General features: G+C 67.7%; 212 protein-coding genes, 4 tRNA genes and 1 riboswitch (1 of these 217 only partly in view). Of the genes, 150 read left to right on the forward strand and 66 right to left on the reverse strand.

All coding sequences use genetic code 11. From position 1 onward, the window contains the following. The 15 genes from ACFQ91_RS07825 to ACFQ91_RS07895 all read left to right on the forward strand — a co-directional run. Positions 1-95: the 3' portion of a CynX/NimT family MFS transporter gene (locus tag ACFQ91_RS07825; RefSeq protein WP_198500715.1), read on the forward strand. Its footprint begins 1147 nt before the window's first position; only the last 95 of its 1242 coding nucleotides appear in the window; its start codon lies off the left edge, out of view; its stop codon occupies positions 93-95. A 77-nt stretch (positions 96-172) separates the two neighbouring features. Next, positions 173-724, forward strand: a complete 552-nt coding sequence (hpt, locus tag ACFQ91_RS07830; RefSeq protein WP_009380922.1) for a hypoxanthine phosphoribosyltransferase — start codon at positions 173-175, stop codon at positions 722-724. A 171-nt stretch (positions 725-895) separates the two neighbouring features. Further along, entirely contained in the window at positions 896-3061 is a 2166-nt protein-coding gene (gene ftsH / locus ACFQ91_RS07835; RefSeq protein WP_198500716.1) for an ATP-dependent zinc metalloprotease FtsH, read from the forward strand. After that, positions 3061-3675 carry a GTP cyclohydrolase I FolE gene (folE, locus tag ACFQ91_RS07840; RefSeq protein WP_198500717.1) on the forward strand — a complete coding sequence of 205 codons (615 nt, stop codon included), beginning with the start codon at positions 3061-3063 and terminating at the stop codon, positions 3673-3675. Before ftsH ends, folE begins: the two co-directional genes overlap by 1 nt. A gap of 3 nt (positions 3676-3678) precedes the next feature. Beyond that, positions 3679-4593 carry a dihydropteroate synthase gene (gene folP / locus ACFQ91_RS07845; RefSeq protein WP_198500718.1) on the forward strand — a complete coding sequence of 305 codons (915 nt, stop codon included), beginning with the start codon at positions 3679-3681 and terminating at the stop codon, positions 4591-4593. Further along, positions 4590-5498, forward strand: a complete 909-nt coding sequence (gene folK, locus ACFQ91_RS07850; protein ID WP_198500719.1) for a 2-amino-4-hydroxy-6-hydroxymethyldihydropteridine diphosphokinase — start codon at positions 4590-4592, stop codon at positions 5496-5498. The genes folP and folK overlap by 4 nt, the downstream gene beginning before the upstream one ends. Positions 5499-5511: 13 nt before the next feature. Beyond that, positions 5512-5973 (forward strand): DUF3180 domain-containing protein, encoded by a 462-nt coding sequence (locus ACFQ91_RS07855; protein WP_198500720.1) that lies wholly within the window; start codon positions 5512-5514, stop codon positions 5971-5973. Next, entirely contained in the window at positions 5970-6440 is a 471-nt protein-coding gene (locus ACFQ91_RS07860) for a PH domain-containing protein (RefSeq protein ID WP_198500721.1), read from the forward strand. Before ACFQ91_RS07855 ends, ACFQ91_RS07860 begins: the two co-directional genes overlap by 4 nt. Before the next feature lie 2 nt (positions 6441-6442). Next, entirely contained in the window at positions 6443-8308 is a 1866-nt protein-coding gene (locus ACFQ91_RS07865) for a PH domain-containing protein (RefSeq protein ID WP_198500722.1), read from the forward strand. Then, complete coding sequence (locus ACFQ91_RS07870) at positions 8305-9201, forward strand: Rossmann-like and DUF2520 domain-containing protein (protein WP_198500723.1); 897 nt, start codon at positions 8305-8307, stop codon at positions 9199-9201. Before ACFQ91_RS07865 ends, ACFQ91_RS07870 begins: the two co-directional genes overlap by 4 nt. Before the next feature lie 115 nt (positions 9202-9316). Continuing rightward, the gene (gene lysS / locus ACFQ91_RS07875; RefSeq protein WP_198500724.1) at positions 9317-10876 is read left to right on the forward strand and encodes a lysine--tRNA ligase; all 1560 of its coding nucleotides are present in this window, start codon (positions 9317-9319) and stop codon (positions 10874-10876) included. A 4-nt stretch (positions 10877-10880) separates the two neighbouring features. Continuing rightward, positions 10881-11126, forward strand: coding sequence for a hypothetical protein (locus tag ACFQ91_RS07880; RefSeq protein WP_171006995.1), 246 nt, complete (start codon positions 10881-10883; stop codon positions 11124-11126). Then, on the forward strand, positions 11092-11427 hold the full coding sequence (locus ACFQ91_RS07885; protein ID WP_137824891.1) for an Lsr2 family protein: 336 nt from the start codon (positions 11092-11094) through the stop codon (positions 11425-11427). Before ACFQ91_RS07880 ends, ACFQ91_RS07885 begins: the two co-directional genes overlap by 35 nt. Before the next feature lie 694 nt (positions 11428-12121). Then, positions 12122-14656, forward strand: a complete 2535-nt coding sequence (locus ACFQ91_RS07890; protein ID WP_137824892.1) for an ATP-dependent Clp protease ATP-binding subunit — start codon at positions 12122-12124, stop codon at positions 14654-14656. A gap of 252 nt (positions 14657-14908) precedes the next feature. Then, positions 14909-15487, forward strand: coding sequence for an amino-acid N-acetyltransferase (locus ACFQ91_RS07895; protein WP_198500725.1), 579 nt, complete (start codon positions 14909-14911; stop codon positions 15485-15487). Positions 15488-15522: 35 nt separating this feature from the next. Here ACFQ91_RS07895 and ACFQ91_RS07900 read toward each other — a convergent pair whose 3' ends face one another. Continuing rightward, positions 15523-16614, reverse strand: a complete 1092-nt coding sequence (locus ACFQ91_RS07900; RefSeq protein WP_332839544.1) for an A/G-specific adenine glycosylase — start codon at positions 16612-16614, stop codon at positions 15523-15525. 96 nt (positions 16615-16710) lie between these two features. On the opposite strand from ACFQ91_RS07900, the gene ACFQ91_RS07905 reads away from it, so the two are divergent. Next, on the forward strand, positions 16711-17484 hold the full coding sequence (locus ACFQ91_RS07905; protein WP_232623856.1) for a hypothetical protein: 774 nt from the start codon (positions 16711-16713) through the stop codon (positions 17482-17484). Positions 17485-17489: 5 nt separating this feature from the next. Here the strand turns inward: ACFQ91_RS07905 and ACFQ91_RS07910 are convergent, their stop codons facing one another. The 4 genes from ACFQ91_RS07910 to ACFQ91_RS07925 form a co-directional block, all read right to left on the reverse strand. Continuing rightward, a complete protein-coding gene (locus ACFQ91_RS07910; RefSeq protein WP_232623857.1) occupies positions 17490-17882 on the reverse strand; it encodes a glyoxalase/bleomycin resistance/extradiol dioxygenase family protein in 393 nt (130 codons plus the stop codon). A 152-nt stretch (positions 17883-18034) separates the two neighbouring features. Next, positions 18035-19393 carry a DNA repair protein RadA gene (gene radA, locus ACFQ91_RS07915; protein WP_198500727.1) on the reverse strand — a complete coding sequence of 453 codons (1359 nt, stop codon included), beginning with the start codon at positions 19391-19393 and terminating at the stop codon, positions 18035-18037. 86 nt (positions 19394-19479) lie between these two features. Continuing rightward, positions 19480-20247 (reverse strand): type I methionyl aminopeptidase, encoded by a 768-nt coding sequence (map, locus tag ACFQ91_RS07920; RefSeq protein ID WP_198500728.1) that lies wholly within the window; start codon positions 20245-20247, stop codon positions 19480-19482. Positions 20248-20318: 71 nt separating this feature from the next. Further along, the gene (locus ACFQ91_RS07925; protein ID WP_198500729.1) at positions 20319-20579 is read right to left on the reverse strand and encodes a hypothetical protein; all 261 of its coding nucleotides are present in this window, start codon (positions 20577-20579) and stop codon (positions 20319-20321) included. Here ACFQ91_RS07925 and ACFQ91_RS07930 point away from each other — a divergent pair. Then, complete coding sequence (locus ACFQ91_RS07930; RefSeq protein WP_376904145.1) at positions 20570-20842, forward strand: MerR family DNA-binding protein; 273 nt, start codon at positions 20570-20572, stop codon at positions 20840-20842. The genes ACFQ91_RS07925 and ACFQ91_RS07930 overlap by 10 nt on opposite strands. Before the next feature lie 26 nt (positions 20843-20868). Here the strand turns inward: ACFQ91_RS07930 and ACFQ91_RS07935 are convergent, their stop codons facing one another. After that, positions 20869-22425 carry an aldehyde dehydrogenase family protein gene (locus ACFQ91_RS07935; protein WP_198500901.1) on the reverse strand — a complete coding sequence of 519 codons (1557 nt, stop codon included), beginning with the start codon at positions 22423-22425 and terminating at the stop codon, positions 20869-20871. Positions 22426-22533: 108 nt separating this feature from the next. Further along, the gene (locus ACFQ91_RS07940; protein ID WP_232623858.1) at positions 22534-23685 is read right to left on the reverse strand and encodes an FAD-binding oxidoreductase; all 1152 of its coding nucleotides are present in this window, start codon (positions 23683-23685) and stop codon (positions 22534-22536) included. Between the two features lie 134 nt (positions 23686-23819). Here ACFQ91_RS07940 and ACFQ91_RS07945 point away from each other — a divergent pair, with 134 nt between their 5' ends. The 5 genes from ACFQ91_RS07945 to ACFQ91_RS07965 all read left to right on the forward strand — a co-directional run bounded on the left by ACFQ91_RS07945 (position 23820) and on the right by ACFQ91_RS07965 (position 26976). Continuing rightward, the gene (locus tag ACFQ91_RS07945; RefSeq protein WP_198500731.1) at positions 23820-24695 is read left to right on the forward strand and encodes a LysR family transcriptional regulator; all 876 of its coding nucleotides are present in this window, start codon (positions 23820-23822) and stop codon (positions 24693-24695) included. Between the two features lie 68 nt (positions 24696-24763). Next, the gene (locus tag ACFQ91_RS07950; protein WP_198500732.1) at positions 24764-25408 is read left to right on the forward strand and encodes a helix-turn-helix domain-containing protein; all 645 of its coding nucleotides are present in this window, start codon (positions 24764-24766) and stop codon (positions 25406-25408) included. Between the two features lie 4 nt (positions 25409-25412). Continuing rightward, the gene (locus ACFQ91_RS07955) at positions 25413-26015 is read left to right on the forward strand and encodes a bifunctional 2-polyprenyl-6-hydroxyphenol methylase/3-demethylubiquinol 3-O-methyltransferase UbiG (RefSeq protein ID WP_198500733.1); all 603 of its coding nucleotides are present in this window, start codon (positions 25413-25415) and stop codon (positions 26013-26015) included. A 298-nt stretch (positions 26016-26313) separates the two neighbouring features. Beyond that, positions 26314-26490, forward strand: coding sequence for a hypothetical protein (locus tag ACFQ91_RS07960; RefSeq protein WP_198500734.1), 177 nt, complete (start codon positions 26314-26316; stop codon positions 26488-26490). Between the two features lie 165 nt (positions 26491-26655). Further along, the gene (locus ACFQ91_RS07965) at positions 26656-26976 is read left to right on the forward strand and encodes a putative quinol monooxygenase (RefSeq protein ID WP_198500735.1); all 321 of its coding nucleotides are present in this window, start codon (positions 26656-26658) and stop codon (positions 26974-26976) included. A gap of 10 nt (positions 26977-26986) precedes the next feature. Here the strand turns inward: ACFQ91_RS07965 and ACFQ91_RS07970 are convergent, their stop codons facing one another. After that, the gene (locus ACFQ91_RS07970; RefSeq protein WP_376871616.1) at positions 26987-27292 is read right to left on the reverse strand and encodes a biopolymer transporter Tol; all 306 of its coding nucleotides are present in this window, start codon (positions 27290-27292) and stop codon (positions 26987-26989) included. Between the two features lie 72 nt (positions 27293-27364). Here ACFQ91_RS07970 and ACFQ91_RS07975 point away from each other — a divergent pair, with 72 nt between their 5' ends. Next, entirely contained in the window at positions 27365-27907 is a 543-nt protein-coding gene (locus tag ACFQ91_RS07975) for a hypothetical protein (protein WP_198500736.1), read from the forward strand. Positions 27908-27911: 4 nt separating this feature from the next. Here ACFQ91_RS07975 and ACFQ91_RS07980 read toward each other — a convergent pair whose 3' ends face one another. The 5 genes from ACFQ91_RS07980 to ACFQ91_RS08000 form a co-directional block, all read right to left on the reverse strand. Continuing rightward, a complete protein-coding gene (locus ACFQ91_RS07980; protein ID WP_232623859.1) occupies positions 27912-28760 on the reverse strand; it encodes an energy-coupling factor transporter transmembrane protein EcfT in 849 nt (282 codons plus the stop codon). Next, positions 28744-30246: an ABC transporter ATP-binding protein gene (locus ACFQ91_RS07985; RefSeq protein WP_198500737.1), complete on the reverse strand. Its 1503-nt coding sequence runs from the start codon at positions 30244-30246 to the stop codon at positions 28744-28746. Before ACFQ91_RS07985 ends, ACFQ91_RS07980 begins: the two co-directional genes overlap by 17 nt. Continuing rightward, positions 30246-30875 (reverse strand): ECF transporter S component, encoded by a 630-nt coding sequence (locus tag ACFQ91_RS07990; protein ID WP_198500738.1) that lies wholly within the window; start codon positions 30873-30875, stop codon positions 30246-30248. Before ACFQ91_RS07990 ends, ACFQ91_RS07985 begins: the two co-directional genes overlap by 1 nt. A 25-nt stretch (positions 30876-30900) precedes the next feature. After that, positions 30901-31009: riboswitch (TPP riboswitch) on the reverse strand. A 72-nt stretch (positions 31010-31081) separates the two neighbouring features. Continuing rightward, positions 31082-32044, reverse strand: a complete 963-nt coding sequence (locus ACFQ91_RS07995; protein WP_198500739.1) for a universal stress protein — start codon at positions 32042-32044, stop codon at positions 31082-31084. Between the two features lie 201 nt (positions 32045-32245). Further along, on the reverse strand, positions 32246-32785 hold the full coding sequence (locus ACFQ91_RS08000; protein WP_376871610.1) for a DUF4916 domain-containing protein: 540 nt from the start codon (positions 32783-32785) through the stop codon (positions 32246-32248). 216 nt (positions 32786-33001) lie between these two features. Between ACFQ91_RS08000 and ACFQ91_RS08005 the strand changes: the two genes are divergently transcribed. From ACFQ91_RS08005 to glpK, 8 genes are all read left to right on the forward strand, one after another. Then, positions 33002-34498 carry an MmgE/PrpD family protein gene (locus tag ACFQ91_RS08005; RefSeq protein ID WP_063249255.1) on the forward strand — a complete coding sequence of 499 codons (1497 nt, stop codon included), beginning with the start codon at positions 33002-33004 and terminating at the stop codon, positions 34496-34498. After that, on the forward strand, positions 34498-35403 hold the full coding sequence (gene prpB, locus ACFQ91_RS08010; RefSeq protein WP_063249254.1) for a methylisocitrate lyase: 906 nt from the start codon (positions 34498-34500) through the stop codon (positions 35401-35403). Before ACFQ91_RS08005 ends, prpB begins: the two co-directional genes overlap by 1 nt. Further along, the gene (locus ACFQ91_RS08015; protein WP_063249253.1) at positions 35400-36521 is read left to right on the forward strand and encodes a bifunctional 2-methylcitrate synthase/citrate synthase; all 1122 of its coding nucleotides are present in this window, start codon (positions 35400-35402) and stop codon (positions 36519-36521) included. The genes prpB and ACFQ91_RS08015 overlap by 4 nt, the downstream gene beginning before the upstream one ends. Positions 36522-36523: 2 nt before the next feature. Further along, complete coding sequence (locus ACFQ91_RS08020) at positions 36524-37327, forward strand: enoyl-CoA hydratase/isomerase family protein (protein WP_063249252.1); 804 nt, start codon at positions 36524-36526, stop codon at positions 37325-37327. Between the two features lie 30 nt (positions 37328-37357). Continuing rightward, positions 37358-38323 (forward strand): Ppx/GppA phosphatase family protein, encoded by a 966-nt coding sequence (locus tag ACFQ91_RS08025; protein ID WP_009380609.1) that lies wholly within the window; start codon positions 37358-37360, stop codon positions 38321-38323. 182 nt (positions 38324-38505) lie between these two features. Beyond that, positions 38506-40179 (forward strand): glycerol-3-phosphate dehydrogenase/oxidase, encoded by a 1674-nt coding sequence (locus tag ACFQ91_RS08030; protein ID WP_101623984.1) that lies wholly within the window; start codon positions 38506-38508, stop codon positions 40177-40179. 130 nt (positions 40180-40309) lie between these two features. Beyond that, positions 40310-41032: an MIP/aquaporin family protein gene (locus ACFQ91_RS08035; RefSeq protein WP_162909043.1), complete on the forward strand. Its 723-nt coding sequence runs from the start codon at positions 40310-40312 to the stop codon at positions 41030-41032. Positions 41033-41101: 69 nt separating this feature from the next. After that, on the forward strand, positions 41102-42634 hold the full coding sequence (gene glpK / locus ACFQ91_RS08040) for a glycerol kinase GlpK (protein WP_119296375.1): 1533 nt from the start codon (positions 41102-41104) through the stop codon (positions 42632-42634). A 130-nt stretch (positions 42635-42764) separates the two neighbouring features. On the opposite strand, the gene ACFQ91_RS08045 is transcribed toward glpK, so the two are convergent. Then, complete coding sequence (locus tag ACFQ91_RS08045; RefSeq protein ID WP_095376691.1) at positions 42765-43304, reverse strand: GNAT family N-acetyltransferase; 540 nt, start codon at positions 43302-43304, stop codon at positions 42765-42767. A gap of 162 nt (positions 43305-43466) precedes the next feature. Here ACFQ91_RS08045 and ACFQ91_RS08050 point away from each other — a divergent pair, with 162 nt between their 5' ends. Both ACFQ91_RS08050 and proC read left to right on the forward strand, forming a co-directional pair. Then, on the forward strand, positions 43467-44576 hold the full coding sequence (locus tag ACFQ91_RS08050; protein ID WP_119296399.1) for a sugar phosphate isomerase/epimerase: 1110 nt from the start codon (positions 43467-43469) through the stop codon (positions 44574-44576). Between the two features lie 166 nt (positions 44577-44742). Continuing rightward, positions 44743-45579, forward strand: coding sequence for a pyrroline-5-carboxylate reductase (gene proC / locus ACFQ91_RS08055; protein ID WP_119296374.1), 837 nt, complete (start codon positions 44743-44745; stop codon positions 45577-45579). A 107-nt stretch (positions 45580-45686) separates the two neighbouring features. Here the strand turns inward: proC and ACFQ91_RS08060 are convergent, their stop codons facing one another. Then, on the reverse strand, positions 45687-46565 hold the full coding sequence (locus tag ACFQ91_RS08060; protein ID WP_259863986.1) for a LuxR C-terminal-related transcriptional regulator: 879 nt from the start codon (positions 46563-46565) through the stop codon (positions 45687-45689). Positions 46566-46675: 110 nt separating this feature from the next. Between ACFQ91_RS08060 and ACFQ91_RS08065 the strand changes: the two genes are divergently transcribed. The 3 genes from ACFQ91_RS08065 to ACFQ91_RS08075 all read left to right on the forward strand — a co-directional run bounded on the left by ACFQ91_RS08065 (position 46676) and on the right by ACFQ91_RS08075 (position 50172). After that, positions 46676-47017 (forward strand): DUF485 domain-containing protein, encoded by a 342-nt coding sequence (locus ACFQ91_RS08065; RefSeq protein WP_009380586.1) that lies wholly within the window; start codon positions 46676-46678, stop codon positions 47015-47017. After that, entirely contained in the window at positions 47014-48630 is a 1617-nt protein-coding gene (locus tag ACFQ91_RS08070; protein WP_095376695.1) for a cation acetate symporter, read from the forward strand. Before ACFQ91_RS08065 ends, ACFQ91_RS08070 begins: the two co-directional genes overlap by 4 nt. Before the next feature lie 450 nt (positions 48631-49080). Then, the gene (locus tag ACFQ91_RS08075; RefSeq protein ID WP_131248332.1) at positions 49081-50172 is read left to right on the forward strand and encodes a hypothetical protein; all 1092 of its coding nucleotides are present in this window, start codon (positions 49081-49083) and stop codon (positions 50170-50172) included. A gap of 74 nt (positions 50173-50246) precedes the next feature. On the opposite strand, the gene ACFQ91_RS08080 is transcribed toward ACFQ91_RS08075, so the two are convergent. Further along, positions 50247-50909, reverse strand: coding sequence for a TrkA family potassium uptake protein (locus ACFQ91_RS08080; protein WP_009380573.1), 663 nt, complete (start codon positions 50907-50909; stop codon positions 50247-50249). Continuing rightward, positions 50902-52320, reverse strand: a complete 1419-nt coding sequence (locus ACFQ91_RS08085) for a TrkH family potassium uptake protein (protein ID WP_051995634.1) — start codon at positions 52318-52320, stop codon at positions 50902-50904. The genes ACFQ91_RS08080 and ACFQ91_RS08085 overlap by 8 nt, the downstream gene beginning before the upstream one ends. Before the next feature lie 58 nt (positions 52321-52378). Here ACFQ91_RS08085 and ACFQ91_RS08090 point away from each other — a divergent pair, with 58 nt between their 5' ends. From ACFQ91_RS08090 to ccsB, 14 genes are all read left to right on the forward strand, one after another. Next, positions 52379-53575: an acetoin utilization protein AcuC gene (locus ACFQ91_RS08090; RefSeq protein WP_376871874.1), complete on the forward strand. Its 1197-nt coding sequence runs from the start codon at positions 52379-52381 to the stop codon at positions 53573-53575. A 138-nt stretch (positions 53576-53713) separates the two neighbouring features. Beyond that, complete coding sequence (locus ACFQ91_RS08095) at positions 53714-53812, forward strand: 30S ribosomal protein bS22 (protein ID WP_005504750.1); 99 nt, start codon at positions 53714-53716, stop codon at positions 53810-53812. 78 nt (positions 53813-53890) lie between these two features. Further along, positions 53891-54136 (forward strand): glutaredoxin family protein, encoded by a 246-nt coding sequence (locus tag ACFQ91_RS08100; protein ID WP_063249241.1) that lies wholly within the window; start codon positions 53891-53893, stop codon positions 54134-54136. Positions 54137-54194: 58 nt separating this feature from the next. After that, positions 54195-54887 (forward strand): redox-sensing transcriptional repressor Rex, encoded by a 693-nt coding sequence (locus ACFQ91_RS08105; protein WP_063249240.1) that lies wholly within the window; start codon positions 54195-54197, stop codon positions 54885-54887. After that, positions 54884-57376 (forward strand): glutamyl-tRNA reductase, encoded by a 2493-nt coding sequence (hemA, locus tag ACFQ91_RS08110; protein ID WP_376871878.1) that lies wholly within the window; start codon positions 54884-54886, stop codon positions 57374-57376. Before ACFQ91_RS08105 ends, hemA begins: the two co-directional genes overlap by 4 nt. Then, positions 57373-58992 (forward strand): uroporphyrinogen-III synthase, encoded by a 1620-nt coding sequence (locus ACFQ91_RS08115; RefSeq protein ID WP_227007278.1) that lies wholly within the window; start codon positions 57373-57375, stop codon positions 58990-58992. The genes hemA and ACFQ91_RS08115 overlap by 4 nt, the downstream gene beginning before the upstream one ends. A gap of 1 nt (position 58993) precedes the next feature. Further along, on the forward strand, positions 58994-59977 hold the full coding sequence (gene hemB / locus ACFQ91_RS08120) for a porphobilinogen synthase (protein WP_095376758.1): 984 nt from the start codon (positions 58994-58996) through the stop codon (positions 59975-59977). Then, positions 59974-60441: a MarR family winged helix-turn-helix transcriptional regulator gene (locus ACFQ91_RS08125; protein ID WP_009380562.1), complete on the forward strand. Its 468-nt coding sequence runs from the start codon at positions 59974-59976 to the stop codon at positions 60439-60441. Before hemB ends, ACFQ91_RS08125 begins: the two co-directional genes overlap by 4 nt. Continuing rightward, entirely contained in the window at positions 60438-61805 is a 1368-nt protein-coding gene (gene hemL, locus ACFQ91_RS08130; RefSeq protein WP_063249236.1) for a glutamate-1-semialdehyde 2,1-aminomutase, read from the forward strand. Before ACFQ91_RS08125 ends, hemL begins: the two co-directional genes overlap by 4 nt. Beyond that, a complete protein-coding gene (locus tag ACFQ91_RS08135; protein WP_063249235.1) occupies positions 61805-62446 on the forward strand; it encodes a histidine phosphatase family protein in 642 nt (213 codons plus the stop codon). Before hemL ends, ACFQ91_RS08135 begins: the two co-directional genes overlap by 1 nt. Next, the gene (locus ACFQ91_RS08140; protein ID WP_063249234.1) at positions 62443-63039 is read left to right on the forward strand and encodes a TlpA disulfide reductase family protein; all 597 of its coding nucleotides are present in this window, start codon (positions 62443-62445) and stop codon (positions 63037-63039) included. Before ACFQ91_RS08135 ends, ACFQ91_RS08140 begins: the two co-directional genes overlap by 4 nt. A gap of 5 nt (positions 63040-63044) precedes the next feature. Further along, the gene (locus ACFQ91_RS08145) at positions 63045-63800 is read left to right on the forward strand and encodes a cytochrome c biogenesis CcdA family protein (protein WP_040342424.1); all 756 of its coding nucleotides are present in this window, start codon (positions 63045-63047) and stop codon (positions 63798-63800) included. Next, a complete protein-coding gene (locus tag ACFQ91_RS08150) occupies positions 63800-65452 on the forward strand; it encodes a cytochrome c biogenesis protein ResB (protein ID WP_009380549.1) in 1653 nt (550 codons plus the stop codon). The genes ACFQ91_RS08145 and ACFQ91_RS08150 overlap by 1 nt, the downstream gene beginning before the upstream one ends. Before the next feature lie 105 nt (positions 65453-65557). Then, entirely contained in the window at positions 65558-66577 is a 1020-nt protein-coding gene (ccsB, locus tag ACFQ91_RS08155; RefSeq protein ID WP_063249233.1) for a c-type cytochrome biogenesis protein CcsB, read from the forward strand. Positions 66578-66927: 350 nt separating this feature from the next. Here the strand turns inward: ccsB and ACFQ91_RS08160 are convergent, their stop codons facing one another. After that, complete coding sequence (locus tag ACFQ91_RS08160; protein WP_009380546.1) at positions 66928-67650, reverse strand: SDR family NAD(P)-dependent oxidoreductase; 723 nt, start codon at positions 67648-67650, stop codon at positions 66928-66930. Positions 67651-67707: 57 nt separating this feature from the next. Here ACFQ91_RS08160 and ACFQ91_RS08165 point away from each other — a divergent pair, with 57 nt between their 5' ends. Next, on the forward strand, positions 67708-68259 hold the full coding sequence (locus tag ACFQ91_RS08165; RefSeq protein WP_040342412.1) for a MarR family winged helix-turn-helix transcriptional regulator: 552 nt from the start codon (positions 67708-67710) through the stop codon (positions 68257-68259). A gap of 8 nt (positions 68260-68267) precedes the next feature. Here ACFQ91_RS08165 and ACFQ91_RS08170 read toward each other — a convergent pair whose 3' ends face one another. Continuing rightward, entirely contained in the window at positions 68268-68699 is a 432-nt protein-coding gene (locus ACFQ91_RS08170; protein WP_009380543.1) for a PLDc N-terminal domain-containing protein, read from the reverse strand. Positions 68700-68856: 157 nt separating this feature from the next. Here ACFQ91_RS08170 and ACFQ91_RS08175 point away from each other — a divergent pair, with 157 nt between their 5' ends. After that, positions 68857-69183, forward strand: a complete 327-nt coding sequence (locus ACFQ91_RS08175; RefSeq protein ID WP_009380541.1) for a DUF4229 domain-containing protein — start codon at positions 68857-68859, stop codon at positions 69181-69183. An 82-nt stretch (positions 69184-69265) separates the two neighbouring features. Here ACFQ91_RS08175 and ACFQ91_RS08180 read toward each other — a convergent pair whose 3' ends face one another. The 3 genes from ACFQ91_RS08180 to ACFQ91_RS08190 all read right to left on the reverse strand — a co-directional run bounded on the left by ACFQ91_RS08180 (position 69266) and on the right by ACFQ91_RS08190 (position 72435). Next, positions 69266-70198, reverse strand: coding sequence for a 1,4-dihydroxy-2-naphthoate polyprenyltransferase (locus ACFQ91_RS08180; protein ID WP_119296364.1), 933 nt, complete (start codon positions 70196-70198; stop codon positions 69266-69268). Positions 70199-70289: 91 nt separating this feature from the next. Then, entirely contained in the window at positions 70290-71495 is a 1206-nt protein-coding gene (locus ACFQ91_RS08185) for an AMP-binding protein (RefSeq protein WP_227007290.1), read from the reverse strand. Between the two features lie 13 nt (positions 71496-71508). Beyond that, positions 71509-72435, reverse strand: coding sequence for a 1,4-dihydroxy-2-naphthoyl-CoA synthase (locus tag ACFQ91_RS08190; RefSeq protein ID WP_373270479.1), 927 nt, complete (start codon positions 72433-72435; stop codon positions 71509-71511). A 94-nt stretch (positions 72436-72529) separates the two neighbouring features. On the opposite strand from ACFQ91_RS08190, the gene ACFQ91_RS08195 reads away from it, so the two are divergent. From ACFQ91_RS08195 to ACFQ91_RS08205, 3 genes are all read left to right on the forward strand, one after another. Then, positions 72530-73663, forward strand: a complete 1134-nt coding sequence (locus tag ACFQ91_RS08195) for an o-succinylbenzoate synthase (protein WP_197932358.1) — start codon at positions 72530-72532, stop codon at positions 73661-73663. Between the two features lie 285 nt (positions 73664-73948). Next, positions 73949-74797, forward strand: coding sequence for a hypothetical protein (locus tag ACFQ91_RS08200; RefSeq protein ID WP_376871892.1), 849 nt, complete (start codon positions 73949-73951; stop codon positions 74795-74797). Between the two features lie 120 nt (positions 74798-74917). Next, positions 74918-75814 (forward strand): hypothetical protein, encoded by an 897-nt coding sequence (locus ACFQ91_RS08205; protein WP_197932360.1) that lies wholly within the window; start codon positions 74918-74920, stop codon positions 75812-75814. Between the two features lie 182 nt (positions 75815-75996). Here the strand turns inward: ACFQ91_RS08205 and ACFQ91_RS08210 are convergent, their stop codons facing one another. Then, positions 75997-76710 (reverse strand): hypothetical protein, encoded by a 714-nt coding sequence (locus ACFQ91_RS08210; RefSeq protein WP_009379041.1) that lies wholly within the window; start codon positions 76708-76710, stop codon positions 75997-75999. 117 nt (positions 76711-76827) lie between these two features. Continuing rightward, a complete protein-coding gene (locus tag ACFQ91_RS08215) occupies positions 76828-78363 on the reverse strand; it encodes an alpha/beta hydrolase (protein ID WP_376871897.1) in 1536 nt (511 codons plus the stop codon). A 59-nt stretch (positions 78364-78422) separates the two neighbouring features. Between ACFQ91_RS08215 and menD the strand changes: the two genes are divergently transcribed. Further along, a complete protein-coding gene (gene menD / locus ACFQ91_RS08220) occupies positions 78423-80078 on the forward strand; it encodes a 2-succinyl-5-enolpyruvyl-6-hydroxy-3-cyclohexene-1-carboxylic-acid synthase (RefSeq protein WP_238614637.1) in 1656 nt (551 codons plus the stop codon). Positions 80079-80090: 12 nt separating this feature from the next. Here menD and ACFQ91_RS08225 read toward each other — a convergent pair whose 3' ends face one another. Further along, positions 80091-80453 carry a MerR family transcriptional regulator gene (locus ACFQ91_RS08225; protein WP_162909039.1) on the reverse strand — a complete coding sequence of 121 codons (363 nt, stop codon included), beginning with the start codon at positions 80451-80453 and terminating at the stop codon, positions 80091-80093. 63 nt (positions 80454-80516) lie between these two features. Between ACFQ91_RS08225 and ACFQ91_RS08230 the strand changes: the two genes are divergently transcribed. Continuing rightward, positions 80517-81356 (forward strand): SDR family oxidoreductase, encoded by an 840-nt coding sequence (locus ACFQ91_RS08230; protein ID WP_119296360.1) that lies wholly within the window; start codon positions 80517-80519, stop codon positions 81354-81356. A gap of 26 nt (positions 81357-81382) precedes the next feature. Here ACFQ91_RS08230 and ACFQ91_RS08235 read toward each other — a convergent pair whose 3' ends face one another. After that, a complete protein-coding gene (locus tag ACFQ91_RS08235; RefSeq protein WP_376871902.1) occupies positions 81383-82747 on the reverse strand; it encodes an isochorismate synthase MenF in 1365 nt (454 codons plus the stop codon). A 149-nt stretch (positions 82748-82896) separates the two neighbouring features. Between ACFQ91_RS08235 and ACFQ91_RS08240 the strand changes: the two genes are divergently transcribed. From ACFQ91_RS08240 to ACFQ91_RS08250, 3 genes are read left to right on the forward strand one after another with little or no spacing between them, the layout of a single operon-like run. Continuing rightward, complete coding sequence (locus ACFQ91_RS08240) at positions 82897-83589, forward strand: demethylmenaquinone methyltransferase (protein ID WP_376904136.1); 693 nt, start codon at positions 82897-82899, stop codon at positions 83587-83589. Continuing rightward, positions 83586-84887, forward strand: coding sequence for a geranylgeranyl reductase family protein (locus ACFQ91_RS08245; protein WP_259823244.1), 1302 nt, complete (start codon positions 83586-83588; stop codon positions 84885-84887). The genes ACFQ91_RS08240 and ACFQ91_RS08245 overlap by 4 nt, the downstream gene beginning before the upstream one ends. A gap of 25 nt (positions 84888-84912) precedes the next feature. Beyond that, a complete protein-coding gene (locus ACFQ91_RS08250) occupies positions 84913-85923 on the forward strand; it encodes a polyprenyl synthetase family protein (protein WP_376871909.1) in 1011 nt (336 codons plus the stop codon). On the opposite strand, the gene rarD is transcribed toward ACFQ91_RS08250, so the two are convergent. Further along, entirely contained in the window at positions 85924-86847 is a 924-nt protein-coding gene (gene rarD / locus ACFQ91_RS08255; protein ID WP_376871912.1) for an EamA family transporter RarD, read from the reverse strand. It lies immediately after the preceding gene. A gap of 164 nt (positions 86848-87011) precedes the next feature. Between rarD and ACFQ91_RS08260 the strand changes: the two genes are divergently transcribed. Together ACFQ91_RS08260 and ACFQ91_RS08265 are read left to right on the forward strand one after the other, a co-directional pair. Continuing rightward, positions 87012-88424: an FAD-dependent oxidoreductase gene (locus tag ACFQ91_RS08260; protein WP_376904138.1), complete on the forward strand. Its 1413-nt coding sequence runs from the start codon at positions 87012-87014 to the stop codon at positions 88422-88424. An 11-nt stretch (positions 88425-88435) separates the two neighbouring features. Beyond that, a complete protein-coding gene (locus ACFQ91_RS08265; RefSeq protein ID WP_193338737.1) occupies positions 88436-89383 on the forward strand; it encodes a GTP pyrophosphokinase family protein in 948 nt (315 codons plus the stop codon). 3 nt (positions 89384-89386) lie between these two features. On the opposite strand, the gene ACFQ91_RS08270 is transcribed toward ACFQ91_RS08265, so the two are convergent. Continuing rightward, the gene (locus tag ACFQ91_RS08270; RefSeq protein WP_376870826.1) at positions 89387-90181 is read right to left on the reverse strand and encodes an alpha/beta fold hydrolase; all 795 of its coding nucleotides are present in this window, start codon (positions 90179-90181) and stop codon (positions 89387-89389) included. A 45-nt stretch (positions 90182-90226) separates the two neighbouring features. Between ACFQ91_RS08270 and ACFQ91_RS08275 the strand changes: the two genes are divergently transcribed. Further along, on the forward strand, positions 90227-90835 hold the full coding sequence (locus tag ACFQ91_RS08275; RefSeq protein WP_376870829.1) for a TetR/AcrR family transcriptional regulator: 609 nt from the start codon (positions 90227-90229) through the stop codon (positions 90833-90835). Here ACFQ91_RS08275 and metE read toward each other — a convergent pair. From metE to ACFQ91_RS08290, 3 genes are all read right to left on the reverse strand, one after another. After that, the gene (gene metE, locus ACFQ91_RS08280) at positions 90817-93141 is read right to left on the reverse strand and encodes a 5-methyltetrahydropteroyltriglutamate--homocysteine S-methyltransferase (RefSeq protein ID WP_376870832.1); all 2325 of its coding nucleotides are present in this window, start codon (positions 93139-93141) and stop codon (positions 90817-90819) included. The two genes, ACFQ91_RS08275 and metE, sit on opposite strands and share 19 nt — an antisense overlap. A gap of 38 nt (positions 93142-93179) precedes the next feature. Continuing rightward, positions 93180-94262 carry a methylenetetrahydrofolate reductase gene (locus ACFQ91_RS08285; RefSeq protein ID WP_179952582.1) on the reverse strand — a complete coding sequence of 361 codons (1083 nt, stop codon included), beginning with the start codon at positions 94260-94262 and terminating at the stop codon, positions 93180-93182. Positions 94263-94474: 212 nt separating this feature from the next. Further along, a complete protein-coding gene (locus tag ACFQ91_RS08290) occupies positions 94475-94966 on the reverse strand; it encodes a YajQ family cyclic di-GMP-binding protein (protein ID WP_376870836.1) in 492 nt (163 codons plus the stop codon). A gap of 146 nt (positions 94967-95112) precedes the next feature. On the opposite strand from ACFQ91_RS08290, the gene ACFQ91_RS08295 reads away from it, so the two are divergent. Continuing rightward, positions 95113-95194 (forward strand) — tRNA-Tyr (locus ACFQ91_RS08295). A gap of 116 nt (positions 95195-95310) precedes the next feature. Then, the gene (locus ACFQ91_RS08300) at positions 95311-95835 is read left to right on the forward strand and encodes a DUF1992 domain-containing protein (RefSeq protein WP_119296355.1); all 525 of its coding nucleotides are present in this window, start codon (positions 95311-95313) and stop codon (positions 95833-95835) included. A 27-nt stretch (positions 95836-95862) separates the two neighbouring features. On the opposite strand, the gene ACFQ91_RS08305 is transcribed toward ACFQ91_RS08300, so the two are convergent. Beyond that, positions 95863-97074, reverse strand: a complete 1212-nt coding sequence (locus ACFQ91_RS08305; protein WP_095376749.1) for a M20 family metallopeptidase — start codon at positions 97072-97074, stop codon at positions 95863-95865. Next, positions 97071-98243 (reverse strand): hypothetical protein, encoded by a 1173-nt coding sequence (locus ACFQ91_RS08310; RefSeq protein WP_009379078.1) that lies wholly within the window; start codon positions 98241-98243, stop codon positions 97071-97073. Before ACFQ91_RS08310 ends, ACFQ91_RS08305 begins: the two co-directional genes overlap by 4 nt. Before the next feature lie 190 nt (positions 98244-98433). Here ACFQ91_RS08310 and ACFQ91_RS08315 point away from each other — a divergent pair, with 190 nt between their 5' ends. The 3 genes from ACFQ91_RS08315 to ACFQ91_RS08325 all read left to right on the forward strand — a co-directional run bounded on the left by ACFQ91_RS08315 (position 98434) and on the right by ACFQ91_RS08325 (position 99508). Beyond that, complete coding sequence (locus ACFQ91_RS08315; RefSeq protein WP_376870842.1) at positions 98434-99234, forward strand: glycerophosphodiester phosphodiesterase; 801 nt, start codon at positions 98434-98436, stop codon at positions 99232-99234. A 92-nt stretch (positions 99235-99326) separates the two neighbouring features. Then, positions 99327-99399, forward strand: a tRNA-Thr gene (locus ACFQ91_RS08320). A gap of 35 nt (positions 99400-99434) precedes the next feature. Beyond that, positions 99435-99508, forward strand: a tRNA-Met gene (locus ACFQ91_RS08325). Between the two features lie 56 nt (positions 99509-99564). Here the strand turns inward: ACFQ91_RS08325 and ACFQ91_RS08330 are convergent. The 3 genes from ACFQ91_RS08330 to ACFQ91_RS08340 form a co-directional block, all read right to left on the reverse strand. Continuing rightward, a complete protein-coding gene (locus tag ACFQ91_RS08330) occupies positions 99565-99993 on the reverse strand; it encodes a YkvA family protein (RefSeq protein ID WP_095376747.1) in 429 nt (142 codons plus the stop codon). 251 nt (positions 99994-100244) lie between these two features. Beyond that, entirely contained in the window at positions 100245-101366 is a 1122-nt protein-coding gene (locus tag ACFQ91_RS08335) for a DUF998 domain-containing protein (protein ID WP_119296353.1), read from the reverse strand. Continuing rightward, positions 101359-103098, reverse strand: a complete 1740-nt coding sequence (locus tag ACFQ91_RS08340; protein WP_063249200.1) for a condensation domain-containing protein — start codon at positions 103096-103098, stop codon at positions 101359-101361. The genes ACFQ91_RS08335 and ACFQ91_RS08340 overlap by 8 nt, the downstream gene beginning before the upstream one ends. Before the next feature lie 53 nt (positions 103099-103151). On the opposite strand from ACFQ91_RS08340, the gene ACFQ91_RS08345 reads away from it, so the two are divergent. Both ACFQ91_RS08345 and ACFQ91_RS08350 read left to right on the forward strand, forming a co-directional pair. Further along, positions 103152-103955 carry an alpha/beta fold hydrolase gene (locus tag ACFQ91_RS08345; RefSeq protein ID WP_009379088.1) on the forward strand — a complete coding sequence of 268 codons (804 nt, stop codon included), beginning with the start codon at positions 103152-103154 and terminating at the stop codon, positions 103953-103955. Positions 103956-104017: 62 nt separating this feature from the next. After that, positions 104018-104983 carry a hypothetical protein gene (locus ACFQ91_RS08350; protein ID WP_063249199.1) on the forward strand — a complete coding sequence of 322 codons (966 nt, stop codon included), beginning with the start codon at positions 104018-104020 and terminating at the stop codon, positions 104981-104983. A gap of 27 nt (positions 104984-105010) precedes the next feature. On the opposite strand, the gene ACFQ91_RS08355 is transcribed toward ACFQ91_RS08350, so the two are convergent. Next, positions 105011-105565 (reverse strand): hypothetical protein, encoded by a 555-nt coding sequence (locus ACFQ91_RS08355; RefSeq protein WP_227007273.1) that lies wholly within the window; start codon positions 105563-105565, stop codon positions 105011-105013. A 124-nt stretch (positions 105566-105689) separates the two neighbouring features. Between ACFQ91_RS08355 and ACFQ91_RS08360 the strand changes: the two genes are divergently transcribed. The 10 genes from ACFQ91_RS08360 (at position 105690) to ACFQ91_RS08405 (ending at position 115457) form a co-directional block, all read left to right on the forward strand. Next, positions 105690-105824 carry a hypothetical protein gene (locus tag ACFQ91_RS08360; RefSeq protein WP_259801861.1) on the forward strand — a complete coding sequence of 45 codons (135 nt, stop codon included), beginning with the start codon at positions 105690-105692 and terminating at the stop codon, positions 105822-105824. Further along, on the forward strand, positions 105821-107077 hold the full coding sequence (locus ACFQ91_RS08365; protein WP_144588021.1) for an MFS transporter: 1257 nt from the start codon (positions 105821-105823) through the stop codon (positions 107075-107077). Before ACFQ91_RS08360 ends, ACFQ91_RS08365 begins: the two co-directional genes overlap by 4 nt. 151 nt (positions 107078-107228) lie before the next feature. After that, positions 107229-107978 carry a sirohydrochlorin chelatase gene (locus ACFQ91_RS08370; RefSeq protein ID WP_063249298.1) on the forward strand — a complete coding sequence of 250 codons (750 nt, stop codon included), beginning with the start codon at positions 107229-107231 and terminating at the stop codon, positions 107976-107978. A gap of 155 nt (positions 107979-108133) precedes the next feature. Further along, entirely contained in the window at positions 108134-109849 is a 1716-nt protein-coding gene (locus ACFQ91_RS08375; RefSeq protein WP_009379096.1) for a nitrite/sulfite reductase, read from the forward strand. Beyond that, positions 109846-110649 (forward strand): phosphoadenylyl-sulfate reductase, encoded by an 804-nt coding sequence (locus ACFQ91_RS08380; RefSeq protein ID WP_231882175.1) that lies wholly within the window; start codon positions 109846-109848, stop codon positions 110647-110649. Before ACFQ91_RS08375 ends, ACFQ91_RS08380 begins: the two co-directional genes overlap by 4 nt. Further along, positions 110646-111554: a sulfate adenylyltransferase subunit CysD gene (cysD, locus tag ACFQ91_RS08385; protein ID WP_376870853.1), complete on the forward strand. Its 909-nt coding sequence runs from the start codon at positions 110646-110648 to the stop codon at positions 111552-111554. The genes ACFQ91_RS08380 and cysD overlap by 4 nt, the downstream gene beginning before the upstream one ends. Next, the gene (locus ACFQ91_RS08390) at positions 111554-112873 is read left to right on the forward strand and encodes a sulfate adenylyltransferase subunit 1 (RefSeq protein WP_144588019.1); all 1320 of its coding nucleotides are present in this window, start codon (positions 111554-111556) and stop codon (positions 112871-112873) included. Before cysD ends, ACFQ91_RS08390 begins: the two co-directional genes overlap by 1 nt. Further along, on the forward strand, positions 112870-113661 hold the full coding sequence (gene cobA, locus ACFQ91_RS08395) for a uroporphyrinogen-III C-methyltransferase (protein WP_278373416.1): 792 nt from the start codon (positions 112870-112872) through the stop codon (positions 113659-113661). Before ACFQ91_RS08390 ends, cobA begins: the two co-directional genes overlap by 4 nt. Beyond that, positions 113658-113984, forward strand: coding sequence for a ferredoxin (fdxA, locus tag ACFQ91_RS08400; RefSeq protein WP_063249194.1), 327 nt, complete (start codon positions 113658-113660; stop codon positions 113982-113984). The genes cobA and fdxA overlap by 4 nt, the downstream gene beginning before the upstream one ends. 72 nt (positions 113985-114056) lie before the next feature. Then, positions 114057-115457 (forward strand): FAD-dependent oxidoreductase, encoded by a 1401-nt coding sequence (locus ACFQ91_RS08405; RefSeq protein WP_376870858.1) that lies wholly within the window; start codon positions 114057-114059, stop codon positions 115455-115457. Between the two features lie 4 nt (positions 115458-115461). Here ACFQ91_RS08405 and ACFQ91_RS08410 read toward each other — a convergent pair whose 3' ends face one another. From ACFQ91_RS08410 to ACFQ91_RS08420, 3 genes are all read right to left on the reverse strand, one after another. Continuing rightward, positions 115462-117723, reverse strand: coding sequence for a response regulator transcription factor (locus ACFQ91_RS08410; RefSeq protein WP_376870861.1), 2262 nt, complete (start codon positions 117721-117723; stop codon positions 115462-115464). Positions 117724-118013: 290 nt separating this feature from the next. Then, entirely contained in the window at positions 118014-119357 is a 1344-nt protein-coding gene (locus tag ACFQ91_RS08415) for a serine hydrolase (protein WP_222064871.1), read from the reverse strand. A 41-nt stretch (positions 119358-119398) separates the two neighbouring features. Beyond that, complete coding sequence (locus tag ACFQ91_RS08420; RefSeq protein ID WP_095376720.1) at positions 119399-121228, reverse strand: biotin carboxylase; 1830 nt, start codon at positions 121226-121228, stop codon at positions 119399-119401. A gap of 28 nt (positions 121229-121256) precedes the next feature. Between ACFQ91_RS08420 and ACFQ91_RS08425 the strand changes: the two genes are divergently transcribed. The 4 genes from ACFQ91_RS08425 (at position 121257) to ACFQ91_RS08440 (ending at position 124112) form a co-directional block, all read left to right on the forward strand. Then, positions 121257-122051: a hypothetical protein gene (locus tag ACFQ91_RS08425; protein WP_376904140.1), complete on the forward strand. Its 795-nt coding sequence runs from the start codon at positions 121257-121259 to the stop codon at positions 122049-122051. A 101-nt stretch (positions 122052-122152) separates the two neighbouring features. Further along, positions 122153-122602 (forward strand): MaoC family dehydratase N-terminal domain-containing protein, encoded by a 450-nt coding sequence (locus tag ACFQ91_RS08430; protein ID WP_063249189.1) that lies wholly within the window; start codon positions 122153-122155, stop codon positions 122600-122602. Beyond that, positions 122599-123042, forward strand: a complete 444-nt coding sequence (locus tag ACFQ91_RS08435; RefSeq protein WP_095376718.1) for a MaoC/PaaZ C-terminal domain-containing protein — start codon at positions 122599-122601, stop codon at positions 123040-123042. Before ACFQ91_RS08430 ends, ACFQ91_RS08435 begins: the two co-directional genes overlap by 4 nt. Continuing rightward, positions 123039-124112 carry a UDP-N-acetylmuramate dehydrogenase gene (locus tag ACFQ91_RS08440; RefSeq protein ID WP_095376717.1) on the forward strand — a complete coding sequence of 358 codons (1074 nt, stop codon included), beginning with the start codon at positions 123039-123041 and terminating at the stop codon, positions 124110-124112. Before ACFQ91_RS08435 ends, ACFQ91_RS08440 begins: the two co-directional genes overlap by 4 nt. Before the next feature lie 29 nt (positions 124113-124141). Here ACFQ91_RS08440 and ACFQ91_RS08445 read toward each other — a convergent pair whose 3' ends face one another. Beyond that, the gene (locus ACFQ91_RS08445; protein WP_162909035.1) at positions 124142-125167 is read right to left on the reverse strand and encodes an adenosine deaminase; all 1026 of its coding nucleotides are present in this window, start codon (positions 125165-125167) and stop codon (positions 124142-124144) included. Positions 125168-125215: 48 nt separating this feature from the next. Here ACFQ91_RS08445 and ACFQ91_RS08450 point away from each other — a divergent pair, with 48 nt between their 5' ends. From ACFQ91_RS08450 to adhP, 10 genes are all read left to right on the forward strand, one after another. Then, entirely contained in the window at positions 125216-126799 is a 1584-nt protein-coding gene (locus tag ACFQ91_RS08450; protein WP_095376716.1) for a metallophosphoesterase, read from the forward strand. A gap of 107 nt (positions 126800-126906) precedes the next feature. After that, positions 126907-126979 (forward strand) — tRNA-Trp (locus ACFQ91_RS08455). A 101-nt stretch (positions 126980-127080) separates the two neighbouring features. Next, positions 127081-127359, forward strand: a complete 279-nt coding sequence (gene secE / locus ACFQ91_RS08460) for a preprotein translocase subunit SecE (protein WP_009379120.1) — start codon at positions 127081-127083, stop codon at positions 127357-127359. Between the two features lie 90 nt (positions 127360-127449). Continuing rightward, on the forward strand, positions 127450-128247 hold the full coding sequence (gene nusG / locus ACFQ91_RS08465) for a transcription termination/antitermination protein NusG (RefSeq protein ID WP_009379122.1): 798 nt from the start codon (positions 127450-127452) through the stop codon (positions 128245-128247). Between the two features lie 214 nt (positions 128248-128461). Then, a complete protein-coding gene (gene rplK, locus ACFQ91_RS08470) occupies positions 128462-128899 on the forward strand; it encodes a 50S ribosomal protein L11 (protein ID WP_009379129.1) in 438 nt (145 codons plus the stop codon). Between the two features lie 64 nt (positions 128900-128963). Further along, the gene (gene rplA / locus ACFQ91_RS08475) at positions 128964-129659 is read left to right on the forward strand and encodes a 50S ribosomal protein L1 (protein WP_009379130.1); all 696 of its coding nucleotides are present in this window, start codon (positions 128964-128966) and stop codon (positions 129657-129659) included. Between the two features lie 199 nt (positions 129660-129858). Continuing rightward, positions 129859-131130 carry a GAF domain-containing protein gene (locus ACFQ91_RS08480; RefSeq protein ID WP_376870875.1) on the forward strand — a complete coding sequence of 424 codons (1272 nt, stop codon included), beginning with the start codon at positions 129859-129861 and terminating at the stop codon, positions 131128-131130. A gap of 100 nt (positions 131131-131230) precedes the next feature. Continuing rightward, positions 131231-132754, forward strand: coding sequence for an aldehyde dehydrogenase family protein (locus tag ACFQ91_RS08485; RefSeq protein ID WP_259786995.1), 1524 nt, complete (start codon positions 131231-131233; stop codon positions 132752-132754). After that, positions 132754-133167, forward strand: coding sequence for a DUF779 domain-containing protein (locus ACFQ91_RS08490; protein WP_172706987.1), 414 nt, complete (start codon positions 132754-132756; stop codon positions 133165-133167). Before ACFQ91_RS08485 ends, ACFQ91_RS08490 begins: the two co-directional genes overlap by 1 nt. A gap of 96 nt (positions 133168-133263) precedes the next feature. After that, positions 133264-134286, forward strand: a complete 1023-nt coding sequence (gene adhP, locus ACFQ91_RS08495; RefSeq protein WP_259786990.1) for an alcohol dehydrogenase AdhP — start codon at positions 133264-133266, stop codon at positions 134284-134286. A 129-nt stretch (positions 134287-134415) separates the two neighbouring features. On the opposite strand, the gene ACFQ91_RS08500 is transcribed toward adhP, so the two are convergent. Next, entirely contained in the window at positions 134416-135702 is a 1287-nt protein-coding gene (locus ACFQ91_RS08500) for a DDE-type integrase/transposase/recombinase (protein ID WP_259786989.1), read from the reverse strand. A 178-nt stretch (positions 135703-135880) separates the two neighbouring features. After that, positions 135881-137038 carry an ISAs1 family transposase gene (locus ACFQ91_RS08505; RefSeq protein ID WP_259786987.1) on the reverse strand — a complete coding sequence of 386 codons (1158 nt, stop codon included), beginning with the start codon at positions 137036-137038 and terminating at the stop codon, positions 135881-135883. A 396-nt stretch (positions 137039-137434) separates the two neighbouring features. Between ACFQ91_RS08505 and rplJ the strand changes: the two genes are divergently transcribed. The 5 genes from rplJ to ACFQ91_RS08530 all read left to right on the forward strand — a co-directional run bounded on the left by rplJ (position 137435) and on the right by ACFQ91_RS08530 (position 141778). Further along, positions 137435-137968: a 50S ribosomal protein L10 gene (gene rplJ, locus ACFQ91_RS08510; RefSeq protein WP_259786986.1), complete on the forward strand. Its 534-nt coding sequence runs from the start codon at positions 137435-137437 to the stop codon at positions 137966-137968. A gap of 59 nt (positions 137969-138027) precedes the next feature. Continuing rightward, entirely contained in the window at positions 138028-138414 is a 387-nt protein-coding gene (gene rplL, locus ACFQ91_RS08515; protein WP_259786983.1) for a 50S ribosomal protein L7/L12, read from the forward strand. Between the two features lie 138 nt (positions 138415-138552). Continuing rightward, positions 138553-139794 carry a hypothetical protein gene (locus ACFQ91_RS08520; RefSeq protein ID WP_259786982.1) on the forward strand — a complete coding sequence of 414 codons (1242 nt, stop codon included), beginning with the start codon at positions 138553-138555 and terminating at the stop codon, positions 139792-139794. After that, positions 139791-140612, forward strand: a complete 822-nt coding sequence (locus ACFQ91_RS08525; RefSeq protein WP_259786980.1) for a hypothetical protein — start codon at positions 139791-139793, stop codon at positions 140610-140612. Before ACFQ91_RS08520 ends, ACFQ91_RS08525 begins: the two co-directional genes overlap by 4 nt. After that, positions 140609-141778 (forward strand): hypothetical protein, encoded by a 1170-nt coding sequence (locus ACFQ91_RS08530; RefSeq protein ID WP_259821085.1) that lies wholly within the window; start codon positions 140609-140611, stop codon positions 141776-141778. The genes ACFQ91_RS08525 and ACFQ91_RS08530 overlap by 4 nt, the downstream gene beginning before the upstream one ends. 110 nt (positions 141779-141888) lie before the next feature. Here the strand turns inward: ACFQ91_RS08530 and ACFQ91_RS08535 are convergent, their stop codons facing one another. Continuing rightward, on the reverse strand, positions 141889-142788 hold the full coding sequence (locus ACFQ91_RS08535) for an MBL fold metallo-hydrolase (protein WP_259821084.1): 900 nt from the start codon (positions 142786-142788) through the stop codon (positions 141889-141891). A gap of 130 nt (positions 142789-142918) precedes the next feature. Between ACFQ91_RS08535 and ACFQ91_RS08540 the strand changes: the two genes are divergently transcribed. The 3 genes from ACFQ91_RS08540 (at position 142919) to ACFQ91_RS08550 (ending at position 151615) form a co-directional block, all read left to right on the forward strand. Beyond that, on the forward strand, positions 142919-143986 hold the full coding sequence (locus tag ACFQ91_RS08540; protein WP_259821081.1) for a GNAT family N-acetyltransferase: 1068 nt from the start codon (positions 142919-142921) through the stop codon (positions 143984-143986). A 206-nt stretch (positions 143987-144192) separates the two neighbouring features. Beyond that, entirely contained in the window at positions 144193-147672 is a 3480-nt protein-coding gene (rpoB, locus tag ACFQ91_RS08545; RefSeq protein WP_259821079.1) for a DNA-directed RNA polymerase subunit beta, read from the forward strand. A gap of 70 nt (positions 147673-147742) precedes the next feature. Beyond that, positions 147743-151615 carry a DNA-directed RNA polymerase subunit beta' gene (locus tag ACFQ91_RS08550; RefSeq protein WP_376870889.1) on the forward strand — a complete coding sequence of 1291 codons (3873 nt, stop codon included), beginning with the start codon at positions 147743-147745 and terminating at the stop codon, positions 151613-151615. A 556-nt stretch (positions 151616-152171) separates the two neighbouring features. On the opposite strand, the gene ACFQ91_RS08555 is transcribed toward ACFQ91_RS08550, so the two are convergent. The 4 genes from ACFQ91_RS08555 to ACFQ91_RS08570 all read right to left on the reverse strand — a co-directional run bounded on the left by ACFQ91_RS08555 (position 152172) and on the right by ACFQ91_RS08570 (position 156812). Continuing rightward, positions 152172-153197: a 6-phosphofructokinase gene (locus tag ACFQ91_RS08555; RefSeq protein WP_198498198.1), complete on the reverse strand. Its 1026-nt coding sequence runs from the start codon at positions 153195-153197 to the stop codon at positions 152172-152174. Further along, positions 153194-153877, reverse strand: a complete 684-nt coding sequence (locus ACFQ91_RS08560; RefSeq protein ID WP_211977974.1) for a DUF1707 domain-containing protein — start codon at positions 153875-153877, stop codon at positions 153194-153196. Before ACFQ91_RS08560 ends, ACFQ91_RS08555 begins: the two co-directional genes overlap by 4 nt. Positions 153878-154044: 167 nt before the next feature. Beyond that, entirely contained in the window at positions 154045-156255 is a 2211-nt protein-coding gene (gene katG / locus ACFQ91_RS08565; protein WP_376904143.1) for a catalase/peroxidase HPI, read from the reverse strand. A 77-nt stretch (positions 156256-156332) separates the two neighbouring features. After that, entirely contained in the window at positions 156333-156812 is a 480-nt protein-coding gene (locus ACFQ91_RS08570; RefSeq protein ID WP_211977972.1) for a Fur family transcriptional regulator, read from the reverse strand. A 442-nt stretch (positions 156813-157254) separates the two neighbouring features. Here ACFQ91_RS08570 and rpsL point away from each other — a divergent pair, with 442 nt between their 5' ends. The 32 genes from rpsL (at position 157255) to map (ACFQ91_RS08730) (ending at position 180685) form a co-directional block, all read left to right on the forward strand. Then, positions 157255-157629, forward strand: coding sequence for a 30S ribosomal protein S12 (gene rpsL, locus ACFQ91_RS08575; RefSeq protein ID WP_009379175.1), 375 nt, complete (start codon positions 157255-157257; stop codon positions 157627-157629). Beyond that, positions 157629-158099 carry a 30S ribosomal protein S7 gene (rpsG, locus tag ACFQ91_RS08580; RefSeq protein ID WP_137826106.1) on the forward strand — a complete coding sequence of 157 codons (471 nt, stop codon included), beginning with the start codon at positions 157629-157631 and terminating at the stop codon, positions 158097-158099. Before rpsL ends, rpsG begins: the two co-directional genes overlap by 1 nt. Before the next feature lie 90 nt (positions 158100-158189). Continuing rightward, entirely contained in the window at positions 158190-160295 is a 2106-nt protein-coding gene (gene fusA, locus ACFQ91_RS08585; protein WP_211977970.1) for an elongation factor G, read from the forward strand. A gap of 114 nt (positions 160296-160409) precedes the next feature. Beyond that, positions 160410-161603 (forward strand): elongation factor Tu, encoded by a 1194-nt coding sequence (gene tuf, locus ACFQ91_RS08590; protein WP_198498203.1) that lies wholly within the window; start codon positions 160410-160412, stop codon positions 161601-161603. Positions 161604-161736: 133 nt separating this feature from the next. After that, on the forward strand, positions 161737-163404 hold the full coding sequence (locus ACFQ91_RS08595; protein ID WP_211977969.1) for a glycoside hydrolase family 13 protein: 1668 nt from the start codon (positions 161737-161739) through the stop codon (positions 163402-163404). Positions 163405-163483: 79 nt separating this feature from the next. Next, positions 163484-164794, forward strand: a complete 1311-nt coding sequence (locus ACFQ91_RS08600; RefSeq protein WP_211977968.1) for an extracellular solute-binding protein — start codon at positions 163484-163486, stop codon at positions 164792-164794. 47 nt (positions 164795-164841) lie between these two features. Continuing rightward, on the forward strand, positions 164842-165684 hold the full coding sequence (locus ACFQ91_RS08605; RefSeq protein ID WP_211977967.1) for a carbohydrate ABC transporter permease: 843 nt from the start codon (positions 164842-164844) through the stop codon (positions 165682-165684). A 4-nt stretch (positions 165685-165688) separates the two neighbouring features. Continuing rightward, complete coding sequence (locus ACFQ91_RS08610; RefSeq protein WP_198500914.1) at positions 165689-166525, forward strand: carbohydrate ABC transporter permease; 837 nt, start codon at positions 165689-165691, stop codon at positions 166523-166525. A gap of 40 nt (positions 166526-166565) precedes the next feature. Then, on the forward strand, positions 166566-167825 hold the full coding sequence (locus ACFQ91_RS08615) for an ABC transporter ATP-binding protein (RefSeq protein ID WP_211977966.1): 1260 nt from the start codon (positions 166566-166568) through the stop codon (positions 167823-167825). A gap of 344 nt (positions 167826-168169) precedes the next feature. After that, on the forward strand, positions 168170-168478 hold the full coding sequence (rpsJ, locus tag ACFQ91_RS08620) for a 30S ribosomal protein S10 (RefSeq protein ID WP_009379191.1): 309 nt from the start codon (positions 168170-168172) through the stop codon (positions 168476-168478). Positions 168479-168489: 11 nt separating this feature from the next. Then, complete coding sequence (gene rplC, locus ACFQ91_RS08625) at positions 168490-169164, forward strand: 50S ribosomal protein L3 (protein WP_137826113.1); 675 nt, start codon at positions 168490-168492, stop codon at positions 169162-169164. A gap of 5 nt (positions 169165-169169) precedes the next feature. Next, a complete protein-coding gene (rplD, locus tag ACFQ91_RS08630) occupies positions 169170-169823 on the forward strand; it encodes a 50S ribosomal protein L4 (RefSeq protein WP_211977965.1) in 654 nt (217 codons plus the stop codon). Next, entirely contained in the window at positions 169820-170119 is a 300-nt protein-coding gene (gene rplW, locus ACFQ91_RS08635) for a 50S ribosomal protein L23 (RefSeq protein WP_009379194.1), read from the forward strand. Before rplD ends, rplW begins: the two co-directional genes overlap by 4 nt. A gap of 30 nt (positions 170120-170149) precedes the next feature. Next, complete coding sequence (rplB, locus tag ACFQ91_RS08640) at positions 170150-170986, forward strand: 50S ribosomal protein L2 (protein ID WP_137826115.1); 837 nt, start codon at positions 170150-170152, stop codon at positions 170984-170986. Positions 170987-171001: 15 nt separating this feature from the next. Further along, positions 171002-171283 carry a 30S ribosomal protein S19 gene (rpsS, locus tag ACFQ91_RS08645; protein WP_113905439.1) on the forward strand — a complete coding sequence of 94 codons (282 nt, stop codon included), beginning with the start codon at positions 171002-171004 and terminating at the stop codon, positions 171281-171283. 40 nt (positions 171284-171323) lie between these two features. Beyond that, positions 171324-171710, forward strand: a complete 387-nt coding sequence (gene rplV, locus ACFQ91_RS08650; protein ID WP_137826116.1) for a 50S ribosomal protein L22 — start codon at positions 171324-171326, stop codon at positions 171708-171710. Further along, the gene (gene rpsC, locus ACFQ91_RS08655; RefSeq protein ID WP_137826117.1) at positions 171710-172525 is read left to right on the forward strand and encodes a 30S ribosomal protein S3; all 816 of its coding nucleotides are present in this window, start codon (positions 171710-171712) and stop codon (positions 172523-172525) included. Before rplV ends, rpsC begins: the two co-directional genes overlap by 1 nt. A 3-nt stretch (positions 172526-172528) precedes the next feature. Further along, positions 172529-172945 carry a 50S ribosomal protein L16 gene (gene rplP, locus ACFQ91_RS08660; protein WP_009379199.1) on the forward strand — a complete coding sequence of 139 codons (417 nt, stop codon included), beginning with the start codon at positions 172529-172531 and terminating at the stop codon, positions 172943-172945. Between the two features lie 2 nt (positions 172946-172947). Then, positions 172948-173199 carry a 50S ribosomal protein L29 gene (gene rpmC / locus ACFQ91_RS08665; protein WP_137826121.1) on the forward strand — a complete coding sequence of 84 codons (252 nt, stop codon included), beginning with the start codon at positions 172948-172950 and terminating at the stop codon, positions 173197-173199. Then, a complete protein-coding gene (gene rpsQ / locus ACFQ91_RS08670; RefSeq protein ID WP_140955548.1) occupies positions 173199-173486 on the forward strand; it encodes a 30S ribosomal protein S17 in 288 nt (95 codons plus the stop codon). Before rpmC ends, rpsQ begins: the two co-directional genes overlap by 1 nt. A 149-nt stretch (positions 173487-173635) precedes the next feature. Next, complete coding sequence (rplN, locus tag ACFQ91_RS08675) at positions 173636-174004, forward strand: 50S ribosomal protein L14 (RefSeq protein WP_137826777.1); 369 nt, start codon at positions 173636-173638, stop codon at positions 174002-174004. Positions 174005-174006: 2 nt separating this feature from the next. Next, positions 174007-174375 (forward strand): 50S ribosomal protein L24, encoded by a 369-nt coding sequence (gene rplX, locus ACFQ91_RS08680; protein WP_137826776.1) that lies wholly within the window; start codon positions 174007-174009, stop codon positions 174373-174375. Next, positions 174375-174944: a 50S ribosomal protein L5 gene (gene rplE / locus ACFQ91_RS08685; protein ID WP_137826775.1), complete on the forward strand. Its 570-nt coding sequence runs from the start codon at positions 174375-174377 to the stop codon at positions 174942-174944. Before rplX ends, rplE begins: the two co-directional genes overlap by 1 nt. A 69-nt stretch (positions 174945-175013) precedes the next feature. Next, positions 175014-175412 carry a 30S ribosomal protein S8 gene (gene rpsH, locus ACFQ91_RS08690; protein WP_137826774.1) on the forward strand — a complete coding sequence of 133 codons (399 nt, stop codon included), beginning with the start codon at positions 175014-175016 and terminating at the stop codon, positions 175410-175412. A 17-nt stretch (positions 175413-175429) separates the two neighbouring features. After that, positions 175430-175966: a 50S ribosomal protein L6 gene (gene rplF, locus ACFQ91_RS08695; RefSeq protein WP_137826773.1), complete on the forward strand. Its 537-nt coding sequence runs from the start codon at positions 175430-175432 to the stop codon at positions 175964-175966. Between the two features lie 2 nt (positions 175967-175968). After that, complete coding sequence (gene rplR, locus ACFQ91_RS08700) at positions 175969-176349, forward strand: 50S ribosomal protein L18 (RefSeq protein ID WP_137826772.1); 381 nt, start codon at positions 175969-175971, stop codon at positions 176347-176349. Next, positions 176346-177011, forward strand: coding sequence for a 30S ribosomal protein S5 (gene rpsE / locus ACFQ91_RS08705; RefSeq protein WP_232623529.1), 666 nt, complete (start codon positions 176346-176348; stop codon positions 177009-177011). The genes rplR and rpsE overlap by 4 nt, the downstream gene beginning before the upstream one ends. After that, positions 177011-177193 (forward strand): 50S ribosomal protein L30, encoded by a 183-nt coding sequence (gene rpmD, locus ACFQ91_RS08710; protein ID WP_198498209.1) that lies wholly within the window; start codon positions 177011-177013, stop codon positions 177191-177193. Before rpsE ends, rpmD begins: the two co-directional genes overlap by 1 nt. A 1-nt stretch (position 177194) precedes the next feature. Then, positions 177195-177647 (forward strand): 50S ribosomal protein L15, encoded by a 453-nt coding sequence (rplO, locus tag ACFQ91_RS08715; RefSeq protein WP_137826771.1) that lies wholly within the window; start codon positions 177195-177197, stop codon positions 177645-177647. A gap of 304 nt (positions 177648-177951) precedes the next feature. After that, positions 177952-179253, forward strand: a complete 1302-nt coding sequence (gene secY / locus ACFQ91_RS08720) for a preprotein translocase subunit SecY (RefSeq protein WP_198498210.1) — start codon at positions 177952-177954, stop codon at positions 179251-179253. Positions 179254-179288: 35 nt separating this feature from the next. Further along, a complete protein-coding gene (locus ACFQ91_RS08725) occupies positions 179289-179855 on the forward strand; it encodes an adenylate kinase (RefSeq protein WP_198498211.1) in 567 nt (188 codons plus the stop codon). After that, positions 179852-180685, forward strand: a complete 834-nt coding sequence (gene map / locus ACFQ91_RS08730; RefSeq protein WP_211977964.1) for a type I methionyl aminopeptidase — start codon at positions 179852-179854, stop codon at positions 180683-180685. The genes ACFQ91_RS08725 and map (ACFQ91_RS08730) overlap by 4 nt, the downstream gene beginning before the upstream one ends. A 49-nt stretch (positions 180686-180734) precedes the next feature. Here the strand turns inward: map (ACFQ91_RS08730) and ACFQ91_RS08735 are convergent, their stop codons facing one another. Beyond that, on the reverse strand, positions 180735-180974 hold the full coding sequence (locus ACFQ91_RS08735) for a hypothetical protein (RefSeq protein ID WP_198498213.1): 240 nt from the start codon (positions 180972-180974) through the stop codon (positions 180735-180737). A 58-nt stretch (positions 180975-181032) separates the two neighbouring features. Here ACFQ91_RS08735 and ACFQ91_RS08740 point away from each other — a divergent pair, with 58 nt between their 5' ends. Continuing rightward, entirely contained in the window at positions 181033-181917 is an 885-nt protein-coding gene (locus ACFQ91_RS08740) for a PaaX family transcriptional regulator (protein ID WP_344258388.1), read from the forward strand. 33 nt (positions 181918-181950) lie between these two features. Here the strand turns inward: ACFQ91_RS08740 and ACFQ91_RS08745 are convergent, their stop codons facing one another. Further along, entirely contained in the window at positions 181951-183114 is a 1164-nt protein-coding gene (locus tag ACFQ91_RS08745; protein ID WP_211977963.1) for a MalY/PatB family protein, read from the reverse strand. A 207-nt stretch (positions 183115-183321) separates the two neighbouring features. On the opposite strand from ACFQ91_RS08745, the gene ACFQ91_RS08750 reads away from it, so the two are divergent. The 8 genes from ACFQ91_RS08750 (at position 183322) to rplQ (ending at position 191288) form a co-directional block, all read left to right on the forward strand. Next, a complete protein-coding gene (locus tag ACFQ91_RS08750; RefSeq protein ID WP_211977962.1) occupies positions 183322-186315 on the forward strand; it encodes an alpha/beta fold hydrolase in 2994 nt (997 codons plus the stop codon). A gap of 151 nt (positions 186316-186466) precedes the next feature. Further along, positions 186467-187798 carry an MFS transporter gene (locus ACFQ91_RS08755; RefSeq protein WP_211977961.1) on the forward strand — a complete coding sequence of 444 codons (1332 nt, stop codon included), beginning with the start codon at positions 186467-186469 and terminating at the stop codon, positions 187796-187798. A 308-nt stretch (positions 187799-188106) separates the two neighbouring features. Then, a complete protein-coding gene (gene infA, locus ACFQ91_RS08760; RefSeq protein ID WP_009379245.1) occupies positions 188107-188328 on the forward strand; it encodes a translation initiation factor IF-1 in 222 nt (73 codons plus the stop codon). 64 nt (positions 188329-188392) lie between these two features. Then, positions 188393-188506 (forward strand): 50S ribosomal protein L36, encoded by a 114-nt coding sequence (gene rpmJ, locus ACFQ91_RS08765; protein ID WP_009379247.1) that lies wholly within the window; start codon positions 188393-188395, stop codon positions 188504-188506. A gap of 195 nt (positions 188507-188701) precedes the next feature. Then, the gene (gene rpsM / locus ACFQ91_RS08770) at positions 188702-189070 is read left to right on the forward strand and encodes a 30S ribosomal protein S13 (protein WP_137826764.1); all 369 of its coding nucleotides are present in this window, start codon (positions 188702-188704) and stop codon (positions 189068-189070) included. Between the two features lie 51 nt (positions 189071-189121). Further along, positions 189122-189526, forward strand: coding sequence for a 30S ribosomal protein S11 (gene rpsK, locus ACFQ91_RS08775; RefSeq protein ID WP_009379251.1), 405 nt, complete (start codon positions 189122-189124; stop codon positions 189524-189526). A gap of 161 nt (positions 189527-189687) precedes the next feature. Further along, positions 189688-190686 (forward strand): DNA-directed RNA polymerase subunit alpha, encoded by a 999-nt coding sequence (locus ACFQ91_RS08780; protein WP_009379253.1) that lies wholly within the window; start codon positions 189688-189690, stop codon positions 190684-190686. A gap of 23 nt (positions 190687-190709) precedes the next feature. Beyond that, positions 190710-191288, forward strand: a complete 579-nt coding sequence (gene rplQ / locus ACFQ91_RS08785) for a 50S ribosomal protein L17 (protein WP_211977960.1) — start codon at positions 190710-190712, stop codon at positions 191286-191288. Between the two features lie 410 nt (positions 191289-191698). On the opposite strand, the gene putP is transcribed toward rplQ, so the two are convergent. The 5 genes from putP to purU form a co-directional block, all read right to left on the reverse strand. Continuing rightward, on the reverse strand, positions 191699-193219 hold the full coding sequence (gene putP, locus ACFQ91_RS08790; protein ID WP_211977959.1) for a sodium/proline symporter PutP: 1521 nt from the start codon (positions 193217-193219) through the stop codon (positions 191699-191701). Positions 193220-193358: 139 nt separating this feature from the next. Beyond that, entirely contained in the window at positions 193359-195929 is a 2571-nt protein-coding gene (locus tag ACFQ91_RS08795; protein WP_211977958.1) for a hypothetical protein, read from the reverse strand. A gap of 13 nt (positions 195930-195942) precedes the next feature. Further along, a complete protein-coding gene (locus tag ACFQ91_RS08800) occupies positions 195943-196365 on the reverse strand; it encodes a hypothetical protein (protein WP_211977957.1) in 423 nt (140 codons plus the stop codon). After that, positions 196352-197962, reverse strand: coding sequence for a phenylacetate--CoA ligase family protein (locus ACFQ91_RS08805; protein WP_211977956.1), 1611 nt, complete (start codon positions 197960-197962; stop codon positions 196352-196354). Before ACFQ91_RS08805 ends, ACFQ91_RS08800 begins: the two co-directional genes overlap by 14 nt. Positions 197963-198214: 252 nt before the next feature. Next, on the reverse strand, positions 198215-199066 hold the full coding sequence (purU, locus tag ACFQ91_RS08810) for a formyltetrahydrofolate deformylase (RefSeq protein WP_198498221.1): 852 nt from the start codon (positions 199064-199066) through the stop codon (positions 198215-198217). A 288-nt stretch (positions 199067-199354) separates the two neighbouring features. Between purU and glyA the strand changes: the two genes are divergently transcribed. Both glyA and ACFQ91_RS08820 read left to right on the forward strand, forming a co-directional pair. Beyond that, a complete protein-coding gene (gene glyA / locus ACFQ91_RS08815) occupies positions 199355-200629 on the forward strand; it encodes a serine hydroxymethyltransferase (protein ID WP_211977955.1) in 1275 nt (424 codons plus the stop codon). Next, entirely contained in the window at positions 200629-201510 is an 882-nt protein-coding gene (locus tag ACFQ91_RS08820; protein ID WP_198498222.1) for a bifunctional methylenetetrahydrofolate dehydrogenase/methenyltetrahydrofolate cyclohydrolase, read from the forward strand. Before glyA ends, ACFQ91_RS08820 begins: the two co-directional genes overlap by 1 nt. A 147-nt stretch (positions 201511-201657) precedes the next feature. Here the strand turns inward: ACFQ91_RS08820 and ACFQ91_RS08825 are convergent, their stop codons facing one another. Further along, the gene (locus tag ACFQ91_RS08825; RefSeq protein ID WP_198498223.1) at positions 201658-202620 is read right to left on the reverse strand and encodes a LysR family transcriptional regulator; all 963 of its coding nucleotides are present in this window, start codon (positions 202618-202620) and stop codon (positions 201658-201660) included. 72 nt (positions 202621-202692) lie between these two features. Between ACFQ91_RS08825 and ACFQ91_RS08830 the strand changes: the two genes are divergently transcribed. Further along, positions 202693-203403 carry a LysE family transporter gene (locus tag ACFQ91_RS08830; RefSeq protein ID WP_198498224.1) on the forward strand — a complete coding sequence of 237 codons (711 nt, stop codon included), beginning with the start codon at positions 202693-202695 and terminating at the stop codon, positions 203401-203403. Between the two features lie 131 nt (positions 203404-203534). On the opposite strand, the gene ACFQ91_RS08835 is transcribed toward ACFQ91_RS08830, so the two are convergent. Further along, positions 203535-204023 (reverse strand): GNAT family N-acetyltransferase, encoded by a 489-nt coding sequence (locus ACFQ91_RS08835; RefSeq protein WP_198498225.1) that lies wholly within the window; start codon positions 204021-204023, stop codon positions 203535-203537. An 86-nt stretch (positions 204024-204109) separates the two neighbouring features. Between ACFQ91_RS08835 and ACFQ91_RS08840 the strand changes: the two genes are divergently transcribed. After that, positions 204110-204922, forward strand: a complete 813-nt coding sequence (locus ACFQ91_RS08840) for an exodeoxyribonuclease III (protein WP_198498226.1) — start codon at positions 204110-204112, stop codon at positions 204920-204922. A 110-nt stretch (positions 204923-205032) separates the two neighbouring features. Here ACFQ91_RS08840 and ACFQ91_RS08845 read toward each other — a convergent pair whose 3' ends face one another. The 4 genes from ACFQ91_RS08845 to ACFQ91_RS08860 form a co-directional block, all read right to left on the reverse strand. After that, a complete protein-coding gene (locus ACFQ91_RS08845; protein WP_198498227.1) occupies positions 205033-205362 on the reverse strand; it encodes a multidrug efflux SMR transporter in 330 nt (109 codons plus the stop codon). Beyond that, on the reverse strand, positions 205359-205841 hold the full coding sequence (locus ACFQ91_RS08850; RefSeq protein ID WP_198498228.1) for a multidrug efflux SMR transporter: 483 nt from the start codon (positions 205839-205841) through the stop codon (positions 205359-205361). The genes ACFQ91_RS08845 and ACFQ91_RS08850 overlap by 4 nt, the downstream gene beginning before the upstream one ends. Positions 205842-205955: 114 nt before the next feature. Continuing rightward, entirely contained in the window at positions 205956-206192 is a 237-nt protein-coding gene (locus tag ACFQ91_RS08855) for a YbdD/YjiX family protein (protein WP_332839519.1), read from the reverse strand. Next, the gene (locus ACFQ91_RS08860; RefSeq protein WP_198500918.1) at positions 206189-208408 is read right to left on the reverse strand and encodes a carbon starvation CstA family protein; all 2220 of its coding nucleotides are present in this window, start codon (positions 208406-208408) and stop codon (positions 206189-206191) included. Before ACFQ91_RS08860 ends, ACFQ91_RS08855 begins: the two co-directional genes overlap by 4 nt. A 264-nt stretch (positions 208409-208672) precedes the next feature. On the opposite strand from ACFQ91_RS08860, the gene trpS reads away from it, so the two are divergent. Both trpS and ACFQ91_RS08870 read left to right on the forward strand, forming a co-directional pair. Further along, positions 208673-209671: a tryptophan--tRNA ligase gene (trpS, locus tag ACFQ91_RS08865; RefSeq protein WP_198498229.1), complete on the forward strand. Its 999-nt coding sequence runs from the start codon at positions 208673-208675 to the stop codon at positions 209669-209671. A gap of 64 nt (positions 209672-209735) precedes the next feature. Next, the gene (locus ACFQ91_RS08870) at positions 209736-210785 is read left to right on the forward strand and encodes an App1 family protein (RefSeq protein ID WP_137826622.1); all 1050 of its coding nucleotides are present in this window, start codon (positions 209736-209738) and stop codon (positions 210783-210785) included. A gap of 149 nt (positions 210786-210934) precedes the next feature. Here the strand turns inward: ACFQ91_RS08870 and ACFQ91_RS08875 are convergent, their stop codons facing one another. The 5 genes from ACFQ91_RS08875 to ACFQ91_RS08895 form a co-directional block, all read right to left on the reverse strand. Continuing rightward, positions 210935-211939 carry a nitronate monooxygenase family protein gene (locus tag ACFQ91_RS08875; protein WP_232623531.1) on the reverse strand — a complete coding sequence of 335 codons (1005 nt, stop codon included), beginning with the start codon at positions 211937-211939 and terminating at the stop codon, positions 210935-210937. Positions 211940-212067: 128 nt separating this feature from the next. After that, positions 212068-212844, reverse strand: a complete 777-nt coding sequence (locus ACFQ91_RS08880) for an enoyl-CoA hydratase (RefSeq protein ID WP_198498230.1) — start codon at positions 212842-212844, stop codon at positions 212068-212070. Further along, positions 212841-213881, reverse strand: coding sequence for an enoyl-CoA hydratase/isomerase family protein (locus ACFQ91_RS08885; protein WP_198498231.1), 1041 nt, complete (start codon positions 213879-213881; stop codon positions 212841-212843). Before ACFQ91_RS08885 ends, ACFQ91_RS08880 begins: the two co-directional genes overlap by 4 nt. Position 213882: 1 nt before the next feature. After that, positions 213883-215049 carry an acyl-CoA dehydrogenase family protein gene (locus ACFQ91_RS08890; protein ID WP_198498232.1) on the reverse strand — a complete coding sequence of 389 codons (1167 nt, stop codon included), beginning with the start codon at positions 215047-215049 and terminating at the stop codon, positions 213883-213885. Positions 215050-215355: 306 nt separating this feature from the next. Continuing rightward, positions 215356-215871: a MarR family winged helix-turn-helix transcriptional regulator gene (locus tag ACFQ91_RS08895; protein WP_198498233.1), complete on the reverse strand. Its 516-nt coding sequence runs from the start codon at positions 215869-215871 to the stop codon at positions 215356-215358. A 34-nt stretch (positions 215872-215905) separates the two neighbouring features. Between ACFQ91_RS08895 and ACFQ91_RS08900 the strand changes: the two genes are divergently transcribed. After that, on the forward strand, positions 215906-216598 hold the full coding sequence (locus tag ACFQ91_RS08900) for an SOS response-associated peptidase (RefSeq protein WP_198498234.1): 693 nt from the start codon (positions 215906-215908) through the stop codon (positions 216596-216598). Positions 216599-216998: the final 400 nt, after the last annotated feature.

Raw genomic sequence — 216998 nt, forward strand, 5'->3', positions numbered from 1 at the left:
CGCTCATCCTCATGATCGCCGTCTCCGTGCTCATGGGCATCACCGGTTATCTCTCCGCGGCACCGGGCACCGTCGACGACGAGCTGGCCCAGTGACCGCGCGGGTGGCTCCGCGGCGGTCCCGTCGCCCATAATGGAGTCACAGCCACCCCACACGAGGAGAATCGACACCAGTGGACATCAACGATCTCGGCAATGACATCGAAGAAGTGCTCGTCTCGGAAGAACAGATAGCCGCCCGACTCGTTGAACTGGCCGCCGCCATCGATGAAGACTACAAGGACAAGGACATCCTCCTCGTCGGCGTCCTCAAGGGCGCGGTCATGGTCATGGCCGACCTCGCCCGCGCCCTGCACTCGCCGGTGACGATGGACTGGATGGCCGTCTCCTCCTACGGCTCGGGCACGAAGTCCTCCGGCGTCGTGCGGATCCTCAAGGACCTCGACACCGACCTCACCGGCCGCCACGTGCTCATCGTCGAGGACATCATCGACTCCGGGCTCACCCTGTCCTGGCTCGTGCAGAACCTGCGCTCGCGCGGAGCCGCCGACGTCGAGATCTGCACGATGCTGCGCAAACCCGAAGCCGTCAAGGTCGACATCGACGTCAAGTACGTCGGCTTCGACGTCCCCAACGAGTTCGTCATCGGCTACGGACTCGACTACGCGGAGAAGTACCGCAACGTCCCGTTCGTCGCGACGCTGGCACAGCACGTCTACAGCTGAGCACCGGTGAGCTGAGCGCCCACCGCGCGTTGCCTGGAATTTGCTTCCGCCGGGGAACAAAACCTCTCTGATTCCCGCTATGCCACTGGTACGTACTAGGCTGTGGGGGATGCTCCCAGGCAGCCGCGGCGGCCTGCACGGGTTGCCCAGACTGAAATCCTGAGAGGATCTATGGCCGAGTCCAAAAAGCGACGTCCACTGCTCAACAAGGCGACGAGAGGTCCCTTGATCTGGATCGTCATGGCGCTCCTCGTGGTGTCCATCGGAGCGCTCCTCTTCAGCCGTGTGGGCTTCAGCCAGATCGACACCGAGCAGGGACTCCAACTGCTGGCCGACGACCAGGTCGAACAGGCCAAGATCGTCGACCGCGACCAGCGCGTCGACCTCACCCTCAAAGAGGACCTCACTGTCGACGGCCAGGAATACGGCAAGAAGGTCCAGTTCTACTACGTCGAGCAGCGCGGCGACCAGATCGTCGAGGCCGTCACCGAGGCGAACCCCACTCAGGGCTACACCGACGAGGTGCCGCAGCAGAGCTGGCTGATGTCGCTGCTGGGCACCCTCATCCCGTTCGTCATCATCTTCGTCGTCTTCTGGTTCCTCATCTCGCAGATGAGCGGCGGGAAGATGATGAACTTCGGCAAGTCGAAGGCCAAGCTCGTCAACAAGGAGAACCCGGACGTCACGTTCAAGGACGTCGCCGGGGTCGACGAGGCACTCGAAGAGCTCGAGGAGATCAAGGAGTTCCTCGCCGAACCCGAGAAGTTCAAGGCCGTCGGCGCGAAGATCCCCAAGGGCGTCCTCCTCTACGGTCAGCCGGGCACCGGCAAGACCCTGCTCGCGAAGGCCGTCGCCGGCGAGGCGGGCGTGCCGTTCTACTCGATCTCCGGTTCCGACTTCGTCGAGATGTACGTCGGCGTCGGCGCCTCCCGCGTGCGCGACCTCTTCGAACAGGCGAAGGCGAACGCCCCCTGCATCATCTTCATCGACGAGATCGACGCCGTCGGCCGCCAGCGCGGGGCCGGCATGGGCGGCGGGCACGACGAGCGCGAGCAGACGCTCAACCAGCTCCTCGTCGAGATGGATGGCTTCGACGTCAAGACCAACGTCATCCTCATCGCTGCGACCAACCGGCCCGACGTCCTCGACCCGGCGCTGCTGCGCCCGGGCCGCTTCGACCGGCAGATCCCGGTCGAGGCCCCGGACATGAAGGGCCGGAAGAAGATCCTCGAGGTCCACGCGAAGGACAAGCCGCTGGCCCCCGACGTCGACCTCGGTCAGATCGCCAAGCGCACCCCCGGATTCTCCGGAGCCGACCTCGCCAACGTCCTCAACGAGGCGGCCCTGCTCACCGCGCGTGAGAACGCGAAGGTCATCGACAACCGCATCCTCGACGAGGCGATCGACCGCGTCATCGCCGGACCGCAGAAGCGCACGCGCCTGATGAACGACAAGGAGCGCCTCGTCACCGCCTACCACGAGGGCGGCCACGCCCTCGTCGCCGCGGCGATGAACAACACCGACCCGGTGACGAAGGTGACGATCCTGCCCCGCGGCCGCGCCCTGGGCTACACGATGGTGCTGCCGAGCGAGGACAAGTACTCGACGACCCGCAACGAACTCCTCGACCAGCTCGCCTACGCGATGGGCGGACGCGTCGCCGAGGAGGTCGTGTTCCACGATCCGACGACCGGGGCGAGCAACGACATCGAGAAGGCGACGAACATCGCCCGGAAGATGGTCACGCAGTACGGCATGAGCGAGAAGCTCGGCATGGTCAAGATCGGCGACGACCAGTCCGAGCCCTTCGCCGGGCGCGGCTACGGCGCCGGCGACGAGTACGGCGATTCGACGCTGTCGGCCATCGACAAGGAGGTGCGCGCGCTCATCGACACCGCGCACGCCGATGCGTACTGGGTGCTCACCCACAACCGCGACATCCTCGACGCCCTGGCCTACCAGCTGCTCGAACGCGAGACGCTCGACCAGGCCGCCCTCGAGGAGATCTTCGCCCCCGTCCTCAAGCGGCCCCGCCGCGAGGTGTGGCTGGCCAACGACGAGCGCCCGGTCTCCGACCGCGGCCCGATCGTGCCTCCCGCCCCGCAGGGCGGCCGCAGCGCCGGCGGCGATCAGGACGGCACCGGCCACTCCGGTGGTCCGGGTCCCGACACGACGGACCTGCCCGGTGCCGGACCGACCGGCACCCACGGCCCCGATGTGCCGCACAACCCGCCGGGACCCCGTGACCCCAACGGTCCGGTCGGACCCGCCGGACCCACCGGACCGGCAGGACCGAACTCCGGTCTGTCCGGGGACGAACCGGGAGGCCAGCGCTGATGACCGATTACGTGTTCGACGACCTCGGCGAGACGACCGCAGGCAAGCCCACGGTCGATCATGAGCGCATCGCCGCGGCAGTCCGGGAGATCCTCGTCGCCGTCGGGGAGGACCCCGACCGCGACGGGCTCATCGAGACCCCGGCCAGGGTGGCCCGCGCCTATGAGGAGTTCTTCGCCGGCCTCCACCACGACCCGGCCGAGATCCTCTCCGTGACGTTCGACATCAGCCACGAGGAGATGGTCCTCGTCCGCGACATCGACCTCTACTCGATGTGCGAACACCACCTCGTGCCGTTCCACGGTGTTGCCCACGTCGGCTACATCCCGGCGAAGAACGGCAAGGTCACCGGCCTGTCGAAGCTCGCCCGGCTCGTCGAGGTCTACGCCCGCCGTCCGCAGGTCCAGGAGCGGCTGACCTCGCAGATCGCCGACGCCCTGATGACCTACCTCGAACCCCAGGGCGCGATCGTCGTCGTCGAGGCCGAGCATCTGTGCATGACGATGCGCGGGGTCCGCAAGCCCGGCGCCTCGACGATCACCTCAGCGGTGCGCGGTCAGCTGCGCGAACCGGCGTCCCGGGCGGAGGCGATGAGCCTCATCCTCCGAGGCTGAGCGATGACAGGGACACCTGCTGTCGAACCGACCCCTGCCGCGGGTCAGCCGTCTGCCCTCGGGGATCCGGCGCGCACGCAGATCATGGGCGTCCTCAACGTCACGCCCGATTCGTTCTCCGACGGCGGCCGCTACTTCGACCACGCCAAGGCGATCGCGCACGGTCTCGCACTGACGACCGCAGGGGCGGACATCATCGACGTCGGCGGGGAATCGACTCGCCCCGGAGCCGTCCGCGTCGACGAGGACGAGGAGCTGCGCCGGGTCGTGCCCGTCGTCCGTGAACTCGCCGCTGCCGGCGTGCTCATCAGCGTCGATACGATGCGGGCGGCGGTGGCCTCGGCGGCCATCGACGCCGGGGCGCACATCATCAACGACGTCTCGGCCGGCCTGTCGGATCCCGGCATGCTCACCGTCGCCGCGGACACCGGCGTCCCGATCGTCCTCATGCACTGGCGCGGTCATCTCGACCGTGCGGATGCGACGTTCCACTACGACGATGTCCTCGCCGAGGTGGTCGCGGAGCTGCGCGAGCGCATCGACGCGGCCGTGGCCGCCGGCATCGACCCGGACGCGATCATCGTCGATCCGGGCCTGGGCTTCTCGAAGAACGCCGACCACAACTGGCAGATCCTCGCCGGGCTCGACGCGTTCTCCGCGTTCGACCAGCGCCTCCTCGTCGCCGCGAGCCGCAAGCGCTTCATCTCCTCCCTCGTCTCGCCGGAGGATCCGACGCGTGCCGCGGAAGCGGCGAAGGACCAGGCCACGGCCGTGATCTCGGCGTTCGCCGCGCAGGCAGGGGCCTGGGCGGTGCGCGTCCACGACCCGGCCGCCTCGGCGCTGGCCTGTCGGGTGGCTGCTGCCATCGCCGATCACGCTGCCCCGGGCACCTCACCGTGGAAGCCCGGCCGGGCATGAGCGGACAGCCGGACCGGATCGAGCTGCGCGGCCTGACGGTGCGCGGCAACCACGGCGTCTTCGACTTCGAGAAGCGCGAGGGCCAGGACTTCGTCGTCGACGTCGTCCTCCACACCTCGACGGCGGCCGCGGCCGGGACCGATGACATCGCCGACACCATCCACTACGGCGACCTCGCCGAGGCGGTCGCGCACATCATCGAGGACACGACCTTCGACCTCATCGAGACCCTCGCCGAGGCGATCGCCGACCACTGCCTGACCCTGACCGACCATGTCGAGGTCGTCGTCCACAAGCCGAGCGCCCCGATCGAGCGGACCTTCGCCGACGTCACCGTCACCGTCGACCGGCACCGCGCGGACGCGGGTCCTGCCGAGGCACCGGCCGCGGTCGCCTATCTCAGCCTCGGGGCCAACCTCGGCGATCCCGCGGCCACGCTCGACGACGCCGTCGCCGCCCTCGACCGGCACCCGGCGATCACGGTCGTCGCCCGGTCCTCGCTCTACCGGACCGCGCCGTGGGGCGGGGTCGAGCAGAACGACTTCCGCAACCTCGGCGTCCTCATCGAGACCACCCTGCCGGTCGACCAGCTCCTCGGGGTGGCCCAGGGCATCGAGGTCGCCGCCGGGCGGACCCGGGAGCTGCGGTGGGGACCGCGGACCCTCGACATCGACCTCATCAGCGTCACCACCGAGGCAGGGGAGGTTCGCGCAGCGACCCCGACGCTCACCCTGCCGCACCCGCGCGCTCACGAGCGGGCCTTCGTCCTCGTCCCGTGGGCGGAGCTCGCACCGGAGACGACGGTCGCCACGGCGAGCGGGCGCCTGCCGATCGCCGAGGTCATCGCCGCACTGGCCGATCAGGAAATCACCCGGGTTCCCTCCCCGCAGACGCCGGAGATCTGAAAGACTGAGGAGCATGCAGCGAACCTCCTCAGGCATGCTCGTCATCTGGGCGACCGCCGGCGTCGTCCTCGGCGTGCTCGTCGACGTGCTCCTCGAGAGCCAGGGGTTCGCGCTGCCGGGCCAGCCGTGGTTCCCGATCATCGGCATGCTCATCCTCGCCGCCGTCCTCCTCGTCCTCGGCTACCCGATCAAGAAGTGGAACGACGGGGACCGGACCCGCGAGATCGACCCGCTCCAGGCCGCCCGCGTGGCCGTCATGGCCAAGGCGAGCGCTCTGACCGGAGCCGGGCTGGCCGGCTGGTACCTCGGCAACGCCGCCTACTACTTCCTCTCGGCCCCGGGCATCCGCAACGACCTCGCCGCCGGCATGCTCTTCGCCGCGATCGCCGCCGCTGCCCTGATGATCGTCGGGATCATCGTCGAGATCTTCTGCACCCTCCCGCCCCACGACCCACCAGGAGCCGAAGCCGCATGACCGACCCGATCTACACCCGAGTCAGCCCGAAGTACTGGCGCAAGGAGACGATCTCGTCGCTGACGTTCTTCGTCCCGCTGCTCGCCGTGGCGATCGCACTCGCCGTGATCTTCCCGTCCCAGTGGTGGCTGCACCCGCTGTGGGCGGCGATCCTCGTCTGGGCCGTCGTCTACCTTGTCGTCCTCTACCGGCAGGCGAAGGTCATCGGGTACGCCGAACGCGATGACGACCTCCTCATCCGCCGCGGCATCATGTTCCGCCGCACCACCGTCGTGCCCTACGGCCGCCTCCAGTTCGTCGACGTCGACTCCGGCCCCATCGACCGGATGTTCGGACTGGCCACCGTCAAACTCCACACCGCCTCGGCGGCCACCGATGCGACGATCCCCGGCCTGCCGCGCCCCGACGCGGACCGTCTCCGTGACAGCCTCGCCGGTCGCGGACAGGCGAACCTGGCAGGGCTGTGACGATGAGCTCCGACCACGACATCACCGAGGAGACCGGGCAGTCCCAGCCGGCAGGGGAGCCCCAGCCGGCAGCGGAGCCCTCCGTCGCCGAGGTGGCCGCCCCGGAGGTCTGGCATCGGGTCCATCCGCTCACCCCGGTGCTTGAGAGCCTCGGCGTCATCGTCGTCCTCTTCGTCGTCGCCGGGTACGTCGGGCAGAACTTCATCCAGCAGGCGCTCAGCGACCTCGCCGCCGGTGACGGCGTCGACCTGTCGATGGCCGGCTGGGTCGGCGCGCATCCGCTCGTTATCCTCGCCGGCCTCGGCGGGGTCCTCCTCGTCCTCGCCGTCGCCGGTGTCTACAGCTGGCTCGCCTGGCGGGTCATGGGCTACCGCGTCGACGCCGAGGCGATCTACGCCCGCTCGGGCCTGCTCGCGAAGAAGCTGCGCAAGGCCCGCCTCGACCGGGTCCAGTCGATCGACCTCCAGCAGAAACTGGTGCCCCGCCTCCTCGGACTCGCCGAGCTCGTCTTCGACGTCGCCGGCGGCAAGGGCGCGAACGTGTCGCTGAAGTACCTCAGCCGGAAGAAGGCCGACGCCCTGCGCGATGAGCTCCTCGCCGCGGTGCGCGAAGTCAAGCAGGGCGGTGTCGTCGGCAGTGCCGCTGCTGCCGGTGTCGGTGATGCAGGGGTCCCGGGAGGGCCCGCTGGGCTCGGCAGCCCTGCCGGTTCCCCGGTCGGCCAGGCGGCCTGGGCAGGTGAGGACGGCACGGTCGACAGCCTCGGCGCGGGCCGGGGTCCAGGCGAGCCGATGGTCGATCTCAGCGCCCCCGAACGCGCCGGTGACAGCATCGGTGTGCGGCTGAGCAAGCGCCTGAGCCGGTACGCGGGGGAGGCGATCGGGGAGGCCGAGGACAGCCTCAACGACATGCTCGCCCCCTACGGCGTCTCGACCAGGCTGACGGAGGAGGGCGAGATCATCAGGGTGCCCGTCCACCGGGTCATCCTCTCCTCACTGCTCAAGACCGACTTCCTCATCGGCGTCCTCGTCTTCCTCGCCGTCATCGTCGCGGCCATCGTCCTCTTCCTCACCGGTGTCCGGGAGGCGGCGATGCCGATGCTCTTCGGCGTGCTGCCCGCCGGCATCGCGGCATTCGCCTCGGTGAAGAAGGACCTCGACAACGCGAACTTCGTCGTCCGCCTCACCGACTCGGGCCTCGCCGTAAGCCACGGCCTCGTCTCGACCTCGCGGAAGGTCATCCCCCTCGACCGGGTGCAGGCGGTGTGCCTGCACCAGCCGCTGCTGTGGCGCATCGGCGGCTGGTGGAAGGCCGAATACAACATCGCCAGTGCCGGCGACAAGGGCGAATCCAACCTGCTGCTGCCCGTCGGCGACATCGACCAGGCGCTGACGATGATCGGCCTCGCCCTGCCGGCACCGCAGGTCGACGACGAGGTCAGCGCCCGCAGCCTCACGCTCTCGGCGATGTACGACACCGACTCGCCCGACCCGCAGGCCGCGCGCGCCGAGGAGGCCTTCGACCCGCAGCCGCGCTCCTCCCGGTTCATCGACCCGCTCGTGTGGAAGCGGCGGGCGTACGCGATCACCGAGGCCCTCCTCATCATCCGCCTCGGCCGCCTCGAGCGCCGCGTCGACTTCGTCCCGCACGAACGCGTCCAGTCGATGGAGTACCGGCAGGGTCCGCTGCTGCGGTCACTCGGTCTCGCCTCGGTGGCGGTGCACTCGACGGCAGGGCCGATCACCCCGCAGGTCACCCACCAGGACGCCGAGGAGGCGCGGCGGTTCTTCGCCGAACACGCCGAACGCACCCGGCTGGCCCGTGAGCACTTCGACGAGCAGCGCCGCACCGGGAAGGGGATCGACGCATGACCGCACCGCCCCCGGACGCCCCGCGACTGGGCATCGGCATCATCGGCGCCGGCCGCGTCGGCGCCGTCATCGGAGCCGCCTGGCGAGCGGCCGGACATGCGATCATCGGGGTCAGCGCCACCTCGGCGGCCAGCCTCGAACGCGCCGAGGACATGCTGCCCGGCGTGCCCGTCCTCCCTCCCGACCAGATCGCCGAACGCGCCGAACTCCTCCTGCTCGCCGTGCCCGACGACGAGATCGGCTCGCTCGTCTCCGGTCTCGCCGCGCTCGGTCGGATCCACGCCGGTCAGATCGTCGTCCACGTCTCCGGACGCTACGGCACGGACATCCTCGAACCGGCGACCGGCGTCGGGGCGCTGCCGATCGCCCTGCATCCGTCACTGTCGTTCACCGGCACCGCCGTCGACCTTCCGCGCCTGCGACAGGCCACCGTCGCCGTCACCGCACCCGGACCGATCCGCCCGGTGGGCGAGGCCCTCGTCGTCGAGATGGGGGCCGAACCGCTCGAGATCGCCGAGGCCGACCGGCCGCTCTACCACGCCGCGATCACGCACGCGTCGAACCACTCGATCACGATCATCGCCGAGGCCCTCGAGATGCTCACCGAAGCCGGTGTCGAGGACCCCTCGCGGGTGCTCACCGCACTCGTCGACGCGAGTGTCGCCAACACCCTGCAGAACGGGGCGAAGGCGCTGACCGGACCGGTCGCCCGCGGCGACGTCGGGACGCTCGCCGCGCACCTGGCGGCCCTGAGCGAATACAGCCTTGCCGTCTCCCATCCGGGCACCCGCGACAGCTACATCGCACTGGCCCGGTCGACGACGGCGAAGGCGCTGGCCCTGGGGCGGATCACCGAGGCGCAGGCCCAGGAGATCCTCGCCCTCCTCGGATGAGCTGACAGGGGCGGGTCGGCCTGTCCTGCGACCCGCGACGCACGGGGTGTGGCGGGGGCCTCAGGACGGTTGCGCGAATTCCCCCGCGGGGTGCTGGCGCGGTAGCCTTGAGGGCATGGCAGAAACTGAGTCGATCGCCCCTGACACCGCTGAGTCCGCACCGGAACACCTCGATCCCGAACAGATCAGGATCCGCAAGGACAAGCGGCAGCGGATGCTTGACTCCGACACCGAGGCCTACCCCGTCTCCGTGCCCCGCACGCACACTCTCGCGCAGGTCCATGCTGCCCACCCCGACCTCGAAGCCGGTGACGAGACCGACGATGTCGTCGGCGTCGTCGGCCGCGTCGTCTTCGTCCGGACCACCGGCAAGCTCGCCTTCGTCACCCTGCAGGCCGGTGACGGCACCCGCCTGCAGGGGATGCTCTCCCTGCGCGAGGTCGGCGAGGAGCGCCTGGCCGACTTCAAGGCCGACGTCGACCTCGGCGACTTCCTCTTCCTCCACGGCAGGGTCATCAAGTCCAAGCGCGGGGAGCTCTCCGTGCTCGCCGATGCGTGGCAGATGGCGTCGAAGGCCCTCCGCCCGCTGCCGGGCCTGCACACGGAACTCGCCGAGGACACCCGCGTGCGCCAGCGCTACCTCGACCTCATCACGCGGGAGGCCGCACGGACGACGATGCGCACCCGCGCCGAGGTGATGGCCTCGCTGCGGCGGACGTTCGCCGACCAGGACTTCATCGAGATCGAGACGCCGATGCTCCAGGTCATGCACGGGGGAGCGGCGGCCCGCCCGTTCAAGACGCACATGAACGCCTACGACATCGACATGTACCTGCGCATCGCCCCCGAGCTCTTCCTCAAGCGGGCCATCGTCGGCGGCATCGACAACGTCTTCGAGATCAACCGGAACTTCCGCAACGAAGGCGCCGACTCGACGCACTCGCCGGAGTTCGCGATGCTCGAGGCCTACCAGTCCTACGGGGACTACCATTCGATCGCGGAGCTGACGAAGACGCTCGTCCAGAACGCGGCCCAGGACGCGACGGGTTCGCTGCTCGTCACCCTCGACGACGGCACCGACTACGACTTCGGCGGCGACTGGGCGGTCGTGAGCATGTACGAGACGCTCTCGGCCGAATCCGGTGTCGAGGTCACGCCGCTGACCGGCATCGAGGAGCTCGAGAAGATCGCTGCGGACCACGACGTCGATCTGGGCGGAGTCTTCCGCTCGCACGGCAAGTACGTCGAGGAGCTGTGGGAGCACTTCTACAAGGACAAGCTGTGGGCGCCGACCTTCGTCACCGACTTCCCGGTCGACACCTCACCGCTCGTGCGCGAACACCGGGACAAGCCCGGCGTCGTCGAGAAGTGGGACCTCTACGTGCGCGGCTTCGAGCTGGCGACCGGATACTCCGAGCTCGTCGACCCCGTCATCCAGCGGCAGCGCTTCGAAGCCCAAGCCGCCGACGCCGCCCGCGGTGACGATGAGGCGATGGGCCTCGACGAGGAGTTCCTCACCGCGATGGAACACGGCATGCCCCCGACCGGGGGAATGGGCATGGGCCTCGACCGTCTGCTCATGGCGCTCACCGGTCTGGGAATTCGCGAAACCATTCTCTTCCCCTTCACCAAACCGATCGCCGCGGCGAATTCGGACTCCACAGAGGAAGGCTGAGACCGTGTTGGATCTCATCAAGGCGCTGCTTCCGTCGATCTGCATCGCATTGCTCTTCTGGTACGTGATGCGCGGCATTGTTCGCGCAGATCGGACAGAACGCGAGCAGATCGAGAAATTCTATTCCGAGCATGAAGTTAGCGAATTGGACGATAATGGGGATTCGGGTGTTATGCTTACACCCGTAAAGTCGTCTGAAAATGAAAAGAGTGAACATGGCACGGGAGATGCGACTCGTTCTCACGGATGATTTCGACGGTTCGGAAGCAGCCGAAACCGTTCGGTTCAGCCTCGACCAGGGGACTTATGAACTGGAACTGTCCACGAAGAATGCCGAAGAGCTGCGTGAGACCTTTGCTCCCTATATCGCCAAAGCCCGCCGTGTGGCCAACCCCGGTTCACGCGGACGCCGCGGAGGATCGACCGGCTCGGGCCCCAAGCGGGACACCGCGAAGATCCGCGAATGGGCGCAGGAGAACGGCTACCAGCTCGGTGATCGCGGACGGATCCCCCAGGAGATCGTCCAGGCCTACGAAGCCGCAGGGAACTGAGCACAGGCACAACTGAACGACAGCCCCCTGACAGGGGCGCCGATTCGCCGAGGGACCGATGACACAAGCATCGGTCCCTCGGTCTTTTCGTCGCCTGGGCTTGATCGGTGCGTGCGCTGCGCCGGATCGCGGGGTCCGCGCCTGCATCCGACCATCCGTGCAGGTGACCGCGAATCTGCGGCGGCGGTGGCGCGGTTAGCGATTAGCCGCGCAAAGCGACTTTCTTGAGAATTGTCTGAGCGTCGCGCGAGCCGATTTGTTTCTCCGCAGGCGGCTTTCCACGCGGCAATCCTGGTGGCGGAATATCGGCAACGCCGTGTGCGTTGCGTGTGGTGTTTGAGGGTGCCGTCACCGATTGCCGGGAGGATGACAATCGCCGAGGCGGTCAAAAGGACTTTGGAAGAGACCAGGTCCGCACCCATCCGGAAACCCGGGGACTCCGAATATACAGTGTAAGCACGGAAGCGCTCGGTTGGCGTTCGACGTGGGCGCGGTGCCACGTGCGCCGGTCGCGGCAGCGTCCGAACGGGGCGGCCGACCGGCCGCGGTGGACCGGGTTCCGACCGACCGCCTCGGCGCAGGATCAAGGGATTTCGCCCTGAGCCGAACGGTTTCGGCTGATGGCGAAACGTGCAATAGATCCCGAGGTTGGGTCGTTACGCTCTACAGATACCAGAACTCCAGGAGGGTGAATATGTTCGAGCGGTTCACTGACCGAGCCCGCCGAGTGGTGGTGCTCGCCCAGGAAGAGGCCAAACTCCTCAAGCATAACTACATCGGAACCGAGCACATCCTGCTCGGCCTCATCCACGAGGGTGAAGGCCTGGCGGCCAAGGCTCTCGAGGGGATGGACATCTCCCTCGAACAGGTTCGCGATCAGGTCCAGGAGATCATCGGGCAGGGACAGCAGGCGCCGAGCGGGCACATCCCGTTCACTCCGCGCGCGAAGAAGGTCCTCGAGCTCAGTCTCCGTGAGGCCCTGCAGTTGGGCCACAGCTACATCGGCACCGAGCACATCCTGCTCGGTCTCATCCGCGAGGGTGAGGGCGTGGCCGCTCAGGTCCTCGTCAAGCTCGGCGCCGACCTCGGTCGGGTGCGCCAGGAAGTCATCAAGCTGCTCTCGGGCTACCAGGGCAAGGAGCCGGTCGCTGCCGGCGGTCGCGAAGAGGGCACGCCCTCGGGCTCGCTCGTCCTCGACCAGTTCGGCCGCAACCTCACCGCCGCCGCCCGTGAGGGCAAGCTCGATCCGGTCATCGGTCGGCACGAGCAGATGCAGCGCGTCATGCAGATCCTCTCCCGCCGCACGAAGAACAACCCGGTTCTCATCGGCGAGCCCGGCGTCGGCAAGACCGCCGTGGTCGAGGGTCTGGCGCAGGCGATCGTCAACGGCGAGGTTCCCGAGATCCTCACCGACAAGCAGCTCTACACGCTCGACCTCGGCTCCCTCGTCGCCGGCTCCCGGTACCGCGGTGACTTCGAGGAACGTCTGAAGAAGGTGCTCAAGGAGATCCGCACGCGCGGTGACATCATCCTCTTCATCGACGAGATCCACACGCTCGTGGGTGCCGGTGCCGCCGAAGGCGCCATCGACGCCGCATCGATCCTCAAGCCGATGCTCGCCCGCGGTGAGCTCCAGACGATCGGTGCGACGACCCTCGACGAGTACCGCAAGCACATCGAGAAGGACGCTGCGCTCGAGCGCCGCTTCCAGCCGATCCAGGTGCCCGAGCCCTCGCTCGCGCACTCGATCGAGATCCTCAAGGGCCTGCGCGACAAGTACGAGGCGCACCACAAGGTGACGATCACCGAGGGTGCTCTCGCGGCCGCCGTCAACATGTCCGATCGCTACATCAACGACCGGTACCTGCCGGACAAGGCGATCGACCTCATCGACGAAGCGGGAGCGAAGCTGCGCATCTCGCGGCTGTCGGTGCCGCAGGAGATCCGCGACCTCGAGGAGAAGATCCTTGAGGCCCGTCACCGCAAGGAAGCTGCGATCGACGCTCAGGACTTCGAGCTGGCTGCCTCTGAGCGGGACTCGGAGATGAAGCTCCAGCACGAGAAGGACGAGCAGACCGAGGCCTGGCGCAAGGGCGGCAAGGACACCTCCGCGACCGTTGACGCCGATCTCATCGCCGAGGTGCTCGCCTCTGCCACCGGCATTCCGATCTTCAAGCTCACCGAGGAGGAGTCCTCGCGTCTGCTGCGGATGGAAGACGAGCTGCACAAGCGCATCATCGGCCAGAACGATGCGGTCAAGTCGATCTCGCGGGCGATCCGCCGGACCCGTGCGGGTCTGAAGGATCCGAAGCGTCCGTCGGGTTCGTTCATCTTCGCCGGTCCCACCGGTGTGGGTAAGACCGAGCTCGCGAAGGCTCTCGCGGAGTTCCTCTTCGGCGACGAGGATTCCCTCATCAGCCTCGACATGTCGGAGTACTCGGAGAAGCACACCGTGTCGCGTCTCTTCGGTTCGCCTCCCGGCTACGTCGGCTACGAAGAGGGCGGTCAGCTCACGGAGAAGGTGCGTCGCAAGCCGTTCTCCGTCGTCCTCTTCGACGAGGTGGAGAAGGCCCACTCGGACATCTTCAACTCGCTGCTGCAGATCCTCGAGGACGGCCGACTCACTGACTCGCAGGGTCGTGAGGTCGACTTCAAGAACACGATCATCATCATGACGACCAACCTGGGTACGCGCGACGTCTCCAGCGGTCTGCAGATGGGATTCCAGGTCGAGGGTGACACCAAGACCAACTACGACCGGATGAAGCAGCGGGTCAACGAAGAGCTCAAGCAGCACTTCCGTCCTGAGTTCCTCAACCGCGTCGATGACACGATCGTGTTCCCGCAGCTGAACAAGGAAGAGATCATCGAGATCGTCGACCTGTTCCTCGAGCGCCTCGACACGCGTCTGGCGGATCAGGGCATGAAGGTCGAGCTCACCGATGCGGCCAAGAACCTGCTGGCCGATCGCGGCTACGATCCGGTGCTCGGTGCACGTCCGCTGCGCCGCACGATCCAGCTCGAGATCGAGGACCAGCTCTCGGAGAAGATCCTCTTCAAGGAGATCGGCCGCGGTCAGACGATCAAGGTCGACATCGAGGGCGAAGGCAAGGACGCGCAGTTCACCTTCGAAGGCGTCGAGACCGAAACGTTCCCGACCTCCGGATCCGACGATTCGTCCTCCGGCGGCGAGCTCGCCGGCGCCGGGTCGACCGGTTCGGCGTCCTGACCGGCAGCGGTCCGCTGACTGACAGCGGTCCGCTGAGCGAATAGTCACCCTCCGCAAGCGGCCCCGGGCCCGAGAACTTCGGTTCTCGCCCGGGGCCGCTTCGTGTTGTCCGGGCCGCCCCGCGTTCTGCGCCAGGTTCATGGCGATTTCAGGCTCGAGATCACCCTGGAGGCGGCGCACAATCGCCGTCACTGTGGCGCAGACCTGAGTGGACGCACCGTCGGCCTGCGCGCGATGGTGTTGAATGAGGGGATGAGCTCAGCCACCTTCGACCACGGACTCGTCGCCTCCGACCACCACCAGACCCACGGACTTCCCAGTGGGCTGCGGCTGCGACGGGCCCGGACGTCCGACGTCAAGGGAATCGAAGCGCTCGTGGCCCCGTTGGCCGAAGAGCGCATCCTCCTCGCGAAGGACACGGTGACGTATTTCGAGTCGCTGCAGGAGTTCTGGCTCGTCGTCGACGAGCGACCCGACGGCAGCGAAGTCCTCGCCGGCTGCGCGGCCCTCCACATCATCTGGTCCGACCTCGCCGAGGCGCGCACCGTCGCGACGTCCCCTGACTACCGGGGCAGGGGAGTGGGCAAGGCCCTCATCCGCCAGCTCCTCGCCGACGCCGAGGAGATCGGGGTCGACAGGGTCTTCTGCCTGACGTTCGAAACCGGATTCTTCGGCTCCCTCGGCTTCGAGCCGATCAAGGGCATTCCCGTCTCACCGGAGGTCTACGTCGAACTCCTCCACTCTGCTGACGAAGGTGTGGCCGAGTTCCTCGACCTCGCCAGGGTCAAGCCGAACACTCTCGGCAACACGCGAATGATCAAGTACCTGTAGATCCGGCCGCCGGAATCGGGCCGGGTGCCCGGCCGTCACCGCGGCAGGCTGAGGCGGTCCCCGCTGCGGTGCGCCAACCCGTCGGTGACGAGATCGGCGATGAGTCGTGAGATGCGGTCGGCGTCCGCGCTGAGATCGCGCATCGTCGTCAGCTTCACCGAGGTGGCCGGGCCCAAGGCGGCGAGGCATTCGTCATCGAGGTCGGCAGTCGGTGCCGTGAAGAGATCGACCGCGACAGCATCGGTCGCGGCGGACCTGCGACCTGCGGCTGCGCTCGCCGCCCCTTCGACCACCGAGGACCCGTCGGCAGCCGATGAACTCTCGGCCACCGAGACCCCCTCGACGACCGAGGTCGACCGATCGCCCGCCTCGGCGGCTTCTGCATGCGCGGCCTTGAGCACGTCCATGATCGCGCCGCGCAGCTGTCGGTCCGTGCCGGCCCACTTCTGGGTCTTCGGTTTCGACGCTGAGACCGGGCGTCCGGCGAGGTTCCAGGCGCAGATGTCCGCGAGCGGGCATTCCTCGCACTTCGGACTGCGGGCGGTGCACACGAGGGCACCGAACTCCATGACCCCGGCGTTCCAGGCCACATGATCGGTCGCGGGAACGAACTGTTCGGCCCAGACGGTCTCCCTGCGGCTCGGTGACACCGTGGGCCGGTCGCGGCCGGCGAAGACGCGGATGAGGACCCGGCGCACATTCGTATCGAGGACAGTGGTGCGCTCGCCGTGGGCGAACGAGGCGACGGCTGCCGCCGTGTACGCGCCGATCCCCGGCAGCGCCTCGAGAGCGGCAGCAGTGTCCGGCACCTGGTTGTCGTGGTCGTCGGCGATGACTCTCGCGGCTTCCTGCAGTCGCAGCGCACGACGCGGGTAGCCGAGGCGATCCCACCGCTGGAGCACCTCGGCGGTGGGGGCTGCCGCAAGGTCAGCGGGGGTGGGCCAGCGCTCGAGCCATTCGCTCCAGCGTGGGGCGACGCGGGAGACCGGGGTCTGCTGGGACATGATCTCGCTGACGAGGACCGCCCACGCCGAGGTGCCTTCTGCCCGCCATGGCAGGGGTCGGGCGGTTGCCGCGAACCAGTCGATGATCGTCGTCTGGACGCGTTCGATCGCGGACTCGGACACGTCCGGAAAGCCCGGTGCTGTGGGGGTGATCCCAGTTTCGGCAGAGGTGCGGTGTGTCATTTGGATGCGCATTCGCAATTGCCTAGGCTCATTGCGATGACTCCTTCCGATCGTGGTTCGCAGCCGAAACAGCCCCGCCAGTCTAGCGGCAAGCTGCCTGCGCACGTTTACCGTCGGCGGAGGATCACCCTGGCGGTGCTCAGCCTCGTCGTCATCGGGCTCATCGTGCTCGGCGTCGTCGGCATCACGAAGGCGATCGGCGGTCTGTCCGATCAGGAGCCGACCGCCGCTGACGCTCCCACGAGCGCCTCGCCGACACCTCAGGCTCCGGTCCCCGACGCGCAGGCGGCCAGCGGTGCCTGCCCGCCGGACTCCGTCTCAGTGAGCGCGAAGGCCGACAAGAAGAGCTACGACGAGAACACGAAGCCGAAGTTCGAGATGGTCATCGGCAACACCCACACGGCGACCTGCCTCATCGAGGTCGGCACGAAGCAGCAGGAATTCGTCGTCGAGCAGGAAGGGGACGTCGTGTGGTCCTCGAAGTACTGCGCAGCCGACGACGATGAGAACGCCGAGGCGCCGACGGAGTTCGCACCGCAGTCCCAGAAGACCGCCCAGTTCGAATGGAACCGCGTCCGCGTCGACAAGAACTGCAACAAGGCGAGCAAGGGCTTCGAACCGGGCACGTACGATCTCATCGTCAAACTCGGCGACACAGAGAGCAAACCCGTGCCCTTCGAACTCGAGAAGGACGAGGCGACGAAGGCCAAGGAGAAGGAAGCCGCCGACAAGAAGAAGGCCGAGGAGGAGAAGAAGGCGACCGAGTCGCCGACTCCGAAGCCCACGGAGACCGAGAACTCCGACGGCTAGCCCGCTCAGACGCCGCGGTACGAGCCCACACCCCACGAATTGCCGTCGTGGTCGCGGAACGCGAACTCCCGTCCGCCGTAGGACTGCGTGGCCACCGGCCTCACAATCGCATGCCCGAGCTCGCGGATCTCACGGTAGAGCCGGTCGACCTCCCGTTCGGTGGGGACGACGACGTAGATCGCCGCCCCGCCGACGCTGTCGAGGGCCGAACCGTCATGGCGCACGGACCCGATCATCACTCCGCCGGTCTCACCGAGCGCGTATTCGGCATGGAGGACGAGGCTCGGGTCGTCCTCGTCCCGCACCGTGACGCGCTCGACGAAGCCGAGGGTGACGAGCATGGCGGTCGTCGCCGCGATGTCCGTCGTCCGCAGCGCCGGAAACACTGTCGTGGTCATCTTTCAAGCATGCCCTGTTTAGCTGCGGAAGTCTCGGATTTTCTCCCGTCCGCAGTCCGCGACATCACGCGCCGGCCACGCCGTCCGCGACATCACGCGCCGGGCGCAGCGGCCGCCCCGTCACGACCGGCGACCACCGCCCGGCCACCCGCTCACTTGTCCTTGTCGTTGAGGACGAGCTCGACCGCCTCGGCGACGTGCTCGCATTCCTTGACGACCATGCCGTCGGGGATCGAGACGTTGCGCAGCGCGCCCCGGGCGACGATCGCCCGCGTCATGCCCAACCGTGCCGCTTCGCTGAGCCGCTGGCCGAGGTTGGGCACATTGCGGATCTCACCCGAGAGGCTGATCTCGCCGATCGCGACGAACTTCGCGTAGAGGGCCCGCCCCAGTGCGGCCGAGGCCAGGGACAGGCAGATCGCCAGATCATTGGCCGGTTCGACGAGCTTGGCCCCGCCGACCGTGGCGACGAAGACATCGGACTTCGCGAACCCGGCCGCGGAGACCTTCTGGCTGAGCACGGCGATCATCATCGCCACCCGCGACGAGTCGACCCCCGACACCGAACGCCGCGTCTGACCTGCCGCGGCCTCGGTGACCAGGGACTGCACCTCGACGAGCAGCGGCCGTTTGCCCTCCTGATTGACCGTCAGGCACGTGCCCGCCGGCGTGGACCCCGATGCGCGGGAGAGGAAGAGGCCGGAGGGGTCTTCGAGGCTCTTGATCCCGTTCTCCTCCATGTCGAAGCAGCCGACCTCGTCGGTGGGACCGAACCGGTTCTTGATCGCCCGCAGCATCCGCAGCCGGGAGTGCTTCTCGCCTTCGAACGTGCACACGACGTCGACGAGGTGCTCGAGGAGGCGGGGTCCGGCGATCGTGCCGTCCTTCGTGATGTGGCCGACGAGCACGGTCGACAGGGACCGGGACTTCGCTTCCCGGATGAGGGCGGCAGCGACCTCCCTGACCTGGGTGACCCCGCCGGGCACTCCGTCGACCTCCGAGGAGGCCAGCGTCTGGATCGAGTCGACGATGAGCAGGTCGGGGTTCTCGGCTTCGATGAGGCCGAGCACGGCGCCGAGGTCGGTCTCCGCGGCCAGCAGCAGGTTCTCCTCGAGGGCGTTGATCCGGTCGGCGCGCAGTCGCACCTGGCCGGCCGACTCCTCACCGGTGACGTAGAGGACCGTCGACTCGAACTTCGCGGCGCGCGCAGCGACGTCGAGGAGGAGAGTCGACTTCCCGACTCCGGGCTCCCCGGAGAGCAGGATGACCCCGCCGGGGACGATGCCGCCGCCGAGCACTCGGTCGAACTCGTCGACGAAGGTCCGCTTCGCCACCGCAAGGGTCGTGTCCACCTCGGTGATCGACTTCGCCCCGCTCGACTTCTTCACCTTCGTCTTCACCGACGTCGAACCGGCGCCCTTCTCCTCGAGAGTGCCCCAGGCCTGGCATTCGGGGCATCGCCCCAGCCACTTCACGGTCGAGTATCCGCATTCGGTGCAGGTGAAAGACATACGGCAAGTCTGGCATGCGCCACGGACATGACGTGTGCGCCACGGACATGACGCGCACCCCACGGACATGACGTCCGGGGCAGACCTCAGTCGGCGACGGTGAGCACCCGGGGGCCGTCCTCGGTGATGGCGATCGTGTTCTCCGAATGGGCGCCGTTCGAGCCGTCGGCCACCCGCAGGGTCCACCCGTCCTGGTCGACCTTGAGCTTCTTCGACGTGAACGACCACCACGGTTCGATCGCCAGCGTCAGGCCCGGCTTGAGCACCATGCCGCGCCCGCCCTTGCCGCGGTTGGCGACGTGCGGGTCCTCGTGCATCGTGTGCCCGAGGCCGTGACCGCCGAAATCGAGGTTGACCGGGATGCGCTCGGCATCGGCGACGTCGCCGATCGCCTGGGAGATGTCGCCGAGGCGGTTGCCGGCCTGCGCGGCACCGATCCCCGCCTCGAGGCCGGCCCACGTCGAGTCGATGAGGCGCTGGTCCTCCTCGGTGCCGGTGCCCACGATGACGGAGCGGGCGGCGTCGGCGACCCAGCCGTCGATGGACACGGCGAAGTCGAGGGTGAGGAGGTCACCGTCGGCCATGACGTAGTCGTGGGGTTTGCCGTGGAGGACGCCGTCGTTGACGGAGAGGCAGATGACGTTGCGGAACGGACCCGACCCGAACGAGGGAGCATAGTCCCAGTAGCAGGACTTCGCTCCGGCCTGCTCGATGAGCGTGCGAGCTCGCTTCTCCAGGTGCATGAGGTTCATGCCGGGTTCGGCGGTCTGAGACAGTTCGGCCAGCGTGTTCGCCACGAAGCGACCGGTCACCGCCATCTTGTCGATCTCGGCGGGTGTCTTCAGCTCAATCACGGGTGCTCTCCTCTGGGGTCTGGGCTCACCGGCCAGTCTAGTTCCCCGCGCCGGCCGGCGGACCTTCCGGGTCAGGTCACCGATGCCCTGCTGCTCGACCGTGAAGTCCCCGTGGTGGCGAGGATGAACGGCAGGGTGAGCACCGCGAGTCCCAGGCAGAGCAGCGGCGGAAGGGCGCCGGCGCCGAGGCTGACTCCACCGGCCCAGGTGCCTGCGACGATGCCGGCCTGGAAGGCGATGACATAGACGGCGGAGAGCACCGTGGCCTCGACTCCGCCGAGGCGCACGACGCTCGATCCGGCATTACGAGGACAGAGGTCTGCTGGTCTCATCGCGCACGTCGACAGGGTATCGCGAACACGGCGCCGAGGCGGTCGGCACGGTTGCGCGCATCCGCCGGCTGCTCGGTGCCGGGTTCAACCTCGACGCGATCGCGGTGATGCTGCCGTGCCTCGGTGAGCACCCGGATCTGCCGATCGGCATGTGCCCGCAGGTCGCGGCCCGGATCCGGGAGAACGTCGCCCGGATCGAGACTGAGTCGGCCGATCTCGCCCGGCGCAGAAGGGCCATCGAGAAGCTCATCGCATTGCGGTGAGGGGCCGGTGACCGCCGACTGCCGCCTCAGTGGAACTCGACGCCCTGGGCCAGGGGCAGCTCGCCGGAGTAGTTGATCGTGTTCGTCGCCTGCCGCATGTAGGCCTTCCACGCATCCGAACCGGATTCGCGGCCGCCGCCGGTCTCCTTCTCACCGCCGAACGCCCCGCCGATCTCCGCACCCGAGGTGCCGATATTGACGTTGGCGATGCCGCAGTCGGAACGGGAGAGGAAGGTCTCCGCCTCGGCGAGGTCGGAGGTGAAGATCGCCGAGGACAGCCCCTGCGGCACCCCGTTGTGGAGGGCGATCGCCTCGTCGAGGTCGCTGTAGGTGACGACGTAGAGGATCGGGGCGAAGGTCTCCGACTCCATCACCGAGGTCTGCGCGGGCATCCGCACGAGCGCGGGTTCGACGTAGTGGGCGTCGGGTCGCTCCTCGGCGAAGACGCGACCGCCGCCGGTGAGCACGGTTCCCCCTTCGGCCTCTGCCTGGCCCAGCGCCGACTGCATCGCCTCAAAGGCGCCTGAGTTGATGAGCGGCCCGACGAGCACCCCATCGTCCGTGGGCGAGCCGATGCTCAGGGTCGCGTAGGCGGCGACGATCCGCTCGACGAACTCCTCGGCGATCGACTCATGGACGATGAGGCGGCGCAGGGTCGTGCACCGCTGCCCGGCGGTGCCCGCGGCGGCGAAGACGACCCCGCGCAGCGCGAGGTCGATGTCCGCGCTCGGGGTGACGATCGCGGCATTGTTGCCGCCGAGTTCGAGCAGGACGCGTCCGAAGCGCTCGGCGACGACCGGACCGACCTCACGGCCCATGCGCACCGACCCCGTCGCCGAGACCAACGCCACGCGGTCGTCGCGGACCATGGCGTCGCCGATGTCGCGACCGCCGACGAGGACGGGCACGAGACCCTCCGGTGCCCCCACCTCGGCGGCGGCCCGGGCCAGCAGCGACTGCGCCCCGAGGGCGGCGAGCACGGCGTTCTCCGAGGGCTTCCACACCACGGCGTCTCCGGCGACGAGCGCGAGGGCGGTGTTCCACGAGTACACGGCGACGGGGAAGTTGAACGCGGAGATCACGCCGACGACTCCGAGCGGATGCCACGTCTCCATGAGTCGGTGACCCGGACGTTCGCTCGGCATCGTCTTGCCCCACAGCTGGCGGGACTGGCCGAGCGCGAACTCGCAGATGTCGATCATCTCCTGGACCTCGCCGGCGGCTTCGGAGGGAGTCTTGCCGGCCTCGACGGTGACGATCTTCGCCAGCTCCTCCTTGTGCTCGGCAAGCAGCTGACCCCAGCGGCTGACGAGCCGGCCGCGGACGGGAGCGGGGACGTCCCGCCAGGTCGCGAAGGCTGCGGCTGCCTGCCCGATCTTCGCCGCGGCGGTCTGCGGGGAGTCGGCGGCGATCGTCGCGAGCACCTGCCCGGTGATCGGGGAGCGAGCGGTCAGCGTCTGCCCGCTCGTCGAGTCGGGGGCGAGCACGGCGGCGTCGACGCCGCAGGCGCGCAGCCCCTCGTCGAGGAGGGCGGCGACGGTGTCATCGGTGGGAAGAGCGGTGGCGGTGGAGGTCGTGGTCATCATGGTCCTCACTGTGTCTCAGGCGGATGGGTGTGTCAGTGGCGGATGGGTGTGTCAGTGGCGGCGGCTAGGGTGCGAGCATCGAAGCGGGAGGAAGGGGAGTCATGGTCACACGATGTTGAGCTCCTTGCGCAGGCCCGTCAGGGAGAAGCGGTCCTTGTCGAGCGGGGAGACGTCGACGAACGGGGTGCGGCCGGTGAGGAGGTCGGCGACGACCTCGCCGACGGCCGGGCCCATGAGGAACCCGTGGCCGGAGAACCCGCACGCGTAGGTGAAGCCCTCGAGTTCGCGGGCCTGCCCGATGAGCGCGTTGTGGTCGGGGGTCATCTCGTAGAGGCCCGCCCAGCCGCGTCGGATGTCGACGTCGGCGAGGTCCGGGGTGCGCCGGTCGATGAGCTCGGAGAGCCGGAACAGCCACTCCGGGTCGCGGCGGTCGTCGAACCCCCACCGGTCCTCGGCATCGGGACAGCCGAAGAGGAGTCCGGGGCCTTCGGGGTGGACGTAGTAGCTGGTGGCGAAGTCGATGGTGAACGGCATCGCGGAGGTGTCGAACGCCACGGGTTCGCTCACCATGATCTCGCGCCGCAGAGGGGTGACGGGCAGGTCGACGCCTGCCATCTCGCCGATCAGCCCCGACCAGGCGCCGGCCGCGCAGACGACCTGTGAGCACGCGATCGGGCCCGCCGTCGTCTCCACCGAGGTGATCGTCCGCTTCCCGGCGGCGCCCTTCGTGAGGATGCCGGTGACCTCGCAGGACGTGAGCACGGTGACGCCGCGGTCACGGGCGGCGCCGATGTAGCCGGCGACGACGGACTCGGGGGTGCAGTGCCCGTCACCGGGGTTGAACGCCCCGGCGACGAGACCCGCGGTGTCGACGTAGGGGGCAAGGGCTGCGACCTCGGCGACGGTGAGCATCTGCGAATCGAGGCCGAGCGACCGCTGGAGGTCGACGTTGCCGGCGAACGTGCTCGCCGCCTCGGGGGAGTCGAGGAGGAAGAGGTAGCCGTTGGAGACGAGATCGATGTCGATGCCGAAGCGCGATTCGAAGTCGCGGAGGATCTCGAGGCTGCGCACGGACAGGGCGATGTTCACCTCGTCGGAGAACTGACAGCGCACCCCGCCGGCGGCCTTCGACGTCGACCCGGACCCCGGAACGTCGCGTTCGACGAGGACGACGCTCCCTGCCCCCGCGGCGGCGAGGTTGAAGGCGATCGACGCGCCCATGACGCCGCCGCCGATGATGACCACATCTGCGTTCACACTGCACCTCAGCTGGTTCGGGGCCGACACCGTTGTCGGCTTGTCCACCATTGTGCGACCGAACACATTTAAGGACAAGGCAGAGTCTGTGAAGACTGTTTTCACGATTCCTTAAAAACCGCTAGTCTGTGCCCATGACCTGGACGCTCGGGCAGCTGCAGACGTTCGTCGTCGTCGCCGAACGCGGTTCGATGACGCGTGCCGCCGAAGCGCTGGGCTACAGCATCGGGGCGGTCTCCCAGCACATGAGCGCGCTGCGGCGCACCGTCGGCTCCGACCTCGTCATCCGCCGGGGCCGCTCGCTCGTGCTCACCGAGGCCGGCCGCACCCTGCTCCCGCGCGCCCGGAGCATCCTCGCCGCCCAGGCGCAGGCGGAGCTCGCGATGCTCGGCCGCGACTTCGAGCGCGAGGCGATCGTCACCCTCGGGGTGTTCGGGTCGACGTCGACCATCGGCCTGCCGCTCATCGTCCGTCTGCTCGCCGAGCGCCACCCCGACATCGTCGTCCGCGCCCGGGAGGTCAACGTCGAGACGATGTCGGCCGCCGTCATCGACGGTGCCATCGACCTCGGCATCGGCATCGACTACCCGGCCGTGCCGCTGCCGCCGATGCGCGGCCTGACCTGGACGACGGTGGCCGCCGAGGACTTCGGCGTCGTCACCCCGGCCGGCCGGCCGCTGCCGTCACCGGGCGAGCTCGCCGAGGCGGACTGGATCCTGCCGCCGGCGACCGATCTCTTCGGGCGGGCGATGCGGCTGGCCACCTCGGCGCTGGGGATCCAGGCGAAGGAGAGCCACATCGTCACCGACACCGCCGTCGCCCTCGCGCTCGCCGGCACCGGCCTCGGCCTCACGCTCGCGACCCCGATCATGATGTCCCTCGGCGGACCCGACGTCGCCCTTCATCCCGTCACCGGGGCCGGCGGCCGGGAGATCATCGTGCTCACCGTGCCCGCCCCGAGCGCGCCGGTGGCCGCCGTCGCCGAGGTGGTCGCCGAGGTCTTCGCATGAGCGAGCCGGAGCGGTCGCGCCTCGCAGCGGACCGGGCCGCCGCCATGAGACCGCTACAGTGAGGAGCCATGGACAGTTCACCCCGCGACCCGCACGGCAGAGTCGATGTGCACGGCGCCGGCGGCTCGTCTCACGGCACCGACGGTGATGCGCTCGACCCCGTGCTCGAAGCGATCGGCCCGCGGCTGCGGGAGACCCGGACCGCGCGGGGACTGACCCTCGCCGAGGTGGCCGAGCAGATGGATGCGTCCGTGAGCACGCTCTCCCGCCTCGAATCGGGACGGCGGCGGCCCACCCTCGACCTGCTCATCGCGCTCGCCCGCATCTACCGGGTCGCCCTCGACGACCTCGTCGGAGCGCCGTCGACGGGCGACCCGCGGATCCGCCCGACCCCGATCCGCGCTCACGGCATGGTGTTCCTGCCGCTGACCAACCGGAATGCGCCGGTCGAGGCCGTCAAGATCGTCCTGCCCGGGCACCGGCCGGGGGATCCGATCACGCAGCGAGCGCACGGCGGGTACGAATGGCTCTACGTGCTCAGTGGAACCGTCGACCTCAAACTCGGGGCCACGGTGACCACTCTGGCCACGGGGGAGGCCGCCGAATTCGACACGCGGGAACCGCACGGGATCGCCAGTGCGACCACCTCGGCGGCGGAGGTGCTCACCCTCTTCTCCGCCGAGGGAGAGCGCATCCACGTGGGCCTAGACTGAGGCGATGAGCTTCGATCACCAGTGGAACCGCATCCGCGCGAACAACCCCGACCATTCGGCGAACTACGCCCAGCGCTGGCGCAACCTCGTCGATGCCGGCCATGACATCGGGGGAGAGGCGCGCTTCGTCGATGCGATGGCGCCCCGCGGCGGACGCATCCTCGACGCCGGCTGCGGCACCGGTCGTGTCGGCGGTCTGCTCATCGGCGCCGGGCACACGGTCTACGGCGTCGACCTCGACGAGTTCCTCATCGCCGTCGCCGAGGAGGACTTCCCGCGCGGCGAGTGGCACACCGGCGACCTCGCCGACTTCGACTTCGCCGCCGCCGGGATCACGGACATCGACGTCACGGTGTGCGCCGGCAACGTGCTGGCGTTCCTCGATCCGGCGTCGCGACGCCAGACACTGACCAACATCAAGTCGACGCTCAAGCACGGCGGGCGCTTCGTCGCCGGCTTCGGGGCCGGACGCGGCTACGACTTCGCCGACTTCATCGCCGACATCGAGGCAACAGGCATGATCGTCAGCCTCAAGCTCTCGACGTGGGAGATCCACCCCTTCGAACCCGACAGCGGCTTCCTCGTGCTCATCGCCGAACGCCCGTAGGTTTTGGCGCTGGATTCTGCACCATTGCCGGTCCGCAGTCGGCCTGCTGCTCCGCGATCGTTCGCCGCGCGCTGCGCGACTGAGCGCTCCAGCGAGGTGGATTCCGCTCGATTCTTCGGTGTTTCTCGAGCCGGATCCACCTCGCTGGGAAGCACACCGCTGTGCGCCAGTCGCTTCGCTGGGCCCGGTCGCCGCGCTTCGCGGCGGCCGCACCGTCGACCGTCGCGCTGCCTCCGCGCTCCGGCCTGTTGACCACAGGCGACGTTGCTCGATAGCGTCGAAGGAGAGAGGAGTGTCGATGACCCGACTGCTGATGGTGATCCTGCCGGTGCTGGCCGGTCTGTGCTTCGTCCTCGCGACTCTGCCGGCCGGTTCCGGGTATGCGCTCTGGCTGTGGGCTCTGGGCATCGTCCTGCTCATCGTCGCCCTGCTCATCGCCGTTCGTCGCGTCCGGCGCGGCGCCCCGCGCGACTGAGCGCGACTGACCGCCGGTGCGCCAGACGCAGCCCACCTCGATGAGCGCTCGGACTCGTCAAACCACGGTGATCGTGATTGGGTGGAGACACGGCCGATCGGCCCAGGCGACCGTACCTGCAACCCGGTGCGGTCGGACCACCGTCACCACGCGCAGAGGAGAATCATGATCTTCATCGTCGTCAAGTTCGACGTCAAGCCCGAGAACGCGGAGTCCTTCCCCGAGGTGGTGCGCGACTTCACCGAGGCGACCCGCGCCGAACCCGGCAACCTCTGGTTCGAATGGTCGCGCAGCCTCGAGAAGCCCAACGAGTACGTCCTGCTCGAAGCATTCACCGACGACGGCGCCGAGCCGCATGTCACCAGCGATCACTTCGCCGCCGCGCTCGAATCGATGCGCCCGCTGCTCGCCTCGACGCCGAAGATCGTCTCCCGCAAACTCGACGGCGACGGCTGGGACGAGATGGGCGAACTCGTCATCGACTGACGAGGTCAGCTCAGCGATCGAGTTCGCTCAGCGCCTCCTCGGCGCGGGCGAGCCGATCGGCACGCGGCATCTCCCACCACTTCTCGCCCCGCTCGCCGAGGCCTTGTTTGGCCACGCCGACGCGCTCTCGAGCCGCCCGCAGCGCTGTGTCGTCGGCTGCCGTCTTCGCCGCCCGCACCGCGTTGCGAGCCCGCCCGAGGTGGCTCTTCAGCCGCTCGACGAGAGCGTCGGGAAGTGCGGGATCGGTGCGCCGCCACCGGCGTCCGCGCACGACGAGCCACTTCTCGTCCTCCGTGTACCCATCCGCATCCGTCACGATCGCAGTCTAAGCCGCGCAGTCTAGGCTGCTCGGCCGGATCACCGCGCCCGGGCTGGCTACACTGACACCATGGCGACGCGAGCACAGAACATCGAGTCCATCGAGAAGGCCCTCGGCGAGCCCTGGTCGCAGACCAGGCAGCGGCTTGAGAAAGCCGGGGGCAAGGACGCGAGCCACAAGGAACTCGCCGATGCGCTCTACCCGCAGTTCGACGGCGTCGTCGACAACCACGGCTGGTGGGTCCAGGGTGCCGTCGTCGCCTACGAGCAGGAGATCGGCCGCCGGGTTCCCGGCCAGCGCGCCGACGGCACCTTCGACGTCGCCGTCTCCCGCACCGTGACCGGACAGCGCGGAGACGTCATCGACCGCTTCGCCGCCCTCGTCGACGGCTCACTGGGCGGAGTCGACCTCGCCGGTGAGCCCCGCCCGTCGACGACGGCAAAGCGCTCGTTCTGGCGGGCCGACCTCGCCGACGGGACGAAGATCGAAGCCGCCGCCGAACCGAAGGACGACGAGCGCACGCGTCTCACCCTCACCGCCGCGAAGCTGCCGAGCGCCGAGGCGCTCGAGGAGTGGCGCGCCCACCTCAAGGACCTCATCGCCGAGGTCTGAGACGTCAGCCCGGAATGATCGGGTTCCACGTTCCGAGCACCAGCGCCGAGGCGACCGCGACGACTGCGACGACGACGGCGAGGACGAGGACGACCGCATCAGCGGTGCCGAACCTCGAGCGCCTGCGCCACGTCCTGCCCGGCCGCCCGAACGCCCGCCCCTCCATCGCCATCGCCAGGGTCGTGCCACGGCGGATCGACTGGACGAGGAGGACGAAGATGCCTGCGAAGAGACTGCGGGTGCGCCGCAGCACCGACCCGCCGGCGAGTCCTCTGGCCCGTCTGGCCATCGACAGGGTCTGCCATTCGAGGACGAGGAGTCCGAGCAGGCGACTGGCCGCGAGGATCGAGATGACGACGGTCTCGGGCAGACGCAGATGCTGGACGAGGGCATCCGAGAGGTCCCTGGGATCGATCGTCGAGGCGAGGACGACGAGCGGGATCGCCAGTGCCAGGGCGCGCACGAAGATCGCCGCAGCCGACTCCAGCGACCCGGTCGTCATGAGGATCGGACCGACGTCGACGACGGTGGCGCCCGTCTTCTCGGCGAGGATCGCCGTGCCCCACGCGGCGAGGAGCGCGCCGACCGGCAGGAACCACAGCCGTCTGAGCGCCGCCTTGAGGTCGAGGCCGGTCAGCGGCAGGGCGAGGAGTGAGAAGCCGAGGATGATCCCCGCGGAGACGACGTCGATGCTCAGCAGAGCTCCGACCATGAGGATGAGCGCGACAGCGATCTTCGTCAGCGGGTTGCAGCGCACGAGCGCCGTGCGGCGCACCACCGGGATGAGCTGACCCGGATCCTCGACGGTGACGCGCTCACGAGTCAGGGTCGTCCGCTCACTCAACGCGCTCACCCCGCAGAGGCTGCGCCGACGTGCCGAGGGTGAAGCGGCGGGCTCCAATCGCGTCGAGGAAGTCGAGGTCGTGGCTGACGGCGATGACCGCGCTGCCGTGGTCGAGGACGTCGAGGAACAGTGCGACGAGTCCCGCCCACGTCAGCGCGTCCTGCCCGAACGTCGGCTCATCGACGATGAGGACCTGGGGGCGCGGAGCGATCATCGCCGCCACCGACAGGCGACGCTTCTCCCCGCCGGAGAGACCCTGCGGGTGGGCCTCGGCGATGTCGGACAGTCCCAGCGTCTCCAGCAGGTCGGTCACCCGAGCGTCGACCTCGGCCGCCGACCAGCCGGCCAGTCGCGGACCGAGGGCGAGCTCCTCGGCGACGCTGGGTTTGAGGAACTGATGCTCGGGTTCCTGGAAGACCATGCCGATGCGCGGGGCGAGGAACTTCGAGGGCCAGGTGTACGGCCGCGCCTCCTTCGCCCCGGCGGCAAGCGGCCCCGCTGCGCGCACCTCACCGGAGAACTCGGGGATGAGGCCGGCCAGGGTCAGCGCTGTCGTCGACTTCCCGGCCCCGTTGGCGCCGACGATGCCGAGCGCCTCACCCGCCCGCACCTCGAGGTCGAGATCGGTCGCTGCGGGCACGGCTGCCCGCGGCCGGGCGACGCCCAGGCGCTCGCCGACGAGCACGGGGGACCCGAGTCGGTCCTGCGCTCCAGTTCTGCCCGGCATCGTCCAGCGGTCGGGGGCGGTGCGGGACCCGGATTCGGGCAGCCAGATCCCGGTGGTCCTGAGCACCTCGGCGAGTGCGGGGTCACCGAAGACCTCGTCCGGGGTGCCGTGGGCGACGACGCCTGTGCGGCCGAGGACGATGACGGTGTCGACCTCGTCGCTCCACAGGCTCACCCGGTGCTCGACGACGATCATCGTCGCCGCAGTGGACTCCTGGACCGTGAGGACGGCATCGCGGACCGCCCTCGCCGAGGCGGGGTCGATGTTGGCCGTCGGCTCGTCGAGGACGATCACCTCGGGTGCCATCGCGTGGATCCCGGCGAGCGCGAGGCGCTGCTTCTGGCCCCCGGACAGCGCCGCCGTCGGGTGGGACTGGGGAAGGTCGAGGCCCATGGCGGCCAGGGAGGCGTCGATCCGCGCGTCGACCACCTCGGCGGGCAGACCGAGGTTCTCCATTCCGAACGCGACATCGTCACCGATGCGGGAGAAGATCACCTGCGAATCGGGGTCCTGGAGGACGAGCCCGGTGACGCCTCGGCGGGGGTCGGGTGGGGCGTCGCCGACGAGGAGATCACCGGCTGACTCCCCGGCCTCAGTGGGAAGGACCCCGGCGATCGCATGGAGGAGCGTCGACTTACCCGCCCCCGACGGCCCCAAGAGGAGAACCTTCTCACCTGGGGCGATGTCGAGGTCGACGGGGCCGACGGCGAGGCTGTCCCGATCGGCGTGCCGCCACGAGTATCCGTGGGCGCGGATCGGCAGGCCCATCAGCGCACGCGGCCGGAGGCGAAGGAGCTCAGCGCCCCGGTCTTCGCGATCGCGCGGTAGGCGTACCAGGCGCCGATGCCGGAGATGACGACGCCGGAGATCATCGCGCACACCGCGTAGGCGAGCTGGAAGTCGAACTGCCATTCGGCGTTGTAGAGGATGTTCTCGCTCACGGCCATGAAGGTCGCGGCGACGAGTCCGGACAGCGCGGTCACCCACAGGGTGAACTTCCGGTAGCCGAAGGCGGCGAAGACGAGTTCGGCGCCGAGGCCCTGGAGGAAGCCCGACAGCAGCACGGTCGCCCCGAAGTGGGAGCCGAGGACGCCTTCGACGGCGGCGGCGAGGAGTTCGCACAGCAGCGCGGCTCCGGGTTTGCGGATGATCGCCCCGGCGAGCGGACCGGCGAGCACCCAGAGGCCGGCGATGAGGCCGATCGAGGGCGGGAAGGCCTGGAAGGCGAGCTCGATGCCCTTCCAGCTGGCGGCGAGCACCCAGAAGATCAGGCCCACGGCGATGCCGAGGACCGCGGTGACGACGTAGTCGACGACCCGCCACTTCTTCGTCGGCGGGGCCTGGGTGAATGCCGGTGCCGTCGTCGAGCGGGAACCGGGCGTGGTCGTGTTCGGCATAGCGCCTCCTCGTGTCTCAAGGAGGGGTAGAAGAGTCTCGACTTCCTTCGGCGGTGCTAGCCGCATCAGGTTCGAGGGTCTGCAGCGTCATCTGCACTCTCAGCGCCCTTGGCGGCGCTCCCCTGTCGTGTGCGCTCCACTGTACAACACCTGACGATCCCCGGCACCGCACGTCCGCGGGGCCGGGGATCTGGTGCGAACGGGACTCAGGCCGGAACGACCATGACCGGACCCTCGGCATGGTGGAGGACCCCGCGGGAGACCGATCCGAGCAGCGCGGACTTCACGGCCCCGCGGCCCCGGGTGCCGAGGACGGTGAGCTGCGCGGTCTTCGTCGCCGCGGACAGCAGCGCGGTGGCATCGCCGATGAGCGCCGAGGTGGACACCTGGAGCCCGGGGAACTGACTGCGCAGCTCTTCGGCGTCCTTGTCGAGTTCGGCTTCGATCTGCTGCTGCCGGCGGTCGGCGACGTCACCGCCGAGTTCGAGCTCCGGGTACCAGTAGAGCCATTCCTCCCCGGCCGGCAGCACCGTGACGATCTCGAGGTCGGCGTTGCGCGAAGCGGCCGCCTCGGCGGCGGTGAACATCGCGATCCGCGCGCCCTCGGACCCGTCGACGGCGACGACTACCGGGCCGGTCGTGTCCCCGCGGTGCGCCGAATGGCGGGGGACGACGATCGTCGGGCAGTGGGCGTGCGGCGGCAGCGCGGTCGAGACCGACCCGAGCATGCGGCCCATGAAGCCGCCGCGTCCACGCGCCCCGACGATGATGACATCGGCGTTGGCGCTGAGGTTGACGAGCACACCGGCGGCGTCACCGGATTCGACGGCGTACGTCACCGGTCCGGGATGATCGGCGAGGAGTTCGGCCGCCTCGGCGAGGGTCTTCTCCGCTGCCCGCATCGCGGCTTCGTCCTCGGGTTCGGACGGGATCGAGGCCATGTTCGGGTAGATCATCAGGGGCATCGTGAAGGCCGTGACGACGGTGAGGGGAACGTCTCGGTGCAGCGCCTCGGCGGCACCGTAGCGCAGGGCAAGGGCTGCGAGCTCGGATCCGTCGAAGCCGACGAGGACGCCGAGGTTGTCGGTGAGTCCGGAATCGGAGGCGCGGGTGTCGGTCGGGCGGGCCTCGGCCGGGTTCGCGGCGGACGAGCGGGAGTCAGCAGTCATGGCAGTCCTTCCATCGGGGCCTGACCAACCCTGACGGGGACGACGGCCCCGAAAACCGTGTGCCGTCCTCGTCGCCCTCAGTGTACCCAAGTGTTTTCTACAACGTGTAGAAGACCGCGAGGCGGACGGATTCCTCTCGCGTGCGGCGCGTGCCCACGGCCTCGGCGCGTGCTCACGGCCTGCGCCAGGGGGAGGGGTGCGTCAGACGGCGAAGCCGAGGTAGCTCAGGGCTGAGCGGATGATGTGCTCCTGGCCGTGGGAGAGCTCGGCGACGATGTCGGAGCGCAGCGCCTCGGTGGGGGTGAGCCAGTCGAGGCTGAGCGCATCGGCGCGCGGGGTGCATTCGCCGCGGACCTCCATGACGAAGCACATCGAGATCGCGTGCTGGCGCGGGTCGTGGAGGAGCGAGGTGCCCTCGGTGGGGAAGTACTCGGCGATGTGGAACGGGGCGATGGCCGGCGGGACGACGGGCAGCGCCATCGGGCCGAGGTCGTTCTCGGCATGCCGGAGCAGGGCCTGGCGGATGCTCTCGTGGTAGCGGATGCGTCCGCCGACGACCTCGCGACCCAGGGTGCCGTCGTCGAGGCGGCGCAGCAGGAGGCCGATCTCCTCGACATCGCCGGCCTCTCCGACGCGGACGGGGATGGCATTGACATAGGGGATGGGGAGACGGCGACGAAGCTGGGCGAACTCGTTGTCGTCGAACCAGTTCTCGTCGAAGTCGAGGGCAGTGCGGGTCATATCCCGATTGTGTCACAGTTCACCTCGACGGACGGGTGGGAGGAGGGGGGTCGAGGCGGCTCATGCCGGTCGGGTAAAGTATCTTGATGTCAAGATAAAACTCCGGCCGGGCCGCAGCGTCGCAGTGACGTGGCCTACAGTTGAGTCAACCACTCTCCGGCCAGCGGCGGTCGTGACATGGCCCGCAGCGGTCAACGACGATTGAAGGGATTGTCCATGATTGATCATGAGGTCCGTACCCACAAGAGCTCAGAGAACCTGGCTCGTGAGGATCAGCTCGCCTGGAAGATCGCCGAGGTCGCCTCCGACCCGACGCCCGTCGATCCCGAGGTCACCGAGATGGTGATCAACCGCGTCATCGACAACGCCGCCGTCGCGGCCGCCTCGGTGAACCGTTCGGCCCCCACCCACGCCCGCGAGCAGGCACAGGCGCACCCCTTCACCCCGGGTGCGACGATCTTCGGACTTCCCCTCGCCGAGCGCTTCTCCCCGGAGTGGGCGGCCTGGGCCAACGGCGTGGCCGTGCGCGAACTCGACTTCCACGACACCTTCCTCGCCGCCGAGTACTCCCATCCCGGTGACAACATCCCGCCGATCCTCGCCGTCGCCCAGCACATGGGCATCGGGGGAGCGGACCTCATCAACGGCATCGCCACCGGGTACGAGATCCAGGTCGACCTCGTCAAGGGCATGAGCCTGCACCAGCACAAGATCGACCATGTCGCCCACCTCGGCCCCTCGGCCGCGGCCGGCATCGGGGCGATGCTCCACCTGCCCACCGAGGTGACCTTCCAGGCAATCCAGCAGGCCCTGCACGTGACGACGGCGACCCGCCAGTCCCGCAAGGGTGAGATCTCCTCGTGGAAGGCCCACGCACCGGCCTTCGCCGGGAAGATGGCCGTCGAGGCCGTCGACCGGGCGATGCGCGGTGAAGGCGCCCCGAACCCGATCTACGAAGGCGAGGACGGCTTCATCGCGTGGATCCTCTCAGGCCCCGAGGCCCGCTACACGATCCCGCTGCCGGGCAAGGGCGAGGCCAAGCGCGCCATCCTCGACACCTACACCAAGGAGCACTCCGCCGAATACCAGGCGCAGGCGCTCATCGACCTCGCCCGCAAGCTCGGCGGTGAGATCGAGGACCTGACGAAGATCAAGCGCATCATCATCCACACCTCGCACCACACGCACAACGTCATCGGCACCGGCGCGAACGATCCGCAGAAGATGGATCCGAAGGCCAGCCGCGAGACGCTCGACCACTCGATCATGTACATCTTCGCCGTCGCCCTCGAGGACCGCGGCTGGCACCATGAGGACTCGTACACCCCCGAGCGGGCCGCCCGTCCCGAGACCGTCGAGCTCTGGCACAAGATCGAGACGACCGAGGATCCCGAGTGGACCCGCCGCTACCACTCGACCGACCCGAACGAGAAGGCCTTCGGCGGCCGCGTGGAGATCGAGTTCGAGGACGGGTCGACTCTGACCGACGAGATCGCCGTCGCCGACGCCCACCCGCTCGGTGCCCGCCCGTTCGTCCGCGAGAACTACGTCGAGAAGTTCCGGACGCTCTCCGCGGGCATCCTCACCGAGGCCGAGGCGAACCGCTTCCTCGACCTCGCCGAGAACCTCGAGAGCCTCGACGCAGCGGGCGTGGGCCAGCTGAGCTTCGCCGTCGAAGGGCTGAAGCACAGCGGTTCGAAGGGCATCTTCTGATGCTCGGGGCAACGACCACACCGGCCGAGCGCCGGAAGAGGTTCCGCGAGCTCCTCGCCGGCGACGAGATCGTCCAGTTCCCCGGCGCGATCAACCCGATCAACGCCCAGATCATCGAGCAGATCGGCTTCGAGGGCGTCTACATCTCCGGGGGCGCGTTCTCCGCAGCCATGGGCGTGCCCGACATCGGTCTGACCACCCTCACCGAGGTGGCCGACCACGGTCGTGCGATCGCCCGGGTGACGAACCTGCCGACGTTCATCGACGCCGACACCGGCTGGGGCGAGGCGATGAACGTCGCCCGCACCGTCCAGGAGTTCGAGGACGCAGGCATCTCCGGCATGCACCTCGAGGACCAGGTCAACCCGAAGCGGTGCGGCCACCTCGACGGCAAGGAGGTCGTGACCACGGTCGAGATGACCAAGCGCATCGCGGCCGCCGTCAAGGGCCGCCGGGATGAGAACTTCGTCATCTGCGCCCGCACGGACTCCCGTGCGGGAGAGGGACTCGATGCCGCGATCGACCGGGCGAAGGCCTACGTCGACGCCGGTGCCGACATGATCTTCCCCGAGGCGATGCGCGACTTGGATGAGTTCGAGCGCTTCGCCGCCAGCGTCGACGTGCCGATCCTGGCGAACATGACGGAATTCGGAAAGAGCGAACTGTTCACCACAGAGCAGTTGGCGAACGTCGGGGTCAAACTCGTGATCTACCCGGTCACGACCCTGCGTCTCGCCATGGGTGCGATCAAGTCGGGCCTGCAGACGATCCGGGACAAGGGCACCCAGGTGGACCTGCTCGAGGGGATGCAGACCCGCGCGGACCTCTACGACACCATCGACTACGCCGCGTACAACGACTTCGACGCGGCCGTATTCAACTTCTCACAGGAGGGTCACCAGTGACCGAAGAAATCAAGAAGGGCCTCGCCGGAGTCGTCGTCGACACCACGGCCGTCTCGAAGGTAGTCCAGGAAACCAACTCGCTGACCTACCGCGGATACCCCGTGCAGGAGCTCGCGGCCAAGCGCAACTTCGAGGACGTCGCCTACCTCATCTGGAACGGCGAACTGCCCACCGAGGAGCAGCTGGCCGAGTTCAAGGCCCGTGAGCACGCCCAGCGGGAGATCTCGCCCGAGCTCGTCGACATCATCCTCGGCCTGCCCAAGGACGCTCACCCGATGCACGTCGTGCAGACCGCGGTCGCCTACCTCGGCGCCGTCGACCCCGAGGCCGACGTCGAAAGGCCCGAGGCCAACCTCGCGAAGGCCGAGCGCCTCTACGCGCAGCTGCCGACGATCGTCGCGATCGACCACCGTCGCCGCCACGGGCTCGACCCGGTGGCGCCGACGAAGGACCTCGACTATGCGGCGAACTTCTTCAAGATGGTCTTCGACGAGGTTCCCGCCGACGAGGTCGTGCGCAGCTTCGACATCTCGATGATCCTCTACGCCGAGCACTCGTTCAACGCCTCGACGTTCACCGCCCGCGTCATCACCTCGACGACCTCCGACCTCTACTCGGCCGTCGCCGGTGCCGTCGGTGCCCTCAAGGGACCCCTGCACGGCGGCGCGAACGAAGCCGTCATGGCGATGCTCGAAGAGGTCGGCACGGCCGATAAGGCCTCGGCATGGATCGACGACGCCCTGGCCCGCAAGGCGAAGATCATGGGCTTCGGACACCGCGTGTACAAGAACGGCGACTCGCGCGTGCCGACCATGCGCAAGGCCTTCGAGGAGATGGCCGAGGTCAAGGGCGCGACCGACCTCCTCGACCTCTACAACACCTTCGAAGAGGACTTCGTCTCCCGCAAGGGCATCTATCCGAACCTCGACTACCCGTCGGGTCCGGCCTACCACCTCATGGGATTCGACACCGAGCAGTTCACGCCGATCTTCGTCATGGCCCGCATCACCGGCTGGACCGCGCACATCTTCGAGCAGCAGGCCTCGAACGCGCTCATCCGCCCGCTCAGCGCCTACGACGGTCAGCCGCAGCGCGAAGTCCCCGACAGCCGGGGCTGAGCATGAGCACCGACGGTCGGTCCACCCCGGGCCGGTACCGTCCGGTCGACCTCGAGGGTTTCGACTTCACCGTCACCGGTGGCGTCGGGACCCTCGTTCTCGATCGGAGGGAGAAGCGCAACGCCCTGTCCCGGGCGATGTGGCGGGCTCTGCCGGAGATCATCGCCGGCGTCGACGCCGATGACACGATCGCAGCGCTGATCATCACCGGTGCCGGCGGGCACTTCTCCGCCGGATCGGACATCGCCGACCTCGACGTCCCCATCGCCGACTTCTGGGAGCTCAACTCCTCCGCCGAGGCGGCCCTGGCCTCTGCGCGGACCGTGACCATCGCCGCGATCGAGGGCAACTGCGTCGGCGGCGGCACCGAGATCGCCGCCGCCTGCGACATCCGCATCGCCGCCCCCGGGTCGACGTACGGGGTCACCGCTGCGAAGCTCGGACTCGTCTACCCGCCGGGACCGACGAGGAGTCTCGCCCGCGTGCTCGGCGACGCGTGGGCACGGTACCTGCTGCTCACGGCCTCGATCGTCGACGTCGACCAGATGCAGCGCCTCGGCTTCATCCACGAGACCGCGGACGACCCGCTCGCCCGCGCCCAGGAGCTGGGGGAGCGCATCGCGTCCCTGTCCCAGCTCAGTCAGATCGGGGCCAAGGCCGTCCTCGACGGCGAGTTCGACGGAGGCGGGCAGCCGCCTCGGTGGCTCGATGAGGCCTACCGGGCGGAGATCGCCCGCGGCCAGGAGGCGTTCTTCGCCAAGAAGACCCCCGAGTTCGGCTTCAGCGCAGGCGACTGGCGGGGCTGAGGAGCCCCTGCCGCGGGATACACTGAGCCAATGCGCCTCGCCGTCCTCGATATCGGATCCAACAGCGTCCACCTCCTCGTCGTCGATGCCCACGTCGGGGCACCGCCGCTGCCGGCGACCTCGCACAAGGAGATCCTCCGCCTCGCCGAGTACCTCGGCCCGGACGGCTCGATCGGTGAGGAGGGCCAGCAGCGGCTGCGCGACTTCGTCGCCGAGGCAGTCGAGATCGCCGAGGACCAGGGCGCGGAGCAGATCCTCGCCTTCGCCACCTCGGCGGTCAGGGACGCCCCCAACGGTGAGGAGCTCATCGCCTCGATCAGCAAGCAGATGGGCGTCACCCTCACCGTCATGTCCGGCAGGGACGAGGCCCGGGTGACGTTCCTCGCCGCCCGCCGCTGGTTCGGATGGTCGGCCGGGAAGATCCTCCTGCTCGACATCGGCGGGGGCTCGCTCGAGATCGCCGCGGGCCAGGACGAGTATCCGCAGGCGGCGGTCTCCGTCCCGCTCGGGGCCGGACGCACGTACGCCGACTTCCTGCCCGGGGAGATCCCCGACGCCGAGGACATCCACCGGCTGCGCAAGTACGCCCGCGCCCAGATCGGGCGCATCGCCGGGGAGATCAACCGCGTCGGCACCCCCGACCACGTCGTCGGCTCCTCGAAGACCTTCCGGTCGCTCGCCCGCATCGCCGGAGCCGCCCCGAGCGGGGACGGCATCTACGTCCCGCGCAAGCTCTTCCGCCGCGACCTGCCCGGCATCATCGACACCCTGTCCGCGCGCACTCCCGCCGAGCGCGCCACACTGCCCGGGGTCTCCGAGGCCCGCGCCGGTCAGGTGCTCGCCGGCGCCATCGTCGCCGAGGCGGCCTTCACGATCTTCGACATCACGGTGATGAACATCTCCCCATGGGCGCTGCGCGAAGGCATCATCATGCGGAAACTCGACCTGTTGGATTCGGCGGAGACCACCTCGGCGATGGGCAGAACCGCCGACTGAATCGATGGCCGGTCTCACAGTCGGATCTGTTCCCATTTGCTCTCCGCACCTGTTAGCTTGTGATTACCGGCCAGTCACCTTCGGCCGGCCGCCACGGGGCAGATTCCCCGATCTCTGGAGGCAAGAGCGCAATGCGAAACGGCGAGCTATCCCCCTCGTTCCGTGAAGAATCCCTGCACACCATGGAAGCGACGAGTCCGGACGACCCGCTCGACGTCTTCGTCGTCGGGGGAGGGGTGACGGGAGCGGGCTCCGCCTTCGACGCCGCCACCCGCGGACTCAAGGTCGGCGTCGTCGACGCCCACGACTGGGCCTCGGGCACCTCCTCGCGGTCCTCGAAGCTCATGCACGGGGGACTGCGCTACCTCGAGATGCTCGACTTCAAACTCGTCGCCGAGGCGCTCAAGGAACGTGACCTGCTGCTCACGCACACCGCACCCCACCTCGTCGAACCCGTCGCGTTCGTCTTCCCCTTCGAGCACCGCCTCATCGACCGGGCCTTCATCGGCTCCGGCGTCCTCCTCTACGACACGATGGCCACGCGGCCCGGGCGCAAACGCGCCGTGCCGATGCACCGCCACCTCGGCAAGAAGGCGCTGAGCGCGCACTTCCCGGGCCTCGCCGACGACGCAGCGGTCGGTGCGCTCGAATACTACGACGCGAAGGTCGACGACGCCCGCTTCGTCATGACGCTCGTGCGTTCGGCCGTGAGCTTCGGCGCCGCCGCAGCCAACCACGTCTCCGTCATCGACTACCTCCACGACGGGGACCGGGTGTCCGGGGTCCGCGTGCGCGACGAGGTCTCGGGCCGTGAGTTCGATGTCTACGCCCGCCGGACCATCCTCGCCGGCGGCGTCTGGACCGAGCAGCAGCAGGACCTCGCGAAGGCCGACGCCGGACTCAAGGTGCTCGCCTCGAAGGGCATCCACATCACCGTCGATCAGGACAAGATCAAGGCCGACCCGGACACCGGCATCATCTCGAAGACCGAGAAGTCCGTGCTCTTCGTCATCCCGTGGGACGGCTACTGGGTCATCGGCACCACGGACACCCCGTGGAAGGAGGACGTCGCCGCCCCGGTCGCGACCTCCGACGACATCGACTACCTCCTCGAGCACGCCAATGCGATCCTCGAGAACAAGCTCAGCCGCGACGACGTCATCGGCGTCTACTCGGGTCTGCGACCGCTCCTCCAGCCGGTGGAGAAGGACGGCGAGGCTTCGACGAAGGTCTCCCGCGAGCACACCGTCATGGAGGTCGAGCCCGGCCTCTCGGCGATCGCCGGCGGCAAGTTCACGACCTACCGGGTGATGGCCGAGGACGCCGTCGACTTCGCACTCGGCGACGAAGCCGCCGACCGGACCTCGCTCACCGAGTCCGTGCCGCTGCTCGGCGCCCAGGGCGTGGGCGCGGTCCGCCGCGGCCAGGCCGGCATCGCCGAGCGCTACGGCTGGGACGAAGCCCGGGTCAAGCGTCTCATCCGCCGCTACGGGACGATGCTCGAGGACCTCCTCGACCTCATCGACGACAACCCCGAACTCGGTCAGCCCCTGCCGGGAGCCGAGCGCTACCTCGGCGTCGAAGCCCACTACGCTGCCACCTCGGAAGGCGTCGTCCGTCTCGAGGACGTCCTCGAGCGCCGGATGCGGCTCAACTACGAGGTCAGGGACCGGGGCAAGGCCGCCGCCGAGGCGGTCGCCGAGATCATCGCCCCCGTCCTCGGCTGGGACGCGGAGAAGGTCGCCGCCGAGGTCGCGGCCTTCCGCACCCACGTCGACGCCCAGGTCGCCGCGGAGTCCACGCACGACGACGCCGCCGCGGCAGCGCTCGTCACCGACAGCTGGAGCGCACGCTAGGAGGACACGGCACACCGCCTCGGCGGGGGAGGGACGAGGACGTCGCCCCCGCCGCTCCGACCCTCACCGGGTCAACCACGATCCCCATCTCATCCCATCTCAACAAAGGAGTTCACCCACTATGGGAACGATTGGCACGATCCTCCTCCATGAGACGGCGGGCACGGCGATGCTGCTGCTGCTCGGCGTCGGCGTCGTCGCGAACGCGGTGCTCGCCAAGACCAAGGGCAATGCCGGCGGCTGGCTGATGATCTCGCTCGGCTGGGGACTTGCGGTCTTCGCCGGCGTCTACGTCGCCTACAAGTCCGGCGCCCACCTCAACCCCGCGGTGACGCTCGGCATCCTCGCCAGCGGCGCCACCGAGTACGCCCCGGGCATTCCGATCACGGTGGGCACGACCTTCGCCTACCTCTTCGCGCAGCTCCTCGGTGCGACCCTCGGTGCGATCCTCGCGTGGCTGGTCTACAAGAAGCACTACGACGCGGAAGGCGAGCCGGGCAACATCCTCGGCACCTTCTCCACCGGGCCCGAGGTGCGCAGCTACGGCTGGAACGTCCTCACCGAGGCGATCGGCACCTTCGTCCTCGTCTTCATCATCCTCCTCTTCGGCGGGACCCCCAGCGGGCTGGGACCCCTCGCCGTCGCACTGGTCGTCGTCGTCATCGGCGCCTCCCTCGGCGGGCCGACCGGCTACGCGATCAACCCTGCTCGCGACCTCGGTCCCCGCATCGCGCACACGATCCTGCCGATCCCGAACAAGGGCAGCTCCGACTGGAGCTACGCGTGGGTGCCGATCGTCGGCCCCATCCTCGGCGGCGTCCTCGCCGGCCTCGTCTCGAACGCCTTCATCTGAGAACAGTGACATCCTAGATACCACCACGAAGCTCGGCGCCCCGGGCGCCGAACGGACACAGGAGTCTTCATGAGCCAGGACAAGTACATCCTCGCAATCGACCAGGGCACCACCTCGTCGCGGGCGATCGTCTTCGACCACAACGGGCAGATCGTCTCGAGCGGGCAGCTCGAGCACGAGCAGATCTTCCCCCGCGCGGGCTGGGTCGAACACGACCCGAAGGAGATCATCCGCAACACCAACGAAGCGATCGGCCAGGCGCTGTCGCGGGCGAACATCAACCGCCACCAGCTCGAGGGCGTGGGCATCACCAACCAGCGCGAGACGACGGTGGTGTGGGACAAGAACACCGGCGAACCCGTCTACAACGCGATCGTCTGGCAGGACACGCGCACGCAGAAGATCGCCGACGAACTCGGCGGCGACGAGGGCGCTGACAAGTACAAGGACCGTGTCGGCCTGCCGTTGGCGACCTACTTCGCCGGTCCCAAGGCCAAGTGGATCCTCGACAACGTCGACGGCGCCAGGGAGGCCGCGGAGAACGGCGACCTGCTCTTCGGCACGATGGACTCGTGGGTGCTGTGGAACCTCACCGGTGGTGTCAACGGCGGAGTCCACATCACCGACGTCACCAACGCCTCGCGGACGATGCTCATGAACATCGACACCCTCGACTGGAACGAGGAGATCGCCGCCGACATGGGCATCCCGATGTCGATGCTGCCGGAGATCAAGTCGTGCTCGGAGATCTACGGCTACGGCGCGAAGAACACCCTGCTCATCGACACCCCGATCTGCGGCATCCTCGGCGACCAGCAGGCGGCGACCTTCGGGCAGGCGTGCTTCGAGAAGGGGCAGGCGAAGAACACCTACGGCACCGGCAACTTCATGCTCATCAACACCGGCACCGAGCCGGTGGCGAGCAAGAACGGCCTGCTCACGACCGTGGCGTACAAGATCGGCGAGGACGACGCGGTCTACGCCCTCGAGGGGTCCGTGGCTGTGACCGGTTCGCTCGTCCAGTGGATCCGGGACAACCTCGGACTCATCAAGGACGCCCCCGAGGTCGAGGTGCTCGCGAAGCAGGTAGAGGACAACGGCGGCTGCTACATCGTGCCCGCGTTCTCCGGTCTCTTCGCCCCGCACTGGGAGTCCGACGCCCGCGGCGTCATCGTCGGCCTCACCCGGTACGTCAATAAGAACCACATCGCCCGGGCCGCCCTCGAATCGGTCGCCTTCCAGTCACGTGAGGTCCTCGATGCGATGAACCTCGACTCCGGCGTCGAGCTCACCGAGCTCAAGGTCGACGGCGGCATGGTCGCCAACGAGACGCTCATGCAGTTCCAGGCCGACCTCCTCGGCGTGCCCGTCATACGCCCCGAGGTCATCGAGACCACGGCGCTCGGTGCCGCGTACGCAGCGGGCATCGCCGTGAAGTTCTGGAGCGGCGAGGAGGACGTGAAGAACAACTGGCACGAGGACAAGCGCTGGGTGCCGGAGATGGACGACGAGACGGTCGCCCGCGTCTACCGCCTGTGGAACAAAGCCGTCGACAAGTCCAAGGGCTGGGTCGACGAGGACGTCGAGGAGCTCTACGGCTGACGCGCGCCGTCTCAGCCGCCTTCCGGGCGCTCAGCCACCCTTCGCCGAGTGGCTGGGCGCCCTTCGGGTTGTCGGAGCCGGGTGTCTGTCGCCGGGTCAGCGGACCAGACCCCCGCCGAGGCGGCCAGACTCAGAGCTCGACCGTGTACATCCGCTCGGGCACCGCGGGTTCGACGCCGTCGTAGACGTGCGTGATCTCCGTGCGCGCCCACCCCTGCTTCTCGTAGAAGCGCATCGCCCGGTCGTTGCCCTCGGCGACCATGAGGTAGGCGCGTGCATAGCCGTCGTGGCGCAGCTCGTCCTCGAGTGCGGTGAAGAGGACGGCGGCGACCCCGGTGCCGAAGGCCTCGGGGGCGAGGTTGATATGGGCGAGCTGGCCGAGGTCCGCGGTGACGGGGAGACGGTCGAGCACCTCGGCGGGGTCACGGGGTGCGCTCACCCCGCCGAAGCCGAGGATCCGGTCGCCCGCGACGACGACGAAGTTGCGGACCCGGTTGTCGGGGTCGCTGAGCGCCTGAGTCCAGTTCGCGGCGAAACGGTCCTCGTCCAATCCGTCGAGGAACTCGTCGGCCATGATGCCGCGGTAGGCGGCCCGCCATGCGGCGACGTGGATCTCGGCGAGGCGGGGGACGTCGGAGACGCGGGCGGGACGGACGTCGGCAGGAATCATGGGCACAGACTATCCGGTCACCTCGGCGAGGGGGATTCCCAGACCACGGCGAGTGGGCGACTCCGCGGAGAAGGCGAGTGGGTGATTCCGAGGAGAGGGCGAGGGACGATTCCGAGGAAAACCGGAGCGGCAGGGCCGGCGAGGAGGACTAGACTGGTGGAGATGAGCAAGGCGAAGAAGTCGAAGTCGGGGCGCAAGGTTCTGACTGCGAAGAACTCGGCGCGGTCGAACTCCCGGCGCCACCGTGAGTTCTTCGCGGCGAACCAGGTGTACGACCACGACACCCATCACGTCTCCGACCACCCGATCAGGATCGGACTCTCCTCCTCGTCGGTCTCGCCGATGACCGTCGAGGAGACGTTCGCGCAGGCCTCGTCGATCGGCTACGACGGCGTCGAGATCATGGTCACCCACAACGCCGAGACGAGGGACGTCGACCTCATCACCGGACTCGCCGCGGACACCGGCCTCGACGTCATGTCGCTGCACGCGCCGACGCTGCTCTTCCTGCCCCGCGTCCTCCACAAGGACCACTGGGAGAAGCTGCGGATCACAGCGAACCTCGCCCGCGAGGTCGGGGCGACCACCGTCGTCCTCCACCCGCCCTTCCGCTGGCAGGGGGCGTACGCGCGCGAATTCGTCGACGGGGTGCGAGAGGTCTCCGAGGAGACCGGAGTCGTCCTCGCGGTGGAGAACATGTACCCGTGGCGGGCGGGAGTGCGCGAGATCCTCGTCTACTACCCCGACTGGAACCCGCTCGACGAGGACTACGACGCTCTCACCTTCGACTTCTCCCACGCCTCGACGGCGGGGATGAACGCGCTCGACACCGTCGCCGAGATCTTCCCGCGCCTGCGCCACGTCCACCTCACCGACGGTGCGGGCTCGCTCAAGGACGAGCACCTCGTGCCCGGGGCGGGGACCATGCCCGTGGCCGAGACGCTCCAATACCTCGCGAAGCACAACTGGTCCGGCGACGTCGTCGTCGAGGTCAATACCCGCTTCGTCGCCAAGAAGTCCACCCGTGAGCAGATGCTCGCCGACTCCCTCGCCGTCGCCCGCAAGCACCTCGGACTCGACGGTGTGCCGGGGGAGGGGTCGGGGTCCGCGGGCTCCGGAACCGGGGCTGCGGGCGCTGGTGCACCGGACGGTGGGACCTCCCACTCAGAGCCGACGACTCCTGGGGAGGCGTCGCCTGTGGAGACCTCGCCGGAACCGGGGACTTCTCACCGGTCAGCGTCGTCGAAGCGCGCCTCCGCCGACGCGAGCTGACCATCTGACCTCGTCACCTGCCTGCGCCGTGCCTGCGGCGTGCCCGCACGGAGGGCACCCCTTCGGAGTTCCGCCCACTCTTGTCGCGCGGTCGCGGCACCGATTTCGCGGTCACCGGCTCCTCTGACACCATCGGGGAGGGACGACTTCAGAAAGGCTGACCTCCATGACCACGATCGCTTCCATCGGCACCGGCAATATGGGCACGGCGCTCATCAAGGGCATCCTCGACGCGGATCCGAGCATCGAGGTGCGGGCGACGACGCACTCCGCCGCCTCGGCGCAGCGCCTCGCCGCCGCCCTGCCTGCCGCCACCGTCACCTCGGTGGAGGATGATCCCGACGCCAACCGGGCGGCGGCCGAATCCGCGGACTTCGTCTTCCTCGGCGTCAAGCCGTGGATGATGGCCGAGACCGTGCGCGACCTCGCCCCCGCCCTGACCGGGCAGTCCGTGCTCGTGTCGATGGCCGCCGGCGTCTCCGCCGCCGACCTCGCCCGACTCGCCCCGAACAGCCCGATCGTGCGGATCATGCCGAACACCCCGAGCGCGATCGGCCACGGCGTCATCGCCCTGTCCCCGGCTCCCGGAGTCGACCCGACCGCCGCCGCGACTCTGCGCAGGCTGCTCTCGGGCGCAGGCCTCGTCGTCCCCCTCGACGAAGCCGAGATCCCCGCCATGACCGGGATCTCCGGGTCCGGTGTGGCGTACTTCTTCCTCCTCGCCGAGGCGATGATCACCGCCGGCGTCAAGCTCGGGCTCACCGAGGAGACTGCAGCGAAGATGGTCGTCGCCACCGCCGACGGCGCCGGACGCCTGCTGGCCGACAACCCTGACCCCGCGGCCCTGCGGAAGGCCGTGAGCAGCAAGGGCGGGACCACCCTGGCCGCGCTCAACACCTTCATCGACGGCGGCATCTTCGACCTCGCCGAGGCGGCCGTCACCGCGGCCGCTGACCGCTCGCTCGAGATGGAGAAGGAGAACTCCGCCGCGATCGACGGGTGATCCGATCGGGCGGATGCGTTCCGAGGCGTTCGGGTTGCTGCGTTCCGAGCCGGCCCAGCGGCAACACTGCTGTGTCCGGCGGCCCGAGTGCCGTGCCGGGCGCCGCGTTACGGCAGGATGCCCGCGGCTCGGGCGACCGAGACGGCTTCGTGCCGGGTCCGGGCGGTGAGCTTGACCATGGCGGTGTTGAGGTAGGACTTCACGGTCGACTCCCGCAGTCCCAGCGCCTCGGCGATGCGGGCATTCGACCATCCCAGCGCCACATGCGAGAGGATGTCGGTCTCCCGCGGTGAGAGGCTCACCGAGGAGGTCGGCTCCGGAGCCGACTCCGGGTTGTGGCCGGAGAGGATGTCGGCGAGTCGGGTCTCGATGGAGGTCAGCCGCTCGCGGGTGGCCTCGTCGGCGACGTCGGAGCGGATCGCCCGCAGCTCGGCGAAGGTCCGGCGCAGCGCTTCGCGGCTCGAGGCGTCGAGGTCGGCGAGCGGCTCGACGGGAGGGGTGACCGGCTGCGGTCGACGCAGCCCGAGTCGGCCGAGGTCGACGGAGAGCTGACGGACCCGTCGGACGAGGTCACCGGTCTGCGGAGCCGCCTCGGCGTAGGCCTTGCGATGTCCGCAGTAGATCATTCCGGTCACCTCGCCGCCGAGGAGGGTGGGGACGGCGATGAGCACCTGGATGCCCTCGCCGAGGACCTCCTCGTCGTAGTGGTGCGTGATGAATGGGTCGATCTCGTAGTCGCGGGTGAGCTGCGGGGTGCCCTCGGTCAGGGCGCGCCCGCCGAGCCCGCGGCCCGTGCTGACGATGAGGGAGGCCAGGCCGTCCCGGCTCGCTCCGGCGACGGCCTCGACCGAGACCGATCCCTCCTCGACCATGCCGCCGAAGACGACGTCTCCGGTGCCGTTCGCGTGCAGGGAGTCGACCGCCTCGGCGAAGAGACGGCGGGATTCGGATTTCAGCGCCCGAGCTTCCTTGGCCATGACGTTCATGTGAATACGCTACCAACTTTCGGTGGTATTCCCCATGACCGAGCGGACGATAGGTTGACGATGTGTGATTCAGACCACTGACGCTCGAACCACATTCGAATGGAGAAACCATGTCCGATCCGTCGCCGAGAGGGGTGGACTTCCTCGCCGAGGAGGAGAACCCCGAATTCAAGGCACTCAAGCGCAAGCGCTTCTCAGTGGTGATCCCACTGTCGATCGCGTTCCTTGCGTGGTACTTCCTCTACGTCATCCTCAGCACGTACGCGCACGACTTCATGTCGACGAAGGTCGTCGGGGAGATCAACGTCGGCCTCGTGCTCGGCCTGCTGCAGTTCGTCACGACGTTCGCGATCACGATGTTCTACGTCTCGTTCGCCAACAAGAAGCTCGACCCACCGGCCACCGCGATCCGTGAGCGCCTCGAACAGGAATCGGAAGGAGTCACCCGATGACCGAGATCTTCGCTCAGGCGACCACAGAGGTCGAGAACAACCCGATCCTCAACATCACGATCTTCGCGGCCTTCGTCGCGGTCACCCTCTTCATCGTCCTGCGGGCGAGCCGGAACAACAAGACCGCGTCGGACTACTACGCGGGCGGACGGTCGTTCAGCGGGCCGCAGAACGGGTTCGCGATCTCCGGCGACTACCTCTCGGCGGCGTCGTTCCTCGGCATCTGCGGGGCGATCGCCGTCAACGGCTACGACGGGTTCCTCTACTCCATCGGCTTCCTCGTCGCCTGGCTCGTCGCGCTCCTGCTCGTCGCCGAGCTCATGCGCAACACGGGCAAGTTCACGATGGCCGATGTGCTCTCCTTCCGCCTCCGGCAGCGCCCGGTGCGCATGGCCGCGGCGATCTCGACGCTGGCCGTGTGCTTCTTCTACCTGCTCGCGCAGATGGCCGGAGCCGGCGGTCTCGTCTCGCTGCTCATGGGCATCGACGGCAAACTCGGACAGTCGCTCGTCATCGCCGTCGTCGGCGCCCTGATGATCCTCTACGTCCTCGTCGGCGGCATGAAGGGCACGACCTGGGTGCAGATCGTCAAGGCGGTCCTCCTCATCGCCGGAGCCGGGGCGATGACGATCTGGGTGCTCGCGCTCAACGGCTTCAACCTCTCGACCCTGCTCTCCAACGCAGTCGCCAATGCCGCCGAGGGAGTGGGGGAGGGCGTGCTCAATCCCGGACTCCAGTACGGGTCGAACCCGCTCGACTTCATCTCACTCGCCCTCGCGCTCGTCCTCGGCACCGCGGGTCTGCCGCACGTGCTCATGCGCTTCTACACGGTGCCCACGGCCCGGGAGGCGCGGCGGTCGGTGGTCTGGGCGATCTGGCTCATCGGCGCGTTCTATCTCTTCACCCTCGTCCTCGGCTACGGTGCGGCCGCGCTCGTCGGCGCCGATGCGATCAAGAACGCTCCCGGCGGGGTGAACTCCGCGGCTCCGCTGCTCGCCCTCCAGCTCGGGGGTCCGCTGCTCATGGGCTTCATCTCCGCGGTCGCGTTCGCCACGATCCTCGCCGTCGTCGCGGGGCTCGCGATCACCGCAGCCGCATCCTTCGCCCACGACATCTACGCGAGCGTGATCAAGAAGGGCAAGGTCGAGGACCCCGACGCTGAGGTGAAGATCGCCCGCCGCACCGTCGTCGTCATCGGCGCGGTCGCCATCCTCGGCGGGATCGGGGTGCAGGGACAGAACATCGCGTTCCTCGTCGCGCTCGCCTTCGCGGTCGCGGCGAGTGCGAACCTGCCGACGATCATCTACTCGCTGTTCTGGCGCCGCTTCACCACGCGCGGTGCGGTGTGGTCGATCTACGGCGGACTGGGCTCGGCGATCCTGCTCATCGCATTCTCCCCGGTCGTCTCCGGTTCCGAGACCGCGATGATCCCCGGCGCCGACTTCGCGATCTTCCCGCTGTCGAACCCCGGCATCATCTCCATCCCGCTCGGGTTCATCCTCGGGTGGCTCGGGTCGATCACCGACAGGACGGTCGAGAGTCCCGAGCTGGCAGCCGAGATGGACGTCCGTGCCCACACCGGCTTCGGCGCCGAGGCGGCCGTCGAGCACTAGACGAGGTGAGGCGCGCCGGTCGGCGCGGCGCTGCGGCGGGCGGCCGTTGCGGCGCTGCCTCCGACGCCCCGCTGCCGACGCCCCGCTGACCCGCTGCAGCGGCAACCGCTCGGTTCTGATCCCCAGGGAGGACTCTGATCCATACCATAGGGATCGGAACCGAGCGGTTGTCATCTCTGCGACTTGCGCTCGCCGAACTGTGGATGACACTGCGACCAGCCGCCGGCGTCTGGGGCTCGCGCTCGGCCGACCAGTCGCGCAGTCGGTTGGGTCTGGGACCGGCGCGACGGGCATCGTCCGCGCTCGGGTGCCCTGTTCTCCCGCTGCCCGCCGTCCGCAGCGACCGGCGCCACTTCTGTGCGATCGGCTGTGGGAATGTCTGCGACCGGTGCTCAGATCGCCTGAGGACGCCGACGAACACTCCACAGGCCGACTGCGTCCCCATTGACGTTGTCGAAGTCCCGCGGTGACCGTGTGCAGATGTACAACGTCATCCGCTCACAGGAGCTTCGAGCACATGGAGTGCACAGCCGAGTCGTCAAGTCCGCGGTGGACTGCTGTCTGCTCAGACTCACCCGCGGGATGTACAGCGTCATCCGCCGGTGCGAGAATCCCCAGCATGCGCGGATCGCCGAGCTGATCACCGATGAGGACTGGCTGCGGCGAGTCAGGGAGCACGCTCAGAGCACACAGAAGCACGACTACGAATACGCCGACCTGCTCGAGAAACTCAAGATCGCGTCCTACCCCCACTACCGGGTGGATGACGTCATCTGCGGCGTCTCTGCGGCTCGCATCCACGACCTGCCGTTGTATCGTGTGGGAACCCAGCGCATCCACATCGCCTCGCCATCGCACAGACTGAGGACCGGCATCGTCAGCCGGACGACGCGAGAGGTGCCTGCAGCCGACACCGTCATGGTCGGCAAGATGCGACTCACCTCACCTGCGCTGACAAGCCTGGACCTGATTCCGCAGATCGGGGAGCCGGGGGCGTTCGCCGCGATGGAATCGGTCGTGAGGCGCTCAGTCTTCGGGGCCGAGGAGGCCAGTGCAGGGCGATTCGGATATCCGCCCGACGTGGGGCAATTGGAGCGGAAGGCGGTGGAGGAGCACTTCGCCCCCGTGCTCGCGCGTCTGCCCAAGGGGCGGGCGCGTGCCGCGCGGCTCATCGGTCGGATCGGCGCTCGCTCGGAGAGTTACGCGGAGAGCCGGTGCTCCTACAACCTCAGCCTCCTCGGGCTCTGCGGGTTCGAACAGCAGGTGCAGGTCCACGAGAAAGGCCGACTCGTCGCGCGCGTCGACTTCATGGACCGGGTGGCGAAGACTGTGCTCTTCGTCGACGGGGCCGCCAAATACGTGGAGAACGGGGGAGCGCGGCTGCAGAAGGAGGCGACTCAATTCAACCGCCTGGTCGCCTTGGGCTACCGCATCGTGAGGTTCACCTTCGCCGAGGTGATGGACCTCGAAGCATTCGCGACGAAGCTCTACGGGCAAGCTCCGTGGCTGCGAGGGCGCGTGACTCGCAATCGCTCGGTGTGAATCCGTATGGCATGGATCGATCCATGCCATACGGATTCACACCGAGCGGTTGCCCCAGGAGAGCGCGACGCCCCCTACGGGCGACCGGCGAAGCGGCTGAGGAGTTCGACGTTGCCCGCGACGATGAGGAGGTCCTGCTTGCCGACGCGGGTGGTCGGTTCGGCGTACGTGAAGTCGCGGCCCGGGCTCTTGATGCCGACGATCGTCACACCGTACTTGTCGCGGACCTTCGCCTCGCCGAGGGTGAACCCCTGGATCTCCCGCGGCGGGCGCATCTTCACGACCGCGAAGTGGCCTTCGTCGAACTCGATGTACTCCATCATCCGGGAGCTCACGAGGTGGGCGACGCGGATGCCGGCATCGGACTCCGGGTAGAGGACATGGTGGGCGCCGATGCGGTGGAGGATCTTGCCGTGCGCGGGGGAGATCGCCTTCGCCCACACCTGCGAGACCCCGAGGTCGACGAGGTTCGCCGTCGTGAGCACGCTCGCCTCGATCGAGGTGCCGATGCCGACGACCGCGGTCTGGAAGTCCGCGGCACCGACCTGGCGCAGGGCGTCGATGTTCGTCGAATCGGCCTCGACGACGTGGGTGAGTTTGCCGCTCCAGTCCTTGACGAGCTCGGCGTTGTGCTCGATGGCCATGACCTCGCGTCCCAGTCGCGTGAGCGTGACCGCAGTCGCCGAGCCGAAGCGTCCGAGCCCGATGACGAGGATGGAGGAGTTCTCGTTAGCCAACGACCGGCCTTTCTTCGGGGTAGCGGTAGAGACGGGCAGAGTCCTGCATGGACAGGGCTGCCGCCAGTGTAATCGTACCGAGACGCCCGATGAGCATGAGGACGGACAGCGTGTAGAGCCCCGGTTCCGAGACCGAGGCGGACACGCCGGCGCTCAGCCCGACGGTGCCGAACGCCGAGATCACCTCGAAGAGCACCCGGTCGAGGGATTCGTCGCTGATCTGGAGCATGACGAGGGTGCCGACGAAGACGATCGTCGCGCCGGTGAGCAGGATGGAGATCGAGAGTTTGATCGTCGAGGCGGTGAGCCTGCGACCGAACACGTTGACATCGGTGAGGCCCCGCGCCTCGGCGTAGGCGGCGAGGACGAGCACGGCCACTGTGGTCACCTTGATGCCGCCCGCCGTCGATGACGACCCGCCGCCGATGAACATCATCACGTCCATGAGCAGGTGCGTCGACTGGCTCATATCGGCGACATCCATCGTCGAGAACCCGCCCGAGCGCGGCATCACGGCCATGAAGAGGACCTCCATGAGCGTGTGGCCGGCGTTCTTGTCCCCGAGGGTCTTCGGGTTGCCGGATTCGAAGAGGAGGAGGAAGACGAACCCGAGCGCGAGCACGATCGTCGTCGTCGTCAGGGTCAGGCGGGTGTGCAGGTCCCAGTTCTTCGGCCGGTTCCAGTTCATCGCGATCATGAGGACGACGGGGAACCCGAGGGAGCCGACGAAGACGCCGATCATGATGAGCGAGAGGATCCACGGATCCTCGGAGAAGTACTCGGCCCCACCCGGGTGGATCGTGAAGCCGGCGTTGTTGAACGCGGAGATCGCGTAGAACACCGAGTACCAGATCGAATCGCCGACGCTGTCGCCGCGCATGAGGAAGCGCGGGAAGAGGAGGATCGCCAGGATTGCCTCGGCGGTGAGGATCGTGACGAAGACCGTCTTGAGCAGGGTGCCGACCTGACCGAGGTTGAGCGCCGAGGTGGCCTGCTGGGCGATGAGGCGCTGCCGGACTCCCAGCCGCCTCGAGACCGCCATCCCGAGCAGCGAGGCGAGGGTGAGGATGCCGAGACCGCCGACCTGGATGCCGGCGGTGATGACGGAGATGCCGAAGTCCGACCAGTAGTCCTCGGTGACCACCGGGGTCAGGCCGGTGACGCAGACCGCGGAGACGGCGACGAAGACGGCGTTGGCGATGTGCTCGGAGAGAGGGACCGATGCGGGGTCGCGCATGCTCGCCGGCAGCATGAGGATGACGGCGAAGACAGCGACGACGGCGACGAACGAGACGATCGCCAGCCGCGCGGGGGAGGCGACGGCGAGGTCGTCGACGAAGTCGCGGACCCAGCGCCCCGGGCGCAGGAAGCGGTCGAGGCTCCAGGGGGAATTGGTGGACACAGACTCCATGGTAGGACGGACGAGGGGCGAATCCCCGTAGGTGAGCCGCGCCATATAGCATTGCCCCATGGCAGATAGCGATGTCTACGTCGTCTGGGACGAGGCGGTGACCGGGTACGACTTCGGTCCCAGCCATCCGATGCACCCCCTGAGACTCGACCTCACCGCGAAGCTTGCGATCGACTTCGAGCTCTTCGACCGCGACGGCGTCGACGTCCGCTCCATCTCCGACCTCGACGAGGCGGCGCTGGCCCGCGTCCACGACGACGACTACATCACCGCCGTCAAGGAGGCGGGCAGTCCCGCCGGACTCGACCATGGGGAGGCGGAGCGGTTCGGGCTCGGCACCGACGACGTGCCCGTGTTCGAGAACATGCACTCCGCCTCGGCGATGCTCTTCCAGGGGTCGGTCGATGCGGCCCGGGCGATCACCAGCGGCGACTACCGCCGCGCGGTGAACTTCTCCGGCGGCATGCACCATGCGATGGCGGATCGGGCGAGCGGATTCTGCGTCTACAACGATGTCGCCGGGGCGATCACCGAGTTCCTCGACGCCGGTTTCGAGCGCATCGTCTACATCGACCTCGACGCCCACCACGGTGACGGCGTCGAAGCCCTCTTATGGGATGACCCGAGGGTGCTGACGATCTCCATCCACGAGTCCGGCAAATACCTCTTCCCCGGCACCGGGTACCCGGCAGACATCGGCGGACTCCGGGCGGCCGCCTCGGCGGCGAACATCGCCCTGCCCCCGCGCACCGGCGACGAGGACTGGCTGCGCGCCTTCGATGCCACCGTGCCCGCCCTCGTCGAGGCCTTCTCCCCGCAGGTCATCGTCTCCCAGCACGGGTGCGACGGACACCGGATGGACCCGCTCACCCACATGCGTCTGAGCATCGACGCGATGCGCGTCGCCACCGAACGCGTCCGCCGGCTCGCCGAGGACCATGCCGAGGGCCGGTGGCTCTCGACCGGGGGAGGAGGGTACGCGATCATCGATGTCGTGCCGCGCGCCTGGACGAACCTCATCGCCATCGCCGCCGACGCCGACATCGACCCGGGGACACGGATCCCCGGGCGCTGGGCGCACTACGCGCAGACGAAGACCGGCCGCGAAGCGCCGCTGACGATGACCGACGGCTTCGACGGCTCCTTCACCCCGTGGTCGCACGGATTCGACCCGGAAACCGAGCTCGACCGCGCGGTCATGGGCACCCGGAAGAACCTCTTCCCCTTCTTCGGCCTCGACCCGTACTTCGACTGACCCGAACGGCCTCCGCACCCGCTGTGGATCTCGACACAGTTTTGGGAAAGAACGGGCCGGGGCGATAGAATTGCACGGTTAGTTCAAAGGGTGGGCACCTGAAGTTCACCTCCACCGACAAGCACAAGGGGTACCCGCGTGGGCTCAGTCATCAAGAAGCGCCGCAAGCGTATGTCGAAGAAGAAGCACCGCAAGCTGCTTCGCAAGACACGTCACCAGCGTCGCAACAAGAAGTAAGACCGGGTACGGTCCTACGCCCCCGCTCGAATCCCATTTCGGCGGGGTTTGTTGTCACCTTCACAACAGGAGTGTGTCGTGGTCGAGCTGACCTTCCTCACCCGCGCCGGTTGCCACCTGTGCGAGACCGCGAAGGCCACCGTCGCCGAGGTGGTGTCCGGCAGGGACGTCACCGTGACCGAGATCGACATCGACAGCGACGAGGAGCTGACCGGCCGGTACGGCTGGGACGTCCCCGTGGTGCTCCTCGAAGGACGACAGCACAGCTTCCACCGGGTCGACCGGGACAGGCTGTCCCGGGCGCTCGAGGCGCTGGGCGCATGAGGCGCCCAGCGGCCGCAGCCCGGAACGCATGAGCAGAGTGAAGGAGTGACACGGTCCAGTGGGCGAGATTCTCTCCGCGGGCAGCATCGAGGGTGTCGTTCGCAAGGACGTCCCCGAGCGCGTCATCTCCCGACTCCCGATCTACCTCCAGACGGTCGAGACGATCGCGGCCACCGGCCAGACCACCGTGTCCTCGGAGGCGCTGGCCAGCCGCAGCGGCGTCTCCCCGTCGATCCTGCGCAAGGACCTCTCCCAGCTCGGCCGCCCCGGACGCCGCGGCGTCGGCTACGCGTGTGCGGAGCTGGCGGCGACGCTGCGGTCCTTCCTCGGCCTCGACCGCGCTCAGAGCGTGGCGATCATCGGCGCCGGACGGCTCGGCTCCGCGCTCGCCGACTATGCCGGCTTCCGCGGCCGGGGCCTGCGGCTGACAGCGATCTTCGACGTCGACGAGGCGAAGGTCGGCACCACCATCGGAGCGCTCACCGTCTCCGACCTCAGCGAACTCGCCACCTGGCCCGATGACATCGACCTCGTGGTCATGGCGGTTCCCGCCTCCGCGGCACCGGCGGCGGCGCGCATCGCCGCCGACGCCGGCGTGCGCGGCATTCTCAACTTCGCACCCACAGTGCTCGAGACCCCGGACTCCGTGCGGGTCCGACAGGTGGATCTGGCCAGTGAGCTGCAAGTACTCGCGTATTACTCGGCGCTCGATGACAACGCCGGCACTCCAGTTGAGGAGCACAGCAATTGACTCTCTTGGTTCTCGGCATCTCCCACCAGTCGGCGCCGATCGACATGCTCGACGCCCTGGCCTTCGGCACCGATGACGTCGACCGTCTGCGGACCGACGCCCTCGGCGGTGCGAGCGTCGACGGTCTCGCCGTCCTCTCGACGTGCAACCGCCTCGAACTCATCGCCGACGTCTCCGCCTTCCACGGCGGGCTCGCCGACCTCGGCAACGCACTCGTGTCCTCAATCGACAAGGAATGGCAGGACATCGCCGGGCACTTCTACGCCCACTACGACTCCCAGGCCCTCCAGCACCTCCTCAAGGTCGCCTGCGGACTCGACTCGATGGCGATCGGCGAGGCCCAGATCCTCGGTCAGCTGCGCTCGACGTTCACCGATTCGATGGCGGCCGGAGCCCTGACCTCCGACCTCTCCCATGCCCTCCAGCAGAGCCTGCGGGTGGGCAAGCGAGCCCATTCCGAGACCGGCCTCGACGAGGTGGCCCGCTCCCTCTTCGGTGCCGCCCTGGAGGCCTCCCAGGCCCACATCGGTTCGCTGCGCGCGGCGAACGCGCTGGTCATCGGGGCCGGTGCGATGTCGGGCCTCGTCGTCGCAGGCCTCCACAAGGAGGGCGTCAATCACCTCACCGTGCTCAACCGCACGATCGAGAAGGCCGAACGCCTCATCGCCGAGGTGGGCGGCCGTGCCCGTGAGCTCACCCCGCGGACACTCGCCGAGGAGATCGCCGACGCCGACCTCATCATCTCCTGCACCGGCGCCCGCGGCGTCGTCGTCACCCGCGACGACATCGTCGCCGGCCTGTCCCAGAGTTCGAAGTCCGCGGCGAACAAGGCCTTCATCGACTTCGCCCTGCCGCATGACATCGACCCGAGCGTGCGCGAGTTCGAACACGTCGCCCTCTTCGGCCTCGGTGAGATCCGTAACCTCCTCACGAGCTCCGCGAACGAACGCGACGCCGCCGTCGTCGAGACCGTCGAAGCCGTGCGCGCGATCATCGCCGAGGAGGCCGACAAGCTCGAGTCCGGGGCGAAGGAGCGCGCCGTCGCCCCCACCGTCACCGCCCTGCGCACGCATGCCAAGGACGTCATCGCCGCCGAGACCGAGCGCCTGGAGAAGAAGATCGGCGAATCCGTCGACGAGAAGGTCTTCGCCGAGATCCGCAAGTCGCTGCACCGTGTGGCCGAGAAGCTCATCCACACCCCGACCGTCAAGGTCAAGGAGCTCGCAATCTCCGACTCCGACGTCGACTACGCCCAGGCCCTCATCCAGCTCTTCGACCTGCCGACGATCAAGGTCGCCCACGCGAAGGCGACCCCGGAGACGAAGGTCGCGAAGGCCTCGAGCCCCGAGCACATCGAAGCCGACGGACTTCGTCCCGTCGCCGACCACACCCTCGACGTCGTCGAACCCGAGCATCCGACGGGCCGGACGATCCGACTCGGCACCCGCCGCTCCCAGCTCGCCCGCTCGCAGTCGACGGCGATCGCCCACCAGATCGCGGCCCTGACCGGCTGGCGGGTCGAGATCGTCGAGGTCGTCACCGAAGGCGACGTCAACATGTCCCCGCTCGCCGGATTCGGCGGCACGGGCGTGTTCGTCTCCGCCGTGCGCCAGGCCCTCCACCAGGGCCAGATCGACGTCGCCGTCCATTCGCTCAAGGACCTGCCGACGACGCCGGAGCCGGGGATCCAGCTCGCAGCGATCCCGCCCCGCGTCGATCCCGCCGACGTCCTCATCGGCCGCGACGGCCTCGGCCTGAGCGAGCTGCCCGCCGGCAGCGTCGTCGGCACCGGTTCGCCGAGGCGCGCCGTCCAGCTGCGCGCCGCCCGCCCCGACATCGAGGTCCGCGGGGTCCGCGGCAACGTCGACACCCGCATCGCCCATGTCCGCGACGGCCGCCTCGATGCCGTCGTCCTCGCCGCAGCCGGTGTCCGTCGCATCGGGCGCCTCGCCGAGGCGACCGACCTCCTCGACTTCGACACGATGCTTCCCGCTCCCGGACAGGGGGCGCTGGCGATCGAGACCCGCGGCGCCGACAGCCCGTTCACCCAGGACGAGGAGCTCATGGCCGGCGACGTCGCCATCCGCACGGCCCTGCGCCGCCTCCACGACGAGGCCACCGACCTCGCCGTGACCTGCGAACGGGCCATCCTCTCCCGCGCCGAAGCCGGATGCTCGGCCCCGATCGGAGCCCTTGCGACGATCGAGGGCGATGAGGTCGTCGTCACCGCGATGATGGCCGACGACGACGGCACCATCGCCCGCACCCGGATGTCCGCGCCGCTGCCCGTCGTCGACGGCGACCTCTCCTCCCGCGACGACGAAGCGCTCAAGGTCGCGGGCAAGGAGATCGCCCGTGTTGCCGACGAACTCGGCACCGCCGCCGCCGAGGACCTCCTGCGCCGACTCGACATCGACCCTGCGCAGTCGTCGGACCACCTCACCCCCGTCAAGGCCGCCGCCCAATCGTCGTCCCAGGGGCGCGCATGAGCAGCGCGGAGATGCCGGAGAAAGCGCCGACGGGACAGGTCCAGCCCCGTCGGCTGCTGCCGGTGGCCCCACGCGTCGTCTTCATCGGCTCCGGGCCCGGGGAGGCGGGACTGATGACCGCACGGGGTGCCGACATCCTCGCTGACGCCTCCCTCGTCGTCTACGACGCCCAGGTCCACGCAGAGATCGTCACCGCCTACGTCCCGCAGGCGGCCGAGGTCATCGACGCCGCCGAACTCGGCCAGGCCGCCTCGACCCGCGGGCGCCGCCTCGCCGACCTCGCCCGCCCCGACAAGACCGTCGTGCGCCTGAGCTCGGACGACGGACTCCTCTTCACGACGACGACCACCGAGGCGGCCGTGTGCCGCAAGGCCGGCATCGACGTCGAGATCGTCCCCGGAGTCGGCCTGTCCGCGGCGACCGCCGCCTACACGGGCACTCCGCTGACGACGAACCGCGTCCGCTCGGTGCGCTACATCGAGTCCGGCCCGCAGACCCACGTCGACGTGTCCAAGCACCGCAACACCACGCACGTGCTCACCGGCACCGCCGCCGAGCATGAAGAGGCCTTCCGCGCCCTGCTCGCTGACGGCTGGGACGAGACGACGAAGGTCCTCGTCGGCTGGGGGATCTCGACGACGGAGCAGACGACGGTGGAGACGACCCTCGGCCAGGCCGCAGCCCTGTGCCGGTCCGCCGGGGACCGGATGGTCGTCATCATGGGCCAGGGCGTCGAGGACCGCGGAGAGCTCAGCTGGTTCGAGACCAAGCCCCTGTTCGGCTGGCAGGTCCTCATCCCGCGGACGAAGGAGCAGGGGACCTCGACCGCCGAGGCGCTCGCCGAGCTCGGCGCCGTCGGCACCGTCGTGCCGACCATCGCGGTCCAGCCGCCGCGCACCCCCACGCAGATGGAGAAGGCGATCCGCGGCCTCGTCGACGGATCCTACGAATGGGTGGGCTTCACCTCGGTCAATGCCGTGCGCGCCGTGCGCATGTGGTTCGAGGACTTCGGCCTCGACGCCCGCTCCCTGGCCGGTGTCAAGGTCGCCGCCGTCGGCGGACGCACCGCCGCGGCGCTGCTCGACTGGGGGATCACCCCTGACCTCGTCCCCGACGGCGAGCACTCCGCCCGCGGACTCGCCGCCTCCTGGCCGGACTACGTCGACGACATCGACCCGATGAACACCGTCCTCCTGCCCCGTGCCGACATCGCCACCGAGGTGCTCGTGGCCGGCCTGCTCGAGAAGGGCTGGGACGTCGACGACGTCACCGCCTACCGCACGGTCCGCGCCTCCCCGCCGCCGGCGCCGATCCGGGAGGCGATCAAGGCCGGCGACTTCGACGCATTCCTCTTCACGTCGTCGTCGACGGTGCGCAACCTCGTCGGCATCGCCGGCAAGCCCGCGGCCACCTCGGTGATCTGCTGCATCGGACCGGCCACCGCGAACACCGCGGAGGAGCACGGCCTGCGCGTCGACGTCCTCGCCGAGGAGGCCAACCTCACCTCCCTCATCGACGGTCTCGTCGCCTTTGCGACGAGGATGCGCGATGAGGACCTCGCCGCGGGGCAGACCCCGATGCGCCCCAGCCAGAAACGCCGGAGAAAGAAGGCCTGACATGGCACCGATCATCCGTCCGCGCCGCCTGCGCTCGACACCGGCGATGCGCCGCCTCGTGAGCGAGGTGCGGCTCCATCCGGCCGACCTCGTCCTGCCCATGTTCGTCAAGGAGTCCCTCAGCCAGCCCGCGCCGCTCTCGGGCATGCCGGGGGTCGTCCAGCACACCCTCGACTCGCTCCTCGACGCCGCACGCGAAGCGGTTGCGGCCGGAGTCGGCGGGCTCATGCTCTTCGGCATCCCCGAGGTCCGCGACGAGACCGGGTCACAGGCCGATGATCCCGAAGGCATCCTCAACCGGGCGCTGCGACTGCTGCGTGATGAGTTCGGCGAGGAGACGGTCATCATGGCCGACCTCTGCCTCGACGAGTTCACCTCCCACGGCCACTGCGGCGTGCTCGACGAGACCGGCCGCGTCGACAACGACGCGACCCTTGTGCGCTACGCGTCGATGGCGGTCGCCCAGGCCCGCGCCGGTGCCCACGTCGTCGGTCTCTCGGGGATGATGGACGGCCAGGTCGCCGTGTGCCGGGAGGCCCTCGACGACCACGGCTTCACCGATGTCGTCGTCCTCGGCTACACCGCGAAGTACGCCTCGGCGTTCTACGGGCCCTTCCGTGAAGCCGTCGACTCCGAGCTCAAGGGCGACCGCAAGACCTACCAGCAGGATCCCGCGAACGGCCGCGAGGCCATGCACGAACTCGACCTCGACCTCGCCGAGGGCGCGGACATCGTCATGGTCAAGCCCGGCCAGCCCTACCTCGACGTCCTCGCAGAGGTGGCCGCCGAGTCCCCGGTGCCCGTGTGGACGTACCAGGTGTCCGGGGAGTACGCGATGATCGAGTTCGCGGCCGCGGCCGGTGCGATCGACCGGGAGAGGGCGATCGAGGAATCGCTCATCGGCTTCAAGCGCGCCGGCGCCGACGCGATCCTCACCTACTGGGCCACCGAGGTCGCCCGGCAGCTGACGGGAGGCCGACGATGAGCGAACCGCGCTGGCTCTCGACTGCTGAACAGAAGTCGTGGCGCAAGTACCTCACGGGCAGCCAGCTGCTCCACACCCAGGTCGAAGCCGACCTGCGGGAGCACTTCGGCATCGGTCTGCCCGAGTACGAGATCCTCGTGCGCCTGAGCGAGAGCGAGAACCGGTCGCTGCGCATGGCGCAGCTCGCCGCGGACACGACGATGTCGCGTTCGCGTCTGACCCACAGTGTTGCGAGAATGGAGAAGAAGGGGCTCCTGGCGAGGTGCCCGATCCCCGAGGACGGTCGCGGCGTGAGCTGTGCGATGACCGACGCAGGATGGGACCTCCTCGTCTCGGCCGCCCCGACGCACGTCGAGAGCGTGCGCGACAACCTCGTCGATCTGCTCGAACCCGAGGAGATGGCGACACTCGGAACCATCTTCACGAAGGTCACCCGGCACCTCAGGGCGAAGGAGAACTCATGACCGAGACCCGGACCACCGCGACCCAGCCGACCACGGAATCGGCAGCGCTCTTCACCCGCGCCGAACGCGTCATCCCCGGCGGGGTGAACTCGCCGGTGCGGGCGTTCCGGGCGGTCGGGGGCACCCCGCGCTTCATCACCTCGGCGACGGGGGCCTGGCTGCGCGACGCCGACGGGAACGACTACATCGACCTCATCGGCTCGTGGGGGCCGATGATCATGGGCCATTCGCGCCCCGAGGTCCTCGCCGCAGTCCAGGAGGCCGCCGTCAAGGGCTTCTCCTTCGGCACCCCGTCCGTCGGTGAGGTCGAACTCGCCGAGGAGATCGTCTCCCGAGTCGACCCCGTCGAGGAGGTGCGCCTGGTGTCCTCGGGCACCGAGGCGACGATGAGCGCGATCCGCCTCGCCCGCGGCTTCACGGGCCGACCCAAGGTCGTCAAGTTCGCTGGCTGCTACCACGGTCACGTCGACTCGCTGCTCGCGCAGGCCGGATCCGGGCTCGCGACCTTCTCCCTCCCCGACACGCCGGGGGTGACCGGGGCCCAGGCCGAGGACACCATCGTCGTGGACTACAACGACGCCGAGGGCCTGCGCGCCGTCTTCGCCGAACACGGGGACTCCATCGCCTGCGTCATCACCGAGGCGAGTCCCGGCAACATGGGCGTCGTCCCGCCCCGGGACGGCTTCACGAACACGATCCGCGAACTCACGAAGGCGCACGGTGCGCTGATGATCAGCGACGAGGTGATGACCGGGTTCCGCGTCTCCGCCGCCGGATGGTACGGCTACGAATCCGAGACGCTGGGCTACCCCGAGGGTCCGGCCGACCTCTTCACGTTCGGCAAGGTCATGGGCGGAGGCTTCCCGGCTGCGGCCTTCGGCGGTCGCGCCGACGTCATGGCCCACCTCGCTCCGGCCGGTCCCGTCTACCAGGCGGGCACGCTCTCGGGCAATCCGGTCGCCACGGCAGCGGGACTCGCGACGCTGCGGCTGACCACCGACCTCGACGTCTACTCGCACATCGGCCGGGCTGCCGACATCCTCCGTCCCGCGGTCGCCGAGGCACTCGACGCCGAGGGGGTGGCCCACACGATCCAGTCGGCGAACTCGATGTTCTCCGTCTTCTTCACCGACCGCGAGGTCGTCGACTACGACGACGCCCGGGCGCAGAACGTCGAGCGCTATTCCGTGTTCTTCAACTCGATGCTCGCCTCGGGCATCCACATGCCGCCGAGTGCCTTCGAAGCGTGGTTCCTCTCCTACGCCCACACCGACGAGATCCTCGAGCGGATCATCGCGGCCCTGCCGGCCGCCGCGAAGGCCGCCGCCGCGGTGCCCGATAAGCCCGCCGGCCAGGAGGCGTGATGAGCACGATCCACCTCGTCCGCCACGGCGAAGTCGACAACCCCGAGGGCATCCTCTACGGCAGGATCCCCGGCTTCGGGCTGACCGAGCGCGGTCACGAGATGGCGCGCCGGGTCAGTGAGCACTTCGCGGAGGCCGACACGCAGCCCGTCGCGCTCGTCGCCTCCCCGCTGCTGCGCGCGCAGCAGACGATGGCCCCGCTGTCCGAGCGCCTCGGTCTGCCGGTGACCACCGACGACCGCGTCATCGAGGCGGCGAACTCGTTCGAGGGGCAGAAGCTCTCGGCGCGCAAGCTCAGCGAACCGAAGAACCTCGTGCGCCTCTACAACCCGCTCATCCCCTCGTGGGGCGAGCCCTACCGGCAGATCGTGCTGCGGATGCAGGCGGCCATGGCCAGCCTCCGAGCCCGCCTCGCACCTCACGGCGAGGAGGCCGAGGCCGTCGTCGTCTCCCATCAGCTTCCGATCTGGATGGCCAGGCTCGCCGGCGAAGGACGCTCCCTCGTCCACGACCCGCGCAAACGTGAATGCGCTCTGGCCTCTGTCACGAGTTTCACATTCGACTCGTCCACACTGGTGTCCGTGAGCTACGAGAACATCTGCGCGGATCTCCAGCCCGGCCACGCGGTGGCAGGAGCATGATCGGCGGCAACCGGCCCCTCGGCCGACGAGCGGTCCTCTCCGGCATCGTCGCAGGCACAGCGCTCGTCCTCAGCGCGTGCAGCGAGAACGACGACCTCGCCGCCCAGGCGGGATCCGATCAGGGGTACGTCTCCGGATCCGGCGTCGTCTCCCAGGTGCCGGTCAAAGACCGCGGCGAACCGCTCGACCTGAGCTTCACGACGATCGACGGCACGCAGATGTCGCTGGCCGACATCCGCCCGAAGCCCGCCGTCATCAACCTCTGGTACGCCGCGTGCCCGCCCTGCCGAGTGGAGGCCCCCGACCTCAAAGCCGTCTCCGAGGAGTTCGCCGACCGGGCACAGTTCATCGGCGTCAACGTCCGGGACCAGGAGCCCGAGGCGAGCGCGTTCATCGCGAACTACCAGATCCCGTACCCGAACATGATCGACTCGAACGGTGACATGGTCGCCCTCCTCTCCGGTGTCCTGCCTCCGCAGGCGACGCCGTCGACTGTCATCCTCGACGCGCAGGGCCGTGCCGCGGCCCGCGTCGTCGGCGCCGTCGACGAGTCGACTCTCAGGGGACTCATCGAGGACGTGCTGGCGGAGTGAATGGGATCGGGGCGGACTTCGCCCAGGCGGTGCTCACCGGTCCTCTGCTGCTCGCGGCCGGTGCCGCAGCGCTTGCCGGACTCGTCTCCTTCGTCTCTCCGTGTGTGCTCCCGCTCGTGCCCGGCTACGTCGGCTATGTCACGGGACTGAGCGGATCCTCCCTCAAGGACAAGGAGACGTGGCGCGTGGTCCTCGGGATCACGCTCTTCGTGCTCGGGTTCACCATCGTCTTCGTCATCCTCGGCACCGGCTTCTCCGCCCTCGGCGCCCTGTTCTCCCAATGGCAGGACATCGTCATCCGGATCCTCGGCGTCGGAGTGATGATCGCCGGGCTCGTCTTCATGGGAGCCTTCGGGTTCCTTCAGAGGGAACGGCGGATCCAGAAGAAGCCGAAGGCGGGACTCTGGGGTGCGCCGGTGCTCGGAGCGACGTTCGCGATCGGGTGGGCACCCTGTGTGGGGCCCACGCTCTCAGCCGTGCTGACGATGTCGCTGAGTTTCGGCTCCGACGGAACGCTGTGGCGCGGCGCCTTCCTCGCGTTCGTCTACTGCCTCGGCCTCGGCATCCCCTTCATCTTCCTGGCGATCGCCATCCACAAGGGTGCCGGCCGCCTCTCCTGGGTGCGCGAGCACCAGACGACGATCGTGCGCATCGGCGGCGCCCTGCTCATCGCGCTCGGCTTCGTCATGGCCATCGGACTGTGGAACCAGTGGATGAATTCCCTGCAGGGACTCATCTACGGATTTGAAGTGGTGATCTAGTGGCAGACAAGACTGCTGACAACACGACGACCGCGGGCGGCCGCGACGCAGGCCCGACGGCGCCCGCGTCGGGGAAGGGCCCGGATCGCACCGCTGTGACCCAACCGCAGCTCGGCTTCATCGGCATGTGCCGGTGGGCGTGGCGGCAGCTGACGACGATGCGCGTGGCGCTCATCCTCCTCCTCGTCCTCGCGCTCGCGTCGATCCCCGGCTCACTGCTGCCGCAGCGGATCCAGGATCCGGGGCGGGTGAACACCTTTCTCGACGAGAACGGGGCGTGGGGAGGCTTCCTCGACGCCATCGGAATGTTCGACGTCTACTCCTCGATCTGGTTCTCCGCGGTCTACCTGCTGCTGATGATCTCGCTGGTCGGATGCATCGTCCCACGCGCCGGCCAGCACTGGAAGGCGATGCGCTCCGCGCCTCCCAAGGGACCGCGGCGGCTGGGAAGGATGCCCGGATACGTGGCGTTCACCTCGGCGGAGGTCGAGGACGGGGAACTCACCGACGAGGAGTTCCTCGACGCCGCGCAGGCCCGGCTGAAGAAGCTCGGCTACCGCACCTCCCGCTACGGTGACCATGTCGCGGCCGAACGCGGCTACCTGCGCGAGACCGGCAACCTCGTCTTCCACATCGCGGTCCTCATGACGACCCTGACCATGGCGATCGGATCGCTCTTCGGGTACGAGGGTCAGCGCGTCCTCGTCGAGGGGGACACGTTCACGAACTCCCTCGTCGCCTACGATTCCTTCGACCCGGGCACCTACTACGATCCCGACAATCTTCCCCAGTTCCGCCTCACCCTCGACGACTTCGAAGCGACCTTCGACGACCAGGCCCTCGGCAACCAGTTCGGTCAGCCCCGCACCTTCGAAGCGCAGGTGACCTCGACGGTGGACGGGAAGTCGAAGACGGAGACGCTCAAGGTCAACGAACCCATCCGCGTCGCCGACACCGGCATCTACCTCACCGGCAACGGGTACGCTCCCGAGGTGACGGTGCGGGACGCGACGGGCAAGGTCGTGCGCTCCGGCCCACAGGTCTTCATCCCCGCCAACGGCGACCCCGGCTACACCTCGGAGGGGGCCATCAAGGTTCCCGATGCCGCGGGTGAGCAGATGGGATTCGTCGGCGTCCTGCTGCCGACGGCGACGCAGAACGAGCAGGGCGACCTCGTCTCGAACTTCGCAGAGCTGCGCAATCCCTACCTCGTCATGAGCGGGTACACCGGTGATCTCGGCCTCGATTCGGGGGTGCCGCAGTCGGTGTACACCCTCGACGCCTCGAGGATGACGCAGATGACCGATGCCTCAGGCGATCCGCTCGTCATCCAGCTCGTTCCGGGGGAGACGCAGCAGCTGCCCAATGGGGGTTCGGTGACGTTCGACGGGGTCAAGCGCTTCATCGCCGTCGACATCTCCCAGGACCCGACCCAGGCGCTCATGTTCATCAGCTCCGCCCTCGTCCTCATCGGCCTCGGACTCTCCCTGTTCATCCCGCGCCGTCGGATGTGGGTGCGGATCAAGGGCGCCGATGTCGAAGTGGCGGCGCTCGCCCGCGGCGAGGATCCGATGGTCGAACGCGCCGCGCGCGAACTCGCCAAGGACCTCGGCAGCGAGAGCCGCGACGACGATGACGACAGGGAAAGATGAGCCGGGCCTACTACAGGGAGTAGAATCGTGTCCGTGTGCTGCCCTGCAGCGAGCACGGCAGTCCGACAACGCTAGGAATTGAGCACCTCACGGTGCGGAGGAATCATGGACGTCAACCTTGATCTGGCGATGTGGTCGAACCAGCTCATCGTCTCCGCGATGGTCGTCTACGCCGTTGCGATGATCTTCTACGCCTTCGACCTCTTCGGCGGACGTGAGCTCAAGCGCTCCGAAGGTGCGACGGTCGCCGCGAAGCCGAGCACCGTCAGACGCACCAACAGGCGGACCGCGACAGCTCTGCTCGATCGGCCGGGTGCCGGTGACGACTCCGGCTCCGGGGCGGCGTCCGGCGGTGCCGAGGACCTCAAGGGTCGTGCCCGTCGCGGCGCCCGCATCGGCACCTCGCTGCTCGTCCTCGCCATCATCCTCCACGTCGCCTCGGTGCTCACCCGCACGTTCTCGGTGATGCGCGTGCCGTGGGGCAACATGATGGAGTACGTGCTCACGGCGACGGCCATCACCGTCATCGTCTACCTCATCGTGCTCACCCGCAAGGACATCCGCTACCTCGGGACCTTCCTCTCCGGTGCGGTGCTGCTCTCGCTCGGCCTGGCGATCACGGTGTTCTACACGCCCGCCGCGCAGCTCATCCCGGCGCTCGACTCCTACTGGATCGCCATCCATGTGCCGATCGCGATCCTCTCGACCGCTCTGCTCTCGATCTCCGCGATCCTCGCCGTCTTTCAGATCCTCAAGACCGTCAGCGAGGACAAGGATCCCAAACTGCTGCGCTTCATGCGCCGCCTGCCGTCGAGCACCGACCTCGAGCGCACCTCCTACATGCTCGCCGCGGTCGGCTTCATCACGTGGACCTTCACCCTCATCGCTGGCGCCATCTGGGCCGAGGTCGCCTGGAGCCGCTACTGGGGCTGGGACACGAAGGAGATCTGGACCTTCGTCGTCTGGGTCATCTACGCCGCCTACCTCCACGCCCGTGCGACCCGCGGCTGGGGTCCGACGAAGGTCGCCGTCCTCAACCTCATCGGCATCGCCTCGGTGATCTTCAACTTCACCGTCGTCAACGTCTACTTCAACGGACTCCATTCCTACTCCGGGCTCGGGTGAGGCTCTCTCCTCCCTACCGAGACCGTTTGTGGTCGATAAACCGAGGCCGAAACGCCGTTTGAGCGTTTCGGCCTCGGTTTATCGACCACAACTGCGTTGGTTCGCGCCGAGGCGGGAGCGGTGGCCGTTGCCGCTGGCCACCACCCCGTTTGCGGTCGGAAGACCGAGCCAGATCGGCCATTTTCGCGTTTTGGCCTCGGTTCTTCGACCACAACTGGGGTCATGACTCAGGTGATACAGGGTTGGACAGCGCCGTCACGGCCAGCACCATGGCCCAATGGTCTCAGCTCTGTGCCCCGGCCTTGTGCGCTGCGCCTGAAGGACACAGAAGGCACTCGATCGGGCTGAAGTCAGCGCGTCGGCTGCTCTCCGCCGTTGACGGCGAACGTTTGGCCGGTGATCTGACCGGCGCCGGCCGATGCGAGAAACCATATGGTCTCTGCGATGTCCTCCGGAGCCCCGGCGCGCTTCGTCATCGCAGCGTCGATGAGCGATGCCCGGCGCTCGTCGGTGAGGTTGTCACCGAAGAACTCCGTGTCTGCGATGTATCCCGGAGAGACGACGTTGGCGGTGATTGCGCGGGCGCCGACCTCGCGCGCCAGGCCGATGTTCCATGACGCGATTCCGGCCTTGGCGGCACCGTAGGACTCCGCGCCCTTGTCGGCGGCGATGGATCCGATCGACAGGATGCGACCGTTCTCGCGCATGCTCGGCAGAAGAGCGCTTGTCATGAGCACGGCGCTGAGAAGATTGGCGTCGAGGTTCGCATGCCATGCCGCCGCGATGTCGGCGAGGCTGGCGGGTCGCGGGCGTTCGAAATCGGTGTTGCCCCCGGCATTGTTGATGAGGACGTCAACGGCTTCCAGCTGTTCTGCGAATCGTTCGACCTGGCCGGAATCGGTGCCGTCGACGGGTCTCGCAACGACGTCACCCTCGACTTCCCGGGCAGCTGCCTCGAGGACGCTCCGGCGCCGACCGGTGATGATGACGTGCTCGCCCTCCCGTGCGAAGCGTTCTGCGCAGGCGCGGCCTATACCGGTTCCGCCCCCAGTGATGACGATTGTGCGTGGCATGGTCAGTCACTCCGTTCAGATCTAAACGTTTAGGTCTAAACACGATAGGCTGAAGACATGAGCTCTGACAACCCTGGCGACGCTGCTGATTCGATCACCGGTGCTTGGGCACGCGAACGCCCCGACCTGCCAGGCGACTCTATCGGCATCGTGACGCGGATCTGGCATGCGTCGAAACTGCTCGGAGATGACCGGAATCGATTGCTGAGGCGACACGATGCCGATCCGGCCACGCTTGATCTGCTCTCGACACTGCGACGCGGAGGACAGCCGTATCGGATGTCGACGGGTGAGCTGGCGAGAGCATCGCTCATCACCAAGGGGGCGATCACGCAGAGGGTCGATCGTGCAGAGGCGCAAGGGTACGTGCGCCGTGTGACCGCGCCTGGAAGGAAAGTCGCGGAAGTCGAGCTGACCGACCGCGGGCGGCGGGTCAGTGACGAATTGGTCGAGGCCGTCCTGCGCCACGAGGAAGGGCTGCTTGCGGGTCTCCCACAGCATGAGCGTGATGATCTGGCAGCGTCACTCCGACGTCTGCTCGCACATCTCCATAGGGTGCTCGGCGCTCAAGGTGATGGCAACCCAGGACAGGTCGGCACCCGCGACTGACGCCGGCCTCAGCCCGTGTGGCCGCGTCCCTCTCCCTTGGAGCCTTCTGAGCCGTGCTCGTCCTCGGAGTCCGGGTCGTCGGGACGGTCCTCGGGATCGAGGGTGTCACCGGGAGGGGTCTCGGAGTCGGTCGGTTCGTCGTCACGGGGGCGATGCTTGCCGAGCTTGACCTCGCGGTCGACCTGGCGGAGGTAGTCCTCGTCGTCGTCGGGGGCGGTGGGTCCGCTGCGCCTCGGCGAGGGGTCGGGCCTGGCCTCGGAACCGCGCCCGAACACGTACCAGAGGACGAAGCCGATGATCGGGATGATGAGGATGATGAGCGCCCAGACGGGCTTGGGCAGGACTCGGACGAGACTCCGATCGCGCAGCAGACAGTCGAAGAGTCCGTACAGTGTGATCGCTGCCGCTAGGACTATCCCGGCAATGAGTACTCGAGCCATGGATCAAGGATAGTCGACCAACCTGAAGACCCGCTCAGTCAGGGGGTGATGAGTTTCGACAGGACGCATTGCCCGATCACCGGTGCACGGCTGCACCCCGGACGGCCGCGCGCGGTTCTGAGAGTCCACGCAGGCTGACCCGACTAGAATGGGTGCAATGCGCAGCTTCTGGATCTACACCCTCGCCCGGCTCGGCATCATCGTCGCCGTCGGGCTGCTTCTCCAACCCTTCCTCGGGTTCACTCTCGTCATGGCCGTCGCGGCGATCCTCATCGGCGCACTCATCAGCTACCTCGCGCTTGGTGGGATGCGGGCGAAGGTCGCCGGCGACATCGAGCACCGGCTCGCCAACCGCAGGAAGTCCAAGAAGCGCAAGGGCGCCGATGAGTCGTTCGAGGACAGCCTCGTCGATGAGAACGCCGCCGACGAGGCCGCAGCGACTGAGACGAAGTCAGAAGCCAAGAAGCCCGAATCGGGAGCCTGAGACTCCCACAGCTCCGCCGCCGAGCTCGGCACTCAGTCGCTGAGCACGAATGCCGTCCGCGGCTTCCCGCCGCAGAGATCGACTAGAGCGCGAGACCGAGCGCCATGAGCGCCGCGAAGCACAGTGCCGTGAGCCCAGTCGACTTGATCGTCGGAATGAGCCCTTCGCCGGTCGTCCCGCTGAGCACGGTCTTCAGCGTTGAGAGCGCGGGCACGAGAGCAAGCACCGCAAGCGCCACAGCAGGGTGCCCGTCGAGGATGGCGAGAGCCAAGAGCGCGAAGGGTGTGAGGACGAGCATCGCGTAGGCGATGCGCGCGCGATGGTCGCCGAGGCGGACGGCGAGAGTGATCTTCCCCGCCTCGGTGTCGGTGGGGATGTCGCGAAGATTGTTGACCATGAGCACCGCCGAGGCGAGCAGCCCGATCGAGACGGCCCCTGTCCACCCGCTCAGGGTCAGGGCTCCCACCTGCATCCACATCGTGCCGAGGGTGGCGACGAGACCGAAGAAGATGAAGACGAACACCTCGCCCAGTCCGAGGTACCCGTAGGGCCGCGTCCCGCCGGTGTAGAACCACGCGGCGGCCACAGCCGCGGCCCCGACGAGGAGGAACCACCACGCCTGCGAGATGAGGACGAGCGCGATTCCGACGAGACCGGCGATGCCGAAGCAGATGAACGCCGCGCGCTTGACCGCTGACGGCTCGGCGAGACCGGTCGCCGTCAGCCGCACAGGTCCCACACGCACATCGTCGGTGCCGCGGACGCCGTCGGAGTAGTCGTTGGCGTAGTTCGAGCCGATCTGGAGGAACAGGGAGACGAGGAGGGCGAGGAAGCCCTTGAAGACGATCCCCGAGAACGAGTGCTCGTGCCCGTCGTTCGTGTAGTCGCCGATGATGAACGACGTGAAGCCCCCGACCGCTCCGATCGCCGCTCCGGTGCCGATGAGCACGGGGGCGAGTGCGAGCGGCAGCGTCCGCAGTCGCGCGCCGGAGATCCACTGCGCGGCAGTTGCCATAGGGGTCGGACACCTTCCTCCGGGTTGGTTGAACCGTCTCATATTACCGAGAGTTCACTTGATCGGGAATTTCCCTCCGGTCATCGATCGGTCACGGTTCGGTGAGCATCTGCAGCCGTGCCCGGGCCACCTCGGCGGCCTGTCTGCGGTCGGGTTTGCCGATCGAACGGACGGGGATCTCATCGACGACGAGGACCTCCCGCGGAAGCATTCCCGCCGTGTCCGGGGGGACGAGGCCCCGCAGCACCTCACCGAGTCCGGTGGGGGATCCCGATCGTGCCCGCACCGCCTCCGAGGCTGCCTCGCCGAGGCGGACGAGGGCGACGATCCGCTGGCCCCACTCCGCATCGGGCACGGAGGTGACGAGCACCTCGGCGATGCCGTGGCCCCGCCAGGCCGGCAGGAGGGCGGATTCGAGGGCGTGCGGGGAGACGTTCTCCCCGCCGGAGACGATGACGTCATCGACGCGGCCGAGGACGCTGAGCACCCCGTTATCGATCCGCCCGAGGTCGGAGGTGCGGATCGTCCTCCCCGCACCCGTGCCCACGAGGGCCGGGGAGTCGATCGGGGTGAGGGCACCGTCCCCGGCGATGGAAACGTAGGCGTCGGCGACGACGGGTCCGGTGAGGTCGATCGTGCCGGCCTCGGTGATGCTCACCTCCACGCCGTCGAAGGGTCGGCCGTCGTAGACGCACCCGCCCGCGGTCTCCGACATCCCGTAGGTCCGCACGATCTTCAGCCCCGCCGCTTCCGCTCCTTCGAGCAGGGCGGGGGAGATCGCGGATCCGCCGAGGAGGATCGCCGTGAAGTCTGCCGCCGCCGAGGTGGCCGCGGGGTCGGCGAGGATCCGGTGCAGCTGCGTGGGGACGAGGGACGTGTACCGCGGGCGCTCGCCTCCGCGGGCGACGAGGGCCCGGACGTCCTCTGCGAACGAGTCGGCCGTGAACGAGGCGGCGGTCGAGCGGACCGGGTCCTCCCCGGCCAGGCGCGCGCGCATTTCGACCTGGAAGCCCGCGATGTGGTTGACCGGCAGGGTGAGGTACCAGCGGCCGGGACCGGAGAGGAAGCGCGCCGTCGCCCGCGCCGAGGTGGTCAGGGCCTCGGACGAGAGGGCGACGGCCTTCGTTGCCCCCGTCGACCCCGAGGTGTGGAGGATGAGGGCGGGGGAGGGTCCGTCTCCGCGCCAGAGGGCGGGGTCCGCCTCGGCGATGGACCCGGTCCGGGAGGTCGGCAGGAGGAGGATCGACTCCCCGGCAAGGGCCCGGTCGATCGCCTCCGGCAGCTGTGCTGGGTTCATCTCTGCCACGGGCTCAGTAGTACCAGGGGTACGGCGACCAGTCGGGGTCGCGCTTCTCGAGGAACGCGTCACGGCCTTCGACGGCCTCGTCGGTCATGTAGCCGAGTCGGGTCGCCTCCCCGGCGAAGACCTGCTGTCCCATGAGCCCGTCGTCGACGAGGTTGAAGGCGAACTTGAGCATGCGCTGGGCGTTCGGGGACTTGCCGAGGATCTCGTGCGCCATCGTCAGGGCCGCGTCTTCGAGGTCGGCGTGGTCGACGACTTCGTTGACGGCGCCCATATCGGCCATCTCCTGCGCGGAGTACGTGCGGCCGAGGAAGAAGATCTCGCGTGCCTTCTTCTGGCCGACCATCTTCGCCAGGTACGCCGAGCCGTAGCCGGCGTCGTAGGAGCCGACATCGGCGTCGGTCTGCTTGAACTTCGCGTGCTGCCGCGAGGCGATCGTCATATCGCAGACGACGTGGAGGCTGTGTCCGCCGCCGGCCGCCCAGCCGGGGACGACGGCGATGACGACCTTGGGCATCGTGCGGATGAGGCGCTGGACCTCGAGGATGTGGAGGCGACCGGCCCGTGCCGGGTCGACGCTCTCGCGGGTCTCCCCGGAGGCGTACTGGTAGCCGGAGCGGCCGCGGATGCGCTGGTCGCCGCCGGAGCAGAACGCCCAGCCGCCGTCCTTCTCACTCGGTCCGTTGCCGGTGAGCAGCACCGCCCCGACGTCGGAAGTCTGGCGGGCGTGGTCGAGAGCGCGGTAGAGCTCGTCGACGGTGTGCGGGCGGAAGGCGTTGCGGACCTCGGGGCGGTCGAAGGCGATGCGCACGGCGCCGATGTCATTGCCGTCGGCGTCGATCGCCCGGTGGTAGGTGATGTCGGTGAAGTCGAAGCCTGCGACCTCGCGCCAGCGGGTCGGATCGAAGATCTCGGAGACGGTCATGGTCCCCAGCCTAACGCGCGCCGAGGTGGCGCCGAGGTCAGGGTGTGCATGCCGGTCACGGGTCCTATGGGGCGGTCCCGCACCCTATGGGTAGGGTGGCCCCATGACCGCCACCGCCCGGGATCTCCCCGCCTCCATCGCCGACCTCCTGCCCCGCGTCCACGTCCTCCGGCTGCCCATGGTCACGCGGTTCCGGGGCATCACCGAGCGTGAGGTCATGCTCTTCGAAGGCCCCGCAGGCTGGGCGGAGTTCTCCCCGTTCCTCGAGTACGGGCCCCTCGAGTCCTCCCGGTGGCTGCAGGCGGCCCTCGAGTTCGCGGGCCTCCTCCCGCCGGAGTCAGGGCAGGACCGCCGCCTCCCGGGGCAGGCGCGCCCGGGTTCCACCTCGGCGGCCCCGACTCCGGCCTCGACCGAACCCGGCAGTCCCACCGCCCGCACGTCCGTTCCGGTCAACGCGACCCTTCCCGCCCGTCCCGTCGCCGAGGTCGAGTCCATCCTCGCCCGCTTCGGTGCGGTGGGCACGGTCAAGGCGAAGGTCGCGGAGAACGGGATCGCCTCCCTGCCCGAGGACCTCGCCCGTCTGCGCGAGCTGCGCCGACTCCGCCCCGACGTCGATCTCCGCCTCGACGCGAATGCGAAGTACACCCTCACCGAGGCGCTCGAAGCCTCTGAGGCCTTCGCCGGGTTCGGTCTCCAGTACTTCGAACAGCCCGTGCCCGGCGTCGAGGACCTCGCGCGGCTGCGGGAGGAGCTGGCCGCCCGCGGCCTGCCGGTGCGCCTGGCCGCCGACGAGTCGATCCGCAAGGCCGAGGACCCGCTGCGGGTGGCCGAGCTCGGCGCCGCCGAGGTCGTCATCGTCAAGGTCCAACCGCTGGGCGGGGTGGCTGCGGCCCGGAGGATCGTCGCGGAGAGCGGTCTGCCGGCCGTCGTGTCCTCGGCGCTCGAGTCCTCCGTGGGTCTGGCCGCCGGTGCGCAGCTGGCCGCGAGCCTGCCGGTCACCGCGGCGAGCAGGGAGGTCCTTGGTGAGATGCCCGCGTGCGGTCTCGGCACAGCTCGTCTCTTCGCCGAGGATGTTGTCGCCGATGGCCTCGTGCCCACTGACGGGCGGATCCCCGTGACGCGGATCGCCCCGGACCCGCAGCGCCTGACGGCACTGGACGCGGGTCCGGGGCGATCGGAGTGGTGGCTGCGGCGGGCTCAGGCGTGCTGGGACGTCCTGCGCTCGCCCACCGAGTGAGGGCTGAACTCAGCCGGCGTTCTTGATGGCCCGAGACCCCAGTATTCGTTGACGGCGCCTAGTGAATCATGGGTGAGGGTGAAGTTGGCCAATGGGGCCAACACAGTTCAAGGAGCCGACCGTCGAAAGGGTGGTTGAACTCTTCTTCTCCGCAACCGAGATCGACTCATAATAACGATTTGACAACGGTGGACAGCAGGGTCAATTGCGTAGGCAATGGATCGGCAAAACTAGGTCTGTACTGCGGAAATCGCGTGAGTCTTGAGTTGCAACTGAGGTACGTATATGTCGAAATCTGTAATTGGAGCAATTGCACTTGTTGTATTGACGCTGTCCGCCTGCGTGGCCGGTGATGCGGAACCCAACGGGCAAGAGTCACCAACGCAATCTGCGGAGGCAGTGCCGCAGGCGGTGCAAGACAAGATTGCGCAGTGGTCCCGTTTGTCCGATGTCGAGATTGAGCCGTTCAACAAGGACATGGGGCTCTTCAGCGGGGATCAGGTCGAGCTCGTCAGTCAGGACGTCATCGAGCTTGCGAAATCCCAACTTCGTGCGGATCGCGCTTCTTCGAGTGCTGAGATGGAACAGCAGGTGAAAGATCTTGCTGCAGGAGCACCTGGAAAACTCGGTGAATCCATGACCGACCAGGTGGAACTGGATAGAAAGGACGAGTCCGAGAAGTTCTGGACCATGCCGTACGTTCAGCCTCTCGATAGCTCTCTGGATGTTGTTGAAGACAGCCGAATGAGCTATGCGTGGGATGCCAAAGTTGAACCGGTCGCGGATGGAACGGGTGTGACTGTCACGCTTTTCACCCGAACTGCTCATTGGGTAAACATCGATGATGGTGCCCGGACATTGATCGGGATCTCCAGTTGGATCGCCTTGAGTACGGTTGACCCGGAGTATGCGGCGACGTCAGGCGATTATGCTTGGCAAGTTTACGCACATGCATCAAACGCGGACATTTGTGTCGCAGTCAAGGGCAAGCCGTTCGTCCCTTTACCTGCAGACGAGACCGACAAGGAATCTCTCGATTTCTTTACTTCATTCGGCAAAAACGAATTCGTCGCAATTGAAAAATTCAAGACGCCTCAAGAGGAAATCGAGAAAGATATCGCCAAGTGCGAATAACGCGTATTCCAGTTTGTGGTTTAAGTCGCAAGTTTGCATGGCTTCTGAATATATAATCGACGGGAGGACGTATATCATTTGGCAAATGAATTTTTCAAGGCCATGAGGAACATCGAGGAGATGTCCAAGAAGAACGTCGAGCAATTCGAGGAAATCAACCGGATCGGTAAGGTCAGTGCAGCGGCAAATGTTGCCATCGCAGTGAACTCGGCTCGGCAGGTAGCTATCCAGACCGAACAGTTGAATCTGGGGCGCGAAAGAGCCGTAACCGACCAGAGATACCAGCTGTCAATGTGGCGTCAGACTCCGGAAGGTCGCGAATATACGGCGTGGAGCCACAAGGCCCGGCAGTTGCTGCAGGTCTTTCAATCCAGAGAGGAAGCATGGCGCACTGCCTGGATGTCGGCAGTCGCGCGGACCGTTAATGAGATTCCTCTGGAGGAGCTTCAGCGATTCAAGCGCCGAAGCTGGTTGCTTCGCCAGCTTCCGTTGCTGCTGGTTGCGATAGTCTTCGCGCTACTTGCCTTCTTGTCGGTCTGGATTTCTGTCTACGCGTTCGCTCAGGTCTCCGCAGACAATGGCTGGTCGCAGGGCACACCGTTGAACCTTATTGTGTTCGTCTTGATGTTTACGATTCCATCACTGTGCTTAGTGGCGTCAGTGGGCTTCTTGTTCTACGTGAGACATCGTCGGATCCGTAGATTCAAAGCGGATAGGCAATTTGAAGACGAAAGGTCGAGGCGTCTTCAGACCTGGGGATTCGACCCGTTGGCTGTTTCCGATGATTATGTCGGCTTTTCTTGGTGCGCGGACGACCAGGTCAGTGCATATTTGACCCAAGTGCGGGTTCTGTTGAACTCCGAGTCCCAGTTTCCCGAGCCGTCTAGTTTGGTGGAACTAAGTTTGCCCGCTTCGAAGTGCGTCGACGATGTGCTTGCGCCGCGCGAGATCGTGGATCTACTGCACCGGTATCGGGCCGATCCTCGTCCCGGAACCAGGATTGGCACTTCTGAGTGAGGTCCAGCGACGAATCGTCTCGTTGACGTGCGATCGAGTCATGGTGAAGGAGGACCGCGATCGATCGCTCGGTGGACGAACTGCGAAGGCGCTGCATTCTGCTTGTCATTTGCCCTGAAAGCACCGCAGACGCCCCGATCCTGTTCGGCGTTCTCGCGGCTGGGATCGGGGCGTCTACTGGATCAACCTGCGTTCTTGACAGCCTCAACAGCAGTTTCGGCGAGCTTGACGGCGTCTTCCTGGTCGCCGCCGGGTGCCATGTTGGCGGCAGAGACCAAAGTGTTCCCGGTACGCGCGTAGACGGTGTCCGTACTCGGCATCTGCTGCCCCCCGCCGCCCATTGACATGTTGATTCCGAGTGATTCGTCAGCGCCCGGCACAGCTGCGTCAAAGGTTTCGACAGTCATCTGCATCTCCATGCCCTGCATCGTCATCGTCACATCGCCACAGGTCTCAGCCATCTGTCCGAAGGTCGAGAACTGCTCGGTTGTGGCCTGTTCGTCGGGGAAGCTCGAGAAGCCAAGGCCCATCGAGTTGTCGGAAGCGACGCCTGCGACAGTGGTTGCCCCACTCGTCTGCGCGGCGTTGAGGCCGGCCATCGCGAGGTCCTTGCACTCGGCGGGCTCAAACTCCGCCTGCTCGAGGGCCTTCGCGGCCTCTCCACCGGTCACAGCGCCAGTGTCGACGGGCTTGAACGTCTTGTCGTCGAAATCGGTGGTCTCGATGATGTTCGTCAGGGCTGCCTCGTCGAGCTGCTTCGCGGCCTGGGTCTCCTCGGCTGCAGGCTGCGAGCCGGAGTCCTGGCCGGAGTCGGCGGAGTCCGAGGAGCCGCCGCCGGTGCATCCGGCCAGGGCGAGGACGGCGGTGAGGGTGATGGCGGGCAGAAGGCGTTTCATTGGTCGACCTCTCGAGTCTGGGTACAGCCGTCAGGTGCGGCTGGAGCGGGGGAGCGGCGGGGCGTCACGCCCGGCTTTCAGGCGGGTGCCTGGTGGTCCGCTGGGTGGCGGCTGGGATCAACTGTAATCGAGTGCTGACGGGTCCGTTCTGCGCGGGTGTGCCGATTCGGGCACATCGTCGTGCACATCCGACACACCTTCTGCAGGGTGCCCTGTCGTGTGGTCGTGCTCCTCTCGGATCGGCGTCTCCGGTTCCTCCGCGGAGGCGATGCGCACGGTCGTCACCTCCTCCTGACCGAGCGTCGTGAAGTGCTGTGTGCGCCGACCAGGGATGATGGGGTCGTGCATGGCTGCGGCGAGCCGCCCGGTGAACGTCAGCCGCCCCTTCTTGTCGGCCCGCTGGGGGTACTCGTTGACCCCGGTGGGACCGGTCACGGTGATGTCGTACTTCCCGCCCGGCTGGAACAGGCCGGGGGTGCGCACGCGGAAGCTTCCGGTCCCGGTGAGGGAGAAGCCGGCGGCGCTCACGGACCCGAAGCGGATGATCTGCGCTCGCCGCCGGGAGATCTCGACCCGCCAGCCATGGATGTCGAAGAGCGCATGGCCGGTGAGGTAGGAGAATTCGCCGCCGTCGGCGATGCGGGAGTCCTCCCGGCGCCGGGACGGTCGCGAACTCTCGTAGTTGCGGTGCCTCTCGAGTGTCGTCAGCCACGCCCCGAGCTCCCGCTGCCAGCTCGTCCAGTTGTGCAGGCCCGTCGTCCGCGGGAACCACGAGTGGCGGATCCCGAGCGCGTTGAGCCGGGCGGAGAACCGTTCGCCCTGCTGGTTGACCATGGTCTCGAGGAGGTCGCGGTCCTTCGACTCCTCGAGGCTGCCGGAGCCTGCGGAGAACCACAGGTCGATGTCGCGGAGATTCTCGGCGAGACCGTACGGCGAGTTCGCGATCCATTCGCTGCGGTCGGCCTCCCGGTCGCCGAAGAGCGTCATCGACCGGGCGCCCTCGCGCATCGCGATGATGTCGAAGGCGGGAACCGCGGAGAGTGGGTCGAGCGGGGAGGAGAAGGCCGCTGCCGCGCCGTAGCGGTCGGGATGCCAGGCCGCGTACTTCATCGCCCCGTACCCGCCCATCGACAGCCCCGCGAGCAGCTGGGAGTGTCGGTCGGTCTCGACCGAATAGGTCTTGGCGAGGAACTCGGGGATCTCCTTGGTGTGGAAGGTCGGCCAGTCGTGGACCTCGCTGCCGACCGCGACCCGCGAATACGTCCCGGCGCCCCCGTCGGGCATGACGACGAGGTAGGGGGAGTCGGCGGTGAGCTCTTCGGCGCCCCCGAAGTCCGTCCACGACCGGAAGTCGTCCCCGCCGCCGTGGAAGAGGTGGATGACGGGGCTGACCTCGGCGGGGATCCCGGGCAGGAGGACGCGGACCCCGACGGTGCGGCCGAGGGCGGGGGAGTAGAGGAAGAACTCCCTCAGCCTCGGCGAGAGCTTGCGTTTGTCGCGGATATGCCACTTGCGTGCGTCCTTGCCCCGCGGTTCGGGGCCGAGGAATGCGCTGTTCTGGTCACGGGCAGGGAAGCGGCCGCGGTACGAGCGGGCTGCCGTGAGGGATCGGACGGCGCGTGCTCCAACCGCGATGAGGATCGATCGGCGCATAGGTCGAGCGTAGTGGGCCAATGTGAACCTCAGGTGGGCAAGTGGTTGAATATCGGGTGATGTCGAATTCTTCCGCAGTGGCGCAGCAGATCGCCCGCAGTCTGGTCGCCTCCGGAGTCAGGGAGGTCGTCCTCGCGCCCGGATCGCGGTCGGCGCCCCTCGTCTACGCGCTCGCCCCCCTCGCCGAGGCGGGGGTGATCCGCACGCACATCCGCCTCGATGAGCGTGATGCCGGGTTCCTCGCCCTCGGTCTCGCCCGCGGTCTGCGGGTGCGCGGCAGCGAGTCCCCGGTCGCACTCGTGACGACCTCGGGTTCGGCGGTTGCGAACCTCCACCCGGCCGTGCTCGAAGCCGCCTACGGTCATCTGCCGCTCATCGCGCTCACCGCCGACCGTCCCGCCCGCCTGCGCGGGACCGGGGCGAACCAGACGATCGACGATCAGGCCCACGTCCTCAGCGACGTCCGCGCCCGGTTCGACGTCCCCGCCGGTGACGCGGTCACCACCGATGATGTGGAGGATGCCGTCGCCGAGGCGGTCGCCCGATCGATGGGCACCGCAGAGGGTGGGTCCACACCGTCCCTGCCGGGTCCCGTCCAGCTCAACGTCCAGTTCGACACCCCGCTCGTGCCCACCGCCGACGAACTCGAGGCGTGGACCTCCGAGATCGCAGAGTTCGCCGGTGCTGATCCCGGACACGGGGACTCAAGCGTCGCGCGCGCGGACGCCCTGCCGCCGGCGGACCCGTCGGCCGGGAACCCGACCGTCGATGTCACCCTCACCGAGGGCACCGTCATCGTCGCCGGTGACGCCGGCGGGCACGCAGCCGATACGCTGCGGGCGCTCGCCGAAGAGCACTCGCTTCCTGTGCTCGCCGAACCCTCGAGTCCGCTCGCGTTCGGCGCCCAGGACTCGGCGACCTTCGTCCCCGCCCATGCCCGGGTGCTCACCGACCACCCGGAGCTGGCAGGCGCGATCCGCACCGTCATCGTCCACGGCAAACCGACCCTGACAAGGCCGGTGGCGGCGCTGCTCGCCGACACCTCGGTGTCCGTCAAGCGCGTCCCCGACGACATCGATGCGCACCCCCTCACCGTCACCGGCGAGCAGCGCGACGGCGGTGCTTGGGTGCGCGACTGGGTCGAGGCGGGCAACGCCGCCGTCGGGGCCGTCCGGGACGCGCAGTCCGCGCAGACCGCACGCGCGATCACCGAACACCTCGCCGCACAGGACATCACCCTCTTCGCCGCGAGCTCGAACACCATCCGCTACCTCAGTGAGGCCGTCGACGTCCGCGCCCGCGTCCACGCCTCGCGCGGTCTGGCCGGCATCGACGGTCTCGTCTCAACCGCGACCGGGCTCTCCCTCGGACTCGGGGAGCCCGTCGTCCTCCTCATCGGGGACGTCGCGATGCTCCACGACGTCGGCGGCCTGCTCACCCCCAGCGCGGAGGAGTCGGGTGCGGTGACGATCGTCGTGCTCAACGACGACGGCGGGGCGATCTTCTCCGGGCTCGAGCATTCCCAGCCGCACGTCGCCCCCTACCTCGAGCGGTACTTCACCGTGCCCCACGGCAGGGGATTCGGCGACCTCGCCGCCGCCTACGGGTGGGAGCACACTCAGGTGAACGACCTGCCGGCCTTCGAGGAGGCCCTATCCGGAACTCTCGGCCCGGCCGACGTGACCAGGCGCATCATCGAAGTCCGCCTCGGTTGAGCACACCGTGGATCAGACGGGGTCAGCATCCTCGGGTGCCAACTCCGTCAGCAGTCCGAAGAGCTCGTCGATCCGCTGGTCGAGGACCGAACGAAGGCGCTCGGCCAGACGCTCCCAATCCTGGCGCGTCGGCACCTGGCCGGGAGGGAGCGCCTTGAGCGCCTCGCGGATCTCGGCGACGCTGAGACCGACCTTCTGCGAGGCGCGGATCATCGCTATCCGACAGCACGCATCGGCGAAGAACCGACGGTGGTTCTCAGTCGTCCTCTCGCTGGGCAGGAGACCGTGGTCGTCGTACCAGCGCACAGCCGACGGCGCGATCTCCATCCGCTGCGCCAGCTGCCCGACGCTCAACCCGCTCTCATGCCAGTCCACACCGTCATGGTGACACGGCTCACGTTTGCCTTCAACCGCGGTTGAAGGCATAGGCATGGAGTCATGAATGCGAATGAGAAGACCAGAGTGCTTGTCATCGGTGCCGCAGGCAACGTCGGTGGACAGGTGTGCGCACAGCTCGCAGCCGCCGGTGCGGACGTGCGGGCGGCCACCCGGCGCCCGGAGCTTGTGGAGAAGGGCAGGCACATCGAACCTGCAGCCGTAGACCTCACCGATCCCGACTCCCTTGCCCGTGCCGTCGATGATATCGACGCCGTCTTCCTCATCTGGCCGTTCTTCGATGCCGAGGAGGACGCACGGCGGAAGGTCGCTCCGATCGCGGAGATCCTCGGGAATTCAGTGCCCCGCGTCGTCTACCTCTCATCGCAGGGGGTGGAGAAGGATCGACGCAATTTCTGGTCGGTCGTCGAGGACGCGGTCGCCGACCGCGTGGGCGAGTGGACGATGCTGCGACCGACGGGGTTCGCTGCGAACGCGAGGCAGTGGATCCCGCAACTTGCGGAAGGGGATGTCGTGCGGTGGCCCTTAGGTCGGATGGCTCGTCCCCTCATCCACGAGTCAGATATCGCAGCCGTCGCCGTTGTCGCCCTCCTCCACGATGGGCACGCACGAGAGGACATCGTCATCACGGGTCCCGAGCTCATCTCGCAGGAGGCTCAGATCCACGCGATCGGTGCCGCGACCGGCAGAGACCTGCGCTGGGAGGAGCTCAGCCGGGACCAGGCGGCAGCGGAGTTCGGCCTGCCGGACATGATGCTCGACGCATGGGAGGGCTTCATCTCCGACCCCGAGCCGATCACCGACGAGGTCGGGCGACTCACCGACCGGCCGGCTCTCAGCTTCGGCGAATGGGCGCGTGAACACGCCGACGACTTCCGGTGATGGAGACCTCAGGGGCGACTGAGGCCTCAGATGAGACCGAGCGCCCGGCGCATCGGGGCGAACTTCGCCTCGGTCTCGGCCACCTCGGCGACGGGATCGGAATCGGGCATGATCCCGGCACCGGCGAAGAGTCGGATCCGGTTGCGGTCCTCGAGCTGTCCGCACCGCAGCGCGATGCCGAACTGACCGTTGCCGCGGTCGTCCATCCAGCCCACGGGACCCGAGTAGCGGCCACGATCGAGGGGTTCGAGCTCGTCGACGAGGGCCACGGCGCTCGCCTGCGGGTACCCGCCGACCGCGGCCGTCGGGTGGACGGCGGCGGCGACGTCGAGGGCGTTGAGGCCGGAGTCCTCGGGCAGGTGGCCGGTCGCGTCGGAGGCGGAGTGGATGACGTTGGCCAAGGGCAGCAGGTGGGGGCGGTCGTCGACGGAGACGTCGGCGGCCACAGACCCGAGGCTGCGCTGGAGGGAGGCGATCGCGAACGCGTGCTCGGTGCTGTCCTTGTGCGCGCTGAGCAGCTTGCGGGCCTGCGCCATCTCCGCAGTCGGATCCTCCTCGACCCGGTACGTGCCTGCGAGCACCCGGGAGGTCACGCGACCGTTCTCGACGCCGATGAGGAGTTCGGGGGTCGCGCCGATGAGGCCGGCGATGTCGAAGGTCCAGCAGCTCGGGTAGCTGCGGTTGAGCGCGCCGAGGACCGAACGGACGTCGATCTCCTCCTCGGTCGTGACGACCTCGTCGCGGGCGAGGACGACCTTGCGCAGGGTCGCATCATCGGAGGCGGGATCCACCTCGGCGGGGGAGTCGACCGGGGTGAGCATCGCCGAGACGGTGGCCACAAGGTCCGCCCACGTGTCCTCGTCGAGGTCACCGGGGGACTCGCTCGCCGAGGTGACCGGTCGCAGCGGCTCCTCCCGGAGCACCGGGGGAACCGGGGTCGCGCCCTCCGCGGCGATCGTCGTCATCCACACGCGACCGCCTCGGCGGCCGAGGACGAATTCGGGGATGTGGAGGAGGGAGTCGACCTCGGAGTCCTGGGAGTAGGTGACGGTCGCGAAGCACATCAGCCCCGACCCGAGGTGGTCGACCTCGTCTTCGATGACGGCGGCCGCGGTGATCGCCTTCCATGCCTCGGAGAGCTCGGTGAACCGGTTCCGACCGCGGGCGCGGATGCGCAGGGTCCGACCGAATCCGATGAGACCCGAGGTGTCGCGGACCCAGCAGGAGAACGCCGAGGTGGGCAGCAGCGCCAGGGTCTGCTCGACGGTCGTGGGCAGGCCGGATTCGAAGGGGAACCCGGGACCGGGGTCGACGCCGTCGACGAAGCGGGAGCGGACGGTGAGCCGGGGGGCGTCCGCGGTGATGTCGGAGGAGGAGAGCGTCGTAGTCATGGCACGCTCACTCTAACCGAGGGATCGTCAGGGAAACCTGGGGGTCCCCGCCCTGTCCGCCGGCCCCGTCGTCGGCTGTGTCGAGTCGCACACGGCCGAGTGTGACCGCGGATTCGCCCGCAGCCGCATCGTGTTGAGACAATGAGGCCATGAACCGTGCCCAGCTGGACAAGCAGCCTGCTGACGTCGCCTCGATGTTCGACGATGTCGCCTCCCGATACGACCTCACTAACGACATCCTCTCCCTCGGGCGGGCGCGGTCCTGGCGTCGCACCGTCGCCTATGCCGTGGCCGCCGGCCCCGGAGAGAAGGTCCTCGACCTCGCCGCGGGCACCGGCACGTCGTCGATGGCGTTCACCCATCACGGCGCCGAGGTGGTCGCCGGTGACATCTCCGAGGGCATGCTCGCCGAGGGCCGCAGCCGGCATCCGAAGATCGACTTCGTCTATGCCGACGCCCTCGATCTGCCCTTCGACGACGAGACCTTCGACGTCGTGACGATCTCCTTCGGCATCCGCAACGTCCACGACGTCGACCGTGCCCTTGACGAGATGCGCCGGGTCCTCAAGCCCGGGGGCCGCCTCGTCGTCTGCGAGTTCTCGACGCCGACGTTTGCGCCCTTCAGCGTCGTGTACAAGGAGTACCTCATGCGGGCCCTGCCCGCCGTCGCGACCGCCGTGTCCTCGAACCCCGAGGCCTACGTCTACCTCGCCGAGTCGATCCGCGCATGGCCCGACCAGGACGCGTTCGCCGTCCAGATCCGGGACGCCGGATTCGACCAGGTGAAGTACCGGAACCTCTCCGGCGGCATCGTCGCGGTCCACCACGCGCTCAAGCCGTGAACGAGTACGACGCCGACGTCGTCATCGTCGGGGCCGGTCCCGCCGGATCGGCGCTCGGAGCGTATCTCGCCCAGGCCGGCCATGACGTCGTCATCCTCGAGAAGTCCGGTTTCCCGCGCGACAAGATCTGCGGCGACGCGCTCACCCCGCGCGCGGTCAAGGAGGTCGGATATCTCGGTCTCGAGACTCCCGAATCCGAGGGCTGGCACCGCAATCGGGGACTGCGCCTCATCGGCGGCGGCCACCGCCTCGAGATCGACTGGCCCGACATCGACGGCACCCCGAACTACGGTCTGACCCGACCCCGGATGGGCATGGACGAAGCCTTCGCCCGGCATGCGCAGCGCAGCGGGGCCAGACTCTTCGAACAGGTCAAAGCGCTGAGTCCCGACATCGGCGAGGACGGCTGGGTCCGCGGAGTCCATGCCACCGGCACCGACCACCGGGGCCGCCGGGTCGGCCCCGACGCGCACTTCCGCGCCCCGATCGTCGTCGCCGCCGATGGCGTCTCCTCCCGTCTCGCCGTGGCCATGGGTCTGGAGAAGCGCGACGACCGCCCGATGGGGGTGGCCGTGCGCGCCTACCATTCCTCGCCGAGGCATGCCGACGAGTACATCGAGAGCTGGGTCGAGATGCGCTCGACGAACCCGGCCGGCGAGTCCGAGGTGCTGCCCGGCTACGGCTGGCTCTTCCCCATGGGCGACGGGACGATCAACATCGGCGCCGGCCTCCTCGACTCCTCACCCCAGTTCGGCTCCGTCGACCTGCGGGCCGTGATGCGGGAGTGGATCGCCGACATGGGCGAGGAGTGGGGGATCGACGCGTCGACGGAGATCGGTCCGATCAAGTCCGCGGCACTGCCGATGGCGTTCAACCGCACCCCGCACTTCCATCGCGGCCTCCTCCTCATCGGCGACTCCGGGGGCATGGTCAACCCGTTCAACGGTGAGGGCATCGACTACGCCCTCGAGTCCGCTCGCCTGGCCGCCGAGGTGATCTCCACCTACGCCCGGTATCCGGAGTCGATCATGCGGGAGAGGCTCGCCGAATACCCTGCGCTCGTCGGGGATTCGCTCGGGCGTTACTTCACCCTGGGCCGAGTATTCTCTGCGATCATCGGCCACCCGTCGCTGATGCACTTCGGAATCAAGTACGGTATGGGTGTTGATGTTGTGATGGAGTTCGTCGTCCGACTGCTGGCGAACCTCTACCGCGACCCCACGATGTCCGAGGCCGATCTCATCGATCGGGTGATCGCAGGACTCACCCGGATCGTCCCGGCCACGAGCAATGCCTGACCCAGTGACTATGAATGACGAGGACATGAGCCACCTAGCCTCCCCGGTGACGTTCATCGGTGCCGACGCCCAGCTCGCGGCCGACATCTCGACTCAGCTCGAAACCGTCGAACGCCGCCTCTACGAGGTCACGGATCAGACCAGGAAGCTTCCCGACACCGCGTCGAAGCACCTGCTCGCCGCCGGTGGGAAACGGGCCCGTCCGAATCTCGTGCTGCTCACCGCCCGCCTCGGCGAACCTCACTGCGACGAGGTCATCGAGGCAGCGGTCGCCGTCGAGCTCATCCACCTCGCCTCCCTCTACCACGACGACGTCATGGACGACGCTCCCGTGCGCCGGGGCGCACCCGCCGCTCACGAGGTGTGGGGCAACTCCGTGGCCATCCTCACCGGGGATCTCCTCTTCTCGAAGGCCTCGCTCGTCACCGCGGGCCTCGGTCCGGAGGCTGTGAAGATCGAGTCGGAGACGTTCGAGCGCCTCGTTCTCGGCCAGCTCGCCGAGTTCGCCGGGCCCACTCCCGATGAGGATCCGATCGGGCACTACATCGACGTCCTCGCCGACAAGACGGGGTCGCTCATCGCCGCCTCGGCGCAGTTCGGGGCGATGTTCTCCGGCGCCGATCCGGCGCTCGTCGATCCCGTACGGATCTTCGGTGAGCGCGTCGGTGTGGCCTTCCAGCTCGCCGATGACATCATCGACCTCACGACGACGGGCAGCCAGTCCGGGAAGACCCCGGGCACCGACCTGCGCGAACGCGTGCCCACTCTGCCCGTGCTCTACGTCCGTGCCGCAGCTGCCGATGGGGACGCCGAGGCGGCTCGGGTCGTCGAACTCCTCGACGCCGACCTCAGCTCGGATGCCGCCCTCGAGAAGGCACGGGCCGCGCTGGCCGCGCATCCGGTCACCGAGGCCGCCCGCGCCGAGGCGGTGCGCTGGGCGGAATCGGCGAAGGAGGCTCTCGCGCCGCTGCCGGAGGGCATCGTCAAGGAGTCCCTGTTCGAGTTCGCCGATTCCGTGGTCTCGCGCTCGCGCTGATCACTCCGACGTCAGCGGCCTTCGGCTGTGGCGGACCATGTCCATGCACAGGAGGATGACGGCGATCCAGATGATGAGGAACCCGATCCACCGGGTCGTCGACATCGCCTCGCCGAGGACGGTGACGCCGATGATGAACTGGAGCGTCGGCGCGATGTATTGGAGCATCCCGATCCACGACAGGGGAATCCGCCTGGCGGCAGCGCCGAAGAGGATGAGCGGAATGGCCGTCACCGGTCCAGTCGCGAGGACGATGATGACGTGGAGCGGACCGAACCCGGTGAACGTCTGCGCCCCCTGCGAGCCCAGCCAAGCCAGCCAGGCGAGGCTGGGCACCGCGAGGATCGCGGTCTCGACCGTCATCCCCTCGAGCGCCCCGACCTTCGCGCCGACCTTGTTCTTCACCAGCCCGTAGAACCCGAATGAGAGCGCCACGGAGAACGCGAGGTAGGGGAAGCGGCCGAGCCCGAGGCCGACGACGATGACGGCGACGAGACCGAAGCCCACGGCAGCCCACTGCAGGGGCCGCAGCCGCTCACCCAGGAAGACGACGCCGAGGCCGATCGAGATGAGCGGGTTGAGGTAGTAGCCGAGCGAGATCTCGACGAGGTGGCCGGTGTCGATGCCGTAGATGAACGTCGTCCAGTTGATTGCGATGAGCACGGCCGCCAGGGCGAGCAGCCAGAACGTCCGACCTGACCGCACGACCTGCCAGGTGCGCGCGAAGCCGCGGGCGAATACGAGGAGAATCGTGCAGAACACGAGCGCCCAGATCACGCGGTGCGCGACGAGTTCGAGAGCGCCGGTCGGTGCCGCCGCGGCGAAGAGCAGGGGGAGGAGACCCCAGAGCAGGTAGGCGGACGTTCCGTAGATGAGGCCGAGGCGACGGAACGCGCTCTCGTCAGGGGCGGCAACAGTGTTCACAAGGAGAGTCTAGGGTTCTCCCAGCAAACTGTGGGAGTGGTCTGCCACGCGGGACGCAGAGCGCTCATTGGGACTGACGGGCCGGTGCGAGTTTCGTCACGTCTGTGTTAGGGATACCTACATCGGCGATAGAATTGACCTCGATTGTCTAGAGAGGTGTGAGAATGACCCGTCCTTTCCGTGTGGCTATTGTCGGTGCCGGTCCCGCTGGGATCTATGCGGCTGATCTGTTGACGAAGGCCGAGCGTGATTTCGAGGTCAGCATCGATCTCTTCGAGCGACTCCCCACCCCGTTCGGTCTGGTCCGCTACGGAGTGGCTCCGGATCATCCGCGGATCAAGGGCATCATCAACGCCCTGATCAAAGTCCTCGACCGGGGAGACATCCGCCTGTTCTCCAACGTCGACTACGGCACCGACATCACCTTGGACGAACTCACCGACCGATATGATGCGGTGATCTTCTCCACCGGGTGCATCACGGATGCGCCTCTGAACATTCCCGGCGTCGACCTTGAGGGCTCGTTCGGGGCGGCGGACTTCGTCAACTGGTACGACTCGCACCCGGATGTCTCCCAGTCCTGGCCGCTCGAGGCCGAGTCCGTGGCGGTGATCGGGAATGGGAATGTGGCCTTGGATGTGGCCCGGGTGCTGGCGAAGCAGGCCGATGACATGCATGTCACGGAGATCCCGGATCATGTGTATGAGGGTCTGAAGTCTTCGAAGGTCACCGACGTCCATGTCTTCGGGCGCAGGGGCCCCGCGCAGGCGAAGTTCACCCCGCTCGAGCTGCGGGAGCTCGGGCATGTGCCGGATGTCGACATCATCGTCTATCCGGAGGACTTCGAGTTCGATGAGGGGTCGATGGAGGCGATCGAGTCATCGAATCAGGTCAAGCAGGTGGCGAAGACGCTGACGGATTTCACGCTGCGTGAACCGACCGGTGCGAGCAGGCGTCTGCATCTGCATTTCCTCCATGCCCCGACCGAGATCCTCGGCGATGGGAAGGTCGAAGGTCTGCGCACGGAGCGTCAGGAGCTCGACGGGACGGGCAACGTCCGCGGCACGGGCGAGTTCGTGGATTGGCCGGTTCAGGCGGTCTACCGCGCCGTCGGCTATGCCGGCTCAGCACTGCCGCAGCTGCCCTTCGATCCCCGCCGCGGGGTGATCCCGAACCATGAGGGTCGCGTCGTCGACGCCGTGGATCAGAGTGAGGCGGCCGAGTCCGATGTCGTCGCCGGCGTCTACAGCACCGGGTGGATCAAGCGGGGCCCGGTCGGCCTGATCGGTCACACGAAGGGCGATGCCCTCGAGACGATCACCCACATCCTCGCCGACCGCGCCGCCGGTGTGCTGGCCGAGCCGGTCGCTCCCGCCGAGGACTCGATCGTCGAACTGCTGGAGTCCAAGGGCGTCGAGTTCGTCGACTGGCAGGGCTACCACCGCCTCGATGCCGCCGAACGGGCCGCCGGAGCGCTCGAGGGCCGTGAACGGGTGAAGATCGCCACCCGTGAGGGGATGCTCGCCGCCGCCCGCGACCACGCCGCAACCGCCTCGGCGCCGGTCTCCGGTCACTGAACCCTGCCCGCATGACCGCCGATTCCGACCTCCGTCGACACGTCGATGCCGCCTACGCCCAGCGGTACGACGTGTGGGAGGCGACGGCGACGCGGATCAAGGCCTGGCTCAAGGAGCAGCAGCGGGGCCTGCTCAAGGACAAGGACATCTCCCGCCTCGACGTCGACGGTCACCGGATCAAGGATCCGGCACGGACCCTGGCCAAGCTCGCTGAGAAGGTCGCCGCCGAACCGGACATCACGGTCACCTCGGCGGAAGACGTCGAGGACCAGATCAGGGACATCGTCGGCGTCAAGGTCCTCTGCAAATCCCCGCGTGATCAGAAGATGATGTTCGACTCCCTGCGGGACCCCGAACAGCTGGGGTCGTTCGTCCTCATCGAGGAGAAGAACTACGTCGACCGGCCCAAGCCCAGCGGCTACCGGGCCTGCCATGTGACGCTGCGCATCCCCGGCGATCACGGCGAGCCGGTTTTCGCCGAGATCCAGGTGAAGACCCGACTCCAGGACGCGTGGGGCGAGCTCACGCATGAGGACATGTACAAGCCCGGCGCGGCGATGAAGCCCAGTGAGCTCCACGGCGAGTTCGCCCGCGCGATGGCGAATATGCTCGCCACCGTCGACGAGATGGCCGACACCCTGGCCGTTGAACTCTCGGCCCTGACGAATCCCGAACCGGAGCCGGACCTCATCGCCGCAGTCGTCGAGCGTGCGGCCATCGATGTCCGCGTCCGCGCGACCGGACCGAAGTACGCCCTCGCCGTCGATGCCGCCGGCCGCCAGGGACTGATCCCCGCATTCGCCGTCCGGGAGCTCAGCGGTGAGAAGGGCACGATCAAGGTCAGCGACTTCGTCGCCGTCGACGATCGCCTCCGCGCCACCGTCGAAGAGGACTCCAAGGGCCTCTACTACATCCCCATCGCCCTCGCCGGGGACACCGGAGAATCCCAGGCCGGCTGAGGCTCAGGCGAGCCGGTCGACGAGGGCAGCGAGCCCGTCCGGGTCCTCGAGATGGGCCATGTGCCCCTGACCGGGCAGGGTATGGACTCGAGAACGCGGCGTGCGGGCAAGCACATCGTCCACCGTCGTCCCGTAGGGTGCCTCGCCGAGGTTGTCCCCGCCGACGATGACATCGATCCTCTCGGCCCGCTGGGCGAATTCCTCCGGCGCTGGGGCGGTGCCGATGGCGAGGACTTCGGGGTAGAGGGGGCGAGCAAGGGTGCGGAGTCTCTCCCATGCGCGAGGATCAGCGCGCAGTCGGGTGATGTGCTCATCGTCGAATCCCGAGATGTCGCGGTTGACGATCTCGACGGATGCATCCCAGTCGGCGGCAGCGTGGGCGCGCTCGAGTGACGGCAGGGCAGGGGCACCGAACGGTGCCATCACGGGCTCGTAGGCGATGAGGTGGTCGAGGCTGCGCTCGTTCGCGCTGTGGAGGGCGACGAGTCCGCCGAAGCTCCACGCGAAGACCTGCCGGGCCCCGAACTCATCGAGGACCGCGTGGAGGTCGGCCACCTCGGCGGCGATCGAATGCGGCGAGGGCAGAGGCGTCGACGGCGGTCGCCCGCGACGATTGATCACCGCGACGACCGGCCACGACCGCAGCGCCGCGGCGAACCTCCGCCACGCATGGGAATCGCTCATCACCCCGGGGAGGACGACGAGCGTCCTCGCCGACGCCCGTGTGTGGGGCCGATCGGCGTAGACGTCGACGACGATGCGTCCGCCGTCAGGCAGCCGCATCTCTTTCTGAATCATCTGCTCCATAAATTGATTATGAAGCATCTGCTCTAGAATTCAAGGATGATCCGCGGACGGCCACCTGAATTCGACCGAGAGCACGCACTGCTCGAGGCTGCCCGCCTGTTCTGGCGGCGCGGCTACAGCGGAACGTCGACGCGGGCCCTGACCGCGGCGATCGGGATCTCAAGCTCGAGCCTCTACTCGGCGTTCGGCAGCAAGGCGGGTCTCTTCGCCGAGGCGGTGGAGGTCTACGCGGACCGGTACGCCGAGATCTACCGCAGCGCCGTCGCTGCCGATTCCATCGGCGAGGCCGTCGACGAGCTGCTGCGCGAGTCGGTCATCGAATTCACCCAGGACCCCGCGGAGCATCCGGGGTGCATGGTCACCAGTGCGATCATGACGGATTCGGCCGAGACCATCGAGGCTGCCGGGCACATCGCCGCCATGCAGGAAGAGGGCGCGCGTCTGCTCGAAGAGCGATTCGCCCGGGGGCTGGCTGCCGGAGAGCTCGTCGCCGGCTCCTCCCCGACAGCGCTGGCCGACGCCGTCCAAGCCGTCTGGCACGGGCTCTCAGCCCAGTCGAACCAGGGAGTGGGCCGCGACCGGCTGCTGGCAGCTGCCGGAACCGCGACCCACGCCCTGAAACAGACCTACACGGCAGTCGGCTGAGCCGCACCGATCCTCGCCAGCGCCGCATCCCGGGCGGTGACGAGGTTCGCCAGGGCCGCCTCGACCTCGGCGTAGCCACGGGTCTTGAGTCCGCAGTCGGGATTGATCCACAGGCGGCTCGCATCGACGCTCTGCAGGGCCGAGTCGACGAGTTCGGTGAGCTCCGCGACGCCCGGCACCCGCGGCGAGTGGATGTCATAGACGCCCGGACCGATGCCGCGGTCGAAGTCCGCCTCGGAGATGTCGGCGAGCACCTCCATCCGGGACCGTGCCGCCTCGATGCTCGTGACATCGGCGTCGAGGGCGTCGATCGCCTCGATGATCTCTCCGAACTCCGAATAGCACAGGTGCGTGTGGATCTGCGTCGCCAGTGCCGCGTTCGCCGCGACGAGGCGGAACGCCCGCACGGACCAGTCGAGGTAGGCGGGCCGGTCGACGCGGCGCAGCGGGAGGAGCTCGCGCAGCGCGGGTTCGTCGATCTGGATGATCCCGATTCCCGCCTCCTCGAGGTCGGCGACCTCGTCGGCGAGTGCCAGGGCGATCTGATCGGCGGACTCGGCGAGGCTGATGTCCTCCCGGGCGAACGACCACGCGAGGATCGTCACCGGGCCGGTGAGCATGCCCTTGACCGGGAGTTCGGTGCGCGAGGCGGCATACGTCGACCAGCCGACGGTGATCGGGGTGGGACGCGAGACGTCGCCGTAGAGGATCGGCGGCCGGACGCACCGGGATCCGTACGACTGGACCCAGCCGTTCTCCGTCGTCGCGAAGCCGTCGAGGTGCTCGGCGAAGTACTGGACCATGTCGTTGCGCTCGGGTTCGCCGTGGACGACGACATCGAGGCCGATGCCCTCCTGGAGGGCGACGACGCGGTCGATCTCGGCGCGCATGATCGCCTCGTACCCGGCGTCGTCGATCCGTCCGGCACGATGGTCGGCGCGGGCACGCCGGACCTCACGCGTCTGCGGGAACGACCCGATCGTCGTCGTCGGCAGCACCGGCAGGTCGAGGCTCGCCTGCGCGGCGAGCCGGTCGGCGAACGCACCGCGCCTGCCGTCGTGGTCACGCAGCTCCGCGGTGCGGTCTGCCACCACAGGGTTGTGCACCGTCGTCGATTCGGCCCTCGTGCGCTGCGCCCGGTCGGCGCGGGCGAACGCACTCTCACGGCTCTGCCTTCCCTCGGACAGCGCCGCGGCCAGGGCCTCGACCTCGGTGACCTTCTCCTCGGCGAAGGAGAGCCAGGTCGCGACATCGACGGGCAGGGCGGGTTCGTCGGCGACGGTGTGGGGGACATGGAGCAGCGACGTCGACGTCGACACGCTCACCTCGGACTGCGGCAGCGACCGCAGGGTCTCCAGGCTCGCCGTGAGGTCGTTCGCCCACACATTGCGGCCGTCGACGATGCCGGCGACGAGGCGCACGGACGATGGGACCGCCTCGGCGAGGCGATCGACGTACCCGGGATCGAGCGTTCGGACGGCCGGGGAGAGGTCGACTCCGAGCGCCCCGATCCCGGAGTCCGCCAGCGCGGGCAGGCCCGCCCGCAGTGAACCGTACGGGGCGGTGACGAGGAGCCGGGAGTGGGGGAGGGCCGAGGTCAGCGTCGCATAGGTCCGGGCGGCCGCCTCGGCGAGCTCTTCATCGGAGTACTCCCCGGAGTCGGTGACGAGGGCGGGTTCGTCGAGCTGGATCCACTCGACGCCGGCGGCGGAGAGGATGCTGAGGACGTCGAGGTAGACCGCGGTGAGCTCGTCGAGGCGCTCGAGCGGCGAGGTCGCCGTCCCGGGCGCCGTCTTCGCCAGGGTGAGGAGGGTGACGGGACCGGCGAGGACGGGCCGGACGCGGTGCCCGGCGGTCCGCGCCTCGGAGACGAGGGTGAGCAGGTGCTGGGGGTGGGCCTTGAACGTCGTCGCATCCTCGAGCTCGGGCACGAGGTAGTGGTAGTTCGTGTCGAACCACTTCGTCATCTCCAGCGGGGAGCGGTCGGCCGTGCCGCGGGCCAGGGCGAAGTACTCGCCGAGGTCGAAGTCCGTCCCCAGCGTCGCCGAGGGGATGAGCCCGACGGTGAGCGCGGAGTCGAGGACGTGGTCGTAGTGGCTGTGGGTCGCGGGGATCGCGTAGTCCTCGGTGAGGCCGAGTTCGCGCAGCCGGTGGTAGGTCTGCACCCGCAGGGAGCGGGTCGTCTGTGCGAACTCGCCGGTGTCGATGCGCCCGGCCCAGAGGGATTCGAGGGCGGTCTTGAGTTCGCGGCGGCGTCCGATGCGCGGGTAGCCGGTGATCGTGGCGGCAGGGAACGGGGTGGTCATGTCTCTCCTTCGGTGGTGGTGACGTGGTTGTGCGGCGGTCAGGACGGGTGCGGGGCGGACGCGGGCACCGGGGCGGGTGCCGAGTCGAGGCGGATGCCCAGGCGGTCGAGCATCTCGAGGAGGTCGAGCGTGGTCGCCCGGTCGTTGAACGTGTAGATGTGGAGTCCGTCGGCGCCGCCGGCGAGGATCGCGGCGATGTGCTCGGCGGTCATCTCGAGGCCGATGCGGCGAGCGGTCGCGGGATCCGCCGCGCCGTCGAAGCGGCGGAGCAGGTCATCGGGCACGGGCAGACCGGAGAGGCGGCTCATCGTGTGCAGTCGTCGCGGATCGGTGACGGGGAGGACGCCGGGGATGAGGGGGATCGTGATCCCCGCGAGTTCCGCCCGGCGCCGCAGGTCCGCGTACGCGTGCGGGTCGAAGAAGAGCTGGGTGATGGCGAAATCTGCGCCGAGGCGCTGCTTGGCCGCGAGCACGTCGAGGTCCTCGTCGGGACCGGAGGATTCGGGATGCCCGGACGGGTACGCGGCGACCCCGATCCCGAGCCGTCCCGCAGCGAGCCGGGCGGTGTTCGCGGATTCGATCTCGCGCAGCAGGTGGACGAGGGCGTCGGCGTGGGGGAGATGGCCGTCGGGCACCGCGGTCGCACCGTCGGGGAAGTCCCCGCGGATCGCGAGGAATCCGCGCACCCCGACGCCGAGGAGGTGGTGGATCCACCTGGTCAGCTCGGCGCGGGTGCCCGCGGTGCAGGCGAGATGGGCAAGCGGGCGCAGGTGCGTGGTGGCAGTGACGAGGCGGATGAAGTCGGCGGTGCCGTGCAGCCAGCCGCTCTTCGCCGAGCTCGTCACCGCGAGATAGTCGGGTGCGAGGGTGTCGAGTTCGGCGAGCAGCGCGGGCAGGGTCGCCGCCTGGGCCTGTGAGCGGGGAGGGATGACTTCGAAGGAGAGCGCTAGCCGGCGCGGGCGCTCGGCGTCGAGGTCGGTCTCGAGGGCGTTCTCCGGCGCCGAGGCGGATGTGCGCAGCCGTGGCCTGCCGGTGAGCGAGGGACCGATCGGGGGTCGCTGGGCGACGTCCCGGAAGGTCGAATCGAGTGTGGGGTCGGCGTAGGTGAGTGTCGTTGACATGCCGTCATCGTGCCAAGCCCCTCGCCGAGGCGGTGGGGAAGCCGATGATCGGTGTCACGGTCCGACACACACCGGTCGCAGTCGGTCGCGGAAGGTCACGGGACGACGGATTCCGTCATCTGCCGCGTCGACCGCTGTGGGCCGGATATACGGCAGCGCCCGGCTCGACGAGGGCGAGCCGGGCGCTGTGGGGTGTCGGTGGTGTCGGTGGTTCAGCGGTAGTTGGTGAATTGGAGGTCGACGTCGAGGTCCTTGCCCTTGAGGAGGGCGATGACCTCCTGGAGGTCGTCGCGCTTCTTCGAGCTCACGCGCAGTTCGTCCCCCTGGATCTGGGCCTTGACGCCCTTGGGGCCCTCGTCGCGAATGATCTTCGAGATCTTCTTCGCCTCGTCCTTGTCGATGCCCTCCTTGAGGGAGGCGTCGATGCGGTACTCCTTGCCCGAGGGGTAGGGGTCGCCGTCGTCGAGGGACTTGAGCGAGATGCCGCGCTTGACGAGCTTGGACTGGAAGACGTCGAGGATCGCCTTGACGCGGTCCTCGCTGTTGGCCTTCATGAGCACGGCTTCACCGCTCCACGCGATCGAGGCGTCGGTGCCGCGGAAGTCGTAGCGGGAGCCGACCTCCTTCGCAGCCTGGTTGAGGGCGTTGTCGGCCTCCTGTCGATCGGCCTTGCTGACGATATCGAATGACGATTCGCTGGCCATGGGCGCTCCTTTGTCATAGATTGCGATGCCGGTCTGTTCTGCGCAGAAGTCTAGTCGAGTGATCCCGCTGTGACCTGCGTCAACCGAGTTGGCAATCGCGTCACGGGCCTAGTATTCTTCTTGAGTGCTCTTCGAGCTCGCACTGCGGCAGATTGCCCGAGCGGCCAAAGGGAGCTGACTGTAAATCAGCCGGCATTGCCTTCGCAGGTTCGAATCCTGCATCTGCCACGCAGAACCACAGGGCCCGATGCTCAGCGGAAACGCTGAGCATCGGGCCCTGTGACGTTGTCACACCGCTGTGCAGCCCCTACCGTGGAAGGACGAGAGCCTGCGGGGGTGGGAGCATGGAGAAGAAGGAACCGCCTCGGCGGATCAATTCACTCTCCGATCGCACCGAGATCGTCGAATCCGCCCTCGACCGCGCGATCAAGCGCGGCGACTTCGACGACCTGCCCGGCATGGGCAAGCCGCTGCGCGGCCTCCACAACTCCGAGGATCCCGACTGGTGGATCAAGCAGAAGCTCGATTCCGAGGACATCAGCGGTGTCGCTCCGGCAGCCTTCCAACTGCGCAAGGAGAACGCCGTCCTCGAGGACACGCTCGATGAGTTCGCTCGCGAATCCGATGTCCGCGCCTACCTCGCCGGGTTCAACGCCCGCGTCCGGGAGGCGATCATGGACCTGCGCGGCGGACCTCCCGTGTTCACCCCGCCCCGTGACATCGACGCCGAGGTGATCGCCTGGCGTGCGCGCCGCGTCGCCGCCCGTGAGGCAGCGGAAGGAGCCGGTGAGCAACCCGGTGATGCGAAGCCGGCACCCGACTCTGCCGCCAAGACGCGGTGGTGGCACCGCTGGCGCCGACGGCGCTGACGCCGGTCTCGGGGAGGGCGCTCGAGGTCAGGAGCGAGCAGCGGCGACGAGGCGCCGGGCCGCGAGATGAGCGAGCACGACGGCCTGCTCGGCGAGGACGGAGTCGTCGAAGACGACGAACGGCGAATGGTTGTCGCCCTGCCGCTCCTCGGGCACGTCGCTGCGCTTCGCCCCGATCATCATGTACGTGCCCGGCACCTGGTCGAGGACGAAGGAGAAGTCCTCGCTCGGCATGATCGGATGCGCGAGCACCTCGACCCGTTCGGGCCCGAGCAGGTCCCGCAGCTCGTCGAGCACCCACGCGGTCTCAGCGTCGTCATTGACCGTCACCGGGTACTGGACCTCGAACTCCACCTCGGCGGTGCATCCATGGGCTGCGGCGATGCCTTCGGCAAGCTGCCGCGACCGGTCCCGCACGGTGGCCAGGGACTCCTCGGACAGGGTGCGCACGGTCGCCCCGAGCGACGCCTCGGCGGGGATGACGTTGACGGCCTCGCCGGCGCTCAGCTGGGTCACGCTCAACGCGATCGGGTCGAAGACGTCGATCCGGCGACTGACCATGGTCTGCAGGGCGGTGACGATCTCGGCGAGGGCGGGCACCGGATCGACCGCGCTCGTCGGCTGTGACCCATGTCCGCCGCGCCCGCGGACGGTGATGCGCAGGACGTTCGACCCGGCCTGCAGGGTTCCCGGCCTCGTCGAGACGATCCCGCGCTCGCCGACGTGGACGTGGACTCCGAATGCGGCGACGGCCCGGGATCCGGCGGCGTCGAGGACGCCCTCGTCGATCATCACCGAGGCCCCGTCGTACCCCTCCTCGCCGGGCTGGAACATGAAGACGACGTCGCCGGCCAGCTCTGCCCGTCGGGCCGCGAGCAGGCGCATCGCCCCGACGAGGCCGGCGGTGTGGAGGTCGTGCCCGCACGCGTGCATGTTCCCGTTCGTCGCCGCGAACGGCTCGTCGGTGGCCTCGGCGACGGGCAGGGCATCCATGTCACCGCGGAGCAGGACCGCGGGCGCCTGCGCCGGACGCTCGGGGTGGGTGCCGCGCAGCACCGCGACCACCGAGGTGGCGCCCTCCCCCGTCGTCACCTCGACGTCGAGACCGGCGATCGCGTCGAGCACAGCCGCCTGGGTGCGGGGCAGGTCGAGGCCGACCTCGGGGTGGGCATGGAGGTCGCGACGCAGGGTCTGGAGGTCGGGGAGGAGGTCGGCCGCCTCGGCGAGGAGATCGCTCACAGCAGGGAGACGAGGATGCTGGCGATGACGACGGACCCGGCGCTCACCGAGGTGAATCCGCCGACGAGCATCGGCGGGAGCATGACGTTGAGGAGGGCTTCCTTCTCGTCGTCGTCACGGGCGATCGACCGGGCGACCTCGTTGGTGAGCAGGTAGTCGGCGGGGAAGCCGTACATCGCGGTCAGGGCCACCGACATGCCCAGCGGGGCCTTCCATCGGAGCAGCTTCGTGGCGATGAACCCGCCGATGACGATGCCCGCGCCGCCGACGATGAGGATCGCGATCGTCGGGAGGAACGCGCGGATGACGTCGTCGACGGAGGCGGCGACGAGTGGGGCCATGACGATCGCGATGACACCGGCCATGGCGATGCCGAAGGAATTCGAGCGCTCCATCGCCTTGTCGGGGGAGAGCCCGATCGCGGTGGCGAGGATGCCGAGGATGAGCGCGAGGATCGAGGACGGGATGTGGGTGGGGATCGCGAGCAGGGTCGCGACCGTGCCGCCGACGAGGACGAGGAAGAGCATGAAGAGCTGATTGTCGACGAGGTAGCCCGGGAGGGTGACGAGCTTCTTCTTCGCCGCCGCCTGAGCCTCCTCCTCGTGGTGGGCGAGGGCGAGTTCGTGGAGTTCGCCGCTGTCGCGCAGCTTCGTCGCGTACCGGCGCAGGAGGAAGTTCGTCAGCGGCATCGACGGCAGCGACTGGAGCATGAGGACGAGGGCGGGGAGGACGATGATCGACGAGGCGGCGCCCGCCGCGGTCAGTCCCTCGGTGGTGAGGCTGGTGGCGACGATGCCGCCGGCGAGCGGACCCGAACCGGCGACGAAGGTCTCGAACCCGAAGAGCGGAGCGACGACGGCGAGGATGAGGAGGACGGCGACGAGCATGCCGGAGACCGCGATGATCACCGAGCGCCACTGCTTGAGCATGATCCGCAGCGGGATGAGCGTGCCCATGTGGAAGAGCAGCGGGGCGACGAGGATCGTGTAGATCTGGACGAGCATCGAGTCGTCGACGACGGACTCCGGGACGATGCCGAGCTTCGCGAAGATGAAGACGCCGAGCATCGCGACGAGGAGGCTCGGGATGCGCGCCTTCGACCAGATGGAGACCAACTCGCCGAGAGCGATGAAGGCGAGGAGGATGGTGGCGGCGAAGATAGCCTCCATGACGGACCTTTCGACAGGCTGCGATGGAACGAGTCGCCGGCGACAGCAGGGCGTGTGAAGCAACTCACTGCACCGTAGGCTACTCCGCCGTTTCGCCCCATCAGACGTAGTCGTCCACGATGCGAGACCTGCGAAGGGTGCGCCTGAGGGGCTGGGCGGATTCGTCCGGACAGGGAATTAGGGTGGAGGCATGAGCTTTCTCCAGTTCCTGCGCGAGCGGGGCATCGCCGAGCGTCCCGGGTCGGGAACCCGGCCGCTCGTCATCGCCCACCGCGGCTATTCGGCAGTGGCCCCTGAGAACAGCCTCGCGGCCGTCGATGCCGCGCGAGCGCTCGGCGTCGACTTCATCGAGGTCGACGCGTCGACGAGTGCCGACGGGGTGCCGGTGATCATCCATGACCCCGACCTCGACCGGACGACGAACCGCAAGGGCCCCGTCGTCAGCCTCACCGCCGAGGAGCTCTCCTTCGTCGATGCGGGTTCGTGGATGGGGCCCGGGTTCACCGGTGTGCGGGTGCCGACTCTGGCCGCGGTCATGCGCGACATCCAGCATCGCGGGGGCGAGCTCCTCCTCGAGCTCAAGGGGGAGTGGTCGCCGGGCGCCGTCGCGCGGATCTCCGAACTCGTCGTCGAGACCGGAACGGCCGATCGCATGGTCGTCCAGGCCTTCAACACCGACACGCTCGCCACCTGCCGGGACCTGCTGCCCATGGTCACCCGGTTCCTGTTGCGGATGGTGCCCCGGCCGGAGGACATCGCCACGGCGCGCAACCTCGGCGCGGTGGCGATCAACCCGCCGTACCGGGGATTCTCGCTGCGGAAGTCCGTCGTCGCCGAGATCAGGGACAACGGCCTCGGCGTGTTCGTATGGACGGTCGATGAGATGAACGAATGGCGCGAACTCCTCGACGCCCAGGTCGACGGCATCATCACAAACCATCCGGGACGGCTCCAGGGCTTCCTCGCCGGGCGCTTCGACCCGGTGAAGTAGACCGGTGGGGACGGCGGACGACGGTCTGTGAGTGAGGTCACCGGGAGCGGATTTGCCCCGGTCGCGCTCAGCCGTGTAAATTCTTACCTGTTGCCCCGATAGCTCAGTCGGCAGAGCATCTCCATGGTAAGGAGAAGGTCAAGGGTTCGATTCCCTTTCGGGGCTCTCGTGCCGCGTGAAAACGCGACGCATGCGATCGAGGCGCGGTAGCTCAGCTGGTTAGAGCGCACGACTCATAATCGTGAGGTCGGGAGATCGAGCCTCCCCCGCGCTACTCGATAGGCCCCTCGCCTGGTGTTCCATCAGGGAGGGGCCTTTTTCGCGCGCGTGTCACCTTCGGTTGCGCCGCGCCGCACCGGTCAGTGTCAGCAGGCTCTGCAGTCCCGCCTCGGTGCCGGGCCAGTGCCGCTCGACGCTTTCGAGACCGGCATGGCCGATCGCCCACCGGAGGACGAGGGCGATCGCGACGGCATCGTCGGCGTAGCCGAGGACGGGGATGAAGTCCGGGACGAGATCGATCGGCAGCGCGAGGTAGACGAGCAGGCCGCCGAGCATCCAGCGTGTTCCCCGAGGTGTCCGCGGGTCCGTCGCCAAGCGTTTGACCAGGCGCAGCACGTCGGGGACGAGGCGGACGATCTCCTTCCAGTCGACCGACCGACCCATGCGGCGCGACTGGACCCAGAGGACGGCGATGAGGGCGACCCAGAGGAGGAGCAGACCGGCGACGATCGAGAGGACGATGACGAGCCAGTCGGGCATGGAGCACTCCAGTTCTCAAGGACAGGATCCGAGGGAGATTGTAGACCGGAGAGCGCATCCGGGTGAGATGAGTCCGTTTCGAGGGGAGTCGTCGGTTCGCGATCCGAGCGATCGGGACCAGACGAGTCGGTTTCCGCCGGATCGGTCGGGTCGCGACCCGATGCATCCGGCGGAAAGTGAATCGAAGCCGTGGCCGTAGGTCCCGCGGGCAGGCGGAGCGTTGCCGGCGGGCGGACTGTCACCGGTGGCGGTCAGCCGGTGGCCGGCTCCTCCGCATACGCCTGGGTCGTGCGGGCGAGGAGGAAGAGCCACGCGAAGAGCACGCCGGCTGCCATGGTCTCCATCCCGGTGAGGTTGTAGTAGCCCAGGGGCACCCAGAGGAGGATGGCTGCGGCGACGGCGGCGACGACCACGAACGAGGTGGCGGTGAAGTCCTTCGGCAGACCGGGCGCGAGTCGGAGCAGCGTGAGGAAGAAGGCGAGGAAGGAGACGACCATGCCCGCCCCGGCGCTGACGTGGACGGGGAAGTTCACCGCGTCGGGGACCGAGCCGACGACGATCATGCAGATGCCGATGGCAGCGAATTCCCAGGTGAGGATCGTGATGCGGCGAGGGTCGCGGATGCCGCGGTGGCGCAGCCCCAGGGCGATGTCGTGCCCGATGTGGTTGGCGAGCGTGGTGAGCAGGAGGCCGGCGATCTGCAGCGAGATGTTGAACTGGTACCCGTTGATTCCCGTGTCGTTGCCCAGACGGGAAAAGTGGAACTGCCACCACGTGGCCTCCGGGGACTGGATCATACTCGCCAGTGTGCCGAGGAACAGATCGGCGACGACGAGGCCCACGACGACGACACTCGTCACCCCGTCGGCGATGATCACCGCGAAATAGGCGCACGCCGCCGCGGCCGCCCCGGCGAGTGCGGCGCCGCCGAGCGGATCGACCGTGAGCCCGCGGAAACCGAGCTGGAAGATCTGGAAGACGGCGTGGACGATGATGCTCGCCACCATCGCCACCGCTGAGATCAGGGCGATGAGGTCGATGATGCGCTTGACCCATGGCAGCCTCCGCCGCCATGCGAGATCGGGCCGTCTGCTGCTGCGCAGATACGAGAGGGCGAACCCGAGCCCGGACGCGACGGAGGCGGGCCACGCCGCGAGGGCTCCGAGCGAGTCGGCCCCGCCGAGCGGCAGCCGTTGTCCGGCCATGACGAGGACGACGACGATCGCGGTGAGGACGAAGGCGACGACTGCGAAGCGAGTGGCCAGCGATTCGAGGCGGGTCTGCGGTGACCTCAGCGTCAGCGGTGCCTCACCCCGGCCGCGACCCGTGGTGAGAAGCCGGGGACCGCCTCGGCGGGGTGCGGACTCAGCCATCGGAGTCGTCACTCAGACGAAGGACGAAACGACCCTGTTCCGGGGTGTAGCCGAGGTCGGTGACGAGTTCGCGGTCGACCTCGGTCGTCATCTGGGTGAGGTCCGCGCCGCGGTTGATCCCCTGCTCGTGGACCCACCGGAGCATCGCCGCTCCGATGTCGGAGGTGATCGCGCGGAAGCCGGCGACCTCGAGGCGCAGCGTCCCGCCCTGGGAGAACCCGGGAACGAAGGTGAGCTCCATCGTCCCGACCACCGCACCGGATGCGTCCCGGACGACGGCGAGGTAGTGCGAGCGGTCCCGGGTGATCGCCGCGTGGAGGCGGTCGCGCACCTCCGTGCTCGGCATCTCCTCGCCGAGGAGGTCGAGGATCGCGGGGACATCGGCGCGCTTCGCTCGCGAGACCCGGAACTGCTCACCGTCGACGTCGAGGACATCGCCGACCGAGTGGGCGGCGATGTCCTGCATCCGTGCGACGAGGGCGTCGAGCCACCCGCCGACGTTCGCCCGTGCCTCCTCGGTGTCGGGATACCGGCAGCGCAGGTGCAGACCGTTCTCGTCGAGGATGAACCACAGCATCACCCCGTCAGTGCGGATCGTCGCCCCGACGTACTGGGCATCGAGCCCCGTCGAGTCGATCCGCACCGGAAGCCTGCGCAGGTCGAGCCACGAGATCGCGAACATCCCCGGGGCCTCGGGCATGCCGCCCCACGGGGCGAGCACCTCGGCGAGGGGATGCGAACCGAGTTCGATGGCCTCGCGCACCGACCGGGAAGTCGCCTGCGGGGCGGGATCGGTGACTTCGAGGACGGAGTTCGTGATGAACCAGCCGACGGCGTCGTTCCACTTCTCCTCGAAGCGGCTGTGGACGGGGAAGACCGCGCGCAGCGGGGCACCGCTGACCGTGCGGGTGACCTCCGCCATCGCCGAGAGCGCCAGGGTGAGCGTCGAGACGCCGTCGGCTCGCGCCTGCGCGGAGAACGCGGCCGAGGAGTGGACGTCGAAGACATCGCGGACCTCGACGCGTTCGAGGTGGGCGGCGGCCTCACCGAGGGGGAGGGGGAAGCGCGGCATGAACCCATCACCGGCTTCGAGGATCTCCCGCCACCGCCTGCTCACCTCGGGCGGCGGGGGACCGGGCTCGGACAGGGCAGCCGTGTGCTCGGCGAACTCGGGGGCGGCGTCGAGGGCCGGGGCGACACCGGAGGAGATCGCGGCCAGCGCCGAGAGGAGGTCGCGGGCGATGACGAGCATCGACCACATGTCGACGTGGGCGTGGTCGGCGCCGATGATCACCGTCGATCCGGCAGCGGTCTCGAGGACGCAGAGACGATGGGACGGGCGGGCGAAGGGGGTGCACGCCTCATCGAGGACCTCGCGCAGGGCGTCGTTGACGGCCTGGCCCTGGGCGATGGGGTGCTCGCGCCAGCGACCGGAGAGGAGCGCGATCTCGCCGAGGGCGAGCTCACCGGATTCGTCGGTGGAGAAGGCCGACCGCAGCGTGCCGTGGCGTTCCATCACCGCCCACCACGCGGACGCGAGGTCGTCGCGGTCGACGTCGCCGGGCAGCTGCAGGGACAGCGCCATCCACGAGCCGGGTCTCGACCCCGCTGAGACGTGGCGGCGCTGGTCGAACGAGATCGGCAGCCGGCGTTCGGGGGGGCCCGCCTCGACGTCGTAGCCGTAGAGACGGCCGAAGGGCAGCCGCAGGTGAGACACGTTGGTCAGACGCATGCCGCTACTCTAACGTGAGAGGCACCGCAGTGGGCCGACAGCCGGGAGGGCACGTGATTCATCGTCTCGATGGTGCTGACATCGCCGCGGAGCTCTCCGATGAAGGCGGCGCCCCCGTCGTCCAGCTCCACGGACTCACCTCATCCCGGGCGCGCGACAGGGTGCTTCAGCTCGATCTCGGGGTGGGGCTGAGCGGAACCCGGCTGCTGCGCTACGACGCCCGCGGACACGGACTCTCGACGGGCCGGCCGGTCGCCGAGGACTACCGGTGGCCGAGCCTGGCCGAAGACCTTCTCGCCCTCCTCGACATCCACTTCCCCGGGGAGCGGGTCCACGGCGTCGGACCCTCGATGGGCGCTGCCACCCTCCTCCACGCTCTCCTCCTCGACCCCGACCGCTTCTCGGGACTCACCCTCGTCGTGCCCCCGACTGCATGGGAGACGCGTCCGGCCAAGGCCGAGGTCTATCGGCAGGCCGCGGATCTCATCGAGGGCGGCGGCTTCGATGAGTACCTCGCCGCCAGTGCCCTCACTCCGCAGCCGCCGACGCTCGCCGACGCGCCGAGCACCCGACCTGAGGTGCCGCTGCCGCTCCTTCCCGCGGTCCTGCGCGGTGCCGCCGGCAGCGACCTGCCCGATCCCGCACGACTCGAGGGGCACGCGATTCCAACGCGGATCCTCGCGTGGGTCGACGACCCCTCCCATCCGCTGGCGACCGCACAGGGCCTGCATGCGCTGCTGCCCGAGTCCCGGCTCACCGTCGCCCAGACCCCGACCGACCTCGTCTCCTGGCCGCAGATCCTCGCCGAGGAGGTCGCGCGCCACGGGGTCTGGCCCGCTGGTTCCTCACCCGCCTAGACTCGGACCCAGGACCCGAGGTCCGGGTTCCGGCGCGCAGGCGCCTCGGCGGAGGATCGACGATGATCGCTGCGAACGTGACCGACTGGCTCCTCGACTCCGATCCGGCACTGCGATGGCAGGTCGAGCGCGACCTCCTCGGCGCCGATGAGCAGACATGGCAGGCGACGAGGGCGCGGGTGCCCAGCGAGGGGTTCGGTGCCGAACTCCTCTCCCATCAGGACGCCGACGGCCAATGGGCAGGCGGCCCCTTCTTCCCCGCTGGTTTCCGCGGTGAGGGCCCGCAGCCGTGGACGGCGACGACATGGGTGCTCAAGGACCTCCGCGAATGGGGTGTCGATGCCGCGGTGCTCGCCGGGACCGCGGAGAAGCTCGAGCCTGTGCGCTGGGAGTACGAGGAGATGCCGTACTGGGGCGGTGAGGTCGACGTCTGCATCAACTCGTGGACGCTGTCGAACGGCCTCTGGCTCGGTGCCGACGTCGACGGCATCGTCGACTGGTTCCTCGATCACCAGCTGACCGACGGCGGGTGGAACTGCGAATGGGTCAACGGTTCGATCCGGTCGTCCTTCCACTCGACGCTCAACGCCCTCGTCGGCCTCCTCGACTACCAGCAGCGCACGGGGGATTCCGCCCGAGTCGCCGACGCACGCGCGGCGGGGGAGGAGTACCTATTGGTCAGGAGCCTCTTCAAGCGAGCATCGAACGGCGAGCCGTACTCGATGAACGCGTTCAGCCTGGCATATCCGCGACGGGCCTACTACAGCATCCTCGCCGCGGCCGACTACTTCCGCGATGCCGGCCTCTCCGACGGCACCGCTCCCGACCCGCGCCTGGCCGAGGCGATCGAGCGCATCCGCGCGCAGCGACAGGACGATGGAACGTGGCTGCAGGGGCACCGCCTAGCCGGAGACGTGTGGGTCCACGTCGATGCCCCGACGGGAGAGCCGTCGAAATGGGTGACGGCGCAGGCGCTGCGAGTCCTCGACTGGTGGGATGCGGAGCGAACGCCGACCGGGTCCGCGTAGGGATCGGCAGGGCCGACAGGGGCCGCCTCAGAAATCGACGTCGTCCTTGTCGATGCCGGGGAACATCACCTCGTACTCGACCATGTTGTCCTTGTGGTCGATGAGTTCGATGGTTCCGAAATAGGTCATCTCCTCATCGACGACATTGCACGATTCGAACCCGGACCAGTCCGTCACCGTCATGTCCTGCTCGCACTTCGCTTCCTTGACCGACATATCGAACTTGTTCGCGAAGAGGTCGACGAGGTCGGCTTCGAGGGAGGCGGCGGGAATCGTCCCGTTGCCGTCCTTGTCGATCTTCATCGCCTCATCGCTTGCCCACGAGGTGGTGCGGGCGGCATCGGCGAACGGGTCCTCCGAGGCGCCCGGCGAGGCAGACTCCTCGGTCGGCGTGGGACTCGGCGTCGGGGTCTCCGCCCCGAGAGTCGAAACCTCGGGCGGCTGCTGTGCGTCGGAGGAGTCCCCGCCCATCCCGCATCCCGCCAGCGCCAGCGTCATCGCTGCCACCGCTGCCGCTCGTCGCCCTGCGCTGCGCATCACTCTCATCGTCCGTCTCCTCTGCTCGTCGGTGATCACCATCATCTCCCGCTCCGCACCCCACGGAGGACGGAATCGTGTGCGCGATCCGCGACGGCTGTTGCCGTCCTGGCACAGGAACGATGACGTCGCGTTGACCCCGCTGGCGCGGTCTTGGCACGATGAGGCGATGCAGCCTGTCCTCGGTCTCATCTCCCACGGCACGTCTTCTCCCGACGGTCAGGCCGTCATCTTGGCCCTCGCCGAGGCTGTCGCCGCCGGGGACCGCCTCGCCGAGACCCTGATGTCGGGCCCGACAGAATGAACAGACTGCTGCGACGAGCGCAGCGGCTGATGGTGGTCGGGCTGCTCGCGTCCTTCCTCGGCTCACAGCTGGTCGAGGGGGCCGTCAACGGGCTCATCGTGCTGGGCGTTTTCCCCCTCGCGTGGATACCCATCTACCGCACGGTCACCGACGTTCAGGATGCGTTCGCTGCGGCGGTGTCCCGGTTCGTCGAGCGGCACAATCCGGGTCACGTCCTCGTTGTCTGTGAAGCAACCGATGTCGTCCTCACGAGTGTGGCCATCGCCATGATCCTTCTCGGGCCGTCCGGCTGGGTGGCGCCGGTGCTCGTCGTCTACCTGTTGGTAGCCTCGTTCCTTCCTCTCGTCGTCGATCTCGCTGAAGAGTTCTATCTCAATGACGTTGCTCAGATCGATGGGGGAGCTGTTGTCCGGGCGAACATGCTCATCGCAGTGGGCACCGGTGTCGGTGGGCTGCTCATCGGTCGCCCCGTCGGTGCTTTGACCAGCGTTTCGGGTATCGCGACGGTGCTCGCCCTCAACGTCGCGCTCTCCCTCGTCGCGATAGTCCTGCGCATTCGCTCGGGTCGGCTCTATGCGCCCGAGCATGCGTCACCCTCGCCGGAGGCCGATGCCGACGGGTTCGTCGTGGGGATCAGGCGCTTCTTCTTCCCCTCCGGGCCGGGTGCGATCGTCCGCAACGGATTCCTGTCCCCGGTCTTCTCTTTCGTGTTCATGCTGAGTACGTCCGTTCTCGGAACGTACGTCGTCCTTTGGGTAGCGGGTGAAGCTGACGGGAATGGAGTCGTCACGCGGCTCAGCGTCCTTCTGTTCGCTATGGGCGCTTCTGCCATCGTCTCCCCGTATGTCATCGGTCGAATCCTCGAACGCAACGGCGAGACTGCCGACCGTCTGCTGCGGTGGCTGCTCGGTCTCTTCTCCTTCGGCTGCACAGCCGCCGTGGTCGTTAGGCTGACCTGGGACGACGCGGTCGGATCGCTCGTGATCTTTCTTTGTCTGCTTGTCATCACTGCGAGCTCGCAAGGTGTGCTCTTCGCCGTATCGACTCTCAGGCAGCTTCGGTTGAGTTCCACGGAGTTCCGGGAGGTCGTCGGGTGGTCGTTCTCGATGTCCGCGATCGGCGGGATCTGCGGTGCGTGGTTGGGCTATGCCCTCCGAGCGGCCCAGGATCCACTGGCAGCTCTCCTCGTCGCGGCGGGGATCGGCACTGCCCTGTTCGTCTGGGCCATGATGTCGCGATCCTCCACCAGGTGACGGACTGTTCGGGACGGTACCCACGGGGGGGCCGCTGAGCCCACACGACTGCCGAGCCTGAGGATGGCGAATCACCGTCGTCGGGCCGATGCTCAGGCCGAGTCTCGTCGTCGCGTTGACCGCGCGCGCACGCACTTGGCACGATGAGGCGATGCAGCCTGTCCTCGGTCTCATCTCCCACGGCACGTCCTCTCCCGACGGTCAGGCCGTCATCTTGGCCCTCGCCGAGGCGGTCGCCGCCGACCTGCGCGAGCGCGGGATCACCGACATCCTCGCCCTCGGCCACGTCGACGTCCAGGCCCCCGACGTCGCCGAGGTGCTCGCGACCCTGCCCGCGGATCGCACCACCGTCCTCGTCCCCCTCCTCCTCTCACCGGGCTACCATGTCCACGTCGACCTCGCCGAGGCGGTCGCAGGCGCCGGCGGTCCCGCCCCGGACGGAATGGGCTCGGTTCCCGGCCGGCCTGTCCGCGACATCCGCGTCGCCGGGACCCTCGGTCCGGACCCTCGCCTCGCCGAACTCCTCGCGGCGAAGCTGCCGGCCCTCGACGACGGCGACGAGGTCATTCTCGTCGCGGCCGGATCGAGCGACGAACGCGCCAACGACGCGTCCCGCGCCGTCGGAGACCTCCTCGCCGAGACTCTCGCGCGTCCTGTGCACACGACCTTCCTCGCCGGAGACCACGACAACCTCCGCGACATTGTTGAGCAGAAGAGTCATCTCGGTCGTCGGCTCGTCGCCGCCAACTACCTCCTCGCACCCGGCTACTTCGACGACCTCGCGGCCCGACTGCTCGCAACAGTCGGCGGTCGCCTCTCCGCACCGCTCCTCCACCCGTCGTCACCAGCCCCAAGACAGCTCGTCGACATCGTGCGCGACCGTATGGTCGCAGTCCTCTGAACCGACGTCAACCCCGTCCCTGCGATCCGTCATGCGGCGTCGCACAGCGTCATATGTCGAACAATGACGAGCTTATGCGAGCCTAATTTGTTGAGCAATCCTGTCGGTGTGTAGCGTGGCTGACCTAGCAATCGCACCAGCATGGGGAGATGGCAATGTCCACAGACGTGGAGCAGCGCGCCGCAGGCCGCGCAGACAGGGCCGCGACGCGACCGAAGAAGTCCAACGGGCAGTGGAAGATCGACGGCCGCGAACCGCTCAACGGCAACGAGGTGTTCAAAGCCGAGGACAACGGCCTCAACGTCCGTGCACGGATCGAAGAGGTCTACGCGAAGTCCGGCTTCGCGTCGATCGACCCCGATGACCTCCACGGCCGCTTCCGCTGGTGGGGTCTCTACACCCAGCGCAAGCCGGGCATCGACGGCGGGCGGACCGCCACCCTCGAGCCGCACGAGCTCGAGGACGAGTACTTCATGCTCCGCGTGCGCATCGACGGCGGCAGGCTCACGACCGAGCAGCTGCGCACGATCGCCGACATCTCCAACGAGTTCGCCCGCGGCACCGCCGACCTCACCGACCGGCAGAACATCCAGCTCCACTGGATCGCGATCGAGGACGTCCCGGAGATCTGGCGACGACTCGAAGCCGTCGGCCTCCAGACCACCGAGGCCTGCGGCGACGTCCCCCGCGTCATCCTCGGCTCACCCGTGGCCGGCATCGCCGCCGATGAGCTCATCGACCCGACCCCGGCGATCGAGGAGATCTCCCGGCGCTACATCGGGGATGAGAGCCTGGCGAATCTGCCGCGGAAGTACAAGACCGCGATCACCGGGCACCCCAGCCAGGACGTCGTCCACGAGATCAACGACTGCTCGTTCGTCGCCGTCGAGCATCCTGAGCACGGCATCGGCTACGACCTCTGGGTCGGCGGGGCACTTTCGACCGTTCCCCGCTTCGCCGAACGCCTCGGCGCCTGGGTCGCCCCCGACCAGGTCGTCGAGACCTGGCTGGGCGTGACAGAGATCTTCCGCGACTACGGCTACCGCCGCCTGCGCAACAAGGCCCGCCTGAAGTTCCTCATGGCCGAATGGGGTCCGGAGAAGTTCCGCGAGATCCTCGAGACCGAGTACCTCGGCTACCGCCTCGCCGACGGCCCGGCCCCCGCGAAGCCGCTGACCGAAGGGGACCATGTCGGCGTCCATCGCCAGGCCGATGGGAAGTACTACATCGGGGTCAGCCTCATCGCCGGCCGCGCCTCGGGAACCCTGCTCGGACAGATGGTCGACATCGCCGAGAAGTACGGTTCGACCCGGCTGCGGACGACCCCGCACCAGAAGATCCTCTTCCTCGACATCCCCGAGGACGACATCGATGCTGTCGTCGCCGACCTCGACGCGGTTGGTCTCTCGAGCCGCAAGGACCTCTTCCGCCGGTCGACCATCGCATGCACGGGCATCGAATTCTGCAAACTCGCGATCGTCGAGACGAAGCAGACCGCCGCGGACACCATCGCGACCCTCGAAGCGCGGCTGGCCGAGATCGACCTGCCGCACCCGATCAGCCTCCACCTCAACGGCTGCCCGAACTCGTGCGCGCGCATCCAGACTGCCGACATCGGACTCAAGGGCCAGCTGGTGACCACCGACGACGGGGAGCAGAAGCCCGGGTTCCAGGTACACGTCGGCGGGGGACTGGCCTCGAGTGACCGCGATGAGGCCGGCCTCGGCCGCACCGTGCGCGGCCTCAAGGTCACCGCGGACGATCTCAGCGACTACGTCGAGACCCTCGTGCGCCGCTTCCTCGCCGGCCGGTCCGAGACCGAGACGTTCTCCGAGTGGGCACACCGAGTCGACGATGAGGAGCTCGTATGACGAAGACCCAGCCCACTGACACCCAGACCGCCGGCACCCAGCCGACTGCGACCGCCGAGGCCGCGGTGACGCCGCCTGCCAAGCGCTCCCTCGAGGAGCTGCGCGCCCTCGCCGAGGCGGGAGCCCGCGAGCTCGCCGGTGACCCCGAGAACGGGGTGCCCGAGGCGAGTCCGGCCGACGTCATCCGCTGGGTCTCGAAGCACGTCGACGTCCGCGCCGCCGCCGTGGCCTGCTCGATGGCCGATGCGGCGCTGCCGCACTACGTCGCGCAGTACCTGCCCGGCGTCGACGTGCTCTTCCTCGACACCGGCTACCACTTCCCGGAGACGTACGAGACCCGCAACGAGGTCGCCCGGACGATGGACGTGCGCATCGTCGACGTCCTCCCCGAGCAGACCGTGGCCGAGCAGGACGCCGAATTCGGTGCCGAGCTCTTCGCCCGCGACCCGGGCCTCTGCTGCGCCCGCCGGAAGGTCGCGCCCCTCAAGAAGTCGCTGTCCGGCTACGAACTCTGGTTCACCGGGGTCCGCCGCGACGAGGCACCGACACGAGCGAACACTCCGCTGGTGACCTTCGACGAGAAGAACGGCCTCATCAAGGTCAACCCGGTGGCCGCGTGGTCCTTCGACGACCTCCTCGACTACGCCGGGGCCTTCGGGGTCCCGGTCAACCCCCTCCTCAACCAGGGCTACCCGTCGATCGGGTGCCAGCCCTGCACACGCAGGGTCGCCCCCGGAGAGGATCCCCGGTCCGGGCGCTGGGCAGGTTTCTCCAAGACAGAATGCGGGCTGCACGTATGAGCATCGACACCACCACACCGACGACCCTCGACGTCCTCGAATCCGAGGCCATCCACATCATCCGCGAGGTCGCCGCCGAATTCGAGAAGCCGGTCCTCCTCTTCTCCGGCGGCAAGGACTCCGTGACCGTCCTCCACCTCGCGGCCAAGGCGTTCTGGCCGGCGAAGATCCCCTTCGGCCTCCTCCACGTCGACACTGGACACAACTTCCAGGAGATACTGAACTACCGCGACCGCACGGCAGAGCGCTACGGCCTCGACCTCACGGTGGCCAAGGTCCAGGACTACATCGACGACGGGCGGCTGCGCGAACGCGCCGACGGCACCCGCAACACCCTGCAGACGCAGCCGCTCATCGACGCCATCGCCGCCGGAGGGTACGACGCCGTCTTCGGCGGGGCCCGCCGCGACGAGGACAAGGCGCGGGCGAAGGAGCGCATCATCTCCCTGCGCGACGAATTCGGCCAGTGGGACCCGAGCAACCAGCGCCCCGAGCTGTGGAACCTCTACAACGGCCGCCACACCCCCGGAGAGCATGTGCGCGTGTTCCCGATCTCGAACTTCACCGAACTCGACGTGTGGACCTACATCGCCCGCGAGGGCATCGAACTCCCACCCCTCTACTTCGCCCACGACCGGGAGGTCTTCTCCCGCGACGGCATGTGGTGGGCGACCGGGGAGTTCTCCCAGCCGCGACCCGGCGAGGACGTCGTCACCCGGTCCGTGCGCTACCGCACGGTCGGGGACATGAGCTGCACCGGAGCGGTCGAATCGACCGCCGCCGACATCGCCTCCGTCGTCGCCGAGGTGGCGGTGACCACCGTGACCGAACGCGGCGCCACCCGCGCCGACGACAGGATCTCCGCCGCCGCCATGGAGGACCGGAAGAAGGACGGATACTTCTGATGACGACTGTTGCCCCCACGACCACGAAGACGCTGCTGCGGTTCGCCACCGCGGGCTCCGTCGACGACGGCAAATCGACCCTCGTCGGACGCCTCCTCCACGATGCGAAGGCGATCCTCGCCGACCAGCTCGCGGCCGTGACCGCGACGAGCGCCGAACGCGGCTTCGTCGGCGGCGAGTTCGACTTCGCCCTCCTCACCGACGGCCTCCGGGCCGAACGCGAACAGGGCATCACGATCGACGTCGCCTACCGGTACTTCGCCACCGACCGCCGCTCGTTCATCCTCGCCGACTGCCCCGGACACGTCCAGTACACCCGGAACATGGTCACCGGCGCGACGACCGCCGACGCCGTCGTCGTCCTCATCGACGCCCGCAACGGCGCGACCGAGCAGACCCGCCGCCACCTCACCGTCGTCCACCGCCTCGGCATCCGCCACGTCATCGTCGCGATCAACAAGATCGACCTCCTCGACTACGATGAGGCCGCCTTCGCCGAGGTGGCCCGTGAGGTCGGTGTGATCACCGAGGAGATCGGCCTCGAGGCACCCCACCTCATCCCCGTCTCCGCGCTCGCCGGGGACAACGTCGCTGCCGCCTCGGCGAACACCCCGTGGTATGAGGGTCCCTCCCTGCTCGAACTCCTCGAGACCCTGCCGAGCATCGAGGAGGACCAAGCCGACCTCGAGCCCTTCCGCCTCGACGTCCAGTCCGTGCTCCGCCCGCAGGGCGGACTCGCCCCCGGACTCGATCCCGAGGACTTCCGCGACTACCGGGCCGTGACCGGGCAGATCACGTCGGGACGGGTCCGCGTCGGCGACGAGATCGACGTCCACCCGGCCGGGATGCGCACGAGAGTGACCGGCATCGACACCGCCGACGGCCCGCTCGAATCCGCCGGAGCCCCGCTCTCGGTGGCGCTGCGGCTGGCCGACGACATCGACACCGCCCGCGGCAGCGTGCTCGCCGCCGCCGGCAGCCTGCCGCCTGTGCGCAAGACCCTGCGCGCCGAGGTCTTCCCCTTCACCGCCGCAGGCCTCCGCACCGGCGACCGAGTGCTCGTCAAGGCCGGGACGACGACCGTCAAGGGCATCATCGGCATCGAATCCCGCCGGAACCTGCTCACGAACGCATCGGAACCCGCCGAGGTGCTCGCCGGCAACGACATCGGCGTGGCCGAGGTGCGGCTGTCCGCGGCGCTCACCCTGCCCGACTTCCGCATCCACGGCCGTGCCGGAGGATTCCTCGTCATCGACGAGCAGACCGGAGCGACCGTGGCCGCCGGCATCCACACCCCCGCCGAGGAGGACGAAGGATGAGCATCGACCGCTTCGCCCCCGGCAGCGTCCTCCTCGTCGGCGCGGGACCCGGGACCCTCGACCTGCTCACGGTTCGGGGACTGCGCGCGCTCGAGACCGCCGACGTCATCGTCGCCGACCGCCTCGGCGCCCGCACGGTCCTCGACGACCTCGCCGCCGAACGGGGAGAGCCGCTGGACGCGGAGATCATCGACGTCGGCAAGACCCCCGGACACCACCCGGTGCCGCAGCAGCGGATCAACGAGATCCTCGTCGAACAAGCCCGCGCCGGCCGCCGGGTCGTGCGACTCAAGGGCGGGGACCCGTTCGTCTTCGGCCGCGGGAGTGAGGAGCTCGCCCACCTCCGGGAGGCAGGGATCGTCGCCCAGGTGGTCCCCGGCGTGACGAGCGCGAACTCGGTGCCCGCGGTGGCCGGGATCCCGCTCACCCACCGCAGCCTGGCTACGACGTACACCGTCGTCACCGGCCACGACCAGCTCAGCGACCTCGGCGGGGGACGCGACCACACCGTCGTCGTCCTCATGGGCATCGGGACGCTCACCCACTCGGCGATGGTGCTCGCCCGCGGCGACCGCGGCGGCGACTGCCCCGTCGCGATCATCGAGGACGGCTACGGCAAGAACCAGCGGGTGACGGTCGGGACGCTGAATACGATCGCCTTCCAGGCCGCACACCGGGGTGTGCGCTCACCGGCCGTCGTCATCGTCGGCGACGTCGTCCGGCTCAGCCCTTACGCCGCCGGTGCCTTCGACCAGACCCACCGACCAGCCCTGACGAGGACCCCATGACCTACATCATCGCCCAGCCCTGCGTCGACGTGAAGGATCGGGCCTGCATCGAGGAATGCCCCGTCGACTGCATCTACGAAGGCGAACGCAGCCTCTACATCCATCCCGACGAATGCGTCGACTGCGGGGCATGCGAACCCGTGTGCCCTGTCGAGGCGATCTACTACGAAGACGACGTGCCCGAGCAGTGGGAGTCCTACTACACCGCCAACGTCGAGTTCTTCGAGACGATCGGCTCTCCGGGAGGTGCCGCCGGCTTCGGCGTGAGCACCTTCGACCACCCCATCATCGCGGCCCTGCCGCCGCAGAACACCGAGGAGTGAGGGCAACTCCCTCACGACCCCGACCCTGACCGGGCACACAGTCGATGTGCCCGACGACGACTGAGGAGAACCATGACCCGTCCTTTCCGTGTGGCTATTGTCGGTGCCGGTCCCGCTGGGATCTATGCGGCTGATCTGTTGACGAAGGCTGAGCGTGATTTCGAGGTGAGCATCGATCTCTTCGAGCGACTCCCCACCCCGTTCGGTCTGGTCCGCTACGGAGTGGCTCCGGATCATCCGCGGATCAAGGGCATCATCAACGCCCTGATCAAAGTCCTCGACCGGGGAGACATCCGCCTGTTCTCCAACGTCGACTACGGCACCGACATCACCTTGGACGAACTCACCGACCGGTATGATGCGGTGATCTTCTCCACCGGGTGCATCACGGATGCGCCTCTGAACATTCCCGGCGTCGACCTTGAGGGCTCGTTCGGGGCGGCGGACTTCGTCAACTGGTACGACTCGCACCCGGATGTCTCCCAGTCCTGGCCGCTCGAGGCCGAGTCCGTGGCGGTGATCGGGAATGGGAATGTGGCCTTGGATGTGGCCCGGGTGCTGGCGAAGCAGGCCGATGACATGCAGGTCACGGAGATCCCGGATCATGTGTATGAGGGTCTGAAGTCCTCGAAGGTCACCGACGTCCATGTGTTCGGCCGCAGGGGCCCCGCGCAGGCGAAGTTCACCCCGCTCGAGCTGCGGGAGCTCGGGCATGTGCCGGATGTCGACATCATCGTCTATCCGGAGGACTTCGAGTTCGATGAGGGGTCGATGGAGGCGATCGAGTCATCGAATCAGGTCAAGCAGGTGGCGAAGACACTGACCGATTTCACGCTGCGTGAACCGACCGGTGCGAGCAGGCGGCTGCATCTGCATTTCCTCCATGCCCCGACCGAGATCCTCGGCGATGGGAAGGTCGAAGGTCTGCGCACCGAGCGTCAGGAGCTCGACGGGACGGGCAACGTCCGCGGCACGGGCGAGTTCGTGGACTGGCCGGTACAGGCGGTCTACCGCGCCGTCGGCTATGCCGGCTCAGCACTGCCGCAGTTGCCGTTCGATCCGCGCCAGGGTGTCATCCCCAACCATGAGGGGCGTGTCGTCGACACCTTGGATCAGGCCGAAGCCCCGTCTGCTGATGTGGTGGCGGGTGTGTATGCGACCGGCTGGATCAAGCGTGGTCCAGTGGGTCTGATCGGGCATACGAAGGGTGATGCTCTGGAGACGATCGGGCATCTCATCGCTGATCGTGGTGCGGGTGTTCTGTCGGAGCCGGTGTTTCCCGAGGAGTCGGCGATCGTCGACCTCCTCGAGTCCAAGGGTGTGGATTTCGTGGATTGGGAGGGGTACCACCGGGTCGAGGCTGCCGAGAAGGCCGCTGGTGAGGTTCGGGGTCGTGAGAGGGTGAAGATCGCCACCCGTGAGGGGATGCTCGCCGCCGCCCGCGATGCCGCGCGCGCCCAGTCCGTGAGCTGATCCACTACGAGAAGTAGCCGTTGCGGTACCCGTACTCGACGGCGTCCCGGCGGTTGCGGACCCCGAGCTTGCGGTAGATCGCGGAGAGACGGTTCTTCACCGTGCCCTCGGCGAGGGAGAGATCGGCGGCGATGCGCGCGAGCGGTGTGGCCTTCTCGAGTCGGTAGAGCAGATCGAGCTCATGGGAGTCGAGCAGACGGTTCTCCACCCTGGCCTCCGACATCGTCACCGGCAGATCGAGGAGACGCGCCCGCAGCTGGGCTCCGGTGACCGGGGACATCGCGAACGTGTCGGCGATCCACTCCCACTGCGGGAAGTCGACGGTCATCTCGACGAAGTACGACCGGAGGTCGCTCGGCAGCAGCACGAAGGGCAGGACCGAACCGGAGACGACACAGTAGTCGAGGGCGTTGCGCACATCGGCCAGTGCCGCCGCCTCGCGGCCGCGGCGGACGAGGGCTGCTGCACGCAGTGCCAGGGCCGCGCCCTTCTCCCGTGGGTCGGTGCCGGTGATGAGCACCTGGGAGGTGAAGGAGTCGACGACGTCGTGCTGGCCGAGGGCGAAGGCGACACGGGCGCGGGAGAGACCGTGTTCCCGGTCGAGTCGGGACGCCTTCGACGCGAGCGCCTGCGCCTCCCGCAGCGCTCCGGTCGCCACGGAGAGCATCGTCGTCAACGAGAACGTCGACCCCATCACCTGCGGTTCATGACCGGCCATCGGGGACTCCGGGGCCAGCGCGTGCTCCTTGAGATAGAGCTCCGCATTGCCCGAGTACATCGCGTGCAGGGCCTCGCCGTAGCGGAAGACGCCGGATCCGCGATGGGCGGGGGAGAGGGTGCGCGCGAGCGCGATCGCCGCGGCGGAGGCGACGAGGTCGAGCTGGTCGAGGGCCCGGTGCAGGCGCGGGGTGTTGGCGATGTAGTCCGTCTGCAGGGTGTGGAATTCGAAGCGGGCCCGCAGCTCGTCGTAGCGGGAGAGCACCTGCTCGCTCTTCGGGCCGAAACCCGCAGCGATGTAGCCGACGGCTGCCACCGCGAGTGACGGGAGCAGAGGGAAGGGCTCGAAGGGGAGGATCGATTCGGCGATGACGACGGCGCGTTCGACGAGGTGCAGGCCTCGGCGGACGTCCCCGGTACGAGCGAGATCGAGGCCGCGCTCCATGAGGAGACGGGCATCGTAGAGGCGCGAGAGCGAGCCCGAGCCGGACTGCCGGGCGAAGATGAGCTCCATGCCCGCCTCGGCGGCGGCCACTGCGCCGTCGAGATCGCCGTGCTGCCGGCGGTCGCGCATGGTCCGCAGGGTCATCACCGCCACCTCGTCGGCGGTGAAGTCACCGTCGTCGAGGCGCGCCCTCTCCTGCTCGAGAGTGGGGACGTCGAGGCGGTCGAAGGTGACGAGCGGAAGGACCTCACGCGGGTCGGTCGATCCCGTGCGGTTGCTGATGTTCGCGATCTCTCGGGCCGCGCTCTGCGCTTCGGCGAGGACGAGCGACCCGCGGACGACGGAGGCGGGGACGGAGAGGATCGTGTGGACGGCGGCGACGAACTCCGGGTAGAAGACGTTGAAGCCCCGCTCCGACCACACCTCGGTGAGCAGAGACCACGCCCCGAGATCGCCGATGAGGGCGAGCAGCGCATCGGGACGCACCGTGCCGACGTCGAGGAGGGAGCGGTGGGACTCCTCGAGCTCGAGTCCGAGCGCCTGCCTCGGCGAGATCCGCCCCTCCGGGGGATTCGGACCGATCCTGCGGGCCACGGCACGGATGAGGCCCGGCATGACATAGCTGCCCGCGTGCTTCGGGCAGAGGCTGAGCACCCCGGTGAAGACGAGTTGGGAGGTGAGCTCGTCGGCGCTCGGGACGGCGTCGTCGGGTGCCTCGCCGATGCGGGGGATCGCGCGATGGGCGAGCGCGATGAGGGGCGCCTCGATGGTCTCGACCTGCGCGACGAGGAGGAAGAGGCGCACGGCGGGGGAGTCCCAGTCGAGGGAGTCCGCATCGAGGGAGAACGGGGCGAGCAGGGTGCTGTAGTCATCGGCGGCGACGGCGTCGAGCGCGACCCGTGCGCGCTGGGCGCCGCTGACGACGGTGCGGGCGAGGCTGATATGACCGGCGGTGAGGTCGAACAGCGTGCGGACGGTCTCCTCCGACAGCGTCCCAGCGGTCAGTCCGGCCGAGAACTCGGCGAGATCGTCGATCCGCTCACCGAGGATCGCGTCGAAGGGGCCGGGCTCGGGGGAGGAGTGCGTCGGGGGATGGGGGATCACCTGTGTGCCTTCGGTCGTGCGTGAGGCGAACCTCGGCGGAGGCGCCGCGGCTCACTGGCGCAGCTGGGGAACGCTGCAGCTCCTGGGTCGGAGCACTTTCCAAGGCTACATTCAGCCGGGGCGCGAATCTGCGCGGGAAGCGCCGGGATGACCCGTCGGTAACCTTCGATGACGTCGATGTGACTTCGGGGTCGCAATTGTCCGGCAGGAATCCCTGCCGCCGGGCGGCCGGGCCCGCCGCGGCGGATGGGTGGTCCGCAGCCCCCGGGGCACGAGGGCTGCGGCTGACCTCACCGCGCGGCGGGAGCGTCGACGTCGGGGCGGGCCACGGTCTTCGCGAGGGCGTCGAAGGCCCGGATCGTCGGGAAGAGCTTCCGCGCGTCCTGCGGCAGCCCCCAGCTGGAGAGCTTGACGCCGACGAAGGAGGCTCCGGGGTTGATGTAGATCATCTGCCCATGGATGCCGAGCGCGAGGAAGGCGTGCGAGTCCGGGTACGGGAACCAGAACTGGTTGCGGTACATCCCGCCGGGCATCCGGTTGTCGCCGGGGCTGTCGGCGAATGCCTGCCTCGTGTCCTCGCTGCCGGTGAGCGTGTCGCCGATCCACGAGGTGGGGACGACCTGTTCGCCGGTGAGCGAGACGCCGCGATTCGAGTAGAGGTAGCCGAAGCGTGCGAGATCGCGCAGGGTGGCATTGATGCCGCCGTCGAACATTCCGACGCCGAACTGGTCGGTGGCGATGAGGGCGTCGCGTTCGGCACCGATGCGCGACCACAGCACCCGCGACATGAGCGTCTGCATGCTCTCACCGGCGACCTTCTCGCACACCCAGCCGAGCACGTCGGTCTCGCACGAGCGGTACTCGAACGGTCCGCCGTGCGGGGCCTTCTGCTCAAGCGTGCGCAGGTAGGCGTACATGCCCACCGCCTCGGGGGAGGGCTCCTCCTCCGACCAGCCGATGGCCCGCTCGATCTGCCGGACCTCGGACTCCGGGTCGAGGTAGTTCTCGGAGAACCGGATGCCCGAGCGCATGTCGAGGATGTCGCGCACCGTCGCTCCTGCATACCCGGACTCTGCGAGCTCGGGGACGTAGTCGGTGACGAGTCGGCTCGTCTCGATCTCCCCGGCGCCGACGAGGACCCCGGCGACCGTGCCCACCAGCGACTTGCTCACCGACATGAGGAGATGCTCGGTCTCCGGCCGCATCGCGCCGAAATACTCCTCGGTGAGCACGGTTCCCTGGTGGAGGACCATCCACGCGTCCGTGTCGCTGGACTCGATGACGCTGCGGACGCTGCGGGCCGCGGAGTACTCCGTCTCAGGGATCTCGATCCCGCCGAGATCCCGGAGGTCGACGGGGAACTGCGCGACCGGGCCGTCTCCGCGGGAGATCGGCGTCGTCGGCAGCACCTCGTCGACGTGCTGGAACGACCAGCGCACATGCTCGGCGTCCTGCCAGTTGTCCTTGTCGACGCCCTCACCGGAGTCGACCGGGATCGGCTCGGCGTGCGGGGCGAGCGACTCAGCGGGGTCGGTCGGGGCGACGACCGCCTCGGCGGAGGGACCGGCAGGAGCCGACCCTTCCGCCGCGAGGGCAGGGTCGGGCAGGGTCGGATCCGAAGACGCTTCGGTCACACTTCACCTCTCGATCTGTGCAGGGGTTGAGGACGAGACTATCAGTCGCCCTTCGCCCCCGGTCCGCCGATCGTCGGCGCGGGATCCTCCGCGGCGACGGGAACTCCGGCGTACATCGCACGGATCGAGTCGATGAAGTGCTTGGCACGGATGCTCAGGGACTTCTTGCCGTCGGCATCGACCTGGAGCGGGTTCTTCGTCACGAGGACACCGAGGTCGGCGCCCTTCCACCGGTACTCGCCGGCTCCGTAGATGCGGAGGAAGAAGACCTCGCTGCCGTTCTGCAGAGGATGCCAGTCGAGTGCTGCCCGCTTGTACGTCAGCGTCCCGTACTGGTCGAGGAAGTACTGTCCGGTCAGCGGCGAGTGCGTGATGTACTCGGTGATCGGCGCGGTCTCCTTGATGACCATCTGGCTCCACTCGTCGGCTCCGGAGAGCTCCTCCCACCGTTCGTTGATCTCGTCGACGTCGAGGTCGAACTCGACGTCGAGGTACTCGAGGAGGTGGAAGAGGAAGAGCGGAACGTCGGCGTAGGCTCCCGCGGTGACGTTGGTGATCGCCGAGGCTCCGGAGATCCGGGGGTTGAGCTCGCCGAGGTAGACGTCGTTGGTGTCGAGATCGACGAGGACGTCGACCTCGAAGAATCCGCGGTAGCCGCGCTTGCGCAGGCCTTCGCCCATCCGGCGGACGAGCTCGCGGGCCCGTCCGCGCTGGTCGGCGGTGAGGACATCGGGCGTCATCTCGTTGCCGCACCAGCCGCCCTTGTAGGGGGTGAGCTCGGGGAATCCGGCAAGTTCGGTGAGGAACGGGCCGACGACGACGCCGCTGCTCGTGATCACGGCCTCGACCGCCACAGGCGTGTTGTTGATCCGCTTCATCACCTTGAGCTGCTCGCCGATGATGTCGTCCCGGTGCTTGTCCCATTCCTCCTCGGAGGCGATGAAGAACGTCGTCTTGCCCGAGTCGCCGTAGGGGGTCTGCACGACGAGGTCGGTGCCGAGACCGGCCTCCGTCGACGCCTTCGTCAGCTCCTCGTACGTGTCGGCCGTCGTGAGGACGTTGGGCACCGAGTAGGCACCGGCTTCGTTGCCGAGCTTCGTCGTCTCGATCTTCGAATCCAGCTGGTTGCGCAGCTTCGCCGAGGGGAGGATGAGGTCGTAGCCGAGCTCCCTGCAGATCCGTTCGGTCTCCTCGTCGAAGAAGACCATGGCGACCTTCGGGCGCTCGCCGTGGGGGACGTTGCGGGTCATGTGCGCGCGGACCTCGGCGTTGAGCAGGAGCCAGTTGTTGATCGCCTCCCCTGATTCGAACTCGACGAACGGCTTGTAGCGGGGCGAGAACACGCGCGGGTGTCCCCCGTCCCAGCCGTCGTAGTACGTGATGTAGGAGAAGTTGCGGACCCAGCGGTCGAGACCGAGGAGGTTGAACGGGGTGGCGCCGATGAAGTAGATCGGCGTCTGGTTCGTACGGAAGAAGTGGCGGACCTCGGAGATGTTGCGCAGCGGGCGGCGCAGCTGGGCGCGGTCGGCCTCCTTTCCGGCGTAGGCGGCGTCGGTGCCGACGTGGACCTCGGCCTCGGCGGGGTCGGTGAGTCCGGGCTCGACGGGAGCGAGGGGCTCGACCGGGGCTACAGCGGGTGCGGTCACCGGGGCTGCGGGTGCCGCGGCCGGGGCGGCCACCGATGCGGCGGCCACTCCGGCGGCTGGTGCCGGCGCGGGTGCGACGGGGGTGCCGGGAGCCGGCGGAAGGGCCGGTTCGACCGGGGCGGCCGGTGCGGGTGCCGCAGCGGCGGCCGGGGGAGCTGCGGCTGCCGGTGCTGCGGCTGCGGGTGCCGCAGCGGTGGCGGGGTCGGTCGCTGCCGCAGCGGGCACGGCGACTCCGTCTTTCACCGCCCGTCGCTTGGCCTCCGGAGCGGCGGTCGCGGTCGACTTCGCCGCCGGAGCCTTCGCGGCCGTCGACTTCGTCGTGGCAGTCTTTGTCGCGGCAGTCTTCTTCGCTGCGGGAGCCTTCGTCGTCGAGGGAGCCTTGGCGGCCGTGGACTTCGTCGTAGTCGATTTCGTCGTCGTCGACTTCTTCGCCGCGGGCGTCTTCGCTGCCGAGGACTTCTGCGTCGAGGACGTGCTCGCGGCGGACTTCGTCGTCGCGCCCGTGGTCGGCTTCGCCGCCGTGCTCGCGGCAGCCGGCGTCGTCGACGACGACTTCGCCGGTGAGGACGAGTTCGTCTTCGCCGCGCCGCTCCTGCCGCCGGACGTGCTCGTGCTCGCCGGTGAACTCTTCGCCGTCGAGGCGCTCTTCGCGGCCCCCGACTTCGCCGTCGAGGACGTCTTCTTCTCCGTCGAACTCACCTTCGTCGTCGCCGTCTTCGTCGTGGGCTTCTTCGCGGCGGCCGATGTCGCCGTCGCCGTCTTCGCCGCAGGCTTCTTCGTCGCTGACGTCTTCGCAGCCGATGCGGGCGACTTCGCGGAGGTCGAGCCTCCGGACTCCTTGTTGCCGCGGGGGGTGGCGGACGATGAGCTCGAGGGGTGGTTCGTCATTGCAGTGCTCCTTAGGGAAACGCCCGACGCCGGGATTTCGTCGGCTCTGCCGAGGCTTCGGGTGACGCCTACAGCAGATGTGATGGGGACAACTTATCTCAGTTTTCGACGCCTGAGGTCGATGGTGCACCGATTGAGTGAATGGGAAGCGAAATCGTGACCACGGGAGAGGGTTCCTTGACCGAAGTCGCCGATTCCGCGTGCCCGGGTCGGTGAAGTTAGGCTGGGGCGAGTACCGACCTTTGTCGAAAGAGAGCAGACATGCCGGTGAATGCCGACAAGCAGGGAACCTCGTACACCCTGCCGCGTCCCTACGACGTCTCCCGTGAGGCGATCGCCGAGTTCGCCCGCGCGACGAACGCGACGGCCGACTACCACTTCGACCCCGCCGCGGCTGAGGCCCTGGGGTACAGGGACGTCATCGCCCCGACGACGTTCGCCGTGATCATCGCGCAGCGCAGCGAGGCCGCCTACATCTCCGACCCCGACTCCGGCATCGACTTCTCGAAGGTCGTCCACGGCTCGGAGCAGTTCAGCTTCGCCCGCTCGATCGTCGCGGGCGACAGCCTGCGTGCGACGACCCACGTCGACGGCGTCCGTGCCGCCGGCGACAACGCCATGATCACCACCCGCACCGAGATCACCGACGCCGCCGACCAGCCGGTGGTCACGGTGACCTCGACCATCGTCGTGAGAGGAGACGGAGAATGAGTCTCGTCGACCTGTCCCAGCTGAAAATCGGCGACGTCGTCGTCGAGACCGAGATCCCGCTCTCACGCGCCTCGCTCATCGACTACGCCGCCGCGTCGGGCGACCACAACCCCATCCACTGGTCGGAGCGCTTCGCGCAGGAGGTGGGCCTTGAGGGCGTCATCGCCCACGGCATGCTCTCGATGGCCGTCGTCGTCTCCCCGATCGCCGAATGGCTCGGCGACCCGGGGGCCATCGTCGACTATCGCACCCGGTTCTCCGCCCCCGTCCTCGTCCCCGACGCAGAGTCGGGTCCGCCGTCGACGCCGACCACTGCGCTCACCCTCACGGCGAAGGTCGGCGCCGTCGACCCGGCCGTCGGCACCCTGCGCATCGACGCCACCGTCACCGCCGGCGGCAACGACGTGCTCAGCCGCACTCAGATCCGGGTCGGACGGTGAACCTCTCCGAGCTCACGACGTTCCACCTCGGCGGGCCAGCCCCGGACCTCACGGTCGCAGGCTCCCGGGAGGAGCTGCTCGCGTTCGCCGCTGACAATGCCCTCGACCCGAGCGCACCCCGGATGCCCGGCATCCTCCTCGTCGGCGGCGGATCGAATCTCCTCATCGCCGATGCGGGCTTCGCCGGTCCCGTCGGCGTCGTCGCGACGAAGGGCGTTGAGACCACGGAGCTCTCCGACACCCATGCCCAGGTGACCGCCGAGGCGGGGGAGGACTGGGACGACTTCGTCGCCGGCACGCTCGCGCAGGGTCTCACCGGGCTCGAGGCCCTCTCCGGGATCCCCGGATCGGTCGGGGCCACCCCGATCCAGAACGTCGGGGCCTACGGGACCGAGGTCGCCGAGCTCATCACCTCCGTCGAGGTCTACGACCGCGTCGCCGGGCAGATCCGTTCGCTGAGCGCCGCAGAGCTCGAGTTCGGATACCGCACCTCACTGCTCAAACGCGCCCAGCAGGCCGCGGGCACCCCCGCCCACATCGTCCTCTCGGTGACGTTCACCCTGCAGCGCGGACCGGGTTCTCTGCCGGTGCGCTACGCCCAGCTCGCCTCGGCGCTCGGGGTCGGGATCGGCGAGAGCGTTCCGGCCGCCGACGTCCGCGACGCCGTGCTCGCGCTGCGCCGGTCGAAGGGCATGGTGCTCGACCCGGAGGACCATGACACGTGGTCGGCAGGGTCGTTCTTCACCAACCCGATCGTCGACGCGGAGGCCGCGCTGCCCGCGGAGGCTCCGCGCTTCCCGGTCACCGATCCCCTCAGCGGGGCACCGATCCCCGGGCTGACGAAGACCTCGGCCGCCTGGCTCATCGAGCGCGCCGGGTTCGACAGGGGCTTCGCCCTGCCGGGCGCTCGTGCGAGCCTGTCGACGAAGCACACGCTGGCCCTGACCAACCGCGGCGGGGCGACGACTGCCGACGTCCTCGACCTCGCCCGAACCGTCGTCGCCGGAGTCGAGGAGCGGTTCGGGATCGTCCTCGAGCCCGAACCCACCTTCGTCGGCGCGAGCCTGTAGGCCTGGGCCCGGGGCCGGAACCCGGCCCCTCAGGCCGTCGTCCGGTCCTCCAGCCACGCGTCGATGTCGGCTTGGGCGGCCTCGCGCACGGACTCGGGGGCGGCCGAGATCGCGAACGAGTCACGGGCCAGGCCGGCGAGGTCGGCCGGCGTGAGGCCCAGTTGCTCGGCGAACCGGTACTGGTCGACGAGTCGGGTGTGGAAGATGAGCGGATCGTCGGCGCCGAGGGCGACCTTCGCACCCGCATCGAGAAGCGTCCGCAGCGGCACCTCATCGATGTCGGGGTAGACGCCGAGGGAGACGTTCGACCCCGGACACACCTCGAAGCCGACACCTGCCTCGACGATCTCGCCCAGCAGCTGCGGATCCTCACCGGCCCGGATCCCATGCCCGAGGCGGTCGGGGGAGAGGTCGCGGACGACCGAGCGGATGTGCTCGGGACCGAGCAGCTCCCCGCCGTGCGGGACCGAGAGCAGCCCGGCGCGGCGGGCGATGTCGAAGGCCCGGGCGAACTCCGCGGTCTCACCTCGGCGCTCGTCGTTGGACAGTCCGAAGCCGATGACGGTGCCCGGACCCTCACCGGCGTGGTGGGCGGCGAGACGGGCGAGCATCCGCGCATCGAGGGGGTGCCGCGTGCGGGAGGCGGCGACGATGATCGCCATCCCGAAATCGTCGTCGCTGGCCTTCGCCGCCTCGTCGAGGATGATCTCCAGGGCCGGGGTGATGCCGCCGACGAACGGGGCATACGAGGTCGGGTCGACCTGGAGCTCGAGCCAGCGGGACCCCTCGGCCCGGTCGGCTGCCGCCGCCTCACGGACGAGCCGGCGCATGATGTCCTCCCCGCGGACGACGCCGCGGGCCATGTCGTAGAGGCGTTGGAAGCGGAACCAGCCGCGCTCGTCGGGGCTCAGTCCCGTGACCTTGTCGGCGAAGAGCTGATCGGACAGGCTCACGCCCGCCTCGGCGGCGAGGTCCTGCAGGGTGTCGGCCGACATCGAACCGGTGAAGTGCAGGTGCAGGTGTGCCTTGGGCAGGGACACGAGAGGGTCCGTCATCTGCCCAAGGATAGTCCGACGACCAGGGCGCATCCCTAGAATGGGTCCGTGTCGTCACCCCGTCTCCTCCTCCTGCTCCTCGTCCTCACCGTCGTCACCCTGCCCTGGGCGCTCTTCACCGCCCGTGCCGATCTGAGCTTCGGCCCCCATGAGGCGCAGTACCGCGTCACCGCCGATTCGCGGCTCACCCTCGACTTCGGGCCGCTGGGCACCCTCCTCGTCCCTGCCGGGGACTATCTGCCGCTCGGACTGGGGGTGAGCGTCGACATCGGGGAGATCCCCGTCTCCGGTGCCGCCGAGGACACGACCTCGGCCTCCGGCGGTGCCGCCGACAGCGGTGGAGGGACGATCGACGCCCTCGGTGGGGACATCGCCTCCTATGCCTCGCTCTTCTCCGCCCCGCAGGTCCAGATCGACCTCATCGTCGAGGGCCTGACGCGGGAGATCCTCATCCGCTGGGCGCTCGCGGTGTGTCTGCTCGCCGGAGCCGTCGTCGGCGGCATCCACCTGCTCGGGCCGGCACGGATCGCCGCGCTGCGGCAGGGACTGGCGAGCCGGGAGCTCACGGCGATCGGTGCGGTCGTCGTCCTGCTCCTCTCCGGGGTGAGCGCGATCGCGCTCACCCGTCCGGAACCGCTGCGGCCGGACCCGGCGTTCGCGGGGACCCCGCTGGCCGGATCGCAGGTGACCGGCCGCCTCGGCGGGATCATCGACCAGGCGTTCACCGCGGTCAGGGACTTCTCCGAGGATAACGACGCCTTCTACGACGCCGTCCTCGCCGGCCTTCGCGGAGCGTGGAGCGAACGCCCCCTCAGCGGCGACTGGACCTCGCAGGGCATGGTGCCCCCGCCGGCAGGGAAGGCCGGCGTCTCGACCTTCGTGCTCAGCTCCGACGTCCACTGCAACATCGGCATGGCTCGCGTGGTCGGTGCGGTCACCCGGCTGAGCGGGGCCGACGCACTCATCGACGCCGGCGATGTGACGATGACGGGGACCTCGGCCGAGAACTACTGCATCGACGTCCTCGGCGACGAACTGCCCGAGGGACTGCCGCGGATGTTCGTCAAGGGCAACCACGACTCGCAGGAGACCGCCCGCCATGCCCGGCGCAGCGGGTGGACGGTCCTCGATGACTCCACGGCGGAGCTCGCGGGCGTGCGCTTCTTCGGCGGTCCCGATCCTCGCCGGACGGTGTTCGGCTCCGGACCCCAGCTCGAGACCGAGCTCACCGCCGACGAATACGCGGCCCGGCTGCGCGACGAGGCGTGCACGGCGGACTTCGACGTCATGCTCGTCCACGACCCCAGGATCGTCCAACCGGCCCTCGACTCCGGGTGCGCGGACTACGCCCTGAGCGGACACTGGCACCGCACTGTCGGACCCGAGGCCTTCGGTCGGGGAGTGCGATACGTGAGTTCGACGACAGGCGGAGCGCTCGCGAACGCGCTCACCCCGGGTCCCTTGAAGATGGATGCCACGGTGAGCATCATCCGCGTCGACAACCGGACGAAGAGACCCATCGACCTCCAGATCATCACTGTCTCCCCAGGTGAGGAGGTCAGCATCGGTCCGTGGGTGCGTTTCCCCGAGCCGCAGCCCCTCGTCGCCGATCCCGTCGAACCGAGTGAGTAGGGGGCCACGGCACACGCGGACTGCGCTCGGTTCGACGGATCGCGGTGGGAGACGGTATGCTCGTTTCTCGTGGTTGGACACCCCCTCAGCTGGGGGAGTCGAATCGAAGGGGTGTGGCGCAATTGGTAGCGCAACGGTCTCCAAAACCGTAGGTTGCAGGTTCGAGTCCTGTCACCCCTGCGCAGTCGAAGCCTGCCGCGGCGATCACCGCCGGACAGAGCGCAGACTGACTGGCTGAGGCAGTTGAGCAGTCCCAAAGGATTCCGACCGAGTGAGGATGTGTGAGCGACACACCGGCAAAGAAGACAGGAAACGCGTCTGAGAACGCCTCCCGTCGCAAGCAGCTCGGATTCTTCGGACGGATCATCCAGTTCCTCCGCGAAGTCGTGGCGGAGCTGAAGAAGGTCGTCACCCCGACCCGCAAGCAGCTGGTCAACTACACACTCGTCGTGCTGGGGTTCATCCTCGTCATGATGGTCATCGTCACGGTCCTCGACCTCGTGTTCGGCAAGCTCGTCGGATTCGTCTTCGGCGGAACTCCGCTCTGGCCACTGTGGTGAGTCGCCCTGTGCGGCGATAACCTGGATACAAACAGCACATCCTTCGGACACGCAAGCCGTCCGACTACACGCGAAGCGAGGAATTGATCGGTGTCGGATACCAGTTCACCCGAACAGGACGCCCCTGAGACTGAGGTCGACGCGCCTGAGACCGAGACGGTCGAGGAGTCGACGACCGAGGCGACCGCCGACGTCGACGCGACCGCTGCCGATGAGGCACCGGCCGAGGACTCCGCCGCTGACGATTCCGCCGAGTCCGGCGACGACGTCGACCCCGCCGAGGAGTTCAAGGCCGAGCTGCGGATGCAGGAGGGCGACTGGTACGTCATCCACTCCTACGCCGGCTACGAGAACCGCGTGAAGCAGAACCTTGAGAACCGCGCCGTGAGCCTCAACCTCGAGGACTTCATCTTCGAGTCGCAGGTCCCCATGGAGGACGTCGTCGAGATCAAGAACGGTCAGCGCAAGCAGGTCCGCCGTGTGCGCGTGCCCGGCTACGTGCTCGTCCGGATGGAGCTCACCGACGAGTCGTGGGGCGCCGTGCGCCACACCCCGGGTGTGACCGGCTTCGTCGGCAACGCCTACGACCCGGTCCCGCTCTCGATCGACGAGGTCTTCACGATGCTCGCTCCCGTCTTCGAGGAGCGCCAGGCCGAAGCCGCTGCCGCTGAGGGCGTGGCCGCCGAGGCTGCGGCGAAGTCCGCCCCCATCACCGAGGTGGAGTTCGAGGTCGGCGAATCCGTCCTCGTCAAGGAGGGCTCGTTCGAAGGCCACCCCGCCACGATCCAGGAGATCCGCCCGGACTCCCAGAAGCTCACCGTGCTGCTGTCGATCTTCGAGCGCGACGTTCCCGTCGAGCTCGGCTTCGACCAGGTCTCGAAGCTCTGACCCGACCAGCGCACACCATCGCAGGGGCCCGGTTCCGACCGGGCCCCTGACGCGTTCTTCCACCCTGTGTTCCCGCTCACAACCATTTGCCCGAAGCCGGGCGAGCGTGGAATGATGGTGTGGTTTGATTGTCGGCCCTGTATCGGCAGGTCGGCATCGGATGATGCGCCGCGTTCTCTCGGCGCATGGACACTCTCAAGATTAAGGACCGCACATGCCTCCCAAGAAAAAGGTAGCCGGCCTCGTCAAGCTCCAGATTCAGGCAGGTGCCGCCAACCCGGCGCCTCCGATCGGTCCGGCGCTTGCCCAGCACGGCGTCAACATCATGGAATTCACGAAGGCGTACAACGCTGCGACTGAATCCCAGCGCGGGAACATCGTTCCCGTCGAGATCACGGTCTACGAAGACCGTTCGTTCACCTTCGTCCTCAAGACCCCGCCGGCCGCGGAACTCATCAAGAAGGCCGCCGGCGTGAAGTCGGGTTCGGCGACCCCGCACACCGTCAAGGTCGCGCACCTCAGCGCCGACCAGGTCCGCGAGATCTCCACGACGAAGATGCCCGATCTCAACGCCAACGACCTCGACATGGCCGATCGCATCATCGCGGGCACCGCTCGTTCGATGGGCATCACCACCGACATCGAGGTCTGAGACCAGACATCCCACTGTGGCAGGGCGGACGCAGCCCCGACCACGACTGCAAGGAGAGAAGCAGATGGCAAAGCGCTCGAAGGCCTACCAGGCCGCGGCTGAGAAGATCGCCGCAGATGTGAAGTACGAACCGGCTCAGGCGATCGACCTGGCCAAGGAGACCTCGGTGGCGAAGTACGACGCCACCGTCGAGGTCGCCCTCCGCCTCGGGGTCGACCCCCGCAAGGCGGACCAGATGGTGCGCGGCACCGTCAACCTCCCGCACGGCACCGGCAAGACCGCCCGGGTCCTGGTGTTCGCCGCCGGCGACCGTGCAGAGGCAGCCCGCGAAGCAGGTGCCGACTACGTCGGTTCCGATGACCTGCTGGAGAAGGTGGCCGACGGCTTCACCGACTTCGACGCAGCGGTTGCGACCCCCGACATGATGGGCAAGGTCGGACGTCTGGGCAAGGTGCTCGGTCCCCGCGGCCTCATGCCGAACCCGAAGACCGGCACGGTGACCATGGACGTCGCCAAGGCCGTGTCCGACATCAAGGGCGGAAAGATCGAATTCCGCGTCGACAAGCACTCGAACCTCCACTTCATCATCGGCAAGGCCTCGTTCTCCGAGCAGGCCCTGCAGGAGAACTTCGATGCTGCGATCGAGGAGATCCTCCGCCTCAAGCCGTCCTCCTCGAAGGGCCGCTACATCACGAAGGCGACGATCACGACCTCGAACGGTCCCGGCATCCCGGTCGACGCAGCCGCGCTGCGCGCCTGATTCCGACCGTGGAGTGATCCGCGCCTGAAGGGCGGGAAGTGAGTCTCTCACTTCCCGCCCTTCGTCGCATCTGCGCCTCTTCGCCTCCCACGGGTCCTCACGTGCGCCGGTGACCTTGCTCACGTTCGTCGCAGCCGATAGATTGGGATGACCCCAGTGACCTGCATGACGACCGCCGACGGAGGTGGAGCGGACTGCGATGAGCACGACACCGCTGCTGCACGACGACTATCAGCTCATCGTGCGTCGGGCCCACAGCGACCTCGCCGCACCCAACCCTGAGCGGCGCGGCGTCCCCGGGGTGCGATCGACGGTCCTCGAGTCCTGGACCCGTTCCCTCGATCGACTCGGCGACCCGTCCGGCGTCCGTGCCCGGGTGGCCTATGAGGACGCTCAGCTCGCCGAGGTGCGCCGCCGTCATCCCTTCCACTCGATCATGCCGCTGCTGCGCTCCCACCTCATCGAACCGGCCACCGGCGCGGGCCTCCTCGTCGCCCTCGGCGATGAGCAGGGATGTCTGCTCTGGGTCGAAGGGGAGCGGTCTGTGCGCGAGCGTGCAGAGTCGATGGGCTTCGTCCCCGGCTCCGACTGGTCCGAGGATGCGATGGGCACCTCGGCACCGGGTCTCGCCCTCCAGTCGCGGTCGGCCGTCCAGATCAGCCAGGCCGAGCACTTCGCCAGCGACGTCCACGCGTGGAGCTGCAGCGCGGTGCCCGTCACCCATCCCGGCACCGGCGAGGTCATCGGCATCATCGACGTCACCGGGGGAGACGATGCCGTGTCCTCGATCGTCCTGCCCCTGCTCGGGTCGACCGCTCAGGCCGCCGCCGCAGGCCTCTCCCGGCTCTACCGCGCCGATGCCGCCGAGGCGGGGGACCGGGACTCCGCCGCCCGCGTTTGCCTCGCGGTCAGCGGTTCGGCTCCCGCCCTGACCGGGCCCGACGGCGCGCGCATCGAACTCTCGAAGCGCCACGCCGAACTCCTCCTCCTGCTCCACCGCAGCCCTGCCGGGCTGACCAATGCCGAACTCGCCGATCGGCTCTGGCCGACCGGAGGCAGCGACGTCACCGTGCGCGCGGAGATTGCGCGCCTGCGCAAGACGATCTCCGCCCTCAGCGACCTCGAGGTGGCCGGACGGCCCTACCGCCTGGTCGGCGATCTCGACAGCGACGTCGACACCGCCCATCGGGCCCTGGGCCAGGGCGACGTCGAGACCGCACTCGAGGCCTACCGCGGCCGGGTGCTTCCCGACTCCGACGCCCCCGGGGTGCGGGAGATCAGCGGCGAGCTCGAGGCGCTGCTGCGCGAGACCCTGCTCCAGGACGGGACCTGGCAGCAGCTGTGGCGCTTCGCCAGGCTGCCGGAGAACCAGTCCGACACCGAGGTGCTCATGGCCGTCCTCCGGCTCGCCCCGCCCGACGCCCCCGAGCGCACCGCCGCACTCGTCCGTCTCGAGGCGCTCGGCAGCTGAGGTCCCGCCTCGGCGATGCAACGCTCATGCAACGTTGCCCTCTGTAGCGTGATCGTCAATCGGGGATCACTCCCGAGGACATCGCAGCAAAGGAGTTGCCATGACGGTATACGCACGGCCGGGCGAAGACGGCTCTCTCGTCACCTTCAAGCCCCGGTATGAGAACTACATCGGCGGGGAGTGGGTGCCGCCGACGAACGGGAACTACTTCGACAATCCCACGCCCGTGACCGGGCAGGCCTTCACCGAGGTGCCCGCGAGCACCGCCGAGGACATCGAACTCGCCCTCGACGCCGCCCATGCCGCGGCCCCCGCGTGGGGGAGGACCTCGCCGACGGAGAGGGCGAACATCCTGCTCCAGGTCGCCGACCGGATGGCGGAGAACCTCGAGATGCTCGCGGTCGCCGAGACCTGGGACAACGGCAAGGCCGTCCGGGAGACCCTCAACGCCGACCTGCCCCTGGCCGTCGACCACTTCCGGTACTTCGCCGCGGCGATCCGCACCCAGGAGGGCGGGCTCTCCCAGCTCGACGAGCAGACCGTGGCCTATCACTTCCACGAACCGCTCGGCGTGGTCGGGCAGATCATCCCGTGGAACTTCCCGATCCTCATGGCCGTGTGGAAGCTCGCCCCGGCGCTCGCGGCCGGCAACGCCGTCGTCCTCAAACCCGCCGAGCAGACTCCGGCCTCGATCCTCGTCCTCATGGAGCTCGTCGGCGACCTGCTGCCGCCCGGCGTCGTCAACGTCGTCAACGGCTTCGGGCTCGAGGCAGGCAAGCCGTTGGCCTCGAACAAGCGCATCCGCAAGATCGCGTTCACCGGTGAGACAACCACGGGCCGCCTGATCATGCAGTACGCCTCGCAGAACATCATCCCCGTCACCCTCGAACTCGGCGGCAAGAGCCCGAACATCTTCTTCGACGATGTCATGGCCAAAGACGACGCGTACTGGAACAAGGCGCAGGAGGGCTTCACGATGTTCGCCCTCAACCAGGGCGAGGTCTGCACCTGCCCGTCCCGCGCGCTCATCCAGGAGGGCATCGCCGCGGACTTCCTCGAAGCCGTCGTCGCCCGCACGGAGAAGATCGTCCAGGGCAACCCCCTCGACACGGACACGATGATGGGCGCCCAGGCCTCGAACGACCAGCTCGAGAAGATCGTCTCCTACCTCGACATCGGCAGGCAGGAGGGCGCCGAGGTGCTCATCGGCGGCGAAAGGGCCGAACTCGACGGGGACCTCTCCGGCGGCTACTACGTGCAGCCGACGATCTTCAAGGGCGACAACGGGATGCGCATCTTCCAGGAGGAGATCTTCGGCCCCGTCGTCTCGGTGACGACGTTCTCCGACTACGACGATGCGATGCGCATCGCCAACGACACCCTCTACGGCCTCGGCGCCGGTGTGTGGAGTCGGGACGGCAACACCGCGTACCACGCCGGCCGTGACATCCAGGCCGGTCGCGTGTGGGTGAACAACTACCACGCGTACCCGGCGCATGCCGCCTTCGGCGGATACAAGGCCTCGGGCATCGGACGCGAGAACCACAAGATGATGCTCGACCACTACCAGCAGACGAAGAATCTGTTGGTCAGCTATTCGGAGAACGCACAAGGGTTCTTCTGATGCCAGAGAACACTGCGGAAGTACTCGAATCAGCACCGACGCTCGAAGGTGAGAACCGTTCACGTGTGAAGATGACCCAGGCTGCCGTCGACCTTCTGGCGGGGCTGGTCGCCGAACACGGACAGCTGATGTTCCACCAGTCTGGGGGATGCTGCGAAGGCTCATCGCCGATGTGCTTTCCCGCGGGAGAATTCCTCACCTCGGACGCGGACGTGCGGCTGGGACATTTTGAGCTGCCGTTGCCCGACGGGCAACACTCGGGACTGGACTTCTGGATGTCGGCCGAACAGTTCGAATACTGGAAGCACACCGATCTGACGATCGATATCGTCCCCGGACGAGGAAGCGGCTTCAGCGTCGAAACTCCGACGGGCAAGCGTTTCATCATCCGTTCGGAACTGAGGGAGGGGTAGTCGAAGTCTCGCACAGGCCCACACCAGGGCATAAGAAGATTGCAATTGCATGAAACGGGGTGTCTCCCCGGACGCATCATCACAAAGGAGTAGAAGATGTCAGCTATGAAAGCAGCAGTAGTCACAGAATTCGGCAAGGACCTCGGCGTCGGTACCAGTAACGAGATTCCCGAGCCCGGTCGTGGTCAGGCGCTCGTCAAGCTCATCGCCTCAGGCGTGTGCCACACCGATCTCCACGCCGCTCACGGTGACTGGCCCGTCAAGCCGAAGATTCCGCTCATCCCCGGACACGAGGGTGTCGGCGTCGTCGAGAAGGTCGGTGAGGGCGTCACGGACGTCGAAGTCGGACAGATGATCGGCAATGCCTGGCTGTGGAGCGCGTGCGGCGAATGTGAGCACTGCCGGCAAGGCTGGGAGACGCTTTGCCAGAGCCAAACATACGGTGGCTATACCGTTGACGGCTCTTTCGGTGAGTACATGCTCGTCGACACGAAGTTCGCTGCACGGATTCCCGATGGGGCCGATCCCTATGAGATCGCTCCGGTTCTCTGCGCCGGCGTGACCACCTACAAGGGGCTCAAACGCACAGAGGTCAAGCCCGGGCAGTGGGTCGTCATCTCGGGCATCGGAGGACTCGGGCACATCGCTGTGCAATACGCCGTGGCCATGGGCATGCGCGTCGTCGCTGTCGATGTCGCCGATGACAAACTGGCCCTGGCCAAGAAACATGGTGCAGAGATCACGGTCAACGCTTTCGGAGAAGACCCTGCCGAGGTCATCCAGGAGAAGATCGGCGGCAGCCATGGCGTCCTCGTCACTGCCGTTCACCCGTCTGCTTTCGGACAGGCCATCGGAATGACTCGTCCTGGCGGAACGATCGTCTTCAACGGTCTGCCGCCCGGCGACTTCCCGGCCCCGATCTTCGACATCGTTCTCAAGGGGCTGACGATTCGCGGTTCGATCGTCGGAACCCGTCAGGATCTGCAGGAAGCCATTGACTTCTACGCTGCCGGGAAGATCCATCCGACGTTCACCAAGCGGCCGCTCGAGGACATCAACGCGATCTTCGACGAGATGGAGCACGGAAAGATCGACGGACGCATCGTGATCGAATACTGACGAATCAGCCAACCCCGCACCGAACTACCTGACGGCGGCTCAGCAACCTCGCGCGAGGTTGCTGAGCCGTGTGTTGTCTTGTCACTTATCGGACAGTGTTCGTACCGACTTATCGGACAGTCTCGGTAGTCACTTCTCGGACACCGGGTGGGTTTTTCGCAGTGATTCAACTCCCGAGGGCAGACGACCACGGTCTCCGTTGACGAACCTGCCGATCTTGGTGACGTTGAGGTGGCGCTGCTTGGGCAGCGGCAGATCAATGGTCGCGATGAGCTCACCGTAGGGGACGAGATAGAACTCGAGATGGGTGCCCTTGTCGATGATGAGCAGCTCGTGTCCCTCCCAGGCGTAGCCGAACGTGATCTCGTGTCTGCGGAACTTGATGAAGCCACCACGGTGGAGGGACCTGGTCGAGTATTCGAAGCTCAGATGTCCCCGGTCATCGGTTGTGGTGTAGCGGTCGACCAGTGTTTCGGGGTCGATGGGTTCGTTCGGTGGGTCGATCTTCGGTGCCGCCTCCCAGGCCGCGGCCGGGGTGATGCCTTCCCCGAAGGCCTGGTGCTGCCGGTGATGGTTGTAGTGGGCCCAGAAGTCGCTGAGCACGGTGTCAAGCTCCTGACTCGTCTCCGGTTTCATTGCCTGCAGACGTTTGCGCACGGGTTTGTGTGCGCTTTCGATCTTTCCCTGATTCTGTGGGTGGTAGAACGGTCCTGGGGTGACGATGATGCCTTGTTGAGCCATCGCGATGTCCACGGCACCGAGCATCCCGAAGCGTTGCAGGCTGAACCCGCGGGAGTTATCGCACAGGATCTCTCGGGGTTTGCCGTTCTCGGCGATCGCCTCGTTCAGGGTCGATAGGACCGTGTCCGTGGTCTCCCCGTCGGGTGCTTCGCACAGGGCCAGCATCTTGCGGCTGCAGTCGTCGATGAGTTGGAGGATCGTGAATACCTCGGTGGTGGGAGCCTGGTAGACGAAGCCGTCGAGTTGCCAGAGTTCGTTGGTGGAGGTCTTCTGGAAGCGTTTGATCGCAGAGTGCGGGCGTTTTCTGGGATTGAGGCGGGTCAGCTGCTCGGTGCGGAGGAAGTCCGCGATCCTCGAGGTGCTCGGGATCAGGTGGGCGGGGTGGTCGTTGCGGATGAGTGTCCACTTGATCGATCGGGGGCCGTCGTCATAACCGGCTGCGGTCAGCTCCTGCCGATACTGTCGCACCAGTTCCCAGGTCAGGTCCGGGTAGATGGTGTGAGGGTTCTTCGGGGCCGTGGAGGCAGGGGCTAAAGGCTGGGACTCGTTCTTGATCCGGTAGTAGGAATCGCGGGAGATGTGGTGGTCACGGCAAAACGATGAGACGGTGTCGGTTTCGGAGGGGTGGTGGGCAAGGATTTCTCGGCGCTGGTGTGTTGTCAGTCGATCAGACATGCTCCCAGACTGTGTCCGATAAGTCGGTACCGATGTTGGTGTCCGATAAGTCGGTACGAAGACTGTCCGATAAGTGACTGAGGACTGTGTCCGAGAAGAACGTGTACAACACAGAGGTTGCTGAGCCGCCGTCAGGTAGTGGAGGAGGGAGCTCGGTGGGTGGATTGGCAGGGCCTTTTCAAAGTCGGGTGATTTCGATGGCGAGTTCGGGGTGTCGGTTGTAGTAGCGGCTGGCCGCGGCGATATTGGTCTGTCCTGCCAACCGGTGGATGCTGATGGCGAGGTTGCGTAAGACTGCCATGACGCGGGCACCGCCGCCGGTCCGGACTTGGGAGCGGTCCTCATCGAACGTTGTGTCACGGACCCAGTGGAGACGGTTCTCGATTCCCCAGTGTCCGCGTAGCAGCCTGGCCAGATTCGCCGCGTCGGCGGTCTCGTGCGTCAGCGAGGTGATCGCGTAGACGATTTCTCCGCTGTCGTCTCGGTCTGTGCCGGATTGGCTGCGGTGAAGGCGCATGATCTGGGCCGCCTGCGGGAATGTGATGCGTAAGGGACACTCCAGCACGGTGGCGTGCCAGCCGCTGATGCGGCCGTGGGCTTTCTCGTTGCAGGTGTACTGGGGGTCAGTCCGGGCCCAGGAGGCCTGGGCGATCTGGGTGTGCAGCGACTTGGCGTTGGTTTTGACGGTGAAGAGGTAGTGGCCGCCGCGGGCGGTGATAGCCTCAGCCTGCTGGGCCAGTGTGTGAAGGGCATCGGCGGTGATCACGCGAGAGTCGAGATCACCGAGTTGGTCGAGCAGGCCGGGCAGGTGCGGGATCTCGTTGGTTTTGGCGTCGACGCTTTCCTGGCCGATGACCGTGCCGGTCGAATGGTCGAACGCGGCCATGAGGAACACACGGTCATGGTCGACGTGTTTGGCCCCGCGGACTTCCTTCCCGTCGACGGCGATCGCTTTCAGGCCGGTGCCGGTAGGAGTCGTGCCGGCAGTTCGTTGGGCGATCCATTCAGTGACGACGGTGTCGAAGGCTGCCGCATCCATCTGGGCGGCTATCCGGTGGATCGTCGCGACCGAGGGCGCTGTTGTGGTGTGGGTGAGCACGCCGCGGGCGCAGGCATCGGCGGCCCATTCAGCGATCCCGGTCAGGGTGGACTGGCCGCTGATGACCGCGGCTGTGAATATGAGAAGAAGCCCGGCGAAGGGGTAGCGGATACCGCGGCGATGGCGTGGATCGGTCAGAGCCGACAATGCCTGGCGCAACGACGGCAGATCGGCGTCGGTGAAGTCGGTTACGAGTGTCGAGTGGCGGGTGAGCATTGTGGTGGGGGAAGATGACACCAGAGGCTCCTGTTCCTCGGTGGGTTGTGGTAGACATCACCGTGGTAACAGGAGTTCTCTCGTTCTCATCGCCCGCCACGCCGGTCATGGGCTGCCTTCTCCTTCCACGGGAGCCCATCCCGACTTTGAAAAGGCCCTGGTGGATTGGACTTGCCGGGATGGACTCAGATAAACTTGAACCACCCAAGACCGTCGGTCTCTGTGGATCCATCGAAGTTCGCCATCGAATCTCGATGCCCGCAGACGAAGACTCGCAAGCGAGTGACCCACGCAGGTGAGCACGAGATACTTCCGCACGATTCGCACGAATCGAACGGCCAAGCGTTTCACGCCTTCCTGCGTGGAGCGCTTTTTTGCATTGTCGGGGAAGGCCGGACGACTTATGAAAGGAACACCATGGCGAGGCCAGACAAGGCAGCCGCAGTCGAGGAGATCAAACAGCAGTTTGAGAACTCCGACGCTGTGTTGCTGACCGAGTACCGCGGTCTCACCGTCGCGCAGATGAAAGAACTGCGCGTCTCTCTCGGTGAGAACGTCAGCTACGCCGTGGTAAAGAACACGCTGACCAAGATTGCAGCCAAGGAAGCCGGGATCACCGGTCTCGATGAGCACCTCAATGGGCCCACCGCGATCGCGTTCGTCACCGGCGAACCACCCGAGGCTGCCAAGGCTCTGCGTAACTTTGCCAAGGCGAACGACAAGCTCGTGGTGAAGGGCGGTTACTTCGATGGAACCGCACTCAGCCCCGAACAGGTCAACCAGCTCGCCGACCTCGAATCCCGCGAAGTGCTGCTTGCAAAGGCAGCCGGTGCCATGAAGGCAAGCCTCCACCAGGCGGCTTACCTCTTCACCGCTCCGCTGGTCAAGGCCGCGCGCACTGTCGATGCCCTCCGCGAGAAGCAGGACGACGCTCCTGCTTCGGACGCCTGAGCATCACCCCAAACCGAACCGGTCGCTGATCGTGACCAAAACAGGAAGGACTAGCCACCATGGCTAAGCTCACCACCGACGAGCTCCTCGAAGCTTTCAAGGAGCTCACCCTCATCGAACTCTCTGAGTTCGTCAAGAAGTTCGAAGAAGAGTTCGACGTCGAGGCTGCCGCACCGGCCGCCGCCGTCGTCGCTGCCCCTGCCGGCGGAGCCGGAGAGGCCGCTGCCGAAGAGCAGACCGAATTCGACGTCATCCTCGAATCGGCCGGCGAGAAGAAGGTTCCCGTCATCAAGGAAGTTCGTGGACTCACCTCCCTCGGACTCAAGGAAGCCAAGGACCTCGTCGACGGAGCTCCCAAGGCCGTCCTCGAAGGCGCTTCGAAGGAAGACGCCGAGAAGGCCAAGGAGACCCTCGAGGCTGCCGGCGCCACCGTCACCCTCAAGTGATCCTCTCCGCGGCAGTCTGACTGACCGCGGAACCGCGAACCCCGCAGCCTCACCGGCTGCGGGGTTCGTCGCATCCTGATCCTGATCCGCAACAGCTCGGTGACACCGACCGAGTCCGCACACCCTAGAGTGGGAGCCATGACGACGACCGACCGCCTGCTCGGGCAGCTGCGGGACCGCATCCGCGGCGCGTGGGACACCGGCCCTCTCTTCGTCGACCCGATCATCGAGCCCGGGCTGACCGATCGGCAGCGGTCCGCGGTCGAGACGGCGACCGGTGAGGCCGCGACATTGGGGTTCCCCGTCTTCGTCGCCCTCGTTCCGCCGATCGGGTACCGGTATCAGGACGAGTGGGACGCGTTCACAGCCGACCTCGCCTACGAGATGTTCGACCAGACCGGTGCGGACACGACCCTCGTCCTCTTCTCCGAAGCCGAGAGCGCAGCCCGCAGCAAAGGCTATGTCGTTGACGAGAACGGTCCGGCCGTCCCCCCGAACTCCGATCAGCTGCAGGTCTCGAGCACCGGAGACTTCCTCCCCGTCGAACTCGCCGTCCCCTTTCACCTGACGACCCTCGTGGCCGCTGCGAAGGGCGACCCCTTGCCGCCGCTGCCGGACTTCGACCCCGTCGACGTCGGTGATGACAACGGCGACTACATCGAAGCGACCGGTGTCGACCGCGGCGATCCCGACGGGATCGTCTTCGCCGCCACCTCGCTCGCCGCCCTCGGACTCACCGCCTGGGTGCTCACCCGACGTACGAGGTACCGGTGGAAGGCGACGCTGACGACCGCCCCGGAACTCGTCCGCAGTCATCGGCTCGTCCCCGAGGTCACCCGCGCCCTCGAACCGTTCCCCGAACCGAGAAGCGCTGACGACTCACGCTGGGAGATCCGCGACCGCGGCCTGCGGGTGCAGCGGGCCATCGAAGCGATCACTGCGGCCCACCCCGACTGGGCGAAGTCACCGGACCACTCCCACCGGCAGGCGATCCTCGCCCTGGTCCGGACCGACAGAGCACTGCGGGCGTTGGTCTCCCGCGATCGACCGTCCTCCGCAGAGGCCCTGCCCGCCTTCTGCTACTTCTTCCCCGCCCACGAGAAGCCCGTGGAGAGCATCGCGTGGAAGCAGTCGGGGACGGTGCTCACCATCGATGCGTGCCGGACATGCATCGCCGACCTCGACGCCGGGCACGATCCCGTCTGCCTCATGGTGCCGAAGAACCCGGATGCCCCGAGTTCGAGTCCGGTGCCCTACTTCCGACGCGACGACGCCTATGCGCTCTCCGGATTCGGCAGCTTCACCGCGCTCGAGGACGCGATCGCAGACCTCGGTGTGCCGGGCGCCGGGGCCACGATGCGAACAGGAGACCGGAGATGACAACAGGCATTCTCACCGACCCCCGTCGTCGTGGGCAGTCGAGCGGCGTTCGGTCCCGGCTCGTCCGCATCGTCATCGCGGTCCTCGTCTTCTCCGCTGTCACGGCAGGGGCGATCATCTGGAGCGTCTCCCGGTTCGACGATGCGAGGGCCGAACGCATCGACCGCGCGAACAGCGACGACATCCGAGTCGACTCGATCTACGACGACCGCATCGAGAGTCGCTTCGATGCCGACTACGACCGATCCCGCTACCGCACGATGGCCGAGGGATTCGCCTCCGCCCCGATCCTCGTCGACGAGTATCAGGCATGGGCGGTCGATGACGCCGAGCTGAGCACCCTGCGGACGGAGCTCGAGGGGCTCGACATACCCACCTACGTCGCGTTCCTCTCACTCTCCGATCTCGACGACGCCGACGGCGACGCGAAGCTCGTCGCCGCTCGCATCGCGCGAGAGCTGCCCGATGAGAAGGCGACGGTGGTCGTCCTCGGCGGCACCGGCGTGGACTTCGCCGAGAAGGGAATCGACCGCAGACTCGGCGTCGAGTACCCTCAGCGGACGGAGAAGACCACCGCTGTCGGCTGGGCGCTGGCCTGGGTGCGCGCGCTGAACGCCGCGGAGGTCGATGAACCCTACACCGAACTCGAGGTGGTCCCCGAGCCCCGCGAGAAGCAGCGCCCGGAGGATCTCGCCTACAACCCGGGTTCCGCGGTGGCAGGCGCTGCGTTCGGTCTCATCACCGGCGGCGGGATCGCCGCAGTGACCGTGGCGATCGTGCGGGGGATCCGCTCACGTAAGAAGGACGTGGCCCGATGACGACCGCAACCGGACAGGAGATCGCGGCGGCGCTGAAGACCGACCCGTTCTGGATCGACCCCGCCGTCGCCGACCAACTCAATCCTGCACTCCTGGAGAAGGCGAAGACGACGGCCGAAGGCCTCGATTTCCCCGTCTACGTCATCGCCGTCGATGACCAGTCGGTCGACCGTGAGCTGCTTCAGCAGGTCAAGGTCTTCCACGGCGGTGAGGGCGCCTTCATCATGATCAACGGCACCGACGGCCTCGCCGCCGACCAGACCTTCTCCGACTCGAAGCAGAAGCTCGAGGTGATGGACCAGTACCTCAACGGCATGGACGAGTGGAACTACTCGACGCCGTCGACGACGAAGCTCAACATCCTCCTCGGCTACTACGCAGACCCGCAGCCGCGCGATGACACCGAGGCGGTCACCGGGCAGGACGTGCCCGGCAGCGAAGTCGTCGACTCCGGGAACTCGGGGTCGTTCGCCCCGCTCTTCCTCGGCGGCGCGATCCTCGTCCTCGCCCTCGTCATCGCCGGCATCTGGCTCGCGCGCTCGATGCGGCAGCGCGCCGATGAGCGCCGCCGCACGGATGCGTTCCGTCTGCCCGCACGCCTGCTCGACCGTGTCGACAGTCTGCAACGGGGCGCCCTGCGGGAGTCGATCAGCGCCGAGACCACGGCGCTGGCCGAGACGATCGACCGTCTGCACACAGCCGACCTCGACCGTGAAGGCGGCGACCGCGTCGAACGCGCACTCGACGCCTACCAGATCGCCCGGCGCATCGTCGACGACCCCGAGGCGGCGCGGATCGATCTCGCCGGTGCCATGGTCCTCATCCGGCAGGCGGGCCGGGAGATCGCCGAGGTGCAGCGCGGCCGGCGGAAGAAGCGCAGCGCCCGTTCGGGTCTGCCGGAGAGTCTGTGCACCGTCAACCCGCTCCACGGGGAGGCGCAGACGACCTCACGCGTCGACGCCGACGGGCAGAGCGTGCGCGTGCCGGTGTGCCGCACGTGCAGCGCCGACCTCGCCGCCGGGCGCGAGCTGCAGTGGATCTTCGACGGCGACCGCCCCTACGTCGAGTCGCCGAGCGTGTGGTCGCGCACGCTCTTCGGTGCGATCGGCGGCGATCTCGTCACCGCCCTCCATCGCGAGCGTCCCGAGTTCGACCGCGAGGTCTGACCACGGGTCCATCCGCTGCGAGCCACCGGCTTCCAGCGGCGTTTCCCGGACCTTGAGTGTCGATTCCGGGCTCTCGGATCGACACTGGGCGTCCGAAAGTCGAGGCCGCCTCACTCCACCGGCAGCGTGATCTCCCGCGGGACCACCCGGTCGAACTCGCCGGGCATGACCCGGGAGGGCAGGGTCACCTCGGCGTCGGGACCGTGCTCATGTTCCTGCGCGTCCTCCCACACGTCCTCACTGTCGGCACCGAAGCCCCCGGTCGACAGATCGGCGCCCGAGCGCTGTTCGGGCACGGAGGCGAGCCGGAATCCGTCGATGTCAGCAAGCTGCCGTTCGGCGAACGCCCGGTCGACCGGGACGCCGTGCCCGGGGACGAAGACCTCGGCCCCGGGGAGGGCGAGCAGCGCGTGGAGGCTCTCGACCCAGTGGCTCAGGGACGCGTCGGCGCCAGCCTGCGGGGCCGCGCCCTCCTCGACGAGGTCACCGGTGAAGACGATGCCGGCCTCGGGGAGACTGACGATGACATCGGCCGTGGAGTGTCCGCCGAGCACGGAGAGCTCGATGGGGAAGTCGCCGAGGTCGACCACCGTTGGCCCCGCACCCGCCTCGGCGATGGGGGTGACCTCGACGAGGAGGTCACCCGGATCCGCAGGCAGCTCGCGTGCGAACGCGGCGGTGTCGGGATTGGTGCGCAGCGCGTCGAGGGCGATCCACGTGCTCGCGGCCTGATCGGCGGCGAAGGCGGGGGAGGCGAAGACCCGGTCGATGCCGGCGGCGACGAGGGCGGCCGCACCGAGGTGGTGGTCCCAGTGGTCGTGGGTGATGACGAGATCGATGGGGGTGACGATCTCGTTGGCCGCGCGGCTGAGTTCGGCGGCGCGCGCGGCGAGGGCGGCCGCCGAGGCGGGGCCGGGACCGGCGTCGACGATGAGGCTGCGATCGGAGCCGGTGATGAGGGCGCAGTTGACGGCGGCAGGATCGAACGTGAGCACGGTGATGGTCGTCATGGCCCCAGTGTACGGGCGGGCACCGGCCCGATCTCGGGTCCGGCGGCACGCGCTCCGGTCGACACCGTAGACTCGCTCACGGAGCGCCCCGCACCGCGGCTGGCGCTGGCACACGAGGACAAGGAGATCGATGGAGATCACGCACATTCCCGCCGGAACGCTCCCGGAGTCCGAGATCGAGGACACCGTCGCCGAGGTGGTCGCCTTCGACCGCGTCGTCAACTCAGCCTCGGGTCTCGGTCCCGACTTCGACCCCCGCTCCGCGGAGGTGCGCAGGCAGCTGCAGCGGACGAACGACTATACGACGCACGCGCTGTGGCTCGGCCGACTCGGCGGAGACATCGTCGCCAAGGGCATCGCCTACCTCGACCTCCAGGACAATCAGAATGCCGCGGAGATCCACGTCGCAGTCCACCCCGAGCACCGCCGGCAGGGGCTGGGATCCGAGCTGCTCGCCGTCATGGAGGAGCAGCTGGCCGGCGAGGGGCGACGGACGCTGACGAGCTTCGCCGAAACCCCGGCCGGTGTCGTCGACCGGGAGCCGCGCACCGCGCGGATCGCGGCCGCCTCGGGGACGGGGGCGCTGCCCTCGGCCCTGCCGGAGGTCGCCTTCGCCCGGGCCCACGGGTACTCTCTGCGCCAGCTCGAACGCTGCTCGGTCGCGCGGATCCGCGAGGTCGGGGACGACCTGGTCGGCGGGGGAGAGGTCGCCGCCGACGGCTATGCGATCCTCACGTGGGCCGGACCCACCCCCGAGGAGCACCTCGAGGCGCTCGCCCTCCTCCAGCGGAGGATGTCGACGGACACGCCCGGGGCCGCTGACCTCGAGGAGGAGGAGTTCTGGGACGCCGACCGGGTCCGCGCGAACGACGCCGACCGGGAGGCCTCCGGCAAACGGCTGATGACGGCGCTGGCGATGAAGGGCGACGAGGTCGCCGGCTACACCCAGGCCGCCCACTTCGCCGAGCGGCCCGCCGTCGGCGACCAGGGCGGGACGCTCGTCATCGCTGAGCACCGCGGACACGGCCTCGGCGCCCGGCTGAAGAGGGCCAACCACGCAACGTTGCTGCAGGAGTCAGAGGTCGAGCGGGTCTACACCTGGAATGCGGCGGAGAACTCGTGGATGCTCGCGATCAACGACCTCGCCGGGTTCGAGACCTACGCGTGGACGAGCGTGTGGAAGAAGATCACAACCTGACCTTGCGGGACTTGACCGAATGCTATAAGCTTGATATTTGCGTTGCCGTGCCTGTGGCGTGCCTTCATATAGCGGGGGGCAGGTCAGTTCCACTCCAGTCAACCACGTTGTCGCCCGGTGTCGAAATCGACACTCCCGGAGCCAGACGACCGGTGTGAGGGTGGGGTCGCGACGCATCAATTGGTGAAGCACTCGGAAGGATCCCATTGGCCGCCGCCAACGACAACACCAGGACCGCTAACCCCCCCAAGAGAATCTCGTTCGCGAAGATCCGCGAACCCCTCGAGGTTCCCGACCTGCTCGGCCTCCAGACCGACAGCTTCGACTGGCTCATCGGCTCGGAAGCGTGGCAGGACCGCGTCGCCGAAGCCATCGAGATCGGAGACGACTCCGTCGCGACCACCTCAGGTCTCGAGGACATCTTCGAAGAGATCTCGCCGATCGAGGACTTCGGCGGATCGATGTCGCTGTCGTTCCGCGAGCACAGGTTCGAAGCTCCCAAGTACTCGATCGACGAGTGCAAGGAACGCGACATGACCTACTCGGCGCCGCTCTACGTCACCGCCGAGTTCATGAACAACAACACCGGTGAGATCAAGTCCCAGACGGTCTTCATGGGCGACTTCCCGCTCATGACCGACAAGGGCACGTTCATCGTCAACGGCACAGAGCGCGTCGTCGTCTCCCAGCTCGTCCGCTCGCCCGGCGCCTACTTCGAGTCGAGCGTCGACAAGACCACGGACAAGGACATCTTCTCAGCGAAGATCATCCCCTCCCGCGGCGCCTGGCTCGAGTTCGAGGTCGACAAGCGCGACCAGGTCGGCGTCCGCCTCGACCGCAAGCGCAAGCAGTCCGTCACCGTCCTGCTCAAGGCCCTCGGCTGGACCGAGTCGAAGATCCTCGAGGAGTTCGGCGAGTTCGAGTCCATCCGCGAGACGCTCGCGAAGGACACCGTCTCCACGCAGGAGGAGGCGCTGCTCGACATCTACAAGAAGCTGCGTCCGGCCGAGCCCGCGACCGCCGAGGCTGCGCGCAATCTGCTCAACAACCTCTACTTCAACCCCAAGCGCTACGACCTGGCCAAGGTCGGCCGCTACAAGGTCAACCGGAAGCTCGGCGTCGACGCCCCGCTCTCGGACTCGGTGCTCTCGGTCGACGACATCGCCGCGACCATCCGCTACCTCGTCTCCCTCCACGCCGGAGTCGAGACGACGAAGGGTGAGCGCGACGGCGAGGAGATCGAGCTGCGCGTCAAGCTCGACGACATCGACCACTTCGGCAACCGTCGCATCCGCGCGGTCGGCGAGCTCATCGAGAACCAGGTCCGCACGGGCCTGTCCCGCATGGAGCGCGTCGTGCGCGAACGCATGACCACCCAGGACGTCGAGGCCATCACGCCGCAGACGCTGATCAACATCCGTCCTGTCGTCGCCGCGATCAAGGAGTTCTTCGGAACCTCGCAGCTCTCGCAGTTCATGGATCAGAACAACCCGCTCGCGGGTCTGACCCACAAGCGCCGCCTCTCGGCGCTGGGACCCGGCGGCCTCTCGCGCGACCGCGCGGCGATGGAGGTCCGAGACGTCCACCCGTCGCACTACGGCCGCATGTGCCCGATCGAGACCCCCGAGGGTCCGAACATCGGCCTCATCGGTTCGCTGGCCTCGTACGCCCGGATCAACCCGTTCGGCTTCATCGAGACCCCGTACCGCAAGGTCGTCGACGGTGTCGTCACGGACGAGACCGAGTACCTCACCGCCGATGACGAGCTCGACTACAACATCGCACAGGCCAACGCCCCGCTGACCGACGATCAGCACTTCGCCGAGGAAGAGGTCCTCGCGCGTCCCAAGGGCGGCGGCGGCGAAGCCGAACTGGTCCTCCGCGACCAGATCGACTTCATGGACGTCTCCGCACGTCAGATGGTGTCCGTCGCCTCGGCGCTCATCCCGTTCCTCGAGCACGACGACGCGAACCGCGCCCTCATGGGTGCGAACATGCAGCGTCAGGCCGTGCCGCTGGTCATGTCCGAGGCCCCTGTCGTGGGCACCGGCATGGAGTACCGTGCGGCCGTCGACGCCGGCGACGTCATCGTCGCGGAGAAGGCGGGCGTCGTCACCGAGGTCTCGGCTGACTTCGTCACCGTCCTCGCCGACGACGGCACGATGCAGACCTACCGGGCCTCGAAGTTCAAGCGCTCGAACCACGGCACCTCGTACAACCAGCGCATCATCGTCGACGAGGGCGACCGCGTCGAGACCGGTGCCGTCCTCGCCGACGGACCGTCGACGGAGAACGGCGAGATGGCTCTCGGCAAGAACCTCCTCGTCGCGTTCATGTCGTGGGAGGGCTACAACTTCGAGGATGCGATCATCCTCTCGCAGCGCCTCGTCCAGGACGACGTCCTCTCCTCGATCCACATCGAGGAGCACGAGGTCGACGCCCGCGACACGAAGCTCGGCGCCGAGGAGATCACCCGGGACATCCCGAACATCTCGCCCGACGCCCTGGCCGACCTCGACGATCGCGGCATCATCCGCATCGGCGCCGAGGTCACCGACGGCGACATCCTCGTCGGCAAGGTCACCCCGAAGGGTGAGACCGAGCTGACCCCGGAGGAGCGTCTGCTCCGGGCGATCTTCGGTGAGAAGTCCCGTGAGGTCCGCGACACCTCGCTGCGCGTGCCCCACGGCGAGATCGGCACCGTCATCGGCGTGCGCGTCTTCGACCGCGAGGACGACGACGAGCTCTCGCCCGGCGTCAACCAGATGGTCCGCGTCTACGTCGCCCAGCGACGCAAGATCACGATCGGCGACAAGATGGCCGGCCGTCACGGCAACAAGGGCGTCATCTCGACGATCCTGCCGGTCGAGGACATGCCGTTCCTCGCCGACGGCACCCCCGTCGACGTCATCCTCAACCCGCACGGCGTGCCCCGTCGTATGAACATCGGCCAGGTGTTCGAGATCCACCTCGGATGGATCTCGAAGCAGGGCTGGAAGATCGAGGGCAGCCCCGAGTGGGCCGAGGAGCTTCCGCAGCTCGCCCGCGAAGCCGAGGCCGGCACGAACCTGGCCACCCCGGTCTTCGACGGTGCCCACGAGCAGGAGCTGCGCGGACTCCTCGATGCCACGACCCCGAACCGCGACGGAGATCGGCTCATCGACTCCTCGGGCAAGGCCCAGCTGTTCGACGGTCGCTCCGGTGAGCCGTTCCCGTACCCGATCTCGGTCGGCTACATGTACATGCTCAAGCTCCACCACCTCGTCGACGACAAGATCCACGCGCGTTCGACCGGACCGTACTCGATGATCACCCAGCAGCCGCTCGGTGGTAAGGCGCAGTTCGGCGGTCAGCGCTTCGGTGAGATGGAAGTGTGGGCCCTCGAGGCCTACGGTGCCGCGTACACGCTCCAGGAGCTGCTGACGATCAAGTCGGATGACATCCCGGGCCGTGTCAAGGTCTACGAAGCCATCGTCAAGGGCGAGAACCTGCCCGACCCGGGGATCCCCGAGTCGTTCAAGGTCCTCATCAAGGAGATGCAGTCCCTGTGCCTCAACGTCGAAGTCCTGTCTTCCGACGGCGGCCAGGTCGAGATGCGCGACTCGGAGGACGAGGTCTACCGAGCAGCTGAAGAGCTGGGCATCGACCTGTCCTACCGCGAAGCCCAGACCGTAGAAGAAGTCTGAGCACTTCCACTCCAACCGACACAAGAATTTCTGATGGGCGTTGAGCCCATCGCCAGGAAAGAGGATTTACGTGCCTGACGTCAATTACTTCGATGAGCTGCGGATCGGTCTCGCCACCGCCGATGACATCCGCAGCTGGTCCCACGGCGAGGTGAAGAAGCCGGAGACCATCAACTACCGCACCCTCAAGCCGGAGAAGGACGGACTCTTCTGCGAGAAGATCTTCGGTCCCACCCGTGACTGGGAGTGCGCGTGCGGCAAGTACAAGCGCGTGCGCTTCAAGGGCATCATCTGCGAGCGCTGCGGCGTCGAGGTGACCCGTGCCAAGGTGCGCCGTGAGCGCATGGGCCACATCGAGCTCGCCGCTCCCGTCACCCACATCTGGTACTTCAAGGGCGTCCCCTCGCGCTTGGGCTACCTGCTCGACCTCGCGCCGAAGGACCTCGAGAAGGTCATCTACTTCGCCGCGTACATGATCACGTCTGTCGACGAGGAGTCCCGTCACCGGGACCTGCCGAGCCTGCAGAACAAGATCGACGTCGAGAAGGCGCAGATCGGCGACCGCCGGGATGCCGACATCGACCGTCGGGCCAAGAAGCTCGAAGAGGATCTCGCAGCGCTCGAGGCCGAGGGCGGCTCCGCTCAGGCCAAGAAGAAGCTGCGCGACGTCGCCGACAAAGAGACGGAGAAGCTGCGCAAGAACGCCGATCGCGAGATCGACCGTCTTGAGCAGGTGTGGGATCGGTTCAAGAACCTCAAGGTCAACGACCTCGAGGGCGATGAGAGCCTCTACCGCGAGATGTTCGCCCGCTTCGGGCTCTACTTCACCGGTGCCATGGGCGCCGAGGCGATCCAGAAGCGTCTGCTCGACTTCGACCTCGAGGCCGAAGCCGAGAAGCTGCGCGAGCTCATCCAGACCGGCAAGGGACAGCGCAAGACCCGGGCGCTCAAGCGCCTCAAGGTCGTCAACGCGTTCCTCACCACGGACAACAACCCCGAGGGCATGGTCCTCGACGTCGTCCCGGTGATCCCGCCCGAGCTGCGTCCGATGGTCCAGCTCGACGGCGGCCGGTTCGCGACCTCCGATCTCAACGACCTCTACCGTCGTGTGATCAACCGCAACAACCGTCTCAAGCGGCTCCTCGACCTCGGTGCCCCCGAGATCATCGTCAACAACGAGAAGCGGATGCTCCAGGAAGCCGTCGACTCGCTGTTCGACAACGGTCGTCGCGGACGTCCGGTGACCGGACCGGGCAACCGCCCGCTCAAGTCGCTGTCCGACATGCTCAAGGGCAAGCAGGGCCGGTTCCGTCAGAACCTGCTCGGCAAGCGCGTGGACTACTCGGGCCGTTCGGTCATCGTCGTCGGTCCGCAGCTGAGCCTGCACCAGGCCGGTCTGCCCAAGACCATGGCGCTCGAGCTGTTCAAGCCCTTCGTCATGAAGCGTCTGGTCGATCTCAACCACGCCCAGAACATCAAGTCGGCCAAGCGCATGGTCGAGCGCCAGCACCCGCAGGTGTGGGACGTCCTCGAAGAGGTCATCACCGAGCACCCGGTCCTGCTCAACCGCGCACCGACTCTGCACCGCCTCGGCATCCAGGCGTTCGAACCCCAGCTCATCGAGGGCAAGGCCATCCAGCTGCACCCGCTCGTGTGCTCGGCGTTCAACGCCGACTTCGACGGCGACCAGATGGCTGTCCACCTGCCGCTGAGCCCTGAGGCGCAGGCCGAGGCCCGCATCCTCATGCTCTCGGCGAACAACATCCTCAAGCCCTCCGACGGCAAGCCCGTGACCATGCCCTCCCAGGACATGATCATCGGCCTCTACCACCTCACCTCGGAGCGCAAGGGACTCGCCGGCGAAGGCCGGTCGTTCTCCAGCCTCGGCGAAGCCATCATGGCCTTCGACCACGGCGAGCTCGACCTCGGTTCGGTCGTCACGATCCGTCTGGAGAACGTCGTTCCGGGTGCGGATCTCGACGTCCCTGAAGGCTGGGAGCCGGGCACCGACCTCGACGTCACCACGACGCTGGGTCGCGCCCTGTTCAACGAGTTCCTGCCCGCCGACTACACGTTCGTCAACTCGACGATCGACAAGAAGGCGCTGAGCCGGATCGTCAACCACCTCGCCGAGGAGTACCCGAAGGTCGAGGTCGCGCACACGCTGGACAACTTCAAGTCCGGCGGCTTCCACTGGGCGACCCGCTCGGGCATCACCGTGGCGATGTCCGACATCGTCTCGCCCGAGGCGAAGACGGAGATCCTCGAGAACGCCGAGGCGCTCGACACCAAGGTCCAGCAGCAGTACGAACTCGGAGCCCTGACCGACGACGAGCGCCGCAACGAGCTCGTCAAGCTGTGGACCGAGACCACCGAGAAGGTCGACCAGGTCATGCGGACGAACTTCCCGGAGGAGAACTCGGTGCTGCGCCTCGTCGACTCCGGCGCGTCCGGCAACTGGATGCAGGTCCGTCAGCTCGCCGGTATGCGCGGCCTGGTGACGAACCCGAAGGGTGAGATCATCCCGCGTCCGATCACGTCGAACTACCGTGAGGGCCTCTCGGTGCTCGAGTACTTCATCGCCTCCCACGGCGCCCGCAAGGGCCTCGCGGACACGGCGCTGCGGACCGCGGACTCCGGTTACCTCACGCGTCGTCTCGTCGACGTCTCGCAGGACGTCATCATCCGCACCGCGGAGACCGATTCGACCAAGGGCATCACCCTGCCCGTGGCCGAGCGCGACCACGACGGCAACCTCGTCCCGCACGAGTTCGTCGAGACCAGCGTCTTCGGCCGCCTCACGGTCGCCGATGTCACCGACGCCGACGGCAACGTCATCGTCCCGGCGAAGACGGACGTCACCGCCGAGGTCGTCGACCTCCTCGTGGCCAACGGCATCGAAGAGCTCAAGGTCTACTCCGTGCTCACCGCGGACTCCGACACGCAGATCTCGGCGATGCACTACGGTCGCTCGATGGCCACCGGCAAGCTCGTCGACATCGGCGAGGCGATCGGCACGGTCGCTGCCCAGTCGATCGGCGAGCCCGGCACGCAGCTGACGATGCGCACCTTCCACACCGGTGGTGTGGCGGCGTCCTCGGGTGACATCACCCAGGGTCTGCCCCGTGTCACCGAGCTCTTCGAGGCCCGGACCCCGAAGGGCTTCGCCCCCATCGCCGAGGCGACCGGTCGAGTGAAGATCGACGACAGCCGCAAGACCCGCTTCGTCGTCATCACCCCCGATGACGGCAGCGAGGAGATCGAGCACGCAGTCTCCAAGCGCGCCCGCCTCCTCGTCGAGGACGGTCAGCACGTGTCGGCGGGCGAGCAGCTCGTCGTCGGTGCGGTCGACCCGAAGCAGGTGCTGCGCATCCGCGGTCGCCGTGAGGCCGAGCGCTTCCTCGTCGAGCAGGTGCAGAAGGTGTACCGCTCGCAGGGCGTGGGCATCCACGACAAGCACATCGAGGTCATCGTGCGCCAGATGCTGCGTCGCGTCACGGTCATCGAGTCCGGCGACACGAACCTGCTGCCCGGCGAGCTCGTCGACCGCGGCCGGTACCAGGCGGAGAACCGTCGCGTCGTCGCCGAGGGCGGTCAGCCGGCCTCGGCCCGTGATGAGCTCATGGGCATCACGAAGGCCTCGCTGGCGACCGAGTCGTGGCTGTCGGCCGCGTCCTTCCAGGAGACCACGCGTGTCCTCACCGAGGCTGCGATGGAAGGCAAGTCGGACACGCTCATGGGCCTGAAGGAGAACGTCATCCTCGGTAAGCTCATCCCGGCCGGCACCGGCCTCCAGACGCACCGCAACATCGTTGTGGAGCCGACGGAGGAGGCGAAGGCGGAGATGTTCACCAACAGCTACGGTGACTTCTACGCGGGCATCGGATCCGATTCCGGCTCCGCCATCCCGCTCGAGGACTACGACTACGGCGCCTTCAGCTGAGTCGGCATTGAGCTGCCGCAGTCCGGTCCGCTGACCGGCTGAGGCGACTCGGCCGCCTCCGAGTGCACGCAAGGGGCACCCACCGATTCGGTGGGTGCCCCTTCTGCATGCCCGCGACATGCTTGTGCCGATTGTGACTGTCGGCCAAAAGTCGTTCTGCAGGCAACCAGTCGATGGGCAGAACGACTTTTCGCCGACACAGCGTGCGTGTCGCAAACTTCTCGCCGGCAGAACCACTTTTGCCCAGCGCAACCGCTTCCGGCGCGGACACACTTCCAGCAGGCTGACTCACTTCCAGCCGGCGCACACTCTTCCAGCAGGCAGACACACTTCTGGCCGGCGTACGCGCTTCTTGCGGGCACTCGCCCGCGACACGCTTGTGCCGATTGTGACTGTCGGCCAAAAGTCGTTCTGCGGGCAACCAGTCGATGGGCAGAACGACTTTTCGCAGGCGCAACGTGCGTGTCGCAAACTTCTCGCCGGCAGAAACACTTCTGCCCAGCGCAACCGCTTCCAGCGCGGACACGCTTCCCGCCCGCAGCTGCACCGCAGACTCTCAGCCGAAGAGGACCTGCGCCTCTTCCCACCGGTCGAGCGGCACGGTCTTGAGGCTGTCGACGGCCGAGGCCATCTCGACGGCGACGATGTCGGTGCCCTTGAGGCTCGCCATCTTGCCCCACTGCTCACCGTGGGCGAGGTCGGCCGCGGCCATGCCCAGACGCGTCGAGAGAACCCGGTCGTAGGCGGTGGGGGAGCCGCCCCGCTGCAGGTGACCGAGGATCGTCGCGCGGGTCTCGATGCCCGTCTGCTCCTCGATGAGCGGCGCGAGGTAGTTGGCGATGCCGCCGAGGCGGGCCCGGCCCCGGGAGTCGACTCCGCGGTCGGCGATCTGCTCGTCGAGGCCCTCGGGCACGAAGCCCTCGGCGACGACGACGATCGGGGCGCGACCGCGATCCCGCGCCGAGGTCACCCACTGCCCGATCTGCTCCATCGACACGGGGAACTCCGGCATGAGGATCGCGTGCGCCCCGCCGGCCATGCCCGAGTGGAGGGCGATCCAGCCGACGTTGCGGCCCATCACCTCGATGACCATGCACCGGTGGTGGGACTCCGCGGTGGTGCGCAGACGGTCGATCGCCTCGGTGGCAATCGACTGGGCGGTGTCGAAGCCGAACGTGTAGTCGGTGTTGTCGAGGTCGTTGTCGATCGTCTTCGGCACGCCGACGATGTTGATCCCCTCCTCCTCGACGAGGCGGGAGGCCCCCGAGAGCGTCCCCTCACCGCCGATCGCGACGATCGCGTCGATGTCGTGCGCGGCGAGCACCTCCCGCATCCGCGCGGGACCCCCGTCCTCGTAGGGGTGGGTGCGGGAAGTGCCGAGGATCGTGCCGCCGCGTCCGGAGAGGCCGCGGACGTCGAGCATCGACATCTCGAACATGTCGTCCTCGAGCAGACCCCGCCAGCCGTCGCGGATGCCGACGAACGACGAACCGTGCGAGCGGATGCCCTTGCGGACGATGCCGCGGATGACGGCGTTGAGGCCGGGGCTGTCGCCGCCGGAGGTGAGGATTCCGATTCTCATGTCAGCTGTCCCTGGTCCTTTCCTCGGTAGCCTTTGGCCAAGTGCACGTCGTGGCCGGCCATGAGCGAGAACCCCTTGAGCACGACGGTGCCGTTCGAGCCGTCGCCTCTGGCCGACTGCCGGATCTCGTTGCCGGCCATGATGTTGATCGTCTCGTCCTTGATCTGCACGCCCGGCGGCACGTAGATGTCGTTGCCGGCCCACATCGAATACGCCACGAGTTCGACGGTGACGCCGGGACCCATGACCTCGGTGAGGTCGATGTTGTCCCCGCCCATGAGCGCGTACGTCGTCACCTCGGCGGTGCCGGCGGGCACGTCGATCTCCCGCCCGGACATGATCGCCACCGAGTTCACGGGGCTCGCCGAGCCCGGCGGGGCAGTCGGCGAGAGCGGCGCGGGTGCATTGCGCGGCACGATCTGGGCACCCGGGGTCGTTCCGCCCGTCTGCTGCTCGAGGCGGTGGTGGAGTTCGCGTCCTTCGGGCAGGTCGACGATGAGCGGAGCGAGCTCGTCGAGGTACTTCGCCCGGATCGCCTCGTCCTGCCGCTCGGCGGTCTCATCGGGGTCGAGGCGACCGCTGCTCACCGCCTCGGTGATGACGGCGAGGACGGCGTCGCGGTCGGCGTCGGAGGCCCGGATCCTCGGGCGGGACGGTGGTTCGAGCTGTTCGTCGGGCATGACCCCCAGTGTAGCGGCGGACACACTCTCCGGTGTCGGACGATTCACCGACGAGGCGGGACACGACGAAGGCGGTGCCCCGATAACGGGACACCGCCTTCTCACCTCTCCTCACAGGGCAGGTCATCCTCGCCGAGGCGGCCCACCACGGCGAGGAGAGACTGACCTCAGCGCTTGAGGTCGTAGCGGTCGGCCTCGACGACCTTCGACCAGGCATTGACGAAGTCGTTGACGAACTTCTCCTGTGCATCGTCGGAGGCGTAGACCTCGGCGATCGCGCGCAGCTCGGAGTTCGACCCGAAGAGCAGGTCGACACGGCTGCCCGACCACAGCTTCTCACCGGCCGGGGAGTAGGACTCGTAGAGGTTGGTCGTCGCCGAATCGCCGACGGCCTTCCACGTGTTGCCGAGCTCGAGGAGGTTGACGAAGAAGTCGTTCGTCAGCTCGCCCTTGCGGTCGGTGAACACACCGAGCTCGGAGTCCTCGTAGTTCGCGCCGAGGACGCGGAGTCCGCCGATGAGCACCGTGAGCTCGGAGGTGGTGAGCCCGAGCAGGCTCGCCTGGTCGAGGAGGAGATACTCGGCGGCCAGCGGCAGGCCCGGGGTGAGGTAGTTCCGGAAGCCGTCGTGGGTCGGCTCGAGGTAGGAGAAGGACTCGACGTCCGTCTGCTCCTGCGAGGCGTCCCCGCGTCCGGTCGACACGGGCACGGTGACGTCGAAGCCCGCAGCCGCGGCGGCGGTCTCGACGCCGACGGCCCCGGCGATCGCGACGACATCGGCGAAGGAGGCGCCGGTCTCGGCGGCGATGCGCTCGAGCACGCCGATCACCTCGGCGAGCTTGGCCGGCTCATTGGCCGTCCAGTTCCGCTGTGGTTCCAGCCGCAGGCGACCGCCGTTGACGCCGCCGCGCATGTCGGAGACGCGGTGCGAGGACGCGGCGGCCCACGTCGTCGACACGAGCTGGGAGACGCTGAGGCCCGAGTTGCGCACGGCCGCCTTGACGAGTTCGACCTCGCCGTTGCCCAGCGGGGTGCCCGCTGGGATCGGATCCTGCCAGATGAGGTCCTCGTTCGGCACCTCGGGTCCGAGGTAGCGGGTCGCGGGTCCCATGTCGCGGTGCGTGAGCTTGAACCACGCACGGGCGAACGCGTCCTCGAAGGCCTTCTGATCGTCCTTGAAGCGACGCGAGATCTTCTCGTAGGCGGGGTCGAAGCGCAGCGAGAGGTCGGTCGTGAGCATGCGGGGCTCACGGCGTCCCTCACCCTGGGCCATCGGCACCATGTCGTCGCCGCCGCCGTCGACCGGACGCCACTGGATGTGGCCGCCCTCGTTCTCGAACTTCTCCCACTCGTACGCGAAGAGGATGTGGAAGAACTCGTTGTCCCAGCGGGTCGGGTGGTAGGTCCACGTGACCTCGATGCCGCTGCCGATCGCGTCGTTGCCCGAACCGGTGCCGAAGTCGGACTTCCAGCCGAGCCCCTGCTCCTCGAGGGCACCGGCTTCCGGATCCGCACCCTTGTGGCTCTCGGGGCCGGCGCCGTGGGTCTTGCCGAAGGTGTGGCCGCCGGCGATGAGGGCGACGGTCTCCTCGTCGTTCATCGCCATCCGGCCGAAGGTCTCGCGGATGTCAGCGGCGGCCTTGACCGGGTCGGGTTCGCCCTCGGGGCCCTCGGGGTTGACGTAGATGAGGCCCATCGTCGTCGCCGCGAGCGGCTTCTGCAGCTCACGGTTGCCCGCGTAGCGCTTGTCGGTGCCCAGCCATTCGGTCTCCGAACCCCAGTAGACGTCGTTGTCGGGCTCCCACACGTCGGCACGACCGCCGGCGAAGCCGAAGGTCTTGAATCCCATCTGCTCGAGGGCGACATTGCCCGCGAGGATGAAGAGGTCGGCCCACGAGATCTTCTTGCCGTACTTCTTCTTCACCGGCCACAGGAGGCGGCGGGCCTTGTCGAGTCCGACATTGTCCGGCCATGAGTTGAGCGGCGCGAAGCGCTGCTGGCCCTCACCGCCGCCGCCGCGGCCGTCCTGGACGCGGTAGGTGCCGGCGGAGTGCCAGGCCATGCGGATCATGAACGGACCGTAGTTGCCGAAGTCGGCCGGCCACCAGTCCTCGCTCGTCGTCATCAGCGCGGCGAGGTCCGCCTTGAGCCCGTCGTAGTCGAGGGTGGAGAACTCCGCCGCGTAGTCGAAGTCGGCGTCCATCGGGTCGCGGGCGGGCTGGTTCTTCGCGAGGATCTTGAGGTTGAGACGGTTGGGCCACCACTGGGCGTTGGCGTCGCCCTGCAGGGGAGTGGTCAGCGATCCGGGTTCGGACGTCGGGTTGGCACCCGAAGACGTGTGGACGACTGGGCAGCCGCCTGCAGTGGAGGTGTCGGTCATGGTGTTCCTTTCGGTGTCGAGCCCCGGGCGGGCTCAGCTGATGGCGACGGAAGGGCGCAGCGAGAGCGCCTCCCGGCTCAGACGACAGAGGGCAGTTCGAGTTCGGGCTCCGGAGCCGCACTGCGACGGGCGCAGTCCGGGCACAGACCCCAGAACGTCACCTCGGCCTCGTCGATGACGAAGCCGTGATCGTGTGATGGGGTCAGGCACGGGGCCTGACCGACCGTGCAGTCGATGTCGACGATCCGGCTGCACTCCCGGCACACGAGATGGTGGTGGTTGTCGCCGATGCGCCGCTCGTACCGGGAGACGGACCCGGACGGTTGGATGCAGCGGAGGAGACCCGCCTCGGTGAGGGTGTGGAGTGAGTCGTAGACGGCCTGATGGGAGACCTCGGGGAGGTCCTGTCTGACCGCGCGGATGACGGTCTCGGTGTCGGCGTGGGGATGGGAGTCCACCGCTGCCAGCACCGCGACTCTCTGCTTCGTCACGCGCAGGGAGCTGGTCCGCAGGATCGCGGAATAGTTCCCCGTCGGCGCCTGTTGTTCCTCTGTCACCCCTTCACCCTTGCATGGTTTTCTTGAATGAGTCAAGGAAGCGACCCTGCTATATCGTGACCCGTGTCTCTCCGCCCGAGGGCGGCCGGGCGGAGCAGGATACGCCGCTTCCGGCGATTTTGACCGGAGGCTCGCGCACGCGATATTCTGGGAGGCGACTGATTGTGTTATCTGCGTCGTCGGACGATCATGCCAGGTGTGTTGTGAGGCCTGGACCCCGTGTGAGTGCGACCGGCGCAGGCCGCCCGACCGAGCAGAACCCTGCGCGCGCGTGTCCTTGCGACACTCCCGAGCGCAGGGTGCGTGAGGCCGCGTGGTTACTGGCATCGGGAGTCAAGCTTCACCCGGTGTTCAGTCGGATATGTCCCACGGTTCACAAACGCGACCTGCGTCGCGGCCGATGTGGGAATTAGGTTCATCGAGAAGCAATGGAGAACGCTTAGTGCCGACAATCCAGCAGCTCGTCCGCAAAGGACGGCATAACAAGTCCGCAGGGTCCGACGCCCCTGCCCTGAAGGGCAGCCCCCAGCGTCGCGGCGTGTGCACCCGTGTGTACACCACGACCCCCAAGAAGCCGAACTCGGCTCTTCGCAAGGTCGCTCGTGTCAAGCTCTCGAGCCAGATCGAAGTGACCGCGTACATCCCCGGTGAGGGACACAACCTGCAGGAGCACTCGATCGTGCTCGTGCGCGGTGGCCGTGTCAAGGACCTTCCGGGTGTGCGCTACCGGATCGTGCGCGGTTCGCTCGACACCCAGGGTGTCAAGGGCCGTCAGCAGGCCCGCAGCAAGTACGGAGCGAAGAGGGAGAAGAAGTAATGCCGCGCAAAGGTCCTGCACCGAAGCGACCGATCGTCGTCGACCCGGTCTTCAACTCGCCGCTCGTCACGCAGCTGATCAACAAGATCCTGCTCGACGGCAAGCGCTCGACCGCCGAGCGCATCGTCTACGGTGCCCTCGAGGGCACCCGCGAGAAGAACGGCAACGACCCGGTTGCCAACCTCAAGAAGGCTCTCGACAACATTCGCCCGTCCCTCGAGGTCCGCTCCCGCCGCGTCGGCGGTGCGACCTACCAGGTGCCGGTCGACGTCCGTCCTGCTCGTTCGACGACCCTGGCACTGCGCTGGCTCGTGGGCTACGCCCGCCAGCGCCGTGAGAAGACGATGACCGAGCGCCTCATGAATGAGATCCTCGACGCGGGCAACGGCCTCGGTGCCGCTGTCAAGCGCCGTGAGGACACCCACAAGATGGCCGAGTCCAACAAGGCCTTCGCCCACTACCGCTGGTGATCGTCGCCCTTGCCGCCCGATCGGTCTGCTGCGCAGACCGGTCGGGAGGGAAGGGTCTGCGGTCAAGTCATCGATTGAGAGAGAGACACCGTGGCACTTGACGTGCTCACCGACCTGAACAAGGTCCGCAATATCGGCATCATGGCCCACATCGATGCCGGTAAGACCACTACGACCGAACGCATCCTGTTCTACACCGGTGTGAACTACAAGATCGGCGAGACCCACGACGGTGCCTCGACGATGGACTGGATGGAGCAGGAGCAGGAGCGCGGCATCACGATCACGTCGGCCGCGACGACCTGCTACTGGCACGATTACCAGATCAACATCATCGACACCCCGGGACACGTCGACTTCACCGTCGAGGTGGAGCGCTCGCTCCGCGTCCTCGACGGCGCCGTCGCCGTGTTCGACGGCAAGGAAGGCGTTGAGCCGCAGTCCGAGACCGTGTGGCGTCAGGCTGACAAGTACAACGTTCCGCGTGTGTGCTTCGTCAACAAGATGGACAAGCTCGGTGCGGACTTCTACTTCACCGTGCAGACCATCAAGGACCGCCTCGGTGCGAAGCCGCTCGTCATCCAGCTGCCGATCGGCGCCGAGTCCGACTTCGAGGGCATCGTCGACCTTCTTGAGATGAAGGCCTACATCTGGCCTGACGAGTCCAAGAAGGGTCAGGACATGACCGAGATCGAGATCCCCGCGGATCTTGCGGACAAGGCCGAAGAGTACCGTGCCCAGCTCGTCGAGGACGTCGCCGAGAGCTCGGAAGAGCTCATGGAGAAGTACCTCGAGGGTGAGGAGATCTCGGTCGCCGAGCTCAAGGCCGGCATCCGCGCTCTCGTCATCGAGTCCGAGGCCTTCCCGGTGATGTGCGGTTCCGCGTACAAGAACAAGGGCGTCCAGCCCATGCTCAACGCTGTCCTCGACTACCTCCCCTCGCCGCTCGACGTGCCTCCGATGATCGGACACAACCCGAGCAACGAGGAAGAGGAGATCGTCCGCAAGCCCTCCGTCGACGAGCCGTTCTCGGCACTCGCGTTCAAGGTGGCCACGCACCCGTTCTTCGGTGCGCTCACCTACGTCCGCGTGTACTCGGGACAGGTGAAGTCGGGCGAGCAGGTTCTCAACGCCACGAGCGGAAAGAAGGAGCGCGTCGGAAAGCTCTTCCAGATGCACTCCAACAAGGAGAACCCGGTCGAAGAGGCGATCGCCGGTCACATCTACGCGTTCATCGGTCTCAAGGACACGACGACGGGCGACACGCTGTGCGATCCCGCACACCCGATCGCTCTCGAGTCGATGACCTTCCCCGAGCCCGTCATCTCCGTGGCCATCGAGCCCAAGACGAAGGGCGACCAGGAGAAGCTCTCGGCTGCCATCCAGAAGTTCGTCAAAGAGGATCCGACCTACCAGGTCGAACTCGACCCGGAGACCGGCCAGACCGTCATCCGCGGCATGGGCGAGCTCCACCTCGACATCCTCGTCGACCGCATGCGTCGCGAGTTCAAGGTCGAGGCGAACGTCGGCAAGCCGCAGGTCGCGTACCGCGAGACGATCCGTCGCGCCGTCGAGAAGTACGACTACACCCACAAGAAGCAGACAGGTGGATCGGGACAGTTCGCCAAGGTCCAGGTGACCTTCGAGCCTCTCGAGGTCGACGGCGACACGATCTACGAGTTCGAGAACGCCATCACCGGCGGTCGCGTGCCTCGTGAGTACATTCCGAGCGTCGACGCCGGCATCCAGGATGCGATGCAGCTCGGCGTCCTCGCCGGCTACCCGCTGGTCGGCATCAAGGCCACTCTGGTCGACGGTGCCTACCACGACGTCGACTCCTCGGAGATGGCGTTCAAGATCGCCGGTTCGATGGTCCTCAAGGAGGCCGTGAAGAAGGCGAACCCGGTTCTGCTCGAGCCGGTCATGGAAGTCGAGGTGCGCACCCCTGAGGAGTACATGGGCGACGTCATCGGCGACCTGAACTCTCGGCGTGGCCAGATCCAGTCCATGGACGACGCTTCCGGCGTGAAGGTCGTCAAGGCTGTGGTCCCGCTGTCGGAGATGTTCGGCTACATCGGAGACCTGCGGTCGAAGACCCAGGGCCGCGCGGTGTACTCGATGCAGTTCTCCAGCTATGCGGAGGTCCCGAAGGCTGTGGCCGACGAGATCATCCAGAAGATGCGTGGCGGAGAGTAATCTCCACAGCTCATCGCCAAGGTGATGTAGAACAACATCACTGGAATGAAAGATAACCAACAAAGGTCTAAGATATGAACCGCATATCTTTTGCCAACCACGAGGAGGAACCCAGTGGCAAAGGCTAGTTTCGATAGGACTAAGCCGCACGTCAACATCGGCACCATCGGCCACGTTGACCACGGAAAGACCACCTTGACCGCTGCGATCACCAAGGTCCTGGCGGACAAGTACCCCGATCTCAACGAGGCTCGCGCCTTCGACCAGGTGGACAACGCACCTGAGGAGAAGGAGCGCGGCATCACCATCAACGTCTCGCACGTTGAGTACCAGACCGAGAAGCGTCACTACGCTCACGTCGATGCCCCTGGTCACGCCGACTACATCAAGAACATGATCACCGGTGCTGCTCAGATGGACGGCGCGATCCTCGTGGTCGCCGCCACCGACGGTCCGATGCCGCAGACCCGTGAGCACGTCCTGCTCGCGCGTCAGGTCGGTGTGCCCTACATCGTCGTGGCTCTCAACAAGTCCGACATGGTCGACGACGAAGAGCTCCTCGAGCTCGTCGAGTTCGAGGTCCGCGACCTGCTCTCGAGCCAGGAGTTCGACGGCGACAACGCTCCCGTCGTCCAGGTCTCCGCTCTCAAGGCCCTCGAGGGCGACGAGAAGTGGGTCAAGACCGTCGAAGACCTCATGGATCAGGTCGACGAGTACGTTCCGGAGCCGGAGCGCGACATCGACAAGCCCTTCCTCATGCCCGTCGAGGACGTCTTCACGATCACCGGTCGTGGAACCGTCGTCACCGGTCGTGTCGAGCGCGGCGTCCTCCTCCCCAACGAGGAGATCGAGATCGTCGGCATCAAGCCGAACTCGTCGAAGACGACCGTCACCGCCATCGAGATGTTCCGCAAGACCCTGCCGGATGCCCGTGCAGGTGAGAACGTCGGTCTGCTTCTCCGCGGCACCAAGCGCGAAGACGTCGAGCGCGGCCAGGTCATCGTCAAGCCGGGTTCGATCACCCCGCACACCAAGTTCGAAGGTCAGGTCTACATCCTGAGCAAGGACGAGGGCGGCCGTCACAACCCGTTCTACTCGAACTACCGTCCGCAGTTCTACTTCCGGACCACCGACGTCACCGGCGTCATCACGCTGCCCGAGGGCACCGAGATGGTCATGCCCGGCGACAACACCGACATGTCGGTCGAGCTCATCCAGCCGATCGCCATGGAGGAAGGCCTCCGCTTCGCCATCCGCGAAGGCGGCCGCACCGTCGGTGCAGGTCGAGTCACCAAGATCATCGAGTGATCTGATTCTTCTCCACTGAGCCTCACCGCTCAGCGCTGAAGCCCACAGGGGCCGCAATCATCATGATTGCGGCCCCTGCGGCGTCTATGCTGGACTTTCGCACAGCCCGCATCGCACAGTGAGGAGACAGAGCATGACAGAGGGGCGGAACTGGGCGGCCGACGCCGTCATCTACCAGGTCTATCCGCGCTCGTTCGCCGACGGCGACGGCGATGGGATCGGCGACCTGCCGGGGATCCTCGAGCGCTTCGACCACTTCGCCGACCTCGGCGTCGACGCGATCTGGCTCTCCCCGTTCTACCCCTCGCCCGGCAACGACGCCGGCTACGACATCAGCGACTACCGGGACGTCGATCCCGTCTTCGGCACGCTCGCCGACTTCGATGCGCTCATCGCCCGCGCCCATGCCGCGGGAGTGCGGGTCATCGTCGATCTCGTCCCCAATCACACGTCCGCCGCCCATCCGTGGTTCCAGAAGGCCATGAGCGCCGAGGCGGGGGACCCTGCCCGTGACATGTACATCTTCCGCACCGGTCGGGACGGCGGGGAGGCGCCGCCGAACAACTGGACGTCGGTCTTCGGGGGTCCTGCATGGACCCGGGTCGACGGCAGCGACGACTGGTACCTTCATCTCTTCGATCCCACGCAGCCCGACCTCAACTGGGACAACCCTGCCGTGCGGGAGGCGTTCGAGGGAGTCCTGCGTTTCTGGCTCGACCGCGGCGTCGACGGCTTCCGCGTCGATGTCGCCCACGGTCTCATCAAGGCCGAGGGCCTGCCCGATCACCAGCCCGCCGGCGACGGAGACGCGGGCCTGGCGGCGTCACCGACTGCGGCCTCGCCGTTCTTCGACCAGGACGGTGTCCATGACGTCTACCGGGCGTGGCGGCGGGTCCTCGACGGCTATCCGGGGGAGCGGATCCTCGTCGCCGAAGCCTGGGTCGAACCGCTCTCGCGCCTCTTCCGCTACGTCCGCGACGACGAGATGGATCAGGCCTTCAACTTCACCTTCCTCATGGCCGGCGTCGACCCGGGGAACCTCCACCGCGCCGTCGACGAGACCTTCGCGGCAGCCGCCGAGGTCGGGGCGAGCCCGACGTGGGTGATGTCGAACCACGACACCGTCCGCCATGCCAGCCGCTTCGGACTTCCCACCCCGCCGCCGCATCAGCGCGGCATCGGGCCCGCGGACCCGCAGCCGGACGAGGCGCGGGGCCGGCGGCTCGCGGCCGCGATGGCGCTCGTCGAACTCGGCCTGCCCGGCTCCGCCTACGTCTACCAGGGCGACGAACTCGGCCTGCCCGAGCACACGCAGCTGGCAGCCGATGAGCGACGGGATCCGGTGTTCGCCCGCAGCGGGGGGACCGAACTCGGACGGGACGGGGCGCGCACGCCCTACCCTTGGTCGGACACGGATGACCACCTCGGCTTCGGCACCCGCGCCGGCGCTCAGACATGGCTGCCCCAACCCGAGTCGCACCGCGGCCTCGCCCGCGACGCGCAGCGCGCCGCCGCGGACTCACAGCTTCGCCTCTACACCGAGCTCATCGCCCTCCGACGCGCCCGGGGGATCGGAACCGGAGCCTTCGCGTGGCACGCCCTCGACGATCCCGGCGCCGGTCTCCTCGCCTTCACGAGCGCGACCGCCACCGGCACCTTCCTCGTGATCGCGAACCTCACAGCCGCGCCGCGGGTGCTCACCGGGCTGCCGGCGGGGGACCTCATCGCCGCAAGTCACCCTGACGCAATGTCGGAGGGGGTGCTGAGTGCGGACAGTGCCGTGTGGATCGCGCTCGAGTGATTCCATTCCGCCTGACTTGGGGTAATGTGGCTCACAGACGACCATGACATGTGCAACGCTGCAGAGTGGCAGGTGAGCGATGACGGAGAAGGCAAGGAAGCACCGACCGTGGCGACTGGCGCTGGCCGGCGGCGCGCTGCTCGGTCTCGTCGCAGTCACCGGCTGCAGTGCGAACACCTCGACACCGACCCTGACGTGGTACATCAACCCCGACAACGGGGGACAGGCGACGATCGCCGAACAGTGCACGGCCGAGGCCGACGGGGCGTACCGGATCTCGACGAGCCTGCTGCCCAACGATGCACCCAGCCAGCGCGAGCAGCTCATCCGCCGCCTCGCCTCGGCGGACTCGTCGATCGACATCATGAGCCTCGACCCGGTCTACGTCGCCGAGATGGCCAACGCCGACTACCTCGCTCCCGTCCCCGAGGAGTACATCGGGGAGTTCACCGACGGGGTCATTCCCTCCTCGGTCGAATCCTCCACCCGGCAGGACGTCCTCGTCGCCGCCCCGTTCTGGGCCAACACCCAGCTGCTGTGGTACCGCAAATCCGTCGCCGAGGCGGCCGGGCTCGATATGTCCCAACCGGTGACCTGGGACGAGATCATCGATGCCGCCGAGGGTCAGGACAAGCGCGTCGGCGTGCAGGGCATCAGGGCCGAGTCGCTGACGGTGTGGATCAATGCGATGGTCGAATCCGCCGGCGGGCAGATCGTCGAGAACCCCGACGCCGATTCGCCCGACCAGGTCACCCTCGGCCTCGACTCCGAGGCCGGTCGGAGTGCTGCGGGCATCATGGAGCGGATCGCCGAGACCGGCGTCGGCGGCCCCGCGCTGTCGAACCTCGACGAGAACGGGGCGATGCTCGAATTCCAGAGCGACGACGGCGGCTTCATGGTCAACTGGCCCTTCATCTACTCGGCCTCGCAGGCCGCCGTCGAGGACGGCAGCCTCGACCAGGCGGTCCTCGACGACATCGGGTGGACCCTCTACCCCCGCGTCGACGAGGGGCAGGAATCGCGGCCGCCGCTGGGCGGGATCAACCTCGGCGTCGGTGCCTTCTCGGAGAACCCGGACCTCGCCTTCCAGGCCGTCGACTGCATCCGCTCACCGGAGAAGCAGTCCGCGTACTTCCTCACCGACGGCAACGCCCCGTCGAACCTCGCCGCCTTCGACGACCCGGAGGTGCAGGAGGCGTTCCCCGCGGCACCGGTCATCGCCGAATCGCTCCAGGTCTCCGCCGCCCGGCCGCTGACGCCCTACTACAACGAGGTGACCGGCGGAATCCAGAAGTCGTGGCACCCGCCGGAGGCGGTCCGTCCGGACTCCACGCCCGCGCGGTCCCAGGAATTCATCCTCGAGATCCTCAAGGGGGAGAGGCTGCTGTGAAAGCAAAGGTGTCGAACCGGCAGCGCGGTGAGACGAGACTCGGGTGGATGCTCTCGGCCCCCGCGGTCATCATCCTCCTCGCCGTCACCGGCTATCCCATCCTCCAGGCGGTGTACTTCTCGTTCTTCAACTACCGGATGACCGACCCGGACAACCGCTACGTCAACTGGGGGCAGAACTACCTCGTCATCCTCACCGATCCGCTGTGGTGGCAGACGGTCGGGGTGACCCTGCTGCTCACGGTCGTCACTGTCGCCGTCGAACTCGTCCTCGGGTTCGCGCTCGCGCTCGTCATGCTCAACGCGCTGAAAGCAGTGCGGCCGTGGGTGCGCACGGCCATCCTCATCCCCTACGGCATCATCACCGTCGTCGCGGCGTTCTCCTGGAAGTATGCCTTCGACCTCGGCACCGGCTTCGTCGGCACGTGGCTGTCGATGCCGGCCTTCGACTGGTTCGGCGACTTCTGGTCCTCGTTCATCGTCATCTGCGCCGCGGAGATCTGGAAGACGACGCCGTTCATCTCCCTGCTCCTCCTCTCCGGTCTCGCGCAGATCCCCAGCGACATGCTCGAGGCGGCGACCGTCGACGGCGCGACCTGGTGGCAGCGGATGTGGAAGGTGATCATCCCGAACATGAAGGCGGCCATCATGGTGGCGCTGCTCTTCCGCACCCTCGACGCGTTCCGCGTCTTCGACTCCGTGTTCGTCATGACCGCCGGCGCGCAGAACACCGCGACGGTCTCGTTCCTCACGTACAACCAGTCGATCGGCCAGCTGCAGCTGGGCATGGGCTCGGCGCTGTCGGTGCTGCTCTTCCTCAGCGTCGCCCTCATCTGCTTCATCTTCATCAAGTTCTTCAAGGTCGACCTGGCCCAGGCGAGAGGTGAGTGAGACGATGTCCGGCCGCAAGCACACCGTCTGGTGGATCGTCATCAGCCTCGTCGTCGCCGTCTACGCGCTCTTCCCCGTCGTGTGGATCGTCTCCCTGTCGCTGAAATCTCCCGGCGACATCGCGAACAAGCAGTTCTGGCCCACCGCGATCGACTGGTCGAACTACGAGCTGATCTTCACCGGGGCCGCGAAGGACCTCTTCCTCCCCGCGCTCGTCAACTCGATCGGGATCTGCCTCATCGCCACCGTCATCGCCGTCGTCCTCGCCACGCTCACGGCCTACGCGGTGGCCCGTCTCGACTTCCCGGGCAAGAAGCTCATCCTCACGATGGCCCTGGCCGTGTCGATCTTCCCCGTCATCTCGCTCGTCACCCCGCTGTTCCGGATCTGGTCGGCGATCGGGCTCTACGACACGTGGGCGGGCCTCATCATCCCGTACCTCTCGCTCACCCTGCCGATCTCGATCTGGACGCTTGCCGCATTCTTCCGCCAGATCCCGTGGGAGCTCGAGCAGGCCGCGCAGGTCGACGGGGCGACGAGCTTCCAGGCCTTCCGCAAGGTCATCGTGCCCCTGGCCGCCCCCGGCGTCTTCACCACGGCGATCATCGCGTTCTTCATCGCGTGGAACGACTTCGTCTACGGGATCTCGCTGACCTCGACCTCTGCGGCCCGACCGGTGCCCGCGGCCCTGTCCTTCTTCACCGGCGCCAGCCAGTTCGAAGAGCCCGCCGGCGCGATCTCCGCGGCGGCGATCATCGTCACGATCCCGATCATCATCATCGTCCTGCTCTTCCAGCGCCAGATCGTCTCCGGTCTGACCTCGGGAGCCGTCAAGGGATGAGCCCCACGCCCACCACCCCACACCAGCGGAGTTGAGAACCATGTCCGAGATCGAACTGCGGAACATCATCAAGCGCTACGGCGACGGGTACCCCGCGATCAGCGATGTCAGCCTGCGGATCGCCGAGGGCGAGTTCGTCATCCTCGTCGGCCCCTCGGGCTCGGGCAAGTCGACCCTGCTGCGGATGATCGTCGGCCTCGAGGACATCACCGAGGGCGACCTGCGCATCGACGACGAACGCGTCAACGACTCCGCACCCCGCGAACGCGACCTCGCCATGGTGTTCCAGAACTACGCCCTCTATCCGCACCTGACCGTCGCCGAGAACATCGCGTTCCCGCTCATGCTCGCCAAGGGGCAGTACTCGAAGGAGGAGATCGACGAGCGGGTCAACCGGGCGGCGACGCTGCTCGAACTCCGCGACCACCTCGACCGCAAACCCGCGAACCTCTCCGGCGGGCAGCGCCAGCGGGTGGCGATGGGCCGGGCGATCGTCCGCGACGCGAAGGCGTTCCTCTTCGACGAGCCGCTGTCGAACCTCGATGCGAAGCTGCGCATCCAGATGCGCACCGAGATCTCGCGGATGCAGCGCAACCTCGGCGTCACCACCGTCTACGTCACCCACGACCAGACCGAGGCGATGACCCTGGGCGACAAGGTCGCGGTGCTGAAGAAGGGCGTGCTCCAGCAGTACGCGAGCCCGCAGGAGCTCTACGACGAGCCCGTCAACCTCTTCGTCGCCGGCTTCATCGGGTCGCCGCCGATGAACTTCCTGCCGGTGGAGAACGTCGACGGGCGGCTCCGCTCCCCGTTCGGAGAGTTCAGCCTCCCGGCCGCCGAGGCGGAGAAGCTGCGCGGCGCCCCGCAGTACCTCGTCGCCGGCATCCGGCCCGAGGACTTCCATGATGCGGCGACCCTCGACGAGGCGAAGCGCGGCGGGGGAGCGCTCCTCAGCGCCGAGGTCGATGTCACCGAATGGCTCGGCAACGAGGTCTACGCCTACATCCCCTTCGAAGCGGAGCCGGCGGTGAGGAAGGCACTTGAGGAGCTCGACCGCGACCTCGACGGCGAGGGCGCGCGCACGCAGGTCGTCGCGGTCCTCGACCCGTCCACCTCGGTGCGCGAGGGCGATACCATGGAACTCTGGTTCGACCCGGCCAAGGTCATGGTCTTCGATCCCGAGACGGGAGAGAACCTCACCCGCGACCCGGAGAACGCGCAGCGCCTCGCCGCGGAGTCCGAAGCCGCCCGCCAGCGGGCCCTCGAGCGGGCGAAGTCACAGCAGGCGGCCAGCGTCTGAGACTTCACTCACAAGCACAACCCCCGGAATTGCGCGGATGCACGCGGCTGTGAAAAGATAGTCAGGTTGCGTTCTGGGTGTTGACCCCTGCACTGCGGCCTTCTGGCCGCGAACAGCCCGGAACACTATCGGATCGATGAATCTGCGAAATCGCGGGTTCGGACCGAGCAGCCAATGAGTAGAAGCGCCGTCGGCCCTGACAGATGAGAAGCGAGAGCTTCGTCCGCCAGGATCAGCCGACACGCCCGACCTCGGGGGTCGGTCATGGTCAGCCGGCACAGACCCCTGTCGCATCCGCGGCGGGAGGTTGATGGCCGGAAGGAACAAAAGAAAGAGACGACGCCATGGCGGGACAGAAGATCCGCATCCGGCTCAAGTCGTACGACCACGCTGTGATCGACAGTGCTGCGCGAAAGATCGTGGACACCGTCACTCGCGCTGGTGCGACTGTTGTGGGCCCGGTGCCGTTGCCGACGGAGAAGAACGTGTACTGCGTCATCCGTTCGCCGCACAAGTACAAGGACAGCCGTGAGCATTTCGAGATGCGCACGCACAAGCGTCTGATCGACATCGTCGATCCGACGCCGAAGGCCGTCGATTCGCTCATGCGTCTCGACCTCGCCGACGACGTCAACATCGAGATCAAGCTCTAAGGGAGGGAAAAATGGCGAACACTCGTTCCTCAGCTCTCCCGACCACCCGCAAGGTCAAGGGCCTTCTGGGTACCAAGCTGGGCATGACCCAGGTGTGGGATGAGCAGAACAAGCTCGTGCCGGTGACCGTTGTGGCCACCGGAAACAACGTTGTCACCCAGATCCGCGACGAAGAGACCGACGGCTACCCGGCCGTGCAGATCGCCTTCGGCGAGATCGACCCGCGCAAGGTCAACAAGCCGACCGCTGGTCACTTCGAGAAGGCCGGCGTGACCCCGCGCCGTCACCTCGTCGAACTGCGCACCGCTGACGCCGGCGAGTACTCGCTGGGTCAGGAGCTCGGTGTCGACACGTTCGAAGCCGGAGTCAAGGTCGACGTCACCGCGAAGACCAAGGGCAAGGGCACCGCTGGTGTCATGAAGCGCCACGGCTTCTCCGGTGTCGGCGCCTCGCACGGTGCTCACCGCAATCACCGCAAGCCGGGTTCGATCGGTGGAGCAGCTACGCCTGGTCGCGTGTTCAAGGGCATGCGCATGGCCGGCCGCATGGGTGCCGTCAAGCACACCACCCAGAACCTCACGATCCACGCCGTGGACACCGAGAACAACTTCCTGCTCATCAAGGGTGCCGTTCCCGGCCCCAAGGGCGCCGTCGTTCTCGTTCGCTCGGCTTCGAAGGAGGCCTGAACGACATGACTGATGTCAAGACAGTCGACGTCGTCGATGCCACCGGTGCGAAGACCGGTTCCGTTGACCTGCCTGCCGAGGTCTTCGGCGTGGCGACCAACGTGCCGCTCATCCACCAGGTCGTCGTCGCACAGCTCGCAGCTGCCCGCCAGGGCACGCACAAGACCAAGACCCGCTCCGAAGTTCGCGGCGGCGGTCGCAAGCCCTACCGTCAGAAGGGAACCGGCAACGCCCGTCAGGGTTCGATCCGCGCTCCCCAGTACAACGGCGGTGGAATCGTGCACGGTCCGGTGCCGCGCGACTACTCGCAGCGGACCCCGAAGAAGATGAAGGCCGCCGCTCTGCGCGGAGCCCTCTCCGACCGCGCACGCCTCGATCAGGTCTTCGTCGTGAAGAACCTCATCACCGGCGACGCCCCGTCGACCAAGCAGGCGAAGCTCGCTCTGGGCGGCCTCTCCGATCGCAAGAACACCCTCGTGGTGCTCGACCGTGACGACGAGCTCACCTACCTCAGCGTTCGCAACCTGCCGCACGTGCACGTGCTCACCTCCGACCAGCTCAACACGTACGACGTGCTGGTCGCCGATGACATCGTGTTCACCGAGGCAGCTCTTGCCGCGTTCCTGGGCGGAAACCGCAATTCGGAGGACGCATCATGAGTCTCAACTTCAAGGATCCGCGCGACATCATCATCGCGCCGGTCGTCTCGGAAAAGACCTACAGCCTGATGGACGAGGGGAAGTACACCTTCATCGTCGATCAGCGCTCGAACAAGACCGAGATCAAGAACGCCATTGAATCGATCTTCGATGTGCAGGTCGCCAAGGTGAACACCCTGAACCGTCAGGGCAAGCGCCGCCGCACCCGCACCGGTTGGGGAAAGCGCAAGGACACCAAGCGTGCCATTGTCGCCCTCAAGGACGGATCGATCGACATCTTCGGTGGATCGCTCTAAGCGATCCTTCGCATAAGAAGGACAAGACTCATGGGAATTCGCAAGCACAAGCCGACGACCCCGGGCCGCCGTGGCTCGTCGGTCGCCGACTTCGTCGAAGTGACCCGGTCGACGCCGGAGAAGTCGCTTCTGCGCCCGCTGCCCAAGCGCGGCGGCCGCAACAACCAGGGACGCGTGACCACTCGCCATCAGGGCGGCGGTCACAAGCGCCAGTACCGTGTCATCGACTTCCGCCGCCACGACAAAGATGGTGTCCCGGCGAAGGTCGCACACATCGAGTACGACCCGAACCGCACCGCGCGCATCGCCCTCCTGCACTACGCAGACGGTGAGAAGCGCTACATCATCGCCCCGCAGAACCTCAAGCAGGGCGCTCAGGTGGAAGCCGGACCGGGTGCAGACATCAAGCCGGGCAACAACCTCGCCCTGCGCAACATCCCAGTCGGCACCGTCGTGCACGCCGTTGAGCTGCGCCCCGGTGGCGGAGCCAAGATCGCCCGTTCTGCCGGCTCGTCCGTGCAGCTCGTCGCGAAGTACGGCCGTTTCGCTCAGCTGCGGATGCCTTCGGGCGAGATCCGCAACGTCGACGCCCGCTGCCGTGCCACGGTCGGCGAGGTCGGCAACGCCGAGCAGTCGAACATCAACTGGGGCAAGGCAGGTCGCATGCGCTGGAAGGGCAAGCGCCCGTCCGTGCGTGGTGTCGTCATGAACCCGATCGACCACCCGCACGGCGGTGGCGAGGGCCGGACCTCGGGTGGTCGTCACCCGGTCAGCCCGTGGGGTCAGCCAGAAGGCCGCACTCGCCGGCCGAAGAAAGAGAGCGACAAGTACATCGTGCGCCGTCGCCGGACCGGCAAGAAGCGCTGATTGGAGTACTGACTTATGCCTCGTAGCCTCAAAAAGGGTCCTTTCGTCGATGAGCACCTGTACCAGAAGGTCGCTCGTCAGAACGAGAAGAACACCAAGAACGTAATCAAGACCTGGTCGCGTCGCTCGATGATCATCCCGGACTTCCTGGGACACACCATCGCCGTTCACGACGGACGCAAGCACGTGCCGGTCTTCATCACTGAAGCGATGGTCGGGCACAAGCTCGGCGAGTTCGCACCCACACGGACGTTCCGTGGCCACGAAAAGGACGATCGCAAGGGTCGCCGCCGCTGAGGCGGGGGACCAGCGATCTCAGACAGGAGAGAAGGAAGCGATGGAAGCCAAGGCTAAGGCGCGTTACCTGCGCGTCACGCCTCGCAAGGCTCGGCGCGTCATTGACCTCATTCGTGGTCAGCAGGCAACCGAAGCACTTGCAGTGTTGAAGTTCGCCGAGCAGTCGGCGTCCGACCCGATTTACAAGCTCGTCGCCTCGGGCATCGCGAATGCGCGTGTCAAGGCCGACGAGGAAGGTCTCGCGTTCGACGAGAACGACCTGGTCATCTCGGAGGCGTTCGTCGACGAGGGACCGACCATGAAGCGGTTCCGCCCGCGTGCTCAGGGACGTGCGTTCCGCATTGAGAAGCGCACCAGCCACGTCACCGTGGTCCTGGCCAGCGGAGACGACCTGCCGCAGCAGAAGAGCCGGAAGGGGAACCGCTGATGGGCCAGAAGATCAATCCGAACGGATTCCGACTCGGAATCACCACGGACCACAAGTCGAAGTGGTTCGCTGACTCGACCAAGCCGGGGCAGCGCTACAGCGACTACGTGCTCGAAGATGTCAAGATCCGCCAGATGATGACCAAGGGCCTCGAGCGGGCCGGCATCTCGAAGGTCAACATCGAGCGCACCCGTGACCGTGTCCGCGTGGACATCCACACCGCCCGTCCGGGCATCGTCATCGGACGCCGCGGTGCCGAGGCCGACCGCATCCGCGGTCAGCTCGAGAAGCTCACCGGCAAGCAGATTCAGCTCAACATCCTTGAGGTGAAGAACCCGGAGATCGACGCTCAGCTCGTCGCTCAGGGCGTTGCCGAGCAGCTCGCCAGCCGCGTGGCCTTCCGCCGCGCGATGCGCAAGGCGATCCAGAGCGCCCAGCGCGCCGGTGCCAAGGGCATCCGCGTGCAGTGCTCGGGCCGCCTCGGCGGTGCTGAGATGAGCCGGTCGGAGTTCTACCGCGAAGGCCGTGTGCCCCTGCACACGCTGCGCGCGAACATCGACTACGGATTCCACGAGGCGCACACCACCTTCGGACGCATCGGCGTCAAGGTGTGGATCTACAAGGGCGACATGACCGACAAGGAGCTTGCCGCCGAGCAGGCGAAGGCTCCGGCAGCGCGCGGCCCCCGTGGTCGCGGTCGCGGCCGCGGCGGTCGTGGACGGGGTCAGGAAGGCGGAGCCCGCCGGAACGACTCGGCCCGCACGACTGAGAACAACGCTGAGGCCCCCGCGGCTGAGGCCGGAACGGAGGGCTGAGACATGTTGATCCCTCGTCGAGTGAAGTACCGCAAGCAGCACCACCCCAAGCGGGGCGGCGCCGCCAAGGGTGGCACGACGGTGGCCTTCGGTGACTACGGCATCCAGGCTCTCGAGCCGGCCTACGTCACCAACAGGCAGATCGAAGCCGCACGTATTGCCATGACGCGCTACATCAAGCGCGGTGGCAAGGTGTGGATCAACATCTACCCCGACCGACCGCTGACGAAGAAGCCCGCCGAGACCCGCATGGGTTCCGGTAAGGGCTCTCCCGAGTGGTGGGTTGCCAATGTCAAGCCGGGACGGGTCATGTTCGAACTCGCCGGTGTGTCCGAGGAAGTTGCTCGTGAGGCGCTGCGCCTGGCGATCCACAAGCTTCCGCTCAAGGCCCGCATCGTGGCCCGCGAAGGTGGTGAGTGAGCATGGCGATCGGTTCGAAGAACCTGTCCATGGACGCGCTTGACGGTTACGACAACGAGCGTCTGGCGGAAGAGCTCAAGAAGGCCAAGGCCGAGCTGTTCAACCTCCGCTTCCAGTCGGCCACCGGCCAGCTGGAGAACCACGGCCGCCTCAAGGCCGTGCGTCGCGACATCGCTCGTATCTACACAGTGCTCAATGAGCGGGAGCTGGACATCCGTCCGAACCCCGCTGACGCCAAGGAAGAGGACAAGTGATGGCAGACACGACCAACACCGAGGCGACGTCTGTCGACCGCAACTCCCGCAAGACTGCGCGTGGCTACGTCGTCTCCGACAAGATGGACAAGACCATCGTCGTCGAGATCGAAGAGCGCAAGAAGCACCGCCTCTACGGCAAGGTCATGCGCAAGTCGGTCAAGCTCAAGGCCCACGACGAGGAGAACACCGCCGGCATCGGCGACCTCGTCCGTGTGGCTGAGACGCGTCCGGTTTCGGCCGCGAAGCGCTGGCGGCTCGTCGAGATCATCGAACGCGCCAAGTAATCCAGCGTTCGCCCCTCCCTCCCGGTCCCGCCCATGGCCTGAGACTCTCAGGCCATGGGCGGCTACCGGGAACGGGGCGAGTATGTCAATGAATCCGTTCCGCAAGGCTCGCAGCGATGTGAGAACCAGCGCGACGACAGGAGAAAACAGTGATTCAGCAAGAGTCGCGACTCAAAGTCGCCGACAACACCGGAGCCAAGGAGATCCTGGCCATCAGGATCCTCGGCGGTTCCGGTCGGCGCTACGCCTCGATCGGTGACACCATCGTGGCCACCGTCAAGGACGCAATCCCCGGCGGCAACGTGAAGAAGGGTGACGTCGTCAAGGCCGTCATCGTTCGCACGGCCAAGGAGCGCCGCCGCCCGGACGGCTCCTACATCAAGTTCGACGAGAATGCAGCTGTCATTCTCAAGGCTGATGGGGAACCCCGCGGCACCCGCATCTTCGGACCCGTGGGACGCGAATTGCGTGACAAGAAGTTCATGAAGATCGTCTCCCTGGCACCGGAGGTGTTGTGAGCATGGCGAACAAGCTCAAGATCAAGAAGGGCGACCTCGTCCAGGTGATCGCAGGTGCCCGTCAGTCGCGCGGCGGCGATCGTGGGAAGCAGGGCAAGGTCCTTGCCGTCTACCCCGAGCGCAACCGCGTCCTCGTCGAGGGCGTCAACCGCGTGATCAAGCACAAGAAGGCAACGCAGACTCAGGCCGGCGGCACCGCCGGTGGCCGTGAGACTCACGAAGCCCCCATCCATGTGTCCAACGTGGCGCTCGTTGATCCCAAGGACAACAAGCCGACCCGCGTCGGATACCGCGAAGAGCAGGTGGAGCGCAACGGTCGCACCAAGACCGTGCGGGTCCGCTACTCGCGTCGCACCGGGGAGGAGATCTGATGACGGAGACAAGCACGAACCGTCCGGCGCCGCGCCTCAAGCAGGTCTACCGCGATGAGATCGTCGGTAAGCTGCAGGAGGAGTTCGACTACGCCAACCCGATGCAGGTTCCCGGCCTCACGAAGGTCGTCGTCAACATGGGTGTGGGTGACGCAGCGCGTGACTCGAAGCTCATCGAGGGCGCGATCAACGACCTCACCCTCATCACCGGCCAGAAGCCGATCGTGACGCGGGCGAAGAAGTCCATCGCTCAGTTCAAGCTGCGCGAAGGCCAGCCCATCGGCGCCCACGTCACCATGCGCGGAGCCCGGATGTGGGAATTCGTCGACCGGGTCATCTCGCTGGCACTCCCGCGCATCCGCGACTTCCGCGGACTCTCGGACCGCCAGTTCGACGGCAACGGCAACTACACCTTCGGTCTCACGGAGCAGTCGATGTTCCACGAGATCGATCAGGATCGCATCGATCGTGTCCGCGGTATGGACATCACCGTTGTGACGACGGCGAAGACCGACGATGAGGGACGGGCCCTGCTCCGCCACCTCGGCTTCCCGTTCAAGACAAAATAATCTCTACGTTGCAGGTCCAAGCGCGCATGCCGCGGGCGGAAACCGTAACGAGGAAGGGCACGAGCCCACATGACAATGACTGATCCAGTCGCAGACATGCTCACGCGTCTGCGCAACGCCAACTCGGCTTACCACGAGGACGTCAGCATGCCGTTCTCGAAGCTGAAGTCGAACATCGCCGAGATCCTCAAGGCCGAAGGCTACATCACCGGATGGAGCGTCGAAGACGCGACCGTCGGGAAGACCCTGCGCCTCGATCTCAAGTTCGGTCCCAACCGTGAGCGTTCGATCGCCGGCCTCCGCCGTGTGTCGAAGCCGGGACTGCGCGTCTACGCGAAGTCGACCAACCTGCCGAAGGTCCTCGGTGGACTCGGCATCGCCATCCTGTCGACCTCGTCGGGTCTCCTGACGGATCGCCAGGCCGCCAAGAAGGGTGTGGGTGGGGAAGTCCTCGCCTACGTCTGGTAAGGAAAGGGGAGAAGAGCATGTCACGCATCGGCAAGAACCCGATCTCCGTTCCGTCTGGCGTCGAGGTCAAGATCGACGGCCAGGATGTGGCCGTCAAGGGCCCCAAGGGCGAACTGTCCGTGACCATCGCCGAGCCGATCACCGTGTCGCTCGATGAGGGCACGGTCACCGTGGCCCGTCCGAACGACGAGCGCGAATCGCGGTCGTTGCACGGACTGTCGCGCACCCTGATCAACAACATGATCATCGGTGTCACCGAGGGCTACACGAAGGGTCTCGAGATCGTCGGCACCGGTTACCGTGTGCAGGCGAAGGGATCGAACCTCGAGTTCGCTCTCGGCTACAGCCACTCGATCACCGTCGAACCGCCCGAGGGCATCTCGTTCTCCGTCGAAGGACAGAACAAGGTGGCCGTCCACGGCATCGACAAGCAGCTGGTCGGCGAGACCGCTGCGAATATCCGGAAGCTGCGCAAGCCCGAACCCTACAAGGGCAAGGGTGTCCGCTACGCCGGAGAGAATGTCCGTCGCAAGGTCGGAAAGGCTGGTAAGTAGAGATGGCCTTTGGCAAGAAGGAAAGCTACGGCAAGGGCAGGGCAGCTGCTCGCAAGCGCCGTCACACTCGTTTGCGCAAGCATGTCAGTGGTACGGCCGAGCGTCCCCGTCTCTCAGTGACCCGTTCCACGCGCCACGTCTTCGTCCAGGTCATCGACGACACCGTCGGCAAGACCCTGGCCTCGGCCTCCACCATGGAAGCCGATCTGCGCGCACTCGAAGCAGATAAGACCGGCAAGGCACGCAAGGTCGGCGAGCTGGTTGCGCAGCGCGCCAAGGAAGCCGGCGTCGAGGCCGTCGTGTTCGACCGTGGAGGCAACGCCTACCACGGCCGTGTGCAGGCCATCGCCGAAGGTGCCCGTGAAGGAGGATTGGCGCTATGAGCGAAGAGAACAACGTCTCGCAGGAGACTGCTGAGAACCGCGGTTCCGACAACCGCGGCGGTGACAACCGCGGCGGACGCGGCCAGGGTCGCGGACGCGGCGAGGGTCGCGGTCGCGGCGGTCGCGGAGACCGCGAAGAGAAGAGCCAGTTCATCGAGCACGTCGTCACGATCAACCGCGTGTCGAAGGTCGTCAAGGGTGGACGTCGGTTCTCCTTCACCGCCCTCGTCGTCGTCGGTGACGGTGACGGCATGGTCGGCATGGGCTACGGCAAGGCGAAGGAAGTTCCCGCCGCCATCGCGAAGGGTGTCGAGGAGGCGAAGAAGAACTTCTTCCGCGTCCCCCGCATCCAGAAGACGATTCCCCACCCCGTCCAGGGTGAGGAAGCGGCAGGCGTCGTCCTGCTCCGTCCCGCCGCTCCGGGTACCGGCGTCATCGCCGGCGGTCCGGTCCGTGCAGTGCTCGACGCTGCCGGCGTCCAGGACATCCTGTCCAAGTCGCTGGGTTCGTCGAACGCGATCAACATCGTCCACGCTGCGATCAAGGCTCTCCAGAGCCTCGAGCGTCCCGAGGAAGTCGCGGCTCGCCGTGGACTGCCCGTCGACGAGGTCGCACCGCACGCGCTTCTGCGCGCGGCTGCTGAAAGCGGGGCGAAGGCCTGATGGCGAAGCTCAAGGTAACTCAGAAGAAGTCCGAGATCGGCGGCAAGCAGAACCAGCGCGACTCGCTGCGTTCGCTCGGCCTCAAGCGGATCAACGACGTCGTGGTGCACGACGATCGCCCGGAGATCCGGGGCATGATCAACGTCGTGCGTCACCTGGTGACAGTGGAAGAGGTGGACTGAAATGGCGAACAACGACGCACTGAAGATCCACGATCTCCGTCCGGCCCCCGGCGCCAAGACCGCGAAGACCCGTGTGGGTCGCGGTGAGGGCTCGAAGGGCAAGACCGCCGGTCGCGGAACCAAGGGCACGAAGGCCCGCTACCAGGTTCCGCACGGCTTCGAGGGTGGACAGACGCCGATGCACATGCGTCTGCCCAAGCTGCGTGGGTTCAAGAACCCCGCGAAGGTGACCTTCCAGGTCGTCAACCTCGACAAGCTGTCGGCTCTGTTCCCGGAAGGCGGCGACGTCACCGTCGCCGATCTGGTCGCCAAGGGCGCTGTGCGCCCGAAGCAGCCGGTCAAGGTTCTGGGCACGGGTGAGATCACCGTGGCGATCAACATCACTGCAGACAAGTTCTCGGGCTCGGCGCTCGAGAAGATCGCAGCTGCAGGCGGAAGCGCCACCGAGGCCTGAGTGCGGGCCCGCACACGCGGGCACGGCATCAGGACCCCGAGACGGAAGGGGCGGTCACACTGTGACCGCCCCTTTCGGCATCCCCGTACCCCGGCAGCGGGCATTGGGCACACCTGAGGAGAACCCGGGCGCCGCCTCGGCGAGACCCTCCTCACGATGGGACCCGAGACCGGCGCGAGACCGGGGGAGAGGGGCCCGCTCGGTTTCTGCCTGAGACCCGCACCCTGGTAGTCTTTTGCAGGTATTTGTCTCATTCGCCAGGTCGTGACAGCGACCCTGACTTCCATCCCCCTGAGGAGGACGCTTGATCGGCGCAATTCGGAGGGCCTTTTCCACGCCCGACTTGAGGAACAAACTCCTCTTCACCCTGGGCATCATCGTCCTCTTCCGCCTGGGCTCCTTCATCCCCTCGCCTGGCATCGACTACACGCAGGTCCAGCAGTGCGTGGCGTCCCCGCAGCTCAATGAGGGCGGGTTCGCGATGATCAACCTCTTCAGCGGCGGCGCCCTGCTCCAGCTGTCGATCTTCGCCCTCGGCATCATGCCCTACATCACGGCGAGCATCATCGTCCAGCTGCTCCGCGTCGTCATCCCGCGCTTCGAGGCCCTCCACAAGGAAGGCGCCTCCGGCCAGGCCAAGCTCACGCAGTACACCCGCTACCTCACGATCGGCCTGGCGATCCTCAACGCCACGACCCTCGTCGCGACCGTGCGCTCCGGTGCGCTGTTCGGTCAGATCGAAGGTTGCACGAACCTCATCACCAACGACACGTGGTGGGGCATCACCGTCCTCGTCATCACGCTCACCGCCGGCACCGGCCTCATCATGTGGCTCGGCGAGCAGATCACCGAGCACGGCGTCGGCAACGGCATGTCGATCCTCATCTTCACCTCGGTGGCGGCGGCCTTCCCGTCCTCGCTCGGCGCGATCCTCCGCGAACAGGGCATCGACGTGTTCCTCATCGTCATCGCCGTCGGCCTCGTCCTCGTCGCCCTCGTCGTCTTCGTCGAGCAGTCCCAGCGCCGCATCCCCGTCCAGTACGCCAAGCGCATGGTCGGGCGCCGGATGTTCGGCGGCACCTCGACGTACATTCCGATCAAGGTGAACATGGCCGGCGTCATCCCCGTCATCTTCGCCTCCTCGGTGCTCTACCTGCCGAGCCTCATCGCTCAGTTCTTCAACCCCGAGACGAACTGGGTCGAATGGATCAACACGTACTTCACCACCGGTGACCACCCGATCTACATCGCCGCCTACGCGGTGCTCGTCATCTTCTTCTCGTACTTCTACGTCGCGATCACCTTCAACCCGGAGGAAGTCGCGGACAACATGAAGAAGTACGGCGGCTTCATCCCCGGCATCCGGGCCGGACGTCCCACCGCGGAGTACCTGAGCTACGTGCTCAGCCGCATCAACTTCCCCGGATCGCTCTACCTCGCGTTCGTCGCGCTCATCCCGCTCATCGCCCTGGTTCTCATCAACGCGAACCAGAACTTCCCCTTCGGCGGCACCTCGCTGCTCATCGTCGTGGGTGTCGGCCTCGAGACGGTCAAGCAGATCGACGCGCAGATGCAGCAGCGCCACTATGAGGGCCTGCTCCGCTGATCCCACGGTCAGCGCATTTCTCCGGAAGGACAGATATGAGTTCACGCATCATCCTCATCGGCGCGCCCGGCGCCGGCAAGGGCACCCAGGCGGCACGACTCGCCGAGGCGCTCGACATCCCCGCGATCTCGACCGGGGACATCTTCCGCGCCAACGTCAAGGGCGAGACCGAGCTGGGCACGCTCGCGAAGCGCTACATGGACGCCGGTGAGTACGTGCCCGACGAGGTGACGAACAAGATGGTCGCCGATCGTCTCGCGCAGGACGACGCCGCGTCCGGCTTCCTCCTCGACGGCTACCCGCGCACCGCCGCGCAGGTCGCCGAACTCGATCGGATGCTCGAGGCCGGCGGCCACGAGCTCTCCGCCGTCGTCGAGCTCACCGCCGATGTCGACGAGGTCGTTGCCCGGCTGCTCGCCCGAGCGGAGAAGGAAGGCCGCAGCGACGACAGCGAGGACGTCATCCGCCACCGCCTCGACGTCTACGCCGAGCAGACGCAGCCGCTCACCGACATCTACCGCGAGCGCGGACTGCTCCGTGAGGTCGACGGCCTCGGTGAGGTCTCCGCGATCACCGATCGCATCCTCGACTCCCTGCGATGATCTTCGGTCCCCGGATCGAGCTGAAGTCGCCCGCGCAGCTGAAGAGCATGCGGGCGGCCGGCGCGGTCACGCGGGCCGCGCTCGACGCCGCCCGGGCCGCCGCGGTGCCGGGCGCGACGACCGCTGAGGTCGATGCCGCCGCGGAAGCGGTCATCGCCGAGGCGGGGGCGACGTCGAACTTCAAGGGCTACCAGGGCTTCCCGGCGGTCCTGTGCATCTCCGTCAATGAGGAGATCGTCCACGGTATCCCCGGGCAGCGCGTGCTCGAGCCGGGCGACCTCGTCTCGATCGACGGCGGTGCGATCGTCGACGGATTCCACGGGGATTCCGCCTTCACGATGATCGTCGGCGGGGACGCCGCGGGCACGGCGGCCGACCGGGCCCTGTCTGCCGCGACCGAGCGGGCCATGTGGGCCGGGATCGCGGCGTTCGCGACGGGCACGAAGGTCAGCGACATCGGGGATGCCATCGACGACTATGTCACCGAGGCGGCTCCCGACCTCGGTCTCGTCGAGGAGTTCACCGGTCACGGCATCGGCACGTCGATGCACATGCCGCCGGAGGTCCTCAACTACCGCGCGAAGTCGAACGGTCCGAAGATCAGGCCGGGCATGTGCCTGGCGATCGAGCCGATGCTCACGGCCGGCAGCCCGGAGACGGTGACCCTCGCCGACGACTGGACGGTCGTCACCGCCGACGGCTCTCGGGCGAGCCATTGGGAGCACAGTGTCGCCCGGCACGACGGCGGAGTGTGGGTGCTCACCGCACCCGACGGCGGGGCCGCCGAACTCGCCGAGTTCGGGATCACCCCGGTGCCGCCGGGGCAGTGAGCGCAGTGCCGTCGCGGTGCGACGGCATCCGGGTGAGGGGAGTGGGGCCTCAGCTGCCGACCGTGGTCCCGCGCGTCGAGGCCGCGACCCCGAGGTACGTGGCGACGAAGACCCCGGAGAACGTCATCAGCCCGAGGGCGAACATCCACACGGCCGTCTCGAGGATCTCGGCACCGAAGATCTGGAAGAGGCAGAAGGCGATGAATGCGGCCGCTGAGCCCGCGAGCAGACCCGTGATCTTCGCCGTCGAATAGACCCGCTGCCTGCGCTCGAACCTGTCGTTGTCCATGATCATTCGTCCCTTCTCATCAGCCCTGGTGGGATGGCTCTCACGGTAGGATTGAGGCATGAGCGACGTCCAACTTGCCACGAAACGTAGGCGAGATGTGGGCGATCGCTATCGGCTGACGCGGATCGCCTTCGACGTCGTCTCCGTCTTCGGATGTCTGCGGGCGAGCGGGGTGCCCGGCCCGATCATCGTGCGCATCCTCGCCGACCACGGCTATTCGGCCTCGAGCGTGCGCAACCAGCTCACCCGCATGGCCCAGCGCGACCTCATCTCCCTCGAGCGCTGCGGTCGCGTCACCCAGTACCGGCTCAGCCCGCGGATCCTCGCGCAGTTCCGCGACATCAGCGGCGACCGCGAACTGCCGGAGTTCACCGGCCGCTTCCACGCCGCCCTCTACACGATCCCCGAGACCTCTCGCCCCCTGCGCGACCGCTTCCAGTACGTCGCGCGCATGCTCGGGTACCGGCAGCTGCGCGCCGGGGTCCTCATCGGATTCGCCGATCGCAGCCACGCTCTGCGCGCCCAGCTGCCGGGCGACATCGACGGCGGCTGGTACGAGTGCACGCAGATCGTTCCCGCCGACCTCGCCGCGGCGAAGCGGATGACCGCGATCGCCTTCGAACTCGCCGGTGCCCGCCGGCAGATCGAGGAGTTCGAGGTCGAGATCAGCCGCCTCGGCGGGCCGCGCGACAAACCGGGGGCAGGTCTGCCGGAGCTGCCGATCGGCCGGTTCTTCGACCTCTACTACCGGGTCGGGCGCGCGGTCATGGAGAACCCGCTGCTGCCGGCGGAGATCGTCGGGTCCGAGCAGCCCTCGCAGCGCTTCCGGACGTTCATGGACCGCTGCAACCTCGAGTACTATCTCCGCTACGACCAGCAGGTGCGGGAGGCGGCGGCGGAGAACGCGGCCTTCGACCTCATCGAATGGCTGCCGGAGGGCTGAGGCTGCGACACCGCTGGCCTGACGGCTGGGTGCTCAGTCGTGCGGTCCGCGCCGGACCGCGGCGACGAGGCGGTACACGGCCTCCTCGAGGAGGGGACGGGGGAGGGCGAAGTTGATCCGGACATGGCCGGCGCCGACCCTCCCGCAGAGGCGCCCCTCGGTCACTGCGACCTTCGCCGCCTCGTTGAAGTGCGCCGAGAGCCCTGACTCGAACCCGTAGCCGCGCAGGTCGAGCCACGCGAGGTAGGTGCCGTCGGGCGGGATGTAGGCCGCGTTCGGCAGCTCGGAGGTGAGCAGATCGGTGAGGACGTCGCGGTTGCCCTTGAGGTACGCGGTGATCTCGGCGAGCCAGTCGCCGCCCTGGGAGTAGGCGGCGGTCGTGGCGAGGATGCCGGGGTTCGCGGCCGCACCGGAGACGAAGTGCCCCTTCCGGGCCCAGGTCTCACGGTCGTGGGGATTCGTGAGGATGAGCTGCGCGCATTTGAGGCCGGGGATGTTGAAGGCCTTCGACGCCGCGGTCGCCGTGGCGGTGTGTCCGGCGGTCACCTCGCTCAGGCTCGCATACGGCACATGGTGGGCGGGATCGTAGACGAGGGGAGCGTGGATCTCATCGGAGAACACCCGCGCGCCCGCGGCCTCGACCACCTCGGCGATCGCGAGCAGCTCCGCGGGCGAATAGACCTTCCCGATCGGGTTGTGCGGATTGCACAGGACGAGGGTGGCCCCCGGGGTGAGCGCTTCGGCCACGGCGTCGAGGTCGACCTGCCAGTCGGTCTCCGTCCGCAGCATCGGCACCTCGATGAGTTCTCGGCCGGTGACCGCAGCGACGTCGAAGAACGGCATGTACGCCGGGGTCGGCAGGACGATCGGTGTGCCGGCCGGGGTGAGGTGCTCGAGCACGCCGATGAAGGCTGCGAGGACGTCGCTGGCGAGGTGGACGTGCGCGGCGGGGAACTGCCAGCCGTAGCGTTCGGCACAGAACGCCGAGGTGGCGCTGCGGAGATCGGAGACGAGACTCGTCGGCGCGTAGCCGTAGAGGTCGCGGGCGTCGATCTCGGTGAGCGCCTGCCGGATGACGGGAGCGACCCCGAAGTCCATCTCGGCGATGAAAGCACCGAGGCTGCCCGGGAACGACGACCATTTGCGGCCCCCCTTCGCGACGAGCGATTCCTCGGTGATGGCGTCGAGATCGTCCATGGTGCTCTCCTCCCTGTGCGCGGCAATGACTGTGCTCACGCTAGCAGTCGCCGCGGCCGGTCCTACGGGGACGACGACATGGGAGGTCACGGGGCGGATCGCCGGATGCAGAGGCAGGGCGGCGACGCGGGGGCGATCATTGTCACGAAACGATAACGAAGAGTATGAAAAAATGCTGACCGTTATCTGTGCGTTACGATGGCGACCATGACCCACATCACATTGAGAGGGTCTTCGCGTGTCCTGGGAGCGTCGATCATCGGCGCTTCACTGCTGTTCGCGGGCAGTCTGCCCGCCGTCGCCACAGGCACCGCGGAGTCACCCGCGTCCACCCAGCAGACCCTGCCGACGGCAGACTCGGCGACCGACACCGACCTCGAGATCACACTCGGCATCGACGCCGAGGTGACCGCGTCGCCGGACCTCACGATTCCCGTCACCGTCGCCGCTGATCCATCCGGCCCGACCACGCTCACCGTCGTCCGCGCCGCCGGCAACGACCCCGTCGACGGGGCCGAGGCCACGGTCGAGGCCGGCACCGGCACCGTCGAGACCGAGATCGACGGTGCGCCGCTGACTCCCGGCACCTACATCGTCAAATCCGCGGACAGTCTGAAGACGAGCGACGACTTCACCGTCATCGCCGACCCCACGGCCGAGCCCACCGAGACTGCCACTCAGAGCCCCGCCGCGCCGGAACCGAGCGAGCCGGCGCCGACCGAGCCGGGAGCGACGGAGGGACCGACGCAGGAGCCGAGCCCGAACGCCGAGGAGCTCGACAAGTACTACCCGCAGCTGGCGAAGGAGCTCTTCGGGCAGGACGACGGCACATACCGCATCCCCGATCCGCAGGGCGGGGGCACAGGTGCCGGCAACGTTCCCGCCGGATTGGAGAAGTACTATAACCAGAAGGTCGACCTGAGCGCGGAGAACTGCGGCAAGCTCGGCTACCCCGACTACTCCGAGCGGATCGGGCGGGCACCGCTGTGCGGTTACCTCATCGCCCCGATCGACGCGGAGGACCCAGCCGCGGGCAATGTCGCGATCGCGATGATGAAGGTGCCCTCGGGCAAGATGGTCGGCGGGAAGTTCGAGAAGACGACGTCCCAGGGCACCGTCGCGTGGAACCCCGGCGGACCCGGCGGCTCGGGCATGACGCTCGGCGTGGCCGGTGCCCTCTACGAACCCGACCTCGCCGCGAACTTCGACCTCGTCGGCTTCGACCCGCGCGGCACCGGCGGCTCCATGCCGTTCTCCCAGTGCTCGACCGATGAGCAGATCGACGCCGACCGCGCCGAGGACGCCTGGTCGGGTGACCGCGACAATGCCGAGGACATCCTCAACGATCAGGCCGAGCGCTTCGCCAACGACTGCATCGAGAACACCGGCAAGCTCTTCGACCTCGGCGAGGGCGGCCAGGAGAATCTCATGAAGCACCTGGGCACGTGGGACGCCGTGGGCGATCTCGACCTCATCCGCTCGACGAGCGGAGACGACAAGCTCGACTTCATCGGCTTCTCCTACGGCACCCGCCTCGGCTACGTCTACGCCCAGAAGTTCGGTGACAGCGTCGGCCGCCTCGTCCTCGACGGTGCCGTCGACCCCGGCAACGTCTCCGCCTACAAGGCGCTCAAGGACATCAACGCCGACCCGCAGGCGTACCTCGATGCCAGCGGCAAGCTCGTGGCAAAGGAGGACGCCGAGGAGGACGCCGACGACTCCGTCAACCAGATCGCCGGCTTCCAGGGCACCTTCGAGCAGTTCGCCCTCGACTGCTCGGCCAAGGGCACGGACGGCAGGACCTGGGGTGAGACCTACCCCGACCTCGAGTTCCCCGCCCGCCTGGCCGAGCTCAAGGACCAGCCGTTCACGTGCGCTCTCGGCGACGGCATCACCGACCGGGAGGAACTGACGACGGCCGTGCAGGGAGTGCTCCGCTCACTCGAGGGCAACCCGCTGCCGACGGGCATCGACGGCGACGACCGCGAGGTGACGTTCGGCGATGCGCGCACCGGCGTCATCCAGGCCCTCTACTCGGAGACGCTGTGGTCGAGGCTCGCCCTCGGTCTCACCGAACTCAAGGCAGGGGAGTCCGCCGGTGAGCTCATGCGACTCGCCGACGACTACAACTCCCGCGACGAGACCGGCCACTACGATCCGATGCTCCAGGCGTTCACGAACATCCGCTGCACGGATGAGAACAGCTACGGTGACAAGCCGGACCTCGCGGCGCTGCGCGACCTCGCGGAGCGCTACGACGAAGCCGGACCGTTCCAGGCCGCCTCGGTGTCCCCGGGCGTCTACGACTACTGCGACTTCTGGAAGTTCAAGGGCACCCTGCCCAAGCCGGAGAAGCTCACCGCCGTGCCGAACATCCTCGTCGTCTCCACGTCCCACGACTCGGCGACCCCGTACGCCTCGGGAGTCAAGCTCGCCCGCACGATCGACGGCAGCCTGCTCTCGGTCTCCGGGGCCTCGCACACCTCGTACATGTCACGCGATGAGAACAAGGCATGCACGGACGAGACGGTCAACGCGTTCCTCTCGCAGGGCACGGTGCCCGAGGTCGGCGACTTCGGTCCCAAGCTGCCGACACCCGACACGGCCGTCGACGACCGCGGTGAGACGATCACTCTGCCCAACCGGTGCCGGATGGACACGTTCCGAGCCGAGGACTTCTCCCTGTCCAAGGACACCGCGTCGGCCGGGGAGAGCCTCGAGGCGACCGTGAAGCATCAGGCCTCGGAGGAGACGTACACCGTCGCCTTCGAGACCGGCGGCAGCCTCGGGACGCTGACGACCGACAACGGCGGCAACGCCGTGGGCCGGATCACCGTGCCGCAGGACGCGAAGCCGGGCACCTACGTCGTCCAGCTGCTCGATGAGGGCGGCAAGACGACGGCGAACACGACGCTGACCGTGACCGGTGACGACGGCAAGGGCGACGACGGCGGCAAGGACAGCGACGGTGCCGGCTCCGACGGCGGCGGCTCCGAAGGCGGCGGCAGCGCCGACGGGGACGACCCGAAGGGCGGCGGTGACGCCCCCGGCGGCGGCTCAGCCGGCGGCGGTGACGATGGCGGCGGCAGCCTGCCGCGCACCGGTGCCGACATCTGGGCGCTGCTCGCCGAAGCGCTCGCCCTGCTCACCGCCGGTGGGCTCGTCTACCGGGCCGCGAAGGTCCGGAAGCCACGGCACTGACTGAGAACGCGGCCGGGAGTGCGCTCCCGGCCGCGTCGCCGTCGGTTAGCATCGAGGCAGAGCACAGGCGCACCCGGTCCGGCGATGCGGCGGGGCCGGGGACGCGCTGCGACGACGCGGCGCGATCGGCGGCGCACAGGCAGGTCAGAGGGTGAGAACGACGGGACGGACATTCCGACACAACCAGTGGGCGCTCAGCCTTGCGCAGCTGTTCGCCGGCATCGGCGTGGCCACGGGCTTCGCCGTCGGCGGGATCCTCGCCGAGAGGCTGACCGGGCGCACCGAGCTCGCCGGCTTCGCGCAGACGGCGTCGATCCTCGGCGCCGGACTCCTCGCCCTGCCGCTGGCCCGGCTCGCCGCCGCACGGAATCGGCGGTGGGCGCTCGGCGTCGGCTACGGACTCGCCCTCATCGGGGCGCTGCTCATCGTCGCTGCGATCCTCGCCGGCATCTCCCTCCTCTTCTTCGTCGGCATGGGCTGCTTCGGCTCCGCGACCGCCGCGGGGCTGCAGAGCCGGTACGCGGCGACCGATGCGGCACCGGCGAACCTCAAGGGGCGGGCGATGTCGCTCGTCGTGTGGGCGACGACTGTGGGGTCCGTCGTCGGACCCAACCTCGCCGAACCCGGGGCCAGGCTGGGGGAGGCCCTCGGCATCGACCCCTTCGCCGGGCCCTTTCTCATCGCCGTCGCGGGCTACCTCCTCTCCTTCGTCTGCGTGATGTTCCTCCGCACCCCTGCCGTGTACTCGCCCGCGGAGGTCCCCGCGTCAGTGGCATCCCCGCAGCCGGGTGCGACGGTGGGCGGATCCGCCGAGGGGGAGACCCCGGTGGAGCAGGTGTCCGTCGGCGATGTCCGCACGGCCGCCTCGGTGACGGAATCATCCCGCCGAGGCGGGGCCTGGCGAGCTGTGCGCCGGTCCCCGGGTGCCCTCTTCGGCCTGCTCTCCGTCGTCACCGGACACATGATCATGGTCTCGACGATGGTGATGACGCCGGTGCACATGGACCATCAGGGGTTCGGCCTCGGCGTCATCGGGGTGACGATCGCCGGGCACATCTTCGGGATGTACGGTCTCTCCCCGGTCTTCGGCTACCTCACCGACCGCTTCTCGCCGGGACGGGTCATCGCGCTCGGTCAGGCGCTCTTCGCGCTCGCCCTCGTCCTCGGGTTCATCGACGCCGCGGGAGAATCGTCGTTCACTCGGATCTCGATCGCCCTCTTCGTCCTCGGCCTCGGCTGGTCGGCGTGTCTCATCGCCGGGTCGACGCTGCTCACACAGGACACCGACGAGGCCCACCGGATCGAGGTCCAGGGGCTCTCGGACGCCGGGATGAACCTCGGCGCCGCAGCCGTCGCGGCCTGCGCCGGACCGCTGCTCGCGCTCGGGGGATTCGCGTGGATCACCGTGCTCGGCGCCCTCGTCCTCATGGTCGCCGTCGTCGTCGGCCTGCGCACCGGATACGGCACCCGCGCGCACACCTGAGCCGGGCGGGCGCCTCGGTCGTGCTGGGAACGAGCGGCCGCCTCGGTGCCGGGGTCGGGATTGTAGGGGAACTCACGCACAGAATCCAGGACCGCCTGGAAGATCTTCGCATCGTCGTGTAGAGTAGATGATTGGTCTGTTCTCACTCAACTCACCCATTCCCGGTTGTGGGCGGCGTCACGCCATCCACAACTTTTCATGTGGGAAAGTCGGGTCCGAATCGGCCGATGGGATCGCCGGTGTTCATCGGCGATCGACGATTACGTCGAACGCGAAGGATTCGCGGGAATACGAGGTTAGCGAACGATATGGCCAAAAAAGAAGGGGTCATTGAGATCGAGGGCACCGTCGTCGAGGCTCTCCCGAACGCATCGTTCCGGGTCGAGCTGAGCAACGGGCACAAGGTGCTCGCGCACATCTCAGGGAAGATGCGTCAGCACTACATCCGCATCCTGCCCGAGGACCGAGTCATCGTGGAGCTCTCTCCTTACGATCTCTCGCGCGGACGAATCGTCTACCGCTACAAGTAAGGATCTTCGATCATTCGCGCCGGACTCCCTCACCCGGGGAGACCGGCCGAGAGAAGGAAAAACGATGAAGGTTAAGCCCAGCGTCAAGAAGATCTGCGAGAAGTGCCAGGTGACCCGCCGTCACGGTCGAGTCATGGTGATCTGCTCCAACCCGCGCCACAAGCAGCGTCAGGGCTGAGCAGCTCTTCGAGCAGACGAAGTCCCGCATAGGGACTTCACGCAGCACCACACCCACGCAGACCTCGCCCCCTGCGCGGCGCCTGAGCGCCGAGCAGGACGATACCTTCGGTCGGGGGCCGAGGACCTTGAGGTGAGAACCCGAGGACAGGTCTGCATCAGCACCTCCGAAACATCATTACAGGAGTAAGAACCTATGGCACGTCTTGCCGGAGTCGACATTCCGCGTGAAAAGCGCGTGGAAGTCGCCCTGACATACATCTATGGTGTGGGCCGCACCCGTGCGCGCCAGACCCTCACGGAAACCGGCATCAGCCCGGACACCCGTGTGAAGGACCTGACCGACGCGGAGCTCGTGCAGCTGCGTGACTACATCGAGGGCACGTTCCAGGTTGAGGGCGACCTCCGTCGTGAGGTTGCCGCCGACATCCGCCGCAAGGTCGAGATCGGCAGCTACGAAGGCCTGCGCCACCGCCGCGGTCTCCCGGTTCGCGGACAGCGGACCAAGACGAATGCGCGCACCCGCAAGGGACCGAAGCGCACCGTGGCCGGTAAGAAGAAGTAACATGCTCACCCGGTTGACCGGCGTCAACCACCTCGATCAGGAGTAAAACATATGCCTCCCAAGTCACGCGCCGCTTCAGCGCGCAAGCCTCGCCGCAAGATCAAGAAGAATATCGTTGCCGGCCAGGCTCACATCAAGTCCACCTTCAACAACACCATCGTGTCGATCACCGATCCGACCGGTGCTGTCATCTCCTGGGCCTCCTCCGGTGAGGTCGGCTTCAAGGGCTCGCGCAAGTCGACTCCCTACGCCGCTCAGATGGCTGCGGAGTCCGCTGCCCGCCGCGCACAGGAACACGGCCTGAAGAAGGTCGACGTGTTCGTCAAGGGACCGGGCTCGGGCCGCGAAACCGCGATCCGCTCCCTCCAGGCCGCCGGTCTGGAACTGGGCACCATCCAGGATGTCACCCCGGTTCCGTTCAACGGCTGCCGTCCGCCCAAGCGCCGCCGCGGCTGACCCTTTCCGTGACACTCACCGCAGGTGACGGGCCGACCGGCCCGCCACCCGCGGCGATGCGGATTCTTTGCATAAAACCGAACCGTTCTTCATGACCCGTACGCGGTCATGACGTGCAGTGCGAACGTCATATAGCGGATGTTCGCTGAAAGGAAGCCCACGTGCTCATTGCACAGCGCCCAACACTCACGGAAGAAGTCGTCTCCGATAACCGCTCGCGGTTCGCCATCGAGCCCCTCGAGCCGGGCTTCGGATACACTCTCGGCAACTCGCTTCGTCGCACTCTGCTGTCGTCGATTCCGGGAGCCGCCGTCACCTCCATTCGGATCGACGGAGTGCTCCACGAGTTCAGCACCGTTCCAGGCGTGAAGGAGGATGTCACCGAATTCATCCTCAACCTCAAGTCCCTGGTCGTGTCGTCTGAGTTCGACGAGCCTGTCGTTGCGTACCTGCGCAAGCAGGGCCCCGGCACCGTGACCGCCGCCGATGTCTCCGCTCCCGCCGGAGTCGAGATCCACAACCCCGACCTCCACATCGCCACGCTCAATGGCGAAGGCCGTCTGGACATGGAGCTCACCATCGAACGCGGACGCGGCTACGTGTCGAGCGCGCAGAACAAGAACGCGGATGCCGAGATCGGCCGGATCCCGGTCGACTCGATCTACTCGCCTGTTCTCAAGGTCACCTACAAGGTGGAAGCCACTCGTGTCGAGCAGCGCACCGACTTCGATCGCCTCGTGCTCGATGTCGAGACCAAGCCGTCGATGACCCCGCGCGACGCCATCGCGTCTGCGGGCAAGACCCTGGTCGAGCTGTTCGGACTCGCCCGTGAGCTCAACGTCGAAGCCGAAGGCATCGAGATCGGCCCGTCGCCGGTCGACGCCGCGCTCGCCGCTGACCTCGCCCTGGCGATCGAGGACCTCGACCTGACCGTGCGCTCCTACAACTGCCTCAAGCGTGAGGGCATCCACACCGTCGGTGAGCTCGTTGCTCGCAGCGAAGCCGACCTCATGGATATCCGCAACTTTGGTTCGAAGTCGATCGACGAGGTCAAGGCCAAGCTCAACGAGCTGGGTCTGAGCCTCAAGGACAGTCCTGCCGGGTTCGAATCCGGTCTCGCGGAAGAGGACCAGTCCTACGTCGAAGACGAACAGTACTGATCTAGACCTAGGAGTTTCTCACTATGCCTACCCCCACGAAGGGCCCCCGCCTCGGCGGATCGCCCACGCACGAGCGCCTCATGCTCAACAACCTGGCAGCTCAGCTCTTCGAGCACAAGCGCATCACGACGACCGTGACGAAGGCCAAGCGCCTCCGCCCGGTTGCCGAGCGCCTCATCACCGCAGCGAAGAAGGGCGATCTCGCCGCTCGTCGCCGCGTGCTCGCGCAGATCGGCGACAAGTCGATCGTCCACGAGCTCTTCACCTCGATCGCCGAGACGATGGCCGAGCGTCCGGGTGGATACACCCGCATCACGAAGATCGGCCCCCGCAACGGCGACAACGCCCCGATGGCCGTCATCGAGCTCGTCCTCGAGCCCTACTCGCCGAAGCAGGCGACGGTGAAGGAGGCCGAGCAGGCCACCGCCGCCGCAGCCGCTCCCGCTGACGAAGAGGTCGTCTCCGACGACGTCACCGTCACCGAGGATGCCGACGGCGATGTCGTCGTCGACGAGGTCAAGGTCACCGAGGATGCCGAGGGCAACGTCGAGACCGACGAGACCGTCGAGGTCATCGACCCGGCGGCCGGCAAGGACAAGTGACCCCAGCCTCCACGTGAGGCCGGGCGCACGTTCTGCGCGCCGTTCACTTCAGGCGGGCACCCCAGCGCGGGTGCCCGCCTGAAGTGCATTCACGGGGACTTTGCGGTGGCAGCGGCGCATCGTGTGCGTGCCGCTGGTCCCTCGTTCAACAGGTGCCGTGAATATCGCGTCTTGGGGGACGACTTTTTCGCGGGAAGTGTTGAGTGAGCGCAGTGGGTATGTGCTGTGCGCCTCCTTCAACAGCTGGCGTGAATATCGCGTCTTGGGAGACGACTTTTTCGCGGGAAGTGTTGAACGGGCGCGACGGCGAACCTGCATGACACCGAACCTGTACGACACCGAACGCGAACGGCCCGCTGGTCCTGGTAGACCGGCGGGCCGTTGTGCTCACGCAGTGCAGGCGAAGGCGTTCACTGCACCTTCGAGAGCTCCACTCCTTCATCGAACTCGCGCTCGATCTCCGGGTTCGGCTTGTAGGTGGCGAGGCTGACGACGACGGCGACGATGAGATTGATCGCGAAGCCCGGGATGATCTCGTAGATCGCATCCGTCAGCGGGGTGTTGAGCTGCCCCCACACGAAGGCGACGACGGCACCTGCGATGAGTCCGCAGAGCGCGCCCCAGTTCGTCAGCTTCTTCCAGAACAGGGTGAGGAGGACGATCGGACCGAACGAGGCGCCGAATCCGGCCCACGCGAAGGCGACGAGGTCGAGGATGCTGTTCGACGGCGAGATCGCGAGCAGCACGGCGATGACGGCGACGACGAGGATGCCGAGGCGACCGAGGAGGACATACGTCTTGTCCTGCAGGGTGCGCTCTGATCCGACGCGCGCGGCGACGATCTTGAAGAGGTCCTCGACGAGCGCCGAGGAGGTGACGACGAGCTGCGAGGAGATCGTCGACATGATCGCCGCGAGGACGGCGGCGAGCACGAGACCGGCGATGAACGGGTGGAAGAGGATCTGCGCGAGATCGAGGAACACGGTCTCGGGGTCCGTCGGCGCCTGGTCCGCATGCTGCGAGAAGTAGGAGATGCCGACGATCGCGGTGGCGATGGCACCTGCGGCGGAGATCGCCATCCAGCCCACGCCGATCCGGCGGGCGACGGTGGCGTCGGCGGGAGTGCGCAGAGCCATGAAGCGGACGATGATATGCGGCTGCCCGAAATACCCGAGGCCCCAGGCCAGGGAGGAGATCACGGCCAGGTAGGTGCCGCCGGCCCAGAACGGTCCGGAGCCGAAGAGGCTGAGCAGGCTCGGATCGATCGCACGGACGTTGGCGATCACCTCGGCGGGGCCGCCGGCGTTGATGACGGCGACGATCGGCACGGCGATGAGGGCCGCGAACATCAGCAGCCCCTGGGCGACGTCGGTGAGCGTCGCACCGAGGAAGCCGCCGAAGAGCGTGTAGACCATCGTGATCGCGGCGACGATGAGCATGCCGGCGAGATAGTTGAGGCCGAAGCTCGATTCGAAGAACTTGCCCGCCGCGACCATGCCGGAGGAGACGTAGAACGTGAAGAACACGAGGATGATGAGGCCGCAGACGATCCGCAGGAGGTGAGTCCGGTCCTGCAGCCGCTCTTCGAAGAAGCTCGGAATGGTGATCGAGTCACCGGCGGTCTCCGTGAAGGCGCGCAGGCGCGGGGCGACGAATTTCCAGTTCACCCAGGCGCCGACGGTCAGGCCGATCGCGATCCACGCCTCGACGAGGCCGGCGAGGTAGATGGCGCCGGGCAGACCCATGAGCAGCCACCCGGACATATCGGAGGCACCGGCGCTGAGGGCCGCGACCGACGGGCGCAGACCGCGGCCGGCGAGCATGTAGTCATCGAGGCTGTCCTTGGTCTTGCGGTACGCGAACCACCCGATCGCGAGCATGCCCGCGAAGTACAGGATGATGGCGATGGTCCGGAATGTCGGCTCCGACATGATGATGTGCCTCCTTGTCTCAGCATCGGAGACTCTACATCACCTCGGACGTGTGGTGTGAATAACGTGTGAGTAACATCAGAGCCCTGGATTTTCGCGGCTCCTGCCTCTACACGTGCGCTCACGTCGTCGTTCCCGGTCAGCGGCGAGCCGACCGGGGCACCGGGGTCGTCGAGCGGCCGATCGAGAACGCGGCGAGCGGTCGCGTCGTCGGTCCGTCGCCGAGGCGGTCGCGCAGTCTCGCGTGCGTCGCCGGGCAGTCCTTGATCTCCGAGTGGACGTCGACGCGCAGGCCCGCCCGATCGAGGAGCAGCCACGTCCGCAGCAGATCTCGGCCGAGTGCGATCTCGCGGGCCGCATCATCCTTATCCTCGGTGACCGCGAGGACGACGTGGTGCGGGGCTCCCGTCCGCGCCGAGGAGGTCGCCGGGTCGTCGGCGGTCGTCGAATCGTCGATCGGCGCCGGGTCTCCTGGCTCGTGACCGACGAGAGGAAGACCTGATCCACGGCGCGGGCCGCGGAGACGGTCCCGGAGACCGTCGACCCATCCGGCCGGGGCGAGGGCGGTGGCGAGGCCCCTAGCGACGAGCGGCCGGAGGCGGGGACGGTTGAGGACCCCGGCGAGTCGGGCGGCCGCGGTGGGGATCCGCAGGCAGGCGGCGCTCAGTCCGTCCTGTCGGTAGGCGGGGTCGGCAGGATCGAAGCGCAGCCAGGTGAGGGTTTCGGCGAAGACAGCCGGGTCGGCGAAGGAGTGTCGGGTGGCGCGCGTGAGCAGGGCGGTCCACTCGTCGTCGGGGATCTCGACGAGGCGCGCCCCCGATCCCGCCAGTGCCGCGTCGGCGTGGCCGACCGCCTCGGCGAACGCGGTGTCATCGCGGGACAGCGGACCGCGGTCGACCTGACGGTGACGGAGATCGGCAGTGGTGAAGGACGGCCAGTCTCGGTGGCCGCCGGCCGGCACCTCACGGTCGTCACCGCTCGCCGTGTCCCGCAACCCGCGTCGGTCGCCGGGATCGGCGCTGACGGTGACCCTCAGCCGGACGTCGAGACTCGGTCCCCACCCGTCGACGGAGGTGACCGCGGTATCGAGTCCCGCCTCGGCGGCGGCGATCGACAGCGCCTCGACCCAGCACCCGATCGAGAGGTGGAGATCCTCGGACCGCGGGTCGCCGACCGGGAGGGTGCGGGCGGGATCGACGGTGAGTGCGACCTCCGCCGATGTTCCGTCGTCGGCGATCCGCACGATTCTCGGCACCCACGGCTGCGTGTTGTGCGCCGAGGGGGAGCGTCCCGCCGTCGCGAAGAGGTCGGTGAGGAGCGCGGCGTCGATGCGCGCCGCCGGGGTTGCAGGTGCGACAGTCGCAGACTGGGTGCTCGGTTCCGCGGAAGTCGGCTCCGCGGGGATCGGCTCTGCGGAAGTCACTGCCACGGTCGCCGTTGCTGCAGTCGCAGCTGCGGTCACCGGGACTGCAGTCGCGGACGCAGGTACGGCCGGCCCGACGGCGGGATCCGCGGCGGTGCTCGCTGCGCGGTGCCGGTCGAGGAAGCACAGGGAGTGCAGCGGCGTGCCTCCGGCCTTGGCGAAGACCGCCGCGGAGGCGGGATTGTCCTCGGCGATGAACGTCACCCGCAGGCGCCGGTAGCCGCCGGCGGCGAGTCCGGCGTAGACGTCGCCGAGGACGAGGGAGAGCAGGCCGGTGCCCTGGAAGCGCGGATCGGTGCCCTGGATGATGAGCACGGCGTCGCGGAGACGGGAGCGGTGCCGCAGCAGGTCGGCGATCGCCGCCGGACCGAGGCGACCGCCATGCCGGCGCAGCACCGGCGCGGGGTCGGGGATGACGAGGGCGAAGCAGCGGGAGGGGGCGTCGTCGGCCTCCATCTCGCCGACGACGTCAACGATGAGGGACGGATCCATGAGAGCGGCCATGCCCGCCATCTGCGACCGCAGCTGGGCAGGGGAGATCGGCGTGTAGTACGGCAGAGCCGCGAACGCCGCGTTGAGCGCCGGCAGCATCCGCCCGGCGAAGCTGCGCAAGCCCCACCGGGACACCGGACGGCGGCGCAACCCGTGCGCGGCCCACGCGGTCGCGGTCGCCCGTGCGTGCGGGACCTCCCCGACGGCGACCTCCCACGTCTGGGCGGGCCCCCACTCCCGGAAGCCCGCGGCCCGGAACGCGGGAGCGAAGAACGCCGGGTTCCACGCGGTGTCGAAGAACCCGGGATGGTCGTGGCCGGCGGTGACGAGCCCGCCGGTGACGTTGGGCAGCGGAGAGACCGGACCGAAGACGCGGGCGGCGCCGAGGTGGTGCGCCCGCTCGTCGATGAGCGCGATGATCGCGGTCAGGGCGGTCTCGTCGGCGGCCTCGAGGGCTCCGAAGAAGAGCGTCTCCGGTGCCTCCGCGATAGGGCCGTCGCTGATCCGCTCGGCGAGCAGTCGCGAACGGTGGCACATCACGCGCCCGACCGGGGTGCCCGCGCTGTCACGGACGAGCCAGAGTTCGACCGCCTCGGCGAACCATCCCGTGCCCGACTGCCACTCCGCGATGTCGGCGGCGAACAGCGGCACCGCTCGTTCGGTCTCGCCGCGGAGCGCGGCGATCCGCGGGCCGAGGTCGATGAAGGTCCGAAGGTCCGCCCGCGAGGCCACGCGATGGGCGGTCATCCCCGTCCCAGTGGGCACGCTCGTCCCGTGCCCGGCAGATCCGGTCATCCCGGTCCCACCCTCATTCCTCGCTCGTCGGGGTGAAGGTCTCGATCATCCCCAGGCGGCCGTCCTCGGCGCGGAATTCGCCGTTCGTGTACCCCCACTCCTCGGCGTCGAAGATGCGGATGAAACCGCCGCGGGCCGGGGAGCTGTCCCCGGCGCCGACGAGCCAGTGCATGATCTCGACGTGTTCGGGGGTGCGGGCGAAGCGCATGAGATCGTCCCGGGTCGCGAAGGCGACGAGGAGGCCGATCCGGTCGGGGAACTCGTAGTAGCTGCGGTGCCACAGATAGCCGGGGGCGCGGCGCAGGGCCTTCGCGAGCTTCGGCCAGCGGCGCACCTGGCCGAGCATGCTCAGCGGATTGCGGTACCGGTTGGCCCCGAGGAAGAACGACTCGGCGCGCGCCTGCGGAGGGGCGAGGGAGAAGTCATTCGATCGCATTGCTCTCCTTGGGTTGGAGGTAGACGTTCTTGATCTTCGTCGAGGCGGTGGCGAAGGGACCGGTGCCGAAGTCGTGGATCTCGATCTCGAGCTCTGCTGTCGTCGGATCCTCCTTCATGCTCTGCGCGAAGTCCCTGGACACCGAGGCGAGATGGCCGAGCACGCCGGCCCGGATGGTCTCGGCGAGCTCCTCGCGCTCGCCGGCGCTCAGCTCCTCGTTCCCTTCGGCGCCGGTCTCGCGGAGTTGGATGTGGAGGGCGGGGCGGTGCTCGTGGTCGGCGAGTTCGCGCAGTTCGATGCGGAAGGACTCGATGAGGTGGGCGCGTGGGTTGTCCCGGTAGAGGCCGTTCTCGATGTCGAGCGGGTAGATGTTGGCACCCATATAAGAGATCGTCGAATCCGACCGGCCGAAGAGGAGGACGAACGGCAGCTTCATTCCGTTGTCGGCGAAGGCCTGTGAGCACTGCCGGGCGAGCTCGTGGTGGGCGCGGGTGAGCTCGACCATCGTCGGGAAGTCGATGAGCTTTGCCTCGTCGCCGATGTTGTAGCGCAGCCGGGGACTCATCACCGATGCCGAGTTGATCGTCGCGACGAGTTCCCCGTCGGCCGTCGTCTCGAGGTAGGTCTCGAGGGGGTTGTACTGGAAGACCATGGGCACGCGGGACTCCTCGGGGCCGAGCACCTCGGCGCGGAAGGCGAGGTCATGGGCCAGGGCCCGGCGGATGACGACGGAGAGGTCGGACTCCCCGGCCATGCCGATCGTGAGATCCGAGGCCCCGTACCCGGAGTAGACCCGGTGGAACCGCTGCTCGAGATAGTCGCGCAGGCCCTCGGTCATCGCCTCCCCGCCGACGAAGCCGTTGATCCGGTACTCGTCCCAGACTCCCGGCTCGGCGTCCATGCGGTCGACGAGGTGCTTGAGGAACGGGGGATAGGCACTGATGAGGTACGTGTGGCCGGGGCCGAAGTGGCGCATCGTGTCGAGGATCTTCTCGAGGTCGGGTCCGGTGTTCTTCACCATCGCGACCTTCGCCATCGCCAGGCCCGTGTTCGTCCCCGTCGCCCACGCGCCCATCGAGAACGCGTTGATGCAGAAGAGGTCCGCATCCCCGAAGAGCATCGTCACATACCCGGCGACGTTCTTGTGGACGGTGTCGAGCTCGCGCTTCGACCGCATCCAGTTGAACGGCGTGCCCGAGGAGCCCGAGGACTCGTCGACGACCGTGCCGATCCGCTCGATCCGCCCGCCCCAGCAGCGGTGCTCCTCGCTGTAGACGCGGACGAAGTCGTCCTTCGACGTCGGAGTGTAGGCCTCGAGGTCCCACCACGTGAACGTGAACCCGGTGCGCGCGAGGTAGTCCTGGTAGGCGGGCACGTCGAGGGAGGCCTGCTGGCAGATCATCCACGCGTTGAGCCGGGCGAAGGGCTCGAGCTTCGGCGAGTAGTGCCGGGCGGTGAAGCGCCAGATCGCCGGGTGGAGCCGGTACGTGCCGTAGGCGGCCGTCAGGCCGAGGTTCGCGGTGCGCAGCAGGGCTTGGCGGGCGAGGTTGATCGGTCCGCGGGGGATCGGCAGGCGCCGCAGGTGAGTCTCACTCATAGTCGAACGGTAGCCCAGGTTGACCGCCCGGGACCCGTGTGCGGCGCAATTGTGTCAGAACCGCACCACCGGGGCCGGTTGCGTCGACGGCGGAGGGCGGAGAGCGGGCTGGGTCCGCACCGCCCCGTGAGCGAGCGGTGATGCCCGCCTCGGTGGGCCATGGGGACGATCCTCGCCTCGGTGGGCCGTGGGGACGTTCCCCGCCGAGGCGGTGGCCCGTGACGATGCCCGCCGAGGCGGTGCGGCGTGGGGTCAGTCGAAGACGACAGTGCGATGACCGTCCATGAGGACGCGGCCCTCCGCGTGCCAGCGGACCGCACGGGCGAGCACGGCCGCCTCGACGTCCTGGCCGCGGGCGACGAAGTCGGCGATGTTGCGGTTGTGGTCGACGCGGGCGACGTCCTGTTCGATGATCGGGCCCTCGTCGAGGTCGGGGGTGACGTAGTGGGCGGTCGCTCCGATGATCTTCACCCCGCGGGCGTGCGCCTGATGATAGGGCTTGGCGCCCTTGAAGCTCGGCAGGAACGAATGGTGGATGTTGATGACCCGGCCCTCGAGCGCCGCGCAGAGGTCGGGGGAGAGGATCTGCATGTAGCGGGCGAGGACGATGAGTTCGACGTCGAGGTCGGTGACGAGGCGACGCAGCTGCGCCTCGGCGGTCTCCTTCGTCTCCGGGGTGATGGGGATGTGGTGGAAGTCGTGGCCGTGGAACTCGGCGAGGGGGCGCAGCGCATCGTGGTTGCCGGCGACGGCGACGATGTCGATGGGCAGCTGGCCCGCGCTCTGCTGGAAGAGGAGGGTGTTGAGGCAGTGGGCGGCCTTCGAGACGAGGACGAGGGTGCGGGTGCGCTTCTGTGCGGGCTGGAGACCGAGCGTCATCGAGAACCGGGCGGCCGCCTCGGCGAGGGCCGTCTCCAGGTCCGCCTCACTCACGGGAGCCGGGGTCGTGAAGTGGACGCGGAGGAAGAACTGGTGGGAGTCGGGGGAGGAGAACTGCTGCGATTCGGTGATGTTCGCACCGAGCCCGGCCAGCGCCCCGGTCACGGCGTGGACGACTCCGGTCGCATCGGGGCAGGTGACTCGCAGGATCCATTCTTCGCTCATAGCCGCGAGTCTAATCGGGTGCGACATCGTCCCCGGTCAGCCGTCCGACATCCGGCAGCGCAGGCAGCAGTGACAACGCGGCTGTCGGCCTGCTGTCCAGACGACCGCGCAGACGGCCTCAGCGGCGACCCCAGCGGCGACCCGGGCGGGCCGCTTGGACCCGCACCATCCCGGGCTTCCGGCAGACGGGCGGCCGGGCGGGGGCCGGGGCTTCGCTGTTAGCATTGCCTCGGAACGCGCGCGGGGGAAGACCGCGCCGCCGAATCTCGACGCCACAGGAGTGCAACCATGTCCGAATCCTCGCTGCAGGCTTCGCTTGCAGACATCGACCCGCAGATCGCCGAAGTCCTCGACCTCGAGCTGGGGCGACAGCGGTCGACGCTTGAGATGATCGCCTCGGAGAACTTCGTGCCGCGCGCCGTTCTCGAGGCGCAGGGGTCGGTGCTGACGAACAAGTATGCGGAAGGGTACCCGGGCAAGCGCTACTACGGCGGCTGCGAGTTCGTCGACATCGCCGAGGACCTCGCGATCGACCGCGCCAAGAGCCTCTTCGGCGCCGAGTACGCCAACGTCCAGCCGCACTCCGGAGCCTCGGCCAATGCCGCTGTCATGCACGCGCTCGCCCGTCAGGGCGACAAGATGCTCGGCCTCTCGCTCGCCCACGGCGGCCACCTCACCCACGGCATGAAGATCAACTTCTCCGGTCGCCTCTACGATGTGGCGTCGTACGAGGTCGACCCCGACACGTACCGCATCGACATGGACCAGGTGCGGCAGAAGGCCCTCGACCACCGCCCCGAGGTCATCGTCGCCGGATGGTCGGCGTACCCCCGCCAGCTCGACTTCCAGGCCTTCCGCGACATCGCCGACGAGGTCGGAGCGAAGCTGTGGGTGGACATGGCCCACTTCGCCGGTCTCGTCGCTGCCGGACTCCACCCCAACCCGGTGCCCTTCGCCGATGTCGTCTCCTCGACGGTGCACAAGACGATCGGCGGACCCCGGTCGGGCTTCATCCTCGGCAAGGAGGAGTACGCGAAGAAGCTCAACTCGGCCGTCTTCCCCGGCCAGCAGGGCGGACCCCTCATGCATGTCATCGCCGCGAAGGCCGTGGCCTTCAAGCTCGCCGCCTCCGAGGAGTTCCGCGACCGGCAGGAGCGCACCGTCCGCGGCGCGCAGATCCTCGCCGATCGCCTCCTCGCCGCTGATGTCGCCGAGGCGGGTGCCACCGTGCTCACCGGCGGCACCGACGTCCACCTCGTCCTCGTCGACCTCCGCAACTCCGCCCTCGACGGCCAGCAGGCCGAGGACCTCCTCCACGAGGTCGGCATCACCGTCAACCGCAACGCCGTGCCCTTCGATCCGCGTCCGCCGATGGTCACCTCGGGGCTGCGGATCGGCACCCCGGCGCTCGCGACCCGCGGTTTCGGCGACAAGGAGTTCACCGAGGTCGCCGACGTCATCGCCGAGGCGCTCAAGCCCGGCGCCGACGTCGAGGCGCTCGCCGCCCGCGTGAAGAAGCTCAGCGACGACTTCCCCCTCTACGAAGGACTGGAGCAGTACTGATGGCAGCGCAGATCCTCGACGGCAAGGCCGTCGCAGCGCAGATGAAGGACGAGATGCGCGCCGAGGTGGCCCGTCTCGCCGCACAGGGCATCGTCCCCGGACTCGGCACCGTCCTCGTCGGCGACGATCCCGGGTCGAAGTGGTACGTCGCCGGCAAGCACCGCGACTGCGCCGAGATCGGCATCGAGTCGATCCGCCGCGACCTGCCCGAGACGATCACCCAGGACGAGCTCTTCGCGGTCATCGACGAGCTCAACGCCAACGACGCCTGCACCGGCTACATCGTCCAGCTGCCGCTGCCGGACCACATCGACACCGATGCCGTCCTCGAGCGCATCGACCCGGCCAAGGACGCCGACGGACTCCACCCGACGAACCTCGGCCGTCTCATGCTCAACGTCAGCCGGAAGATCACGACGCCGCTGCCGTGCACACCGCGCGGTGTCATCGAACTCATGGTGCGCAACGGGATCGACCTGCCCGGCAAGCACGTCGTCGTCATCGGCCGCGGCGTCACCGTCGGCCGGTCGATCGGCTCCCTGCTCACCCGCCGGGAGTACAACGCGACGGTCACCCTGACCCACACGGGAACGACGAATCTGCCGGAGCTGCTCGCCCAGGCCGATATCATCGTCGCCGCCGCCGGGTCCCCGCGCCTCGTCAAGCCCGAGGACGTCAAGCCCGGCGCGATCGTCCTCGACGTCGGCGTCTCCCGGGAGGAGGACCCCGAGACCGGGAAGTCGAAGATCGTCGGCGACGTCGATCCCGGTGTCGCCGAGGTGGCCGGGTGGATCTCGCCCAACCCCGGTGGCGTCGGTCCGATGACCCGGGCCCTGCTGCTGCAGAACGTCGTCGACATGGCGGCACGCTCCGCCGAGTGACTGAACCTCGATCGTCGAGCGCCGAGTGTCGAGCGACTGCCCAGCGTAGACCGTCGAGTGGAAACGGCCCGGATGATCCGGGCCGTTTCCGCATTCACCCCAGACCGGTTGGCGACCGGTCAGGCAGGGCTGTTCACACTGTGCCGGTCACCGTGCGCCGGTGTCCGTCAGTCGCCGCCCCTCCGCGGTGAGCGCCTCGAGTCCGGCGGCGATCGTCGGATGGGTGGCGCTGCCGGCGCGGATGTAGGCGCGCAGGCGTCGGTGCGGCACGGTGGGGGAGTCCGGCCAGCCCAGCTCGAGACGACGGACCCCGGCATCCGGGGCGATCCTGATCGTGCGGGGGAGCAGGGCGATGCCGTGCCCGTATTCGACGAGGGCGATGATCGCACCCCAGTCGAGGGCGTCGTGCCGCAGGTGAGGGGTGAATCCCGCCTGGGCGCAGAGGCGGAGGAAGAGGGCCTGCTGGTCGATGAGGTCACCGGCGCCGATCCATGTCTCCGCGGCGAGAGCGGAGAGTCCGACCCGCTCGCTGCCCGCGAGCCGATGCCCGGGTCCGACGATGACGTCGAGGGGCTCGGTGAGCAGCTCGCGCACCTCCCAGGCCCCGCCGTCGTCGGCCGGCGCCGCCGTGCGGGCCGTATCGGCCGACGTCGCGAGAGCGGTGTCCGGGGGTGTGGCGTCCAGCGTCACGACGATGTCCGTCTCGGACTCGGCGAGCATGCGGAACCGGTCGCGCACCGCGTCCTCACCGATCTCCACCGCGACCTCCGGCAGCCGGGCCACCGCGGGACAGACGAGGGCGACGATCGCCGAGGCGACGGCGGAGATCCGCAGCCGGGCGCGGCCGGCTGCCCGCAGCGCTGCGAGGTCGGCGAGAGTGCGCTCCCACTCGGCGTTGAGTGCCGTCGCATGCGCGAGGACCACCTCGGCGGCGGGAGTGAGCCTGACATTGCGACCGACGGGTTCGACGAGATCGGCACCGACGACGCGGGCGAGTCCGCGCAGGTGCTGGGAGATCGTCGACGGCGTGACGTGGAGGAGAGCGGCGGCCGCGGTGACCGTGCCGGTGTCGCGGACGGCGGCGAGCGATTTGAGGCGCGGGTCGATCATAGTGATTCACTGTACAGTTCGTCGTGAATTATTCGATGGACGCACACGATGCGCACCGGGCACGGTGGAGGCATGTGGGCAACCTTCGGATTCGGACTCTGGGCAGGCTTCGGACTGGCGATCCCGGTGGGCGCGGTGGCCGTGCTCCTCATCCAGCGCACGGCGACGTCCTCGCTGCGTCACGGTCTCGCCGCCGCGACGGGAGCGGTCACCGCCGATGCGCTCTACGCTCTTGCGGCGGTGATCGGCGGGACCGCGGCCGCCCGGCTGATCACACCGTGGCAGGTGCCGGTGACGGTCGCCGGGGCGGGTCTCCTCCTCTTCCTCGCCGGGCGGACCGCCATCGACGGCTTCCGGCGCGAGGACGACGATGCGGACGCGAGCGACGGCTCAGCCGTGGGGAGGAACCCTGCCGCGGGGGGTGTTCCCCGCACAGCAGACGAACCGGGTGCGAGGCGCGGCCTGGCCGCGAGGGGCGAACCGCGCTCAGCGCTGCGTGAGGCGCTGCTCTTCTTCACCCTCACCGGGCTCAACCCCTGGCCGCTGCTCTACTTCGTCTCCGTAGTGCTCTCGGGCGGACTGCCCGCCTCCGCCGGTGCTGCAGACTCCGCAGCCCTGCTGGCCGGCATCGTCATCGCCTCGGCGTCCTGGCACTGTGTCCTCGTCCTCATCGGTCGCGGTGCCGGACGTCTCCTCCTCTCACCGACCGGTCGCCGGGTCGGGGGAGTCGTCTCCGCGAGCGTCATCGCGGCACTGGCGATCCGACTGCTCAGCGGGCTGTGACCCGCGTCGCCGGACTCTCCCGGTGCCGTGACTCTCCCGGTGCCGCCACCGTCTCGCGGTCCGGGAGGCGGCAAGACGACGGCCCGGTCACCGCGCTGCGGGTGACCGGGCCGTCGAGGCTGTGAGGAGACTCAGTCCTGGTCGAGCTTGAGTTCGAAGAACACGCGGGGATTGCCGGGGCCGGCGTAGTCCTCGACGAGTTCACCGCTGAAGCCCATCGACGAGTGGAAGGAGATCGCTCCCGACGAGTCGGGCATCGTCGTCGCCTGCACCGAGTCGACGCGCAGTTTGCGGGAATGGTCGATGAATCGCTTGTAGAGCTCACGACCGATGCCGTGATGCCGGAAGTCCTTGTGCGCGGCGACGAGGTGGATGTAGCCGGGACCCTCCTGCGGGATGACTCCGAGGAGGTAGCCGACGATCTGACTGCGGTAGCGCGCGACGAGCCCGGAGGCGACGAACTGACGGAACCAGTACGCGTCGTGATCGGCGCGCAGGTCGCGGTCTCCCCAGAAGTTCTCTTGGGCGCTGAGCAGGAATTCCCGCATCTCTCTGGCGTCGACTTCGTCGAGCGGGCTGATGCTCAGCTCCTCGGCGTCGAAAGTCTCCTCTTCGGCCATTGCGCCTCCTCAGGTCGGCAGTTTCTCAAATCCCACCCTATAACGCGGCGCGCGCAAGAGTAGTTCGCTCTGTCATCATAGAGCACATGATTCGCATTGCCTCAGTCAACGTCAACGGAGTCCGAGCAGCCTGGCGGAAGGGGATGCCCGCCTGGGTCGATGTCTCCGCTCCGGACTTCATCACCCTCCAGGAGGTCCGCGCGGCCAACGACATCGCCCTCGGTGTCCTCGAGGAGAGCGGGTACACGACGATCAGCCACGACGCCGAGGCGAAGGGCCGGGCGGGGGTCGCCGTCATGGCGAAGACCGCCCCCGTGGAGACGCGTGAGGGGATCGGATCCGACGGCTACTTCGATCGGGCCGGACGATGGCTGGAGACGGACTACCGCCTCGGCGACGGCACTCTGCTCACCCTCGTCTCCGCCTACGTCCACTCCGGTGAGGCAGGCACCCCGAAGCAGGACGACAAGTACCGGTTCCTCGACCGGATGACCGAGCGGATGCCGCAGCTCGCCGCGACCGCCGACCACGTGCTCGTCACCGGTGACCTCAACGTCTGCCACACCGAACGGGACCTCAAGAACTGGAAGGCGAACCGGAAGAAGGCCGGCTTCCTGCCCGAGGAGCGCGCGTACTTCGACGGGTTCTTCGGCGATGTCGGCTTCGTCGACGTCCACCGGCAGCTCGCCGGTGACATCGACGGCCCCTACACCTGGTGGTCGATGCGCGGGCAGGCCTTCGACAACGACGCCGGGTGGCGCATCGACTATCACATGGCCACTCCGGGACTGGCCGGAACGGCGACGGTCGCCACCGTCGACCGGGCGAACAGCTGGGGTGAGCGCTGGTCGGATCACGCCCCGCTCGTCATCGACTACGACCTGCCCGCCCCGCAGTGAGGTGAGCCGCCGCGGCGCCGAGGTGGTGCCGCGGCGGCGGCGAGCGTCGGCTTCGCGGATCGACGGTCAGAGGCTGCGGATCGAAACCGCCGTGGCCGAAGCCGCTGAAATCAGAGTGCGGAGCCGACCTCGATGAGGAGGACACCGACGATGATGAGGCCGATGCCGGCGACCATGAGTCTCGTCAGGCGCTCCTGGAAGAGCACGCGTCCGGCGATCGCGGTCAGCGCGACACCCGTGGCCGCCCAGATCCCGTAGGCAACTCCGAGGGGGAAACCGGTGCGCAGGGTGAGGCTGAGCAGGCTGAAGGAGACGATGTAGCCGCCGGCCACACCCGCGTACCACCATTTCGAGCCGCCCACCGAGGCCACGCGCAGGCAGATGGTCGCCGCGACCTCGAGGAGGATCGCGCCGATGAGGAGCGCCCAGCCGAGGATCATGACTCCTCCTGACGAGCCTGCGATTCCGCTGGCCGCCGAGCCGGCAATTCGGCGTCCCGCCGCGGCGATTCCGCCTCCCGCGAAGCCCGCGACTCCGCCCCCGGTCGGGGCGGCGCGGCCGGGTAATCCGCCTCGGTGGCGGCGACCGTCGGCACGTCCTGCCCGCGGTGGCCGATTTCGACGAGCATGACCCCGGCCATGATGGCGACGATGCCGAGCGCCATGACGACGGTGATCGGCTCGGCGAAGAGCAGCGCCGAGGCTGCGGCCGTGAGTGCGACACCGGAGGCACCCCAGATCCCGTAGGCGATGCCGAGCGGCAGCCCCGACCGCAGTGTGAGGCTGAGGAAGACGAACGCGGCGGCATAGCCGAGGGCCATGAGGATGTAGAGGGCCGGATGCTCGATCGCCGCCTTCATCGACAGCGTCCCCGTCACCTCGGCGAGGATCGCTCCCGCCAGAAACACCCACGTTCGCACCCGTCCATCCTCCCCGATGACCACGTCCTCGGGGAAGACCGTCTATCGACGTGAGACCGACGATGCCCAGAGTGTGAACCGTCCAGACGGTTCACACTCTGGGCATCGACACTCTCAGCAGCAGCGCGCCTTCGGGTTGCGGTCCTGTTCATCGGTGTGATCGCGCCAGAACTCCCGCTCTCCCATCGCGCCGTCCCGAGTGCCGTGGCGGCGCTCATAGGACTCGAGGTAGTGGAGGTAGGCGTTCTCACCCATGATCTCTTTCAGGTACCAGAGCAGCCAGGCCCCGCCTCGGCGCAGGGACCCCCACGGATCCCTCGCCATTCGGGTGAGCAAGGGTGTCTCGGTCATGGTCGACTCCTGCCCGACCGCTCGTCCCACTGGGCCTGGACCTCGCGTTCGGACCGGCGGGCGATGAGGCCGGCCGGGGCGAAGAGCTTCGTCTCGGTGAACGGCTCCTCCGTCGTCGGCAGGGAGCCCTTGCGGATGGCTTCGATCGACTTCCACAGCGCCATGACGACGACCATGGCGACGAGGAGGGCGAAGATGATCGACAGCGTGCCCTGGACGAAGGTGTTGCGCACGACCGCGCTCATCGCCTCCACTCCCTGGGTCGCCCCGAGCGAGGTCTCGCCCGCGGCCAGCGCATCCCGGTACGCGAAGTGCTGAGCCCAGTAGCCGAGCTTGGGATCGGAGGAGAAGATCTTCTGCCACGACGCCGTCATCGTCACGATGAGATCCCACGCCAGCGGGATGCCGGGGATCCACGCGTAGCGCGCGAGCCCCATCTTGCACACGATCGCGAAGATCACTGCGAGGGCGATCGCGGCGAGCAGCTGATTGGAGATGCCGAAGAGCGGGAAGAGCGTGTTGATGCCGCCGAGCGGATCGGTCACTCCCATGAGCAGGATCGATCCCCAGGCACCGACCATGATCGCCGTCGTCAGCCACGCGCCCGGCGTCCACGAGGGATCGCGGAAGCGCTTGGAGAAGTTGCCGAGGGCGTCGCTGAGCATGAAGCGGGCGACACGGGTGCCGGCGTCGATCGTCGTGAGGATGAAGAGCGCCTCGAACATCACGGCGAAGTGGTACCAGAACGACATCCAGGCGGGTCCGCCGAAGACGCTGTGGAGGATCTGCGCCATGCCCATGGCCAGGGTCGGTGCACCGCCGGTGCGGGAGACGATGCTCTCCTCACCGACATCGCGCGCCGCCTGCTCGAGGAACTGCGGTGTCGTCTCGACCCCCGACATGCCGAGGGAGTTGTTGATGAAGTCCGCGGCGCCCTGGGCGGTGCCGCCGGTCAGCGGTTCGGCGGCGTTCATCGCGAAGTAGAGGCCCTTGTCGAGGCAGATCGCGGCGACGAGCGCCATGATCGCGACGAAGGACTCCATGAGCATGCCGCCGTAGCCGATGAGCCGGGCCTGCGACTCCTTCTCGATGAGCTTCGGGGTCGTGCCCGAGGCGATGAGCGCGTGAAAGCCCGAGAGGGCACCGCACGCGATCGTGATGAAGAGGAACGGGAAGAGCGCACCGGCGAAGGCGGGGCCGGCGGAGTTGAACGCGAACTCGGTGAACGCGGGCATCTGCACGGTCGGGTTGACGATGAGGATGCCGACGGCGAGCAGCACGATCGTGCCGATCTTCATGAACGTCGAGAGGTAGTCGCGCGGGGCGAGGAGCACCCACACGGGCAGGACAGCGGCGAGGAAGCCGTAGATCATCAGGCACCATGCGAGCGTCACCTTGTCGAGGGTGAAGACCTCCGACCAGACGGGGGAGCTGTTGACCCAGCCGCCGGCGATGATCGCCGCGAGCAGGAGGACGACGCCGATGACCGAGGTCTCGATGACCTTGCCCGGGCGCAGGTAGCGCATGTAGACGCCCATGAACACGGCGATGGGAATGGTCATCGCGATCGAGAAGACGCCCCAGGGGCTCTCGGCGAGGGCGTTGATGATGACGACGCCGAGGACCGCGATGAGGATGACCATGATGAGGATGATGCCGAGCGAGGCGATGACACCGCCGGTCTTGCCGAGTTCGTCACGGGTCATCTGCCCGAGCGAGCGGCCGTTGCGGCGCACCGAGAAGTACAGGACCATGTAGTCCTGGACGCCGCCGGCGAGGATGACGCCGACGATGATCCACAGAGTGCCCGGCAGGTAGCCCATCTGCGCGGCGAGGATCGGACCGACGAGCGGTCCGGCTCCGGAGATCGCGGCGAAGTGGTGGCCGAAGAGGACGCGACGGTCCGTCGGTGCGAAGTCACGGCCGTTGTCATTGATCTCCGCCGGAGTCGCCCGCCGCGGGTCCGGACGGCAGACCTTCCATTCGATGAATTTCGCGTAGAAGCGGAATCCGATGAGGTAGCTGCCGACGGCGGCGGCGACGAACCAGCTCGCCGAGAGGTTCTCCCCGCGGACGAAGGCGACCATCGTCCAACCCGCACCGGCGATGAGGGCGATGGCCACCCAGAGCACGATCCTGCCCGGCGTCCACCGGGGCTTCTCCACCACACCGACCGGGGGCAGCCCCTCTTCGGTCTTGACGTATTCAACCGACACGCGGTCCTCCTCATTGAGCTGGGTCGTCCACGATCCGCCCGGCGGTCCCTGCGCGTGCTGCGGCCGGTCGAGGTCCTTGTCGTGCGGCACCCCGTCCCACCAGCCTCAACATGTGAAGAGCCTTGGCGAATCATGTGTTCTGGATGACATCATACTCGCCGCGGTGTGCCGCGGGTCACGCGGCGTCGGCAACCGGAGGACCGGCATCGGCGGGTGTTCGACAGCGGCGTGAGAGGCGGGGCGCCGAGATGGCAAAATGGAGCCATGACGACGACTTCACTGCCCCGCACCGTGTCCGGAATCCAAGCGACCTCCGATTCCCTCCATCTCGGCAACTACATCGGGGCCCTGCAGCAGTTCGTCACCCATCAGCAGTCCCACGACGCGTTCTACTTCATCGCCAACATGCACGCGATCACCGTCGAACAGGACCCGGCCGAGCTTCGGGAGCGGACCCTGCGCACGGCCGCGCAGTTCATCGCCGCCGGCATCGACCCGGAGGCCTCGACGATCTTCGTCCAGTCGCAGGTCCCCGCCCACCCCCGTCTGAGCTGGGTGCTCGAGTGCACGACCTCGATGGGCGAGGCGACGCGGATGACCCAGTTCAAGGACAAATCGGCGAAGCAGGGTCACGTGTCCCTCGGCCTGCTCACCTATCCGGCCCTCATGGCCGCCGACATCCTCCTCTACAACCCTCAGATGGTGCCCGTCGGGGAGGACCAGCGCCAGCACCTCGAACTCACCCGCAACCTCGCCGAGCGGTTCAACCACCGGTTCGGTGATACCTTCGTCGTGCCCGAGGCGCAGATCCTCAAGGCCACCGCGAAGATCTACGACCTCCAGAATCCGGACGCGAAGATGTCGAAGTCCCTGCCGAGTCCGCTCGGCCGCATCGACCTCCTCGACGAGCCGAAGGCCCTGACGAAGAAGATCAAGTCCGCCGTCACCGACGATGAGACGGAGATCCGCTTCGATCCGACGGCCAAGCCCGGAGTCTCGAACCTGCTGACGATCTACTCGTCGCTGACGAACCGGCCCGTCGACGACATCGTCGCCGACTACGAGGGGAAGATGTACGGTCATCTCAAGGTCGATCTCGCCGAGGTGGCCGTCGAGGCGCTGACGCCGGTGCGGGAGCGCACGCTCGAGCTCCTCGAGGACCGCGCCCAGCTGCAGCGGATCCTCGATGCCGGCGCGGAGAAGGCGAACGCCATCGCCGAGGTGACACTGCGCGAGGTTTATGACAAGGTCGGTTTCATCTGAACCCGCCGTCGGGACACCCCGACGACCACCCCAACGTACCCGCCGAGCGCGTGGAGGAGCCGCCGTGGCCAAGAAGAAGACCGCAGAAGGACCGCTCAACCTGACCCCGGACATGCTGCACACCGCAGCCCGGCTCGAGGACCGCTTCAACGGGTGGATCCAATCGCGAGCGACCAACCACAGCTACCAGCGGACCGTGCTCGCCTACGACACGTACGGCGGCACCGACTGGGTGCGGGTCCTCGGCCGCCTCGTGCTCACCCCCGACGGCCACCCCTCGGCCGATGCGCAGGCCAGCGTCCGCGGATGGCGCTCGTTCGTCAGCGTCCCTCTGCCCAACGACACGGCGTGGGTGCGGATCAACGACGAGGAGCACATGGTCACCTCGGACCGGGGCGGGATCATCGACACCGTCATCCCCGGCGACTTCACCCCGGGGGAGACGGAGATCGAGCTGTGGACCGACGGGTCGCTCGTCGACTCGGCCGCGGTGCGCATCATCGGTGAGGATTCGACGTTCGGCATCATCTCCGACATCGACGACACAGTCATGGTGACCTCGCTGCCGCGACCCTTCCTCGCCGCGTGGAACACGTTCGTCCTCAGCGAGCACGCGCGCTCGCCGGTGGCGGGCATGTCCGTGCTCTACGACCGGATCACCTACATGCGGCCGAACACCCCGATCATCTACCTCTCGACGGGGGCATGGAACTCGGCGATCACGCTCAAGCGGTTCCTCTCCCGCAACCTCTATCCGATCGGGCCGCTGCTGCTCACCGACTGGGGGCCGACGACGACCCGCGTCTTCCGCTCGGGCAAGGAGCACAAGCGCAACACCCTCGAGCGGCTGGCCCGCGACTTCCCGTGGATGAAGTGGCTGCTCATCGGCGATGACGGGCAGAACGACGAGGAGCTCTACGGCGAGTTCGTCGAGAACCACCCGAACAACGTCGCCGCCGTCGCGATCCGCCAGCTCACCGTCGGTGAGGCCGTGTGGGCCGGTGGTCGCTCGAAGCGCCACGGCCGCGGGCAGGGTGTGCCGTGGATCTATGCACCCGACGGCGCCGGTCTCGCCTCGCGCCTGACCGAGCGGGGGATCATCTCGACGATCTGACCTCGGAGTCCCGGGACCCAAGCATCGAAACGGCCACTTCGCGTCGAGACCGCCGCTTACAGGTGGCGGTCTCGACGCGAAGTGGCCGTCTCGGTGCCGGAGCGGGCTCAGACTGCGCCGGCGCGGACTGAGACGGCGCCGGCGCGGGCTCAGACGGTGCCGGAGGCCGCGGCGGGAGCAGTGCGCGCCAGTCGTGTGCGCAGCTCGTCCTCGGCGTCGCGGAACTCGGCGGCGAGGCGATCGACGAGCTCGGCGGTGGTGCGCTGCAGCCCGAGGGCGCCGATGCCCTGACCCGAGCCCCAGATGTCCTTCCACGCCTTCGCGTCGGAGTTCGGGTCGGTGCCGAAGTCCATCTTCGAGGGGTCGGCCTCGGGCAGATCGTCGGGGTCGAAGCCGGCGGCGACGATCGAGCCGCGCAGGTAGTTGCCCTTGACCCCGGTGAAGTAGTTCGAGTAGACGACGTCGTCGGCGGCGGAGTCGACGATCATCTGCCGGTACGCATCGACGACGTTGGCCTCGGGGGTGGAGAGGAACGCGGAGCCGATGTAGGCGTAGTCGGCCCCGGCGGCCAATGCCGCGAGGATCGACCGGCCGTGGGCGATCGCACCGGAGAGCAGCAGCGGCCCGTCGAACCAGCTGCGGATCTCCTGGACGAGCGCGAACGGGGAGAGCGCGCCCGCGTGTCCGCCGGCCCCGGCGGCCACGGCGATGACGCCGTCGGCGCCCTTCTCGACGGCCTTGTGGGCGAAGCGGTTGTTGATGATGTCGTGGAGGACGACGCCGCCGTAGGAGTGGACGGCCTCGTTGACCTCTTCCCTGGCGCCGAGTGAGGTGATGACGATGGGCACCTTGTGCCTGACCACCTCGGCGAGGTCGGCCTCGAGGCGATTGTTCGACCGGTGGACGATGAGGTTGGCCGCGAACGGGGCGGCGGGGGACTCGGGGTGGGCTGCGGTGTAGTTCGCGTTCGACTCGGTGATCTCGTCGAACCAGTCGGCGAGCAGCGACGCCGGCCGCGCGTTGAGGGTGGGGAACGCCCCGACGATGCCGGCCTGGCACTGGGCGGTGACGAGTTCGGGGCCCGATGCGATGAACATCGGGGAGCCGAAGACCGGAAGGCGCAGCCTCAGGTCGAGAGAGTCAATGGGGTTCACGATGCCTCCTTGGATTTGCGAACAGCACCACTCTAACTGAACGAATGTTAAAAATCGGTGCGAGGGGAGCAGAAAGCGGGGGCGCGGCCGATGATTCGGCTGCGCCCCCGCTTCGCGGTCGCCCTCGGTCAGGAGTCGGTGAAGTTCGGATCCCGCTTCTCGACGAAGGCGGCCATGCCCTCGGTCTGGTCGTTCGTCGCGAGCACCGAGTGGAAGAGGCGGCGCTCGTAGCGCAGGCCCTGCTCGAGCGTCGTGTCGAAGGCGACGTTGATCGCCTCCTTGACCATCGCCGAGGCGATGAGGGACTTCCCGGCGATCGTGCGGGCGATCTCGTTCGCCGTCGACAGGAGTTCCTCGGGGGCGACGACGCGGGCGACGAGGCCTGAGCGCTCGGCCTCCTCGGCGTCCATCATCCGCCCGGTCAGGCACATGTCCATCGCCTTCGCCTTGCCGACCGCCCGGGTCAGGCGCTGGGACCCGCCCATGCCCGGGAGCACGCCGAGGTTGATCTCGGGCTGGCCGAACTTCGCCGTCGTCGCGGCGATGAGGATGTCGCCCATCATCGCGACCTCGCAGCCTCCGCCGAGGGCGTAGCCGCTGACGGCGGTGATGATCGGCTTGCGGACGTTCGTCAGGCGCTCCCAGCCGGCGAACCAGTCGGCGCGGTAGGCGGTGGCGAAGTCGAGTTCGGACATCTCCTTGATGTCCGCGCCGGCCGCGAACGCCTTCTCGCTGCCGGTGATGATGATCGCGCGCACCGCGTCATCGGCGTCGAACCCGGTCGCCGCATCGGTGATGTCGGTGAGGACCTGGAGGTTGAGCGCGTTGAGCGCCTTGGGCCGGTTGATCGTGATCGTCGCGACTCCGTCGTCGACGGAGGTGAGGATGGTTGCGTAGTCGCTCATGAGAACACCTTGTCTGTCTGCTCGGTGGTGAGGATGGCGGTCACGGTGGCGTCGTCGACCTCGCTGAGGGAGGCCGGCGACCACTGGGGGCTGCGGTCCTTGTCGATGACCTGCGCGCGGATGCCCTCGCGCAGATCGGGGCGGCGCGTCATCTCGACGGCGATGCGGTAGTCCTGTTCGAGCACCTCGGCGAGCGTCATGTCCGCGGCCCGCCGCAGGGCGGCCAGGGTCACCTTCACCGAGGTGGGGGCCTTCGTCCGGATGAGGGCGGCAGCCGCGTTCGCCTCGGGGTTCGCATGGGCCTCGAGGCGGGCGAGGATGTCCTCGATGTCATCTCCGGTGTAGCACTCGTCGATCCAGGCGGCCGCCTCGGCGAGGTCATCGGCCGGGGCGTCCGCGGCATAGCGGGAGACGACGGTGTCGACGTCCTCCCCGGCTTCGAGGTCGGCGATGAGGGCGGGGAGGTCGGCTTCGGGGACGTAGTGGTCGGCGAGGTCGAGGGCCAGCGCCGCGCCCGGGCCCACCGCGGTGCCGGTCAGCGCCAGGTGCGTGCCGAGCTCGCCGGGAGCGCGCGCGAGCAGGTAGGTGCCGCCGACGTCGGGGAAGAGTCCGATGCCGGTCTCGGGCATCCCGACCTTCGTCGAGTCCGTGACGATGCGCTCGGAGCCGTGCCCGGAGATCCCGACGCCGCCGCCCATCGTGATGCCGTTCATGATGACGACGTAGGGCTTCGGGTACTCGGCGATCGCGGCGTTCATCCGGTACTCGCGGTTCCAGAACTTCGCGTTCTCGCCCGTGCCCTCGACGATGTCGGTGTAGACGGCTTTGATGTCCCCGCCGGCGCACAGACCGCGCTCGCCGCGGCCGGTGACGAGCACGGTGGTCACGGTGTCGTCGTCGTACCAGCTGCGCAGGGCGTCATCGATGCCGGCGACCATGTCGAGGCTGAGCGCGTTGATCAGCTTCGGCCGGTTGAGTTCGATCCGTCCGAGGCCGCCGGACGCTGTGGCGATGATGCTCGGATTCTCTGTCGTCATATCAGCCCACTCCTGTGCTCTTGCGCGAGATGATCACGCGCATGATTTCGTTGGTGCCTTCCAGAATCTGGTGGACGCGCAGGTCGCGAACCAGCTTCTCAATCCCATACTCTGTCAGATACCCGTAGCCGCCGTGGAGCTGGAGGGCCCGATTGGCGACGTCGAAGCCGGTGTCGGTGGCGGTGAGCTTCGCCATCGCCGAGAGCAGGGACGTGTTCGGGTCGCCCGCGTCGTAGGCGTTCGCGGCCCGCCACAGGAGGGAGCGTGCGGCTTCGAGCTTCGTCTGCATCTCCGCGACCTCGAAGCGCAGCGCCTGGAAGCCGGTGAGCTCGGTGCCGAAGGCCTGGCGCTCGCCCATGTAGTCGATGGCCTTCTCGAGCGCGGACTGCCCGCCGCCGAGCGAGCACGCCCCGATGTTGAGGCGGCCGCCGTCGAGGCCGGACATCGCGATCTTGAAGCCCTGACCGAGGTCGCCGAGCATGTTCTCCTTCGGCACTCGGACGTTCTCCATGATGACCTGGCGGGTCGGCTGGGCGCGCCAGCCCATCTTCTGCTCGTTGACACCGAAGCTCAGTCCCTCCATCCCCTTCTCGAGGATGAACGCGGAGATCCCGCGGGCGCCGTCCTGCCCGGTGCGGGCCATGACGAGGTAGGTGTCGGTCGACCCGGCGCCGGAGATGAACTGCTTGACGCCGTTGAGGACGAAGTGGTCGCCGTCCTCGCGCGCCGAGGTGCGCAGGGCACCGGCATCGGAGCCGGCGTTGGGTTCGGTGAGGCAGTAGCTGCCGAGGTGCTCCATCGAGACGAGCGGGAGGAGGTACCTCTCCTTCTGCTCCTCATTGCCGTACTTGTCGATCATCCACGCGACCATGTTGTGGATCGAGATGTAGGCGGCCACCGACGGGCAGCCGGTCGACATCGCCTCGAAGATCAGGGCCGCATCCATCCGGCCCATCCCGGTGCCGCCGGACTCCTCACGGACGTAGATGCCGCCCATGCCGAGTTCCGCCGACTTCCTGATGACGTCGACGGGGAAGTGGTGGTTGGCATCCCAGTCGAGTGCGTAGGGGGCGATCTCCGTGTCGGCGAAGTCGCGGACCATGGCAGAGATCGTCTGCTGCTCCTCGGTGAGGCCGAACGGCAGGGCAGTCACAGTGCTGCGGGACATGGTTCCTCCAGGATGACGGGTGAGCGGTGGTGCGCTCGTGCGGGGTGGGCGGGGTGACCGCGATCACGGGCACGGCATTGTCATCAGGATACGGAGAATTTACTAGGACGTCCAACTAATTGCCCCGAGGCCGCTCTCACCTGGTGGTGAGCGGAGAGCAGAGAGCGGAGAGCAGAGCGCGGTCCGGGAGGGCGGTGGGGGAGTCCCGGCAGAGTTCTGGTGTCAGGCAGAGTTCCGGAGCCGGGCAGAGTTCCGGAGTCGGGCAGAGTTCCGGAGCTCGGTGGACTCAGGAGTGCAGCAGGCGAATCAGGCGGGGTCTTCGAGGCGCACCCGCAGCGCCTCGAGGTGGGGGAGGAGCTCGCCTCCATCGGTGCCGGAGACGGCAGGGGACGTGAAGACCTCGTCATTGAGCGCCGAGGTGGCGCGGGCGGCGAGCTCGCGACCGGCCTCGGTGAGGTCGACGAGCGTGGTCCGGCGGTCGTCGGGATGGCTGCGGCGACGGACGAGGCCGGCCTTCTCGAGGCGATCGACGGAGTTCGTCGTCGACGTCGCGTGGACCTGGAGGCGCGCGGAGATCTTCGACATCGGCAGGGTGCCGGACTTCGTGAACGAGAGCAGAGTGAGCACCTCGTAGCGCGAGAACGTCAGGGAGAAGGGCTTGAGCGCGGCGTCGACCATCGCGAGGAAGAGCTGGTGGACGCGCATCACGGAGATGACGGTGTTCATGCCGTCCGCGGCCTCATCCCAGCCGTGCGCGAGCCACTGCTTCCGTGACTCCTCGATGGGATCGAACCGTACCGCTGTGCTCTTCTCCGGCGCCATTGTCGACAGTGTAGTGAAGTGAGAGGATTGGCGCATGTGCGGTCGACTCAACCTGTCATCTGACCCGGCGGACCTCGCCGACGAGCTCCGCCTCGACGTCGTCTCCTACGACTACACCCCGCGGTACAACGTTCCTCCGGGTGCCGACATCCCCATCGTCGTCGAGCGCCTCGACGACGACGGACAGCTCACCCGCCGCCTCGAAGCGGCGTCGTGGGGACTCGTGCCCAGCTGGGCGAAGGACCGGGCGATCGGGTTCAAGGCCTTCAACGCGCGCTCGGAGACGGTGCTCGAGAAGCCGATGTTCCGGCAGGCGATCAAGCGCCGGCGGTGTGCCCTTCCCATCCCGGGCTACTACGAGTGGGAGGTCACCGAGGACGGCAAGCAGCCGTGGATGATGTCGGCGGCAGGCCAGGACCCGCTCTTCATGGCGGGGCTCTTCGAGTTCTGGAAGCAGCCCGACGACTCCTGGCTCGTGTCGACGTCGATCCTCACGATGGAATCGGCCGGTCATCTCCGCGACGTCCACGACCGGATGCCGGTGTTCCTCGGTCGTGACCACATCGACGACTGGATGAATCCGGCGCTGCCGAGCGGCGAGGTCCCCGACCTGCTGGCGGCCACGCTCGCCCAGGTCGATCCCGCGAGCGTGACGAAGCACCGGGTCGGCAAGGCCGTCGGCAACGTCCGCAACGACTCCCCGGCCCTCATCGAGCCGGTCGCCTGAGGACGCTGGACCGCCGGAATCCCGCGAGGTGCGGGGGCTCGTTGGAGCGGTGAGCGAGATCACCCTCCGAACGGCATTCTGCCCCTTGTGGGCGCCGATCCCGGTGGTGTAGAGTAGATCGAGCTGCCGGCCCAATGGGCCACAGCGAACGCTTCAGATGGATTTCGATCCAAGTGACGCGGAGGTGAACTCCGGGTTGCGGACATCGATGAGACACTGTAGAGTAGAGATCCGCTGGTACGGCGGGCCGCAAGGCGAAGAGTACCAAATCCTGTGGATGCCCCCGGTTGATCACGCGGAAAATGTTTCGTGTGATGGTTGGGTGTGTGTTTGTGGTTTGAGAATCCAATAGCGTGTTTGTTTGAACAATGTGATGCCAGAAAATTTTTTCTGGTAAGAC

Source organism: Brevibacterium sp. NPDC056726, assembly GCF_042790515.1.
In the GTDB taxonomy this organism is placed as follows: Bacteria; Actinomycetota; Actinomycetes; order Actinomycetales; family Brevibacteriaceae; genus Brevibacterium; species Brevibacterium sanguinis.

Coding starts and splice junctions, on each gene's coding strand:
- ACFQ91_RS08060 (WP_259863986.1), bottom strand. CDS start 46,565: ATGAACGTCATGGCCAAGGAAGCTCGGGCGCTGAAATCCGAATCCCGC.
- ACFQ91_RS08300 (WP_119296355.1), top strand. CDS start 95,311: ATGGAGAAGAAGGAACCGCCTCGGCGGATCAATTCACTCTCCGATCGC.
- ACFQ91_RS08745 (WP_211977963.1), bottom strand. CDS start 183,114: ATGGACGATCTCGACGCCATCACCGAGGAATCGCTCGTCGCGAAGGGG.
- ACFQ91_RS08315 (WP_376870842.1), top strand. CDS start 98,434: ATGAGCTTTCTCCAGTTCCTGCGCGAGCGGGGCATCGCCGAGCGTCCC.
- ACFQ91_RS08005 (WP_063249255.1), top strand. CDS start 33,002: ATGATTGATCATGAGGTCCGTACCCACAAGAGCTCAGAGAACCTGGCT.
- ACFQ91_RS08355 (WP_227007273.1), bottom strand. CDS start 105,565: ATGATGGTGATCACCGACGAGCAGAGGAGACGGACGATGAGAGTGATG.
- rpsJ (WP_009379191.1), top strand. CDS start 168,170: ATGGCGGGACAGAAGATCCGCATCCGGCTCAAGTCGTACGACCACGCT.
- ACFQ91_RS08610 (WP_198500914.1), top strand. CDS start 165,689: ATGTCCGGCCGCAAGCACACCGTCTGGTGGATCGTCATCAGCCTCGTC.
- ACFQ91_RS08900 (WP_198498234.1), top strand. CDS start 215,906: ATGTGCGGTCGACTCAACCTGTCATCTGACCCGGCGGACCTCGCCGAC.
- ACFQ91_RS08600 (WP_211977968.1), top strand. CDS start 163,484: ATGACGGAGAAGGCAAGGAAGCACCGACCGTGGCGACTGGCGCTGGCC.
- radA (WP_198500727.1), bottom strand. CDS start 19,393: ATGTCTTTCACCTGCACCGAATGCGGATACTCGACCGTGAAGTGGCTG.
- rplD (WP_211977965.1), top strand. CDS start 169,170: ATGACTGATGTCAAGACAGTCGACGTCGTCGATGCCACCGGTGCGAAG.
- ACFQ91_RS08125 (WP_009380562.1), top strand. CDS start 59,974: ATGAGCGAACCGCGCTGGCTCTCGACTGCTGAACAGAAGTCGTGGCGC.
- ACFQ91_RS07895 (WP_198500725.1), top strand. CDS start 14,909: ATGAGCTCAGCCACCTTCGACCACGGACTCGTCGCCTCCGACCACCAC.
- ACFQ91_RS07910 (WP_232623857.1), bottom strand. CDS start 17,882: ATGACCACGACAGTGTTTCCGGCGCTGCGGACGACGGACATCGCGGCG.
- ACFQ91_RS08540 (WP_259821081.1), top strand. CDS start 142,919: ATGGAGATCACGCACATTCCCGCCGGAACGCTCCCGGAGTCCGAGATC.
- ACFQ91_RS08230 (WP_119296360.1), top strand. CDS start 80,517: ATGAATGCGAATGAGAAGACCAGAGTGCTTGTCATCGGTGCCGCAGGC.
- rplR (WP_137826772.1), top strand. CDS start 175,969: ATGGCCTTTGGCAAGAAGGAAAGCTACGGCAAGGGCAGGGCAGCTGCT.
- rplO (WP_137826771.1), top strand. CDS start 177,195: ATGGCGAACAACGACGCACTGAAGATCCACGATCTCCGTCCGGCCCCC.
- ACFQ91_RS08085 (WP_051995634.1), bottom strand. CDS start 52,320: ATGGAGTCTGTGTCCACCAATTCCCCCTGGAGCCTCGACCGCTTCCTG.
- glyA (WP_211977955.1), top strand. CDS start 199,355: ATGTCCGAATCCTCGCTGCAGGCTTCGCTTGCAGACATCGACCCGCAG.
- ACFQ91_RS07950 (WP_198500732.1), top strand. CDS start 24,764: ATGGACAGTTCACCCCGCGACCCGCACGGCAGAGTCGATGTGCACGGC.
- ACFQ91_RS07975 (WP_198500736.1), top strand. CDS start 27,365: ATGGCGACGCGAGCACAGAACATCGAGTCCATCGAGAAGGCCCTCGGC.
- rpmC (WP_137826121.1), top strand. CDS start 172,948: ATGGCGATCGGTTCGAAGAACCTGTCCATGGACGCGCTTGACGGTTAC.
- ACFQ91_RS08270 (WP_376870826.1), bottom strand. CDS start 90,181: ATGATTCAGAAAGAGATGCGGCTGCCTGACGGCGGACGCATCGTCGTC.
- ACFQ91_RS08435 (WP_095376718.1), top strand. CDS start 122,599: ATGAGTCTCGTCGACCTGTCCCAGCTGAAAATCGGCGACGTCGTCGTC.
- ACFQ91_RS07855 (WP_198500720.1), top strand. CDS start 5,512: ATGCAGCGAACCTCCTCAGGCATGCTCGTCATCTGGGCGACCGCCGGC.
- ACFQ91_RS08750 (WP_211977962.1), top strand. CDS start 183,322: ATGACCCACATCACATTGAGAGGGTCTTCGCGTGTCCTGGGAGCGTCG.
- ACFQ91_RS08595 (WP_211977969.1), top strand. CDS start 161,737: ATGACAGAGGGGCGGAACTGGGCGGCCGACGCCGTCATCTACCAGGTC.
- rplV (WP_137826116.1), top strand. CDS start 171,324: ATGGAAGCCAAGGCTAAGGCGCGTTACCTGCGCGTCACGCCTCGCAAG.
- ACFQ91_RS08805 (WP_211977956.1), bottom strand. CDS start 197,962: ATGAGTGAGACTCACCTGCGGCGCCTGCCGATCCCCCGCGGACCGATC.
- trpS (WP_198498229.1), top strand. CDS start 208,673: ATGACGACGACTTCACTGCCCCGCACCGTGTCCGGAATCCAAGCGACC.
- ACFQ91_RS08240 (WP_376904136.1), top strand. CDS start 82,897: ATGAACCGTGCCCAGCTGGACAAGCAGCCTGCTGACGTCGCCTCGATG.
- hemL (WP_063249236.1), top strand. CDS start 60,438: ATGACCGAGACCCGGACCACCGCGACCCAGCCGACCACGGAATCGGCA.
- ACFQ91_RS08175 (WP_009380541.1), top strand. CDS start 68,857: ATGCGCAGCTTCTGGATCTACACCCTCGCCCGGCTCGGCATCATCGTC.
- rplP (WP_009379199.1), top strand. CDS start 172,529: ATGTTGATCCCTCGTCGAGTGAAGTACCGCAAGCAGCACCACCCCAAG.
- rpsM (WP_137826764.1), top strand. CDS start 188,702: ATGGCACGTCTTGCCGGAGTCGACATTCCGCGTGAAAAGCGCGTGGAA.
- rplJ (WP_259786986.1), top strand. CDS start 137,435: ATGGCGAGGCCAGACAAGGCAGCCGCAGTCGAGGAGATCAAACAGCAG.
- ACFQ91_RS07890 (WP_137824892.1), top strand. CDS start 12,122: ATGTTCGAGCGGTTCACTGACCGAGCCCGCCGAGTGGTGGTGCTCGCC.
- ACFQ91_RS07990 (WP_198500738.1), bottom strand. CDS start 30,875: ATGCCGAACACGACCACGCCCGGTTCCCGCTCGACGACGGCACCGGCA.
- ACFQ91_RS07935 (WP_198500901.1), bottom strand. CDS start 22,425: ATGACCACGACCTCCACCGCCACCGCTCTTCCCACCGATGACACCGTC.
- rpmJ (WP_009379247.1), top strand. CDS start 188,393: ATGAAGGTTAAGCCCAGCGTCAAGAAGATCTGCGAGAAGTGCCAGGTG.
- ACFQ91_RS07865 (WP_198500722.1), top strand. CDS start 6,443: ATGAGCTCCGACCACGACATCACCGAGGAGACCGGGCAGTCCCAGCCG.
- ACFQ91_RS08200 (WP_376871892.1), top strand. CDS start 73,949: ATGTCGAAATCTGTAATTGGAGCAATTGCACTTGTTGTATTGACGCTG.
- ACFQ91_RS08285 (WP_179952582.1), bottom strand. CDS start 94,262: ATGTCAACGACACTCACCTACGCCGACCCCACACTCGATTCGACCTTC.
- rplA (WP_009379130.1), top strand. CDS start 128,964: ATGGCAAAGCGCTCGAAGGCCTACCAGGCCGCGGCTGAGAAGATCGCC.
- ACFQ91_RS08180 (WP_119296364.1), bottom strand. CDS start 70,198: ATGGCAACTGCCGCGCAGTGGATCTCCGGCGCGCGACTGCGGACGCTG.
- proC (WP_119296374.1), top strand. CDS start 44,743: ATGACCACGATCGCTTCCATCGGCACCGGCAATATGGGCACGGCGCTC.
- ACFQ91_RS08330 (WP_095376747.1), bottom strand. CDS start 99,993: ATGCCCGACTGGCTCGTCATCGTCCTCTCGATCGTCGCCGGTCTGCTC.
- ACFQ91_RS08445 (WP_162909035.1), bottom strand. CDS start 125,167: ATGACGGACCCTCTCGTGTCCCTGCCCAAGGCACACCTGCACCTGCAC.
- glpK (WP_119296375.1), top strand. CDS start 41,102: ATGAGCCAGGACAAGTACATCCTCGCAATCGACCAGGGCACCACCTCG.
- ACFQ91_RS08195 (WP_197932358.1), top strand. CDS start 72,530: ATGACCGCCACCGCCCGGGATCTCCCCGCCTCCATCGCCGACCTCCTG.
- ACFQ91_RS07960 (WP_198500734.1), top strand. CDS start 26,314: ATGACCCGACTGCTGATGGTGATCCTGCCGGTGCTGGCCGGTCTGTGC.
- rpsH (WP_137826774.1), top strand. CDS start 175,014: ATGACAATGACTGATCCAGTCGCAGACATGCTCACGCGTCTGCGCAAC.
- ACFQ91_RS08250 (WP_376871909.1), top strand. CDS start 84,913: ATGAGCCACCTAGCCTCCCCGGTGACGTTCATCGGTGCCGACGCCCAG.
- ACFQ91_RS08000 (WP_376871610.1), bottom strand. CDS start 32,785: ATGACCCGCACTGCCCTCGACTTCGACGAGAACTGGTTCGACGACAAC.
- ACFQ91_RS08555 (WP_198498198.1), bottom strand. CDS start 153,197: ATGAGAATCGGAATCCTCACCTCCGGCGGCGACAGCCCCGGCCTCAAC.
- ACFQ91_RS07925 (WP_198500729.1), bottom strand. CDS start 20,579: ATGAGACCAGCAGACCTCTGTCCTCGTAATGCCGGATCGAGCGTCGTG.
- ACFQ91_RS07965 (WP_198500735.1), top strand. CDS start 26,656: ATGATCTTCATCGTCGTCAAGTTCGACGTCAAGCCCGAGAACGCGGAG.
- ACFQ91_RS08275 (WP_376870829.1), top strand. CDS start 90,227: ATGATCCGCGGACGGCCACCTGAATTCGACCGAGAGCACGCACTGCTC.
- ACFQ91_RS08490 (WP_172706987.1), top strand. CDS start 132,754: ATGCCAGAGAACACTGCGGAAGTACTCGAATCAGCACCGACGCTCGAA.
- ACFQ91_RS08030 (WP_101623984.1), top strand. CDS start 38,506: ATGGAAGCGACGAGTCCGGACGACCCGCTCGACGTCTTCGTCGTCGGG.
- ACFQ91_RS08520 (WP_259786982.1), top strand. CDS start 138,553: ATGACGACGACCGACCGCCTGCTCGGGCAGCTGCGGGACCGCATCCGC.
- ACFQ91_RS08115 (WP_227007278.1), top strand. CDS start 57,373: ATGAGCAGCGCGGAGATGCCGGAGAAAGCGCCGACGGGACAGGTCCAG.
- ACFQ91_RS08560 (WP_211977974.1), bottom strand. CDS start 153,877: ATGCCCGACGAACAGCTCGAACCACCGTCCCGCCCGAGGATCCGGGCC.
- rplL (WP_259786983.1), top strand. CDS start 138,028: ATGGCTAAGCTCACCACCGACGAGCTCCTCGAAGCTTTCAAGGAGCTC.
- rpsE (WP_232623529.1), top strand. CDS start 176,346: ATGAGCGAAGAGAACAACGTCTCGCAGGAGACTGCTGAGAACCGCGGT.
- ACFQ91_RS08880 (WP_198498230.1), bottom strand. CDS start 212,844: ATGAGCGACTACGCAACCATCCTCACCTCCGTCGACGACGGAGTCGCG.
- ACFQ91_RS08350 (WP_063249199.1), top strand. CDS start 104,018: ATGATCGCTGCGAACGTGACCGACTGGCTCCTCGACTCCGATCCGGCA.
- lysS (WP_198500724.1), top strand. CDS start 9,317: ATGGCAGAAACTGAGTCGATCGCCCCTGACACCGCTGAGTCCGCACCG.
- rplB (WP_137826115.1), top strand. CDS start 170,150: ATGGGAATTCGCAAGCACAAGCCGACGACCCCGGGCCGCCGTGGCTCG.
- metE (WP_376870832.1), bottom strand. CDS start 93,141: ATGACCACCCCGTTCCCTGCCGCCACGATCACCGGCTACCCGCGCATC.
- rpsK (WP_009379251.1), top strand. CDS start 189,122: ATGCCTCCCAAGTCACGCGCCGCTTCAGCGCGCAAGCCTCGCCGCAAG.
- cysD (WP_376870853.1), top strand. CDS start 110,646: ATGAGCATCGACACCACCACACCGACGACCCTCGACGTCCTCGAATCC.
- ACFQ91_RS08430 (WP_063249189.1), top strand. CDS start 122,153: ATGCCGGTGAATGCCGACAAGCAGGGAACCTCGTACACCCTGCCGCGT.
- ACFQ91_RS08070 (WP_095376695.1), top strand. CDS start 47,014: ATGACCGAGATCTTCGCTCAGGCGACCACAGAGGTCGAGAACAACCCG.
- rplF (WP_137826773.1), top strand. CDS start 175,430: ATGTCACGCATCGGCAAGAACCCGATCTCCGTTCCGTCTGGCGTCGAG.
- ACFQ91_RS08825 (WP_198498223.1), bottom strand. CDS start 202,620: ATGATCGACCCGCGCCTCAAATCGCTCGCCGCCGTCCGCGACACCGGC.
- infA (WP_009379245.1), top strand. CDS start 188,107: ATGGCCAAAAAAGAAGGGGTCATTGAGATCGAGGGCACCGTCGTCGAG.
- menD (WP_238614637.1), top strand. CDS start 78,423: ATGTCGAATTCTTCCGCAGTGGCGCAGCAGATCGCCCGCAGTCTGGTC.
- rpsS (WP_113905439.1), top strand. CDS start 171,002: ATGCCTCGTAGCCTCAAAAAGGGTCCTTTCGTCGATGAGCACCTGTAC.
- ACFQ91_RS07905 (WP_232623856.1), top strand. CDS start 16,711: ATGACTCCTTCCGATCGTGGTTCGCAGCCGAAACAGCCCCGCCAGTCT.
- ACFQ91_RS08525 (WP_259786980.1), top strand. CDS start 139,791: ATGACAACAGGCATTCTCACCGACCCCCGTCGTCGTGGGCAGTCGAGC.
- folK (WP_198500719.1), top strand. CDS start 4,590: ATGAGCGGACAGCCGGACCGGATCGAGCTGCGCGGCCTGACGGTGCGC.
- ACFQ91_RS08050 (WP_119296399.1), top strand. CDS start 43,467: ATGAGCAAGGCGAAGAAGTCGAAGTCGGGGCGCAAGGTTCTGACTGCG.
- ACFQ91_RS08795 (WP_211977958.1), bottom strand. CDS start 195,929: ATGACCGGATCTGCCGGGCACGGGACGAGCGTGCCCACTGGGACGGGG.
- ACFQ91_RS08135 (WP_063249235.1), top strand. CDS start 61,805: ATGAGCACGATCCACCTCGTCCGCCACGGCGAAGTCGACAACCCCGAG.
- ACFQ91_RS08365 (WP_144588021.1), top strand. CDS start 105,821: ATGAACAGACTGCTGCGACGAGCGCAGCGGCTGATGGTGGTCGGGCTG.
- ACFQ91_RS08485 (WP_259786995.1), top strand. CDS start 131,231: ATGACGGTATACGCACGGCCGGGCGAAGACGGCTCTCTCGTCACCTTC.
- ACFQ91_RS07955 (WP_198500733.1), top strand. CDS start 25,413: ATGAGCTTCGATCACCAGTGGAACCGCATCCGCGCGAACAACCCCGAC.
- ACFQ91_RS08160 (WP_009380546.1), bottom strand. CDS start 67,650: ATGCCACGCACAATCGTCATCACTGGGGGCGGAACCGGTATAGGCCGC.
- adhP (WP_259786990.1), top strand. CDS start 133,264: ATGTCAGCTATGAAAGCAGCAGTAGTCACAGAATTCGGCAAGGACCTC.
- ACFQ91_RS07885 (WP_137824891.1), top strand. CDS start 11,092: ATGGCACGGGAGATGCGACTCGTTCTCACGGATGATTTCGACGGTTCG.
- ACFQ91_RS08170 (WP_009380543.1), bottom strand. CDS start 68,699: ATGGCTCGAGTACTCATTGCCGGGATAGTCCTAGCGGCAGCGATCACA.
- ACFQ91_RS08380 (WP_231882175.1), top strand. CDS start 109,846: ATGACGAAGACCCAGCCCACTGACACCCAGACCGCCGGCACCCAGCCG.
- map (WP_211977964.1), top strand. CDS start 179,852: ATGATCTTCGGTCCCCGGATCGAGCTGAAGTCGCCCGCGCAGCTGAAG.
- rpsC (WP_137826117.1), top strand. CDS start 171,710: ATGGGCCAGAAGATCAATCCGAACGGATTCCGACTCGGAATCACCACG.
- ACFQ91_RS08140 (WP_063249234.1), top strand. CDS start 62,443: ATGATCGGCGGCAACCGGCCCCTCGGCCGACGAGCGGTCCTCTCCGGC.
- ACFQ91_RS08605 (WP_211977967.1), top strand. CDS start 164,842: ATGCTCTCGGCCCCCGCGGTCATCATCCTCCTCGCCGTCACCGGCTAT.
- ACFQ91_RS08820 (WP_198498222.1), top strand. CDS start 200,629: ATGGCAGCGCAGATCCTCGACGGCAAGGCCGTCGCAGCGCAGATGAAG.
- ACFQ91_RS08405 (WP_376870858.1), top strand. CDS start 114,057: ATGACCCGTCCTTTCCGTGTGGCTATTGTCGGTGCCGGTCCCGCTGGG.
- ACFQ91_RS08335 (WP_119296353.1), bottom strand. CDS start 101,366: ATGGCTGAGTCCGCACCCCGCCGAGGCGGTCCCCGGCTTCTCACCACG.
- ACFQ91_RS08020 (WP_063249252.1), top strand. CDS start 36,524: ATGAGCACCGACGGTCGGTCCACCCCGGGCCGGTACCGTCCGGTCGAC.
- rplW (WP_009379194.1), top strand. CDS start 169,820: ATGAGTCTCAACTTCAAGGATCCGCGCGACATCATCATCGCGCCGGTC.
- ACFQ91_RS08045 (WP_095376691.1), bottom strand. CDS start 43,304: ATGATTCCTGCCGACGTCCGTCCCGCCCGCGTCTCCGACGTCCCCCGC.
- ACFQ91_RS08740 (WP_344258388.1), top strand. CDS start 181,033: ATGAGCGACGTCCAACTTGCCACGAAACGTAGGCGAGATGTGGGCGAT.
- ACFQ91_RS08855 (WP_332839519.1), bottom strand. CDS start 206,192: ATGACCGAGACACCCTTGCTCACCCGAATGGCGAGGGATCCGTGGGGG.
- ACFQ91_RS08885 (WP_198498231.1), bottom strand. CDS start 213,881: ATGACGACAGAGAATCCGAGCATCATCGCCACAGCGTCCGGCGGCCTC.
- ACFQ91_RS08360 (WP_259801861.1), top strand. CDS start 105,690: ATGCAGCCTGTCCTCGGTCTCATCTCCCACGGCACGTCTTCTCCCGAC.
- ACFQ91_RS08205 (WP_197932360.1), top strand. CDS start 74,918: ATGTCCAAGAAGAACGTCGAGCAATTCGAGGAAATCAACCGGATCGGT.
- ACFQ91_RS08615 (WP_211977966.1), top strand. CDS start 166,566: ATGTCCGAGATCGAACTGCGGAACATCATCAAGCGCTACGGCGACGGG.
- hemB (WP_095376758.1), top strand. CDS start 58,994: ATGGCACCGATCATCCGTCCGCGCCGCCTGCGCTCGACACCGGCGATG.
- ACFQ91_RS08535 (WP_259821084.1), bottom strand. CDS start 142,788: ATGACGACCATCACCGTGCTCACGTTCGATCCTGCCGCCGTCAACTGC.
- rplK (WP_009379129.1), top strand. CDS start 128,462: ATGCCTCCCAAGAAAAAGGTAGCCGGCCTCGTCAAGCTCCAGATTCAG.
- rplX (WP_137826776.1), top strand. CDS start 174,007: ATGGCGAACAAGCTCAAGATCAAGAAGGGCGACCTCGTCCAGGTGATC.
- ACFQ91_RS08800 (WP_211977957.1), bottom strand. CDS start 196,365: ATGCGATCGAATGACTTCTCCCTCGCCCCTCCGCAGGCGCGCGCCGAG.
- rplC (WP_137826113.1), top strand. CDS start 168,490: ATGGCGAACACTCGTTCCTCAGCTCTCCCGACCACCCGCAAGGTCAAG.
- ccsB (WP_063249233.1), top strand. CDS start 65,558: ATGGACGTCAACCTTGATCTGGCGATGTGGTCGAACCAGCTCATCGTC.
- ACFQ91_RS08830 (WP_198498224.1), top strand. CDS start 202,693: ATGTGGGCAACCTTCGGATTCGGACTCTGGGCAGGCTTCGGACTGGCG.
- ACFQ91_RS08370 (WP_063249298.1), top strand. CDS start 107,229: ATGCAGCCTGTCCTCGGTCTCATCTCCCACGGCACGTCCTCTCCCGAC.
- purU (WP_198498221.1), bottom strand. CDS start 199,066: ATGAGCGAAGAATGGATCCTGCGAGTCACCTGCCCCGATGCGACCGGA.
- ACFQ91_RS08310 (WP_009379078.1), bottom strand. CDS start 98,243: ATGGAGGCTATCTTCGCCGCCACCATCCTCCTCGCCTTCATCGCTCTC.
- ACFQ91_RS07860 (WP_198500721.1), top strand. CDS start 5,970: ATGACCGACCCGATCTACACCCGAGTCAGCCCGAAGTACTGGCGCAAG.
- ACFQ91_RS08840 (WP_198498226.1), top strand. CDS start 204,110: ATGATTCGCATTGCCTCAGTCAACGTCAACGGAGTCCGAGCAGCCTGG.
- ACFQ91_RS08265 (WP_193338737.1), top strand. CDS start 88,436: ATGACCGCCGATTCCGACCTCCGTCGACACGTCGATGCCGCCTACGCC.
- rpmD (WP_198498209.1), top strand. CDS start 177,011: ATGGCGAAGCTCAAGGTAACTCAGAAGAAGTCCGAGATCGGCGGCAAG.
- ACFQ91_RS07985 (WP_198500737.1), bottom strand. CDS start 30,246: ATGGGCCTGCCGATCCGCGCCCACGGATACTCGTGGCGGCACGCCGAT.
- rplQ (WP_211977960.1), top strand. CDS start 190,710: ATGCCTACCCCCACGAAGGGCCCCCGCCTCGGCGGATCGCCCACGCAC.
- ACFQ91_RS08835 (WP_198498225.1), bottom strand. CDS start 204,023: ATGGCCGAAGAGGAGACTTTCGACGCCGAGGAGCTGAGCATCAGCCCG.
- ACFQ91_RS08065 (WP_009380586.1), top strand. CDS start 46,676: ATGTCCGATCCGTCGCCGAGAGGGGTGGACTTCCTCGCCGAGGAGGAG.
- ACFQ91_RS07995 (WP_198500739.1), bottom strand. CDS start 32,044: ATGACTGCTGACTCCCGCTCGTCCGCCGCGAACCCGGCCGAGGCCCGC.
- ACFQ91_RS08480 (WP_376870875.1), top strand. CDS start 129,859: ATGAGCACGACACCGCTGCTGCACGACGACTATCAGCTCATCGTGCGT.
- ACFQ91_RS08530 (WP_259821085.1), top strand. CDS start 140,609: ATGACGACCGCAACCGGACAGGAGATCGCGGCGGCGCTGAAGACCGAC.
- ACFQ91_RS08165 (WP_040342412.1), top strand. CDS start 67,708: ATGAGCTCTGACAACCCTGGCGACGCTGCTGATTCGATCACCGGTGCT.
- ACFQ91_RS08215 (WP_376871897.1), bottom strand. CDS start 78,363: ATGCGCCGATCGATCCTCATCGCGGTTGGAGCACGCGCCGTCCGATCC.
- ACFQ91_RS08340 (WP_063249200.1), bottom strand. CDS start 103,098: ATGCGTCTGACCAACGTGTCTCACCTGCGGCTGCCCTTCGGCCGTCTC.
- prpB (WP_063249254.1), top strand. CDS start 34,498: ATGCTCGGGGCAACGACCACACCGGCCGAGCGCCGGAAGAGGTTCCGC.
- rplE (WP_137826775.1), top strand. CDS start 174,375: ATGACGGAGACAAGCACGAACCGTCCGGCGCCGCGCCTCAAGCAGGTC.
- ACFQ91_RS08890 (WP_198498232.1), bottom strand. CDS start 215,049: ATGTCCCGCAGCACTGTGACTGCCCTGCCGTTCGGCCTCACCGAGGAG.
- ACFQ91_RS08390 (WP_144588019.1), top strand. CDS start 111,554: ATGACGACTGTTGCCCCCACGACCACGAAGACGCTGCTGCGGTTCGCC.
- ACFQ91_RS08090 (WP_376871874.1), top strand. CDS start 52,379: ATGGCAGATAGCGATGTCTACGTCGTCTGGGACGAGGCGGTGACCGGG.
- ACFQ91_RS07870 (WP_198500723.1), top strand. CDS start 8,305: ATGACCGCACCGCCCCCGGACGCCCCGCGACTGGGCATCGGCATCATC.
- ACFQ91_RS08845 (WP_198498227.1), bottom strand. CDS start 205,362: ATGATCCTCGGCTGGGCGCTCCTCATCGGCGCGATCCTCCTCGAGGTC.
- ACFQ91_RS08260 (WP_376904138.1), top strand. CDS start 87,012: ATGACCCGTCCTTTCCGTGTGGCTATTGTCGGTGCCGGTCCCGCTGGG.
- putP (WP_211977959.1), bottom strand. CDS start 193,219: ATGTCGGAGCCGACATTCCGGACCATCGCCATCATCCTGTACTTCGCG.
- rpsG (WP_137826106.1), top strand. CDS start 157,629: ATGCCGCGCAAAGGTCCTGCACCGAAGCGACCGATCGTCGTCGACCCG.
- cobA (WP_278373416.1), top strand. CDS start 112,870: ATGAGCATCGACCGCTTCGCCCCCGGCAGCGTCCTCCTCGTCGGCGCG.
- ftsH (WP_198500716.1), top strand. CDS start 896: ATGGCCGAGTCCAAAAAGCGACGTCCACTGCTCAACAAGGCGACGAGA.
- ACFQ91_RS08375 (WP_009379096.1), top strand. CDS start 108,134: ATGTCCACAGACGTGGAGCAGCGCGCCGCAGGCCGCGCAGACAGGGCC.
- ACFQ91_RS08235 (WP_376871902.1), bottom strand. CDS start 82,747: ATGACTACGACGCTCTCCTCCTCCGACATCACCGCGGACGCCCCCCGG.
- fdxA (WP_063249194.1), top strand. CDS start 113,658: ATGACCTACATCATCGCCCAGCCCTGCGTCGACGTGAAGGATCGGGCC.
- folP (WP_198500718.1), top strand. CDS start 3,679: ATGACAGGGACACCTGCTGTCGAACCGACCCCTGCCGCGGGTCAGCCG.
- folE (WP_198500717.1), top strand. CDS start 3,061: ATGACCGATTACGTGTTCGACGACCTCGGCGAGACGACCGCAGGCAAG.
- ACFQ91_RS08500 (WP_259786989.1), bottom strand. CDS start 135,702: ATGTCTGATCGACTGACAACACACCAGCGCCGAGAAATCCTTGCCCAC.
- katG (WP_376904143.1), bottom strand. CDS start 156,255: ATGACCGACACCTCCACTGCAGGCGGCTGCCCAGTCGTCCACACGTCT.
- ACFQ91_RS08725 (WP_198498211.1), top strand. CDS start 179,289: ATGAGTTCACGCATCATCCTCATCGGCGCGCCCGGCGCCGGCAAGGGC.
- ACFQ91_RS08895 (WP_198498233.1), bottom strand. CDS start 215,871: ATGGCGCCGGAGAAGAGCACAGCGGTACGGTTCGATCCCATCGAGGAG.
- rpsQ (WP_140955548.1), top strand. CDS start 173,199: ATGGCAGACACGACCAACACCGAGGCGACGTCTGTCGACCGCAACTCC.
- ACFQ91_RS08185 (WP_227007290.1), bottom strand. CDS start 71,495: ATGAACCCAGCACAGCTGCCGGAGGCGATCGACCGGGCCCTTGCCGGG.
- ACFQ91_RS08025 (WP_009380609.1), top strand. CDS start 37,358: ATGCGCCTCGCCGTCCTCGATATCGGATCCAACAGCGTCCACCTCCTC.
- ACFQ91_RS08210 (WP_009379041.1), bottom strand. CDS start 76,710: ATGAAACGCCTTCTGCCCGCCATCACCCTCACCGCCGTCCTCGCCCTG.
- ACFQ91_RS07945 (WP_198500731.1), top strand. CDS start 23,820: ATGACCTGGACGCTCGGGCAGCTGCAGACGTTCGTCGTCGTCGCCGAA.
- ACFQ91_RS08735 (WP_198498213.1), bottom strand. CDS start 180,974: ATGGACAACGACAGGTTCGAGCGCAGGCAGCGGGTCTATTCGACGGCG.
- ACFQ91_RS08290 (WP_376870836.1), bottom strand. CDS start 94,966: ATGGCCAGCGAATCGTCATTCGATATCGTCAGCAAGGCCGATCGACAG.